This window comes from Moorella thermoacetica (assembly GCF_001267405.1).
In the GTDB taxonomy this organism is placed as follows: Bacteria; Bacillota; DSM-521; order Neomoorellales; family Neomoorellaceae; genus Neomoorella; species Neomoorella thermoacetica.
In genome coordinates this window covers 263,976-494,661 of sequence record NZ_CP012369.1, presented here as the reverse complement: position 1 = coordinate 494,661, position 230,686 = coordinate 263,976, and the positions used below count along the sequence as shown (strand labels likewise).

General features: G+C 54.9%; 221 protein-coding genes, 10 tRNA genes, 1 other RNA gene, 3 pseudogenes, 1 CRISPR repeat array and 4 riboswitches (2 of these 240 only partly in view). Of the genes and pseudogenes, 43 read left to right on the top strand and 192 right to left on the bottom strand.

What is annotated here, in order from left to right; genetic code table 11:
• From MOTHE_RS02460 to MOTHE_RS02290, 35 genes are all read right to left on the bottom strand, one after another.
• Window positions 1-1,008: the 5' portion of an Rne/Rng family ribonuclease gene (locus tag MOTHE_RS02460; RefSeq protein ID WP_011392093.1), read on the bottom strand. The gene continues 681 nt to the left of window position 1, outside the view; 1,008 of the gene's 1,689 nt are visible here — the first part of the coding sequence; the start codon lies at window positions 1,006-1,008; the stop codon falls past the left edge of the window.
• A 32-nt stretch (window positions 1,009-1,040) separates the two neighbouring features.
• The gene (locus MOTHE_RS02455; protein ID WP_011392092.1) at window positions 1,041-1,706 is read right to left on the bottom strand and encodes a TIGR03936 family radical SAM-associated protein; all 666 of its coding nucleotides are present in this window, start codon (window positions 1,704-1,706) and stop codon (window positions 1,041-1,043) included.
• The gene (locus MOTHE_RS02450) at window positions 1,684-3,546 is read right to left on the bottom strand and encodes a TIGR03960 family B12-binding radical SAM protein (RefSeq protein ID WP_053095206.1); all 1,863 of its coding nucleotides are present in this window, start codon (window positions 3,544-3,546) and stop codon (window positions 1,684-1,686) included. Before MOTHE_RS02450 ends, MOTHE_RS02455 begins: the two co-directional genes overlap by 23 nt.
• A 287-nt stretch (window positions 3,547-3,833) precedes the next feature.
• Window positions 3,834-5,567, bottom strand: coding sequence for an NAD+ synthase (locus tag MOTHE_RS02445; protein WP_011392090.1), 1,734 nt, complete (start codon window positions 5,565-5,567; stop codon window positions 3,834-3,836).
• A 116-nt stretch (window positions 5,568-5,683) separates the two neighbouring features.
• Window positions 5,684-6,238 carry a beta/alpha barrel domain-containing protein gene (locus MOTHE_RS02440; RefSeq protein ID WP_011392089.1) on the bottom strand — a complete coding sequence of 185 codons (555 nt, stop codon included), beginning with the start codon at window positions 6,236-6,238 and terminating at the stop codon, window positions 5,684-5,686.
• Complete coding sequence (locus MOTHE_RS02435) at window positions 6,229-7,689, bottom strand: nitrogenase component I subunit alpha (RefSeq protein WP_011392088.1); 1,461 nt, start codon at window positions 7,687-7,689, stop codon at window positions 6,229-6,231. The genes MOTHE_RS02440 and MOTHE_RS02435 overlap by 10 nt, the downstream gene beginning before the upstream one ends.
• A 28-nt stretch (window positions 7,690-7,717) precedes the next feature.
• The gene (locus MOTHE_RS02430) at window positions 7,718-8,062 is read right to left on the bottom strand and encodes a P-II family nitrogen regulator (protein ID WP_011392087.1); all 345 of its coding nucleotides are present in this window, start codon (window positions 8,060-8,062) and stop codon (window positions 7,718-7,720) included.
• A gap of 262 nt (window positions 8,063-8,324) precedes the next feature.
• Window positions 8,325-9,206, bottom strand: a complete 882-nt coding sequence (locus MOTHE_RS02425; protein ID WP_011392086.1) for a M50 family metallopeptidase — start codon at window positions 9,204-9,206, stop codon at window positions 8,325-8,327.
• Between the two features lie 3 nt (window positions 9,207-9,209).
• Window positions 9,210-9,944, bottom strand: coding sequence for a M23 family metallopeptidase (locus tag MOTHE_RS02420; RefSeq protein ID WP_011392085.1), 735 nt, complete (start codon window positions 9,942-9,944; stop codon window positions 9,210-9,212).
• 133 nt (window positions 9,945-10,077) lie between these two features.
• Window positions 10,078-10,668 (bottom strand): thiamine phosphate synthase, encoded by a 591-nt coding sequence (gene thiE, locus MOTHE_RS02415; protein ID WP_080996764.1) that lies wholly within the window; start codon window positions 10,666-10,668, stop codon window positions 10,078-10,080.
• A 299-nt stretch (window positions 10,669-10,967) separates the two neighbouring features.
• Complete coding sequence (gene groL, locus MOTHE_RS02410) at window positions 10,968-12,587, bottom strand: chaperonin GroEL (protein WP_011392083.1); 1,620 nt, start codon at window positions 12,585-12,587, stop codon at window positions 10,968-10,970.
• A 40-nt stretch (window positions 12,588-12,627) separates the two neighbouring features.
• Entirely contained in the window at window positions 12,628-12,912 is a 285-nt protein-coding gene (gene groES / locus MOTHE_RS02405; RefSeq protein WP_011392082.1) for a co-chaperone GroES, read from the bottom strand.
• 113 nt (window positions 12,913-13,025) lie between these two features.
• A complete protein-coding gene (gene rodA / locus MOTHE_RS02400) occupies window positions 13,026-14,162 on the bottom strand; it encodes a rod shape-determining protein RodA (protein WP_011392081.1) in 1,137 nt (378 codons plus the stop codon).
• 114 nt (window positions 14,163-14,276) lie between these two features.
• Window positions 14,277-14,573: a cell division topological specificity factor MinE gene (minE, locus tag MOTHE_RS02395; protein WP_011392080.1), complete on the bottom strand. Its 297-nt coding sequence runs from the start codon at window positions 14,571-14,573 to the stop codon at window positions 14,277-14,279.
• A gap of 18 nt (window positions 14,574-14,591) precedes the next feature.
• On the bottom strand, window positions 14,592-15,383 hold the full coding sequence (gene minD / locus MOTHE_RS02390) for a septum site-determining protein MinD (protein WP_011392079.1): 792 nt from the start codon (window positions 15,381-15,383) through the stop codon (window positions 14,592-14,594).
• A gap of 21 nt (window positions 15,384-15,404) precedes the next feature.
• Entirely contained in the window at window positions 15,405-15,860 is a 456-nt protein-coding gene (gene minC / locus MOTHE_RS02385; protein WP_162490023.1) for a septum site-determining protein MinC, read from the bottom strand.
• Between the two features lie 141 nt (window positions 15,861-16,001).
• Complete coding sequence (mrdA, locus tag MOTHE_RS02380) at window positions 16,002-18,071, bottom strand: penicillin-binding protein 2 (RefSeq protein ID WP_053094621.1); 2,070 nt, start codon at window positions 18,069-18,071, stop codon at window positions 16,002-16,004.
• A complete protein-coding gene (gene mreD, locus MOTHE_RS02375; RefSeq protein ID WP_162490022.1) occupies window positions 18,032-18,544 on the bottom strand; it encodes a rod shape-determining protein MreD in 513 nt (170 codons plus the stop codon). Before mreD ends, mrdA begins: the two co-directional genes overlap by 40 nt.
• Entirely contained in the window at window positions 18,468-19,382 is a 915-nt protein-coding gene (gene mreC / locus MOTHE_RS02370; RefSeq protein ID WP_053094619.1) for a rod shape-determining protein MreC, read from the bottom strand. Before mreC ends, mreD begins: the two co-directional genes overlap by 77 nt.
• Window positions 19,383-19,397: 15 nt before the next feature.
• Window positions 19,398-20,438 carry a rod shape-determining protein gene (locus MOTHE_RS02365; protein ID WP_011392074.1) on the bottom strand — a complete coding sequence of 347 codons (1,041 nt, stop codon included), beginning with the start codon at window positions 20,436-20,438 and terminating at the stop codon, window positions 19,398-19,400.
• A 124-nt stretch (window positions 20,439-20,562) separates the two neighbouring features.
• Entirely contained in the window at window positions 20,563-21,252 is a 690-nt protein-coding gene (radC, locus tag MOTHE_RS02360) for a RadC family protein (RefSeq protein ID WP_011392073.1), read from the bottom strand.
• A complete protein-coding gene (locus tag MOTHE_RS02355; protein WP_053094618.1) occupies window positions 21,253-21,837 on the bottom strand; it encodes a Maf family protein in 585 nt (194 codons plus the stop codon).
• A 22-nt stretch (window positions 21,838-21,859) separates the two neighbouring features.
• Window positions 21,860-22,543 carry a redox-sensing transcriptional repressor Rex gene (locus MOTHE_RS02350; RefSeq protein WP_071554668.1) on the bottom strand — a complete coding sequence of 228 codons (684 nt, stop codon included), beginning with the start codon at window positions 22,541-22,543 and terminating at the stop codon, window positions 21,860-21,862.
• A 12-nt stretch (window positions 22,544-22,555) separates the two neighbouring features.
• Complete coding sequence (locus tag MOTHE_RS02345) at window positions 22,556-23,878, bottom strand: bifunctional folylpolyglutamate synthase/dihydrofolate synthase (RefSeq protein WP_011392070.1); 1,323 nt, start codon at window positions 23,876-23,878, stop codon at window positions 22,556-22,558.
• Between the two features lie 11 nt (window positions 23,879-23,889).
• Window positions 23,890-26,532 carry a valine--tRNA ligase gene (locus tag MOTHE_RS02340; RefSeq protein ID WP_053094617.1) on the bottom strand — a complete coding sequence of 881 codons (2,643 nt, stop codon included), beginning with the start codon at window positions 26,530-26,532 and terminating at the stop codon, window positions 23,890-23,892.
• A 148-nt stretch (window positions 26,533-26,680) separates the two neighbouring features.
• Window positions 26,681-28,987, bottom strand: a complete 2,307-nt coding sequence (gene lon, locus MOTHE_RS02335) for an endopeptidase La (protein ID WP_011392068.1) — start codon at window positions 28,985-28,987, stop codon at window positions 26,681-26,683.
• 97 nt (window positions 28,988-29,084) lie between these two features.
• On the bottom strand, window positions 29,085-30,803 hold the full coding sequence (lonB, locus tag MOTHE_RS02330) for an ATP-dependent protease LonB (RefSeq protein ID WP_011392067.1): 1,719 nt from the start codon (window positions 30,801-30,803) through the stop codon (window positions 29,085-29,087).
• 133 nt (window positions 30,804-30,936) lie between these two features.
• Window positions 30,937-32,196: an ATP-dependent Clp protease ATP-binding subunit ClpX gene (gene clpX, locus MOTHE_RS02325; RefSeq protein ID WP_053094616.1), complete on the bottom strand. Its 1,260-nt coding sequence runs from the start codon at window positions 32,194-32,196 to the stop codon at window positions 30,937-30,939.
• A 20-nt stretch (window positions 32,197-32,216) separates the two neighbouring features.
• Window positions 32,217-32,816 carry an ATP-dependent Clp endopeptidase proteolytic subunit ClpP gene (gene clpP / locus MOTHE_RS02320; RefSeq protein ID WP_011392065.1) on the bottom strand — a complete coding sequence of 200 codons (600 nt, stop codon included), beginning with the start codon at window positions 32,814-32,816 and terminating at the stop codon, window positions 32,217-32,219.
• 41 nt (window positions 32,817-32,857) lie between these two features.
• Window positions 32,858-34,198: a trigger factor gene (tig, locus tag MOTHE_RS02315; protein ID WP_011392064.1), complete on the bottom strand. Its 1,341-nt coding sequence runs from the start codon at window positions 34,196-34,198 to the stop codon at window positions 32,858-32,860.
• Window positions 34,199-34,383: 185 nt separating this feature from the next.
• Window positions 34,384-34,458: transfer RNA gene (locus MOTHE_RS02310), tRNA-Gly, on the bottom strand.
• Window positions 34,459-34,519: 61 nt separating this feature from the next.
• The gene (locus tag MOTHE_RS02305) at window positions 34,520-34,891 is read right to left on the bottom strand and encodes a DUF190 domain-containing protein (protein ID WP_011392063.1); all 372 of its coding nucleotides are present in this window, start codon (window positions 34,889-34,891) and stop codon (window positions 34,520-34,522) included.
• 15 nt (window positions 34,892-34,906) lie between these two features.
• Complete coding sequence (gene crcB / locus MOTHE_RS02300) at window positions 34,907-35,275, bottom strand: fluoride efflux transporter CrcB (RefSeq protein ID WP_011392062.1); 369 nt, start codon at window positions 35,273-35,275, stop codon at window positions 34,907-34,909.
• Window positions 35,275-35,709, bottom strand: a complete 435-nt coding sequence (gene crcB, locus MOTHE_RS02295) for a fluoride efflux transporter CrcB (RefSeq protein ID WP_162490021.1) — start codon at window positions 35,707-35,709, stop codon at window positions 35,275-35,277. Before crcB (MOTHE_RS02295) ends, crcB (MOTHE_RS02300) begins: the two co-directional genes overlap by 1 nt.
• 554 nt (window positions 35,710-36,263) lie before the next feature.
• A complete protein-coding gene (locus tag MOTHE_RS02290; protein WP_011392060.1) occupies window positions 36,264-37,160 on the bottom strand; it encodes a stalk domain-containing protein in 897 nt (298 codons plus the stop codon).
• 83 nt (window positions 37,161-37,243) lie between these two features.
• Window positions 37,244-37,331, bottom strand: a riboswitch (cyclic di-GMP riboswitch).
• A gap of 149 nt (window positions 37,332-37,480) precedes the next feature.
• Here MOTHE_RS02290 and MOTHE_RS02285 point away from each other — a divergent pair.
• Together MOTHE_RS02285 and MOTHE_RS02280 are read left to right on the top strand one after the other, a co-directional pair.
• Window positions 37,481-37,843 carry a hypothetical protein gene (locus MOTHE_RS02285; protein WP_011392059.1) on the top strand — a complete coding sequence of 121 codons (363 nt, stop codon included), beginning with the start codon at window positions 37,481-37,483 and terminating at the stop codon, window positions 37,841-37,843.
• Window positions 37,843-38,715: a CBS domain-containing protein gene (locus tag MOTHE_RS02280; RefSeq protein ID WP_053094615.1), complete on the top strand. Its 873-nt coding sequence runs from the start codon at window positions 37,843-37,845 to the stop codon at window positions 38,713-38,715. Before MOTHE_RS02285 ends, MOTHE_RS02280 begins: the two co-directional genes overlap by 1 nt.
• A gap of 3 nt (window positions 38,716-38,718) precedes the next feature.
• On the opposite strand, the gene MOTHE_RS12685 is transcribed toward MOTHE_RS02280, so the two are convergent.
• The 18 genes from MOTHE_RS12685 to MOTHE_RS02195 all read right to left on the bottom strand — a co-directional run bounded on the left by MOTHE_RS12685 (window position 38,719) and on the right by MOTHE_RS02195 (window position 52,238).
• Window positions 38,719-39,009 carry a hypothetical protein gene (locus MOTHE_RS12685; protein WP_071556356.1) on the bottom strand — a complete coding sequence of 97 codons (291 nt, stop codon included), beginning with the start codon at window positions 39,007-39,009 and terminating at the stop codon, window positions 38,719-38,721.
• Window positions 38,980-39,064 (bottom strand) — tRNA-Leu (locus MOTHE_RS02275). The genes MOTHE_RS12685 and MOTHE_RS02275 overlap by 30 nt, the downstream gene beginning before the upstream one ends.
• Window positions 39,065-39,071: 7 nt before the next feature.
• Window positions 39,072-39,147: transfer RNA gene (locus tag MOTHE_RS02270), tRNA-Lys, on the bottom strand.
• Window positions 39,148-39,154: 7 nt separating this feature from the next.
• Window positions 39,155-39,230, bottom strand: a tRNA-Gln gene (locus MOTHE_RS02265).
• Window positions 39,231-39,242: 12 nt separating this feature from the next.
• A tRNA-His gene (locus MOTHE_RS02260) sits at window positions 39,243-39,319 on the bottom strand.
• 12 nt (window positions 39,320-39,331) lie between these two features.
• Window positions 39,332-39,408: transfer RNA gene (locus tag MOTHE_RS02255), tRNA-Arg, on the bottom strand.
• A gap of 5 nt (window positions 39,409-39,413) precedes the next feature.
• A tRNA-Gly gene (locus MOTHE_RS02250) sits at window positions 39,414-39,487 on the bottom strand.
• Window positions 39,488-39,630: 143 nt separating this feature from the next.
• Window positions 39,631-40,236 (bottom strand): XTP/dITP diphosphatase, encoded by a 606-nt coding sequence (locus MOTHE_RS02245; protein WP_011392057.1) that lies wholly within the window; start codon window positions 40,234-40,236, stop codon window positions 39,631-39,633.
• Complete coding sequence (rph, locus tag MOTHE_RS02240) at window positions 40,226-40,978, bottom strand: ribonuclease PH (RefSeq protein ID WP_011392056.1); 753 nt, start codon at window positions 40,976-40,978, stop codon at window positions 40,226-40,228. Before rph ends, MOTHE_RS02245 begins: the two co-directional genes overlap by 11 nt.
• A gap of 21 nt (window positions 40,979-40,999) precedes the next feature.
• Window positions 41,000-41,872 carry a glutamate racemase gene (gene murI / locus MOTHE_RS02235; protein WP_236683265.1) on the bottom strand — a complete coding sequence of 291 codons (873 nt, stop codon included), beginning with the start codon at window positions 41,870-41,872 and terminating at the stop codon, window positions 41,000-41,002.
• 123 nt (window positions 41,873-41,995) lie between these two features.
• Entirely contained in the window at window positions 41,996-43,969 is a 1,974-nt protein-coding gene (locus tag MOTHE_RS02230) for an N-acetylmuramoyl-L-alanine amidase (RefSeq protein ID WP_011392054.1), read from the bottom strand.
• A 169-nt stretch (window positions 43,970-44,138) separates the two neighbouring features.
• Window positions 44,139-44,741: a GerMN domain-containing protein gene (locus tag MOTHE_RS02225; RefSeq protein WP_011392053.1), complete on the bottom strand. Its 603-nt coding sequence runs from the start codon at window positions 44,739-44,741 to the stop codon at window positions 44,139-44,141.
• Between the two features lie 77 nt (window positions 44,742-44,818).
• Complete coding sequence (gene hisC / locus MOTHE_RS02220; protein WP_011392052.1) at window positions 44,819-45,979, bottom strand: histidinol-phosphate transaminase; 1,161 nt, start codon at window positions 45,977-45,979, stop codon at window positions 44,819-44,821.
• Window positions 45,951-46,382, bottom strand: a complete 432-nt coding sequence (locus MOTHE_RS02215; RefSeq protein ID WP_011392051.1) for an ACT domain-containing protein — start codon at window positions 46,380-46,382, stop codon at window positions 45,951-45,953. The genes hisC and MOTHE_RS02215 overlap by 29 nt, the downstream gene beginning before the upstream one ends.
• Window positions 46,383-46,397: 15 nt before the next feature.
• Window positions 46,398-47,696: a phenylacetate--CoA ligase gene (locus MOTHE_RS02210; protein ID WP_011392050.1), complete on the bottom strand. Its 1,299-nt coding sequence runs from the start codon at window positions 47,694-47,696 to the stop codon at window positions 46,398-46,400.
• A gap of 84 nt (window positions 47,697-47,780) precedes the next feature.
• On the bottom strand, window positions 47,781-49,184 hold the full coding sequence (locus tag MOTHE_RS02205; RefSeq protein WP_053095205.1) for a SpoVR family protein: 1,404 nt from the start codon (window positions 49,182-49,184) through the stop codon (window positions 47,781-47,783).
• Entirely contained in the window at window positions 49,165-50,328 is a 1,164-nt protein-coding gene (gene yhbH, locus MOTHE_RS02200; RefSeq protein WP_011392048.1) for a sporulation protein YhbH, read from the bottom strand. The genes MOTHE_RS02205 and yhbH overlap by 20 nt, the downstream gene beginning before the upstream one ends.
• A gap of 17 nt (window positions 50,329-50,345) precedes the next feature.
• Window positions 50,346-52,238, bottom strand: a complete 1,893-nt coding sequence (locus tag MOTHE_RS02195; protein WP_011392047.1) for a PrkA family serine protein kinase — start codon at window positions 52,236-52,238, stop codon at window positions 50,346-50,348.
• A 122-nt stretch (window positions 52,239-52,360) separates the two neighbouring features.
• On the opposite strand from MOTHE_RS02195, the gene MOTHE_RS02190 reads away from it, so the two are divergent.
• On the top strand, window positions 52,361-52,774 hold the full coding sequence (locus MOTHE_RS02190) for a hypothetical protein (protein WP_011392046.1): 414 nt from the start codon (window positions 52,361-52,363) through the stop codon (window positions 52,772-52,774).
• 86 nt (window positions 52,775-52,860) lie between these two features.
• Window positions 52,861-53,595, top strand: a complete 735-nt coding sequence (locus MOTHE_RS02185) for a glucose-6-phosphate isomerase family protein (RefSeq protein WP_011392045.1) — start codon at window positions 52,861-52,863, stop codon at window positions 53,593-53,595.
• An 84-nt stretch (window positions 53,596-53,679) separates the two neighbouring features.
• Here the strand turns inward: MOTHE_RS02185 and MOTHE_RS02180 are convergent, their stop codons facing one another.
• A complete protein-coding gene (locus MOTHE_RS02180) occupies window positions 53,680-54,840 on the bottom strand; it encodes an epoxyqueuosine reductase (protein ID WP_011392044.1) in 1,161 nt (386 codons plus the stop codon).
• 104 nt (window positions 54,841-54,944) lie between these two features.
• Entirely contained in the window at window positions 54,945-55,100 is a 156-nt protein-coding gene (locus tag MOTHE_RS13225) for a hypothetical protein (protein ID WP_155767717.1), read from the bottom strand.
• Between the two features lie 175 nt (window positions 55,101-55,275).
• On the opposite strand from MOTHE_RS13225, the gene MOTHE_RS02175 reads away from it, so the two are divergent.
• The gene (locus MOTHE_RS02175) at window positions 55,276-55,986 is read left to right on the top strand and encodes a nitrite reductase (RefSeq protein ID WP_011392043.1); all 711 of its coding nucleotides are present in this window, start codon (window positions 55,276-55,278) and stop codon (window positions 55,984-55,986) included.
• A 34-nt stretch (window positions 55,987-56,020) separates the two neighbouring features.
• Window positions 56,021-56,464 carry a hypothetical protein gene (locus MOTHE_RS02170; RefSeq protein ID WP_011392042.1) on the top strand — a complete coding sequence of 148 codons (444 nt, stop codon included), beginning with the start codon at window positions 56,021-56,023 and terminating at the stop codon, window positions 56,462-56,464.
• Between the two features lie 186 nt (window positions 56,465-56,650).
• Here MOTHE_RS02170 and MOTHE_RS02165 read toward each other — a convergent pair whose 3' ends face one another.
• Complete coding sequence (locus tag MOTHE_RS02165; protein WP_053094612.1) at window positions 56,651-57,232, bottom strand: HD-GYP domain-containing protein; 582 nt, start codon at window positions 57,230-57,232, stop codon at window positions 56,651-56,653.
• Between the two features lie 128 nt (window positions 57,233-57,360).
• Complete coding sequence (locus MOTHE_RS02160) at window positions 57,361-58,839, bottom strand: long-chain-fatty-acid--CoA ligase (protein ID WP_011392040.1); 1,479 nt, start codon at window positions 58,837-58,839, stop codon at window positions 57,361-57,363.
• Window positions 58,840-59,118: 279 nt separating this feature from the next.
• Between MOTHE_RS02160 and MOTHE_RS02155 the strand changes: the two genes are divergently transcribed.
• The 4 genes from MOTHE_RS02155 (at window position 59,119) to MOTHE_RS13220 (ending at window position 63,483) form a co-directional block, all read left to right on the top strand.
• On the top strand, window positions 59,119-60,645 hold the full coding sequence (locus MOTHE_RS02155; RefSeq protein ID WP_011392039.1) for a methyl-accepting chemotaxis protein: 1,527 nt from the start codon (window positions 59,119-59,121) through the stop codon (window positions 60,643-60,645).
• A 328-nt stretch (window positions 60,646-60,973) separates the two neighbouring features.
• Window positions 60,974-62,194, top strand: coding sequence for an FxLYD domain-containing protein (locus MOTHE_RS02150; protein WP_011392038.1), 1,221 nt, complete (start codon window positions 60,974-60,976; stop codon window positions 62,192-62,194).
• Between the two features lie 12 nt (window positions 62,195-62,206).
• On the top strand, window positions 62,207-63,250 hold the full coding sequence (locus MOTHE_RS02145; RefSeq protein ID WP_011392037.1) for a S1C family serine protease: 1,044 nt from the start codon (window positions 62,207-62,209) through the stop codon (window positions 63,248-63,250).
• A 68-nt stretch (window positions 63,251-63,318) separates the two neighbouring features.
• Window positions 63,319-63,483, top strand: coding sequence for a hypothetical protein (locus MOTHE_RS13220; protein WP_158499095.1), 165 nt, complete (start codon window positions 63,319-63,321; stop codon window positions 63,481-63,483).
• 327 nt (window positions 63,484-63,810) lie between these two features.
• Here MOTHE_RS13220 and MOTHE_RS12680 read toward each other — a convergent pair whose 3' ends face one another.
• Window positions 63,811-63,933: a WYL domain-containing protein gene (locus MOTHE_RS12680; protein WP_235551384.1), complete on the bottom strand. Its 123-nt coding sequence runs from the start codon at window positions 63,931-63,933 to the stop codon at window positions 63,811-63,813.
• A gap of 10 nt (window positions 63,934-63,943) precedes the next feature.
• Window positions 63,944-64,633: a helix-turn-helix transcriptional regulator gene (locus MOTHE_RS02140; protein WP_011392036.1), complete on the bottom strand. Its 690-nt coding sequence runs from the start codon at window positions 64,631-64,633 to the stop codon at window positions 63,944-63,946.
• Window positions 64,634-64,838: 205 nt separating this feature from the next.
• On the opposite strand from MOTHE_RS02140, the gene MOTHE_RS02135 reads away from it, so the two are divergent.
• From MOTHE_RS02135 to cas2, 7 genes are all read left to right on the top strand, one after another.
• A complete protein-coding gene (locus MOTHE_RS02135; protein WP_011392035.1) occupies window positions 64,839-67,013 on the top strand; it encodes a CRISPR-associated helicase/endonuclease Cas3 in 2,175 nt (724 codons plus the stop codon).
• A 61-nt stretch (window positions 67,014-67,074) separates the two neighbouring features.
• Window positions 67,075-67,776, top strand: a complete 702-nt coding sequence (cas5c, locus tag MOTHE_RS02130) for a type I-C CRISPR-associated protein Cas5c (protein ID WP_011392034.1) — start codon at window positions 67,075-67,077, stop codon at window positions 67,774-67,776.
• Window positions 67,777-67,785: 9 nt separating this feature from the next.
• Window positions 67,786-69,468 (top strand): type I-C CRISPR-associated protein Cas8c/Csd1, encoded by a 1,683-nt coding sequence (gene cas8c, locus MOTHE_RS02125; RefSeq protein WP_011392033.1) that lies wholly within the window; start codon window positions 67,786-67,788, stop codon window positions 69,466-69,468.
• Between the two features lie 92 nt (window positions 69,469-69,560).
• Window positions 69,561-70,454 (top strand): type I-C CRISPR-associated protein Cas7/Csd2, encoded by an 894-nt coding sequence (gene cas7c, locus MOTHE_RS02120; RefSeq protein ID WP_011392032.1) that lies wholly within the window; start codon window positions 69,561-69,563, stop codon window positions 70,452-70,454.
• 83 nt (window positions 70,455-70,537) lie between these two features.
• Window positions 70,538-71,182 (top strand): CRISPR-associated protein Cas4, encoded by a 645-nt coding sequence (cas4, locus tag MOTHE_RS02115; RefSeq protein ID WP_011392031.1) that lies wholly within the window; start codon window positions 70,538-70,540, stop codon window positions 71,180-71,182.
• 71 nt (window positions 71,183-71,253) lie between these two features.
• Window positions 71,254-72,285 carry a type I-C CRISPR-associated endonuclease Cas1c gene (gene cas1c, locus MOTHE_RS02110; RefSeq protein ID WP_011392030.1) on the top strand — a complete coding sequence of 344 codons (1,032 nt, stop codon included), beginning with the start codon at window positions 71,254-71,256 and terminating at the stop codon, window positions 72,283-72,285.
• A gap of 32 nt (window positions 72,286-72,317) precedes the next feature.
• Window positions 72,318-72,608 carry a CRISPR-associated endonuclease Cas2 gene (gene cas2, locus MOTHE_RS02105; RefSeq protein WP_011392029.1) on the top strand — a complete coding sequence of 97 codons (291 nt, stop codon included), beginning with the start codon at window positions 72,318-72,320 and terminating at the stop codon, window positions 72,606-72,608.
• 171 nt (window positions 72,609-72,779) lie between these two features.
• A CRISPR array of direct repeats spans window positions 72,780-74,471; the repeat unit is 37 nt; unit sequence GTCGCGCCCGGCTTCCATGCCGGGCGAGGGTTGAAAC.
• Window positions 74,472-74,519: 48 nt separating this feature from the next.
• On the opposite strand, the gene MOTHE_RS02100 is transcribed toward cas2, so the two are convergent.
• The 19 genes from MOTHE_RS02100 to MOTHE_RS02010 form a co-directional block, all read right to left on the bottom strand.
• Complete coding sequence (locus MOTHE_RS02100) at window positions 74,520-75,797, bottom strand: Wadjet anti-phage system protein JetD domain-containing protein (protein WP_011392028.1); 1,278 nt, start codon at window positions 75,795-75,797, stop codon at window positions 74,520-74,522.
• Window positions 75,784-79,407 (bottom strand): SbcC/MukB-like Walker B domain-containing protein, encoded by a 3,624-nt coding sequence (locus MOTHE_RS14065; protein ID WP_011392027.1) that lies wholly within the window; start codon window positions 79,405-79,407, stop codon window positions 75,784-75,786. The genes MOTHE_RS02100 and MOTHE_RS14065 overlap by 14 nt, the downstream gene beginning before the upstream one ends.
• Entirely contained in the window at window positions 79,376-79,987 is a 612-nt protein-coding gene (locus MOTHE_RS02090) for a DUF4194 domain-containing protein (RefSeq protein WP_011392026.1), read from the bottom strand. The genes MOTHE_RS14065 and MOTHE_RS02090 overlap by 32 nt, the downstream gene beginning before the upstream one ends.
• A 92-nt stretch (window positions 79,988-80,079) precedes the next feature.
• On the bottom strand, window positions 80,080-81,537 hold the full coding sequence (locus MOTHE_RS02085) for a Wadjet anti-phage system protein JetA family protein (protein WP_011392025.1): 1,458 nt from the start codon (window positions 81,535-81,537) through the stop codon (window positions 80,080-80,082).
• A gap of 544 nt (window positions 81,538-82,081) precedes the next feature.
• Window positions 82,082-82,897: a hypothetical protein gene (locus MOTHE_RS02080; protein WP_011392023.1), complete on the bottom strand. Its 816-nt coding sequence runs from the start codon at window positions 82,895-82,897 to the stop codon at window positions 82,082-82,084.
• Between the two features lie 219 nt (window positions 82,898-83,116).
• Window positions 83,117-83,422 (bottom strand): ImmA/IrrE family metallo-endopeptidase, encoded by a 306-nt coding sequence (locus MOTHE_RS02075; protein ID WP_162490020.1) that lies wholly within the window; start codon window positions 83,420-83,422, stop codon window positions 83,117-83,119.
• A 49-nt stretch (window positions 83,423-83,471) separates the two neighbouring features.
• Complete coding sequence (locus MOTHE_RS02070) at window positions 83,472-83,708, bottom strand: type II toxin-antitoxin system HicA family toxin (RefSeq protein ID WP_011392021.1); 237 nt, start codon at window positions 83,706-83,708, stop codon at window positions 83,472-83,474.
• Window positions 83,705-83,926: a type II toxin-antitoxin system HicB family antitoxin gene (locus MOTHE_RS02065; RefSeq protein WP_011392020.1), complete on the bottom strand. Its 222-nt coding sequence runs from the start codon at window positions 83,924-83,926 to the stop codon at window positions 83,705-83,707. Before MOTHE_RS02065 ends, MOTHE_RS02070 begins: the two co-directional genes overlap by 4 nt.
• 192 nt (window positions 83,927-84,118) lie before the next feature.
• Window positions 84,119-88,336: a UvrD-helicase domain-containing protein gene (locus tag MOTHE_RS02060; RefSeq protein ID WP_011392019.1), complete on the bottom strand. Its 4,218-nt coding sequence runs from the start codon at window positions 88,334-88,336 to the stop codon at window positions 84,119-84,121.
• A 9-nt stretch (window positions 88,337-88,345) separates the two neighbouring features.
• Window positions 88,346-91,801, bottom strand: a complete 3,456-nt coding sequence (gene addB, locus MOTHE_RS02055; protein ID WP_053094611.1) for a helicase-exonuclease AddAB subunit AddB — start codon at window positions 91,799-91,801, stop codon at window positions 88,346-88,348.
• 181 nt (window positions 91,802-91,982) lie between these two features.
• On the bottom strand, window positions 91,983-95,567 hold the full coding sequence (locus MOTHE_RS02050) for an AAA family ATPase (RefSeq protein WP_053094610.1): 3,585 nt from the start codon (window positions 95,565-95,567) through the stop codon (window positions 91,983-91,985).
• Window positions 95,567-96,691 (bottom strand): metallophosphoesterase family protein, encoded by a 1,125-nt coding sequence (locus MOTHE_RS02045; protein ID WP_011392016.1) that lies wholly within the window; start codon window positions 96,689-96,691, stop codon window positions 95,567-95,569. The genes MOTHE_RS02050 and MOTHE_RS02045 overlap by 1 nt, the downstream gene beginning before the upstream one ends.
• Window positions 96,692-96,789: 98 nt before the next feature.
• A complete protein-coding gene (locus MOTHE_RS02040; RefSeq protein WP_218161187.1) occupies window positions 96,790-97,563 on the bottom strand; it encodes a DeoR/GlpR family DNA-binding transcription regulator in 774 nt (257 codons plus the stop codon).
• A 436-nt stretch (window positions 97,564-97,999) separates the two neighbouring features.
• Window positions 98,000-99,325 carry an MFS transporter gene (locus MOTHE_RS02035; protein WP_011392014.1) on the bottom strand — a complete coding sequence of 442 codons (1,326 nt, stop codon included), beginning with the start codon at window positions 99,323-99,325 and terminating at the stop codon, window positions 98,000-98,002.
• Between the two features lie 201 nt (window positions 99,326-99,526).
• The gene (locus MOTHE_RS12670; RefSeq protein ID WP_011392013.1) at window positions 99,527-101,026 is read right to left on the bottom strand and encodes a xylulokinase; all 1,500 of its coding nucleotides are present in this window, start codon (window positions 101,024-101,026) and stop codon (window positions 99,527-99,529) included.
• Entirely contained in the window at window positions 101,023-102,060 is a 1,038-nt protein-coding gene (locus MOTHE_RS02025; protein ID WP_011392012.1) for a zinc-dependent dehydrogenase, read from the bottom strand. Before MOTHE_RS02025 ends, MOTHE_RS12670 begins: the two co-directional genes overlap by 4 nt.
• A gap of 6 nt (window positions 102,061-102,066) precedes the next feature.
• The gene (locus MOTHE_RS02020; protein ID WP_011392011.1) at window positions 102,067-102,870 is read right to left on the bottom strand and encodes a class I fructose-bisphosphate aldolase; all 804 of its coding nucleotides are present in this window, start codon (window positions 102,868-102,870) and stop codon (window positions 102,067-102,069) included.
• A gap of 1,102 nt (window positions 102,871-103,972) precedes the next feature.
• On the bottom strand, window positions 103,973-104,902 hold the full coding sequence (locus MOTHE_RS02015) for a phosphate ABC transporter substrate-binding protein (protein WP_080997164.1): 930 nt from the start codon (window positions 104,900-104,902) through the stop codon (window positions 103,973-103,975).
• A gap of 141 nt (window positions 104,903-105,043) precedes the next feature.
• On the bottom strand, window positions 105,044-106,099 hold the full coding sequence (locus tag MOTHE_RS02010; protein WP_053094608.1) for an HAD-IC family P-type ATPase: 1,056 nt from the start codon (window positions 106,097-106,099) through the stop codon (window positions 105,044-105,046).
• A 92-nt stretch (window positions 106,100-106,191) separates the two neighbouring features.
• On the opposite strand from MOTHE_RS02010, the gene MOTHE_RS13215 reads away from it, so the two are divergent.
• Complete coding sequence (locus tag MOTHE_RS13215) at window positions 106,192-106,380, top strand: hypothetical protein (protein WP_158499093.1); 189 nt, start codon at window positions 106,192-106,194, stop codon at window positions 106,378-106,380.
• Here the strand turns inward: MOTHE_RS13215 and MOTHE_RS02005 are convergent.
• Genes MOTHE_RS02005 through MOTHE_RS01995 form a run of 3 tightly spaced genes read right to left on the bottom strand, consistent with a single transcriptional unit; the run spans window position 106,373 to window position 107,536 of the window.
• Window positions 106,373-106,840, bottom strand: a complete 468-nt coding sequence (locus MOTHE_RS02005; protein WP_011392009.1) for an Hsp20/alpha crystallin family protein — start codon at window positions 106,838-106,840, stop codon at window positions 106,373-106,375. The genes MOTHE_RS13215 and MOTHE_RS02005 overlap by 8 nt on opposite strands.
• Window positions 106,821-107,264 (bottom strand): hypothetical protein, encoded by a 444-nt coding sequence (locus tag MOTHE_RS02000; RefSeq protein ID WP_011392008.1) that lies wholly within the window; start codon window positions 107,262-107,264, stop codon window positions 106,821-106,823. Before MOTHE_RS02000 ends, MOTHE_RS02005 begins: the two co-directional genes overlap by 20 nt.
• Before the next feature lie 14 nt (window positions 107,265-107,278).
• A complete protein-coding gene (locus tag MOTHE_RS01995; protein WP_011392007.1) occupies window positions 107,279-107,536 on the bottom strand; it encodes a hypothetical protein in 258 nt (85 codons plus the stop codon).
• 118 nt (window positions 107,537-107,654) lie between these two features.
• Here MOTHE_RS01995 and MOTHE_RS01990 point away from each other — a divergent pair, with 118 nt between their 5' ends.
• Window positions 107,655-107,912 (top strand): hypothetical protein, encoded by a 258-nt coding sequence (locus MOTHE_RS01990; RefSeq protein WP_011392006.1) that lies wholly within the window; start codon window positions 107,655-107,657, stop codon window positions 107,910-107,912.
• A gap of 295 nt (window positions 107,913-108,207) precedes the next feature.
• On the opposite strand, the gene MOTHE_RS01980 is transcribed toward MOTHE_RS01990, so the two are convergent.
• The 5 genes from MOTHE_RS01980 to MOTHE_RS01960 form a co-directional block, all read right to left on the bottom strand.
• Window positions 108,208-108,390 (bottom strand): hypothetical protein, encoded by a 183-nt coding sequence (locus MOTHE_RS01980; protein ID WP_053094605.1) that lies wholly within the window; start codon window positions 108,388-108,390, stop codon window positions 108,208-108,210.
• 96 nt (window positions 108,391-108,486) lie between these two features.
• Window positions 108,487-109,311 carry an ABC transporter ATP-binding protein gene (locus tag MOTHE_RS01975; protein WP_053094604.1) on the bottom strand — a complete coding sequence of 275 codons (825 nt, stop codon included), beginning with the start codon at window positions 109,309-109,311 and terminating at the stop codon, window positions 108,487-108,489.
• 2 nt (window positions 109,312-109,313) lie between these two features.
• The gene (locus MOTHE_RS01970) at window positions 109,314-110,102 is read right to left on the bottom strand and encodes an ABC transporter permease (RefSeq protein WP_011392004.1); all 789 of its coding nucleotides are present in this window, start codon (window positions 110,100-110,102) and stop codon (window positions 109,314-109,316) included.
• Between the two features lie 26 nt (window positions 110,103-110,128).
• Entirely contained in the window at window positions 110,129-111,172 is a 1,044-nt protein-coding gene (locus MOTHE_RS01965) for an ABC transporter substrate-binding protein (protein ID WP_011392003.1), read from the bottom strand.
• Between the two features lie 60 nt (window positions 111,173-111,232).
• Window positions 111,233-112,324 carry an iron-containing alcohol dehydrogenase family protein gene (locus MOTHE_RS01960; RefSeq protein ID WP_011392002.1) on the bottom strand — a complete coding sequence of 364 codons (1,092 nt, stop codon included), beginning with the start codon at window positions 112,322-112,324 and terminating at the stop codon, window positions 111,233-111,235.
• Window positions 112,325-112,605: 281 nt separating this feature from the next.
• Between MOTHE_RS01960 and ade the strand changes: the two genes are divergently transcribed.
• A complete protein-coding gene (ade, locus tag MOTHE_RS01955) occupies window positions 112,606-114,417 on the top strand; it encodes an adenine deaminase (RefSeq protein ID WP_053094603.1) in 1,812 nt (603 codons plus the stop codon).
• A 124-nt stretch (window positions 114,418-114,541) separates the two neighbouring features.
• Complete coding sequence (locus MOTHE_RS01950) at window positions 114,542-115,747, top strand: amidohydrolase family protein (protein WP_011392000.1); 1,206 nt, start codon at window positions 114,542-114,544, stop codon at window positions 115,745-115,747.
• Between the two features lie 84 nt (window positions 115,748-115,831).
• Here MOTHE_RS01950 and MOTHE_RS01945 read toward each other — a convergent pair whose 3' ends face one another.
• Together MOTHE_RS01945 and MOTHE_RS01940 are read right to left on the bottom strand one after the other, a co-directional pair.
• Complete coding sequence (locus MOTHE_RS01945; RefSeq protein ID WP_051498639.1) at window positions 115,832-116,632, bottom strand: prolipoprotein diacylglyceryl transferase; 801 nt, start codon at window positions 116,630-116,632, stop codon at window positions 115,832-115,834.
• A gap of 70 nt (window positions 116,633-116,702) precedes the next feature.
• Entirely contained in the window at window positions 116,703-117,926 is a 1,224-nt protein-coding gene (locus tag MOTHE_RS01940) for an amidohydrolase family protein (RefSeq protein WP_080997163.1), read from the bottom strand.
• A gap of 178 nt (window positions 117,927-118,104) precedes the next feature.
• On the opposite strand from MOTHE_RS01940, the gene MOTHE_RS01935 reads away from it, so the two are divergent.
• Window positions 118,105-118,938: a flagellar motor protein gene (locus tag MOTHE_RS01935; protein ID WP_011391997.1), complete on the top strand. Its 834-nt coding sequence runs from the start codon at window positions 118,105-118,107 to the stop codon at window positions 118,936-118,938.
• Window positions 118,898-119,650 carry an OmpA/MotB family protein gene (locus MOTHE_RS01930; protein WP_053094600.1) on the top strand — a complete coding sequence of 251 codons (753 nt, stop codon included), beginning with the start codon at window positions 118,898-118,900 and terminating at the stop codon, window positions 119,648-119,650. Before MOTHE_RS01935 ends, MOTHE_RS01930 begins: the two co-directional genes overlap by 41 nt.
• Before the next feature lie 52 nt (window positions 119,651-119,702).
• Here the strand turns inward: MOTHE_RS01930 and eam are convergent, their stop codons facing one another.
• The 9 genes from eam to MOTHE_RS01885 all read right to left on the bottom strand — a co-directional run bounded on the left by eam (window position 119,703) and on the right by MOTHE_RS01885 (window position 131,022).
• Window positions 119,703-120,980, bottom strand: coding sequence for a glutamate 2,3-aminomutase (gene eam, locus MOTHE_RS01925; RefSeq protein WP_053094599.1), 1,278 nt, complete (start codon window positions 120,978-120,980; stop codon window positions 119,703-119,705).
• Between the two features lie 82 nt (window positions 120,981-121,062).
• Window positions 121,063-121,191, bottom strand: a riboswitch (cyclic di-AMP (ydaO/yuaA leader).
• Window positions 121,192-121,235: 44 nt separating this feature from the next.
• Complete coding sequence (locus MOTHE_RS01920) at window positions 121,236-121,838, bottom strand: DedA family protein (RefSeq protein ID WP_011391994.1); 603 nt, start codon at window positions 121,836-121,838, stop codon at window positions 121,236-121,238.
• A complete protein-coding gene (locus tag MOTHE_RS01915; protein ID WP_053094598.1) occupies window positions 121,835-122,599 on the bottom strand; it encodes a phosphatidylserine decarboxylase in 765 nt (254 codons plus the stop codon). Before MOTHE_RS01915 ends, MOTHE_RS01920 begins: the two co-directional genes overlap by 4 nt.
• Complete coding sequence (locus tag MOTHE_RS01910) at window positions 122,593-123,579, bottom strand: glutamate--cysteine ligase family protein (protein WP_011391992.1); 987 nt, start codon at window positions 123,577-123,579, stop codon at window positions 122,593-122,595. The genes MOTHE_RS01915 and MOTHE_RS01910 overlap by 7 nt, the downstream gene beginning before the upstream one ends.
• Window positions 123,580-125,661 carry a PIG-L family deacetylase gene (locus MOTHE_RS12665; RefSeq protein WP_080997162.1) on the bottom strand — a complete coding sequence of 694 codons (2,082 nt, stop codon included), beginning with the start codon at window positions 125,659-125,661 and terminating at the stop codon, window positions 123,580-123,582.
• Window positions 125,662-125,834: 173 nt separating this feature from the next.
• Window positions 125,835-126,515, bottom strand: a complete 681-nt coding sequence (locus MOTHE_RS01900; RefSeq protein WP_011391990.1) for a formate dehydrogenase subunit gamma — start codon at window positions 126,513-126,515, stop codon at window positions 125,835-125,837.
• Window positions 126,508-127,203, bottom strand: a complete 696-nt coding sequence (locus MOTHE_RS01895) for a 4Fe-4S dicluster domain-containing protein (RefSeq protein ID WP_011391989.1) — start codon at window positions 127,201-127,203, stop codon at window positions 126,508-126,510. The genes MOTHE_RS01900 and MOTHE_RS01895 overlap by 8 nt, the downstream gene beginning before the upstream one ends.
• A gap of 5 nt (window positions 127,204-127,208) precedes the next feature.
• The gene (locus MOTHE_RS01890; RefSeq protein ID WP_011391988.1) at window positions 127,209-129,377 is read right to left on the bottom strand and encodes a molybdopterin-dependent oxidoreductase; all 2,169 of its coding nucleotides are present in this window, start codon (window positions 129,375-129,377) and stop codon (window positions 127,209-127,211) included.
• 460 nt (window positions 129,378-129,837) lie between these two features.
• The gene (locus MOTHE_RS01885) at window positions 129,838-131,022 is read right to left on the bottom strand and encodes a YeeE/YedE family protein (protein ID WP_053094597.1); all 1,185 of its coding nucleotides are present in this window, start codon (window positions 131,020-131,022) and stop codon (window positions 129,838-129,840) included.
• Window positions 131,023-131,101: 79 nt separating this feature from the next.
• Here MOTHE_RS01885 and MOTHE_RS01880 point away from each other — a divergent pair, with 79 nt between their 5' ends.
• Window positions 131,102-132,004, top strand: coding sequence for a selenium metabolism-associated LysR family transcriptional regulator (locus tag MOTHE_RS01880; protein ID WP_053094596.1), 903 nt, complete (start codon window positions 131,102-131,104; stop codon window positions 132,002-132,004).
• On the opposite strand, the gene MOTHE_RS01875 is transcribed toward MOTHE_RS01880, so the two are convergent.
• The 17 genes from MOTHE_RS01875 to sfsA all read right to left on the bottom strand — a co-directional run bounded on the left by MOTHE_RS01875 (window position 132,005) and on the right by sfsA (window position 145,056).
• Window positions 132,005-132,229 (bottom strand): sulfurtransferase TusA family protein, encoded by a 225-nt coding sequence (locus MOTHE_RS01875; RefSeq protein ID WP_011391985.1) that lies wholly within the window; start codon window positions 132,227-132,229, stop codon window positions 132,005-132,007.
• An 81-nt stretch (window positions 132,230-132,310) separates the two neighbouring features.
• Window positions 132,311-133,288, bottom strand: coding sequence for a radical SAM protein (locus MOTHE_RS01870; protein WP_011391984.1), 978 nt, complete (start codon window positions 133,286-133,288; stop codon window positions 132,311-132,313).
• On the bottom strand, window positions 133,278-134,327 hold the full coding sequence (locus MOTHE_RS01865) for a radical SAM protein (protein WP_011391983.1): 1,050 nt from the start codon (window positions 134,325-134,327) through the stop codon (window positions 133,278-133,280). The genes MOTHE_RS01870 and MOTHE_RS01865 overlap by 11 nt, the downstream gene beginning before the upstream one ends.
• Window positions 134,328-134,349: 22 nt before the next feature.
• Window positions 134,350-135,375 (bottom strand): geranylgeranyl reductase family protein, encoded by a 1,026-nt coding sequence (locus tag MOTHE_RS01860; protein ID WP_011391982.1) that lies wholly within the window; start codon window positions 135,373-135,375, stop codon window positions 134,350-134,352.
• Window positions 135,368-136,960: a lipoyl protein ligase domain-containing protein gene (locus MOTHE_RS01855; RefSeq protein ID WP_011391981.1), complete on the bottom strand. Its 1,593-nt coding sequence runs from the start codon at window positions 136,958-136,960 to the stop codon at window positions 135,368-135,370. Before MOTHE_RS01855 ends, MOTHE_RS01860 begins: the two co-directional genes overlap by 8 nt.
• A 29-nt stretch (window positions 136,961-136,989) precedes the next feature.
• Complete coding sequence (locus MOTHE_RS01850) at window positions 136,990-137,400, bottom strand: hydrogenase iron-sulfur subunit (RefSeq protein WP_011391980.1); 411 nt, start codon at window positions 137,398-137,400, stop codon at window positions 136,990-136,992.
• Window positions 137,400-139,946 (bottom strand): FAD-dependent oxidoreductase, encoded by a 2,547-nt coding sequence (locus MOTHE_RS01845; protein ID WP_011391979.1) that lies wholly within the window; start codon window positions 139,944-139,946, stop codon window positions 137,400-137,402. Before MOTHE_RS01845 ends, MOTHE_RS01850 begins: the two co-directional genes overlap by 1 nt.
• Before the next feature lie 3 nt (window positions 139,947-139,949).
• Window positions 139,950-140,828, bottom strand: a complete 879-nt coding sequence (locus MOTHE_RS01840; RefSeq protein ID WP_011391978.1) for a CoB--CoM heterodisulfide reductase iron-sulfur subunit B family protein — start codon at window positions 140,826-140,828, stop codon at window positions 139,950-139,952.
• Window positions 140,825-141,295, bottom strand: a complete 471-nt coding sequence (locus MOTHE_RS01835; protein WP_011391977.1) for a 4Fe-4S dicluster domain-containing protein — start codon at window positions 141,293-141,295, stop codon at window positions 140,825-140,827. Before MOTHE_RS01835 ends, MOTHE_RS01840 begins: the two co-directional genes overlap by 4 nt.
• Before the next feature lie 88 nt (window positions 141,296-141,383).
• The gene (gene gcvH, locus MOTHE_RS01830) at window positions 141,384-141,800 is read right to left on the bottom strand and encodes a glycine cleavage system protein GcvH (protein ID WP_011391976.1); all 417 of its coding nucleotides are present in this window, start codon (window positions 141,798-141,800) and stop codon (window positions 141,384-141,386) included.
• Between the two features lie 50 nt (window positions 141,801-141,850).
• The gene (locus MOTHE_RS01825) at window positions 141,851-142,327 is read right to left on the bottom strand and encodes a DsrE/DsrF/DrsH-like family protein (RefSeq protein WP_011391975.1); all 477 of its coding nucleotides are present in this window, start codon (window positions 142,325-142,327) and stop codon (window positions 141,851-141,853) included.
• 12 nt (window positions 142,328-142,339) lie between these two features.
• Window positions 142,340-142,567, bottom strand: a complete 228-nt coding sequence (locus tag MOTHE_RS01820; RefSeq protein ID WP_011391974.1) for a sulfurtransferase TusA family protein — start codon at window positions 142,565-142,567, stop codon at window positions 142,340-142,342.
• 39 nt (window positions 142,568-142,606) lie between these two features.
• A complete protein-coding gene (tusB, locus tag MOTHE_RS01815) occupies window positions 142,607-142,912 on the bottom strand; it encodes a sulfurtransferase complex subunit TusB (RefSeq protein WP_011391973.1) in 306 nt (101 codons plus the stop codon).
• A 14-nt stretch (window positions 142,913-142,926) separates the two neighbouring features.
• Window positions 142,927-143,265 carry a DsrE family protein gene (locus tag MOTHE_RS01810; protein ID WP_236683299.1) on the bottom strand — a complete coding sequence of 113 codons (339 nt, stop codon included), beginning with the start codon at window positions 143,263-143,265 and terminating at the stop codon, window positions 142,927-142,929.
• Window positions 143,266-143,307: 42 nt separating this feature from the next.
• A complete protein-coding gene (locus MOTHE_RS01805; RefSeq protein ID WP_011391971.1) occupies window positions 143,308-143,661 on the bottom strand; it encodes a DsrE/DsrF/TusD sulfur relay family protein in 354 nt (117 codons plus the stop codon).
• A 20-nt stretch (window positions 143,662-143,681) separates the two neighbouring features.
• Window positions 143,682-144,017, bottom strand: a complete 336-nt coding sequence (locus MOTHE_RS01800) for an ArsR/SmtB family transcription factor (RefSeq protein WP_011391970.1) — start codon at window positions 144,015-144,017, stop codon at window positions 143,682-143,684.
• A 340-nt stretch (window positions 144,018-144,357) separates the two neighbouring features.
• Window positions 144,358-145,056, bottom strand: a complete 699-nt coding sequence (gene sfsA, locus MOTHE_RS01790; RefSeq protein ID WP_011391969.1) for a DNA/RNA nuclease SfsA — start codon at window positions 145,054-145,056, stop codon at window positions 144,358-144,360.
• 219 nt (window positions 145,057-145,275) lie between these two features.
• Here sfsA and MOTHE_RS14190 point away from each other — a divergent pair.
• Window positions 145,276-145,442, top strand: a pseudogene (locus MOTHE_RS14190) (IS1634 family transposase); the annotation flags it as partial.
• A gap of 50 nt (window positions 145,443-145,492) precedes the next feature.
• Here MOTHE_RS14190 and uxuA read toward each other — a convergent pair.
• The 10 genes from uxuA to MOTHE_RS01740 all read right to left on the bottom strand — a co-directional run bounded on the left by uxuA (window position 145,493) and on the right by MOTHE_RS01740 (window position 156,375).
• Window positions 145,493-146,572 (bottom strand): mannonate dehydratase, encoded by a 1,080-nt coding sequence (gene uxuA, locus MOTHE_RS01785; RefSeq protein ID WP_011391968.1) that lies wholly within the window; start codon window positions 146,570-146,572, stop codon window positions 145,493-145,495.
• A gap of 70 nt (window positions 146,573-146,642) precedes the next feature.
• Window positions 146,643-148,259 (bottom strand): mannitol dehydrogenase family protein, encoded by a 1,617-nt coding sequence (locus MOTHE_RS01780; protein WP_011391967.1) that lies wholly within the window; start codon window positions 148,257-148,259, stop codon window positions 146,643-146,645.
• 169 nt (window positions 148,260-148,428) lie between these two features.
• Window positions 148,429-148,665, bottom strand: coding sequence for a transposase (locus tag MOTHE_RS01775; RefSeq protein WP_011391966.1), 237 nt, complete (start codon window positions 148,663-148,665; stop codon window positions 148,429-148,431).
• A 69-nt stretch (window positions 148,666-148,734) separates the two neighbouring features.
• The gene (locus tag MOTHE_RS01770) at window positions 148,735-149,985 is read right to left on the bottom strand and encodes a glucuronate isomerase (protein WP_011391965.1); all 1,251 of its coding nucleotides are present in this window, start codon (window positions 149,983-149,985) and stop codon (window positions 148,735-148,737) included.
• Between the two features lie 42 nt (window positions 149,986-150,027).
• On the bottom strand, window positions 150,028-150,843 hold the full coding sequence (locus MOTHE_RS01765) for an SDR family NAD(P)-dependent oxidoreductase (protein ID WP_196769054.1): 816 nt from the start codon (window positions 150,841-150,843) through the stop codon (window positions 150,028-150,030).
• Entirely contained in the window at window positions 150,812-151,843 is a 1,032-nt protein-coding gene (locus MOTHE_RS01760; protein ID WP_011391963.1) for a uroporphyrinogen decarboxylase family protein, read from the bottom strand. The genes MOTHE_RS01765 and MOTHE_RS01760 overlap by 32 nt, the downstream gene beginning before the upstream one ends.
• Window positions 151,844-151,874: 31 nt before the next feature.
• On the bottom strand, window positions 151,875-153,155 hold the full coding sequence (locus tag MOTHE_RS01755; RefSeq protein WP_011391962.1) for a TRAP transporter large permease: 1,281 nt from the start codon (window positions 153,153-153,155) through the stop codon (window positions 151,875-151,877).
• 25 nt (window positions 153,156-153,180) lie between these two features.
• Entirely contained in the window at window positions 153,181-153,648 is a 468-nt protein-coding gene (locus tag MOTHE_RS01750; RefSeq protein ID WP_011391961.1) for a TRAP transporter small permease, read from the bottom strand.
• Window positions 153,649-153,738: 90 nt separating this feature from the next.
• A complete protein-coding gene (locus tag MOTHE_RS01745) occupies window positions 153,739-154,746 on the bottom strand; it encodes a C4-dicarboxylate TRAP transporter substrate-binding protein (RefSeq protein WP_011391960.1) in 1,008 nt (335 codons plus the stop codon).
• 396 nt (window positions 154,747-155,142) lie between these two features.
• The gene (locus MOTHE_RS01740; RefSeq protein ID WP_011391959.1) at window positions 155,143-156,375 is read right to left on the bottom strand and encodes an ROK family transcriptional regulator; all 1,233 of its coding nucleotides are present in this window, start codon (window positions 156,373-156,375) and stop codon (window positions 155,143-155,145) included.
• A gap of 430 nt (window positions 156,376-156,805) precedes the next feature.
• Here MOTHE_RS01740 and MOTHE_RS01730 point away from each other — a divergent pair, with 430 nt between their 5' ends.
• From MOTHE_RS01730 to MOTHE_RS01715, 4 genes are all read left to right on the top strand, one after another.
• Window positions 156,806-157,450 carry a bifunctional 4-hydroxy-2-oxoglutarate aldolase/2-dehydro-3-deoxy-phosphogluconate aldolase gene (locus MOTHE_RS01730; RefSeq protein WP_011391958.1) on the top strand — a complete coding sequence of 215 codons (645 nt, stop codon included), beginning with the start codon at window positions 156,806-156,808 and terminating at the stop codon, window positions 157,448-157,450.
• 187 nt (window positions 157,451-157,637) lie between these two features.
• Window positions 157,638-158,660, top strand: a complete 1,023-nt coding sequence (locus MOTHE_RS01725) for a sugar kinase (protein WP_011391957.1) — start codon at window positions 157,638-157,640, stop codon at window positions 158,658-158,660.
• A gap of 204 nt (window positions 158,661-158,864) precedes the next feature.
• Window positions 158,865-160,913, top strand: a complete 2,049-nt coding sequence (locus MOTHE_RS01720) for a sodium-translocating pyrophosphatase (RefSeq protein ID WP_053094593.1) — start codon at window positions 158,865-158,867, stop codon at window positions 160,911-160,913.
• Window positions 160,914-161,146: 233 nt separating this feature from the next.
• The gene (locus tag MOTHE_RS01715; protein ID WP_011391955.1) at window positions 161,147-161,953 is read left to right on the top strand and encodes an IclR family transcriptional regulator; all 807 of its coding nucleotides are present in this window, start codon (window positions 161,147-161,149) and stop codon (window positions 161,951-161,953) included.
• 179 nt (window positions 161,954-162,132) lie between these two features.
• Here MOTHE_RS01715 and MOTHE_RS01710 read toward each other — a convergent pair whose 3' ends face one another.
• From MOTHE_RS01710 to MOTHE_RS13075, 10 genes and pseudogenes are all read right to left on the bottom strand, one after another.
• The gene (locus MOTHE_RS01710; protein WP_011391954.1) at window positions 162,133-162,516 is read right to left on the bottom strand and encodes a nucleotidyltransferase family protein; all 384 of its coding nucleotides are present in this window, start codon (window positions 162,514-162,516) and stop codon (window positions 162,133-162,135) included.
• Window positions 162,517-162,710: 194 nt separating this feature from the next.
• Entirely contained in the window at window positions 162,711-162,833 is a 123-nt protein-coding gene (locus MOTHE_RS13990) for a hypothetical protein (RefSeq protein WP_255302967.1), read from the bottom strand.
• Window positions 162,830-163,126 (bottom strand): RusA family crossover junction endodeoxyribonuclease, encoded by a 297-nt coding sequence (locus tag MOTHE_RS01705; RefSeq protein WP_011391953.1) that lies wholly within the window; start codon window positions 163,124-163,126, stop codon window positions 162,830-162,832. Before MOTHE_RS01705 ends, MOTHE_RS13990 begins: the two co-directional genes overlap by 4 nt.
• Window positions 163,127-163,202: 76 nt before the next feature.
• Window positions 163,203-163,278: transfer RNA gene (locus MOTHE_RS01700), tRNA-Ala, on the bottom strand.
• A 91-nt stretch (window positions 163,279-163,369) separates the two neighbouring features.
• A complete protein-coding gene (locus tag MOTHE_RS01695) occupies window positions 163,370-163,852 on the bottom strand; it encodes an AAA-associated domain-containing protein (protein WP_025773822.1) in 483 nt (160 codons plus the stop codon).
• A gap of 42 nt (window positions 163,853-163,894) precedes the next feature.
• Window positions 163,895-164,128: a tyrosine-type recombinase/integrase gene (locus MOTHE_RS14185; RefSeq protein WP_080996800.1), complete on the bottom strand. Its 234-nt coding sequence runs from the start codon at window positions 164,126-164,128 to the stop codon at window positions 163,895-163,897.
• Between the two features lie 62 nt (window positions 164,129-164,190).
• Window positions 164,191-164,439, bottom strand: a complete 249-nt coding sequence (locus MOTHE_RS14180; RefSeq protein WP_025773821.1) for a type II toxin-antitoxin system HicA family toxin — start codon at window positions 164,437-164,439, stop codon at window positions 164,191-164,193.
• Window positions 164,436-164,645 carry a 2-oxoisovalerate dehydrogenase gene (locus MOTHE_RS01685; protein ID WP_053094592.1) on the bottom strand — a complete coding sequence of 70 codons (210 nt, stop codon included), beginning with the start codon at window positions 164,643-164,645 and terminating at the stop codon, window positions 164,436-164,438. Before MOTHE_RS01685 ends, MOTHE_RS14180 begins: the two co-directional genes overlap by 4 nt.
• A gap of 142 nt (window positions 164,646-164,787) precedes the next feature.
• Window positions 164,788-165,318 (bottom strand): annotated as a pseudogene (locus MOTHE_RS01680) (GGDEF domain-containing protein); the annotation flags it as partial.
• A gap of 11 nt (window positions 165,319-165,329) precedes the next feature.
• Window positions 165,330-165,476 (bottom strand): response regulator, encoded by a 147-nt coding sequence (locus tag MOTHE_RS13075; RefSeq protein WP_231115132.1) that lies wholly within the window; start codon window positions 165,474-165,476, stop codon window positions 165,330-165,332.
• A gap of 106 nt (window positions 165,477-165,582) precedes the next feature.
• On the opposite strand from MOTHE_RS13075, the gene MOTHE_RS01670 reads away from it, so the two are divergent.
• The 3 genes from MOTHE_RS01670 to folB all read left to right on the top strand — a co-directional run bounded on the left by MOTHE_RS01670 (window position 165,583) and on the right by folB (window position 167,805).
• Entirely contained in the window at window positions 165,583-166,593 is a 1,011-nt protein-coding gene (locus tag MOTHE_RS01670) for an Rpn family recombination-promoting nuclease/putative transposase (protein WP_011391950.1), read from the top strand.
• 265 nt (window positions 166,594-166,858) lie between these two features.
• Entirely contained in the window at window positions 166,859-167,416 is a 558-nt protein-coding gene (gene folE / locus MOTHE_RS01665) for a GTP cyclohydrolase I FolE (protein WP_011391949.1), read from the top strand.
• A 20-nt stretch (window positions 167,417-167,436) separates the two neighbouring features.
• Window positions 167,437-167,805 (top strand): dihydroneopterin aldolase, encoded by a 369-nt coding sequence (folB, locus tag MOTHE_RS01660; RefSeq protein WP_011391948.1) that lies wholly within the window; start codon window positions 167,437-167,439, stop codon window positions 167,803-167,805.
• Window positions 167,806-167,807: 2 nt separating this feature from the next.
• Here the strand turns inward: folB and MOTHE_RS01655 are convergent, their stop codons facing one another.
• Both MOTHE_RS01655 and MOTHE_RS01650 read right to left on the bottom strand, forming a co-directional pair.
• The gene (locus MOTHE_RS01655) at window positions 167,808-168,557 is read right to left on the bottom strand and encodes an ABC transporter ATP-binding protein (protein ID WP_011391947.1); all 750 of its coding nucleotides are present in this window, start codon (window positions 168,555-168,557) and stop codon (window positions 167,808-167,810) included.
• 16 nt (window positions 168,558-168,573) lie between these two features.
• Window positions 168,574-170,295 carry an ABC transporter permease gene (locus tag MOTHE_RS01650; RefSeq protein WP_011391946.1) on the bottom strand — a complete coding sequence of 574 codons (1,722 nt, stop codon included), beginning with the start codon at window positions 170,293-170,295 and terminating at the stop codon, window positions 168,574-168,576.
• A 70-nt stretch (window positions 170,296-170,365) separates the two neighbouring features.
• A riboswitch (M-box (ykoK) riboswitch) is annotated at window positions 170,366-170,531 on the bottom strand.
• A gap of 127 nt (window positions 170,532-170,658) precedes the next feature.
• Here MOTHE_RS01650 and MOTHE_RS01645 point away from each other — a divergent pair.
• The 3 genes from MOTHE_RS01645 to paaI all read left to right on the top strand — a co-directional run bounded on the left by MOTHE_RS01645 (window position 170,659) and on the right by paaI (window position 172,554).
• Complete coding sequence (locus tag MOTHE_RS01645) at window positions 170,659-171,804, top strand: glycerate kinase (RefSeq protein WP_011391945.1); 1,146 nt, start codon at window positions 170,659-170,661, stop codon at window positions 171,802-171,804.
• Between the two features lie 64 nt (window positions 171,805-171,868).
• On the top strand, window positions 171,869-172,111 hold the full coding sequence (locus MOTHE_RS01640; protein WP_011391944.1) for a hypothetical protein: 243 nt from the start codon (window positions 171,869-171,871) through the stop codon (window positions 172,109-172,111).
• Between the two features lie 38 nt (window positions 172,112-172,149).
• On the top strand, window positions 172,150-172,554 hold the full coding sequence (paaI, locus tag MOTHE_RS01635; protein WP_011391943.1) for a hydroxyphenylacetyl-CoA thioesterase PaaI: 405 nt from the start codon (window positions 172,150-172,152) through the stop codon (window positions 172,552-172,554).
• 171 nt (window positions 172,555-172,725) lie between these two features.
• On the opposite strand, the gene MOTHE_RS01630 is transcribed toward paaI, so the two are convergent.
• From MOTHE_RS01630 to MOTHE_RS01560, 19 genes and pseudogenes are all read right to left on the bottom strand, one after another.
• Entirely contained in the window at window positions 172,726-173,949 is a 1,224-nt protein-coding gene (locus tag MOTHE_RS01630) for an NAD(P)-dependent malic enzyme (RefSeq protein WP_011391942.1), read from the bottom strand.
• Between the two features lie 94 nt (window positions 173,950-174,043).
• Complete coding sequence (locus MOTHE_RS01625; protein WP_011391941.1) at window positions 174,044-174,940, bottom strand: HpcH/HpaI aldolase/citrate lyase family protein; 897 nt, start codon at window positions 174,938-174,940, stop codon at window positions 174,044-174,046.
• A 12-nt stretch (window positions 174,941-174,952) separates the two neighbouring features.
• On the bottom strand, window positions 174,953-175,849 hold the full coding sequence (locus MOTHE_RS01620; RefSeq protein WP_011391940.1) for a succinate--CoA ligase subunit alpha: 897 nt from the start codon (window positions 175,847-175,849) through the stop codon (window positions 174,953-174,955).
• A gap of 38 nt (window positions 175,850-175,887) precedes the next feature.
• Window positions 175,888-176,178, bottom strand: coding sequence for a hypothetical protein (locus MOTHE_RS01615; RefSeq protein WP_011391939.1), 291 nt, complete (start codon window positions 176,176-176,178; stop codon window positions 175,888-175,890).
• A gap of 18 nt (window positions 176,179-176,196) precedes the next feature.
• A pseudogene (locus tag MOTHE_RS01610) lies at window positions 176,197-177,441 on the bottom strand (ATP-grasp domain-containing protein); the annotation flags it as partial.
• A gap of 396 nt (window positions 177,442-177,837) precedes the next feature.
• Window positions 177,838-178,065, bottom strand: coding sequence for a hypothetical protein (locus MOTHE_RS12655; RefSeq protein WP_162490018.1), 228 nt, complete (start codon window positions 178,063-178,065; stop codon window positions 177,838-177,840).
• A gap of 477 nt (window positions 178,066-178,542) precedes the next feature.
• Window positions 178,543-179,193 carry a TMEM165/GDT1 family protein gene (locus MOTHE_RS01605; RefSeq protein WP_011391936.1) on the bottom strand — a complete coding sequence of 217 codons (651 nt, stop codon included), beginning with the start codon at window positions 179,191-179,193 and terminating at the stop codon, window positions 178,543-178,545.
• Between the two features lie 247 nt (window positions 179,194-179,440).
• Window positions 179,441-181,201, bottom strand: a complete 1,761-nt coding sequence (locus MOTHE_RS01600) for a flagellar assembly protein A (protein WP_162490017.1) — start codon at window positions 181,199-181,201, stop codon at window positions 179,441-179,443.
• A gap of 79 nt (window positions 181,202-181,280) precedes the next feature.
• Complete coding sequence (locus MOTHE_RS01595; RefSeq protein ID WP_011391934.1) at window positions 181,281-181,610, bottom strand: STAS domain-containing protein; 330 nt, start codon at window positions 181,608-181,610, stop codon at window positions 181,281-181,283.
• 6 nt (window positions 181,611-181,616) lie between these two features.
• Entirely contained in the window at window positions 181,617-182,318 is a 702-nt protein-coding gene (locus MOTHE_RS01590; RefSeq protein ID WP_053094589.1) for a PP2C family protein-serine/threonine phosphatase, read from the bottom strand.
• A complete protein-coding gene (locus MOTHE_RS01585) occupies window positions 182,319-182,648 on the bottom strand; it encodes an STAS domain-containing protein (protein WP_011391932.1) in 330 nt (109 codons plus the stop codon). It abuts the gene before it with no gap.
• 25 nt (window positions 182,649-182,673) lie between these two features.
• Complete coding sequence (locus MOTHE_RS13070; protein WP_176553516.1) at window positions 182,674-182,820, bottom strand: hypothetical protein; 147 nt, start codon at window positions 182,818-182,820, stop codon at window positions 182,674-182,676.
• Window positions 182,821-182,933: 113 nt separating this feature from the next.
• Complete coding sequence (locus tag MOTHE_RS13985; RefSeq protein WP_080997161.1) at window positions 182,934-183,365, bottom strand: integrase core domain-containing protein; 432 nt, start codon at window positions 183,363-183,365, stop codon at window positions 182,934-182,936.
• On the bottom strand, window positions 183,344-183,706 hold the full coding sequence (locus MOTHE_RS12645) for an IS3 family transposase (protein ID WP_080997160.1): 363 nt from the start codon (window positions 183,704-183,706) through the stop codon (window positions 183,344-183,346). Before MOTHE_RS12645 ends, MOTHE_RS13985 begins: the two co-directional genes overlap by 22 nt.
• Window positions 183,707-183,861: 155 nt before the next feature.
• Window positions 183,862-184,203, bottom strand: a complete 342-nt coding sequence (locus MOTHE_RS01575) for a transposase (RefSeq protein ID WP_011391837.1) — start codon at window positions 184,201-184,203, stop codon at window positions 183,862-183,864.
• Window positions 184,204-184,254: 51 nt separating this feature from the next.
• Complete coding sequence (locus MOTHE_RS01570) at window positions 184,255-185,373, bottom strand: ATP-binding protein (protein WP_011391931.1); 1,119 nt, start codon at window positions 185,371-185,373, stop codon at window positions 184,255-184,257.
• Window positions 185,374-185,541: 168 nt separating this feature from the next.
• Window positions 185,542-185,627, bottom strand: a riboswitch (cyclic di-GMP riboswitch).
• Between the two features lie 474 nt (window positions 185,628-186,101).
• Window positions 186,102-186,725 carry a cobalamin B12-binding domain-containing protein gene (locus tag MOTHE_RS01565; protein ID WP_011391930.1) on the bottom strand — a complete coding sequence of 208 codons (624 nt, stop codon included), beginning with the start codon at window positions 186,723-186,725 and terminating at the stop codon, window positions 186,102-186,104.
• 44 nt (window positions 186,726-186,769) lie between these two features.
• Window positions 186,770-186,943, bottom strand: coding sequence for a hypothetical protein (locus tag MOTHE_RS13560; protein ID WP_165442559.1), 174 nt, complete (start codon window positions 186,941-186,943; stop codon window positions 186,770-186,772).
• 19 nt (window positions 186,944-186,962) lie between these two features.
• Window positions 186,963-188,132 (bottom strand): uroporphyrinogen decarboxylase family protein, encoded by a 1,170-nt coding sequence (locus MOTHE_RS01560; RefSeq protein ID WP_011391929.1) that lies wholly within the window; start codon window positions 188,130-188,132, stop codon window positions 186,963-186,965.
• 266 nt (window positions 188,133-188,398) lie between these two features.
• Between MOTHE_RS01560 and istA the strand changes: the two genes are divergently transcribed.
• Together istA and istB are read left to right on the top strand one after the other, a co-directional pair.
• Entirely contained in the window at window positions 188,399-189,886 is a 1,488-nt protein-coding gene (istA, locus tag MOTHE_RS01555; RefSeq protein WP_011392192.1) for an IS21 family transposase, read from the top strand.
• Complete coding sequence (gene istB, locus MOTHE_RS01550) at window positions 189,883-190,641, top strand: IS21-like element helper ATPase IstB (RefSeq protein ID WP_011391832.1); 759 nt, start codon at window positions 189,883-189,885, stop codon at window positions 190,639-190,641. Before istA ends, istB begins: the two co-directional genes overlap by 4 nt.
• Before the next feature lie 108 nt (window positions 190,642-190,749).
• On the opposite strand, the gene MOTHE_RS01545 is transcribed toward istB, so the two are convergent.
• From MOTHE_RS01545 to MOTHE_RS01490, 12 genes are all read right to left on the bottom strand, one after another.
• Complete coding sequence (locus MOTHE_RS01545; RefSeq protein WP_053094587.1) at window positions 190,750-191,511, bottom strand: methyltetrahydrofolate cobalamin methyltransferase; 762 nt, start codon at window positions 191,509-191,511, stop codon at window positions 190,750-190,752.
• Between the two features lie 154 nt (window positions 191,512-191,665).
• Window positions 191,666-193,315, bottom strand: coding sequence for a methyl-accepting chemotaxis protein (locus tag MOTHE_RS01540; RefSeq protein ID WP_162490016.1), 1,650 nt, complete (start codon window positions 193,313-193,315; stop codon window positions 191,666-191,668).
• A 369-nt stretch (window positions 193,316-193,684) separates the two neighbouring features.
• Window positions 193,685-195,097: an SLC13 family permease gene (locus MOTHE_RS01535; protein ID WP_011391926.1), complete on the bottom strand. Its 1,413-nt coding sequence runs from the start codon at window positions 195,095-195,097 to the stop codon at window positions 193,685-193,687.
• Between the two features lie 170 nt (window positions 195,098-195,267).
• Window positions 195,268-195,495: a non-oxidative hydroxyarylic acid decarboxylases subunit D gene (locus tag MOTHE_RS14130; RefSeq protein ID WP_011391925.1), complete on the bottom strand. Its 228-nt coding sequence runs from the start codon at window positions 195,493-195,495 to the stop codon at window positions 195,268-195,270.
• Window positions 195,495-196,925 (bottom strand): non-oxidative hydroxyarylic acid decarboxylases subunit C, encoded by a 1,431-nt coding sequence (locus MOTHE_RS01525; RefSeq protein ID WP_053094586.1) that lies wholly within the window; start codon window positions 196,923-196,925, stop codon window positions 195,495-195,497. The genes MOTHE_RS14130 and MOTHE_RS01525 overlap by 1 nt, the downstream gene beginning before the upstream one ends.
• Before the next feature lie 12 nt (window positions 196,926-196,937).
• A complete protein-coding gene (locus MOTHE_RS01520; protein ID WP_164920302.1) occupies window positions 196,938-199,019 on the bottom strand; it encodes an acetate--CoA ligase family protein in 2,082 nt (693 codons plus the stop codon).
• A 38-nt stretch (window positions 199,020-199,057) separates the two neighbouring features.
• Window positions 199,058-199,924, bottom strand: a complete 867-nt coding sequence (locus MOTHE_RS01515) for a thiamine pyrophosphate-dependent enzyme (protein ID WP_011391922.1) — start codon at window positions 199,922-199,924, stop codon at window positions 199,058-199,060.
• Between the two features lies 1 nt (window position 199,925).
• The gene (locus MOTHE_RS01510) at window positions 199,926-201,143 is read right to left on the bottom strand and encodes a pyruvate ferredoxin oxidoreductase subunit alpha (RefSeq protein WP_011391921.1); all 1,218 of its coding nucleotides are present in this window, start codon (window positions 201,141-201,143) and stop codon (window positions 199,926-199,928) included.
• Window positions 201,144-201,464, bottom strand: coding sequence for a 4Fe-4S binding protein (locus MOTHE_RS13980; RefSeq protein WP_053094583.1), 321 nt, complete (start codon window positions 201,462-201,464; stop codon window positions 201,144-201,146).
• A complete protein-coding gene (locus MOTHE_RS01500) occupies window positions 201,418-201,966 on the bottom strand; it encodes a 2-oxoacid:acceptor oxidoreductase family protein (protein WP_011391919.1) in 549 nt (182 codons plus the stop codon). The genes MOTHE_RS13980 and MOTHE_RS01500 overlap by 47 nt, the downstream gene beginning before the upstream one ends.
• Window positions 201,967-202,252: 286 nt before the next feature.
• Window positions 202,253-203,017 (bottom strand): IclR family transcriptional regulator, encoded by a 765-nt coding sequence (locus MOTHE_RS01495; RefSeq protein ID WP_011391918.1) that lies wholly within the window; start codon window positions 203,015-203,017, stop codon window positions 202,253-202,255.
• A gap of 632 nt (window positions 203,018-203,649) precedes the next feature.
• Entirely contained in the window at window positions 203,650-204,204 is a 555-nt protein-coding gene (locus MOTHE_RS01490; protein WP_053094582.1) for a flavodoxin family protein, read from the bottom strand.
• 148 nt (window positions 204,205-204,352) lie between these two features.
• On the opposite strand from MOTHE_RS01490, the gene MOTHE_RS01485 reads away from it, so the two are divergent.
• Window positions 204,353-204,724 (top strand): winged helix-turn-helix transcriptional regulator, encoded by a 372-nt coding sequence (locus tag MOTHE_RS01485; protein ID WP_011391916.1) that lies wholly within the window; start codon window positions 204,353-204,355, stop codon window positions 204,722-204,724.
• A gap of 96 nt (window positions 204,725-204,820) precedes the next feature.
• On the opposite strand, the gene MOTHE_RS14175 is transcribed toward MOTHE_RS01485, so the two are convergent.
• The 5 genes from MOTHE_RS14175 to MOTHE_RS01465 form a co-directional block, all read right to left on the bottom strand.
• Complete coding sequence (locus MOTHE_RS14175; RefSeq protein WP_373878641.1) at window positions 204,821-205,009, bottom strand: DUF4268 domain-containing protein; 189 nt, start codon at window positions 205,007-205,009, stop codon at window positions 204,821-204,823.
• A gap of 369 nt (window positions 205,010-205,378) precedes the next feature.
• Window positions 205,379-205,453: transfer RNA gene (locus tag MOTHE_RS01480), tRNA-Val, on the bottom strand.
• A gap of 11 nt (window positions 205,454-205,464) precedes the next feature.
• Window positions 205,465-205,540, bottom strand: a tRNA-Ala gene (locus MOTHE_RS01475).
• A gap of 45 nt (window positions 205,541-205,585) precedes the next feature.
• Window positions 205,586-205,957, bottom strand: coding sequence for a DUF1634 domain-containing protein (locus MOTHE_RS01470; protein WP_011391915.1), 372 nt, complete (start codon window positions 205,955-205,957; stop codon window positions 205,586-205,588).
• Between the two features lie 13 nt (window positions 205,958-205,970).
• Window positions 205,971-206,804 (bottom strand): sulfite exporter TauE/SafE family protein, encoded by an 834-nt coding sequence (locus tag MOTHE_RS01465; RefSeq protein WP_053094581.1) that lies wholly within the window; start codon window positions 206,802-206,804, stop codon window positions 205,971-205,973.
• A gap of 242 nt (window positions 206,805-207,046) precedes the next feature.
• Here MOTHE_RS01465 and MOTHE_RS01460 point away from each other — a divergent pair, with 242 nt between their 5' ends.
• Entirely contained in the window at window positions 207,047-208,123 is a 1,077-nt protein-coding gene (locus tag MOTHE_RS01460; protein WP_053094580.1) for a coiled-coil domain-containing protein, read from the top strand.
• 75 nt (window positions 208,124-208,198) lie between these two features.
• Here MOTHE_RS01460 and MOTHE_RS01455 read toward each other — a convergent pair whose 3' ends face one another.
• Together MOTHE_RS01455 and MOTHE_RS01450 are read right to left on the bottom strand one after the other, a co-directional pair.
• Window positions 208,199-208,519, bottom strand: coding sequence for a zinc-ribbon domain containing protein (locus MOTHE_RS01455; RefSeq protein ID WP_011391912.1), 321 nt, complete (start codon window positions 208,517-208,519; stop codon window positions 208,199-208,201).
• A gap of 165 nt (window positions 208,520-208,684) precedes the next feature.
• Complete coding sequence (locus MOTHE_RS01450; protein ID WP_053095201.1) at window positions 208,685-209,584, bottom strand: radical SAM protein; 900 nt, start codon at window positions 209,582-209,584, stop codon at window positions 208,685-208,687.
• A 365-nt stretch (window positions 209,585-209,949) separates the two neighbouring features.
• On the opposite strand from MOTHE_RS01450, the gene MOTHE_RS01445 reads away from it, so the two are divergent.
• Window positions 209,950-210,348: a hypothetical protein gene (locus MOTHE_RS01445; protein ID WP_011391910.1), complete on the top strand. Its 399-nt coding sequence runs from the start codon at window positions 209,950-209,952 to the stop codon at window positions 210,346-210,348.
• A 165-nt stretch (window positions 210,349-210,513) separates the two neighbouring features.
• On the opposite strand, the gene ssrA is transcribed toward MOTHE_RS01445, so the two are convergent.
• The 6 genes from ssrA to secG form a co-directional block, all read right to left on the bottom strand.
• Window positions 210,514-210,871, bottom strand: a transfer-messenger RNA (tmRNA) gene (gene ssrA / locus MOTHE_RS12635).
• A gap of 3 nt (window positions 210,872-210,874) precedes the next feature.
• Window positions 210,875-211,342, bottom strand: a complete 468-nt coding sequence (smpB, locus tag MOTHE_RS01440; RefSeq protein WP_011391819.1) for an SsrA-binding protein SmpB — start codon at window positions 211,340-211,342, stop codon at window positions 210,875-210,877.
• A gap of 81 nt (window positions 211,343-211,423) precedes the next feature.
• Window positions 211,424-211,690 carry a YkuS family protein gene (locus tag MOTHE_RS01435; protein ID WP_011391818.1) on the bottom strand — a complete coding sequence of 89 codons (267 nt, stop codon included), beginning with the start codon at window positions 211,688-211,690 and terminating at the stop codon, window positions 211,424-211,426.
• Between the two features lie 43 nt (window positions 211,691-211,733).
• On the bottom strand, window positions 211,734-214,046 hold the full coding sequence (rnr, locus tag MOTHE_RS01430) for a ribonuclease R (RefSeq protein WP_011391817.1): 2,313 nt from the start codon (window positions 214,044-214,046) through the stop codon (window positions 211,734-211,736).
• A gap of 108 nt (window positions 214,047-214,154) precedes the next feature.
• A complete protein-coding gene (locus MOTHE_RS01425) occupies window positions 214,155-214,706 on the bottom strand; it encodes an HDIG domain-containing metalloprotein (protein WP_011391816.1) in 552 nt (183 codons plus the stop codon).
• 55 nt (window positions 214,707-214,761) lie between these two features.
• On the bottom strand, window positions 214,762-214,986 hold the full coding sequence (gene secG, locus MOTHE_RS01420) for a preprotein translocase subunit SecG (protein WP_011391815.1): 225 nt from the start codon (window positions 214,984-214,986) through the stop codon (window positions 214,762-214,764).
• Between the two features lie 212 nt (window positions 214,987-215,198).
• Between secG and MOTHE_RS01415 the strand changes: the two genes are divergently transcribed.
• Together MOTHE_RS01415 and MOTHE_RS01410 are read left to right on the top strand one after the other, a co-directional pair.
• Window positions 215,199-215,408, top strand: coding sequence for a hypothetical protein (locus tag MOTHE_RS01415; RefSeq protein WP_025773787.1), 210 nt, complete (start codon window positions 215,199-215,201; stop codon window positions 215,406-215,408).
• A gap of 181 nt (window positions 215,409-215,589) precedes the next feature.
• Window positions 215,590-216,555: an MBL fold metallo-hydrolase gene (locus MOTHE_RS01410; RefSeq protein WP_162490014.1), complete on the top strand. Its 966-nt coding sequence runs from the start codon at window positions 215,590-215,592 to the stop codon at window positions 216,553-216,555.
• A 51-nt stretch (window positions 216,556-216,606) separates the two neighbouring features.
• On the opposite strand, the gene MOTHE_RS01405 is transcribed toward MOTHE_RS01410, so the two are convergent.
• The gene (locus MOTHE_RS01405; RefSeq protein ID WP_011391812.1) at window positions 216,607-217,467 is read right to left on the bottom strand and encodes a DUF72 domain-containing protein; all 861 of its coding nucleotides are present in this window, start codon (window positions 217,465-217,467) and stop codon (window positions 216,607-216,609) included.
• 258 nt (window positions 217,468-217,725) lie between these two features.
• On the opposite strand from MOTHE_RS01405, the gene corA reads away from it, so the two are divergent.
• Window positions 217,726-218,676 carry a magnesium/cobalt transporter CorA gene (gene corA, locus MOTHE_RS01400; protein WP_011391811.1) on the top strand — a complete coding sequence of 317 codons (951 nt, stop codon included), beginning with the start codon at window positions 217,726-217,728 and terminating at the stop codon, window positions 218,674-218,676.
• 56 nt (window positions 218,677-218,732) lie between these two features.
• Here the strand turns inward: corA and eno are convergent, their stop codons facing one another.
• The 11 genes from eno to MOTHE_RS01345 form a co-directional block, all read right to left on the bottom strand.
• Window positions 218,733-220,019 carry a phosphopyruvate hydratase gene (eno, locus tag MOTHE_RS01395; protein WP_053094579.1) on the bottom strand — a complete coding sequence of 429 codons (1,287 nt, stop codon included), beginning with the start codon at window positions 220,017-220,019 and terminating at the stop codon, window positions 218,733-218,735.
• Window positions 220,020-220,119: 100 nt separating this feature from the next.
• Window positions 220,120-221,634, bottom strand: a complete 1,515-nt coding sequence (gene gpmI / locus MOTHE_RS01390) for a 2,3-bisphosphoglycerate-independent phosphoglycerate mutase (protein WP_053094578.1) — start codon at window positions 221,632-221,634, stop codon at window positions 220,120-220,122.
• 51 nt (window positions 221,635-221,685) lie between these two features.
• Complete coding sequence (gene tpiA / locus MOTHE_RS01385; RefSeq protein WP_011391808.1) at window positions 221,686-222,435, bottom strand: triose-phosphate isomerase; 750 nt, start codon at window positions 222,433-222,435, stop codon at window positions 221,686-221,688.
• An 80-nt stretch (window positions 222,436-222,515) separates the two neighbouring features.
• A complete protein-coding gene (locus MOTHE_RS01380) occupies window positions 222,516-223,697 on the bottom strand; it encodes a phosphoglycerate kinase (RefSeq protein ID WP_011391807.1) in 1,182 nt (393 codons plus the stop codon).
• 159 nt (window positions 223,698-223,856) lie between these two features.
• The gene (gene gap / locus MOTHE_RS01375; RefSeq protein WP_011391806.1) at window positions 223,857-224,864 is read right to left on the bottom strand and encodes a type I glyceraldehyde-3-phosphate dehydrogenase; all 1,008 of its coding nucleotides are present in this window, start codon (window positions 224,862-224,864) and stop codon (window positions 223,857-223,859) included.
• Between the two features lie 195 nt (window positions 224,865-225,059).
• On the bottom strand, window positions 225,060-226,445 hold the full coding sequence (gene rpoN, locus MOTHE_RS01370) for an RNA polymerase factor sigma-54 (RefSeq protein ID WP_011391805.1): 1,386 nt from the start codon (window positions 226,443-226,445) through the stop codon (window positions 225,060-225,062).
• A 48-nt stretch (window positions 226,446-226,493) separates the two neighbouring features.
• Window positions 226,494-226,712 (bottom strand): hypothetical protein, encoded by a 219-nt coding sequence (locus MOTHE_RS01365; protein WP_053094577.1) that lies wholly within the window; start codon window positions 226,710-226,712, stop codon window positions 226,494-226,496.
• Complete coding sequence (whiA, locus tag MOTHE_RS01360; protein WP_053094576.1) at window positions 226,675-227,622, bottom strand: DNA-binding protein WhiA; 948 nt, start codon at window positions 227,620-227,622, stop codon at window positions 226,675-226,677. Before whiA ends, MOTHE_RS01365 begins: the two co-directional genes overlap by 38 nt.
• A gap of 61 nt (window positions 227,623-227,683) precedes the next feature.
• Window positions 227,684-229,024, bottom strand: coding sequence for a gluconeogenesis factor YvcK family protein (locus tag MOTHE_RS01355; protein WP_011391803.1), 1,341 nt, complete (start codon window positions 229,022-229,024; stop codon window positions 227,684-227,686).
• 47 nt (window positions 229,025-229,071) lie between these two features.
• On the bottom strand, window positions 229,072-229,971 hold the full coding sequence (gene rapZ / locus MOTHE_RS01350; RefSeq protein ID WP_011391802.1) for an RNase adapter RapZ: 900 nt from the start codon (window positions 229,969-229,971) through the stop codon (window positions 229,072-229,074).
• Window positions 229,972-230,076: 105 nt separating this feature from the next.
• A protein-coding gene (locus MOTHE_RS01345) for a Cof-type HAD-IIB family hydrolase (protein ID WP_011391801.1) crosses the window boundary here: on the bottom strand, window positions 230,077-230,686 show its 3' portion. Its footprint extends 209 nt past the window's final position; only the last 610 of its 819 coding nucleotides appear in the window; its start codon lies beyond the right edge, outside the window — the gene reads right to left on this strand; it ends in the stop codon at window positions 230,077-230,079.

Below are 230,686 nucleotides of genomic sequence, written 5' to 3'. Positions count from 1 at the left end.
ATTCCGCAACCGCAGCTGGCGGGCCACCTCGACGGCTGCCTCCAGGTTGGTGGTCAGCACCGTCTCGGCCAGGTTGTGGCGGCCGACATACTTGCCGGTATTGACATCAATGGCCGTCAGGGCTTCCATTTGGTCGATGATCAGGTAGCCGCCGCACCTGAGCCAGACTTTACGTTTCAGGGCCTGCTCGATCTGGTTTTGTACCCCGTAGACGGCAAAGAGGTCGGCGTTCTCCCTTAAAATCACCCGCTGCCGCAGGTTGGGAGCCCGGCCGGCCAGGACTTCGAGAACCTTGGCATAGGTGGCCGGGGAATTCACCACCAGGCGATTGACGTCATCAGCATACAGGTCCCGCAGGATGCGCAGGGAAAGCTCAACGTCGTGATGGACCAGGCGGGGGGCCTTGCTCCGCCGGGCCGCCTGGCGGATGCGTTTCCAGGTCCGGGTAAGGTTCTGGCAGTCCGCCTGGAGTTCTTCCAGGCCCGCCCCGGCAGCTACGGTACGGACAATCAGGCCCATGCGCCGGGGTTTTACCGCCCGGGCCAGGTTTTTTAACCTCTCCCGCTCTTCCTCATGGCTAATCCGGCGGGATACGCCTATATAATTAACCGTGGGCATGAGGACCAGGTAGCGCCCCGGCAGGGTTATCTGGGTGGTAACCCGGGCCCCTTTGGTACCCTGGGGTTCTTTGGCCACCTGGACCAGGATCTCCTGCCCCTCCCGGACGACGTCGCTGATGCGGCGCCGGGAACGGGAAACAATCTCACCTTCCAGGGCCTCAATACCGCTGGTATCATCAACAAAGAGAAAAGCGTTCTTCTCCAGGCCGATATCCACGAAGGCGGCCTGCATACCTGGCAGGACGTTGGCCACCCTGCCCTTATAAATATTGCCAACGAGGCGCTGGTTACTATCCCTTTCCAGGTAGATTTCCATTAACCGGCCGTCTTCCAGGAGGGCCACGGCCGTTTCCTCGGCATCATCCTGAATTAGAATCTCTTTTAGCACCCATCTCTACCTTCCTACATTTAACCCCTTGATTAGCCGCTAATGTCCTCGGGGGCCAGAAGGTCGTCACCACGGCGGGCAAAAAGGCCGGTGCGCACCATCCGGGCCGGGGTCTCCAGGGCAAGGGCTTTGAGGACTTCTTCCGGCCGGACACTCCCTGCCTGGCTGCACTGGAGGAGCATAACCAAGTCCGGGGAGGGGTCCAGGACCAGCTTCAAGATTCCCGGGCGAATATCTTTGACCCTGGGGCGGCCGTCTCTGCCCGTACGCCTCACCAGGACTTCCTGCCGGGCCAGTAAAGATTCCACCCGTTGCTGGAGTAAACCGGGATCGACTTCCTTCAGCCAGGTGACCCGATAAGCGGCCACGTCGATGACTGCCGTCAGGGCCGGGGCCTGGTCCGGAATGGTCCGGACCAGAAGGATTTCCAGGCCAGGGGGCAGTTGCGCCTGGAGTTCGACCTGGACCCGGTCTGGCTCCCGGTCCGCCGCTAATTCCACATCCAGGTATTCTGCCAGGCTCTCTAGCCCCAAAGCCAGGGCCGGTCCGAAGGCCAGGCGGGGATGGGGATTGAACCCTTGACTCATGGCTACGGGTAACCCGGCCCGGCGCATAGCCCGTTGCCAGAGGCGCAGCATTTCCAGGTGCCCCAGGAAGGCCATCTGGCCGGTTTTACTATACTTTATCCGCAGGCGCACGATCCTCCGGGCCTCCCTTCAGGCGCAGGTCAACCCCCAGGCCCGGGCAAACGCCACAGCCGGTACAACGGCCCGAGCGGCAATCAGCCGTCAACTGGCCGGCCCGCGCCCGCCGGCGTTCCCGGAGCAAAAAGGTTTTACTGACGCCGAAATCCAGGTGATCCCAGGGGAAGACCTCCTCCTCCCGGCGTTCCCGGTTGGCGTAAAAGGCAGGATCAAGGCCTGTTTCCTGGAAAGCCCTTTCCCAGCAGGCATAGCTGAAGTATTCCGACCAGCCCTCCAGCCTGGCCCCGCGACGCCAGGCGGCCATAATGGCCGCGGCCAGGCGCCGGTCCCCCCGGGCGAGAACGGCCTCGATATAACTTATTTCGGCGTCGTGCCAGTTAAAACGCAGACCCGGCCCCTTAATATGGTTTCGCAGGAGCTGCTGCTTTTCCTTGAGTACCGCTACCTGGTCCTGAGGTTCCCATTGAAAGGCCGTCCAGGCCTTGGGTACGAAGGAGGAAACGCTGACTGTTACCGTCGGTTTCTTTCCCGGAGCGAGCTCACGGCCCTGGTAGAGAATCCGCCGGGCCAGGCCGGCAATGCCCTGGAGGTCCTCCTCCCCCTCGGTCGGCAGTCCCAGCATAAAGTAGAGTTTGATGGCCTGCCAGCCGGCCCGGAAGGCCTCGGCCGTGGCCGTCAGGATATCGTCCTCGGTAACCCCCTTGTTAATCACATCCCGCAGGCGCTGGCTGCCGGCCTCAGGGGCAAAGGTAAGGGAGCTTTTACGCACCTGCTGGACGGCGTCCGCCAGGCGGACACTAAAGGCATCCACCCGCAGGGAAGGCAGGGAGACGCTGACCCCCAGGTCCCCATAGGCTGCGACCAGGGCGCGGGCCAGTTCCTCCACCCGGGAGTAATCTGCGGTACTCAGGGAAGTGAGGGATATTTCTTCATGGCCGGTATGACGCACCAGCTCTTCGGCCTGGCGCAGGAGGACGGCCAGGTCCCTTTCCCGCACCGGGCGGTAGATGGCCCCGGCCTGGCAGAAGCGGCAGCCGTGGGTGCAGCCCCGCATGACCTCCAGCATAATGCGGTCGTGAACGACCTCCAGGAAGGGGACAATTGGCCGGGTAGGAAAGTAAGCCTCGTCCAGGTCCGGGAGGACCCTTTTCGACACCCGTTCCGGTATGCCGGGCCGGTTGGGTACAACGGCGGCCACGGTACCGTCGCTATTATAGGTCACATCATAAAAGGAGGGTACGTAAAAACCCGGCAGAGACGCGATCCGGTCCAGGACCTCACGGCGATGGTCCCACAGTCCCTCCTTTTTTAACTGGCCCACCAGGTTCAGGAACTCCGGCAGGGCCTCCTCGCCGTCCCCCAGGAGGAAACAATCAAAAAAGGGGGCAACCGGCTCTGGATTGGCCACCCCCGGCCCCCCGCCAATTATTAAAGGATAGCCGGCCCCGCGTTCTGTTGCCAGCACGGGGATCCCGGCCAGGTCGAGGATATTTAGAATTGTAGTATAACTCATTTCATACTGTAGAGTGAAGCCGATAACATCAAAATCAGCCAGGGGCCTATGGGATTCCAGGCTGAAAAGGGGGATGTGGTTCTCCCGCAACAGGGCTTCCATATCCGGTCCGGGGGCAAAGGCCCGCTCCATAAGCATTCCCGGTTGTTCATTGACCGCACCGTAAAGGATGGCCAACCCCAGGTGGGACATGCCCACTTCGTAAAGGTCCGGGTAGATAAAAACCATGCGGGCAGGGTTCTCCTCCCAGTCCTTATGAACGGCGTTCCATTCCGTACCCAGGTAGCGGGCTGGTTTGGTGACCTGGCTTAACAACTTCATAATAACAGTATCTGGCAATTACCTCGCCTCACGCTCATCCGAAAATAGATTTCTGGCAAAAATGGTGATTACTGGTTTGATTGCCTTCCAGCTTCTTTAGGGGCTGGAGAGTAGAGGCTCCAGGCTTCGGGTGCTTAAGCTAGCCAAGTCTCCCTCCGCCTGTACCCCCAGCCCCTTGACTTAACCCACATTTTTACGGTTCATGGAGAGGGCGTCAGCCCCCATGAGGGACTCCTTAATTCCTGGTCCTTAGTATAACAGGAAAGAGAGTAAAAATATACCCCCTGCTAACCGACCCGCCAGGCGATAGGCATCCGGCGGCCCATACCGAAGGCCTTGGAAGTCACCCGCAGGCCGGGTGCCGCCTGACGGCGTTTGTACTCGGCCCGGTCGACTTTACGGATTATCTCCCGGACCAGATCGAGATCGAAACCCCGGCCGGCAATCTCTTCAGCCGACTTCTCTTCTTCAATGTAGGCCTGAAGAATGGCGTCCAGGACCTCATAGGGCGGCAGGGAATCCTGATCCACCTGGCCTGGCCTCAGTTCCGCCGACGGGGGTTTGACCAGGACGTCTGCCGGGATGATCTCCCTGTCCCGGTTGATATAACGGGCCAGGTCATAAACCATGACCTTAGGTACATCCGCCAGGACCGCCAGCCCGCCGGACATATCGCCGTAGAGGGTGCAGTAACCTACCGCCATTTCCGATTTGTTGCCGGTGGTCAGGGTCAGGTAGCCCTCCCGGTTGGAGATAAACATGAGGATATTGCCCCGGATGCGGGCCTGGACGTTCTCTTCCGCCAGGTCGCCTCGGGGTGGGCCGCCCCCGTTCATAGCCTCCAGGTAGGCTTTAAACATACCCTCAATGGGAATTTCCCGGAAGGCGATACCCAGGTTGGCCGCCAGTTTCCGGGCGTCGGAACGGCTACCGGGGGATGAGTAACGGGAAGGCATGGCCACCCCCAGGACATTCTCCGGCCCCATGGCGGCGGCGGCCAGGGCGGCGGTAACCGAGGAATCAATACCCCCGCTCAAACCGACAAGGGCTTTCCGGAAACCGGTCTTATGGAGGTAGTCGGCGATACCCAGGACCAGGGCCCGGTAGACATAGCTGATGTCCTCGCTAATTACGATTTCTTCCCCGGTCAGGAATTCCGTTTCGTTCCGGCCAGCCTCCGGTGCCACGCCGGCCGGTATCGCACCGGGACGGGCCCTTTTAACCGGTTTCAGGGTTAAAGCCGCCCCGGCCTGCGGCCGTTCTAAATCCAAGAGTACCAGGTCCTCGGCAAAGCTGGCGGCCAGGGAGACTACGTTGCCGTTGGCGTCTATAGCCAGGCTGGTGCCGTCAAAGATCAGTTCATCATTGCCCCCGACCTGGTTGATATAGAGAATGGGGCGGCCGTACTTGCGGGCGAGACTCCGGAGCATATCCGCGCGCAAGGCAATTTTCCCGTAGTGATAGGGGGAAGCGGAGATATTGATGAGGATTTCCGCCCCCTGAGCCAGCATCTCGGCTACAGGGTCAATATCATATAACTGCCGGTTCCAGTAGTCCTTGTCGTTCCAGATATCCTCGCAAATGGTCAGGCCCAGACGCAGCCCTTCCAGGAACACCGGCAGGCGCCGTGTCGCCGGCTTGAAATAACGGCTTTCATCAAAAACGTCGTAGTTCGGCAGCAGGCTCTTGTCCTGACGGCCGCAGAGTTCTCCCCCGCTATAGAGAAGGGCGGCGTTATACAGGAAAGCCGGATTCCCCCTCCCCCGGACCGGGGCGCCGATAATAATAGCCGTCTCCCGGCTCAAGGGGGCTATATCTTCCGCCAGGGCCCTCTCCACCCTTTCCAGAAAGTCATGCCGGCATAGAAGATCCCGGGGCGGGTAACCGGTTACAGCCAGTTCGGGAAATATCACCAGCCCGGCGCCGTGTTGCCGGGCTTCAGCCACCGCCTGCCGGATTTTAGCCAGGCTGCCCCCTATATCTCCGATAGTAGGATCGAGCTGGGCCATGGCTATGCGCATAGGCTTCCCTTCCTTCGTAAACGTGGGACCGCCATCATAAAAAACCCCCGTTCCCGCTCTGGGGCGGGACCGGGGTATATCGCCTTTAATATTCTTCCAGTATTATTTTAGCAAAATCAGTTGAAGAGCGCAAGGTTCCCCGTCGCTACCCTCGGGCCGCGGGGTGCCGGCGGCCGGGGAAAAGTGGGACCTTCAGGGACGTTATCAACTGGTGCCGGTGGCAGGCGACCTGCCGCCCGGGTCACGTAGCGTTCCAGTCCGGGGAGGTAACGGGAGTTCAGGCCGGGGTCCAGGTCAAAAAGCCGCGTCAGGACCCGGTAGAGTTCCTCCAGGGAGGTATTACCGGCCCTTTCACCCAGGCCGCCGACGGTGGTGTCAATCCAGCGAACGCCGGCCCTGACGGCCGCCAGGGCGTTGGCCGTGGCCAGGCCGAAGTCGTTATGCCCGTGGAACTCCAGCTCCAGGTCCACCTTCTCCTTTAACCGGGAGAGATGCGCGCCCCACATGGCTCCCAGGGGCATACAGGTGCGGTTGGGATTGACAACCACGCTCCGGTTGCCGGCAGGCAGGAGTTCCGCCGGCCGCCGGCAATACTCCGGCGTGGCAGGAAGCTTCTCAATATACAGCTGGTCATAGGGAATGCCGGTGATAGGAATTTCCTTTAACTGCATTGCTCATCCCTCCCCGTCATACCCGGCGTGCTGTCGAGGCCCCACTGGAACTTCCATACCGGGGCGTATATGCCCTGGTAGATATCCCGGGCGAAATTAACCATGCCGGCAAACCCCTCATAGGGGCCCTTCTCGTAGGAGTGGGAATTCACCGTGGGAATACCCATTTTGCGCCCCAGATATTTCTCCTTCAAGCCAGTTAAAAAGAGATCGGGTTTAGTTGACGTGAGCATCTCTTCAAGCTCAAACTCATTGGGGGCGTCGATGACCAGCATCCCCTCCGGCGCCCGGGCATTGATCTTTTCGTAGTCGTCTTCGTGGGCAAAGGTGCAGGCTACTGCCACCACCTGCATGCCCAGTTCCTCCATCAATTTGATCCAGTGCCAGACCCGCGGCCCGCCCACATAGATGGCCACCCGCTTACCCTGGAGCTTCTCACGGTAAAAGGCCAGGCTCTTTTCCACCCGGGCCATCTCTTCGGCAATCACCGCTTCGGCCCGCTCCTCCAGGCCGAAGAAAGCAGCCGTTTCCCGCAGGGCCTTACAGGTCTGCTCGATACCGTAGAGAGAGACCCGTATAAAGGGGATGTTATAGCCGTCCTTCTCTATATGGGCGATATATTCGGCGGAGCGCTGGCAGTGGACCACGTTCAATTTGACGTCCGGCATCTTGACCAGGTTTTCGATGCGTTCATTCCCTGAGAAAACGGCCACGATACGCAAACCCATCTTTTCAAACAGGGGACGTATCGCCTTTAAGTCCCAGTCCATGTTATAGTCGCCAATGAGGCAAATATCGTACGGGGTTTTCTCTGTTTCGGGCATCTTTAATTCCGGCCGCCGCTCCCTTAAACTGCGTACCTGGCGGTAAAACTGGATGTTGAAGTCGTGGTGCCCTTTGGACTGGCTCACCCCGGAGCAGCCGGGGGATTCGGCGGTGAAGACCAGCCGGCCGGTCTTCTTTTCCACGCTCCGGGCCACCGCCTGGACATCGTCACCGATGAGGCCGGTGGTACAGGTGGTGAAAATAATCAACCCCTTCGCTTCGGGGAAGAGCCTGATGGCCTCCAGGCAGGCCTGCTCCAGCTTTTTTATGCCACCGAAAACCACGTCTTTCTCCTGCATGTCGGTACAGACGCAGTAGCGCCGGTTAAAGGCCACATTGGTGAGGCGGGTGGGAGTGGCCCAGGTATAGAGGTCGGACAGGTGGCGGCGGGTACCCCAGGTATACCAGGCGCACCCTACGGGTGCATGAACCATAGCAATAACATCGGCAATGGGCCCACCTATTACGCCCCGGGCACCGGCGAAGGCACACCCGCGTTCCGTCATATCTCCGGGAATGGTGGCGATATTGCAGGCTGGAATGACGGACCGCCCTTTTTCCGTGTAGTAAATATGCTTATACCGTTCGGGAATGAGCTCGTCGCACTTCATTTTTACCATGGGCATGGTTTCCTTCCCCCTTTACTACTTGCAATCACAGGGCAGCCTGGCCCCTTTCGCCCGTACGTATCCGCACCGCTTCTTCTACCGGGCAGACAAAGATGCGCCCGTCCCCGACCTTCCCGGTACGGTTGATTTTTATTAACACGGCCACTACTAAGGGTACGTCTTTGTCAGCAACAACCAGGGAGATCACTCTCTTGGGAACATATTTCATGGCCCCTTCCTGCTTTTGCAGTTCCGGGCTGACATTGAAGGTGACTTCCCCCAGGATGCCCTTTTGTTTCCCCCGTCCCAGCACTTTACAGGCGGTCAGGCCGGGAAAACCCAGTACAGCTTGTGATATAAAAAATGCCGCACCCCCATAGGGATACGGCACCTTTGCCGGCTGAGACTGATACTGATACAAAAAAGGCGCTCTTTCAGAAGCCCATGCCCCTGAAAAGCGCCTTCGCCAGTTCCTCGCCTTTGATGGGATATTTAGCTGTGCCGGGGTAAATAAAAAACGCCTTTAACGGGCTTTTACCCGTTTAAGGCGTCTTCGCCGTAATAGATACGACCCTGTATCTATACTTAAATGTAGTATAGCGGCACCGCCACCGGATGTCAATAGCTTTTTGCCTTTGACTTCCAAAAAGAAGTTATTTTTTAAGCAAGCTGGTGAGGGTGGTGGCACTCCCGCCGGAGAGGAGTTCCTCCAGAATTTCCGTTTCTGTAACGATCCCCTCCAGTCCGCCCTTCCGACCCACTATGGCCACCAGGTTAAAGGAGTCCGGGGCAAATGAGCGGATCACCCGGCTTAAAGGTAGGTCCGGGTCGGCCACCAGCCAGAAGACCCGGCCCGCCCTGGAAGGGTTAACTTTTTTTATACCCCGTTGCCGCCAGAAGTCCTGCCAGAACATATAGGGTGCCATCTCCCCCTCCTGCCGCGCTGTGTAAAAGATAAAGAGGGCCAGGACCAGGCCCTGCAGGTCCACCAGGTGCAGGTAAAAGCCGGCGATGCTGCCAATACCCAGAAAAACGGCCAGCAGTTGTCCCCCGTAAGAACCCTCCAGGGTAGCCCGGGCCAGGCCGTGGCTCCGGGCCCTTAAGGCCCGGTAGATACGGCCACCGTCCAGGGGCAGCCCCGGCCAGAGATTGAAAAGGGCCAGAATCAGGTTTACCTGGCGGAAAAAGAGGAGCCAGACCGGTGCGGGCCTGGCGTAATTAACGGCCAGGGTAACCGCGGCCGCCAGGAGGGAACTCGCCGCCGGCCCGGAAAGGGCAATGATGGCTTCTTCCCGCAGGCGCCACCCTGCAGGCCTGTACAGGCGGGACACCCCGCCGAAGGGAAAAAGTTCCACGCTCTTGACCTGCCAGCCCAGGCGGCTGGCCACCAGGGCGTGACAGCCTTCGTGGCAGGCCACGGCCGCAAAGAGCAGCAGGGCCTGGGGAAGGACCCCTAGGAGAAAATAAAGGCCCATGAGGAGCAGGAAGTAGTCATTGAGGACCAGGGTCGTCGAACCCAACCGGCCGACACGCATGGTCTAGATCTTATCCTGGGCTCCCAGGTAGGGCGCCGGGTCTACCGCCTGGCCGTCCTGGCGGACTTCAAAGTGGAGCCGGGCTGACTTGCCAGCGGTCAGGGTAGCGATTACTGTTCCCCTGGATACCTCCTGGCCCCTGGTAACCTTGACCTGGCCCAAGGTGCCATACACCGTTACCAGGCCCTGGCCGTGGTCAATCTCTACTACCAATCCTAAAACCGGGTCTTCCCCCACCCTGACGACGCGCCCGTCCAGAGCGGCCCTAACGGCCGTCTCCCCGTCAGCCCGGATATCGATACCGTTATGGAAGTACTGCTGGTTGTCTTCTTCTACTCGCCCGTAGGGGCGGGTGATCTGCCCTGAAAGAGGCAGGGCCATGACCACCCGGGAAGGGTTGGCCGTTGTTGGGACAGCGGCGGCCGGGTTTTTCAGAGTATGAAAAACCCACCGGTCATAGGCATCCATCCACATACCCGAACGTACCGCACTGGCCACCACGGCTGTATAATCGGCCGTGGGGTCGGCCAAGTAGTGGCGTAACCCCACCTGCAACTGCTGCACCCCGGGGCCCTCCAGCCGGAACAAGAGGGTAATACCGAGCCAGAGCAGGCCGGCAACTACGGCCTGCCGCAACCAGCGACGAGGATACCGCGACGGTGGCAGGGTCCGCGCCGGCCCGGACCACCCACCGAGGGGTTCACCTTTGATCTCTTCCCAGTCCCAGTTGTCGCGCACCGCACGTCCCCCCGGACAAGCATTTTCTTTGTTATATTTATATGCCCGGCCGGGGGAGCTATGACTAATCTATTTTCCTGACCCCACCTCCACGGGTTCACCGTTAATTCTTACCTGCACCTGTCTTGACTCCTTACCCCACCATGTCCAGGGCCTTCCGGTAGGCGGCGACTGCCCCCGCCGGGTCGGCGGCCGCCATGACACCCGACATGACGGCCACGCCCCCGGCGCCGGCAGCCAGGCAGCTGGCGACCCGGTCTACCGTGATGCCCCCCAGGGCGAAAATTGGTATACCAACACTGGCGGCAACTTCCCTTAAGGAGACCAGCCCGCGCGGGGGGAGGCTCTCTTTGGAGGCTGTGGGAAAGATATGGCCGAAGAGCAGGTAGTCGGCCCCGGCTGCCGCTGCCTGCCTGGCGGCAGCAACGCTGTGGACGGAGACACCCAGTATTTTTCCCGGCCCCAGCAACCGGCGGGCCACATCCGTGGGCAAGGAGGCCTCACCCAGGTGGACCCCGTCGGCCCCGGCGGCCATAGCGACGTCCAGACGGTCATTGATGATCAGGCGCACCCGCGAAGGCAAAACACGTTTTATCTCCCGGGCCAGATTATAAAGTTCTCCGGCAGGGAGATCCTTCTCCCGCAGCTGGAAGTAGTCGGCGCCCGCCATACCGGCAGCCAGATCTACCAGGGACCTGCTGCCCCCTAGGCGGCGGTTGCTGATGACATAGAGCCAGGCCAGGCGTATCCCCCCTTAACAAAAAACCGGTGCCCTCTTTTGGAAGAACACCCAGGCATTACCCTGATCAGGTCAACGGGTCAGGTGCTCACTAGCCCTTTCTCGGCCCCTAACAGGAGCCCCTCCGGTTTAATTATTTATAATTTAACATGGTGAATACCTGGTTGCAAAGATAATCCGGGGGGCTTTCCCTTAAATAGCGTAAATATTTTCGCTCTTAGTGCGGGTATGGGCCCCGGGATAAACAAAGAAGGCCGGGGTTTATCCCCGGCCCTGCCGGCCTTTTAGTAATCCATTCCGCCACCGGGCGGCATGGCAGGCGCTTTTTCTTCCTTGGGAATTTCGGCGATAATGGCCTCGGTAGTCAAGAGCATGGAGGCGATGCTGGCCGCGTTCTGGAGGGCGCTGCGGGTGACCTTGGCCGGGTCAACGATACCGGCCTTAATCATGTCCACATACTCCTCCTTCACGGCGTCAAAGCCGATACCGGGTTGCTCGCTGCGTACCCGCTCAACAATAACCGAACCTTCCAGACCAGCATTGGCTGCAATCTGGCGCAGGGGTTCTTCCAGAGCCCGGCGGACAATCCTGACACCGACAGCCTCGTCACCCTCGGCCTGGATCTTTTCCACGGCCGGGATGGCGTGTACCAGGGTAGCACCGCCACCGGGAACGATACCCTCTTCAACGGCCGCCCGGGTAGCTGCCAGGGCGTCTTCAACCCGGTGTTTCTTTTCCTTCAGTTCAGTTTCGGTAGCCGCACCAACACGGATGACGGCCACGCCACCGGCCAGCTTGGCCAGACGCTCCTGCAATTTCTCGCGGTCGTAATCGGAGTCGGTTTCTTCGATTTGTTTCTTAATCTGGGCTATCCGGCCGTCAACAGCCTCTTTCTTGCCGTAGCCCTCAACGATGGTGGTCTTCTCCTTGGCAATTTTAACCTTCTTGGCCCGACCAAGCATATTCAGGTCGACGTTCTCCAGCTTGACCCCCAGGTCTTCGGAGAGGAAGGTGCCGCCGGTGAGGATGGCGATATCCTCCATCATGGCCTTGCGGCGATCGCCAAAACCAGGGGCTTTGACGGCAGCGCAGTTCAGGGTGCCCCGCAGTTTGTTGACCACCAGGGTGGCGAGGGCCTCGCCTTCAATGTCCTCGGCAATAATTACCAGGGGTTTGCCGGTACGGACGACTTTCTCCAGCAGGGGCAGGAGGTCGTTGATGGCCGAGATCTTCTTTTCATGGATAAGTATATAGGGTTCCTCAAACTCAGCTTCCATGGCTTCAGTATTGGTCACAAAGTACGGTGATACATAACCGCGGTCGAATTCCATACCTTCTACTACCTCAACAGTGGTAGCAGTACCCTTGGATTCTTCCACGGTGATGACGCCGTCTTTGCCAACCTTCTCCATGGCATCGGCAATGAGTTCGCCGATCTCACGTTCGTTGGCAGCAATGGAGGCTACATGGGCGATACTTTCCTTGGACTCCACCGGGATGCTGATCTTCTTGATTTCGTCTACTACGGTTTCAACTGCCCGGTCAATACCCTTCTTGACGAAAATGGGATTGGCACCGGCGGCTACATTCTTTAAGCCCTCCAGCATAATGGCCTGGGCCAGGACGGTAGCTGTAGTTGTCCCATCGCCCGCCACGTCGTTGGTCTTGGAGGCCACTTCCCGGCAGAGCTGGGCACCCATGTTCTCGTAGGGATCCTTTAATTCGATTTCTTTAGCAACGGTTACCCCGTCTTTGGTAATTACCGGGGAACCGAATTTACGCTCCAAAACCACATTGCGTCCCTTGGGGCCCAAGGTCACCTTCACTGCTTGGGCAACGGTGCTGACGCCCTTTTCCAGGGCCCGCCTGGCTTCTACATCAAAGGCCAGCTGTTTAGCAGCCATAGGTACTACCTCCTTTAACAGGTAAATTTACTAGGTTTACTTATTCTTTAATTGCCAGGATGTCGCTGTCGCGGATGATCAAGTATTCCTGGCCCTCATACTTTACTTCGGTGCCGCTATACTTGGCAAATACCACCACATCGCCTTTTTTGACTTCCGGCGCTACCCTGGTGCCATTATCCAGGATTTTGCCCGGCCCAACGGCGATTACTTCCCCTTCCTGGGGCTTTTCCTTGGCGGTATCCGGTAAGACAATACCTCCCTGGGTTTTTTCCTCGCTGGATAGGACCTTGATGACAACCCGGTCGGCAAGTGGTTTGAGCATGTAAAAACTCCTCCTTTCATGAGCTGGGGGTTTGTTAGCACTCACCGGACTCAAGTGCTAACAGCCAATTACTAATATACACAAGGGGTTACCCCTTGTCAATAGAGTAACCTCTAAAAAAGTATTTTTTGCCTTCTGAGGTTAACATTGAGAACCAGCCCCAGGGCCAGCATATTGGCCAGCATGGCACTGCCGCCGTAACTGAAGAGGGGCAAAGGGATCCCAGTCACCGGCATAATACCCGTCGTAATACCAACGTTGACCAGGATGTGAAAGGCAAACATGGAGGCTACCCCGCCCACCAGCAGGGCCCCAAACATATCCTTGGCCTGGCCGGCGATCCGAATCATACGGTAAAGGACCAGAAAATACAGGGCAATAATACCTACCGTCCGGACAAACCCCAGCTCCTCGCCCACCACGGAAAAGATAAAGTCTGTGTGGGCCTCGGGCAGGAAGTTGAGCTGGACCTGGGAGCCCTGGTGCAGGCCTACCCCCCACCAACCGCCGGAACCGATGGCAATCTGGGACTGGATGACGTGGTAACCCTCCCCTGTCCCTCCCTTGCCGTCGTTATAGGGATTGAGAAAAACTACCAGCCGCCGCATCTGATAGTCCTGCAAGGGCAGGGGCAGGCCGAAATGGAAATGGGCAAAGAGAGCCAGCCCGGTAAGCAACAGGCCGCCGCCGAAGATCATAAGCAACAGTTTCCAGTTGGCACCACTAACATAAAGCATGCCAAAGAGGATGGCCAGGAGCACCAGGGCGGTACCCAGGTCGGGTTGCTTTAAAATCAAAACCAGGGGAACAGCCACATAGAGAAAAGGGACCACCAGGTCCTGCCAGCAGTTGAGCTTACCCTGGCGTTTATCGAGGAAACAGGCCAGGGTAATAACGGTGATGGTCTTGGCAAACTCCGAAGGTTGCAGGAGGAAAAAACCCAGGTTAATCCAGCGCTGGGCTCCCTTGGCTTCATGGCCTACCAGGGCTACAGCCGCCAGCATGATTATATTCAAAACATAGAGGGGCAGGTGGTAGTGCTTGAGCTGCTCATAGTCAATAGATAGGACAGCGACAAGTCCCACCAGACCGAATAAGATCCAGATGAGCTGTTTTTTCACAAAGTAATAGGGATCAGGCATTACATTAGCTGAAGCACTATTCAAGACCACCAGGCCGATGGCCAGCAGGGCGATAACGCCGCCAACAAAATAATAATCGAGGTTTCGCCATAGTCTGCGCTCAAACATTAATTTCCCCCGCCTTCACCCCTCCATTATATTATAGGCACGGCACCAGGACCATAACAAAATCCCACAGGCCTGCCGGCAAAAGGAAATCCCCCTCCCGAAAGGGGGACCGTCTCATACCTTAAAGGCCGGCTCCTGGACACTTTTAAAGGTGCGCTTCACCCGCAGGATGGGGATATTGGCCACCAGGGCCACGGCGTCATTCTCGTGGGTGAGGCTGACCTCCAGCCCGTCGGTGTCGATATCCAGGTATTCCGAGATCACCTTGATTAGATCGTTCTTCAGGGATTCCAGAAGGTGGGGGGAAACCCCGGCCCGGTCATGGACCAGGACCAGGCGCAGGCGTTCTTTGGCTACCTTCTTACTGCTCGCGGTATCACGGCCAAAAAAGCGCAGTAAAAACTCCAGCAATTAAATGCGCCTCCTTCCCTAGCCCAGGCCCATGAGTTTTTTGATCCGGGACATGAAACCGCCGGATTCCCAATTAATAAAGGGAATTTCTTCCCCCAGGAGACGCCGCGAGATATTGCGGTAAGCCTGTCCGGCCCGGGAATGCTTGTCCAGGATGGCGGGTTCACCCCGGTTGGTGGAGATGACAATATACTGGTCCTCCGGCACCACACCTATGAGATCGATGGCCAGGATCTCCAGCATGTCCTCGATATCCATCATGTCACCCTTGCGAACCATGTCGGGCCGCAGGCGGTTGATAATCAGGCGGGGGGGTTCCATTTCCGCCGCCTCCAGCAGGCCGATAATCCGGTCGGCGTCGCGCACGGCGGCAACCTCCGGTGTCGTAACCACCAGGGCTTTTTCAGCTCCGGCAATGGCGTTTTTAAAGCCCATCTCAATGCCGGCCGGACAGTCAATGAGGACGAATTCGAACTCCTCCCGCAGCTGGGAGGTTAAATCGATCATCTGCTGGCGGCTGACGGCCGTCTTGTCCCTGGTCTGGTTGGCCGGCAACAGATAGAGATTTTCCAGCCGCTTATCTTTAATCAAAGCCTGTTTTAAACGGCAACGTCCTTCAACCACATCGATCAGATCATAGACAATCCGGTTTTCCAGGCCCATTACCACGTCCAGGTTTCTTAACCCGATATCGGTATCAACCAGGACGACCTTTTTCCCCAGGCTGGCCAGGCCGGTGCCCAGGTTGGCGGTAGTAGTCGTTTTGCCAACCCCGCCTTTACCGGAAGTGATGACGATCACTTCGCCCATTTTGTTCCTCCTCTTTCTGCGTCATGATTGGGTCAACCAGCGCTTTTCGTTACCGGGCTGGTACTTCTCGATAACAACCGTATCATCTTGTACCCGGGCCATTTCCGGCCCGCCGGTCCCGGTATTATCCCCATCATCGGGAGCCCTGCCTATGTAGCCGGCAATCCGCAGCTGGGTGGGCTGCAGGTGAAAGGCCAGGACGACGGCCTTTTCATTACCCTCGGCGCCGGCATGAACTACTCCCTTTAAAGTACCCATAATAATTACGTGACCAGTAGCTACGACTTCACCTCCCGGGTGAACATCCCCCATGACCACGACATTACCAGGGTACTTGATTACCTGTCCCGAGCGCACCGTGCGGCAAACCAGGAAGGTATGGTTGTCCTTCCCGGGCTGAGCCCTGGTACCAGACGGAATCGCCCCTTGGGAAATGCCGGCGCTGGTTTCGCCTTCATTTGCTGAAAGCACGTCCATTTTCCTCCTTAAATACCAGGCAGCAAAATCCGCTTCGGCTTAGTTATTTTTCTACACCGATCAGGCAAATCCTGCCGGCATAGGAAAAAAGACGGGGCCTTTTTTCCCCGTCTTCTCCCCAAAAACAGACACCGGCGGACATTATTCCACCGAAACGCCGTTAAACGGCTTATTTAAGATATCCGGAAGATTAAAATACTGGGCGAGAACCTCCCGGGCCACTACCCCGGCAGAATCGCCGCCGTGCTTGGCGTGCTCGATAACTACTGCCAGGGCTATCTGGGGGTCGTCATAGGGAGCGAAGGCCACGAAGGTACCATTCAGTTCACCCCCGGGTCCCGACTGGGCCGTCCCGGTCTTGGCACCCACTTTGATATTTGGAGGGAAGTCGCTGAAAAGAAAACTCGCCGTGCCCTCCCGGGACTGGGTCGCCTCCAGCATGGCCCGCCGTACCTCGGCCATGGCCTGCTGGGAAACCGTAACCCTACCAGCCACCTGAGGCTGGTACTCTTTTTTCAGGGAACCGTCGGCGCCGATGACTTTTTCAATCAAGTAAGGCCGCCAGCGGGTACCGCCGTTGGCCAGGGTAGCTATATAGTTGGCCAGTTGAATGACGGTATAACTGTTGTCGCCCTGGCCCATGGAGGTATTATAGGTGTTATAGGGCTGCCAGGCGGTGTCAAAATTATAGTTAATCTGGTACTTGGCCCTAACTGCTTTGAGTTCGTTTTCCTTTTGTTGCAACAATTTATCCTTTTCCTCGGGGCTGGCCGCAGCAAGGAGCCCGGCATACTTCTTTTCGATCTCGGCCTCTTTATTTTTTAACCACCGGTCCCATATAGGGGCGTTGATTTCCTTTTTCCACTCCGGTGAGGGGAGGACGCCCCGGGCCTCGCCCTGGAGGCCGATAATACCGGTGGGCTGGCCCAGGCCGAACTGCCGCCCCACATCGTCGATCTTGCCGATACCGGCTAAATCGCCGGCCCACTGGAAATAGGTATTGCAGGAGACAGCCATGGCCCGGTTGAGGTCTACATTGCCGTGGCCCGAAGGTATCCAGCAGGTGATACCACCTGGTTTCCAGTATCGACCGGCGTCGTATATCGTATCCGAAGGTTTGACCACGCCGGCGTCCAGGGCAGCCATAGCCGTAATGGGCTTGAAAATTGACCCGGGTGCGTAAACTCCCTGGATGGCCCGATTAAACATGGGTCTTAACTGCGGATCATTATAATAGCTCGCCTTTTTAGCGTAGTTACCATTAACAAAGTCGTTGGGGTCGATATCGGGCTTGCTGGCCAGGGCCAGGATGGCCCCGGTCTTGACATTTAAGACCACGGCCGCACCGCCACCGGCTTTAGGATTTATCTTCTTAGTACTGGCGATGACCTGATCCATGGCCTTCTCCAGGGTTTGCTGGAGCTTGAAGTCAATGGTCAATTGGACTGTATCCCCCGGGGTGGGGGGCAGGGTTACCAGGTCACGGACCTTCCGGTTAAGGGCGTCAACCTCTACCTGTTCGGCACCATTCTTGCCCCGCAGGCCGATCTCCTGCCCATTTACGTTACTATACTCCAGGAAACTCTCGATGCCGCTTTTCCCGATTTTATCATTGGGGCTGTAATTATCTTCCTTGTGGGCGTCGAGCTCTTCCTGGGTTATCTGACCCACATAGCCCAGGACGTGACCGGCCAGGGGGCCGTTGGGGTAGTATCGCTGGGGTTCCTCAATGATATTAACCCCTGGCACCTCCTCGCGATGTTCCTCCAGCCTGGCGATAAGGGCTGCGGCTGCGGGGTCATTGGCCGGGATCCTTTTAATCTCTGTAGGCTCATAGCGGTAGGGGTTTTTCTTAATCAAATCTTTGATGGCCGCCGGGGTCAGTTCCGGATCGCCCAGAAGGTTCGCCAGATTATTGATGACTGTATCCAAATCCTGGTTGGGCATAGTACGAATGGTTATAACATAAACCACCTGGCTGGTAGCCAGGACCTCGCCCCCCCTGGCCAGGATGTCGCCCCGCCGGGCCTCGATGGGATTGATGCGAATACGGTTCTCTGCCGATTGTTTGCTAAATTCCTGGGCGTTAACAATCTGGAGAAAGAAAAGGCGACTGCTCAGCAGGAGGAAGATAAAGATTATGGCGGCCAGAAAGCCCTTGAGGCGCTGGTTTAACCGGGGCTTCCAATTCTCCTTTTCCTGGTTGCCCATTTTATCCCCCCCTGGTAAAGATTATAACCGAGCAGTGCCAGGCAGGCGTTATAAAAAGACATTGGCAGGATAACAGCCTCCAGGCCGGCCAGCAAAGGAAAACGAAAACCAGCCAAAAGGGTTAGGAATAAAACCAGAAGGCCCTGGCAGATAATGGCGAAAAAAGCCATGATACCGGGCACCAGCCAGTTATCCTGGTTGAGACGGTCTTTACCCAGGCCGATGATATAACCGGTGAGCATCTTGCTCAGGGCGTTCAGGCCTACGTATCTACCCAGGTATAAATCCTCCAGGAGCCCATAGCCAAAACCCAGGACTGCCCCCCGGGAAGGGCCCTGGAACAGGGCATAGATGGTCAGGACGATGGTTAACAGGTCGGCTTTGACCTCTGCCAGTTTAAGGGCCGGTAGCAGGGTTGCTTCCAGGACCAGTCCCCCCAGCCCCAGCGCCAGTAACCCCAGAAACTGCATCATTAATGCCCCCTTTGATCCGGGTAATGACCAGGACCTCCTCCAGGCGATCGAAATCTACCGCCGGGGCGATGATGGCCCGTTGCGTCAGGCCGTCCGGTTCGGGCAGGGTTTTAATTACCGTCCCCAGTAACAGGCCCCGGGGAAAAACACCCCCCAGGCCGGAGGTAATGACCACCTGATTGGGCATTATCTGGGCGTCGCGGGGTACATGGACCATTTGCAGATAACCCCGGTAATCCGGGCTGCCCTCTACTATACCCGGGGTTCTATTAGCTTGAATCATACCACCGATGGCCCCTTCCCGATCCAGGATCAACAGGACCTCCGCCGTCCTGGGTGTAACGGCGATAATCCTACCCACTACCCCCTGGGAGGTCACCACCACCTGGTCTTTCTGTAAACCATCCCTCGACCCCAGGCCCAGGATAAGGGTATGATACCAGTTATTAGGGTTACGGGCGATAACCGGGGCCACCACGAAATCGAAGGCTTGCTGGTAAGTGGTTTTATAATTAAGAAGAGCCCGCAGGCGACTATTCTCCTGGCGGTACTCTTCCATTTGCACCGTGGCTGCTTTTAAATCAGCTACCTGCTGCTTCAAAGCCTGGTTCTCGGCCTGGAGGCGGCCGTAGTCCTTGATGGCCGCCAGCAAACCCATACCCTTGCTAACTACCAGGGTTATACCCCTCTCGGCCGGTGCCAGGACATCCCGCAGGCTACCTTCGAGAATGGTTAAATGGCTCCTCTCCTGGGCCGACCAGCGCATAACTACTACCAGGCCGGCTGCCGCCAGCACCAGGATCAGCGGGGCAACGAGCTTCCGCCACCGACGGCTCAAAGCTCCTCACTCCCTCTAACCCGAGCGCCGCGCCGGTAAAAGCACCCGTTTCAAAACCTCGATATTCTCCAGCACCTTACCCGTACCTATGGCCACTGCTGTCAACGGATCTTCGGCCATATTGACAGGCATACCGGTTTCCTGGCTGACCAGGCGATCCAGACCCCAAAGTAGGGACCCGCCACCGGCCAGGACAATACCCCGGTCCATGAGGTCAGCTGCCAGCTCGGGGGGAGTCCGCTCCAGGCAGACTTTAATAGCCTCCAGAATGGCCGCCACCGGCTCCGATAGGGCCTCCTGGACCTCTGTAGCCGTAATCTCAATGGTCTTGGGTAAACCGGTTACCAGGTCCCGGCCCCGGACGGCATAGGTACGTTGCTGGCGTTCCCGATCTTCATCGGTATCCCCAAAGTAAGCGGCACCCAGTTCAATCTTTATCTCTTCAGCCGTCCGCTCACCGATCATCAGGTTGTAAGTGCGCTTAATATACTGGGTAATGGCCTCGTCCATCTCATCGCCACCGATGCGGATGGAACGGCTGGTCACTATCCCCCCCAGGGAGATAACGGCGACCTCAGTGGTACCACCGCCGATGTCCACAATCATATTCCCCGTAGGCTCATAGACGGGTAAACCGGCACCGATGGCCGCTGCCATAGGCTCTTCAATGAGGTAGGCTTCCTTAGCCCCGGCCTGGAGAGCCGCTTCCCGGACGGCCCGTTCCTCTACTGCCGTCACACCCGAGGGGACCCCCACGACCACCCGGGGCCGTACCAGAAAACCCTTGGGTATGGCCTTCTCAATAAAGTAACGCAACATACTCTGGGTAACGTCAAAATCAGCAATAACGCCGTCTTTCAAAGGACGAATAGCAACAATGTTCCCCGGCGTCCGGCCAATCATTCGCTTGGCTTCTTCGCCAACGGCCATGACATTGCCGGTCCCCCGCTGGATGGCCACCACCGATGGTTCTCGCAGGATGATACCTTTATTGCGGACGTGAACCAGGGTATTGGCCGTACCAAGGTCAATCCCGAGGTCTCGGGCGAAGATCATAACCTTAGCTCCTTCCTGGTTAATTCGTGCCCATTATAGTATAGGGTTAATCCCGGGGCAAGAGGTTAAGTTTGCCTGTACGTTAAAAGGTCGAAGGATGTCGGCCTGTAAACTAACCTGCACACTAAAGTAAATTTCGTTCCTTCAGGCTGGTAAAACGTCCGTCACCGATAATTAAGTGATCCAGGACTTCAATACCCAGGATGTGGCCGGCCTCCACCAGGCGCCGGGTTACCATAATGTCCTCCTGGCTGGGGGTGGGGTCGCCGCTGGGGTGATTGTGGGCCAGGATGATGGCCGCTGCGCTGCGGCGGATGGGGTCTTTAAAGACCTCCCGGGGATGGGCCAGGGAGGAATTCAGGCTCCCCACCGAGACGTTGTCGATCCCCAGGACCTGGTTTTTAGTGTTCAGGGAAACGGTGCGAAAATTCTCCCGGTCCAGGTAGCGCATCTCATCAAGGAGCAGGCCTGCCACATCCCGGGGATTCCTGATAACGGTCCGGCTGAGGGTGAAGGCGGCCAAGCGCCGGCCCAGTTCCAGGGCGGCCTTGAGCTCCGCTGCCTTGGCCAGGCCTATCCCTTTTTGCTGCTGCAGTTCTTCCAGGGTGGCCCCGGCCAGGAATTGGAGACCGTCGGGCCCGGAAAGGAGCCGGCGGGCCACGTCCAGAGCCGATTCCGTCCTGGTACCCGTCCGCAGGAGGATGGCCAGGAGTTCGGCGTTGGAGAGGGCCTGGACCCCGGCGGCCAGGAGTCGCTCCCGGGGCCGCAGTTCGGCCGGCAGTTCTTTAATAGTAACCCCTTGTCCTCCGGTCATCTATACTCTCCCCCATACATCAACTCCAAATATAGCCAGCAGTTCCTCCACCTGCACCAGGGGCAGGCCGACGACATTGAAATAATCGCCTTCAATCCCGGCCACCAACAGGGCCCCGCGACCCTGGATGCCGTAGGCGCCGGCTTTATCCAGGGGTTCGCCGGTGGCTACATAGGCTTCGATCTGGTCCGGCGTCAGGTGACGAAAGGTCACCGCGGTCCTGGCGTGGGTAACCCCTTCCGGACCCCTGGGGGCCTGGACGACCGCGACCCCGGTATAGACGGTATGGGTGCGCCCGCTCAAGAAGGCCAGCATCCTGGCAGCAGCAGCGGGGGAATCCGGTTTGCCCAAAACCCGCCCCTCGCACACCACCAACGTATCAGCCCCCAGGACCAGGGCGTCAGTGAGACCGGCGGCCATCGCCCGGGCCTTAGCCAGGGCCAGGGCTTCTACCCTGGCCGCCGGGGGCAGATGCCGGTAAACGCTCTCATCAATCCGGCTGGGCTGGATGGTGAAGGGTAACCCTAGCCTGGCCAGGAGTTCCCGCCGCCGCGGGGATGCCGAAGCCAGAACAAGTTTGCTCATAAGCGTTTCTTCCCCAGGGTTATTATTTCCCGTTCTTCATCGCCCGGCGAAAGGCCAGGTTAAAGGTCAGTATCTCCAGATTTACGGAAAGGTCGACGTTCCGGAGTTCAATGTGATCGGGGACGTTCAGTACCCGCGGGGCGAAGTTCAGGATTCCCTGGATGCTGGTCCGGGCCAGCTGGTCGGCTACTTCCTGGGCATGTTCCGCCGGGACGGTAATAATGGCGATCTGGGCCTTTTCCCGTTCGATTATCTCTTCCAGACGCTCCATGGGGTAGACCTCGACCCCGTTCAGGCGGTAGCCGATCTTGTGGGGGGCGTTGTCAAAGATACCCACGATTTTAAAGCCCCGCTCGCGAAAGCCACCGTACATGGAAAGGGCCGTACCCAGGTTACCAGCGCCGATAATGACCACCGACCAGGTGGTGTTGAGTCCCAGGATCTTGATTATATGCCAGTACAGGTCTTTAACATTGTAGCCCACGCCCCGGGTACCGAATTCGCCAAAGTAGGCCAGGTCTTTCCGGACCTGGGCCGGGCTGACACCCACCCCTTCGGCAATCTCACCGGAGGAAATGGTGGTTACCCCATGACGGTCGACCTGGGCCAGGTAACGGGAATATACTGATAACCGGGTAATGGTCGCCTCGGGAATCTTTAAGGTCTTCACCTGGTCTGCCCCCTTATGGCTCCGTACTTCTTTCACAAGACATATTCGCTACCCCCCTGGAGATTCCTCTTTTTTAAACTTCTTCAGCCATTCCCTGGCGTCTGCCACCATGTACAAGGAACCGGTAACACAGATGAGGTCGGAGGGCTCGGCAAGGGCCAGGGCCCTCTCGACTGCCGCAGGAATGGCTTCGATAACCTCCACCACGCCGACATAACGTCTCACGCTGTCGGCCAGGGACTGCCAGTTCCCGGCCCGGGGGTTATTGGGCCGGGTGACAATCACGGCCGCCGCCAAGGGGGCCAGTACGGCCACCACTTTCTCCCGCTCTTTATCAGCCAGCATTCCCAGGACCAGGATCAGGCGGCGATAGCGGAAAATCTCTTCCAGGGCCAGGCGTAGACTTACGGCCCCATCAAAGTTGTGGGCGCCGTCAATGATGACCATTGGTTCCCGTTGTATGATTTCCAGGCGCGCCGGCCAGGTGGCGGCGGCCAGGCCCTGGCGCAGGTGGTCCGGTGTTACCTTTAGCCCGTGGTGGCGGACGGCTGCTTCGATTACCGCCACCGCCGTGGCCGCATTCTCCAGCTGGTGGCGCCCCAGGAGGTGAACCTTGAGGCCTTCATAGGTAGCCAGCAAACCCCGGCAATCAAATTCGCCTCCCGCCAGGGATACCCGTCGTTCCCGCCAGGTGACATCCCGGCCTACCTGGTAAAGGGTAGCCCCCTTTTCCCGGCAGGTGGTGCTGATAACTTCCAGGGCTTCCGGCAAACGCGAGGCAGTAACCACAATCCCCCCGGGTTTGATAATACCGGCCTTGACCCGGGCGATCTCAGCTATAGTGTTCCCCAAATACTGCATGTGGTCCATGCCGACATTTGTTATAACGCTCACCAGTGAAGTATTAATCACATTAGTAGAATCAATGGCCCCACCCAGTCCTACTTCCAGAACTACCAGGTCTACCCCTTCGTCGGCAAAGTACTTCAGGGCTACGGCAGTGCCGACTTCGAATTCCGTCGGGTGTTCATAACCGTCGGCTACCATAGCCGTCAAAAGTGGTTTAAACCAGGTAAGGAGGGCTGCCAGGCGTTCCTCAGGGATATTCTGACCGTTAATCTGGATCCGTTCGGTATAGGAATGAAGGTGGGGAGAGGTAAATAGTCCCACCCGGTAGCCAGCCGCCTTAAGGATACTGGCCACCATGGCCGAGACCGAGCCCTTGCCGTTGGTCCCACCGATATGGATAAAGCGCAGGCGCTCCTGGGGCGAACCGACCCGGCGCATGAGTTCCTTAATTCGCCCCAGGCCCAGGTTAAAACCAAACTTGGTTAGTTGCCGCAAAAATTCAAGAGCTTCCTGGTAGTTCACCTGCTTCTCTCCTAACTCCCCAGATAGCTCAGACGTTTGGTGAGAGCCGTTATGGTAGATTTTAATTCTGCTGCCCGGGCCTCTTCCTTGGCTACAATGGCTGCCGGGGCCTTGGCCCGGAAATCAGGCCGGGCCAGTTTTTTCTCAACCTTTTCCAACTCGGCCCTAGCCTTTTGCAGTTCCTTTTCCAGGCGGGCCTGTTCTTTCTCCAGGTCAATAAGGCCGGCCAGGGGCAAAAAGATCTGCACCCCGCTGGTAACAGCCGTCGCTGCCCGCGAAGGAGGTCGATCCAGGGCCGCTACCACCTGGACCCTGTCAGCCGCAGCCAGGTTCTCCAGGTAAACCGATTCCCGCTGCAAAATTTCCCTGTCTTCCGGGGACCCGCTAACCAGGATGACTTCCGCCCGCCGGCCGGGGGGCACATTCATTTCGCTGCGCAGGGTACGGACGGCCCGGATGACGGCCATAACCAGGCCCATGGCAGTCTCGGCTTGTTCGTCTTCATCCTGCGGTACAGGCCGGGGCCAGGAACTGAGCATGATACTTCCCCGCTCGCCGGGTAGGTGCTGCCAGATCTCCTCGGTAATAAAGGGCATAAAGGGATGGAGGAGCTGTAGACTCTTGCCCAGGACCGTTACCAGCACCTCCTGGGCAACCTGCCGCTCCCGGCGGTTCTCTCCGTAGAGCCGCGGTTTGATTAACTCAATATACCAGTCGCAGAATTCACCCCAGAAGAATTCATAGAGCATCCTGGCGACCTCGCCGATTTCATAGGCCTCCAGGCAGGCGTTTACCTCCAGGACCAGTTTATTTAAACGACTGAGGATCCAGCGGTCAGCCAGGGTTAAGTTCTCTCGCTCTAATGGCGCCGGTTCGTAGTCCTCCAGGTTCATGAGGGCAAAACGGGCAGCGTTCCAGATCTTATTGGCAAAGTTCTGGGTGCCTTCCAGGCGTTCGGGATGGAAACGCAGATCGTTCCCCGGCGTGTTGCCGGTCACCAGCATCAGGCGCAGGGTGTCAGCCCCGTATTTTTCGATCACCTCCATGGGATCGACGCCGTTACCCAGGGACTTGCTCATTTTCCGCCCCTGGGCGTCCAGGACGAGGCCGTGGATGAGGACCTCCCGGAAGGGTACCTCCCCCATGAATTCCAGGCCCATGAAGAGCATCCTGGCCACCCAGAAAAAGATGATATCGCGGCCGGTTACCAGGACCGAAGTTGGATAAAAGGCCTCCAGTTCCGGCGTCCTATCCGGCCAGCCAAGGGTGGAGAAGGGCCACAGGGCGGAGCTAAACCATGTATCCAGGACATCGGGATCCTGTTCGAGGGCGGTGCTGCCGCAGGCCGGGCATTCTTCGGGGTCTTCCCGGCTGCAGATCTCCTCGCCGCACTGCTGGCAATACCAAACGGGGATGCGATGGCCCCACCAGAGCTGGCGGGAGATACACCAATCGCGAATGTTCTCCAGCCAGTTGAGGTAAATCTTAGTAAAACGCTCGGGCACAAAGCGTACCCGGCCTTCTTTAGCCGCCTGGATGGCCGGCTCGGCCAGGGGCGCCATACGGACAAACCACTGGGGTGAAACCAGAGGTTCAATGGTCGTCCCGCAACGGTAACAGTGGCCGACGGCATGGGTATGTTCTTCCACCTTGACCAGGAAACCCTGGGCCTTCAGGTCGTCTACCAGCTGACCGCGGCAGGCATAGCGCTCCATACCGGCGTAGGGACCGGCTTCTTCTGTCATGACGGCGTCTTTACCAATAACGGTAATGGACGGCAGGTTATGCCGGGCGGCTACTTCAAAGTCATTGGGGTCGTGGGCCGGGGTTATCTTAACCGCGCCGGTTCCGAAGGCGGGGTCGACATACTCGTCGGCGATAACCGGTATCTCCCGGTTGATAAGGGGCAGAACCAGGGTTTTACCCACAACATCCCGGTAACGCTCGTCGCTGGGATTTACGGCTACCGCCGTATCCCCCAGCATGGTCTCCGGCCTGGTAGTGGCAATGACAATGCTGCCGCTACCGTCCTTAAAGGGATAACGGATATACCAGAGATGGCCCGCCTCTTCTATATGCTCGACTTCAATATCCGAAATGGTGGTCCGGCAGCGGGGACACCAGTTGATGATGTAACTGCCCCGGTAGATAAGGCCCTTTTCATAGAGGCGGACAAAGACTTCACGCACCGCCCGGGAACAGCCTTCGTCCATGGTGAATCGCTCCCGGCTCCAGTCGCAGGAGGACCCCAGGAGCCGCAGCTGTCTGGTGATCCGGTCGCCGTACTGATGTTTCCATTCCCAGACCCGCTCCAGGAACCTGTCCCGGCCCAGGTCATACTTGCTCAGGCCTTCCTTAGCAAGTTCCTCTTCCACCCGGGCCTGGGTGGCTATACCGGCATGGTCGGTGCCCGGTATCCACAGGGTGGCGTCACCACGCATCCGGTGCCAGCGGGTGAGGATGTCCTGCAGGGTATTATCCAGGGCATGGCCCAGGTGCAGGCTCCCGGTGACATTGGGTGGCGGCATGACTATGCTGAAGGCCGGCTGGCCCTTTGCCGGCAGGTGACCACGAAAGTATCCGTTTTCCGACCAGTAATGATACCACTTTTCTTCTACGGCTTTAGGATTATAGACCTTATCCAGTATAGCCAAAATACACTTGCCTCCTCGAAAAAAACTCTCTGGAACCCCGCTACAAAAAACCCCCCGTCCGCCCGGACGGACGAGGGGTGCTGCTCCGCGTTGACCATTCCTTACCGTATTATCTTACCGATTTCTGACTCTTTCTGTCAAGAGCTGTCTAGTTATTACCCAGGGCTTCTTTCAGAACTTCGTCCATGTGCTCGACCAGGATAAAGTTCATCTTGCGCTTGATGTTGGCCGGGATGTCTTCCAGGTTTTTCTCGTTCTCCCGGGGCAAGATGATGTTTTTAATCCCTTCCCGGTGGGCGGCCAAAATCTTTTCTTTAATACCTCCCACCGGCAGTACCCGGCCGCGCAGGGTGATTTCCCCGGTCATGGCCAGGTCGCTCCGCACCGGTACGCCCTTTAGGGCTGAGGCCATGGCCGTAGCCATGGTGATGCCCGCCGAAGGCCCGTCCTTGGGGATGGCACCCTCGGGAACGTGGATATGCAGGTCAAACTTCTCGTGGAAGTCTTCCTCCAGGCCCAGTTCGGCGGCCCGGGAGCGGAGGTAGCTGAAACCGGCGTAGGCGGATTCCTTCATGACGTCGCCCAGTTTTCCCGTCAGGGTCAGGTTGCCTTTCCCCTTCAGGATAGACACCTCGACATTCAGGACCTCGCCGCCAACCTCCGTCCAGGCCAGGCCGTTGACCACACCCACCATCTCATTCCGGATGGCTTGCGTATGATGAAAACGAGGAATACCAAGGTATTGCTCCACATTGTTGGCCGTTACTTTAACGGCTTTGGTTTTACCGCTGACGATGTCCCGGGCGGTCTTACGGCAGATGGTGGCGATTTCCCGTTCCAGGTTTCGGACGCCGGCCTCCCGGGTATACTCCCGGACAATCCGCCGCAAGGCGTTTTCCGATACTTCCAGTTGCTGCTTCTTAAGGCCGTGTTCCTCAAGCTGCTTGGGCAGCAGGTGCAGTTCAGCAATCTTGACCTTTTCTTCCTCGGTGTAGCCGGGAATACGGATAACTTCCATCCTATCCAGGAGGGGACGGGGGATCGAGTATTCGACATTGGCCGTGGTAATGAACATTACCTTGGAGAGGTCGAAGGGAGCTTCAATATAATGATCGCTAAACATATAGTTTTGTTCCGGGTCCAGGACTTCCAGCAGCGCCGAGGCGGGATCGCCCCGGAAATCGCTGCTCAACTTATCAATCTCATCCAATAAAAAGACCGGATTCTTCGTCCCCGCCTGTTTCATGCCCTGGATAATCCGTCCGGGCAGGGCGCCCACATAGGTCCGCCGGTGGCCGCGAATCTCGGCTTCGTCCCTGGTACCTCCAAGGGAGATACGGACAAACTTGCGCTGCAGGGCCCGGGCGATGGATTTGGCCAAGGAGGTCTTACCCACCCCAGGCGGTCCCACAAAACAGAGGATGGGGCCCCGCATCTTTTTGGCCAGCTGGCGAATGGCCAGGTATTCCAGGATACGCTCCTTAACTTCCTTTAAACCGTAGTGATCTTCGTCCAGGATCTCCTCGGCTACCTTGATATCCAGGCGGTCCCTGGTCTGCTTGTGCCAGGGCAGGGCCAGGATCCAGTCCAGGTAGTTGCGGACGACGGTTACCTCCGCCACCATGGGTGGCATTTTCTCCAGCCTTTCAACCTCTTTCAGGGCGCGTTCCCGGATCTCTTTAGGCAGCCTGGCTTTAGCTATCCTCTCCCGCAGTTCCTCGGCCTCGGCCACACGGTCGTCTTTCTCGCCAAGTTCCTTCTGGATAGCCTTGATCTGCTCCCGCAGGTAGTACTCCTTTTGGGCTTTTTCCATCTGCTTGCGTACCCGCAGGCTGATCTTCCGCTCCAGTTCCAGGATTTCTTTTTCCTTGGCCAGGATATCGCAGAGGATATTCAGCCGCGTTTTGATATCCACAGCCTCCAGGACGGCCTGTTTATCCGTCAATTTGAGGTTGAGGTGGGAGGCCACCACATCGGCCAGACGCCCCGGTTCCTCCAGGCTGACGACGGCTACCACCGTTTCCGGAGGTATCTTTTTGGCCATCTTGACATAGGTTTCAAACTCGTCAATCAGGCAACGCATCAGGGCCTCGATCTCCGGGGAGGTCTCTGCCGGCTCCGGAGCCTCTTCGACTTCTACCTTGAGGAAGGGATCATGGCTGATATACTCCTTAATTTCCCCCCTGCGGATACCTTCGACCAGGATCCTGATGGTGCCTCCAGGTAATTTCAATAATTGTTTAATCTCAGCTATGGTTCCGGTAGTATAGATATCATCTTCGCCGGGGTCGTCGTCCTGAGCCTCTTTTTGCATGGCCAGGAAAATGACCCGATCACCAAGCATGGCAGCTTCAATGGCACTTACCGAGCGTTCCCGCCCTATATCCAGGTGAATAACCGTGTAGGGAAAAACAATAACCCCGCGCAGGGGCAACAGGGGCAGGGCTCGACGCAAACTTTTACACCTCCAAGGTGCTCCCCGTATATAACTTTCTCTCCCAAGGTAATTATTCTTTTATATTCTACGACAGGACTGTTTTTATTGCAATAACCTAGCAGCCCACCGGCCGGCCAATGTTTGGTGCCGCACTTAAAATCTGGGGACGGGCCTTGAACCTTTCCGGGCTGGCCACCTGGGCCGGGGGCAACAGGGCCTCTGCCAGGACTTCGTTGACGTTCTGGACCGGGATCACTTGGATACCCGGCAGGCTACGGAAGATCTCCTGCCAATTGTCCCTGGGGATGAGCACTTTCTTCGCCCCGGCCAGGCGGGCGGCCTCCACCTTGGCCACTACGCCTCCCACCGGTCGCACACCACCGCGAATGGCTACTTCTCCCGTCATGGCTACCAGGTTGTTGACCGGTGTCTCGGTGAGGGCGGAATAAACGGCTGTCAGCATGCTGACCCCGGCCGAGGGACCGTCCACCGGTACGCCGCCGGGAAAGTTCAAGTGGATGTCGTAGTCGCGTAGATCCACCTGCAGCAGGCGCCTGAGAACCGTCTGGACATTGTCCACGGCGTTACGGGCCATGCTCCTGCGCCTGACGCGGCGGCCGTCGCCGCTCCCGGTTTCTTCCTCTTCCACCACGCCGGTGACGATAACCTGCCCGCGCCGGTGGCCGACGAAGTTCACGCTGGCCTCCAGCTCCACCACCAGCCCCATATTGGGGCCATAGACTGCCAGGGCGTTGACCACCCCCACCTGGGGTTCAGGAGGTACTTTGCTATCCATTCGCGGGGTATACTGGCCGCTGGTCACCACCCACTCGATATCGGCCCGGGTAATCTCCTGGCGCCTGTCCGTCAGGGCCAGGCCGGCGGCCAGCTGGACCATGTTCACTGCTTCCCGGCCGTTGGTGGCATACTGTTTGATTACCTCCACGGCCTCCGGGGCAATGTGTAAGTTTATTTTCCGGGCGGCGTTCTGGACAATTAACCCGATTTCATGGGGCAGCAGGGGCCGAAAATAGATCTCCTGGCAGCGGGAACGAATGGCCGCCGGGATCTCCTGGGGTAGGCGGGTGGTCGCCCCTACCAGGCGAAAATCGGCCGGCAAACCGTTGCGAAAAATATCATGGATGTGGCTGGGAATATTAGTATCTTCACTGCTGTAATAGGCGCTTTCCAGGATAACCTTGCGATCTTCCAGGACCTTGAGGAGCTTGTTGATCTGGATGGGGTGCAGTTCGCCAATTTCATCGATAAACAGGATACCACCATGGGCGCGGGTCACGGCCCCCGGTTTGGGCTGGGGAATACCGGCCATGCCCATGGGGCCCGCTCCCTGGTAGATGGGGTCATGGACCGAACCAATCAGGGGGTCGGCAATGCCCCGCTCGTCAAACCGGGAGGTCGCACCGTCGACTTCGACGAATTTAGCGTTTTCTTTAAAGGGTGAAAGGGGGTTGGCCTTGGCTTCCTCCAGGACCAGCCGGGCGGCGGCTGTTTTACCCACCCCCGGCGGGCCATAGATAATAACATGCTGGGGGTTGGGACCGCAGAGGGCGGCCCGGAGGGCCTTCAAGCCCTCTTCCTGGCCGATAATCTCGGCAAAGGTGCTGGGCCGGGTCTTTTCCGCCAGGGGTTCAGTGAGGGAGATCTCCCGCATCCGCTGGAGTTTCTCCAGTTCTTTGCGAGATTCCCTTTCCACAGCCACCCGGCTGCCCTGCTGGTTGCGCAGGAGGTTCCAGAAGTAAAGGCCAATTACCACGGCAAAGAATATCTGGACAAAGCCCAGGACTCCGCCCAGGCCCTGGCCCCATTCGGTCATAAGGGTACTCCTTTCCGCAATAAAAGGATCACCTAAAGTTTATCCGGAAAGGAAAATTTTATCCCACAGGGACCCTCCACTGGTTCCCAGGGGGACGTAAAAGGGCGGTGGTAATACCCACCGCCCTTGGCAATCAGGCTGTTTCTTCTTTTTTCTTTTTCCTTTCTACCGTAAGGAGCAAGGGTTCTTCCTTGCGCAGGACAACATCTTTAGTGATTATACACTTGGAGATATTGTTCCGGGAGGGGATCTCGTACATAACGTCGAGCATGATCTCCTCCAGGATGGCCCGCAGGCCCCGGGCCCCGGTTTCTCGCTTGATAGCTTCCCTGGCGATAGTAACCAGGGCGTCTTCTTTAAATTCCAGGGTTACCCCGTCCATTTCAAAGAGCTTCTGGTACTGTTTCACCAGGGCGTTGCGGGGTTCCGTAAGGACCCTGATCAGGGCAGTCTCGTCCAGGGCGTCCAGGGTGACAATCACCGGCAGGCGGCCAACAAACTCGGGGATCAGGCCGTACTTCAGCAGGTCAACGGGCAGGACCTGCTTCAGGATATCCCCCACCTGGACGTCGTTCTTGCCCCGGATCTCGGCGCCAAAGCCCATGGTTTTCTGGGAGATGCGATTCTTGATGATCTTGTCCAGGCCGTCAAAGGCCCCTCCACAAATAAAGAGGATATTGGTCGTATCCAGCTGGATAAACTCCTGGTGAGGGTGCTTGCGGCCTCCCTGGGGCGGCACGCTGGCAATGGTGCCTTCCAGGATCTTGAGCAGGGCCTGCTGGACCCCTTCCCCGGATACGTCCCGGGTAATGGATGGGTTCTCTGATTTCCGGGCTATCTTGTCGATCTCGTCGATATAGACAATACCCTTCTCTGCCTTCTCCACATCATAGTCGGCCGCCTGGATGAGCTTGAGGAGAATATTCTCCACATCCTCACCCACATAGCCGGCTTCCGTCAGGGAGGTGGCGTCGGCGATGGCGAAGGGCACATTGAGAATCTTGGCCAGCGTCTGGGCCAGCAGGGTCTTACCGCTACCGGTGGGACTCAGCATGATGATGTTGCTCTTCTGGAGTTCAACATCATCCATCTTCATACCCAGGTTGATGCGTTTATAATGGTTATAAACGGCTACAGCCAGGGCCTTTTTGGCTTGATCCTGGCTTATGACGTACTGATCGAGGATCTCCCGGATCTCCTTGGGCTTGGGCAGTTCACCCATTTCCAGGTTCAGGTCCTCGCTTAGCTCCTCTTCGATTATCTCATTGCACAGCTCGATGCACTCGTCACAGATATATACACCCGGGCCAGCAACCAGTTTCTTGACCTGGTCCTGGAGTTTCCCGCAGAAGGAACACTTCAACTGGCCTTTGTCATCGGTGTATTTGTACATTTTCTTCACCTCGCTGTCCCTTATTTAGCGGGCAACTCGCGCTTGGTGATCACCTCATCGATTAAACCATACTCCCGGGCTTCCCTGGCTGTCATAAAGTGATCCCGGTCGGTATCCCTGGCGATCTGTTCCAGGGGTTTACCGGTTATCTCACTTAAAATACGGTTCAAGTTGTCCCGTATGGCCAGAATCCTCTTGGCGTGGATCTCGATATCCACGGCCTGACCCTGGGTACCACCCATGGGCTGGTGAATCATGATTTCGCTGTTGGGGAGGGCAAAACGCTTGCCCTTGGCCCCTGCCGCCAGGAGGAAGGCACCCATACTGGCCGCCAGGCCGACGCAGATTGTGGAAACGTCGGGCCGGATATACTGCATGGTGTCAAAGATGGCCATGCCTGCCGAAATCGATCCCCCGGGGCTGTTTATATAAAGGTGAATATCCTTGTCGGGATCCTCGGCCTCCAGAAAAAGCATCTGGGCAATGACCAGGTTGGCTACATGATCGTCAATGGCACTCCCCAGGAAAATGATCCTGTCCTTCAATAGGCGGGAATAGATATCATAAGCCCGTTCGCCCCTGCTGGTCTGCTCGACAACCATTGGTACCAGAACTGACACTGCCAACACACCTCCACGTTAAAATCGTTCAGAGATCACAGTTAAGCCGGCGTAGCTTCCGCTGTTTCTGCTGTTTCCCCTGCCGCGCCCTGTTCCCGGGGCGGTACGGGCTTGCTGTGCTCTACCAGAAAATCTATGGTCTTTTTAATCATTATATCGTATTTCAGGACGGACAAGTCGCCCAAATTCTTCCGTACAGTATCCGGATCTTGCCGGAAAATCCTGGCCATCCTCTCGATTTCGGCATCAATCTCTTCCTGGCTGGGCTGGATATTTTCAGCTTTGGCAATAGCTTCCAGAACCAGTTCCGTTTTTACGTCCCTTTCGGCCCCGGGCCGGAATTCTTTTTCTAAATCACCAATAGTCTTGTCAGTGTTCTTTAAGAACTCCTCCAGGGTCATCTTCTGGGCCTGTAGGTTGCGCTCAAGTTCCCGGATCCGGGCATCGATACGCCGTTCCACCATAACTTCCGGGAGTTCCACCGTGGCCGCAGCGACAGCCTTTTCCACCACGGCCTGCCGAACTGCGGCTTCAACTCGCTGTTTCTGGCTTTCCTCCAGGCGCCGGCGGATATCCTGGCGCAGGTCCGCCAGGGTCTCGCACTCGCTCACATCTTTGGCAAACTCATCATCAAGGGGAGCCAGTTTCTTACGTTTTATCCCCCGCACGGTGACCTGGAAAACGGCTTCTTTACCGGCCAGATCCTTTTCGTGGTAGTCGGAAGGGAAAGTGACATTAACGGTGCGTTCTTCATTTACCCTGGCACCAACCAGTTGCTCCTCAAAACCGGTTATAAAGGTGCCTGAACCCAGCTCCAGGGGGTAGTTGTTCCCTTCCATTCCCGGGTAAGGCTGGCCGTCCACGGTGCCCTTGAAGTCAATGGTAACAATATCACCGGCTGCTGCCGGTTCGTCCTCGATTACCTCCAGCTCGGCATAACGCTCCTGCAGCCGCTTCAGGTAAGCATCGATATCGGCTTCTGTTACCTCTACTTCCTGGCGTTCCACCTCCAGGCCGGTGTAGGGACCAAGCTGGACTTCCGGTTTAACCTCCACCCTGGCTTTAAAAACCAGGGGTTCTCCATCTTCTACTTTAACTATCTCAACCTCCGGCCGGTCGATGGGTTCCAGCTGGTGTTCGGCCACAGCTTCTTCATAAGCCGGAGGAATAACAATCTCCGCTGCCTCGTTATAAATAGGCTCCTTGCCAATATATTGCTCCAGGATAAAGCGAGGGGCTTTGCCCTTCCTGAATCCTGGAATATTGACCTGCTTTACCAGTCGACGATATGCCTGGTCTATAGCCTTCTGGACTCTGGGGGCTTCAACTTCTACTTCCAGGAGTACCTGGTTTTTATCCAGTTTTTCTACGGCAGCCTTCATCTACTTATTTGCTCCTCCCTACTCCCGACTACTGGACGCCATTCATTATGACCATCCGTTTGTCTAAAAATACCTTCAGGATTTATTTCGCCGTGCCTGAAGCTTTTCCTGCTAAAATAATAAAAAATAGCCTGTGAAAGAGTACCTCGGACGGGTCAGGTCCGAGGTACTAATAAGCAAAAATATGGAGCGGAAGACGGGATTTGAACCCGCGGCCCTCGCCTTGGCAAGGCGATGCTCTACCACTGAGCTACTTCCGCCCGTTATTCGGTACCATCACGGCTTTCCGTAGCGATATATTAGCAAAAACCCCTGGCCCTGTCAAGCTCTCCTCCCCGGGCCGGGGCTATTTTCCTTGTTGCTGGCAGTTCCGGCAGAGGAGATGATTTCCACATCCGCCAGGGTAATCAAGCCCTGCTGGACCATCTCCCGGACCCGGGGCAACACGGCGTTTATCTTTTCGGGGCTGTCCACTGCCTCAACAAGAACCGGCAGATCGGCGGAGAGCTCCAGGAGGCGTGAGGCATACAGCTGCTTACGCTTGCCATATCCCTCGATACCACGGACTACAGTAACCCCAGCCAGGCCGGCGGCCTTTAATTCGAGAACCAGAGCATGGTAAAGGGCCATACCCTGCCACTTCATACCCTCCCCCAGATAAACCGTCAAACGCTTGGCCCTCGTGCCGGTCATACCCATCCCTCCAGCCTAAAATAAACTCCCTGCCGCCAGCCAGCCCAGCCAGGCCAGGAGCAAGCCTCCCAGAATGCTCCCCAGGCTGTAGGCCAGGGCCCGTTTACCCTCGCCATCGCCAATCATGGTGACGGTTTCATAGGTGAAGGTTGAAAAGGTAGTATAGGCTCCCACAAACCCTGTCCCCAAGGCCAGGGTCACGTTAGCCGGTAACCTTCCCTGGGGCAGGGCCAGGAGCAGGCCTAGCAGAAAGGCTCCGCTTAAGTTGACGAACAGGGTACCCAGGGGCCAGGTACCCCGGACGCGATTTCCCAGCCAGCGACTTAGCAGGAAACGGGCCAGGGTCCCGGCAATCCCGCCACAGCCTACATAGAGCCAGGCCATTACTCCTCCCCATCCTCCCTGGTTATTATACTACTCAATGCTTTTGAAGATAAGGGCAGGCGCGCTAAAAAAATACCGGTTTGCATACAGATAAGTCCCCCGGCCAGGGAAGCGAAGAGGTAAAGGAGGGCCAGGGGAATTTTTTCTCCCTGGAGCAGGTGGAGGGTTTCCACACTGAAGGTGGAAAAGGTGGTGAAGGCACCGAGCATCCCTGTAGTAAGCCCCAGGCGCAATTCCGGGCCCATGACCAGTCGTTCCAGGGTATAGGTCAGGATAAAGCCCATGGCCAGGCAACCGCCCAGGTTAATGATCCAGGTAGCCAGGGGAAAGGAACCTGGCCAGAGACGGTTGATAAAACTAGCCAGGAAATAACGGCCGACAGCGCCACAAAATCCTCCTACGGCAAGGTAAAGGTAGAGCATGGTGAATATCATTCCTCCCATGGCGGCAAAAAATAAACCCCTACCCCGGGGAAACTTTACCCCCCCGCGTAGGGGTCATCACTGCACCAGCGCAGATTTAAAGGGAACCCCATCCCTTGGGTATTAACCTTTTGCTAGAGTGATTCTATTCCACACTGGCGGCCATTTTCCTGCCGTATATCACCTACCGCCGTCGCTATAGCGACAAAAAACTCCCGGGCCGCCCGACCGATACCTGCCTGCTCATCAATCATGGCCGCCGTTTCCTCCGTAACCTCAACAGCTGCGCCAATGTCTCTATTTATCCCTGTAAAAAAAATCCCGGATATATCCGGGTGTGGTAGGGTATATATTTTAAAGGAGGTCAGAGGGCTTTGCTCAAGGTTTATGATAGCACGCGGTCGTTATAAACGTATTAAGCCACCTTTAAAATTAAATTAATTTTACACCGGCAAGCAATTTAACTTTATGTAGAAATCATAGCCTGCCCCGGTGGGTGTGTGGGCCGCGGCTAGCCTATCTTCGGTAAAAAACCCTGCTTTTTAGAGCAGGGTTTTGGTTACCACTTAAGCGGCAGGTATTGAGGAGGTAGTTGTAGTTGGCGCAGGGATGGAAGGAGGAGAGGTCGTGGTAGTGCTGGCTGTGTTGCCGGCTGTGGACACAGTGTCCGTACCTGCTGGAACTTCTGTAGCAGTCGGGCTGGTGCTCGGTGACGTTGCCGGAGTCGTGGAGGTCGCCTCTCCCTCGCCTTCTTCAACATCAATGTCGCCAGTGGCGTCATTATAATTTACTTTTTCTTTAAATACTTCACTCAAGAACCTCAAGGGCACAAAAGTACGGTTGCTGATTAATAGAGCTGGCACATCCAAATTTATTTTTGTGCCATTAACGGTTACTTCCGCGCTGCCGGGGATAAGTACTACCGTAACTCCATTTTTGGCTATAGTCACGGCATTTGTTGCCTCATCCCAGTTAACAGTTGCGCCCAGACCTTCCGTAACCGCTCTGACAGGGATCAGGGTGCGGCCGGCTTTAATCACTGGCGGCACATCAAAATTAATTTCTTTATTTTTAACCCGGATTCGGCCCTGGAATTTTTCCAATCCAGCGTGTTGGGCTTCTTCACGTACCTGGATTTCTTCCCTTTGCCGCACCTCTTTTTTCAACTGTTGCTCAGAATGGTGAGAATCATTTTCCTGGGATTCTCCCTTGGCTTCCCGTTCCTGTTCGTTTAATCCATTTTCTTCTTCAATGTTTGCTTCTCCTTGTTCTCCCCTTTCTTGATCTTTCAATTCATCTCCTAATTGACTATCTTCTTCATGATTATTCCCCGTTCCCGACGCCATTACATACTTACCGGCCCCATGGTCACTGTTACCATTGCCCGGGCGGGCATAAGCCATCCCCGCCGGCAGAAGCAGGCTCGCTATGGCCAGCATACTGATTAATTTTTTGTACTTCATCCTGCATACCCCCTATAAAATTTTAAGACAACCCGCAAAAACCGTAGTTGCCCCTAATTGCCAGCAATATTCAAATTGGCTTATCCGGCAACCCGGCTGCCATGGCCTGTTGAGGCTTTAGGCCCGTGGCTTTGCGCCCCCGCCTTTCGGTCAGGTTCGCCTTTAGCGGTTTTCACAAATATTTATCGTCACTTTTAACTATTTTTTAACTGTCAGGGTGGTTGACTTTGAAAAATTAATATCAAACCCCATGGGCAAATTTAGTAAAAAAGGGTATAATAAATGATGTGTGTTTAGGCAAGAAAGGAGGACCGCTTTTTATGGCCCAGGAAACTTCCTCCTCGCGAGAACCGCTACGTAAAGCCGATGTAAACATAAAATTATCTGAATTTGAAATCCCCCCCATGCAGGACATCTTGTTCGTTGGTAAAAAAGCACCTATCGGTCCCGAAGCCGTAAGGCGTATGGTAGATGCAGTTTCGCCGGAACAATATGAGATAGTACGCCTAAACCATGAGACTTTCGAAGCCGTAGTAGTAAAAAAATCTTTATTAAGGCTTCTCCCTAAAGAAAAGCTTCTCCCAGTAGTAATCGAAGAAAGTAACCGCATCGCCGACGATAAAATGGTGCTTAAGGCCCAGATAAATATTACCATCCAGGTCAGCAGGACGGTGGATTTGTAGTGCCCACGGTAAAAAGCCTTATAAGCGAGAAGCTTTATACAATTGACCCGTTAGCAAGCGTCGGTCGGGCGGCCGCTATTATAGAACGCTATGGTATAGGCAGCCTCCCGGTAGTAGAAGAGGGAAAACTGGTAGGCATTATCACTTCCAGGGATGTCAGGAGGTTTCACCCAAACCGGCTGGTTGCCGATGCCATGACGAGAAAAGTGATCACCATATCACCAACAGCTTCCCTGACAGAAGCACAAAAATTAATGGTCAAGAATAAGATTGAGCGTCTGGTAGTTACCTCGGAAAGCAACATTGTTGGTATAATTACCTACGCCCAGATCATGCTGGAATTGGGCAAATATACCGATAGCCTTACGGGTTTAAACAAAGCCGAAATCTTTTATGAAAAAGCCCTGGAGTTATTAAGACGAGGCCAGGAGATAGCAATAATCTTTCTGGATTTGGATAACTTTGGGGGTATTAATAAAGAATACGGCCATATTTATGGTGACAATGTCCTGCGCCAGGCCACTATAATCTTAAAAAATTTAATTAACATGAATGAGGATACCCTGTGCCGCTATGCCGGCGATGAATTTGCTATTGTTACCACCAGGTCCCTGGCTGCAGCAGAAAAATTAGCCCGGCAAATTGTCACGGCCTTCGCCAACGAAAATTGGCCCGGTAAAATAAAGGTCACCATCTCTGCTGGCGTAGCCGGAGGCCGTCGCTCAAAAATACGCGAATGTGGTAAAGACAGCAGCTATATCGTCAAAAACCTGGTCAATATGGCCAGCCTGGCTTCAACCAAAGCCAAAAGACTGAAAAAACCGGTAGTAGTAGTTGAGGCCGTTGAATTTAAAGAAACAGCATGCATGTAGCGCCTACCATGTCCATCCCTTCATGAAAAATGCGGCAGTTAGCCGGATTAGGCTAAAAATTCTATATTTAACCCGCGCGGCAATCGGCTGCAATTCTTGCACCAGGATGGTCACCCCGCCAGCCGAAAGCGGCGATTTTTTCCATAGCCGCGTTCCGCTCTTCGCTGCCGGCCGATTCTTTTGAGCGCCCCTCCTTTTCCCTTTCCAGTGATACAGCAAAAAAATCCGGGCTTCAAACCCGGAAAACCTTGAAATATCTATATTTGGTGCGGGCGAGAGGACTTGAACCTCCACGGGTTAACCCCACCAGATCCTAAGTCTGGCGCGTCTGCCATTCCGCCACGCCCGCAAAAAAATGGTGAGCCATCGGGGAGTCGAACCCCGGACACCCTGATTAAAAGTCAGGTGCTCTACCTGCTGAGCTAATGGCTCACGCTATTGGCTGGGGCGGCTGGATTCGAACCAGCGGAATGACGGATCCAAAGTCCGTTGCCTTACCGCTTGGCTACGCCCCAATATAAATAAAATGGGGTGGGAGATGGGACTCGAACCCACGACCCCCAGGGCCACAACCTGGTGCTCTAACCAACTGAGCTACACCCACCATGTCTTTTTCTGGCGCGCCTGGCAGGATTCGAACCTGCGGCACGGGGCTTAGAAGGCCGCTGCTCTATCCAGCTGAGCTACAGGCGCCTGTTTGGAGCGGGTGATGGGAATCGAACCCACGTAGCCAGCTTGGAAGGCTGGAGCTCTACCATTGAGCTACACCCGCAGGCAAATTCTATTTTACCACAAAAACGTTTCCCCGTCAAAAATAATTTTTGCTGAACCACCATGAAAAAAGCATTATTTATTATAATTGACCGGCCTGCTCCTGGCAAGACCCTTTTTGCTGGCGGCAGGCCGGCATGGAGGCTATTTTGCCGGCCAGAGCCGCCTCAAGATAGGCCACATCTTCTTTACAGCCCGGGCACGATGGCTCAATTTATTTTTAACCTCACCCCCCAGCTCGGCCAGGGTCAGGTCATACTCTGGCAAGTAAAACAGGGGGTCATAGCCGAATCCCTGGTGGCCCCGGGGTTCCGTTGCAATCAGCCCTTCCAGGGTGCCCTCTGCCAGGTGGGTATCGCCATCCTCAGTAACCAGGGCCAGCACACAACGGAAGCGAGCCGTCCTTCTCTCCCAGGGCACTCCCTCCATGAGTTGGAGTAATTTGGCGTTGTTGCGCCGGTCATCGGTGGGTTCACCGGCAAAACGGGCCGAATAAACTCCCGGCGCACCCTCTAAAAAGTCAACTTCCAGGCCGGAATCGTCGCCCAGGGCCGGTAAGCCAGTCATGCTGGCGGTCAGCCGGGCTTTGAAAAGGGCATTGTCGACAAAGGTGCTGCCTGTCTCTGGCGGCAGGTTGAACCCGGGGAAATCGAGCAAGGTCTCGATTTCCACCCCCAGGTCCTGCAAAAGCTCCCGGAACTCCCTGGCTTTACCCGCATTTTTGGTAGCTAAAACCAGTTTATTTATCATTGCCTGTCCCCACCCGGCTGGCAATATCACCAAGAACCTGCTTTTGGATGGCAATCAGGCTCTCTATACCTTCTCCGGCCAGATCCAGCATGGCTGTGAGCTGTTCCCGGGTAAAGGGTCGGCCTTCGGCCGTTCCCTGGACCTCCACCAGCTGGCCGGAACCAGTCATGACGACATTCATGTCCACCCCGGCGTGGGAGTCCTCCTGGAAATCCAGGTCCAGGATAAGCTCGTCGTCCACCAGGCCGACGCTGACTGCCGCCAGGAAATCCTTAAGGGGCATGGCCGGCACTCCCCCGGCCGCCACCAGGCCGGCCAAAGCTTCAGCCAGGGCCACGAAACTACCGGTAATGGCGGCTGTGCGCGTACCGCCGTCAGCCTGAAGGACATCGCAGTCCAGCCAGATGGTCCTCTCCCCGAGGAGGGACATGTCGACCACGCTGCGTAACGACCGTCCTATTAGCCGTTGGATCTCCTGGGTCCGGCCCGTGAGCCTGCCACGGGTGACTTCGCGTATGGTCCGCTCCTTGGTGGACCGGGGCAGCAGGGAATACTCCGCCGTAATCCAGCCCTTGCCGGTGTTTTTTAAAAAAGGAGGAACCTTTTCTTCCACCGTTGCACTGCAGATCACCCGGGTGTCACCTACGGTGATTAAGGCCGAACCCTCGGCATATTTGAGATAATGGCGTTCAATGGTCACCGGGCGCAATTCCCGCAAACCGCGACCATTTGCTCGTAGCAAAGCTCCAGGCCTCCTTCGTTCTTACCCGGGGGTACCTTTTTCCCTAAAGTCTAAGGCAAGTTTCCTGGTTCTGGCCAGTTCCAGCCATCCGATCAGTTTAAAACCCACTTCGTTAAATGAACGTGGGTCGCCGCTGACATAGAATTCATGGGCCCGGGAACCGTGGGGTCCCCGCAGGCCACCGCCGGCTGCCAGGACAGATTTCAGCTCCCGTACCGTGGCCGCCGCCGGGTCTACCAGAGTAACTCCGGGACCGGCCAGGTCCTGGATGACCGGCGCCAGAAAAGGGTAATGGGTACAGCCCAGGATCAGGGTATCAATACCGGCTTGCAAAAGGGATTCCAGGCATTCGGCCACCACCCCTTCGACCCGGGGACCGGCAACTATACCGGCTTCCACCAGGGGTACGAAGGGGGGACAGGCCCGGGTAAAGACCTGGACCTCCTTTCCCCGGCTCAGCAGGGCTCGCCTGTGGGCGTCGCTGGCGATGGTAGCTTCCGTGGCTATAACGCCGATCCGCCCGTTTTTAGTCGCCTGCAGGGCGGCTTCGACGCCGGGCTCAATGACCCCGATGATGGGGATAGAGTACTTCTGTTGCAAGTAAGGCAGGGCCACGGCTGAAGTAGTATTGCAGGCGTCAACAATGGCCTTTGCCCCCCGGGCAATTAAAAAGCCGACTATAGTATCGGCAAAATGGATTAACTCGTCTACCGGCCGCGAACCGTAAGGTACGTGGGCCGTATCGCCGAAATAAATTATCGTCTCGGCAGGCAGTTGCCGGGTAATCTCCCGGGCTACTGTCAAGCCGCCGACTCCGGAATCAAAAACCCCTACCGGTTGGACGGGAAACACCGCCTTCAACTCCTTATCGAGGTGCTTCTTCTTTCTAAACACCAAGTACTGAATATTATATGCTGGAAATTAAGCTGGTAATGTCTATTTCCTGCCTTCCCATTGTAACAGAGAAGGCGAGGGCCTGCAAGCAATTTGCAGACCCCCGCCCCTTTATTCACCAGCCTACTGGCCGGAGAGGTAGTCACTGATGCCGTTAAAGATCCCCTGGGCCACCAGGGCCTGGAAATCAGGACTGGCCAGGAGCTGCTCCTCCGTAGGATTCGAGATAAAGGCCGTCTCTACAAGCACCGAGGGCATTTTGGTATTGCGCAGGACTGCGAAATTGGCCTCTTTAACCCCCAGGTCGCGCCGGCCGATAGCAGCTACCAGATCCCTCTGGATAAGGGTGGCCAGGCGCTGGCGTGCATCCCGCTGTTCTCCCAGGGCCGTCCCCGGCGGTGCATAGAAATAGGTTGATGTACCCGAGGCTGAAGGGCTCAGGGACGCGTTGGAGTGAATGCAGATGAAAAGGTCGGCGCCGACTTCGTTGGCGTAATAGGCCCTACCGGATAGGGTATACGGAGTTGTTTCCCCATCACGGGTCATATAAACCGTCGCCCCGGCGGCGCGCAAGAGTTCCGCCAATTTCCGGGAGATGGCCAGGTTGACGTCCTTCTCCTGAACGCCGCTGGGACCGATAGCCCCGGGGTCAGAACCTTGCGGGTCGGTACCATGGCCGGGATCAATGACAATTTTAGCCCCCCGGACAGAGGGTTTTTGCAGCCTGATGGTTATAGTAGATCCGGCTGTCGTTGTGGTAAAATTGGCTGCCCCATTAAGATCGCATACCACTCGCACGGTGTTGGCATCATACTGTCCCAGGCGCACCCGGGCCAGCGGCTGCCGGTTCACTTCCACCTTGTCCTGCCCCGGTGCTACCGCCAGGGTGGCTCCTGGTATATCGAAAATCAGGTGGTCGGCCCAACGGGAGCTTTTAAAGGTAAAGGGCCGGGTACCCTGTACCGTTACTTCAATCCAATCGGGCCCGGGATTTACCGTGACGCCGGTTATCTTGAGGCTGTTGCTATCACTGTTGCCCACTCCCTGATTACCTTCACCAGGTGCCGTCCCACCGTTACCCGTTTCGGACCCGCCATTATCCTGGCCCGGTTTTTCGGGTGAAAAGGTTGCCAGGGAACTGGCCAGCCAGCCCCGCAGGCCATTATCCAGCTCCACCAACCACCAGTCACCCTGCTGTTGCCAGATGGGTAACCGGCTGCCGGCCGGTGCCATACCGACTTGTTTTTCCACCGGGTTAGGTCCGGCTAAAATGGCCACCGGCTTGTTACCGATTATCGCTGTGCCCAAGGGTTGTCCGGACGGTGGTTCTTCATTCCCCGGCTGATTATTGCCAGGTGACGGGTTGTTGCCTGGCGACTGCCCGTTCCCGGGCTGATTATTGCCGGGAGGATTGGTATCCTGGGGTTGGTTGTTGCCCTGGAGCACTTCGGAATAACTGGCCGAAACCCAACCCTGGCGTCCATCCGGCAACTGCACCTGGTACCATCCATCGCCTGTAGCCAACAATTGCACCAGCGTGTCCCTGGGCAGGACATCAATTACCCCATAGGAAGTCCCCGGCCCGGTCCGGACATTGACATAACTGCCGGTTATCCGCACCTGGCCGGCGGGCGACGCCGTACCCAGCCAGATGCTAACTGTCCGGGAGGCATCATCCCATTCAACCTTCCCGCCGAAAGCCTGGGCGACAAAACGCACCGGTACCATGCTGGTGCCATCCTGGAGGACAGGTACTGTATCCAGGTCAATAGCCTGGCCGTTGACCTGGGCCTGGCGTTTGCCAATCCACATTTTTAAAGTTGTCGCTCCCCGGCTGACTACTATCCCCTGCTCGGCATCCAGCCACTCCACCCTGCCCCCCATGTGTTCCATGACAAAACGCACAGGTACCATGGTACGACCGTTGCTGTCGGTGTAGGCTGGAACCGAGGGGTTAACCCTGCTGCCGTTCAAGACTAGAGTAATCCCGGGGTCAGCTGCAGCCGGCCGGGCCATCAGCCCCAGCGCAATTATGTACATCAACGCCAGTATCAGCAGCGTCAGGCCCCACCGGCCATTTGTCAGGCGTCTAACCATCACCCTTCCTTTCTCCTTTCACCCTTTTACGACTTCCGGTTATACTATTCGCTACCGGAAGTGGCTTTCCTTCCCACCTGCGAATTTTTGTCGAAAAAACAAAGGGGCGCCTCAAGCGACCCTCTTTGCGAACCAGGTGTATAAATACCAACTGTATAAATAAAGGTTCCTATTTTTTGATCAAGCTCTCGTTGCGACTCATGGCAGCCGAAACATCGACATGGCCGGCAATAGTCTGGACGTACTGACCGTCTACCAGGAACTGGACCTGTTTAATCGTGGGAAATTGGGTCAGGGTATTGACAATGGAATAAACAGTCAGGCTCTCCCCAAGGGAGCCGCCGCTATGGTTGGCCACCAATTCCTTGCTAAAGTCAACCCTGGCCAGGCCGTCGGGGCGGATATTGATATCCTTCAATACCGTTCCCTTGGGAATGGTCGGCAGTAGTTTGGAATCGGGAGCGGGACCCTTGATCAGCTCTTCGATGGTGGCCCGGGCGATCCCTTCGACGGCCGGAATACTACGTTTTTCCGCCACCAAATAGTTGCCGCTGGAATCGCTGAAATAAAGGACTACCTGGGTCGTTTTGGCCGGTTCCCCGACCTTGTTCTCAGGCGCCGGCGTCGGAACACTTGCTTCAGGAGGAGGAACCTGGACCTTGACCTGTGGCTGGGTATCGCCCCTCAACCTGTCCGTGAGGCCACAGCCGCTGACCATGACAACCATGAGCAACAGGCCCGTCACAACTGCTAAATACTTACGCCACCGCAAAAAATATCCCTCCTTTTTCAGATTGCTATTAACATACATATCGCGACAAGGAGGGATATATTACTAATTTTTTTAGTCTAAGCCAAAATTTCCCTCAGAGCGCGAATGAAGGTTTCGTTCTGGCGCCGGGTACCAATGGTTACCCGCAGGAAGGTATCATAGCCAAAGATATCGCCAGTCCGGACGATAACTCCCTTTTGCAACAGTTGACGGAAAACCTCCCGGCTGTCCCGCTGGATATCCACAAAGATGAAATTGGCTTCGGTGGGAACGTACTTTAGTCCCAGGGATTCAAATTGGCTGTAGAGATAGTCCTTGCCCTCGCTGTTAACTTCCCTGCTCTTACCTACGTGGGCTTCGTCCTTGAGGGCAGCAACGGCGGCAACCTGGGCGAGAAGGTTGACGTTAAAAGGCTCCCGTACCCGGTTCAAGTCCCTGATAATCTCGGGAACAGCGACCCCGTAACCGACCCGCAACCCGGCCAGGCCGTAAATTTTAGAGAAGGTGCGCAGGATTATGACATTGGCCCTGCCGGCCCGGACATAGGCCAGGCTGTTGGGATAGTGTTCGGCGGTAACATAATCGGAATAGGCCTCGTCCAGGACGACTAGTACGGAAGGAGGCACCTGCTTTAAGAAACCGTCCAGGGCGGCCTGGCCGACAATCGTCCCGGTGGGATTGTTGGGGTTGCAGACGAAGACCAGCCGCGTCCTGGGAGTAATAGCTGCCGCCATGGCTGCCAGGTCGTGGCGGAAATTACGAGTGGGAACCTTTATGGCCCGTCCCCCCATTACCTGGGCGGCGAATTCGTATTCGGAAAAGGTCGGGTCGGCGACGACGATTTCATCGCCAGGGTTAATGTAGGTCTCGGCCAGCATCTTCAGGATCTCATCAGTACCATTGCCGATAATCAGGTTCTCCTGTTTTACCCCCAGTTTGGCCGCCAGGGCTTCTTTAAGATAATAGCAGTTGCCGTCAGGGTAGAGGAAGATCCTATCGCTGGCCTCTTGCAAGGCCTGGACGGCATCCGGGGAAGGTCCCAGCGGATTTTCATTGGAAGCCAGCTTAATGACATCCTTAACTCCCAGCTCACGCTGGACCTCTTCAATGGGTTTCCCCGGAACGTATGGTTTAATGCTCAGGATGGCTTCACGACACTTGGGAACGGTAGCCACTGGTTCTTCATCTCCTTTGTCCTGCAACCGCCGGTTAGAGGCGGTAGATTTTCTCACCATCAAGAACGGTAATGCCCCTGGCCTGTAAAACGTCGATGGCCGCGTCGAGTTCTTCTACGCGGAAGATAACCAGGGCGCCGTTATCCCCCCTGCCGATGAAGGCGTAGAGGTATTCAATGTTAATGCCATTTTCTTCGAGGATGGAGAGGATGTTGCTGAGGCCGCCGGGCCGGTCGGGCATCTCTACCCCCAGGACCTCCGTCAAGCTGACGGTAAAGCCGGCCCCCTTCAGTTCGGTGTAGGCCCGGTCCGGGTCGTCGACAATGAGGCGCAGGATGCCGAAATCCGAAGTGTCAGCGATGGAGAGGGCGCGGATGTTGATGCCGTGCCCGGCCAGGAGCCGCGTTACGGCCGCCAGCCGGCCGGATTTGTTCTCGAGGAAAACCGAGATCTGCTTGATCTTCACCTGGCTCGCCTCCTCCTAAATCTTCCTTTTATCGATAACCCTTACGGCTTTGCCTTCGCTCCGCTGGATAGATTTAGGCTCGACCAGGGTTACTTTGACGCTGATGCCCAGGGTGCTTTCCAGTTCATGACGCAGGCGTTTTTCCAAATCTTCCAGGCGCCGGACTTTATCGGAGAAAAGGGTTTCAGAGACTTCTACTTTGATCTCCAGGGTATCCAGGGAGCCCTGGCGGTCGACGATGAGGAGGTAGTGGGGTTCGGTACCCCCCATCTCCAGGAGGACGCTCTCCACCTGGGAGGGGAAGACATTGACCCCGCGGATAATGAGCATGTCGTCGGTACGACCGGTGAAACGGGCTACCCGCGGGTGGGTGCGGCCACAGGGACAGGGTCCGGGGATCAGGCTGGTGATATCCCGGGTGCGGTAACGGATGACCGGCAGGGCTTCCTTGGTGAGGGAGGTAATCACCAGTTCGCCCCTCTGGCCCGGGGGCAGTTGCTTCCCGGTCACCGGATCGATAATTTCAATCAAAAAGTGGTCGGCAAAGATATGGAGACCGTTTTTCTCCTGGCACTCAATCCCCACCCCGGGGCCGATAACCTCGCTCAGGCCGTAGATGTCGACGGCGCTGATGCCCAGGCGCTTCTCGATCTCCTGGCGCATGCTTTCCGACCAGGGTTCGGCACCGAAGATCCCGCAGCGGAGCTTTATTTCCTCGGGTTTGATCCCCATCTCCGCCATTACTTCCGCGATATGCAGGGCATAGGAAGGAGTACAGGTCAGGACGGTGCTACCATAGTCCTTCATGATCATTACCTGGCGCTTGGTGTTGCCGCCGGAAATTGGAATTACGGAGGCCCCCAGGCGTTCGGAGCCGTAGTGGATTCCCAGGCCACCGGTAAAGAGGCCATACCCGTAGGCGTTTTGAATGATATCATGCCGGGTGGCGCCGCCGCAGACGAGGGCCCGGGCCATGAGTTCGGACCAGACGTCGATGTCGTGGCGGGTGTAACCAACCACCGTCGGTTTACCGGTAGTGCCCGAGGAGGAGTGGATACGTACGATCTCGCTCATGGGCACGGCGAACATGCCGTAGGGGTAGTTATCCCGCAAATCCTGTTTGGTGGTGAAAGGCAGTCTTTGCAGGTCGTCCAGGCTCTTGATGTCCCCCGGTTCCAGGCCGATCTCCTGGAAGGCCCGGCGATAAAAGGGGACATCAAAAAAGGCCCTCCTGACTGTTGCCTGGAGGCGTTCCAGCTGGAGTTCCTGCAGTTCTGCCTCCGGCATACATTCATATCTCTCGTTCCAGTACAAACCTGTACCCCCCATTATCACCATATGGATATAGATAATTCCACACCAGCGAGGGAATTCCTGCTAAAAAGCCGGTGCTAAATTTTAGCGCCGGCAATTTTTCTTGCCATCATAGCTAAAAACAGTTGTTTTGCCGTCGATGATGGTCTCCAGGTGGACGGGCCGGCCCCAGAGGAGGTAGACGTGGGGCAGGGTTTTTTCCAGGTAAGAGACATCCAGTTCCAGGCCTTCGTAGCGGTGTTTAAGGTAGAGTTCGCCCCGGCGCTGGTAGTCGGCATCCTCCACAACGATGTACGGGTAACCGCAATTAATCAGGCGGCTCACCAGGCCGTCCCGGACCTTTTCCCAATCCTTTTCCACCACCACCCATTCGGAGCCGACCTTCTGGTAGAGGTACAGATCCAATTCCTCGACCAGTTCCCTGGTCAGATAATTACGCAGGAAGGAAATGTCATTCTCGCAGGAGCGGACCTCAAAAATCTTGGAGCGGCCCTCTCCTCCCGTACGGCCGTAGCGTTCCCGCTCCTCCTGGCTGGGGTTTTCCCAGCGCTTCTCAATGTCCTCAAAGATCTTGCTGCCAACCAGGTAGGGGTTGATCTGCCGGTAGCCCGGTTGAAGAACGCTTGCGTGCAGGCGGGCAAAATCAACAGTTTCGGCCGGGGTCAGATCCAGTTCCCGGATAATCCGGGCATGCCAGTAAGCGGCCCAGCCCTCGTTGATGATCTTGGTCTCCATCTGGGGCCAGAAGTACTGCATCTCCTCGCGAATCATGGCCATGACCTCCCGCTGCCAGTCCTCCAGTTCGGGGCTGTTCGCCATGATAAAACCGACCATGTCCTTGGTAGGCCGGGGTGGTATTTTGCAGTTGCGTTCCGGCGGGGGTTCCTTCGGTCTGCCGTCCAGGATCCAGAGGTCGTCGTAGGGCGTCTCCCGGCGGTGCGGCCTGGTATCCTCATTTTCTTCATTCTCTTCTTCTTTATATCCGAAGGGGCCCGGGGGTTCAATATGCTCCTGGATGGCCAGCACGGCATCGAGAAAGATCTCCACCTCCCGGTGACCGTACTTGAATTCGTATTCCCGGATCTTGGCGGCGTGAACGGCCATGGTCTCCACCATCTGGCGGGAGGTGGCGGTAAAATAGATGTTGTTTTTAAAGAAATCGCTGTGGGCGAAAACATGGGCAATGACCAGTTTATTCTGGATGAGGTCATTGCCCTCCAGGAGAAAGGCATAACACGGGTTGGAGTTGATGACCAGTTCGTAGATACGGCTGAGGTTAAAGTCGTACTGGAGCTTCATTTTATAAAAGTGTTTCCCGAAGGTCCAGTGGGCGAACCTGGTGGGCATACCGTAAGCGCCGAAGGCATAGAGGACGTCAGCCGGGCAGAGCTCGAAGTAGACCGGAAAAAAGTCCAGGCCGAATTTCCTGGCCTGGTCGTGGATGGTTTCAATAGCCTGGGCGATGGTTTTAAATTCTTGTTCCACCAGCTTCTCCCCCTTTTGACCCGGCAAAGAATTGCCGCAGAGCCTGGTAGACCTCGCTCTTATCCTTGACCGCCACCGTCACCAGGCGGTCGTCCTTGATGCGCTTGAGGACATTCATCAGGGTGCTGGTACGGTAATAGGGATTGACAATCTCCCCGTAACCCAGGAGGTTGACCCTGGGCAGGAGTTCCTGGACAGCCTCCAGGCAGGCCTCATTGTCGCTGGGGAGGTTGTCGCCGTCGGTAAAATGGAAGGGGTAGATATTGTAATCCGCCGGTGGATAGCGCCGGTCGATGATCTCCAGGGCCAGGCGGTAGGCCGAGGAGCAGCGGGTACCGCCGCTCTCACCCTTGGCGAAGAACTCTTCCTCCGTTACCTCGCGGGCCTGGGTATGGTGGGCGATAAAGACCAGTTCCACCTGCTGGTACCTGCTGCGCAGGAAACGCACCATCCAGAAGAAGAAGGTGCGGGCGATATACTTCTCATATGTCCCCATGGAGCCGGAGGTATCCATCATGGCCAGGACTACGGCGCTGGTCTCGTAGCGGATCTTCTCCTCCCAGGTTTTAAAGCGCAGGTCCTCCGGCGTAATACCGCCGATGGCCAGCTTGCCCTTCATGGCGTTACGCTTGAGGTTTTCCAGGAGGGTACGTTTTTTATCCAGGTTGCCCATGAGGCCCTTGCGGCGCACGTCGCGAAACTCATAAGCGGGGGAAGCCATCACCGGTTTCTTTTTCTCCCGGAGGTTGGGAAGCTCCAGGTCCCGGAAGAGCATCTCCTGGACCTCTTCCAGGGTGACCTCGGCCTCATAGTAATCCATCCCCGGTTCGTCGCCGGCCCCGGCCCCCCCGCCAGCGCCTTCGATGACCTCACGGCCAATAACGGTCCCCTTCCGAGTACCGCCGCTGCCCTGGCCGGCATGCTGCCCCTGGTTGTAGTTAAAGCGGAAGTGATACTCCTCCAGGCTGCGGATGGGCACCCGGACCACCTTTTTACCCCGGCCCATGATGATACTCTCTTCAGCTATGATGTGAGGCAGGTTTTTTTTAATGGCTTCCCGGACCTTTTCCTGGTGCCGCTGCTGATCAAGGTAACCCTTGCGGTGCAGGGACCAGTCTTCCCGGGAAAGGTTGTACTCCACCGGCATCGGACCTCACCTCCCCTTTAACGGTTCAACAGGCTGCCGGTGTATTTCAAGAGTTCGTTGGCGCAGATCGGGCAATAACCGTGCTGGGAAATCAGGCGGTCGATGACGGCGTTAATGCGTTTCAGCTGCTCCGGATCCGGCGTACGGGTAGAGGTAGTTATCTTGACGATATCCTTCATGTCGGCGAAGAGCTTCTTCTCGATGGCCTCCCGCAGGCGCTCGTGGGAATTGAAATCAAAGGTCTTCCCCTTGCGGGCGTAGGACGAGAGGCGGATGAGAATCTCCTCCCGGAAGGACTTTTTGGCATTCTCGGTGACGCCGATCTGCTCCTCAATGGAACGCATGAGCTTTTCATCGGGGTCCAGTTCCTCGTCGGTGATGGGGTCGCGAACCTTGGTTTTATTGACAAAGGCCTCGACGTTATCCAGGTAGTTGTTGAAGAGGGCCCGGGCGGATTCTTCGTAGGAATAGACGAAGGCCCGCTGGACTTCCTTTTTGGCGTACTCGTCGTATTCCTGGCGCGCCATGGCGATAAAATTGATGAGGCGCTCCTTCTCTTCCCTGGTTATGGAGGGGTGCTGGTCCAGGCCGTCCTTTAAAGCCCGCAGGATGTCCAGGGCGTTGATGCAGCGGGTGTCGGCGGTAATGAGGGCGCTGGAGATACGGTTGATGACGTAGCGGGGGTCGACGCCGCTCATACCCTCGGCCTCGGCCTCGTTCATCAGCTCCAGAACGTCCTTTTGCTTGAAGCCCTCCACATCTTCGCCGTCATAGAGTTTCATCTTCTTTAACAGGTCCATGCCCTGCTTCTTGGATTCCTTCAGGCGCGAGAGGATGGAGAAGATGGCGGCCGCCTGGAGGGCATAGGGAGCGATATGAACGTCGATATCACTCTGGCGAATGAGCTTCTGGTAGATCTTGACCTCTTCCCTGACCTTCAGGTTATAGGGGATGGGAATGACCATGATGCGGGACTGCAGGGCCTCGTTCTTGGGGTTGCTGATAAAGGCCCGGTACTCCGCTTCGTTGGTGTGGGCAATGATCATCTCGTCGGCTGAGATCAAGGCAAAGCGGCCGGCCTTGAAATTGCCCTCCTGGGAAAGGCTGAGGAGGTTATAAAGGAATTTTTCATCGCATTTCAGCATTTCCTGGAACTCCATCATTCCCCGGTTGGCCTTATTGAGTTCCCCGTCAAAACGGTAGGCCCGGGGGTCGGACTCGGAACCGTACTCGGCGATGGTTGAGAAGTCGATACTACCGGTGAGTTCGGCAATATCCTGGGATTTAGGGTCCGAGGGACTGAAGGTGCCGATACCGACCCGCTTTTCCTCGGAAAGGATGATGCGTTCCACCGGGACCTCTTCTACCCGGCCTTCATATTTCTCTTCAACCATTAACTGGCAAACGGGACACAGGTTGCCTTCGATATAAATACCATATTCCTTTTGTAACTCGGGCCGCAGTTCTCGGGGAATCAGGTGCAGGGGCTCTTCATGCATGGGGCAGCCCTTAATGGCATAGAGGGCGCCGGCGTCGGTCTGGCTGTATTTCTCCAGGCCCCGTTTTAACATAGTTACAATGGTCGACTTACCCCCGCTGACCGGACCCATAAGGAGCAGGATCCGCTTGCGTACGTCCAGGCGCCTGGCTGCGGAATGGAAATACTCCTCCACCAGTTTTTCCAGGGTTCGCTCCAGCCCAAAGATCTCCCCTTCAAAGAACCGGTAGTGCTTAACCCCATCGATCTCCTCCACCCCGTAACCGGCAATCATGTCATATATACGGGCATGGGCGAGCCGCGCCAGTTTGGGATTGGCTATCACCATTTTTAAATACTCAGCAAAAGTCCCTTCCCAGTGAAGCTTCCTGGCTTCCTGGCGGTATTTCTCCAACCGTTGCAATATCTCCACCGGCTCTTCCTCCTTCCCGGTAAAAATACAGGCTGTAATAAGCGGGAGTATTATATAATATGAAGGAGTGCCCCGAAAAAGAAGGGAACTGACAGAAGCAGGAAAAACAGAAGAAAGGCCGAATGATAATAGTTGCATCGGCAAAAAATATCGGCGAGGTGATGGGTGTGGGGTATAAATACGAGTTTACCTGGCTGATCCGCCTTCCCGTAGACGAACTGCCCCAGGAACCCGGCGAGCAAAAAGGGGACGGGGAAAACCTACTGTTGTGGAAACGCAGTAGCGGCAATATCATCCTGGGCTTTTTCCGCCAGGGCCATAAACTGGCCCACCCCGTGGGCATGGAAGCCCTTATTGTGACTAAAAGCGAAGAAGTCCTGGGTTATGGCCGTATAGTTAAATCGGAAATCTACGAGTTACCGGACGGTTCCCTGACCACGGTGGTGGAATTCACTATTACCCGCCTCTTTGACGAGGAGGAAAAGAGGGTTATAACTAAAATCTTCCGGGAAATGTACGGCCAAAAACAAGTTTGAGCCAGTTTCAGAACCCGGAAAGGGTTGTTTTTCGGTACCATTAGGTTATAATGGAAAAGAAAAATCTTTCAAGGAGGTCAGCCTCCATGATTTTAGGCAAGCATTTCACAGTGGAATCAAACGGCCTGTTAACCTTTGCCGCCGGGGTACTGGCCCCGGAACCAGACGTCCGGCGCCTGGCCGATGCTTTACCGGTATTATATGCTGATGTCCCTCCCAGTGACCGGCCCCTCTACTATATGTACCGGGGCGTTTGCCTGGAAAACGACCGGGAACTCTACCAACAGCACGATATCCGCTATGATATCACCGTCATCCTGCCCGGTACCATTGGCAAAGAATACATTAAAACCGTGGGCCATTTTCATCCCTTGAAGCCTCACTCTTCCGAGACCTATCCCGAATACTACGAGGTTCTCGATGGCGAGGCCATTTACCTCTTCCAGAAGAACAACCGCAGCGGCGACGTGGAAGAAGTCATGGCCATTGAAGCTAAAAAGGGCGATAAAGTCTTTATTCCCCCTGCCTACGGCCATGTAACCATCAATCCCGGCAACAAGCCCCTGGTCATGGCCAATCTCATTGAGAGCCACTTCTCTTCCCTGTACGGCCCCTTCCGGGAGAAACGCGGTGCTGCCTATTACTACCTGGAGGGCGAGGACAGCAAAGGCGACTTCGTCAAAAATCCCCGTTACCAGAACTCCGTTGCCCTGAAGCTGGTGGCTGCCCCCAGCCTCACCCAGCCCGTCAGCGCCGTGAAGAATAAATCCCTCTACGAGGCCTTTATCGCCGAACCCGAAGCCTTTAAAATTCTGAAGTAAAAAAGACCCGCAAAAATAGCAAACCCCCGGCAGACCCTCTACCGGGGGTTTTTTATGGCTCACCGCCCGGGTTCACCCCGGCCCTCAGCAGCTGTCCAGGGCCGTCCTGATCTCCCGGCGGACCCAGGGATCTGTCTCGGTAGCCAGGGCTACAGCCAGGGCCGGCCGGGCGGGCGGCCCCAGGCGGCCCAGGGCCCAGGCGGCGTGACCCCGGAGGACGGCCGCCGGAGCGCGGAGGGCTTGCTGCAGAGGTCCCAGGGCCCGGGCGTCGCCCAGGTTTCCCAGGGCAATGGCCGCGTTACGCTGGAGGAGGGTTTTCCCCCGCCAGGCCAGGGCCGTCCCACCGAAGACGCGGTTAAAACCGGCCTTATCCATGGTGATGATCGTCGCCAGTTCGGGGTAGATGAGGCCGGTTCCTGTACCGCCATCTGGCAGGTCCCTGCCGGGCCCCTGCCACTGACCATCCGGCCCCGCCCGGGACGCCCCCTGGTCCGCCGGGGAGAATTCCGCCCGATTCTCCGGGCAGACCTCCTGGCAGGCGTCACACCCCCAGATGTGCCGGCCCAGGGCCGGGCGTAATTCTACCGGAATCACCCCCCGTTTCTGGGTCAGGTAAGAGAGGCAAAGCTCCGGGTGTAAGCGGCCGGGGGCCACCAGGGCGCCTGTGGGGCAGGCCGCCAGGCAGCGGCCACAGTTGCGGCAGGTGGCCTGAGTCAGGGGTTGGCCCGCCTCCAGCTCCAGGTCAGTGATGAGGAGTCCCAGGGCGCAGCCCGTGCCCAGGCCCGGGATAATCAGGTTGCAGCTGGCACCGTAATAGCCCAGGCCGGCCAGGTAAGCGGCCTCTCGCTCCAGGAGGGGGCCGTTGTCCACCTGGACGGCTGTGAGCCTGGCACCGGCCCGCTGCAGCATTCCGGCCAGAGCTTCCAGGCTGGCCCGGAGCTCAAGGTGGTAATCCGGTCCCAGGGCGTAGCGGGCGATGCGCCCCTCCCCGGGGCCCGGTGGCCGGACCGGCTGTGGGTGGGGCCTGGCCACCACGATCAGGGAACGGGCTGCCGGATAAAGGAGGTCCGGACGGTAGCGCTCTTCCGGCCGGCCGGTAGCAAAGGGTGTGGCCAGCCCCCGGCGGGCCAGCCAAGCCAGGGCCTGCCGGCCACGTTCAAAGGGCCGGACCGGGGCCACTCCCAGTACCAGGCCCCGCGCCGCGGCCCATTCCTTCAGCTCCTTTGTTAGCTTTGTGGAGCCCACTCCCCCGGTCCCCCTTTTTACTTTGAAAATGCCCCTTTTCCTGGCTGGGTTTGTTTGGTCCTCGCTGTGAACAAGTGCCAGCCCAAAATTTTCTTGGTTATAACCTAATAACCTTCGTCGGATGTCTCCAACCGCCGGCACTTGTCCGGGCCGCAGTTGAACCCGCAAATCGGGCAAATATTGGGACTGCCCGGGTTGACTTTAAAGGTGTTGCCGCAACGGCTGCAGCGGTAACTCAGGGGGGCATTATCGGCGCCCATCTTTGTTCTCCTCCTTTGGCAAGAATCTCCTGGCAAACCCCTTCTCTACCTTCTTCCTGGAAAGGATGACTCCCTTTCAGGCTTCCACTTTAGTATGGCCCGCCAAAGTTTACCCTATAAGCAGGATTTCCCGCCCTTATGAAGAATTATTACTGATAACAATGGAGGTGGAAGTATGGGTGATGCTATTTTTAAACAGCGCTCCGGCTACCTGGGCGTGGGTATCGTGGCCAGATGCGGTATACTTACACCTGACCAGCTGGCCGGCCTTGGCGACCTGGCTCGTGCCCTTGACTGCCAGTACTGCAAATTGACGACCCGCCAGACCCTGATTTTTATCATTCCGGAAGACAGGCTGGAAGACCTGCGGGCCGGCGTTACCGCCCTGGGCCTACAGGTTGGTGTCTTTGGCGAAATAGTGCGCAACATCAAAGCCTGCGCCGGCAACAAAGACCTCTGCCAGCGCTCTTTAAGCGATGTCTTTGAACTGGGGGGCGTGCTCCAGGACCGCTTTATGAACCGTCCCACCCCCTGCGATTTTAAAATCGCCTTGGCCGGATGCCACCGGGGCTGCACCGATCCCCAGTGTGCCGACTACGGCATTATTGCCACCGGCAACGATACCTACGACGTCTATCTAGGGGGACGGGGCGGCAGCCGCAAACCCATCCACGCCACCCGAATTGCCACCGGCATAACCGGCAAGGGGGTCGAGGACCTCCTGGCCTGGATCCTTGAACGCTATGACGCCCTGGCCGAACCCCGGGAGCGCCTCTGCAACACCATCGCCCGGGTGGGGCTGGAGGCGTTCTTGCCGCCGGAGGGCTTCCTTGAAGGCTACCGGCCCCGGGAAGACAACGCCTTCCTCACCTTCGCTGGGCTGTGAGGTAGGCGGAATTTCAGATTGGAGGTTTTTCAAGATGTCCGTCCGTAATATTGATCTCGATAAGATGCAACACTTTATCGATCGCTGCTGTAAGACGGAGAGTGAGTGCGGCAAATGCGACCGGGCCCGCTGCCTGGTTGGTTTCGCCCAGACAGCCCTGGCCTACGCCCGCCAGAAGAACACCACCCGCATACCCCGGGGCCACGAACTGGTGCCCCAGGACGACCTTAGGGTCTACTACCAGGAGGATCTTATCAACGCCCTGGCGGAGGTTTTGCACCAATGCCAGAACTGCCGCGACAACCACGAAGAGGAATGCGTTATTAACGTCACCCGCCGTGCCCTGGAACTGGCCCTCCTGGGAGAAAACTTCGACTATGAAGGTAGCGCTTCCGCCTACCTGATGCAGGTGGGCCGCCATAACCCGGAGGTGGGCCCGAAGCTCCTCCAGGCTTACCAATCCCGGAAAAACAGTTAACTTAAAGCCACCGGCATACCCACCGGTGGCTTGGTTTTATCCCCCATACGGCTGCGAGAACAGGCGGCTTACCTGCGCCATTAGACTTCCTCGCAGATGTTTAGCAAATTCAATTGCTCCCCAGTTGGTGCAGTTTACCTGGAAACAGCCCGTACCATGAGCTGGTATACCTCCCGGGGCCTGTCCCTAAGAAGCGCGACGGCTGTTTCGTTTCAGGACGGCAGGCATAATATCAAAAAAGAGTTCCACCAGCCGGGGATCGAATTGCTTGCCGGCCCCGGTAGCCAATTCCTGGATGCCGTCCTGCAGGTTCTTGGAATACTGGTAGGCCCGGGAGGATGTCATGGCGTCGAAGGCATCGGCCAGGGCAATAATCCGGGCGCCCAGGGGAATATCGTGACCCTCCAGACCATAATACCCTTTACCGTCCCAGCGCTCGTGGTGATAGGCCACCAGGGGCTCGATAATATCGAACTTCTCCAGGGTAGCAAGGATCTGGACGCCGAAGTCCGGGTGCCGGCGCATAACCTCCCACTCAGCCGGGGTCAGCCGGGCAGCCTTATGCAGGATGGACGTTCGCACCCTGACTTTACCAATATCATGAAGCAGGCCGCCCAGGGTGATAACGTTTACCTCGTCCTGCTGCATACCCAACCCTTCAGCCAGGGCCGAGGCCAGGTTGCCGACGTTGCAAGAGTGCTGGTAGGTCGTCATGCTATGGTTACGCAGGCGTTCCAGCAAAGCCGCCGCTTCTGGTGCCACCGACACCGGGACCACTCCTCTTCCCGCCTGTTTACATTTTACCTTAAAAACCGACCGGTCTCAAGCCTCTTTGCTAAATCCGCACCTAAATTTGGCATATTTCCTTAGCTACTATTTTACCGCCGGGTACAACTTTAACGGGTTTTCAACAGTTTCTTCATCACCTTGCCAGTTGGGCTCTTGGGGAGTTCCGGTACAAACTCAAAAAGGCGCGGGATCTTGTAAAGGGCCAGGTGTTCCTTTAAAAAATCTTGCAGCTGGCGCCGGTCGGCAGACTCTCCTTCCTTCAGCACTACATAGGCTTTAACCGTCTCGCCCTTAACCGGGTCGCCTACGCCGACTACCGCCGCCTCCAGAACGGCCGGATGGGCCAGGAGGACTTCCTCCACTTCCCGGGGGTAGACATTGAAACCGCCCAGGATGATCAGATCCTTCTTGCGGTCGACGATGTAGAAATAGCCGTCCTCATCCTGGCGGGCCAGGTCGCCGGTATGAAGCCAGCCACCCCGCAGGGCAGCTGCCGTTTCCTCCGGATGGTTGTAATAGCCGGCCATGACATTGGGCCCGCGAACCACCAGCTCGCCCACTTCGCCGCGGGGTACCTCCCGGTCATCGTCGTCTACCAGCCTGACCTCCATACCTGGGAGGGGGATGCCGATGGATCCCGGTTTGCGGACACCGTCCAGGGGATTCAGGCAGACCACAGGTGCGGCTTCCGACAGGCCGTAACCCTCCACCAGGGGGAAGGCAAATTTAGTTTCAAAGCCGCGCTGGATCTCCGCCGCCAGGGGGGCCCCACCGGAAATGGCAAACTTAAGGGATTTAAATTGCCCCTCCTCCGCCAGGCGCCAGAGGACGGCATATATGGAAGGCACGCCGCAAAAGACGGTGATATCCCCCTCGGATAAGGTTTTTAAAGTATCCTTAGGCTGGAAGCTCTCTTTGATAGTGATGGTGCTGCCCAGGTATAAAGGCAGGAGGACGCTGGTTGTCCAGGCAAAGCTGTGGAACATAGGCAGAACGCAGAGGAAGTTATCCTCCGGGCCCAGGTTGGAAACGGCGTCCATGGCCTTAATATCCGCCAAGAAATTCCGGTGGCTGAGCATGGCCCCTTTGGGCCGGCCGGTAGTGCCGGAGGTGTAGAGGAAAACGCAGATGTCTTCTTCCTTCGCCGCCACCATGGTGGCTGGAGGTGCTGCCTTGGCCCTCGCTGCCGTAGTCTCGTCCAGGACAACCAGGTGCTTAAGCCCCAGGGCGGTGGCCATCTGGGGCACAAGGTTCAGGCGTTCTACAATTGCCCGGTGAATTACCAGGGTGCTGCAGCCGGCATCTTTGACAATATAGGCAATTTCATCCCTGGTGAGCATCAGGTTCAGAGGCACAACAATAGCTCCGGCCTGAATAGCTCCCAGGTAACTGTAGATAAACTCCGGGCAGTTGGGAGCGCAGATGGTTACCCTTTCCCCGGGTTGAACCCCCATGGCCTGGAACATGCCGGCATAGGCTCCGATCCATTCGACCAGCTCGCCGTATGTAACCCTCCGGTCCTGGAAGATCAGGGCCGGGTGAGTAGCGAACTCCCGGTGCTGTTGTGGCAATTGCCAGAGTAACATTCATTTAACCCCCTTCACAAAGCTTGCAATATACCAATTCCCTGCCTGGCCCATTTTTCCTTCCGGCAAAATAAGTCATTTTAACTGCCGCCGATCTGCGTCCTCCTCGGGACCATATCAAACGGTTGGACCAGTTTGACTAAGATTCAATAGTGGTTGGTTAAGCTTATCAAGCTAGTTGAAGGTTTTAAATTTAAACCATATCAGCCGGCAGGACATGCTGCCAATTAAGCGAATTTAATGATAAAGGCTCTAGTAAAAGTGGGGGAATAAAAGAAAATGATTTCTTTTGCTTTATGGGGAACCGCCCTAACGGGATGGGTTGTGGCTGTGGTTCTCTGGAAGAGATATAGCAATGCCCAGGCAGATTTAAAGGAATTCCTCGACAGCCTGGGTCAGGGCGATATAGTCCGAGCGGAAGGATTCTTTCGAACCCATAGTTTTTCTATGGCTCTGGGGGAAAGTACGCGCATGGTTCTCGAAAGATTCTTTGAAATCATTGCTTTCATTCAGAAAGTCGCCGACGAACTAAATTATACAGCTTCATTATTCGTACAAGAAACCGTAGCTGGCAATACCAGCTTCCGGGAAATGGCCGCCGCCTTGCAGGATATTGCCGGGGGCGCTGACGAGCAGGCGCATGCCTCCCAAAAAACAGCCGAAAATGTTGGTCAGTTCACCAATTTAGCCGAAGAAATCGCCAGCCGTTCCCAAATGAGTTTTACCCTGGGTAAAGAGGCACTATCCAAGGTACAAGCGGGCAGGGAATTACTAGAAAAACTGATCGACGAAATGAAAAATGTAGCCTCTTTTAATACCGAAGCGGCCACAGAGATGGAAGACCTGGAAGGAAAAATAGCACGGATCAATGAATTTGTGCACACAATCGATCACCTAGCGGGCCAGACCAATCTCCTTTCCCTTAACGCTGCCATTGAAGCAGCCCGGGCCGGAGAACAGGGCCGCGGCTTCGCGGTGGTGGCCGAAGAAGTGAGAAAACTGGCTGAAGAATCAGCGGGGGCGGCCCGTCATATAACCGAACTGGCAGAAGAGATTCAGGCCCGGGCCGGCAGGGCTGCTCTCCAGGTAAAAAACAGCGCTGAACTGGTAAATAATAACGCCCTTCGCAGCAAGGAGGTAGAAACAGCTTTTGAAGCCATCGGCCGCGCCGTCAACCAAGCAGCAAAGGCGAGCGAAGAAATAACCAGGTATACTGAACAACAATTGACCCACGTCAAGATGGCCAACGACAACGCTGCTCGCATGGCCGCCGTTGCTGAACAAACGGCAGCCAGCATAGAGCAGATTTATGCCTCCAGTTCTGAACAACAAAACGCAATGGCCAGGATAGAGAAGAATGCCCGGGAAATATCGCAGATGGCCGACAATTTCTTTAAACTGGCCTCCGAATATACCAGAAACTGCTGGGATGAAAACCTGTGCCAAAAATTGGTACGGGATGGGCTTGATAATCTCCGCCGGCTGGCCTCCACGCCGGAGGTTCAATCCATGGAAGTTGATAAAATAAAACCCCTTTTAGATGAAGCAGCAGCTACAATGCCAATCGTGAAGACCATCCGGGCTGTAGACCCGGACGGAAATACCGTCTATAGTCAACCGCCGGGCAAAGTAACCAATTGGTCCTTCCGCCCATGGTTCCAGGCGGCGAAAAGAGGGCAAGAATATCATACTCAACCTTTCATTACCCAGGGAACCGGCCGCCTGGCAATCACTGTTGCCGTACCGGTGCATGGGGGAGACGCCGGGATTGTAGGTGTACTGGCCGCCAACATTGCCCCGGCCTGAAATACCTTCGTCTCCTCCCGGGCGGATCACAAAAAGGCTTTTAGACTAATGTTTGCCCCCCAATTTCCCATACTCCACAGGCAGCCCGAAAACCATCATTCATAGACTGCACTTCCTTTCCAGGATCATAAAGCCCCCTTCCCGCCCGGAGTAAGCGGAAAGGGGGCGCCGTTGCCCTTGTTACTATGAGATCTACATTTTTTATTCTAGCATAGATTTCCGTCGGGCTTCAAGGGTAATAATTTAACGGTTGTTTGCTAGAGGATAATTTTGTTATAGTATATAAATATGGGCAATTTTATCGAAAGAAGGGGAGAAGGGCGGACATATGTTTTGCCAGTATTGTGGTAAAAAAATAGAAGCGGGGTCCCGCTTTTGTAGTGGTTGTGGACATGAACTTAGGTCAATTAATAATGAAGATACAGTTGTTCTGGCCCGGCCGTCCCTGGATCAAGTCAAACAGGAGGAAGGATCGGAGCATACAACGACCCAACAGCAGGTACCGGCCAAGGGTAAAAGCATCTGGCTATTACCTTTAGCTACCGCGGTTTTAGTAGCGGTGGTATTGGGTGGATATTATGCCTATGAACAGTATATTAACCGGCTGGTGGAGCAAGATCGGGTGCAAGCAGAAAATTTGGCCCTGCAGGGAGATCTGGATAAGGCGGAAAAACTGATTAGCAATGCTTTAAACAAGCGGCCCCGGCACAAAACACTGCAGGCTGACCTTGCATATGTTAGAGAAGGTCAGGAGGTGCAAAGTGAGTTAAATGAAGCCTGGGAACATACCAAGCAGCAGCAATTTAATCAAGCCCTGTCCTTAATTGAACAGGCGGAGAAAAAAGTGTCCGGTAAGGAAGGAGATTTTTACAAATACCTTAGTCAATTAATTAATGACAAAAAAGCCGCGGTCAATATTATGCAGGTTAAACAGGAGATGAATAATAAGAATTCTATCGAGGAACTGGCTGCTTTATTGACTAAAATATCTTCCTTTAAAGTTAAGGAGGCCCAGGAAGTAGCGAAAGTTATAAAGACCAAAATTTGCCAATTAATTTATACCAAAGCCAATGAATTGTTAAAGAAAAAGGATTTCGCCGGTGCACTGGCTTTAGTGCAGCAGGGACTGGGCTACGATAGCGAGAACCAGCAGTTGTTATCATTCCAAAAAACCATTGAACAACAGAAGGCGGCCTTTGAGCAGAATGAGCAAATGATTCTGGAACAAGCCCAACTGGCTGCCGCCCGGGAAAACGCCATAAATCATACCCAGGCTGTAGAAGTGTTAAAATGCGACGGCAGTGTTACTGCCCAAGGTGATTTCCGGGTATGGGGAACCGTACGCAATGTAGCCACACGTCCCATCTACATGGTGGAGATTTACTATACCGTCTATGATGCTGCCGGTAATGCCCTGACCACTGATAGTACCTATGTTTATCCTAATTATTTAAATCCCCGGGATCAGGGTAGCTTTGACAACACTTCTTACGGGTTGTGGCAGGGTAATCGAGTAAAAATTAACAGGATCACCTGGTATTTAAGGTAGTGGGAGAGGCTTATGAAATCAATCAATGTGAACACTGTGCTGGCCGTTATGCTGAGCGGTTTGTTAATCATGGCCGGGGGTTTTGGTCTGGCCAGGATTTACGATAACATGCATAATCAAGTGGTTGCAGAGGCATCTAAACTCGGTCCTATCGAGGAGAACCACTCTGAGTCGGCCAAGTCCCAGGATTTAAAAAGCATTATTGCCGAGAATCAAAAGCTAGTAGTGTGTCTAGAGGTTGAGCTTGATTACGGTAAGGTACAGGGTTCCGGATTTCTTTATAACCGGCAGGGGGATGTAATAACCAATGCCCACGTGGTGGGTGACGCTAGAACTTGCCGGGTCAAATTGTCCGATGGCACAGTTTATCAAGGCACAGTTATCGGGCGTGGGGAACAAATTGATGTGGCTCTGGTCAGGGTGCCGGAACTGGCTGGTAAGGAACCAATGAAAATTGCCCGGGATAGAATGGCAGAAGTGGGAGATGAAGTGATCGCCCTGGGCAGTCCCCTTGGATTACAAAATACCGCCACCACAGGAATCATCAGCGGTGTCAACCGGGATTTAGATATCGGGGATTATCATTATAAGGGGCTATACCAAATTTCTGCCCCCATCTCGCATGGCAGTAGCGGAGGACCGTTACTGGATCGACATACCGGCGAGGTGCTGGGTGTTAATTCCGCCGGGGCCGAGGGAGAAAATATCGGCTTTAGCATACCCATCACCCAGGTTTTACCCCTGGTGGAAAACTGGTCAAAAAACCCCAGTACAGCACCGGTGCAGCCAACCACCGGTACTGTCGGGAAAATTTCCGAGAAAGAATTAGCCACTGCTGCATCCTACCTGGTTGAGGACTTTTACACTTGTGTCAATAACGGGGATTATGTAGGGGCCTATGCTCTGCTGGGAAGTGACTGGCAGGCCAAACAGCCCTATGAGAAGTTCCGGGCCGGCTATTTAAATACACTTTCAGTCTCAGACGCATTTTTAAAACCAGGCCGCCATTCGGCAACTCCTCAATTACTTGACTGGAATGCCAGTGTCGCTCCTTGATCCAGCGGGCCTCAACGGCATCAAAACGAATAACCACTTCATGGACAAGAATTGAGGATTTACGAGTTGTGGCGGTTAACCAGGACAGTGCAGAGATTAGCATTATTATTGAAGCGCTGGAGCGAACCAACCAGGGTGAAGAGCGCACCAGTTACTACCAGGCCACTTACCAGGTCGGCCTGGAAAACGGCAAGCTAAAGTTACTAAAAGGTACTGCCAGTAAAATTAGATAATAAGAATGGCAGGGGTAAAATTATCTAGACTCATAAAGAGAGAGTCCTGCTAAGTCAAGGCTCTCTCTTACTTTACATATTCATGACGTATTATTTGATTTTTGTCACAGTATATAGAGAGTATATAAATCCCGAGTTCGACAGTTGCTAAGTGAACAATAAGCGCAACAGCTTGTTGCGCAAGGGTTTCAGGGATCGGCTTTATGGGGCCCGTGTTACTAAAAAACGTTTCTTGTCGTCTTCCGTCTTCTATAAACAGCTGGTGGCTAAAGAGGTTGTTTTACCGGACGCCGTGTCTTTTGCTACCATGTTACCGTTTTCTAATTGCTACCGCTCTGCCCCCTCCTCCCCGGTATGCAGGTAAAGCCGCCCCATGGCAGTTGCCTCCCGGGACACCTCCTGGCGGAGTTCCGGTGGTGCCAGGACCTCGGCATGACTGCCAAAGCCCAATACCCAGCGTTTAACCTCCTGCAGACCACTGGCGGATGCGGTCCAGGGCAAAGAAACGTATCTCCCGGCGGTAATGGCAATAAGCAATCACATACCAGGCGCCGCGAAAAAATCGCAGATGATAGGGATCAATCAACCTTTCAGTGACAGCGTCCCGGCTGGCGGTATAATAAATGATCTGGACGGAATGGCGTTCCTGGATGGCCATTAGGAGATCGCCATATACAGCTACCAATTGCTCCGTATCCCCCCGCAGGGGTTCTATTCCAAAGGAAATATCTCGTTCCAGACACTCCAGGTCAATACTCACCGTTTCCGGCAGCATGGCCTTCAATTTAGCCAGAGCATTGCGAAGAATTTGCCCAAAGGGGGTACCACCAAACTGGCTCAGTAACCGCTGGCCCAGGTAAATGGTCAGGAATTCGCCTTCCGTTAGTTGGAGAGGTGGCAGGCTGAAGGTCTTTTCGTAACGGTAGCCCCTATGCCAGGTATCGTAAACTATTGGCGCGCCAAAAAAATCCCGTAGTAATTGAATATCCCGCTCCACTGTTCGCTGGGAAACCTCAAGGTGCTCGGCTAAAATGGCTACGTTGGGATACCGGCCGGCGGCGATCCAGCGATGAATGAAATAAATCCGGGCTAGTGATTGACGGCTCACATTAGCAAGGCCCATGGACTTTCTCTTTAGAACAGTGGCCATAACCTGTTCCCCCTGGAAATGTTTTCTTTAGGTGTATTCGTCAAATTTTACCTTAATCCTTCAGGGGGATAAAATTAAAAGGGAACAAATGTACCCGACAGTTTATGTCGGAGTTATGATTTATATTAAAGTCATCTTAAAAAAAGGTTTTGACAAAAACCTGTCGAACCCAGAAGTATATTTTTGAAAGTTTTGGGTGATATTCATGGAACAATTCCTGGCCCACACTGCAAATTCCCAGGGTAAAGAACAATCACTATTAGATCATCTTGAGGCGGTTGCTAACCTAACCCAAAAATTTAACGAACCACTGGGAGTACCACATATTGGTTACCGTACCGGCCTGTGGCATGACCTGGGGAAATTCCATCCGGAGTTCCAGGCTTACCTGCAAGGCGAAGGCGGCCGCCGCGGCCCCAACCATTCCAGCGCCGGTGCCATGTTGGCCTCAAAATATTTTGAACCCCTGGCCTTCGTTATCGCCGGCCATCACGGCGGCCTGCCCGCCCGGGCAGAATTAAAGACTCGCTTAAAAGATAAGGTACAGCTGAAACGTTATAACACCGCCCTGCAAAACGCCCGCCGGGTTATCCCCTCTTTAGAACCGAAGCAACCCCTGGATATGGAATTGCCGCCCTTTTTGCAGGAAGGAGCAGGTGTAGATGTAGCTAGCAGGGTTGAATTATTCCTGCGCCTTCTATTCAGTTCCCTGGTTGATGCCGATTTCCTTGACACGGAAAGGCATTTTGATCCTTCCCTGACAAAATTGCGACAAAAGGAAGCCTCCATTGCTAATTTATGGTCTTTATTAGCAGCGAACCAGCAAAGGCTAATGGATAAAAGCGGCGGCCATGTCAACCAGATCCGCCGGGAAATCTACGAGCACTGTTGCCGGGCGGCCGAACTAACGCCAGGTTTCTTTTCTTTGACCGTACCCACCGGTGGCGGCAAGACCCGTTCCGGGATGGCCTTCGCCCTGCTCCACGCCCTGCGTTATCAGAAGGAGAGAATCATTGTCGCCATACCCTACACAAGCATTATCGAGCAGACGGCCGACGTTTACCGCGATATCTTTGGTAACGCCAATGTCCTTGAGCATCACAGCGCCGTTGCCCCGCCGCTAGATCCCGAAAACCCTACCCCTGAGGAACTGTGGGCCCGCCTGGCCAGCGAGAACTGGGATGCCACCCTCATCGTTACAACCACGGTACAGCTATTTGAGAGTTTATTCTCCGACCGCAGCAGCAGTTGCCGCAAACTCCACAACATCGCCAACAGCGTCATCATCCTGGATGAGGTCCAGACCCTGCCGGTACATCTTTTAGAACCCATCCTTGATGTCCTGCAGCAGCTGGTCCACTTTTATGGAGTAACGGTCATCCTGTGCTCGGCCACCCAGCCGGCCCTGGAGACCAGCCCCTTTTTCCGGGGACTGCAGGGCGTAAGGGAAATAATTCCTGATCCGCAAAAATACTTTGCCCTGCTCAAAAGGGTGGGTTACCAGGTACCCGCCGGCAACGAAAAATGGAGCTGGGAACAGGTAGCCGGAGTAATACGCCAATCCCGCCAGGCCATGGCTGTTGTTAACACCAAACAGGATGCCCTGGCCCTCCTGGAGGCTCTGGATGACCCTGAAGCTTTACATCTCTCCACGCTCCTTTGCGGGGCTCACCGGCGTAAGGTCCTGCAGGAGGTACGCCGGCGCCTGGGAAACGGCCGGCCCTGCCGCCTGGTCGCCACCCAGGTAGTCGAGGCGGGGGTTGATCTGGATTTCCCCCTCGTCCTGCGGGCTGTGGGTCCCCTGGACAGGATTGTCCAGGCCGCCGGGCGGTGCAACCGGGAAGGGAAGCTGCAAGAAGGCCGGGTGATAATTTTCAATCCGGAAGAAGGCTGCCTTCCTCCTGGCAGCTATAAGACCGGGACCGAAATTGCCGCCACGCTGCTCGCTAGTGTGACAGGGGTTGACCTGCATGACCCCGGCCTGTACCGGATCTATTTTCAGCGCCTCTACCAGTCCTGCACCCTGGATGCCAAAGGAATTCAGGCCAGCCGCCGCAGCTTGAATTATCCCGAAGTGGCGCAAAAATTCCAGATGATCGAGCAAAGGGTGGTTCCGGTAATTGTCAACTACCATGAAGGCCCCGATGACCGGAGGGTGGATGAACTAATCAGCGCCCTCCGCCACCGGGGTGTAAGTCGTCTAATCATGCGGCAGTTGCAGCCCTACCTGGTAAATATCAACGCTTACACTGTTAATTCTCTCCAAAGGGAAGGCGTGGTCCAGGAAATATTTCCCGGCCTGTATGAATGGCTGGGGGGTTACGACGAAATTCGTGGCCTGGTGACGACGGCCCGCGACCCGGAGGAGCTGGTATTTTAGCGAGTTTTAGCTCTCAAATGTTTTTAATAAAAATCTCGGAAGGGATGGTGTAAGGAAAAGTATGAAGTCTTTAGCTGGCGCCGGATCGTCAGATCAGGCGGGGGTCGAAGGATGGCTGGCAGTTAAAGTGTGGGGTGATCTGGCCTGTTTTACCAGGCCGGAAATGAAGGTGGAACGGGTTTCTTATCCCGTTATGACGCCATCGGCAGCCCGGGGAATACTAGAGGCCATCTTCTGGAAGCCGGAGTTTCGCTGGCGAGTGCGGCAGATTGAAGTATTGAAGCCCATCCGGTATTTCTCCATCTTACGTAATGAAGTAAACGATAAAATGGTCGTTTCCACCGCCCGCGGCTGGGCCAGGAACGGCGGCGGTTATTATGCTGACCAACCCCAGCACCGTGCCCAGCGCCATACCCTGGCCCTGCGGGAAGTAGCCTACATAATCCGTGCCGAACAGGTCATGGCCGCCCACGCCCGGGATATCCACCCGGCAAAATACCGGGACCAATTCCGGCGGCGGGTGGAACGCGGCCAGTGCTACCACCGGCCTTACCTGGGCTGCCGGGAGTTCTGCGCCTTTTTCGGACCGTCTAGCCCTGCCGATCAACCTATTAAGCATAGTGAGTATCTCGGCCAGATGCTTCTGGACCTCAAATACAATTCTGATGGCAGCGGCGAAGGCAGGCCCGTATTCTTTAACGCTCGCCTGGAAAACGGCATCCTCCGGGTGCCGCAAGACCTTTATAAAGAAATCGGGAGGTGAAACCGTCACATGCTCTTAGAAAGCCTGCGGGAGTATTCCACCCGCCTGGACCTGCCCCCGGTCATGTATGTTAAAACCCCCATCCGCTGGTTTATCGATCTGGACAGCCAGGGTAACTTGCTGGGTTTTGTTTCAGCTACAGGGCCTGAAACCCGGGGCAAGGACCGCGGCAAAATAATGTATGCCCCGAATATAGTCCGTTCCTCAGGAGTTAAACCAAAGCTGTTGGCCGATAAGGGCGATTATGTCCTGGGCCTGGCCAGTGAAAAGTCAAAACTGGAAAGGGTAAATGAATGTCACCGGGCCTTTATCGACCTGGTACGTCAGTGCGCCATTTCTACAGGTAATAAATCCGTTCAGGCGGTCCTGCGTTTCCTGGAAAACTGGGACCCCGAAGGGGCCAGACTCCCCGAGGATTTTAATCCCGGCGATAATCTAACCTTCCGGGTCGATGGCCGCCTGCCGATAGAAGATCCAGATGTACAAAGCTTCTGGGCCGATTATACCAATCCCCAGGAGGGAGAAGCTACCACCTGCCTGCTCTGCGGGCAGCTTAAAACCCCGGCTGAGCGCCACCCAGTGAAAATCAAAGGCATCCCCGGCGGGCAGACAGCAGGTATGGCCCTAGTGTCGGCCAACGCTGCCGCCTTTGAATCCTATGGCTTGCAGGCTTCCCTTATTGCCCCTATCTGCTACGACTGCGCCGAGCGTTACGGCAAGGCGGCCAATGCTTTAATTGAAAATGATGCCACCCACCTGCGCCTGGGTTCCTGTATCTACCTCTTCTGGACCCGTAAGCCAAGCAATTTTTCCATCGCCAGTCTCCTTTCCAATCCCCAACCGGAGGACGTCAAAGCCCTCCTTGCCGCAGTGTATACCGGCCGCCAGGCGGACCTTGAAGACGACAACCTATTTTATGCCACGGCCCTGAGCAGCAGTGGCGGCCGGGTGGCAGTGCGCGACTGGCTGGAAACGACCCTGGGGGATGTCAAGCGCAACCTGGGCCACTACTTCGCCTTACAGCGGCTAGTCGATGCCGGTGGCCGGGAAGGACCGCCGCTGGGATTATTCCCCCTTGCTTGGAGCACCGTCCGGGAGCCCAAGGACCTGCCGCCCACAACTACTCGGGCCCTCCTGCACTTCGCCCTCAAGGGCGGTGCCCTGCCCCACTGGCTTCTTTATGAAGCCATAAAGCGGGCCCGGGCAGAAAAGGATCAGGAAAAAATAACCCGGTCCCGGGCGGCTTTAATCAAAATGGTTCTCTTCTCTCAAAAACCAAATCTAGCGGAGGGATCTGCCTTGGAAAAGCTGGACACGTCCAACCGAAACCCTGCTTACCTGTGCGGCCGTCTCCTGGCTGTCCTGGAAGGCATCCAGTGGTCTGCCCTTCCAGGGATAAAAGCCACCATCGTCGACCGTTTCTATGGGACTGCTTCCACGGCGCCGGCCGCGGTCTTCAGCAGGCTGCTCCGCGGCAGCCAGAGCCACCTGGGCAAGCTGCGCAAGGAAAAGCCCGGCCTTTACTATTACTGGCAGCAGGCCCTGGAATCTATTCTAGGAAACCTGTCGTCCTTCCCTCCTGTTTTAACCCTGGAGGAGCAGGGTTATTTTGCCCTGGGTTATTACCACCAGCGGGCAGCTAACAGGGAAGGCACAAATTCTAAGGAAGACGGGGAGGAAACCCGGCCATAGCTCATTAAAACTACCTGAGTTGATGCAGTTGGATAACGTAACCACCTGTTACTCATGGTAATAATTGATTATCAAACAGGAGGAGATTTAAAATGACCGTTTATACCAATCCCGAAGTACGCCATGATTTTGTCCTCTTATTCGACGTCCGGGACGGCAACCCCAATGGCGATCCCGATGCCGGCAATCTGCCGCGCCTTGACCCCGAAACCATGCAGGGTCTGGTGACCGACGTCTGCCTTAAGCGCAAAATCCGCGACTGGGTGGATATGACCCGCGGCAGCGAGGCTAACATGAAGATTTATGTCCAGCATCACGGCATTTTAAACGCCCAGCACCAGCGAGCCTATGACGCCATCGGGGAAAAATCCACCGGCAGCAAACAAAACCGGGAGATCGTCGACAAGGCCAGGCAGTGGATGTGCCAGAACTTCTATGATATCCGCATGTTCGGCGCCGTAATGACTACCGGCGTCAACTGCGGCCAGGTGCGGGGGCCAATGCAGCTAACCTTTGCCCGGTCAATCGACCCCATCGTTCCCCTGGACATCTCCATCACCCGCGTCGCCATCACCAGGGTAGAAGATGCCGCTACAAGCGAACAGGGTGAGGGAGGCAAGGTCACAGAAATGGGCCGTAAAACCCTGGTACCCTATGGCCTGTACCTGGGCTATGGATTTTTCAACCCCCATTTTGCCGCCGATACTGGCGTCAGCGCCGCCGACCTGGAGATCTTCTGGGAGGCCCTGCAGCGGATGTGGGATGTGGATCGTTCCGCCAGCCGCGGCATGATGGCCTGCCGGGGACTTTATATCTTCAGCCATGCATCCGCCCTGGGCAATGCTCCGGCGGATAATCTCTTTAAACTCATCACCGTTAAACGCCGGGATGGAGTAAAAGCAGCGCGCTCTTTTGCCGACTACCAGGTGACAATTAATGAAGAGGACTTGCCGCCTGGGGTAACTCTGACACGGTTAGTGGGATAGGATTATTTTCTCATAATGTTACGCCCGGTTCCAATATCTCCATACCGGTGTGGATTGAAATAAACAAACAAAAGGTGGCATATATGGAAAGCACCATACTTCCCGGTTGGGACGACAGGGATATCGTCATGGTATCGGCCCTGGAACACTATGCATACTGCCCCCGCCAGTGTGCCCTCATCCATGTAGAACAAACTTTTACGGAAAATATGTATACCCTGAAAGGACGATTCGTTCATAATCTAGTAGATGTTGAATGTGGGGAGATGGAGGGCGGGGTGCATATTGAACGCGCCCTGCCCATCTGGTCCCTGCGCTTAGGCCTCATCGGCAAGGCCGATGTAGTCGAATTTCACGGCAATATCCCCTATCCCGTTGAATATAAACATGGCCCCAAGCGCAAACACCAGCATGACGATTTGCAGGTCTGTGCCCAGGCTATGTGCCTGGAAGAAATGACCGGCAAGCAGGTTCCCAGGGGAGCTATTTACCATCATTCATCCCACCGGCGAAGGGAGGTTACTTTTGACAGCTATTTAAGGGAACAGGTAGAAGCGGCAATTATCCGGATCCGCATGATGCAGCGTAGTAACATCCTCCCCCCACCTGCCGCCGATGAGCGTTGCCGGGAATGTTCTTTACAGGACTCCTGCCTGCCGCAAATAAAGGAGAAAGGTCGGCTGCGCATGCTCCTATGTGAATTGTTTAAACCTGAAGGTGATACTTGAAACGTATATCCATTTCACGGGCCATTTGTTACACCCGAACCCAAATACCGTACAAGGATTGAAGACAAACGATGCATATCCTGTTAAACACCCTGTACCTTATGACACCGCGCACCCTGGTGCGCTTAGATCACGAGACGGTAAAAATCGAGGTGGAAGGGGAATTAAAAATGCAGATTCCCCTGCACCACCTGGGCAGCATCGTCTGTTTTGGTGATGTTACACTTACCACGCCCTTAATAATGCGCTGTGCCGAGGACAAACGCTTGATTGTCTTTCACGACCAGCATGGCCGTTTTAAAGCCCGCGTGGAAGGCCCGGTATCAGGAAACGTTTTTCTTCGCCACGCCCAGCATGAAGCCCTATCTGATAGTAAAAAAACAACCGCTATCGCCAGAAATATAGTCGCCGGAAAAATCCGCAATACCCGGCAAGTTGTGCTACGCGGTGCCCGGGAAGCCGATAACGAAGACGATAGGAAAGCCCTCCAGGAAACAGCCAGGGAACTGGCTCACGGACTGGATGCCCTGTCACGTTCCCCCGATCTAGAGCAAATTCGTGGTATCGAAGGTAACGCCGCCCGGCATTACTTCGCAACTCTTGATCGCATGGTCAGAGTTAACCGAGAAGCCTTTAAAATCACCCACCGAAACCGGCGGCCGCCCCTGGACAGGATGAACGCTTTATTATCCTATATATATGCTCTCTTGCTGAACGATTGTCTTAGCGCTGCCGAAGGTGTAGGGCTTGATCCCCAGATTGGATATCTCCACGTCCTCCGTTCGGGGCGACCAGCTCTGGCTTTAGATTTGATGGAGGAGTTTCGTGCAATCCTGGCTGACCGTTTGGCCCTGACTTTAGTAAACCGTCGTCAGATCGATGAAAGGGATTTTGTCGAACGCCCTGGTGGCGCCGTGCATATTAATGACAACGCCAGGAAAGAGATTGCCATTGCTTACCAGAAGCGCAAGCAGGAAGAAGTACTTCATCCCGTCCTGAATAGAAAGGTGCCCCTAGGGCTGGTTCCCCATATCCAGGCCCGTTTACTCGCCCGTGTCCTGAGGGGAGATGCTGAGGAATATTTGCCCTTTATGTACCGGTAAATATATCGCTTTTCTTAAGTGGTGTAGATAACATGTATATTTTAATTACTTATGATGTTTCTACAGAAACAGAGGCAGGTAAAAAACGCCTGCGTAAAGTTGCCCAGGTATGTAAAGATTTTGGTCAGAGGGTGCAAAAGTCCGTCTTTGAGTGTTCGGTCAACGAAGCCCAGTTTGAACAGTTAAAGCACCGGCTCTTGCAGTGTATCGATGAAAAAAGCGATAGCCTGCGGATTTATCGACTGCGCGAACCCGCGAAAAAATACATCCAGGAGTATGGCGTCAACCTTACGATTGATTTTGACGCCCCCCTGGTTTTGTAAACCCGCGAACATATAGCAAGGGGCAAAAGGCCGAAAGGTTCGCGTTCTTTGGCGAATCAAGACCTGAAGCTAATTTTAGAGGTGAAGCATAATGAAGTATTCTAATTTAGTCATCAGGTTCGCGCAGAGTAGTAATATAGGGGTTGTCCGCCAAGGGTTTTAGCGCGAAGTGTCGCGCCCGGCTTCCATGCCGGGCGAGGGTTGAAACCGTATAGCCGAAAGGCTTGCACAGCCTGGCGTATCGTCGCGCCCGGCTTCCATGCCGGGCGAGGGTTGAAACCTGTCCTGATTAGACCTTTGGTAAGACCGTCTAATGTCGCGCCCGGCTTCCATGCCGGGCGAGGGTTGAAACCGAAAAATTTTTTGAGGATTTTTTTCGGGCGAGAGGTCGCGCCCGGCTTCCATGCCGGGCGAGGGTTGAAACACTCGTTCGCCACTCTTTCAAATGGCGAACAAATGTCGCGCCCGGCTTCCATGCCGGGCGAGGGTTGAAACTGGAAATGTGGTATAATTTAAGCAGGTGAAGGTGCGTCGCGCCCGGCTTCCATGCCGGGCGAGGGTTGAAACAACATATTCTTGGACTTGATCGGATATGGATCTACGTCGCGCCCGGCTTCCATGCCGGGCGAGGGTTGAAACTGGATGGCAAGGAATATAAGGCCCCGAAGCCGAAAGTCGCGCCCGGCTTCCATGCCGGGCGAGGGTTGAAACTGACGGTGCTTTTAACCCTTCGTCTGATACGCAAGTCGCGCCCGGCTTCCATGCCGGGCGAGGGTTGAAACTGCAGGGCCGGAAGCTAGAGGACCACCGGAAGGTCGTCGCGCCCGGCTTCCATGCCGGGCGAGGGTTGAAACATCTTGTATCATCTCAATCGTTTTGCCAAATAGCCGTCGCGCCCGGCTTCCATGCCGGGCGAGGGTTGAAACCGAATCCGAATACGGGGGCATATGCTGCCTATTGTCGTCGCGCCCGGCTTCCATGCCGGGCGAGGGTTGAAACTTTCTATAGTCCGCAGCGGAGCCGAAATTCGGTCGTCGCGCCCGGCTTCCATGCCGGGCGAGGGTTGAAACAATGTCTACATATACCTGTCCTGACTCGCCAATGACGTCGCGCCCGGCTTCCATGCCGGGCGAGGGTTGAAACATCGATCACGGCCATATGGGGGTTCAGGCCGTCAAGTCGCGCCCGGCTTCCATGCCGGGCGAGGGTTGAAACAGCACAAAATAATCATTTTCATAAACCTCGTGGGCGTCGCGCCCGGCTTCCATGCCGGGCGAGGGTTGAAACTCTGCGCTGCCATTAACGGCTACCTGGAGGGCCTAGTCGCGCCCGGCTTCCATGCCGGGCGAGGGTTGAAACAACCACTAAGTAAGCTTTGCCATCCAACAGAATCGTCGCGCCCGGCTTCCATGCCGGGCGAGGGTTGAAACCCTGGTCGCGCAGGAAACGCAAAACAAAAATCTCATGTCGCGCCCGGCTTCCATGCCGGGCGAGGGTTGAAACCACAAGGGCCTTGATAGCGACATCAGCGCTAATACGTCGCGCCCGGCTTCCATGCCGGGCGAGGGTTGAAACCTTTTGTGTCTCTTCCAAGGGCACAGGATAAATCAGTCGCGCCCGGCTTCCATGCCGGGCGAGGGTTGAAACCGTTTAAGCCCCATCTCTGCCGCTTTGTTGTGCACGTCGCGCCCGGCTTCCATGCCGGGCGAGGGTTGAAACCTGCGAAGTGCCGGAGGGGTTTACTTTGACCAGCCGTCGCGCCCGGCTTCCATGCCGGGCGAGGGTTGAAACCTAACATCAGCCATGGCAGACTCAAAATCCATAGCGTCGCGCCCGGCTTCCATGCCGGGCGAGGGTTGAAACAGGACGGCATCAACGGCGTAGCTTGGGTAGATGAGTTATGCCCGGCTATTACGCCCAGCTTACATTGATCGCAATGCTCTCCTGCTCCACCCATTTGCGGTGCTTCAGCATGGCCTGCAGGAGGGGGTGCCAGGGGGCGTAAGCCGGGTCCTCAGCCAAGTGCCGGAGCCTGGCGGCATACTCGTCGCCGAAGGGTATTCCGGCCGGCAAATACCTGGTATAAGTAGTGACATCCATAAGGTAGGGCTGCAAATCGGGAATTAAGTTGCGGCGGATATATTCGCAAATGCGGATGCCGCCGTAGTCCATATCGCCCCAGTGGTAGACCGGGGGCCTGGCGGTGGCTCCAGGGGATTCCCGGTAATCCTGGAGCCGGCGTAAAAAAAGCTGCACGCCGCGGTGGGGGAAGCCGCCGGTATATACTACTAAGCCAGCAGGGCCCTCAACCGCTAAACCCCGGCCCCCTCCCCCTTCCCGGCAAGGTACAGCCAGCTCACTTACACTTTGGACAACCTGATAGTAACTGGTCAAATTCTCCACCAGGAGAACCCAAGGAGCGGTAACGGCCGTTATCTCCATGGCCCGCACCATATGAGCGGCCAGACCCAGGCCGCCCGGAAGTCCCCCCACATTGACGGTGGTCCTTCCCACCCGGAAAGTCATGGGTCCGGCCACCAGGACCATTTTGGGATTATCGGTCAGGCCGACGCTGTCCAGATATTCGGCGTCGGTTTCATATTCCTCCGGACCGTAAGACTTGAGCAGGGCCAGCAACCGCTTTTTCACCCTTTGCTCGAAGGCCTTGGAATCCCCCAGGACCCGCTGGCTGAAGATGCGCTCCGGTGTGCTGTCTTCCAATCCCGGCAGGGCCAGGAGCACCTTGACCAGTTCCCCGTAGCCTTCCGGGTCCTCCAGGTCCAGGCCTGCGGACCGCCGTTCTCCTAAAGATGCGTCCACCCCGGCCCACCATCGCCGCACCCACTCCCAGGGGTGGGTAGCCAGGGGAGCCAGGACCTGGCGCAGCCTGCAGATCCGTTCCGCCCTGGGCACCAGCCCCGCCAGCTCATAGGCCCGGGGGATGGCGTCAAAGTTCAAATACACCTTTTCCACCTGGCGGCCTTCCTGGAAGCGGGGCCAGGTGACCTCCACCACCCCGGCAGCCGCCAGTTCGGCCAGGGCGGCGTGGATGGCCTCCCTTTTGCGGTGGTCCATCTCATCAAAATAATCGCCGGCCAGGGGGCTCTTCTTCATGGCGAACTGGGGCCGCTGCTTGCCCGGGGTGCCGGTTTGAAAAGAGCGGCTCCCTTCGTATTTACTGATCAGCAAAGAGAGAATCCTGTACCGGTACTGCGCTTGCAGGTCTCTGCCCGTCCCGGCCATTCCTTACACCCCCTCGCCGCGGCCGGCCGCTATCTTCACCGCCGCTACCGCCGGCCTGGCCCCGGTGACCGTCTTCTCCCCCGGCGGGGCGAGATAAAGAGGCGGCATCATTTAGAGGCGGGCCATCATTCCCGGCATCATCAGCATCATCGCCGGCATCTCCGGAGTCCTCACCACCGGTGCCCCCGTAGCCTGCTTCTTTATGCCCTCCTGCCCGGCCCCCGTCGGTATCGCCAGGGCCGGCCGGCTGCCCGTCACCGGTTGGCACTTCATCTCCGGCCAGTACTTCCTGGCGGCTGATCATGTCCACAAAACAGTGGAAGCCGTTACGGTGCACCAGCAGGGTGGTATCGACTTCCGGCGCCATGTGCTGCATTTTCTCGTCGGGCACGGCTGCTATAAGCTGCAGGTTCATGCGCTTGATGAGCCGGAGGCTGGTCTGGATGCGCTCTTCGTCCATTTTATTGAAGGCCTCGTCGAAGACCACCAGCCGTACTGTCTTGCCCGTGTCATAAAGATGATTGAAGGAGGCCAGGATGGCGACATAAAAGGGCGTCTGGGTTTCGCCGCCCGATTTTTCCCGCAGCACCTGGGAGAAGGAATAGCGGTGTTCACCGCTGGTGACCACGATATCGAAATCCAGGTAGTTGCGGTAGTCGGTGAACTCCTCCAATTCCCCGGCCTCGCCGCGGATGAGCTTCTCAAAGAGCTCGTGAAGGACAGCCGTCCGGTCGTCCTCGGGCAGCTCGAAAAGGGAACCCTGCTCCATCACCCCGGGGTCCATGATCACGTCGTAAAAACGCCTGTACCTCTCGCTGGGTTTAATCTCAAAGTGGTAGCGGTCCTCGTGGAAGGGAAAGTTTTTCAGGGCGTAGTTGAGCTCGTTGAAATCCCGCCGCGCTGCTTCAATGGCCTCGCGGAGCTTAAAGATAAAATGGGATTTAAATTCCTCTTCCGACTGCTTCAGGGCCTCGGCCAGCTTTTCCCGGTAACGGGGAATATCCACCGTGGCGATTTCCGCCAGCAGGGGCCGGTAGGCTTCATTATCCGGGGCTCCGGGATCGGCGTTATAGGTGTAGCGCAGGTTGTACTCGTGGCGCAAGTCGCGCAGGCGCTGGAACTCCTGCTCCCGCCTGGTAGTATTGCCCTTCTGGCTGTTCTCCCAGTTGATGAGCTTGCTGGCCACAGGCAGTTCCTGCCCTGCCGCCTCCCGCCAGCGTTCCTCGGCCCGGGGCAGGAGCTCGACAGGATACTGCTCCCGCCAGGACTGCCAAAAGGCCTGGGCTTCCTGCACCCTCGTCTCCTGCAGGTGCAGCTCCGTCTGCTTCTGGTTTAACTCGTTCTCGCGGCTTTTTTTAAGGCCGCTGATTTCGGTGACTTCATCCAGCAACTCTTTGCCGCGGCGCTCCCAGTAGTAATATTCTTCCTTTAACCGCTCCACTTCCCCCAGGTCCAGCCGCTCCAGTTCGGCGGCCAGGGCAGCCCGCTCCTCCTCTAAACGCCGGATGCGGGCGGGGAGGTCCAGCTGCTCGCTGATGCCGGCGTAAAGGGACTTCTTGTCGGCCAGGCGTTCCAGCCAGGCCGCCAGCTTCTCCCTCTTATCCTTCAGTACCTCTATCTGTTCTTTCGTCTCCGCCAGCTCCCGGCGCTTGATTTCTAACTGGCGCGCAATAGCCCGGGCGCCGATATAGGGTACGGCGTAGCGGTGTTTTTCCAGCTGCCTGGCCACCAGGTTGTGATAGGACATGCAGGTCCTGGTGATGGCGGTGCGGTAACGGCGCAGGTCCTGCTCGTCCCGGGCCTTCATGACCCGGCCCAGGAGATGGTCGATGTGGGCCTGGATGACCGGGTTGCCCGTTACCATTTCCTCCGCCAGGGAACCCTCCTGCGCCGTACCCAGGTACTTCTGCTCCTTCTCCGTATCCACCAGGCCGACTCCTTCTATCTGGTGCTTCCCTTTTTCCCTCTCGTAAATGGCCAGGGCTTCGGCAAAGACCCGGGGTTCCACCAGCAGGTCGAAGCGCTGAGTGTATAAATACCCCTCCACGGCGTCCCGCCAGGTTTCATCCTTCAGGTCCATTTCTTCGCAGAAGATCCACACCGGCGAACGCCTGTTCAAGCGCTCTTCCAGGAGCCTTTTCAAGTTGAGGACGTGCGGGGGGTAGGGCCGCTTCTTGTTCTCCAGGTCGCGGATCTGCCCCTCCAGTTCCGCTTTTTGTTGCTGGAGCAGGGCCAGCCGGTCCTCCAGGCGGCCAACAGCCCGGGCGCAGCGGCTGTGCAGGCCGGCCAGGAAAAGACCCGTATCCCGCACAGCGGCCACGGTATCCTCCCCCGGTAACCAATCAGCGTCCCCGGCCGGAACCAATCCGGACAGCAGCTCCAGGGCCCGTCCCAAGCGCTCCCGCTCCCCCGGCTGCCACTGCCAGTATTCATCCGCTTCCATCTCCTGCAGGCCGGCCAGCAGGGCCTTCTCCCGTTCGAGGGTCTGGCGCAGGATCGCCAGCAGCCGCCCCTGCTCCCGCAAATCCTTATCCACACGGGCCAGGCCTTCCTTTAACTCCTGCTCCCGCTGCCTGGCCTGGTGGCTTTGCCACTTTTGATATGCCTCCCTGGCCTTCTGCCCGGCCTCCAGCTGCTTGGCCCGCGCCAGATCCAGCTCCCGGCCCAGCCGTTCGACCTCGGCTGTCAGGAAGCGTATCTCCTCCTCCAGGCGGTCCCGCAGCTCCACCTCCCGGGTGTGCTTCAGGCCCCGGATGACATACTCCTGGATAGCCACCGTATCCCGCAGCCGGGCAAAAGTGTCGAACTGGCGGCAGATAGCCTCCAGCTGCTCCCGGCGCTCTTCCAGGGCTTCCAGCTCCGCCTGGTAGCGCTCGTGGATTTCAAAGTTCTGCCGCAGGAGGTCCAGCTGCAGCTCCTTCTCATCCAGGATATACTGGTAGACGAAATCCCGCACGTTCTGGATGGGCTTAAAGGAAAGGGCCTTGACGAAGACAGGGAAGAAGCGCTCGCTTACCTGCCCCAGGCGGTTTAAAAGGGCCTTCTGGTAGCCGGTTTTGCTCCGCTCGAAGATATGGCGTCCCGGCAGGTTTTGACAATAGCGGTGAAACTCCTCCCGGTTTTTCCAGCGTTCCGCCGGGCTCCAAAAATCCAGGTCGGCCAGCTCAACCCCGGACAGGATAAAGTATTCGTCGTCGATGGTATCGTCGCCGTAGACGTCCATCACCACGCCGACGACAAAGTTTTCCCTCTTTTGCTGGTCATAAAACTCGGCGACGATATAGCTGGTAAAATCACCTTCCCGCAAATACTTCCTTTCTTCCCCGCCGGTTTTGCCCCGCAGGTAGCTGATCAGGGAACGCCTGGCCTCGTCGTGGGCCGCCGAATTGAAGCGGATCTGCCGCTGGTTGGCCACCAGGAGGACCTGCAGGGCGTCGATGATGGTGGACTTGCCGGCGCTGTTGCGGCCGGCGATGAGAGTCTGGCGGCCGAACTCCAGGGTTTCGTCATAAAAATAGTGCCAGTTAATCAACCGCAGGCGGCGCATCCACTTCATTCGGCAGTTCCTCCTTCCCCTGTTCATAAGCAGCTATCTTCTGATACAGCTTTTCTACCGTATCCGCCTGGACGGCATAAAGAAGGGTATGAAACAGGCGGAAGGCGCAATCGTCGGACCTGATGTCGTCATTCAGGGGTTCCAGGAGTTTGTACTGGGTGCCCAGGCGCACCAGTTCCTGCAGCCTGGTTTTGTTAAAAAGGGGCAGGCGGAAGGCTTCATACTTGGCCCGGATCTCGTGGAGGGTGGTCACCGGAAACTCGCTCAAAGAAAGGCCCTGGCGCTTTTCCTGGTAGATGAGGCGCAGGACCAGGAGCCAGATGCTCTCATCCCGGGTCAGGTTGCGCCGGCAGCCGGCCTCAGGGGACAGGACAAAGAGGCACTCGTGGCGGTCGTCAAAGACGATCTCCCAGCCGAGGAAGCGGAAAAACTCCTCCAGAACCTGGCGGTGGCGCCGCGCCACCAGGTAATGCTCCCGCTCCTGTTCCTTGTTTAGGAAATTTACAGCCAGCAGGCGGTTGATGACCTCCCGCAACCGCCCTGCTTCCTGTTCACTGAGGTTTTCCCCGAGGTTAAGCACCGGTTTCCCCCTTTACCTCTTCCTGGGTCTTACAGGCAGCGCCCCTTCCCCCTCTCCCCTTGCCGGGGTCGCGGGGCCTGGAGCCGGGAGCCTTAAACGGCCCGCCCCTTCCTGCCCGTATCCACCCGCACTACCCGCCGATCATAAAAGCGATAGCCGCCGATGTCGAGGATACGGTTCGCGCCCCGCGGCACCAGCCGGTAGCCGGCCAGGCCGTCGTAGCCGTAGAGATAAACGTAGAGGAGATACAGGAATTCCTCCATATTGGTGGGTGCCAGCTCCTCGATGCCCATCTCCCGGCGCTCGCCCAGGCGGCCCAGGACGTAGGCGCTCACCTTTTCCCTGGTAATGGCCTGCCGCACCCGCTGCAGGTTCTGCTCCCGCAGCTGCCTTTTCAGTTCTTCGGGGACAGCCACCACCACCTGGGGTTCCGGCCGGTGGGGCGCCCGCCGCCGGCGCGGCGTATAAAGGGACTGCTCGTTTAATTGATTGAGGCGCATCAGGTTAAACATGCCGGGCAGGCAATCTTCCTCCGGCAGGTCGCCTCTCCTGATTCCTGCTGCCATCCATTCCAGGATCCGCGCCAGGTACTGGTCGACGCCGGAGCTGTGCTGGCTTAAATAACGGGCCCGCTCAAAGGAGGCGCGCAGGTACTGGTTGTGGCGCAGGTCGATCTGGTAAAAGATCTCGTCCAGGCCGCGGTAAATCTCTTCAATGTCCATGAGGGCGCGGCGCAGCTGCTCCGCCGCCTCTTCCCGAGTGGCAAAAAATTCGTTGCGCAGGGCGTCTTCCACGGCCCGGGCCATCCATTCCGGGTCCAGGAGCCACTCCTGGACCGTGGCCAGGATCCGCTGCCGGTAACGGGAAACATGGTCCGAAGTCTTGAGGCGGTGGTAGCTGCGGTCGATGATGTGGGCCTTGTACTCTTCGAAATGGTGGTCCAGGACCTCCTGGATGGATGTTTTGGCTACCACCTGCTCCATATGGTATTTCATATTGTTGGCCAGCACCCGTAGCTCCTCCAGGAACTCCTGGGTCATCCTCTGGGCCTCCAGGATGGCAAAGCCGGGCCGCTGCCTGGCCTCCTCACCGGAAAGGAGCTGGTAGGTAACGAAGGCAAAACGCTGGTATTCAACGGTCCGATTCTCGCATAATTCCTGGAAAACGGCCAGCAGCCGGCTGGCGTAGTGGGGCAGGACAATGTAATGGCGGAAATTCTCCCGCACTTCCACCTGGATCCATTTCAGCTTTTCCAACCGACGTAAAATAACGCCGGCCTTCAACCGGGCCTGGTCCTCGCCGTCGCCGTTAAAAAGCCCGCTGGCAGCAGGCTCCTGTTCCTGTTCCTCTTCCACCTCAAACGCCAGGCCGGCCTCCTCCTGGCTCTCGATCAGCTCCTGCATTAAATCCCGCATAACTTCATACTGAATGCCAAAGCGGTTGACCCGGTACTGCTCATAAAGGAGGAGCAGGGCCTCGGCGTAAATATACCTGTTACGGCCGCTGAAAACCTGGAACAGGCGTTCCGGTATGACCTCGAAAAGCTTCATCCGCCAGCCCCCAGTGATTAGATGGCCGTGCCGTGATGGCCTGGATATTAAAAGCGCCCGCTGGCTTCCCCCTGCAGGTTTGCAGGGCTACCCGGGCAGATTAAATCTTTATTCGTTACTATTCGACACCGCACCTGGAAGTCCTTTTTAGTTTTTAAGGTTCCCGTCATTTTTCTTCGTAAAAAAAGAACCCTGCAGCTACCATTTCTATAGTTAAGGATGGATGGGTGAATACCGTATTCAGAGGATATCTGGGTAAGGTGGTCGAGTAGAGGTATGCCGCAAGGCATACCTCTACTCGACCACTATAAAAGACCTCCAGAGCGGTGGTCCATTACCGCTTTTGGCAACCCACCGAAGGGAAACCGTTGCATGGCTCTAGTAATCCAGCATACTCCCAGACCCATACAACGATTTCAATAGAAACGGCCTAGCTGTTCCAGGCCTTTAGTAGGCAGGGCGGGGAGAGGATCGGGTTGCGATAAGATTTAGGCAGAAACTCTATCCGCAACTATAAGGACACAACTAACTTACTTTAAGATAGCTACCACGAAACGTCAAACGACATTGGGTTAATTCGTATATTAAAATCATCAGAAGAACCCTCAAAAACAAACGTGGCACTTTTTGCGTTTATATCAAGCGCAGGAAAAACCACAACGCCTTCGCTGACTACGCCAGGTAAAATTTCCGGCTGTACCCTAGGATAATCAAAATTCATTTTAACATCCAATTGTTTATTATTCTGAAGCGCCTTTGCGCTATGTTCCCAGAAATAAATTTTATTGTTGGTCTCATTCTTGACTGCTAAGTATACTCTAGTTTCATTGTCTGCAAATTCGACTTTTTGTAATGTTATAGAGTAACCCTTTTGGTTAGCGGCCTTATTCACATCTATTTTTAATTTGGCAGGAGCAATAATATCAACTGGATTAACTTTTTCAACAGCATCCGCCATTATTGCAACAGCAGTAATTTTGGCCCCGAAAGCATTTGAACCCTCAAATTTCCCTTTTACTGTCCCTTTAACTTTAACGTAGTTATCAGATTTAATATCATTTGATGTGCCATTATAATAAACTACCACATTAAATTCGCTTTTTTGAGGGTCGCCCCACATTTGAAATGCGGTTTTCCCGTCTTTTACTTCAGGGGCAGTAAAAATTTTCCCAGTTAGCTCCACCGGATAATTCTTAAATTTATCCGGTTCAGTGGTTAGTTCAGCTAATTTATCGTTTTTCAAGACTTCCTGAGTTGCTTTTGAAGTGGAAGTGGTATTGGCGCTACTACATCCAGCTACGTACATCACGATCCCCAAAATCATAATAATAACGATTAAGCGGGTTAAATAAGATTTCATGGCAAATGTTAGCCTCCTTCTAATGTTTTTAGTGGTTTAGCTAAAGTTTGATCGATTTATTAAAGTTTGGATCGTCTCCCCCTTTTTATTACGAGTTCACTTTATACGCAGCATTTCCACTGGCAACCCAACCAGTCGCAAAATGTTCCAGGGTTTCATTTAGTTCCGGCTCTTCGTCCCAGGTAATCAATTCTACGGTAAATCTGTTGGCTTCATACTCTATTCCATCAGGGTGTGTTCTGCAAGGAAAAAATATCCCGCCCCCTGCGGAGACAATTGCCTGTGTCCCAATTCGTGCACCAAAACGACGCGTTTCAGCCATTCCGTGAGGTTGGAGTTAAGGACAATGGCAACCTTCCCCTTAATCCGGCGAAAAGGAAATTCATCTACGTCGATACCCATATCCTGCTCCAGGCGGTAGGGGTCATTGGTTTTATATTTTTCTACAAGCTGTTTAACAGATTGCTTAATATAGTCCATAGGGCTCACCGCTTGTCCTTGCAAAACGGTGTCGAAAAATGTCATATCGCTAAAATAAGCCAAAACCTGCTACAACTATTGAGTAGCAGGTTTCTTATAAAATTTCTTGCCTTAATTTTTCATATTCTTCCGGGGATATGTCTACATCACGGAGGATTTTTCTGATTAAACTTCTGGCTAAATCTTCTCCCTTGCGGAAGGGAACAACTGTGCAGCGCCCATCGGGATGGGCAAACATGACGTGGCTTCCTACCTGCCTTTTTCGCTCGAAGCCCAAGTGGATTAATATGCGTTCCATATCCTCAGCAGAAATAATAGCAAGCCTTCTCACGCCTGCACCTCAACCTGGTGGATGCCTATAAATTTGTCTGGTGCAGGGATAAAATCGCTGTTTTCGTTAAGGTAAAGTTTGATTGCTTCTTGAACCCGCTCTTCCAATTCAGCCAGGTTATCCGCCTGGGTATGGCAGCCGGGAAGAGAGGGTACAGAAGCAATGTATTTGCCATCTTCGTCTTGTTCGATTACAACTAGGAAACAGTGAGATGCCAATTTTATCGCCTCTATCTTTTTTTCCTTTTCCCGTTAGCGGTTTTCTAAAATTCCTCCTCCAGCTCCACGTCACTTGGCGGGGTGTTGCGGTACCACCAGGAGGGGGGGATTATTACCACCTTGCAATTCAATCCTACTTACATTTTCAATTTTTCCCATTCAAAGTTATAGTACCACAGGGTATTAAGGAAATCAACTTGTTACCTTAAAATCCACGCCCCCGTCAAGGAAATAGAGGTGGACTTCTTTAACGTTCCGGTTAAAAATTGTTTCTACGGCTCGGGTGTAGAAGCGTACCTGCTCCCGGTAGGCGGCCAGGGGATCGGGGGGGATTCGGCCCGTCTTGAAGTCCAGGAGCAAAAAGCCGTCTTCCTCCTCGACCAGACAGTCGATGATGCCCTGGACCAGGATGATCTCGCCAGCGGCCGCTTCCGCCGGCAGGCCGGGGTAGAGCTCGACAGCGGGCACGGCCAGGGAAAAGGGGAGTTCCCGCTTTACTTGCTCCCACCGGGCCAGGAGGCGTTTCCCCAGGGGGGCGGCAAAAAAGGTTACGATAGCTCTGATATCGACGGCGGCAGCCTGCTCCGGCGTCAGGATCTCCCTCTCTACCATTTCCTGCAGCAGCCCGGCCAGGCTTTCTCCCGTCACCGGCCGGCTCAGGTCGACATGCTGCAGGACCAGGTGGGTGGCGGTGCCGCGCTCGGCGGCGGTAAGGCCCTGGTGGGACTGGAGGAAAGCCGGCCGGCGGGTGAAGGTGTTCTCCCCCGGCCGCAAGGGGGTCTCGCCTTCGTTAAAAACGTCAAAACGCCGTTTTAAATCCGTTACGGTGAGTTTAACCGGCAGCGCCGTGAGGGGCTGCCGGGGGTAGGTCCACGCCAGGCGGCGGGCCACTTCCTGCTGCAGCCAGGTGGGGCCGGTTTCATCCTGCGGCGAAACTGCACCCGCAGGCGGAGATACACCTGGTTCCACCCCGGCTTCTGCAATGTTGCTGCCTGGAGGGGCAACGGTTTTACCGGCGGTTTCCTGTACCGGGGTTACGGCCCCCGCAAGTTCCCTACTGCCACCAGGCCAGCCGCTGCATAACAGGCCGGGGTTCTCCTGCTGCCCGGCCGATTCTGTTCCCTGATACCCGGCCGTTACCCGAACCTGTACCCCAGGTTCCTCACTCCCCCGGTCCGGCAACTCTCCTCCCCTTACCACCTCCACCTGCCAGGAAGAGGGGTCGGGCAACAGATGACCGCCGCCTACCCCGGCCAGGTCCCGGATAGCGGCAGCATCCGGATGCCGGGCCAGGGCCGGCAGGAGCCAGTCCAGGGGGTTACCCGCCCGGGACGTGAGCACAGGTGGTAATTGCTCGCCGGGCAGGAAGAGGCTGGCGCACCAGTTTTCAGCCTGGCGAGGCAGGTCCCGGACCGTGCCGGCCAGAATGAGTTTCTCCCGGGCCCTGGTCAGGGCGACATAAAGGATGCGGAGTTCCTCGCTCAAGGCTTCCAGGCGCAGGCGGTGGCCGGTCGCCAGGTAGGGCAGGGTGGGGTATTTAATGCCGGCGGCGGCATCCAGGTACAAGGGCACCAGGCCCAGCCGGCCGTGGAGGAGAAAGTCGCCGGAAAGGTCGCGCAGGTTAAAGCCCTTGCCCAGGCCGGCGACAATGACCACCGGAAACTCCAGTCCCTTGGCCCGGTGGATGCTCATGACCCGGACGACATCCTCGTTCTCTCCCAGGGCCCGGGCCGTTCCCAGGTCGCCCTCGTTCTGCTGCAGCCGCTCGATAAAGCGCAGAAAGCGGAAGAGGCCGTGGCGGGCGAAGCCTTCAAACTGGCGCGCCCGGTCCAGGAGGGCGCGTAAATTTGCCTGGCGTTGGGCCCCGCCGGGCAGGCCGCCGACGAACTCCAGGTAACCGGTCTCCCGGTAAAGCTGCCAGATAACGTCCCCCAGGGGCTGGCGGCGGGCCAGGGTACGCCACCGCTCCAGGCGGGCTAAAAATTCTCGCAGCAGGGAAGCCAGGTCCCGGTCCTTACCCGGGACGGCCTTGCCGGCCGCCGCCCCTGGACCGGGATGATCGTCGCGCCACGGTTCCTGGGTATCTTCGATATAGGGAGCGATGCAGACCGGGTCCTGACCAGGCTGGTTATCTAAAGCCCCCCCTGATCCCGTAGCGGTGGAGGAAGGAGCGGCGGACTCCCTGGCAGTGAAAGGCAGCAGTGGCGCTCCCGCCGCCTTCACCACAGCAGTAAAGAAGTCTTCCCCCGGGGCCGCCAGGCGGATGCGGGCCAAGTCTCCGGCCGATAAGCCCACTATGGGTGAGCGCAGGACGGCCGCCAGGGGAATGTCCTGGTGAGGGTTGTCAATGACCCGCAGGAGGGAGAGGATGGTCTCGATTTCCGTGGCGGCAAAATAGCCGCTGCCCAGGTCGGCATAGGCGGGTATACCATACTGCTTTAGGGCCTCCAGAAAAACCGGCGCCCGGTCCCTGGTAGCCCGCAAAAGGATAACTATGTCCCGGTAGGTCAGGTCCCGGTACTCCTTCTTCTCCTGGTCCCAGACCTGGAACTCCGGCCCGGGCCGCTCCGGGGTGCCCCGGACCATGCGCCGGATACGCCGGGCCACCAGCAGGGCTTCCCTCTCCAGGGCCGTTAAATCCTCCAGGTCCGGTGCGCCAGTTTCCCCGCCAGGTGAGGCGGCCCCGTATCCGGATAAGGTTTCCCCATACCCGGCACCGCCGCTAATTTTCCCTCCCTTGCCAGCGCCAACGGCCTCCGGCAGGTCTGTCCTTCCCCCGGCCCCGGTGCCAGCTGCCACCTTACCCTCCTGGAGGTAGACCTCCACCGCCGGGGTTGCTGCCGCCGGGTTCTCCGGGTACCCGGCCCGGCCCACCAGGGCCGCGGCGGCGTCGTACTCCAGTTCCCCCACCAGGGGCGAGAAGACCTGGCGGAAGATAAAGTTCACCCCGTCCACCACACCCTGGCGGCTACGGAAGTTGGCCTTAAGGAGGATGCGGCGGTTCGGCCCCCCTTCTCCCTCCGGGTACTGCCGGTACTTGGCCAGGAAAAGATCCGGGTTGGCCAGGCGGAATCGGTAGATACTCTGCTTGACGTCACCGACCATAAAGAGGTTGTTTTCAGCTACGTCCTGGCGAGAAACCAGGGCCAGGATGGCGTCCTGGACGGTATTGATATCCTGGTACTCGTCCACCAGCACCTCGGCAAACCGTTGCCGCAGCTCCAGGGCGACGTCCGAGGGTTGCAGCCGGCCGGGGCCGGCGCCCTCGTCCAGAAGTACCCGCAGGCAGAGGTGCTCCAGGTCGCTGAAATCAATCAGGTTGCGGCGGCCCTTTGCTTCCCGGAGGGCGGCGTCAAAGCGCCGGACCAGGCCGACCAGGGTGGCTACCAGCTCACCGGACCGTTCCAGCTCGGCCCGGACGGCAGCCTCATCCCGGCAGAGGTCCTCTTTTAAGGCATACAGGAGGTCCCTGGCCTGGTTCCTCAGCTTGCCGGCCCTTTCCTTCAGGACGGGGTCCACATCCTCCCCCCGGGCGGCCTTGAGCCGGCCAAAATGGACGGCTGCCAGTTTAGCGTTCAGTTCCTCCCAGGGGAGGTCCCCCACTTCCTCCAGGAGCCGCGTGACCTGTTCCTTTTCGTTCTCCAGGTTGTCCAGGTAAACGGCCGGGCCGCCGGGGGCGGCGGCCGCCTGCCGGGCCTGTTCCAGGTACCAGGCCGCTTCCTGCAGCTCCAGGGTGATCATTTGCCGGAGTTCACCGTACCAGGGCAGGGATTCCAGGGGAGTTTCCGGAGTTACCTTGTAGGAGGATGTCACCTGTTCCAGCCAGGCTTCCGGCCAGGGCAGGCTGCGGCTGAATTCCCAGACCCTTAGCACCAGGTCCACCAGGTTGGCGTCACCGCGGCCCCCCAGGCTGTCGGCCAGGTCGGTAACCGGGCCGCCGTCCGGTTCGGCGGCAAAGGCCTCCTCCAAGACCCGATCCATGACCTCCAATTGCATGAGGTCCACTTCGGCCGGGTCCATGACCCGGAAGCCCGGGTCCAGGTCCAGGCGGTAGAAGTAAGTGCGCAGGACCCAGAGGCAGAAAGAGTGGATGGTACTGATATGGGCGCGGTTTAAGAGGAGGAGCTGGCGCCGCAGGGCCTCATTTTCGGGGTCCCTGGCCACGGCCGCCTCCAGGGCGGCGCCGATGCGCTGGCGCATCTCGGCGGCGGCCGCTTCGGTAAAGGTCACCACCAGCAGGTTCTCCAGGCTGACGGGGTCCTCCGGGTCAGTCAGCCGCTGGATAATCCGCTCCACCAGGACGGCCGTCTTACCGGCCCCGGCAGCGGCGGCCACCAGGATGTTGGCCCGACGGGCCCTGATGGCGGCTAGCTGATCCGGCGTCCACTCGCGTTTGCCCGTTGCAGTCACCTTAAGGAATCACCCTTTCATCTGGCTCCCCAGAAAAGCGGCGGCCAGTTGCCAGAAATCCCCCGGCAGGTTTCCCAGGCGGCGGTAACCGCTGCCCGGGATCTGGGGGTCAAAGGCGCATACCGGCCGGTAGGGGCAAAAATCGCAGGCTGTTTCCTGGCCCCGGCGGTAGGGGCTGATCTCCACCCGGCCGGAGAGGATGGCGCCGGCCAGTTCAGCCGCCCTGGCCAGGGCCAGGTCCAAAAGGAGCGCCATCTCCTCCCGGCCGGCCACCGGCGCGCCCTTGCGCAGGCTGCCGTCTTTATTCAGGCGGAGCGGCAGCAGGTCCGGGCTGGCTGCTATCTCCCGGTCCATAAGCTTGATCACTTCCACATCGTCCAGGAGCAGGCCGCGCATCTTCAATTCCTGGCGGCGGAGCCTGGCGGCGGCCTCCTTTCCAACCGGGCCCCTTTGCCGGATCAGGGGGTTCCTGACGGCAAAGTAAAGCATGCCGGCCGGCTCGGCCGCCTCCCCCAGCAACTCCGGGGCCGCGTCCAGGGCCGCCCGCAGGTAGAGGGGCAACTGCAGGGCCAGCCCGTAATAGACGGCTGTGAGGTCCAGGGTGGTGGGGCTGCTCTTGTAGTCGATCACCCGCAGGTAGGGGCGCCCCTGGCGCCGGGCCACGTCGATCCGGTCCACCCGCCCCTCCAGGAAAACTCTTCGGCCGGGTCCGGCGTCCAGTTGCAGGGGCGGCAGCTTCCCCCGGCAGCCAAAACTCGTTTCCACAGCCAGGGGACGAAACTCGCCCCGCCGGGCATGCTCGTTGAGGACCTCCATTACCCGCTGCAGGGTCTGCTCGAGCTTTTTCCGCAGGTAGCCGTAGCGAGCGTTGCTGCTCAAGATCTCATGCTGCAGTGCAGGTGCCAGGCTGTCAACGACCTGGCTGATGATGGCCGCTGCTTCGTTGTCGCTGAGCCGGCCCCAGTCAAGGCCCCGGCGGCCCAGCTCTTCGACAAATAGCTTCAGGGCGGCGTGATAGAACTGGCCCATCCCGGCAGGGTCCACCTGGTAGAGGCGGCGTTCCTGTAACCCCAGGCCGTAGCTTAAAAAATAGCGGAAGGGGCAGCCGGCAAAGGTCTCCAGCTGGGAGATGCTGAGCCGCAGGGGCCGGGGGTAGAGGCCCCGGGCCAACTCCGGTTCCAGGGGGTCCACCTGGTTGCGATACCCCCCTCCCTCCAGGAGGCCCAGCATTTTTTGTCCCCTGGCGTCCTGGTGCAACCAGCGGTAAACCTCCTGCCACAGGGGTGGCAGGGGCCGACCCCGGCCCAGGAGGCGCGCAAGGTGGCCGGCCGCCTGGCGTGGCGTGGTCAGGTAAACCAGGTCGTCGTCGCCCCCGGGGAGCTCCGTGCCGGCGGTCTCTTCCCTAAGGCCCGGCAGCAGTTGTCGCAAGCGGCGCACCAGGGGCGAGGGAGAGAGGGCTTTGCCCTCGGCGTCGGCCAGGGGGTAACTCAGCCACAGGTAGCGGCGGGAGCGGGTCAGGGCCAGGTAGGCCAGGAATTCCTCGTGGAAGAGACGCAGGGTTCCCGTAGGGGCCAGCTCCAGGCCGGCCGCCCGCAGTTCCTCCCTTTCCCGGTCGCTGAAGGTGGCGTCCTCGGGCAGCCGGGCCGGCAGGACCCCTTCACCGACCCCCAGAACAAAGGCCGCCTGGAGTTCCGGCTGGCGGGAGCGGTCCAGGGTACCGGCGACTACCTGATCCAGGGCCGGGGGGATGAGGCGGAGCTTCAGGCTCTCCAGGCCGGTATCCAGGATGGCGGCATACTCCTCCAGCTCCAGGGAAGTATCGCCCAGGGCTAACACCAGTTCCTCCAGGAGGTCCATGAGGCCTTCCCAGATCTGCTCGTGTTCCTGGGCGGCGTCCAGATCCCCGGCAGCGGCCGCCTGCCGGCTCCAGGCAGCCAGCCGTTCCGGCACCCCCAGCTCCTGCAGGAGGTCAAAGAGGGCTGCGGTTATCTCCCGTCCCGTCAGTTGCCGGCCCCGGAGGGCCCCGTCGAAGCGCCGCAGGTGGCAGCTGGCCCGCTCCCGGATAGCGTTAATGGTTTCGCCGGCGGCACTGCCCGGCGGCGAAGGGGTTTCCAGATCCCGGGAATTTCCATACTGCCAGGGCCGGCTATCGCGCCACCGGCGGCCGCGGATGCCGTGGGCCAGGACGTAGTTCTCCAGGAGGTCGATCTCCTCGCGGGGAACGGGCACCAGGTCGCTCTTGAGATAACGAAACACGGGATCATAGGCCCAGTCCTCCAGGACGGCCTCCAGGGCGGCCCGGACCAGTTCCACCAATGGGTGGTGGCCCACCGGCCGGCGGCGGTCGATGAACAAGGGGATGTTAAAATCGCGAAAGGTGTTGACGATAAGGTCGTGATAGGGCTCCAGGTCCCGTACCAGGACGGCCATCTGCCGCCAGGATAGGTTCTCCTCCCTGGCCAGGCGCAGGATCTCCCTGGCTGCCGCCTCAACCTCCACCCGGCGGTTGGCAGCGGCCACGAGCCTGATGCCTGCCGCATCGCCCCGGAATGGCCGCAGGGGCCAGCGGCCGAAATGGGCTTCCAGGTGGGCCAGGGCCGGCGCCTCCCGGAAACGGGGCGGGGTTCCCGCCAGGCAGACGTCGTCTTCCACCCGGACCCCGGCTGCCAGGGCCAGCTGCCGCAGGCGGTGATAGGTCTCGCCGGTGGGGTGAAAGAGCTCCGTCTCCCCCAGCCGCCGGTGCCTCAAGGTCGGGTCCAGGCACAGGGTGACGGTTACCTGCTCCGCGACGGCCATCAGGGCCTGGAGAACGGCCTCCTCCTGGGGAGTAAAACCATTAAAGCCGTCGACCCAAACCCGTGCTCCCCGGATAAAGGCTGCTTCCGGCAGCCGACCGGCCAGGAGGGTGAGATAGTCGTCGGGGTCCAGGTAGCGCCCCGCCAGGTAAGTCTCCAGCTCCCGGTAGACCAGGGCCAGGTCCCGGAGCTTGCGGGCCAGGATGGTTTGCTCGCGGCCTGTCTCCCGGTACCTCTCCAGGATTCTGTCCAGGTCCGCCGGCGTTACCCGGTAGAGCTTCAACTCGGCGATGGTGTGGGCCAGTTGCTCGATAAAGCCCGGGCTCCCGGCCAGGGGAGCGAAAAGGCCAAGGTCGTCCCGGTGGGCGCTCACTACCGCCCGCAGGGCCATAGCCTTGCCCATCTCGCCCAGGTGGGGCCGGGCCGCGCCGCCGGCTTCCTGGAAGACTCGCCAGCCCAGGCGGCGAAAGCTCAACACCTGGACCCGGCTGAAGCCGGGAACACCAGCCGCCCGGTGCAGGTCCAGTTCCATCTGCAGGGTGGCCTGCTCCGGGGTGAGGATAATGAGGGCCGGGCCTGCCGGCCCCTCCGCCAGGATCGCCTTTATCTCCTCAAGGCAGAGGCGCGTTTTGCCCGACCCGGCGCGGCCCAGGACCAGACGTAAAGCCAAAGGTCAACACCTGCCTGTACCCAAAATACCGGTCTTACCATCCTCAACATCCCTGGACCTCCCGTTGAAGGCCCTGTTTAAATCTTATTAAAGGGCGTCGCCGCCTTCACTACCTACCATCGCCGTACCCACTCCGTTTTATGGACAAAAGGATCATAAAGTAGAACTTAACAGGTTGCCCTTACTTTTCGATCTTCACCGGCATCCCCCAGGCGGCAAAATCCGGGTCATGGGATAAAAGAATCAACTGCCGCTCGAGGGCCAGGGCCGCAAGGCTTTCCCGGATGCGCTCCCGGCGGGCGGCATCGCAGTTGACAAAGCAGTCGTCGAAGATAAAAGGCAGGGTCAGGTTGGCGCTCAGGAGGTCACCGATAGCCAGGCGTAAGGAGAGGTAGAGCTGATCCTGGGCGCCGCGGCTGAGCTGGGCCAGGGCCATAACCACCCCGGCTTCCCGTACCTCTACCTGGAAATCTTCAGTTATATCAACTTGTCGTTCCCGGTGGCCGGTAAAGAGGTTGAAATAGCGGCTGGCGGTCCGGGCCAGCTCCCGCCGGTAGTTCTGGCTGTAGTCCCGGGCCGCGGCCGCCAGTTCCCGGTAGGCCAGGGCCAGGGCCCCGGCCTCCAGCTCCAGGCGCTCCAGCTCCTTTTCCCTGGCCGCCAGGGTCTCGGCAACAATGGCCATGTTGGCGATTTGGCTGCCTTCCAATTGGGACTGGCGGCGCAGGAGCTGACGTTCTTCTTCCTCCAGCCCCCGTAACCGGCCTTCCGTTTCTATTATCCCTGCCCGGAGGGCCCTGTACTGTTCTTCCAATTCCTCCCCTTTTGTTTCCCCTCCGGGTTCGGGCAGGCCCGGATGCTCCCGGACCAGGTCCTGCCATTCCTGCAGAACGGCCACGGTCCGGTTGGCAGCATCCAGATAAGCTGTGGCCAGGTCTTCCAGGTCGCCTTCACCCAGGAGGCCGGCCAGCTGTTCCTGCCAGCCCTGCCACTCCTGGGCCAATTGTTCATAGGCCTGCCGGCGCTCCAGGGCTTTACCGGCCCCTCCCCCGCCCGGTGCCAGGATGGCGGCCAGATCTTCCCGCAAGCCGGCCGCCTCAGGTTCCAGCTCCTGGATTTGCTCCCATAAATCCTTTACCCGGCTCCCGGCGGCCTGCCGCCGGCCGGCCAGCTCGCCCAGGCGTTCCTTTATCCTGCCCGCCTCCTCTAGGAGGGGGGCAACGGCTCCGGGATCGATCGCCGCGGTAAAGGGGGCCACGTGTCTTTCCAGGGCGGCAATCTTCTTCGCCAGGCGTTCCAGGGCCGTCCGCCCCTCTTTATCCGGTTTAAGGAGCTGCTCCCTCTTTTCTTGCACCTGCCGGCTAAGATACGTCAACTCTTCCCACCGCCGCGCCCGGGCCAGGAAATCTTCCCAGGCGGCATGATCCAGTTCCTTTAACCAGGTTAAAAGCTCGCCCACCGTGGCCGGAGCCTGCCCCGCCAGCCGCGCCAGGGAGGCAAGACCCGGCCATGGGGCTCCCAGGCCGGCAAGGGGTACTGTTAAAGCCGCCGGCGGCGGTGTTCCCACAGCCTTTATGGTAAATGATTCCATCTCAGCTGCCAGGCGCCGCTTTTCTTCCCTGGTAGTCAGGTAACGGCGGTAGGCTGCCGTCACATCGCTAAAGCGGGCGCTGATGGCGGCGGTAGCGGTATGGAAATCGCTTCTAACCCTGGTTGCTGCCTCCAGAGCCTGCCGGGCCGCCTCTTCTTCAGCCGTGCCGGGCAAAGAAGCGGCCAGGGTTGCCAGTTCCTCCCGGACCCTATCCCGCTCCCGCAGGCGCTGGCGGAGCTCCCCCAGTTCAGCCGCCGTGGCCCCCGCCCAGGGGCCTAAGATAGCATCCAGCTGCGCCAGGCGCCCCTGCAGGGTGGTAATCGCCGCGGTCAGGTCCAGGATGTCCCTACCGGGTCGGCCCAGGTAAGATCCGGCAGCATAGCCCAGGCCGGCCAGGACCAGGGCAGTTGCTAGGGCGAGAAGCCAATTGCCGGTGGCCAGGCCGGTTACCAGCCCCCCCACCAGGCCGGCGCCCGCCAGGCCCAGGGCTGTGGCCAGCCTCCTGCGCCTGCAGGCTGCCAGGGCCGCCTTCCTGGCTGCTTCCCTGGCCTGTAATTCCTCCAGGATCCGGGGTTTATCTGTCGCTGCCTGGATGGCTTCCCCCCCCAGGTCTTCCAGGTCGCCGAATTCTCGCCGGAACTCTTCCTCGCGGCGCCGGTAGGCGGCCTTTTGTTCCTCCAGGCGCCGGCAGGCGTCCCGGGCCGCCTGCTCTTCCCTTTCCAGGGCGAGCCTGGTGGCGGCGTAGTTGGCCAGCAGGGTTTCCTTTTCCGGCAGCAGCCCGGCAAAACAGCTCAGATCCCCCGCCAGTTCCGCTTCCAGTTCCTTATAGCGGTTTTGCTGCTCCTGGAAGCGGCCCCATTCCTCCAGGAGCTGACGCGCGGCCACCTGCAAGCCCTCCAGGACCGTGGCCGGGCTGTTTCCCAGCAAGCTGAAATCAGGCAGGGCGGCCAGCTCAGCAGCCGTTTCTGCCGCCCGGGCCGCCAGTTCACGCACCTGCCCTTCCAGTTCCTCCCGCTCCTTGAGGAGGCTCTGCAGGTCCTCCAGGTCCCGCAGGATGTCCGGGTGATCAGCCACCGCCGCCAGTTCTCCCTGCAGCCTGGCTGTTAATGCCTCCTGCTCCGCGTTTAAATCCCGGAGCTGCGCCTCCCAGTTCGCCGCCTCGCCCTTTAAGCGGGCTATTTCCTGCTCCAGCTCCGCTAGGCGGTCGAGTTTGCCGGCGCTACCTGCCGGGGCGCCGGCCCACTCGGGATACGACCGGGCCGCCAGCTCCTTGTGCCGGCAGATCTTCTCCTCCAGTTCCCGGGCTCTTTCCTGGACCGCCCCGGCCTGCTGCTGTTCGCGCAGGGCGCTTTTGTACCTCAATTGCAGGGCGCGCCATCCGTCCCAGGCTGCCAGAAGGTCCTGTTGTTTTTTTAGTTGCACCCGGACTGCTTTAATCTCTGCCGTCAGTTCCTGGAGCCGGGAACGCACGGCAGCCAGTTCTTCAATGGTACTGCCGGTAGCCTGCTGCTGCGCCCGTAAAGAGTCAATCTCCGCCTGCAATTCCTCCAGCCGGGCATCCTTGCGCCCGTTGTTGCCCACGCCCCGGTCACCGCAATAACGGGTCAGGGCCCTCAGGTCGTCAGCCAGCATTTTCAGGGCTTCCTGGTAGTGGCCGCCGCTGCCGGAAAGGAGCTTTTGCACCTCACTGCTTAAAGCCCTTCCTTCCGGCAGGGGCTGGCCCAGGCAGAAGGTGGCTTCAAAGAGTTCCCGGGAGGTCATTCCCAGTAGGGAAGCCAGGTGCTCGTTATAGACCGGGTTGTGCTTGTGGGCTGCCGGGTTGTGGCTCCCCCGCCAGACCTCTTCCCAGCCATGAGCCCCCCTGGTCCTAATGGTCACCCGGTTATTATTAAATTGACGCCTCACTGCATAGGCCCGGCCGTCCACCAGGAATTCCAACTCGCCTTCAAACCGGTCCGGCTCTTCCCGGTTGGCAAAACGGGCGCTGCCAAAGGCCTCCGGGTTGCCGCTATTGGGGAGGCCGAAAAGGACGGCTTCCAGGCCGGCAACCAGGGTTGACTTGCCCTTTTCATTGGGGGCCACGAGGACGTTGAGGCCTTCCTGGAAAACAACGGTCACCCCCTCCCGGTAGCAGCCGAAACCGGCCAGCCTCAGACGCTGCCAGGTTACCGCTGGCATTACCTGCTACCCCCCTTCAGGGCCAGGAGGCCGCGAAAAATCGCCCGGCGGATCACCTCTGCTTCCCCGGGTCCCGCAGAGCCGGCAAGCTTTTCTTGCAGGCGGCGGACAAAAAGGCCCCTGATGGTTGGTTCAGCGGCGATACTCTCCAGGATTTCCGGCGTCCATCCTGCCGTTTCGTTCACCAGTTCCAGGTATGGGCAGGGGTGACCCAGGCGGGCCTGGAGGCCCTCAAGGTCCAGATCAAAGGCGAGGCTGCCCGTCAGGCGCACCTGCATCAGGGCACCGGGGTCAAGGGCGTCCCTGACGGCCGTCTCCAGTTCCTCCGGTTCCTGGAAAGCCGTAACGTCCAGGTCAACGAGCCGCCAGGGCGTTACCCGGGCCGGTACCTGCTCCACCCGGGCCGGGCCGTCCCCCAGGGTGACTATGGTCCAAGAGCCGGTCCCGGGATCGGCGAAGCCCTTGCCGGCCACCATGCCGGCGTAGACGGCCAGTCCCCGGCCCAACCTCCTTTGTCCCCCGCGGTGGATGTGGCCCAGGGCTATGTAGTCATACCCGGCGGCTGCCAGGGCTTCCCCATCCAGGGGCAAGCTCCTTTCCCCGCCGTCCCAGTCCAGGGAGCCGTGGAAAACCGCCAGGTTCACCCCTTCCCCCTCGGCCGGAGGGAAGGCCTTTAACGGGCCGTCAACCCTGGTCACACCGCCGGTGTAGGCCATGGCCATTAGGTGACAGGTGTCGCCCTTGACTTTTAGGGTAGCCACTTTAGCCGGCATGGGATCGGTCACCAGGAGGCCCGGCCAGCGGCCGGCTTCCCGGCGGTATACCGCATCGTTATATGTAATCTCATCATGGTTCCCCGGCACCGTTATCACCTGGATGCCGGCGGCTTCCAGCCGGGTTAGCTGGCGGATGGTTTCCTCCACCAGGGAAGCCTCCGGCCGGTGGTTGTCAAAGAGGTCCCCGGCGATGAGGACCAGGCTGATTCCCTGCCGGGGGTCCAGGGCCAGGTCCACGGCCGCCTGCAAAACCCTGTTGCGCGCCCGGTAGACCTCCTCCCGGACCGGTGCCGGCAGGTCAGGCCGGTACCCCAGGTGCAGGTCCGCCAGGTGCAGGACGCGGAACAACAGTGCCACCTCCTATATTTAAGGTTTAAATACGAAATCTGATATGGAGCATTTTTGGATTTAATTAATGTGAGGACTTACACTATACTTAGATTCATTTACTCGGCGACAATCACTTGTACGCCTGCGCTTTCCAAAGCACTACGGAAAACGGGATCGATTCCGCTGTCGGTGATCAGCGTGCTAATCCGGGTCACGGGGCAGATGCTAACTAAACCTGTTTTACCAAATTTGCTAGAGTCCACAACGGCTATCAATTGGCGGCTGATCTCCACCATTTTCCGGCGGATGGGCATGGATTCGATGTCATGTTTGGTCAACCCTTCTTCCAGGCTGAGGGCGCTGCAGCCCATTACGCAGATTTGGGCGTGCATCCCGGCTAACATTTGTTCCCCCATCCCCCCGAACAGGTTGTAGGCGTGGGGGCGCATGACACCGCCGGTCACAATTACCACGATGTTCTCTCTGTCCCGGAGTTCATAAGCAATCTCCACGCTGTCGGTAATGACGCGGAGCGGCTGTGCAGGTTTCAGAGCCCGTGCCACCTCCAAGGTGGTCGTGCCCGCATCAAGAATAATGCTTCCTGCGTTCTCCACCAACTTGGCCGCTACCTGGCCGATTTTTTTCTTCTCCATGGAGTTTTTTTGGGCCCGCACGTGCTCGGTCATCTCTTCTGGCAGCCGGTCAGCTAAGCAAGTGCCGCCCCGTGTTCTTATCAATACTCCTGCCCGTTCAAGCTCCTTAAGATCGCGCCGGACAGTAGCGGGGGATGCCCCCACGATTTGGGCGAGTTCGGTTACAGATAGCCAACCTTTCTGCTGTAAGGCGTTCCGTATCTCCTCTCGCCGCTGTGCCGCCAACAACCCGATCACTCCAATCGTCTGCTACATACCGAACTAGCCAGGTGGTTTCAGGCCAAATAAGGGAAAAAATATCATCCACACCCTAGGTGGACGGCGTAACATCTCCCAAGGAAAAACCAGGCCAAAATGTTTTTAAAGGTAGCGGCCACCTGCCCCTATGCGTATGTACCGCCACCTATGCCATCATACCACAAAAATGAGCCGAAACGCCAGAGTGTGACCAGAAATCTGGTTCCAGGCTTCATACCGAGGTGCCAATGCAGAGTACGAAATGTGGGTTACGTTACTACACGTATCGGCTTCAGCCATGATGCGGATTAAAAATAAATGACCAACTGGAAATTTAACCCTGTTGGTCATATTATATAAAAAAGTTAATAAAGGTATATCTAATATTTATTATAGTGCTTAGTTTTTAAAGACTGATCACTGCCTGGATTAAAGGCTACGATATAGGTTCATCCAACGTCAAAATTAATATGAAGCCTATAATAGCACATAGCCCGAAATACAGGAATGCAGCATTATAACTTTTAAAAGCATCCAGTAAAGCTCCTACGATCATTGGAGAAAAGAAACCTCCAAGGTTGCCTCCACTATTCACTAGTGCAATGGCTACGGGATAACTGTTAGCATTAGTCACACCCATAGGATAGGCTGTAAATGCAGGCCAACCTATATTTAGTAAAAAACCTGTCATGAATAAGCCAATAGATACGGCAAAAACGTTTTGAGGTAATGATATTATTACAACCATCATGATGGCTGTAGTTAAGGCAGTAATAATCATAGTTGGCTTACGCCGCTTAAGAAACACTTTATCCGATAACCACCCACCGATAATTGAGCCCAAAAAACCACCGATCCATGGTGTGCTTGCTACAAATCCCATTTTCATAAATGAATATCCTTTAGTATTAACCAAATACGATGGAATCCAGGTCATTAGACCGTAAAGGACACTTACCATCATAAAATATGCAAGCGTGTCACCCCAAATATTCCATGAAGTAAAGACTTTCCCGTTCGAATCTATAAGCTTTACTCTCTTGGCACGGATTAACTTGTCCAACCATCCTAAAGAATTGCTTTGTATATTATCTTTTGAAGTAACCTTACTTTCACTGCGGATATATTCAACTTCGGCGGCAGAACAAAAAGGGCTCTCCTCTGGGTGACTCTTAACTAACAGATACCAAATTAAAGACATTACAATACCTGGTATAGCAAACAAATAAAATACATAGCGCCATCCGAAATGTAAAGTAATCCAAATTCCTATAGGGGGTACAATTATCGGCGCAAACATTGTTGCAGCAATATAAACACCAGTAGCTGTTGCTTTTTCTTTGGGAGGAAACCAAGAGTTAATAGTTGTAGTCATCCCTACAGGAGTTGGGCCTTCAGCTAACCCTAAACCCAGTCGAAACCATTTCATAACCGTGGCATTGAGGGCGGTACCAATTAAATAGGTAAAGGCAGAGAATCCAAGAATTGATAGTGATACTAACCCACGCGTACTAAATTTACTAAACCAAAAACCTGCTGGAATTTGCGAAATGGCATAACCGAGGAAAAAGAAACTTGCTAAGGCACCGGCTTCTAAGTTGGACAAACTGAAATCTTTTTTAATAAAAGGTAATACTACCCCTATATTTGATCGATCGGCATAGTTTATAGTATAAGCGACAAAAATGAGGAGCAAAACTATCCATCTATAATTAGTTGATTTTTTAAGTGTTTTTCCCGTTTCAGTAACTATCTGAGACAACTATATACCCTCCCACATAATTGTATTTTTTGCCTTAATGTTACCCTGCACTTGCAATTGTGAAAGCGACCTGGCCAGCTAGTTCTTACCATCCACTTCAATTTTATTGTTTTCTATAATCGATATTCCCCCTTCCAAACTGCTTATAATCTCTCTGTAACAACATTTAATACATCAATTACCCCCCTTTGGATACATTCATTAATATACATTTAACGCGTGCATTGCTTCTTTTGTCGAAGGGTACAACCTTTCATAAATAGTAAATAACTGGTCATATATCTTGTAATTTGTGAAATTAGGTTTAAAACATGAGTTGAATTTTTTAAGATAAGGAATTTCTGGATCCTCCCATCCCATATAAACACCCCCTGCTATACCCCCAAGTAATGCGGCACCTAATGCTGCAACATGCTGAAAATCTGTTGTCTGGTACTCTAAACCTAATACATCCGCTTTAATCTTTAATCCCAATTGGCTTTTAGCTGCACCACCGACACAAGGTAAACTTTTAATTTTTAAATCCCACTGTGCTTCAGCATATTTCAAGATTTGACGTAAACCAAAAGCTATTCCTTCATATACGGCTCTTATAATATCAGCTCGTCTAGTATCCAGTCGTAGACCCAGCCAAAGGCCTTTGGCATTGGGATCGAAAATCGGACTCCTTTCTCCCGCCAAATATGGTAGAAAAATAAGTCCACGAGCACCGGGTTCGGATCTTTCTGCCTCTTTTTCTAGTTCACTCACTGTACCTAATTCGGGAAAAACATTAGTTATCAACCATTCGATAGCAGCACCTGGAGTAGACATAGCCCCGTGAGCAAGCCAACGGCCCGGGTAAACGTGAGATCTGTTTAGAAACATAGAATTAAAATCTGGTCTATCAAGGCAAAAAGTTAGCACATCCGAGGTCCCTGCACTTTCAAAACAGTCGCCTTTCTGTGATAAACCCAGAGCAAAACTAGCAGCCGCGGTATCAGCACAGCCCAGGGCGACAGGAAGTCCTGTGGGCAATCCTGTCTCCTTAGCCGCTTGAGGAGTTACTTCACCAATTTTTGTATAAGGTGTTAAAATTGTAAGAAGTTTCGAGGATGGAATTCCTAAGAGTTCGCGTAATTCATCTGACCATTTAAAAGGTTCGGCTAAACGCACCAGGCCAGAAAAAGATGCTACAGTAGGATCAACTGCCCATTCCCCCTTTAATTGGCCACATAAAAATGTATTAAGAAAGCCAACTTTTTTGGTTCTATTCCAGCTATTATTTTCTTCTCTCATTATCCAACGCACTATTCCGGCAGAATAGGTAGACGGAATAGGTTTATTCCCTACATGAGATTGAAAATCTTCCTCTCCCCCCCAATATTTAACTAGTTCTTCGACATCCTCTTTGCTCCTGATATCTAAATAAGGAATAGCAGGTCTTACCGGAAGACCCTCATCATCTAAAAATACAGTGGTAGGACTCGTTACACTAAAACCCAATCCTGCAAAACCTGTTAAATCTGTTGTTATCTCCCGAAGAACCCGGCAAGTGGCATCCCAATACTGCTTTAAATCTAATTCTATCCAACCGGGTCGTGGACTCGAAAAAGCAATTTTGACTTCGCCCTGTCGAACTAGTTCCCCGTTAATATTAAAAATACAAATTTTAACGCTGCTTGTTCCTGCATCTATGCCTATTAAAAGTGGTTTTTTCAAGGAATAATCGCCACCTTAATACCTTGACTTGATCCTGCAATTCTAAAGGCTTCTTCCGCCTTATCTAAAGGGAAACGATGGGTGATCATTTTAGAAGCCTTTACTTTACCCTTTGCGATTAAATCCAGAGCCTTTCTATAGTCATCACGCCTTGCAGCACTTGTACCAGTGATTTTTATTTCGTTATAATGAATGAGATTTACATCAAGTGCTGCTTTGTCACCAACAGAAAAGCCAGCAAAGAAATTAATTGTACCTCCTTTTTTTACAAGGGTAAGGGCATCCTGTGCTAAGGCCGGTATGCCTATGGCCAAAAAAATTATATCTGCTCCTAATCCATCAGTAACATTTTTAACTATGCTATTTAGATCCTCGGTCTGAGGGTCTACTACACGATCTGCTCCGAATTCTTTGGCTATAGCACGTCGATGTTCATTGGGTTCACTGATAATTACATAACTGGCCCCAGAACTTTTAGCTAATTGCAAGTGCATTAGTCCAATTGGCCCCGCGCCTAAAATTACAACCACATCTCCTAATTTTACTTTAGAATTATGATGTCCGTTCAAACAGCATGCAAGAGGCTCTGCTAAAGCTGCTTCCTCAAGGGAAATGTTGGAAGGCAAGTGATACACATTCCCCCCTTTAACCGCAGGGGCTGGAATACATACATATTCTGCAAATGCACCTTCATACTCGTAACCCAGGGCTGTACGATTAGCGCATACGTTTTCTAATCCATTTTTACAATAGAAACATGTATGGCAGGGAATAACAGGCGCCACACCTACTCTATCACCAACATGAAATTCTTTTACATTAACTCCAGTTGCCTCAACAACCCCAGCAAATTCGTGGCCCAAAATAGAGGGTATCCGGACCCCTCTTGTTTTGGCCCCCCTAAAAATTCTAAGATCTGTACCACAGATTAAACACGCAGCAACTTTTACTAAAATCTCATCCTCTCCCGGTTCCGGAAGTGGTACATCTCTTAGCTTAAGCTCGTTAGGTCCCTCAAACACTAAAGCCTTCATTAGAACTTATCTCTCCTTGCATTCTCTATAAATTTCTAAGGCTTTTTCTACTGAAGCACCTGAATGGACAATAGCCTTAATCGCTTCAATAACAGCGGCCGGGTTTGAATCTTCCCAAACGAAACGTCCACATGTTACCCCCGCCATACCGACCTGAATCCCTTCCCAAATCATCTGGAGATAAGATGATAAATCATTACCAGAAGAACCTCCAGCAATTACTACACGGCTGGGGCAGGCAGCCACTACCTTAGCAAAAGACTCTGCCGAACCTGTCCAATTAGTTTTTACGATATCCACACCAAGTTCTGCTCCTACCCTAACAGCATAAGAAACTGCATCAGCATTTTTGGGGTCTTTTACTTCGGACCCGCGCGGATAAATATGAGCTATAAGGGGTAAACCCATAGCTGAGGCTTCTTTGCTAATTTGAGCTAAATGGGTAATTTGTTCTGCTTGTTCTGGCCCACCTACTATAACACCAACTGAAATGGCATCAGCTCCCAGTCTTAAAGCTTCTTCAACATCAGCCACTGGCGTGTCATATTTTGGATGATAAGGTGAAAAAGTGGTAGATTTTAATATTAAAGGTACTTTGCCCGCATAAGGTGGAAATACTTTTTCAGCAATCCCTTTATGCATCGTTAATGCGTTAGGTTTACCTAAGATTATTTTCCTAACTGTCTCTTTAATATTAACTAAACCCGGTAAAACACCACGGGCCATAGCATGGTCAACTGTAATACCAACAAAACGCTTTGATTCAGAATCCAACAACCTACTTAAACGTATTTCTTTTCCTAGCATCATTAAAAGATCTTCCTTTCTTATTATATTTTTATTTAGATTTTACAAAGGCAATCACTTCACCAAGCTAAAAACTAAATACCACAACAAATCGGTTTATTGCCGCTGCACCTTAACCATAACCCAGATGCCCAAAGATTATATTAAATACTAAACGGTTCATTTTAATTTACATCTCCTCCCCTCTCCTGATTTTTCTCTCTGATTTTTTCTACTACCTATATTTAGAATTTATTTCGGTAATAATATCGTTGGCACTTCAATTTGCAACTATTAGCATGTTTTTATGCGCATTTTTCCTCTACTTACCCATTTTTTCTTTAACGTTTCTGTTGCTAAGTGAATCTATTCTACATGTTTTTAATAATTCCTGCTGGTCTTGCTGCTTTTTTACGTTTATACGTTTTCATTGTTGAAGCTTAATATGCGAAACTAATCTTTTTTGATGATTACAATTGATCTATTCTACGTGTTTTTAATAATTCCTGCTTGCTTTATTACTTTTTTTGCGTTCATATGCTCTCGTTGTTGAAGCTTAATATTTGAGCTTGCTTTTTTGACGCTTGCAATTGATGATTAGCAGTGGTCCCGGGAAACCGGTCTTTAAGTGTAGTTTGACCTGTAGAAAGCCTCTACCCCCAGTAAAAGAAAAGCGTCTGATATACCCAGACGCTTATTATATAGATACAGGTTGATTTCCTCATAGGTGCCTGTGGCCCTGCTAGTTCTTCTGGACCTTCTGGTCTGATTTACCAGCTTTACCTGGCTTACCTGACAGCACCCTCCTTCGGTGGGTCTCCACCCCGATAAGATCGCTAACCTATACCCCGCGCCCGCCCCATATACTCTACCGCCCCTTCGTAGCCCGGATTTCGCTTTGTTGTGCCAGCTCATCCGGGCGGTACAGCCTCGTATGGGGTTCCTGTTCATCGGGCCGTGGCCTTGTCTCCAGCTTCCTTCGGATTCCACCTCGCGATGGGCATTGCCTTTGGCTAGTAGATTGGTGCTGCCTCGTCTGCAGTGGACTTTCACCCCACCGGGTTAACGCCCATGCCAGGCGCACATCAAAAAAGCCGCCCGCAGGCGGCTCTATTAGTGTAAGGAGCTACTTCTTGGGAGTCACATTTCCCTGGGCGTCGCGTTCAACCTTCATGTCGGTTACGGGGATGTAGCCCATCTTGGTTACCAGGTTCTTCTGGACTTCGTCGCTCATTATGAAATCCAGGAATTTCTTGACTTCCCCCGTCGGCTGGCCTTTGGTGTACATATGCTCGTATGCCCAGACCTTGTACTTGTTGTCCACAATATTGGCTGCCGTAGGTTCAACCCCGTCAATTTTGAGGGGCCGGACGCTGGAATCAATGTAGGAGAGAACCAGGTAGCCGATAGCGCCTGGGGTTTCGGCAATGGTCTTGCGCACGGTACCGGAGGCATCCTGCTCCATGGCGATACCCTGGGCTTCTTCCGCACCGTTTAAGGCATATTTTTTAAAGGTCGCCCGGGTACCGGAACCCTTGGGCCGGTTGACGATGTTGATCTTCTGGTCAGGACCGCCGACGTCTTTCCAGTTGGTAATTTTACCGGTAAAGATGTCAATAAGCTGCTGCTGGGTAAGGTTGTCCACTTTGACGTCAGGATTAACAACGGCCGCCATGCCCACAACGGCTACCTTGTGATCCACCAGTTGGGAGGCGTCGATACCGTCCTTTTCCTCGGCAAAGATATCGGAGTTGCCTATCTGGACGGCACCCTGGAACACCTGAGAGAGGCCGTTACCGCTGCCGCCGCCGTTGACGACGATGCGAACACCCGGGTTCTTTTCCATATACTGCTTGGCCGCTTCATCTACCAGGGGTTGCAGGGCCGTAGAACCCGCTGCTGTTATGGCGCCGCTCCCGCCGGACTGCTGGTTGCTGTTTTGCTGGCTGCTACCCTGCTGGGGAGCCGGGAACTCTTTCTTACCGCAGCCCGCTACAGCCAGTACCGCCACCAGGGCAATCACTAAGATCGCCAGCCATTTACCTTTACTCAGCACTTTTCGTCCTCCTCAGTAAGAGACTTTACCGGCCGCGCTCGCCGGAACAATTTAATTATAACAGTTCGGTGTTAGGCTTGTGTTAGCCTGTTATTAAAATTGTATTAAGATTTGGGGAAAATGTTGTAAACAAAAGCGGGGTTAGCCCAGGAGGAGTGCTGTCCCGCCGGTAGTCGCCGCCGTAACCGTAGCCAGGAGCCAGTCGGACCCTGTCAGGGGAACGGTGTGCAGCAGGCCCCGCACCGGCCGGCTCATAAACGTCAGCCACATGGTTACGACGGTCCAGACCCCTGCCCCCAGGACGTAAGGGTTGCTGAAGTAACCCTGACCGCCGCCATCCATCAAGCGGCAGTCGAAGAGGTGGAAAAGCTGCCCGGCCAGTAAACCGGCCAGGGCCAGGGAACGGGCCGCGGCCACTGATCCGGTCAGGTAAAGCTTAAGGGCAAAGAGGAATAATCCTCCCAGGCCAATGAAAACACCCCGGGTCAGGATCTGGCGGCTAAACTCCCCGGCAAAAAAGTCGCTCCGGACCTGGCGGGGCGGTTGCCTCATTATTCCGGGGGACGGCGGGTCTTTGACCAGGGCAAGAGCCGGCAGGCTGTCACCCACCAGGTTTAGCCACAGGAGCTGGACGGGTAGCAGGGGCAGAGGCAGGCCGGCCAGGACGGCAGTAGCTGTCAGAAACACGTCGCCGATATTGGTCCCCAGCAGGTAGCGGATGGCCTTGCGAATATTGGCATAAATGGTGCGTCCCTCTTCTACCGCGTCGACAATGGTGACAAAGTTATCGTCAGCCAGGACGAGGCTAGCTGCGTCCTTGGTGACATCGGCACCATTCTGTCCCATGGCCAGGCCGATGTCGGCCTCTTTGACGGCCGGGGCATCATTTAGGCCATCGCCGGTCATGGCCACCACCCCGCCGGCTCGCTGCCAGGCCCTGACAATACGCGACTTGTGCTGGGGCGAGGTACGGGCGTAAACCTGGACGACAGGTACCAGGCGATCCAGTTCTTCGTCAGGCATGGTCTCCAGATCCCTCCCCGTCAGGACCATGCCGCCTGGTGTCAGGATCCCCAGCTCCCTGGCGATAGCCGTAGCTGTCGCCGGGTGATCGCCGGTGATCATGACCACCTTAATGCCGGCCGCGTGACAGCGGGCGATGGCCTGGCGAACTCCGGGCCGGGGCGGGTCCAGCATGCCGGCCAGGCCTGCAAAAATAAGGGGAGCGCCCGCTTCTCCATCCTCTCTATAGGCGACGGCCAGGACCCGCAGGGCCGGCCCGTAAAGGCTTGCGCTCCCTCGCCGTGACGGGAGTGAAAAATGGTATAGTCATCGGCGACCGCCCGGGTGACCTCAAGGCCAACTGGAGACAGGTATGGCAGGATATTGTCGCCGAAGCCAGAAATGTCAGGAATGAGGATATAAAAAATGGTTGCCCCCGAAGGCAACCCGGACAAATTACAGGGTATTTTACTTAAAGAATTCGATATTCAAGGTCTCACCCTGAGAACCAGGATGTTTAATAAAGCGGATTTCAAGGAGGCCGCGCTGATAGGTGGCCCGGGCGCTCTTGCTGTTTACGGCCACTGGCAGGGTAACGGAACGGCTAAATCTCCCCTGTTTTTTTTCTTGCTGGTGTACCTTTACCACCGGCAGGAGCTGGATCTCAGGATAGATCTCCCCTTCCAGGCGCAGTATATTTCCATTTAACTCCACTCGGACGTCACCTGCCTGGCGCAGGCCGGGGAGGGCCACCGTAACGATAATCTCGCCGGCTGTCTCTACTATATCTACCGGTGGCCATTTGCCCCTGGTCAGGCGATTCAGTAAACCGGCGGGTCCCGGCCAGCTCATGCCGGTGACTTCTTTAAAGAAGTCTTCATCCAGATAGGGAATATTCTTTAAAGCCTCCAGGGGGTTATACTCCCCGGTCATCATTTTCACCCTCTCTGCGACTGGCTTGAAAATTTACCCGGGGAGGCTTCCCGCCCAGGGGGCGGGGGTTAGGAATTGAGCTTCCTTCCGGCTTCTTTTCCCCGGGTGGTTTTGCTGGTGGGCCGAGGCGGATAACTCTGCCGCCATAATTAAGACCAATGCTCAAGGAGCCGCTTAAGTCTTTCACCCCGATGCCATCAATGTTAAACGTCAGCTGGTCCAGGTTTACTTTATCGATGCATACTTTATCTACGTGAACATTGAGATCCTGCCCTACCAGTTGCCCCAGGAGAGCCGTCAAATCAGCAGCCATTTTATTAACGGTGGCCTGTAGTTCTTCAACCCGGCGTTCGAGCCCGATTAGCACCGTCGCCCCCGCGGGGGAACGCTCTGGAACCCGGCAGCGCTTGCCGATTAGCCCGAACATCACGGCATTACTCCTCAAAAGACTTCTTGGTTGGCAGGAGCAAAGTTCGACTTAAGGCCGTTGTCTACGATGGGGTTATCGATGATATCGGGATCATTGATGATATTAGCCCCTGTGGAAAAGAAATTAAGATTGCCGGCCACCTGGCCCAGGGCCATATTTGATTTTGTATTCATCGTCCAGGGCTCAAAGACGTTTTTACCCTGACCCATACCGGCATTGGTACGGAACTGGTTGATGCGGATAATGCCAGTAATAACAGCCACTGCCATGGGCTAGCCCCCCTATGCTACCAGTTTATGCAGGTCGCGGCGATTTGAACAACTACATTGCCGTCACCCTTTGGATTCTGGCGCCATAACCTTTATTAAGAAAGGATGGTGCCGGGCCATGGGGCGATTTGTCCTCCAGATCAACATCCATACCCTGCGGATTGCCGATGTAGACACCGGTTCGGCGGTGGCCATTGGCAATAACTACTTTTATGACTGGCATACCTGCAGTAAGACAAACAACGGTTTTGGCCGCCTGAGCGGGGATTACAACTCCATGGTTGACCCCGCTTTCCAGATCGATGATCCCGACTGGCAGGATATGTTGTGTAACGAATGGCTGGCGGAGCCATACCTGCATAAGCTACTGGAATAAAAAGGAGGTGGGGTGTCCTGAAGACGCAAATTTTCCTGGGCCGGGTAAATATAGTCAGCGTTAATAATAACGCCGGTGCCTTTTATGGCGAGAACACCCTGCGGGGCTGGCAGAACCGTTCCAAGGGCAACACCGGCGTGGGCCGGGTAAACGGCGACGGCAACGTTATCGCCAGCCGCCTCAATTACCTGTATGACCCGGATCACTTTGACCTGCTAATCCGGGTCCCCAAGTAAGGGATAAATTAAAAGGCGGGGTCCTGACCGGTTAGCCAGCACTCCGCCTTCAATAATCCCTAGGCAACTTTCTCAATCTCCCTGGAGGGAAGGCAACTCCCTCCATATCCTGCACCCTCCAACTCGGCGATTTTTTTGTATACCTGCTCCTGCATCTTGTGCCGCACCTGGGGGTCTTCTACGGTTTTTTCCAGGAGCCAGGGGCACTCCTTAAGTAACGTTAGCAGCTTATCCTTTAGCATTTTTCCTACCTCCCCTGGGTTGTCATTCTATTTGCTTATATTCTAACTCCCCGGGGTTAAGGTCAGGTTAAGATGAAATTAGATCTCAATTAAGATTTAACCGCACCCTCCCGGCATCATGGTGGCGGCCTTCAGGCTCTCCTCCCGGATCTGTTCCAGGATGCGGCTCTTTAGCTCCAGGAAGGGCCGAGAATTCTTAACCTCGAAGGACCGGGGCCGAGCCAGGGGCACGGGGATGCGGGCCTTGAGGCGACCAGGCCGGGCCGTCATGACATAAACTGTATCCCCTAAAAAGACAGCTTCCTCGACATCGTGGGTGACAAAGAGGATGGTCTTCCGGGTTTCCTCCCAGACCTTTAAAAGCAGTTCCTGCATGACCAGGCGGGTCTGGGCGTCCAGGGCGCCAAAAGGTTCGTCCATGAGGAGAATGTCAGGGTCGTTGGCCAGGGCCCGGGCTATGGCCACCCGCTGCTTCATACCTCCGGAGAGGTTTTTGGGAAAGGCGTCGGCGAAGGCGGCCAGGCCGATAATATCCAGGTAGTGATCGACAATCTGCCGGCGCCGGGCGGCATCCATCCCCTTCAGGGTAAGGCCGAACTCGATATTCTTGCGGACCGTCAGCCAGGGGAAGAGGGTATAGCTCTGAAAGACCATACCCCGGTCCGGCCCCGGTCCCTGGATCAAACGGCCGTCTTTATAGACCTGGCCGCTGCTGGCTTCCGCCAGGCCGGCGATGATGCGCAGCAGGGTGGATTTACCACATCCCGAAGGCCCCAGGATAGTGACAAACTCCCCTTCCCGAACCTCCAGGGAGATGCCGTCCAGGGCGGTAATCCTTTCGCGCTTCAAAGTAAACTCCCTGGTCAGGTTGACAACTACCAGCTTTTTTCCGGAAGCCCGGGGCGCCGCCGCCAGGGCCATAGCTACACCTCCCTCTCCGTCCAGGGGAACAACCAGCGATAGAGGACTTTAAAACTCATATCGCAGATAATCCCCAGGACGCCGATGGTCAAAATCCCTACGAACATATCCGGGGTACTCAGCTGCCGCCCGGCATTCATGATCAAGAACCCCAGGCCGGAACTGGCCGCCACCAGTTCGGCAACGATAACATAGGTCCAGGCCCAACCCAGGGCAACCCGCAGGGTATCCATGATTCCTGGCAGGGCTGCCGGCAGGATGACCCGCCGGAACACCTCCAGGGGCCGCGCCCCTAGGGTGTAGGCGGTGTCGATGAGGTCCTGGGGGACGTTATGGGTAACGTCCATGACCATCAGCACGAGCTGGAAGAATATCCCTATAAAGACGACGCCAATCTTCTGGGTTTCGAAAATGCTCAACCAGATAATAGTCAAGGGGATAAAGGCCGAAGCCGGCATATAACGAAAAAAGGCCAGCAGGGGCTCAAAAAAAGCCTCGACCACCTTCAGGCTGCCCATGAGGATACCCAGGGGTACGCCGATAGCTGCGGCCAGGAGGAAACCGGTGGTCACCCGGAAAAAGCTGATGCCGATATCGTTAATTAAACCGTTCCCCGCCAGTTCGACGGCCGCCCGGGCCACAGCTCCGGGCGGCGGCAGATGGGTCGGCGGCAGGTGGCCAACTGTTACCCCCAGCTGCCAGGCTAACAGAAGGAGGACAAAAGCGGCCACGCTAAGGCTAAAATATAGTTTCCCCGGAATGGGGGTATTGAGTTTAAAGTACTTGCCCATCTAGATAACACCGAATTTCACTGAAGTTATATTTTCGCCCTGTTGACAAAGGTCGGGTCGATCATGGCTTTAGCATCGGGTTTGGATTTAATTACTTTGTTGTTAAAGCCGAAGTCGATTGCCTGCTGCAAGGAGGTGTAGAGGGTTCCTGGCTTGTCGGCCGTGCCGAACATCTCCTTGTTCTGGGCCAGGTTGAAGAGGCGCAGGGTCTGCAGGTTGCTCTCGAACTCTTCCTGTTTGATGCCCAGTCCCTTGGCCATAATGGCATTGGCTTCGGCCTTATTGCTTTCCCAGTACTGCATGGCTTCCGCCAGGGCGTCGACCATGGCCTGGAGAGCCTGGGGGTGTTTGTCGGCCCAGTCGCTCCGGAGGGCGACTGTATCCATAATCAGCCCAGGGGTCTCCTTGGAGGTTGCCAGGAGGTTACCCTTGTTCTCTTTAACGGCCTTACTCAGCCAGGGTTCCCAGGTGACGGCGGCATCTACTTTGCCGGCCACGAAGGTCGACCCGGCGTCGCTGGCTGACATCTGGACGTGGTGGATGTCGTTTTCAGTCATGCCGTTTTTGGCCAGGATGGAGAGGAGCAGGATGTGGCTGGCGGTGCCGAAGTCGTAGGCTACGTTTTTACCTTTGAGGTCCTTGATGGTCTTGATCTCCGGTTTGGCCAGGATGCCGTCGCCGCCATAGGAATCGTCCAGGGCCCAGATCTGTTTCAGGGGTATGCCCGCAGCTACAATCTGGGTTTCAATATCCAGGGTGGTAGCGATGCCGTCCACCTGGTTACCGGCCAGGGCCTGCTTGCGCTCGCCCAGGCCCTGGATGACGATTAACTGTACATCCAGGCCGTGTTTCTTGAAGAAGCCTTTATCCCGGGCCAGGAAGAGGGGACCGTAGCCCGACCAGGTGGTCATGGTGAGCTTGACGGGGGTGAGTTGTTGCCCCTGGCCGCTACTCCCGGTCTGCTGGTCTGCAGCCTGCTGTTTGCTACCGCCCCCGCAACCGGCCAGGGCCAGGCCGGCCAGGGCCAGCGCCAGGAACAAGATGGCGATTCGCTTTAGTTTTCTTTTCATGATAAACCTCCTCTTAAATAGCTACCCTGTCAATGAAGTTCTACCAGCCTCCGAAAACAGCTAAGCTGTCTCCCGGCCGAGGCGGTCGGCTGCCAGCAGGGCTTCCCGGATCATGGTGGCCGTCACCGGGAAGGGCATGTTGGCCATATCCGGGCTCTCTGCCGCCGCCCGGCTGACCAGGTCCAGGGAAGGCCCGTCCTCCGGGGATAGCCCCACACCTTCCAGGGTTACCGGCAGGCCGACCCGGCGGTTAAAATCAGCCACTCCCCTGATTTCCCCCCTCTCTCTCCCTTCCAGGACCAGCTGGACCAGGTTGCCGAAGGCTACCAGTTCTCCATGGCAGTAAGAACGGGTCAGGGGGGAAGCGGTTAAGCCTTCATAAACGCCGTGGGCGCCGGCAGTCCGCCCGTCATCGCCTCCCAGGCCGCTGACCAACCCGCTGATAAGAATCACGGCGTCAATGACCTTCTCCAGATCCGGGGTGACTGCCCGGTCATCTACCGCTGCCCTGGCACCTGGCCCGGCGGCCAGGATGCTGTCATAGCATAGGCGAGCCAACTCCAGGGCGCCTTCCAGGGCTAGATGCCGGGCGGCTGCCGTGCTGGTGGCACGCAGTTCGATATACTTGGCAATGGTGTCCCCCATGCCGGCAGCCAGGTAACGGCCAGGGGCGGCAGCGATGATCCGGCTGTCTACCAGGACCAGAGACGGATTCGCCGCCTCGTGGGATATAGCCAAGAAGTGGCCCTCCCGATCATAGATGATGGCAATGGAGGTAAAGGCGGCGCAGGTAGCAGCGATGGTCGGCACCGTCACCAGGGGCACCCCTGCCTGCCAGGCGGCTCCCTTGGCGGTATCCAGGGCCTTGCCGCCGCCAACCCCTATCAAGAAATCGGCTCCTGTTTCCTTAACAGTTGTCGCTACCCTGGCAATATTTTCCGGGCAACATTCTCCCCCGTACCAGACCTGCCCCGCCGGTTCTACCCCGGCTGAAGATAGGGCCTCCTGCAGGGCCGGGGCTGCCGCCGCCAGGGCCCGGTGGCCTCCGGCCAGGCAGGCCCTGGCGCCCAGCCTTGCCAGAGCCTGGCCGGCTTTTTCAATGACAGCCGGACCCCGGAGGTAGCTCCCGGGGGCGATAATTCGTTCCAGCAATTTTTGTGCCTCCTGTTAACCCTCCGACTTCATAAGGCCGGGGATGACCCCCCTCTGCCCGTCCCTTTACCGGCACTTATGTTTCGTAGCTTCGGAACATCCCCGACTCAGCGCCATAAATTGTTCCTCTAACGCTCTAATACTTTACCATAACAGAGATATATTCGTCGCGGAAGGCGGGAATCCTGCCGGCGGGTAAGAGTAAAAATAAACCTGCAGTAAAGTATTGTTAAATAAATCTTGTCATTTTTTTGATGTAGCTCTATACTGAAATTAACTCTATGATAAGGAGATGGCTGTCAGTGCTCCCAACCAGGCGTCCCCTGGCTGAAGTCACCAGAGAACTGGTGGCTGTGGCTACTGGAAAACTCCCTGCCGACACCGTTATCAAGGGCGGCAAAGTAGTAAACGTTTTTACCGGCGAAATACTGCCCTGGGATATCGCCATCAAAAATGGCCGCATTGCCAGCGTCGGTGACGTATCCGCGGCTGTGGGGCCGGAAACGGAGGTGATTGACGCCAGCGGCTATTACCTTTGCCCGGGTTTCATGGATGGCCATGTCCATGTGGAAAGCAGTATGGTGACGGTGACCCAGTTCGCCCGGGCCGTCCTCCCCGGCGGCACCACGGCGATTTTTATGGACCCCCATGAGATTGCCAATGTCCTGGGGATGGACGGGGTAAAGCTGATGGTGGACGAGGGCCGGGAACTCCCCTTAAAGGTCTTTGCCACCATGCCTTCCTGTGTTCCGGCTGCGCCCGGATTTGAGGACGCCGGTGCCAGCTTTGGGCCGGAAGAGGTGGCCGCCGCCATGCAGTGGCCCGGTATCTGCGGCCTGGGGGAAATGATGAACTTCCCCGGTGTCCTGGCCGGTGATCCGGCCGTCCACGGCGAACTAAGGGCCACCCTGGCGGCCGGTAAACCCATCACCGGACACTTCGCCATGCCCGCCGACTTTCAGGGCCTGGCCGGCTATACGGCCGCCGGCATCTCTTCCTGCCACGAATCCACCCGTACCGAAGACGCCCTCAACCGCCTGCGCCTCGGCATGTATGCCATGATGCGGGAGGGATCGGCCTGGCACGATATCAAGGCCACCATTAAGAGTCTGACAGAAACCCGGGTCGACAGCCGCCGGGCCATGCTGGTGAGCGACGACACCCACCCGGAAACCCTGTTATCCACCGGGCACTTAAACCATGTGGTCCGCCGGGCCATCGAAGAGGGCCTGAACCCCATCCGGGCCATCCAGGCGGTAACCATTAATACGGCCGAGTGCTTTGGCGTAGCCCAGGACCTGGGGGCCATTGCGCCGGGGCGTTATGCCGATATCCTCTTCTTGAAGGACCTGGCCCGGGTAGCGATAGATAAGGTTATGGTCGACGGCCGGGTGGTTGCCGCCGGGGGCAGGCTCCTGGTGGACCTGCCGGCAGTCGCCTACCCCGATAGGGTGCGCCATTCGGTACACTTAAAGGAACCTCTGACCCCCTGGCATTTCCGGATCAACGCCCCGGCCGGCAAAAGCCGGGTTCAGGTCCGGGTAATGGAAATTATTGAAGCCAATGTCAACACCCGCCACCTGACAGTCACCGTACCGGTGGTGGACGGCCAGGTCACAGCCGGGGTCGAGGCCGACCTGGCCAAAGTGGCGGTTGTCGAGCGCCACGGCGGCAACGGCAGTATCGGCCTGGGCTTTGTCCGGGGTTTCGGCTTTAAAGCCGGCGCCGTGGCCTCTACGGTGGCCCACGACAGCCACAACCTCCTCATTGTTGGTATGAATGACGCCGATATGGCCCTGGCGGGCAACACCCTGGCTGGATGCGGCGGTGGTATGGTGGCCGTCAGGGACGGCCAGGTTCTGGCCCTCCTGCCCCTGCCCATTGCCGGCCTGATGTCGGACAGGCCGGTGGAAGAGGTGGCCGCCCGGTTGGCAGCCGTCCACCGGGCCTGGCAGGAACTGGGGTGCCGGCTGGTGTCGCCCTTTATGACCATGGCCCTCCTTTCCCTGCCGGTCCTGCCGGAGTTACGCCTGACCAACCGCGGCCTGGTAGACACCCTGCAGTTTAAAATGGTTGACTTGATAACCGGTTGAATCTCCTCACCCCGGCCCCTGGCCGGGGCTTTTCTTTAGCTGCCCGGGGCTCCGGATTATCCGGAACTCCCTTGCTTCCTACCCCTTTAAAGGTGTAGGATAGTTACTGTTTGGAGGTGTGGCCATGAAGCTCTTCCACATTAGCCCGGAGACCAACCTGGACCTCCTGGTTGACAACCTCTGGGACGGCCAGCAGGAAGGGTACCGGCAGCAGGTAGTCATCAGCATCCGCCGGGGGCGGATCGCTGCTGTCCAGCCCAGAGAAATGCAGGGAACGGGAAACGGTACCCAACAGATGCGCCTTACAGGACTTACGGTCCTGCCCGGCTTAATCGACGCCCACGTCCACCTGGCCCTCGATGGCATCGATTTTCAGGCTTCCCTGGACCGCTGGCAGGACCCGCTCCTCAGGGAGAGGGTCCTGGCCCGGGCCCTGCGGGTCACCCTGGAGCATGGCCTGGTGGCCATCAGGGACGGCAGCGACCGGGAAGGTCTCAACCTCCAGGCCCGGGAATGGGTCCGTGCCGGCAAGTACCCGGGCCCCCGGGTGGTAGCGACAGGAATGGCCGTCCATAAAAAAGGAAAATATGGTTCTTTCCTTGGCCCTGGCACCACTGACCCGGCCTCAATCAGGGAACTGGTTACTAGCCTGGTAAACCGGAACGTCGACCAGGTTAAAGTGGTTGTTTCCGGCCTGGTTACCTTCCACCGTTACGGGGAGGTTGGCAGTCTGGAGTTTGCTACTGCTGAATTGGTTGAAGCCGTCAAGACGGCCCATGCCGCCGGGCGACCGGTGATGGCCCATGTTAACTCGGCCCCCGGCGTAGACCTGGCCCTGGCCGCCGGGGTAGATAGCATCGAGCACGGCTATTTCCTCACGACGGCCCAGCTGGAGACTATGGCTGCCAGGGGTACTTTCTGGGTACCGACGGTAGCCGCTATCGCCAACCGCCTGCACACCGCGAAAAGAGAGGTCTACCCGGAAAGGGAAATTGATATAATCCGGCGGACCCAGGAATCCCAGCAGGAGATGGTTGCCCGGGCCCACCGCCTGGGAGTAAAGCTGGTGGTAGGCACCGATGCCGGTGCCCCCGGTGTCTACCACGGGGAATCCTACCTGGATGAACTGTTGTACTGGTACCAGGCCGGTATCCCGGCGGCGGCCATCCTCCGGGCGGCTACGGTCACGGCTGCCGCTGCCCTGGGCCTGGACGGGGAACTGGGGCAAATCCGTCCCGGCTACCGGCCCTGCCTGATAGCCGTCCGGGGTAACCCCCTGGAGAATTTAAGGGTCCTGGCGCAACCCGAAATGGTTTTTATTGATAATTGATAGCCCATAAAAAAGTACCCTCCGGCCTGACCCGGAGGGTACTGGACCGGGGCCTGCAGGGCCCCTTTATTATTTTATTATATTTTAGCGAGGGGTAAGGTCGAGGCGATAACTATCCTGGCCGCCCCTGCCCAAACGGCGGGAACGCCACATGAAGTAATAAGCCAGGATAAGGATAGGTGGCGTGGTAACCTGAGTCAGGGTAAAGAAACCCAGGCCCCAGTGGGGAACGACATAACCCAGAACAGAGAGGGGATTATCCCGGACGGACTCCTCGATCACCGCCCGCAGGATCTGATGGTAAAAAATGAAGGACCAGAACTGATAACCTGAAGGGGGGTTCTTACTCTGGACGTAAAAGTAACGGGCCAGAAGGATCAGGCCGATGGCCGAACCGATTAACTGGGCCGGCCAGCGACCAAACCAGAAATCTGTCGGCCTGCCGAGGACCTCCTGGTTAAAAATATTGGCGATCCGTACTAAAAAGTAACCGAAGGCCAGGCCCGGTATGACCATATCCGCCAGCTGGTTGACGTCGACCCTCTTACTGCGGGCGTAGAGCCATCCGGCCAGAAAGCCCCCCAGGAGACCGCCGTGCCAAGAAAGGCCCCCTTCATAGATCTTCAGAATTTGCAAGCGGTCAGTCAAGAACCAGCCGGGGTAGTTGGCCAGGACGAATACTAGCCTCGCCCCGATAACGCCGGAGATAATGACGATAATAGCCAGGTTGAGGAGAAAGTCCTCGTCCAGGCCACGCCGCAGACCCTCCCGGTAGAGGTACCAGGACCCCACCAGGAAGGAAAGGGCCATAAAGATGCCGTACCAGCGGACCGCCAGGGGTCCCAGGTGAAAGGCTATGGGATTCAGGTCAACTAGCAAATTCATTCCCCCAGGAGTAAAAAAGTGGGACTGGCTATCTAGTAGTATACCCGTTGCTTCTCACCGGTGCAACCTTTTAGATAATGATATCGGATTTTTTATCATTGCGCACGGCCACCCGGCCGCCTTTAATGACGCAGACCTTCTCCACCTGGCCTATAATCGCCCCGGCCGGGGTGGTGGCATCCAGGAGGACCAGGTCGGCCCTGGCGCCGACCTTGATGCCGTAATCCTGCAATCCCATGGCAGCGGCGGCGTTATAGGTGCCCATCTTCATGACCTGTTCGAGCTCCGCCGGGGTACCCATCTGCAAAACCTGGGCGGTGATCAGGCCTTCCTCCAGCATGTTGGCATTACCAAAGGGCCGGAAGGCATCGCGGATGTTGTCGGAGGCGTAGGCGACATTGACGCCGGCGGCCTGGAGTTCCCGTACCCGGGTCACCCCCCGGCGGACCAGTCCTTTATCGTTACGGCCCATCAGGTAGAGGTTGCAGGAGGGTAAGGTAATGATACTCAGGCCGGCCTCCTTGACGGCGGCTATGGTACGGCCGGCAGTAGCTTCATCAACTGCCGCCAGGCCACAGCAGTGGTCGGCAACCACCCGGCCCTGGTAACCTGCCTGAATAGTCTTACTGGCTATATACTCCAGGGAAGCCACCGAAGGAGCGTCAGTCTCGTCGGCGTGCAGGTCAATGGGAACATCGTATTTGCCGGCCAGTTCGAAGATATAGTCCACCCATTGTTGCATACCAGGCGAGAGATGGGGTGCCCCGCCCAGGCCGTCTACCCCCAGCCGCAGGGCTTCCTCTAGGAGTTCCTTTAAAGGGGGTGCCGGCTCCGGCTCCGGACCGCTGAACATGGCAATCACCTGGAGGTCAACCTTACCGGCAAACTCTTCCCTCAATTCCAGGGCAGCCTCAATGCCCCGCAGGCCCAGGTTCTCACTGACGGTGATGTGGGTGCGCATGGCTGTGGTACCGTGGCGCAGGGCCAACCGCAGTACCTGGCGGCCCCTGGCCAGCAGGTCGTTTTTATCTATATCTTTACTCCGGCGCTGGAAGTCTTCGATGGCTGCTTCCAGGGAACCGGCGCCGCCGTCTGTCGCCGTCAGGGCTTTATCCAGGTGGGTATGGGTGTCGACAAAGGCCGGTATCAGGAGCCTGCCGGAGGCATCAACCATCTGCCGGGCCGACCCCGCCACATTATTGCCGGCAGCAACAATATATCCGTCTTTGATGGCTATATCCACTGTCCCCTGGCCGTCCATGAGCCTTGCTCTTCGGATTAGCAAATCATTCATTTTTATCTCCCTTCCCGTGAATTGTATCATTTATTTTTTATTTAATCTTAATTAAATCTAAATATTATCCTACCACAGGACAAATTAAAGGTCAATTTAATATAGATTTAACAAGGATTTTGTTTCTTTGTGCCGAATATGCTAGATATTTGGTAAAACATGGTCTAAGAAAGGCGGTATGTTCTTGGATCTCAATCTAATCCTGGGCCTGTTGATAGGTTTTGGCTCCCTGATTGCAGCCTTCATCCTGGAGGGAGGCAGTCCGGGGGCCCTGCTGGCCATTACGGCGGCCATGATTGTTTTCGGCGGGACTATAGGTGCTACCCTTATTGGTTTGCGCCGGGAAGAGGTCCTGAATATCCCCAGGCTATTAAAGGTCGCCTTCCGGGAAAAACCCCTGGACTTAAATGAAACCATCAACGCCATCGTCAACTACGCCGTGCTGGCCCGCAAAGAAGGTTTCGTCCGGCTGGAAAAAGAACTCGACGGTGTCAAGGACGACTTTCTCCGCACCGCCCTGCAGCTGGTGGTAGACGGTACCGACCCCGAACAGACCCGTAACGTCCTGGAGCAATACATTTATGCTACCAGCGAACGCCATCACAGCGGTATCAGCCTTTTCGAGGCCGCCGGCGGCTACGCCCCGACCATGGGCATCATCGGCACCGTCATGGGTCTGGTCCACGTCCTCAGCAATCTGAGTACCCCCGATAAGCTGGGACCGTCCATTGCCATGGCCTTTATAGCTACCCTGTACGGCGTCTCTTCGGCCAACCTCTTATGGTTGCCCATCGCCACCAAGCTCAAAAATAAAGACGCCCGGGAACGCCTGTACCAGGAGATGATCCTGGAGGGCGTCCTGGCCCTCCAGGCAGGCAAGAACCCCACCTTGATCCGCAACACCCTGGCGGCCTTCCTGGCCCCGGGTAAGGAAAGGGCAGGTGCCGGGAAGGAAGAGCGGGAGGTGAGCGATGGTGCCGGTCCGCAGGGAAGGGCACGCCAGCAAGGATAACCATGAGCGCTGGCTGTTGACCTATTCCGACTTGATTACCCTGTTGATGATCTTCTTTGTCGTAATGTATGCCATCAGCGATACCAACGCCCAGAAAATGGCCGCCCTGGCCAACTCCCTGGCTCAAACCCTAACTGGCGCCCCGACGACTGGAATCTTAACGTCCGGAGGCCTGACCTCTATAGTACCTGGTATCGCCCCGGCACCGGGCCAGGGGGATGAAGGGGCCGAACTGGCCAGGGCCAGGGCGGAACTACAGCAGTATATCCAGCAGGAAGGCCTGGAAAGCCAGGTGACCCTCAATACCGAGGAACGGGGCCTGGTGGTCAGTGTGGCCGATGCCGTCCTCTTCCCCAAGGGTTCCGCCGATTTGACCCCCGAAGCCCGGGACCTCCTGCGCCAGGTCGGCCGGGCCCTGGCCCGCCTACCCAATTATTTACGGGTTGAAGGCCACACCGACAATCTCCCCATCAACACCCCGGCCTTCCCATCCAACTGGGAACTCTCCACGGCCCGGGCCACCAACGTGGTCAAGGTTTTAATCAGCGAAGCCGGGATCAAACCGGAACGCCTTTCGGCCACCGGCTACGGAGAATATCGCCCGGTGGCCCCCAATAATAGCGAGGCTGATATGGCCCGCAACCGCCGGGTGGATATCGTCGTCCTCAAGGAAGCCTACAACGTCACCGAGCCCCATAAGGGCGAGAAGTAATATAAAAAGCGCCAGGTGAAACACCCGGCGCTTCTATTCTCCATACTATTCTTTAGGCCTGTTCCTTCTGGCGTCCCAGGTTGGAGTAAAAAATAATCCGCTTCTCCCAGGTCCTCAGGATCACCTGGTGATCATTACGGGCGATTACATACTGTGGCAAGATGGGGGTCTTGCCCAGACCGTGGGGGGCATTGATTATATAGGTAGGCACGGCCAGGCCGGAGGTATAGCCCCGGAGCTTATCCATGATCTCCACGCCCTCCTCAATGGAGGTAATAAAGTGGGTGGTCCCCTTCACCGGCTTGGCGTGGAAGATATAGTAGGGCCGTACCCTTATTTTCAAGAGTTCCTGGTTTAATTTACGCATCACAAAGGGATGGTTGTTGACGCCCTTTAACAAAACCGCCTGGTTGCCGAGGACCACCCCGGCCTGGACCAGGCGATCGCAGGCTTCTTTGGCGGCCGCGGTAACCTCCCGGGGGTGGTTGAACTGGGTATTGAGATAGATGGGCGGGTGCTTGGCCAGAACCCGGCACAGCTCCGGGGTAATCCGCTGGGGCATAGTGACCGGCACCCTGGTGCCCAGGCGCTTAATTTCTACGTGGGGGATATTATCGAGTTCCGTCAACAACCAGTCGATCATGGCATCGCTGAGCATCAGGGCGTCACCGCCAGTGATCAGGACATCGCGGATCTCTTCATTCTGGCGGATATACTGGAGGGCCTGCTCCAGTTCCCGGCGGCTGCGACTGCGGTCGACTTCACCGATATTGCGACGCCGCTGGCAGTGACGACAGTACATAGCACACTGGTTGGTTACGTTGATAATCAAACGATCCGGATAACGGCGGGTAATAGCCGGCGCCGGGGAGGTCAACTCTTCATCCATGGGGTCCAGGACGCCATGGTTATCCTCCAGTTCGGCGGCACTGGGCAGAGCCTGGCGCCGGATGGGGCAATCAGGTTCCGGTCCCATCAGGCTCAGGTAGTAAGGAGAAACCGCCCAGCGATAGGTACGTTCTACCTTTAGTATGGCTTCCTTTTCAGCTTCTGTCAGGGGAATCAGTTCCGCCAGGGTTGCCACCGAGGTGATACGGTGGGTCAACTGCCAGCGCCAGTCCTGCCACTCGGCTTCCCCGGCGCCAAAGTAAGCCAGGATACGTTGCTTGCTGGCTTCGATCTCGGCTGCCGCCTCCAGGCCGCTGGCGATCTTCTCCCTTTCTTCCAGGTAATCGACAATCCTGGCTTTCAATTCGGCTGCCCGGTCAAGAGCAATTTCCCTTTTAGCTTCCCTTCCCATCAACCTGCCTTTCTCCGGGTAAATACTCATTACCTATTTCCTCCTTCCTGAGGGTAAAATAAAACCCCGGCCTGAACCGGGGTTTTGCTGGCATAGAAAACTAACGGTATTACACCTCACCTTTCTACGCTTACGAAGTTAGCTGCCGGGTTCGGGTCGAAAGTTAACCCTACCTGAAAAAGGATTCACCCCAAGAAGTGGTTCCCCCGTTCCCTATTCAGGGATTCAGCGCTCGCTTATTTAGTTTTCATTACTATTCTAACATAGATGATAAGCGCCTGTCAATCAGGCAGGTTCCTTATCCCGGCGCCAGCGCCGCCAGCAATAATAAACAGAAATGGTGGTAATAGCCAATCCCGCCAGGATCAACAGGGCGTCCATCCACCAGGTGGCGTACCGGCGGTAGACCTGCCACCACCCCAAAAGGTAATGGGTCCCCTTCCAACTGGCATACTGCCAGGCTAACGTCCAGGTAAAGGCACCCAGGGTTGAATACAGGGCATAGATTCCGGTCTCCATCCCAACCACCCCGGCAGCCAGGATGGTGGGGGTGCGGATAGGGCCAAACCAGCGGGCCAGGATAATTACCGCCGCCCCGTAACGGGCCAGCCAGTAACGGGCGGTTGTCATACCTCCTTCACCCCATCCCTGGTGAAGGAGGCGTTCAATCAGCCCGCGACCGGGCCTGGCTCCCAGCCAGTAACCGATTAGGTTCCCCAGGAGGTTGCCTGCAGTCCCGACCAGCACCGCTCCCCAGAAGCTCATTTCGCCCCGTTCAATCAAATAGCCGGCGGCCAGGAAGGCCGGTTCAAAGGGTACACCCGGTAAACCCGTTCCTTCAATAGCCAGAAGGCCGAAAAGAGCCAGGTAAGCATGGAGGGCCGTCAAGGCACCACCCCGCCCGGAGGCCGGTAGCGAGCCACTACCGTCCTGGCGCCGTATACCTGCTGTCCCACCCGGACGGTAAACTCAACGTCCTCGCTAAAGATAACCAGGTCCACCTGGGAACCTCGCTCGATAAAGGATACCTTCTGGCCCCGGTCGACTACCTGGCCCGGCTTGATGAAACTATTTATCTTGTTGACAAACTTATCGGCTATCTCCACCATAGCTATCTTAATGCCCTCACCATCCAGAAAGATGGTCAAGCGCTCATTTACCAGGCGGTAGCGGTGGCAAAAGAGGTCCACCGCCCTCCGGAAGTAGGTCAAGCGGATGTATTCCCAGAGATCCACCATAGGCAGATTAACCCTGGCCCGGGTATGGACCATATCCTCCACCCTACCGGCAATGGGGGCGTAATTAAAGTGGACATCCAGGGGCGACATATAAATCCCCATGATCCAGCCCCGGTCGCCCAGGCCCGGTGCTTTCATTATTTCCCGGACAGGGATGGCCTGGCCCAGCTTTTCGGCCACCACCTCGCCGTTACGGAAAGGCTTGATGTAAACTATCTTGCCGTCGGCCGGGGCCAGGATGGTGCCCGCTTCTGTTGGAGGCACCCGGACCGGGTCGCGGTAGAACCATACCCGGCGCAAAAACCACATAATGGCGGTGATAACAGCCGCCAGGAGGAGAAGGATCTTTAAAAGGTTTAAACCCACGAAGAGCGCGGGCAGGATTGCCAGGGCCATAGAAAAAGTTACCATTCTGATAACACCTTCTTTATACTATAGGGCATCCTGGGTAAATAATAACCGCAAAACCCGGCCAGCATCAAGGGCCAGCGGACGCGCATCGTTTTCAGCGGCCGGGGTTGAAGGATGCCGTTGCGATAGGCGTTATCCAGGGCCGTATAAGTGGCCAGGGTCCCTTGCTCTTTCCAGAGCCGGCCCAGGGCATCAGCTGGAGTTTGCTGGAAATATACTTCGGGAACCGGCAGGAGCTTGGAGAGTTCCCGGTAAATAGGCTGTAGTTCCTGGATGTAACCCTCCAGGGCCACCTGCCGGCGCAGGCGATTGTAGGTTTCAATATCCCCCGGATAATCTACCCCGGCCTCCAGGACAGCGCGGATACATTCCAGCAAGATGCGGATGCGCTCCAGGTCCCATACCGGGTCAAAAACCCGGATTTCCAGGGTCCCCAGCCGTTTGGACTCAATGAGGTCCTGAAAGCGATAAAGCCTGTCCTCCCGCAGCGGCCCGATGGCAAAGGCTTCCGCCCAGCGGTAGGATTGGCCGTAGCGCCTGCTGCCGGCTATGGGTGAGTTGATTACCAGCAGGGCCAGGAGGGGTAAGAAGTAGACCAGGTTGCGGTAGGCCCGTTCCCGGTCGGGAAACCCGCTGACATGGACGTGCATGCCGCAGATATTGGTGGGGGCGACCTGGTCAAAGAGGTGGCCAACCGGAACAATGAGCCCCTGGCAAACGGCGGCCAGTTCCCGGCGCCGGCGACGCAGGTCGGCGACGAGGTCCCCGGTGTCCGGGAAAACCCCGGTAGAAATTTCAATGCCGCTCATAAGACCCCAGCGCAGGTCCTTACCGCGGTTGAAGTTACAGGCGGTATGGGTATAGTAGTAGCCCGGGTCAAGCCAGAGTAACCGGGCCAGGTAATAGAGGGACTGGAGGGTGGGTTTGTCGGGTTCGGTTATAAAGACTTCTTCTTCCAGGCCAAAACGCAGGGGCGTCATTTATAAATCGCTTCCCTTAATCTTTACGAGGCGCCAGGGGATCCGGTCCAGGGGCAGCCTGCCGATAGAGGTGACGGCGGTGAACATCAGGTAGTGCTCGCCGGGAGGAATAAGGTCCGGCAGGGCCATCTCCAGGCTGTCGCCTCCGGAAGCTACCCGGATGGCATTCGGGTCGTAACCGGCCGGGCGGGTCAGCCACCTGACCTGTTTCTCGCCGGGTGCCCAGGACCAGGTAAAGCGCTGGCTACCGGCCCCGGGAGAAGCCGGCAACAGGTAGATGCTCAGGGTGTAATTTACCGGAAAACCGACCCGGCCCCAGGTGTCCAGGCGCAAATAGGTGGTCCGGCCAGACTGGAGCAGGTAGGCCGCCTTGAGATCGCCGCCCCGCTCTACTTTTTTTGTCACCAGGTCACCGGCGGGGTCAAGGGCAATGACGGCATCCCGGGGCCATTCCTTAACCCAACCGTCGACACTCATGCCCGTCGCTGTGGTAATCACCTCCTGGTCCGGCAGGCGGGAGAAGACCTCGTTGGGCCGCTCAAAATTGGCCAGGAAAGTGGGCATGACCATTTCCTGGGTCCGGTAAGCGGCGATAGCCTGTTTTTTCAGTTCCAGGATTGCCGGCGCCAGAGGCAATTTATACCAGGGCGTACCCCGGGCCAGGAAATACCCCGGGGGCAGGAGGGGTTTATGGTCCCGGTCAAATACCGGCAGCATTTGCCACATGCCGGTATGGATGACAAAGGTATAGATACGGGGGTTGAAGGTAGGGTCTTCCCCCTTTAGCTCCCCCACTGCCGCCAAGGTGAAGGCCCCGGTGGCCCAGTGGTCGGGGTGGCTGTCGTTAGTGTCGGTAACATAAATATCTGTAGGCCGGTACTCCCGGAGAATCTCCTCCAGGTCGGCGAGGAGGGCCGGGGCCGCATAAGGTTCGCCCGGTTTAAAGGCCAGTCTATAGGGCACGGCCTCCTTGTGGGTGCAGGCCGAGCGGTAGGGTTTGTCTTCCTGCCAGTAATTACTCCAGATGGCGGCCAGCCCCCCGTCCGGGTAACCCATGAAGATAATATCCGCCGGCCCCACCCCCAGGTTCCCCAGCGCGGTGATGGCTTCCTGCTGGCGTCTCTCGCCGTAAGTCAAAAAATCACCGGCACTGGTCGGCAAAATGCCCCTGGTTGTCTCTACCCCCCGGCGGAAGCCATCGCCGTTGGTCATAAATACTACCTTCACGGTATCCCCCCGGGCCCTGGCCTTGGCAATCAAGCCGCCGGCGCCCAGGGTCTCGTCATCAGGGTGGGGCGAAACGACCAGCAGGCGCTGTCCTGCTGCCGGCAGGTTTAAATCAGGCATCCTGCCGGCTTCCGCGGAAGCCACTCGCTGGGTGTCGTAGTTAAAGGTCACCCCCAGCGACAGCAGGAGCAGCAACACGGCTACCGGCCGCGCCTTTAACTTCTTCCTGGTCAGGCGCCAGAAAAAGCCGGCAATATCTTTATACATACCCATCCTGGCTACTACCCCCCGGTACAGGCCCCTTTTTTCTTCCTTCATAATATGGGTCATGTTGACCAGGGGTACCTTCTCTACCCGCCAATTCCGGGCTCTGGCCTCGCTGGTGAGCTGGACCTCTACCTCGAAACGGCTCCTGTCGGCGCCGATAGCTAAAAACAGATCTTTGCGGATGGCTCGCTGGCCGGAAAGGTGGGGAGCCACTACCTGGGCCAGGTCAGTCATGGAGCGGCCGCGGCTGAAGATGCCCACGCTCATCTCGGCCCGGCCCGCCAGCAGGGGCTCGATGAGGGCCTGGACGTGGTCCGGCAGCAGTCCCTCCAGGTCGGCATCCAGGAAGAGGAGGATGTCCTCCCTGGCCTCCCTGGCGCCGGCAGTCATGGCTGCCCCTTTGCCGCTGTTTACGGCCAGCTCCAGTACCCTGGCCCCGTGGTGGCGGGCCACGGCAGCGGTATCATCTTCGGAACCGTCGCTGACGACGATGATTTCGGTAACTGCAGCTACTTGTTTCAGGGTGTCAATAATTCTGCCTACGGTGGTCTCTTCGTTATAAGCCGGGATCACGGCACTGACGCCCATATACTATCCTCCGCAAATGACTATTTCCCTGAAAATGCTTTTTCATTAAATGGCCTTGTCTACGTCGCTCCAAAGGTACAGGCTTTTATAATTCGCTACCAGGTTAAGGATATCCTTCCTATATAATAATTATTGCCCTGGAATTAGTCCAGGGCAACATGCAGGGGATTTTTTCAGGCTATTTTTTGTTTCTTTCCCCGGGAGTCCTTTTCCTTTTCCTTGAGTTCCCGGTACCAGATGAGGTGGTGTTGCCGGGCGAATTGGGCCGATACCCGGCCGGAAATCATGCCGTTGATGGACTCCCGGGAGTTGGGATGACCCAGGGCCAGGTAGATATGCCCCAGGAGAACACCCCCCATTACCAGAGCACCGGCTGAGTGCAGGGGCAGGGCCCAGGCGGCAACTGCCGGAGAGACGCTGTCCCGGAAGATCAAGATCCAGCCCGTTGAGGCCATTAAAATCGACCCGAAAATAGTTAGCAGGGAGTTTAGCTTCTCGCCGGCGTTAAACTTACCCTGTTCGGGCAACTGGACCTTAAGGCCGAAGAACTCCCGGGGGAAAGCGGCGATAAAACGCAAATCGTCGGCCCGCCAGGTCAGGCATTCCTTTAGCCACTGGCCTGCGGTCCGCGGCGTTCCCAGAAGAAGGATAAGGACCGTCAGGAAGGTGAAGGGATAGGCCATGAGGTGGTGGACACTGCGGAAAAGGCGCAGGCCCCCGGGTCCCAGCAGGCCGCCGAAGCCGTGGAACACCAGGGCTGAACCCGTCAGCAACAGGACGACAAAGGAGATGCCGTGGCTCCAGTGGCCCAGGCGTTCGGCCAGGTTAAAGCGTTCTACCCTCTCCTCAGGCATTGGCCCCGCCTCCTTTGATATTATTGATTACCAGGCCGGCGACGACGGCGCCGGCTGCCAGGCCCATGACCGTCTTACCGCCGGGGTGGACGATATCCTGCCAGATGCGTACGGCGCCGGGCTCCCGGAAATCCGGGGGGAGGTACGAGGCATCCAGGTTGCGCGGCGGTACGTAAAAGATGGAGGTCCCCTTTATCTGGACGGCTTTTTTAGCGGCCAGAGCCCGGCTTAGCTCGCCGCCTTTATCTTCCAGGTCACCAAAGACCCTGGCCGCGGCCATGCAAGTATCCACACAGGCCGGTTTCCGGCCTTGAGCTACAAAGTCGTAACAGAAATAACACTTCTGGACGATACCCCGCTGGGGGTTGAAGCTCCGGGCGTCATAGGGGCAGGCCGACTGGCAGTAACGGCAGCCGATACATTTGCTCTCATCGACGATGACAATACCGTCAGGTCTTTTCTGGGTGGCCCCGGTAGGGCAGACCCGGGCACAGGGGGGATCGTCGCAGTGCATGCACTGGGTGGTAACCACCCCACCCTTGACTTTGGGAAAACTACCTATCTCATAGCGGTGCACCTTGGTAAACTGGATTTCCGGCAACAGGTCCCACTTGGCCTGGCAGGCCACGGTACAGCCGTGGCAGCCTACACAGCGCGTCAGGTCGACAAGCATTGCATAATGCGCCATCTAACTCATCCCGCCTTCCGTACCGTTACCAGGGTCTCACACTGGGCCGCCGCCCCCGAGACCGGCGCCGTCATAATGGGTATCAGGTCACCGCCGTTGGCGCCGCGGTTATAAGCCAGGTGCCGCAGGGGTACCCGGCAGCCAAAACCGTGGGCCAGGAAAACGGCCTCCGGGTGGATGGCCTCCGTCACCCTGGCCTTTACCCTGACCTTACCAACCTTTGAAGCCACCTCAACCAGGTCCCCGGTCTTAATGCCCAGTTTACCGGCACGGCTGGTATGGATCCAGAGCTCGTTTTCCGGCATGATGGCGTGGAGGTAACTGTTATTGTCAGTGGTGGTATGGGTATGCATGGGTACGTGGCCCTGAATTAAACGGAAGCTATCATCTCGGGGCTCAACCAGGGGCGGTTCCCAGGCCGGGGTCAGGGTACTGCCGGCCTTGACGAAGGCCGGGCAGGCCAGCTCAATCTTCCCGGAGGGGGTTTTCAGCTTGCTGTAATCCGGTTTGCTCGCCTCCACCTCGGCCACTCCCGTCAGGGCCAGCTGGGCCTGGGTGAGGCCCAGGGGGCCGAGCAGGGCGTCGTTATACTGCTCCAGGGTAAAGTTAAAATACTCACTTAAGCCCGCAGCCCTGCCGATGCCGGCGATAATCTCCTCGGCGCCTTTATTATCAAAGAGTGGCTTGATGGCCGGCTGGCGCAGGAGAACTTTATTGCCCACCGTCATCAGGGGGTCGTAGCGCTCCAGGTAGGTGGCCTCGGGGAGGATGTAATGGGCGTAATAGGCGGTGTCATTCATCTGGATGTCAATGGCCACCACCAGGTCGAGTTTCTTCAAGGCCTCGATGAAGGCGAGGGAATCGGTGCTGGAGCGCACCGGGTTTAAGTGCTGGATTATAACCGCTTTAACCGGATAGGGCTGGTCCTGTTTCACCCTCTCGGGGAAAGTCTGGATCATACCATGATCTTTGTTGAGGGGCCATTTTTCGCTGCCCGCCCCGTCCCAGCGGGGTGCCGTTGCCGCCGGAGGCTTGGGACCCATAATCCCGGCGGGACTGCCCAACTTTATGGTCGGCGGCAGGGACAGGCCGCCCCTGGCACCCAGGTTACCCAGGAGGGCATTGAGGGCAGCTATGGCCCGGCCGGCCTGGACGCTGTTGCCGTACTGGGAACCGGTGACGGCGTGCCAGCCGGGGTCAACGGCTGCCGCCGGTTTGGCCGCCGCCAGTTCCCGGGCGATACGGCTGATGGTCCCGGCCTCGATGCCCGTAATCCCGGCCGCCCAGGCAGGGGTATAACCGCTAACCCCCTTTTTTAGCTCTTCAAAGCCTGTAGTATACGCGGCCACAAAGGCGGCGTCATAGAGGTTTTCGTTGATAAGCACATTAATCATGGCCAGGACCATGGCCAGGTCGGTTCCCGGCCGTATGGGCAGCCACTCGTCGGCAAAGTAGGCAAAGTCACTCAGGCGTGGGTCCACGGCCACCAGGTGGGCACCTTCTGCCTTTGCGGCCACGATCTTTTGCACATCCGGGTTCTTAATCCCACCGGTGAGATTACGGCCGAAGGCGATATAGTACCTGACATTGCGGTAGTCCACCCCGGGTACGCCGCCGTACATCTGCTCGAAGGCCACGTTACGGCTGCTGTAACAGGTGGGGCCGTGACCGGTATAATTGGGGGAGCCGAAGGCAGCCATGAAGTGTTTTTCCAGGGGTGAGATCAGTTCCGGGTGGGCGAGCCAGACCAGGGACTGGGGCCCGTACTGCTCCTTCAGTTCCTTTAATTTGCTGCCGATCTCCTGGAAAGCCTGCTCCCAGCTAATGGGCTGGAACTGGCCTTCCCCTACCCTTTTCATCGGGCCCTTGAGGCGGTCGGGGTCATAGAGGGTTTTGGTACCGGCGTTGCCCCGGGCGCAAAGGCGACCGCCGCTCTGGGGGTCTCTGGGGTTCCCTGTCAGGCGCCAGACCCGGCCGTCCCGAACATGGGCCAGGACGCCGCATTTAACACCACACATTTCGCAAAGGGTGGGAACCACCCTGGTCTCAGCCTGCCCTGCTGCCGCGGCTTTGGCAGGTTCAATGGGGATTAGCTTGCCGCCAAAGGTTGCCAGAGCTCCGGCCGCCAGGGATCCCTTGAGGAATGTCCTCCGCGTTATTTTTTGTTCTAACATGCCCTCACCTCCGTATAAATACTTCCTCACGTAAAACATCCCTTTAACATCTCTTTCCCCGGCCGGCTTTGTTTGCCTTCGCTCTATGTTCTGCAGCACTTAACTAAAAACCATTGCCAGTTGAGTGCCTGCCGTTTCCCGTCCGCTAGAGGCTCGCTATTAGACAAACATGGTCTCGTTAAAAGGGATGCCAGCCGCAACATGTGCTTCCTCTTGTTTACTACGTGTTAGCGCTAACACATGCTGCTACTTTGAAATTTGCTCACAATGTTACTTTCACAATATATTTTTTACTCTCCCCCCTCCCCATCTCCTGCCCCCCCTCTTAGGCTCCTGGAACGGCAAAGGGGAGCTATAAAAGCTCCCCTTTGCCAGGAATGATGCGGGTTAACAGCCCCGCGGGTGATAAATTGTTTAACGGTAATTTCGAGGGCTACCAGACCTTTCGATAAGCCCCACTTCAGACGAGAAAGCGGAGCAGCAGTTTTCCCCCCAGGTAGGCTCCCCCCGCCAGCCCCAGGCCAAAGAGCCACCCGTGGAGAGAGAGGGAGGCTATACCATTGAAAAAGGCACCGATATTGCATCCCATGGCAATCCTGGCGCCGTAACCCATCATTATGCCGCCGGCCAGGGCGGCGGGAACTACCTGCCAGCGCCGGGGCAGGTGGAGGCGAAACTCAAAAGCTGCCAGGGCCGACAACCCGGCCCCCCAGATGGTCCCCAGGTTGAGGATGGTCCCGGGTTCGGCCAGAAAACCGAGGCCCAGGGCCCGGGTGTGTTCCGGCAAAGAGTAGTAGTACCAGCCGGGCGGGTGGCCGGTAAAGGCCTGCCAGAGCCAGGCCCCCCAGTAACTGAAAGCAGTGGTAATCCCCCAGGGCCGGCCGGTGCACCAGGCCAGGGCCACGTCCAGGACGGCCAGGACGACCCCGCCGGCCCAATAGGGCCATGGCCGCGACCAGAGGTGGCGCAGTTTGAAGGCATACCGTCCCTTCCCTGGAGGGCTGAAATCTGGAAAGGCCTGTTTTTCTATCCGCCACAGGCCGTGGTAAATCAGACCCAGGATCAGCAACTGGAGTACCAGGGCCGGCCCCCAGCCAACCAGCCGGGGTAAAAAGAGCACCGGGGAGCAACTGAGGCTGACCTGCTGCCACCAACCGAAGTCATGGGCTCCCCAGAGGGAGCCCATTATGAAGGCGGCCAGGGCCAGCCACTGGAGCAGGTGTCCCTCTCCTGCCCGCATCAGGGTACCGCTGGCACAACCCCCGGCCAGGACCATACCTGTTCCAAAGAGGAGACCGCCGGCCAGGTTATGCCAGCCGGCCGGGTAGACTTCCACCGGAGAACCGCCGGCCAGGACCAGCAGGGCCATCCCGGCGGTAGCCACCGCCAGAGCCAGGACTACGGCCCGGCTCAGGGAGGTGTTGCCGGTGATAAAGGGGTCACGGAAACAGGCTACAAAGCAGAAGCGGCTGCGCTGGAGGACATAGCCCAGGGCCAGGCCAAAAAGCCACATCGTACCCAGGCCGATTCCCTGCCCCTGGAGCCGCCAGAATATAGCAGCCGCCGCCAGGGCCAGTATCAGGGCGTAGGGCTCCTGGGATTTGGGCTTCAAGTTAATATGTGCCAGTTGCGTATCCGGGGCCACAACAATCCCTGCCTTACCACCATCTTATCGGCTCTTATGTTATAATAAAACCGTAACTTCCGTTAAAGGAGGTTGCCCTGTGAACATCAACCACCTGGAGGCCTTTTGCACCGTAGCCCAGGTGAAGTCGATCTCCGAAGCAGCCCGTATCCTGCATATGTCCCAATCTTCCCTGAGTTACCAGATTCAATTACTGGAAAAAGACCTGGATGTCGAGCTCTTCACCCGCACAACGAAAGGGGTGGAGCTGACGGAGATGGGGGAAATTGTTTACGAGTATGGGCAAACCTTTCTCCAGCTGGCAGAAAACCTCAGGCGTGACCTGGATAACTGGAAAAGCGGCCAGGAACGCCAGGAACATCTCATCGTCGGCGCCAGCAGCAGCATCGGTAGCTATGCCCTGCCATGTACCATTTATAGTTTTAAAGAAAAATACCCCGACGCCAATGTCAAGCTACTGGTTGGCAACCGGGAAGAAACCATCCAGAAACTATTGGATAAAACCATCGATATCGGCCTCATCGAAGGTCCGGTAGACCAGCCCGGCCTGGCCACCCGGGGCGTAACCGAGGATGAATTACTTTTAATTGTCCCCGCCGGCTGGCAGGGCCAGGAAAGCATCACCCTGGAAGAACTCTGCCGTCTGCCCCTCATCCTCAGAGAAGAGGGTTCCGGTACCCGCCAGGTCATCGCCCGGGCCCTGGCCGAGCATGGCCTGGGTATAGCCAATCTAAACGTCGTCCTGGAGTTGAACTCCAACGACGCCATCAAATCGGCCATCACGGCCGGCCACGGGGTTTCCCTCCTTTCCCGCCTGGCCACCCGGCGGGAAATCCACAACGGTAGTCTCAAGGCCCTGCAGGTAAAGGGCATTTCCTTCCGCAGCACCTTTACCATCGTTTATCCGGCGGGAAAACCGGCCACCAACCTCCAGAAAAAGTTTTTCCGTTTCTTGCTGGCCAACAAGAAGGCCTTCTGCTAATTAAACCTTCTTGATGGTAACCTCCCAGATACCATTGGCCACTTCCCTTACTTCAACGCGGTGCCCCATTTTCGCCATTGTTTCAGCCAGGGACTGGCTGGTGCAGCTATGGTCGCTGGTCACAACCAGAATATCCCCCGGGGCCATTTGTTTCAATTTCACCCTGGCCCTGACAATGGGTATGGGGCACATTTCGCCGCAGGTATCCATCCGGAAAACAGCCATCCCCGCCCCCTGCCTTAACGCTTTCCTTCTTTAAAGTTTTTCGTCCCCTGCCCCGGCAAATCCTCCCCATCGGCGGGGCTTTTAAAGCAAGCTACAGCAGAGATCGCTAAAAAAAGGCTTAAGGCCCAGGCGCCGCGCCCGGGCAACAGTTGCTTCATGGGGGTAAGCCATACCATTTACCCCGGCCCTGAGGGCATAAAGTTCCGTCCACAGACGGTGCCGGCCGGCCGGCCGGGCGCACCCGAGAAGGATATTTAAACGGGGCCCGGCCAGACGAGCCGTAGCCAGGAGGCGGCCCACCGCCGCCGGAGGTGGCGGGGTAATGCCGGCCATCGGGGTGCCCGGCAGGGGTGTTAAAACCACCAGGACCAGGTCCCGGCAATCCCGGCTCAAGACCTGGTAAAGGGCCTCAAGTTCCCCGGCCAGGCGGCCGAAGTTTAACCCGGCGACTATATGGGGTACGACCTTCAGGCCGGCAGACAGGAGGTTTTCCAGGGCGGCACCATAGTCAGCCGGGTCCATTTCCAAATGGTAAACCCGGCGCGCCGTTTCCCGGTCACCGATAATATCCAGCAACACCTGATCGACACCTGCATTTTTTAATCCCCTGGCAGTGGCCGGGTCGGCCAGGCCGGTGTGGACGATTACCTTTAACCCCAGGCCCTTGAGACCGGCCAGGGCCTCCAGGTAGGGTAGCAGGGGCACCCGGCCGCCAAGGTCGGCACCGCCGCTGACCAACACCCCGCGGCAGCCACCGTCCTTCAGTTGCCGGCCCAGTTCGAGAAGTGCCGCTGGCGTAGTGGCCGGGTACATGCTCTTTAAGAGTTCCCCCCGGCAATGCTCGCACTGCAGGCGGCAGCCCTGCCCGGTAATACTAATGGTAACAAAAAGACGGCGATGGTTCCGGTGATCGCCGCTGTCGTAGTGTTTACTTCCCGGTGTGGCCAGGCCCAGGACGGGGGGGAAATTCTTTAAGCGCAGCCGCCAGGCAGCCGGCAGCAGTTCTTTCAGGGGCAGGTGATAGACCTCGGCCAGTTGCCGGCGCAGTTCAACCGGCATGGGCAACGGCCCCCTTAAGACCCTGCCGGAGCTGGCGCTCGACGGCCCGGATATCCCCGGGTTCCGGGGCAAAAGGGAAATTGCGGATGGCCTGGGAGGGACGTTCGTTACCGTAGGGCCGGTTGCAGGCTACTGTGCGACCATCCTTCCCCGGACAACCGGAGGTCCGGAAGGCTTCCCCGGCTTTGACCAGGGGGGTGATATCCATCCCGAAATCCATCACCTGGCCGGCGTCATTAAAGGTCATGTCCTCAGCCCGCCCCAGGCCCTCGTTAATGATATAACGGGCCAGCTGGACCCGGCGATACTGGCCCAGGGGCGGCTGGCGGCGGCGGGCCAGAATCGTGCCGGTTTCCGGGAAAAAGCTGAAGAGGTGGGTTCTGACCCCCATATCCTGGGCCCTCTGGATGGTCTGGATCATCTCGGCCTCGGTTTCCCCCAGGCCAACGATAAGATGGATGCCGACCCGGCCGCGGCCAAAGACGGTTACGGCCCGGGAGACCCCCTCCCAGTACTCCTCCCAGCGATGGGGACCTTTGACCCCCCTGCCGCGGTAACGTTCAAATAGTTCCGGTGTGGCGCAATCGATGGCAATACCGACCATGTCCGCACCCGCTGCACGCAGTTCAAAAAAATCCCGGCCGCGGCAGGCGGTAGGAGTCAGGAGGGCGCTGATGAGGAGATCGCTTTCCCGGTGCCAGCGGTTGACGACTTTAAGGAGGTCATCCCACGACCGGCGGTGGGTCGGCATGCCGATGCACACCCGCTCCAGGCCGCGAGAGTCCCGCCGGACTTCCTTAAGGATCGCGTCCAGGGCATAAACCGGCCAGTCAACGCGAATAAAGGTCGGTTCGGCGTCAGGTAGGCGGTTACCGGAGAGACCGCAGTAGGCACAGCGGCCGGCACAGGGTTCGTTATAAGTCAGAAGGAGGTTGAGGCCGGTGAGCCGGGCGTCGCGGTGAAAGCTACCGGGCTGAAAGCCCAGGGTTATGGCCGCCGCGGTACTGGTTTTAACGTACTCCGGACTGGTTGCAGGCATTGATTTATTCCCTCCATTTAACTTAAACCATCCACGTCTGGCGCAGGAGCTTGCTTAAAGCGGCTCCGTCCCGGGCCCATTCTTCCTGCCAGCGGCGGCGGCCGGCCTGGCCCCGGGCCAGGGCAGGACCAAGGAGGTCCCGCCAGCTCTCTTCATAGGTCGCCAGGGGTGCTCCCGAGCCGAGATAGGCGGCGGCTGCTTCCCCGGCCAGCCGGCCACTCAGGATGGCCGTCAGGATGCCGGCTCCCGTAACCGGATGGGTGAAGCCGCCGGCATCGCCGCAGAGGAGCACCCGGCCCCGATGGACTTCCTGGTAAGGGCCAGCGACGGGAATAAGTCCCCCGGTGCGCCGGACAATATTTTGTTGCTGCCAGCCCAGGCGTCTGAGAAAATGGGTCAGGGCTGCAGCCGGGGTGATTTCTCCCGGCACCAGTCCCACCCCGACGTTGGCCGTTTTCCCCTTGGGAAAGACCCAGGCGTAACCGCCCCGGTAAAGGGGGTCGAAATAGACCCGGGTAACCTGCATGGGTTCCGGCAGGGCCATTTCCACCTGGACCGCCGCAGCCAGGGTAGCCCGCGGCCAGCCCCGGGTACGGGCCACCAGGGAGAGGGGACCGTCGGCGCCGATGATGACCCCCGCCTCCACTTCCTGCCGCCGGCCGTTTGCTTGCCGGATGATCAGGCTGGTATCAGTCAGGTCTTCTACCGTGGCCTTTAGCCAGAGCTCCGCCCCGGCCTTTACGGCCCCTTCAGCCAGGGAGGCATCAAAGACCTCCCGGTTAAGGATATAGCCCGGGGCGGGGGTGGAGGTCACGGTACCGTCGGGAAAGAAAGTTACCAGGGTGCCGACAGCCAGGGCAATGCTTTTTTCCCCAAAATCAACTTCACTTGCAATCAGGGCCGGGACGTATTCGGCACACTGGACGGGGTAACCAACCCGGGCCCGCTTTTCTATCAACAGTACCCTGGCACCGGCGGCGGCAACTACCCTGGCTGCCGTACTCCCCGCCGGCCCGGCTCCGGCGACGACGGCATCGTATTTAAGCATGGGCTGCCACCGCCACCTGCCGCCGGGCCTTACCGGGGGCTACCCGGGCCATGAGGAGCTCCAGGAGATCCAGCTTGAGGGTAGTCTGGTTTTCAAAACGGCCCGCATGGGCGGCGCGCTCCTGGCCCAGTTCGTAGCAGGTGGAGCTGTCAATATCCAGGAGGATACCCGGCAGGCCGATCCGTTCCAGGTCCCGCCGGTGCTTGGCCAGGAAGGCCTCGCAGCAACTGCCCAGAAATCCCGGCGCCCCCTCCCGTTGCAGCCGGCGTAAGACCCGGGCCAGCATTTCGTAATTCTGGATGGTCAGGGGTTCCAGGCCATATTGCCTGGCCAGGGCATAGGCTGTACCAATGTCGCAACGGCCGCACTCGCTGCACCCCTGGCGGCCGCGGAAGCGGCAGGTGGGCAGTTTGGCGCAATAGGGCAAGAGGACTACCGGCGCCGCCGTTATTTCCTCCAGGGGTTTAACGACGGTGAAGACGTCATTGACAGCCGCCGCCGGTATCCCCTGCCGGGGGTAATCCTTCTTGACCAGGGCGTCGTTGATGGCAGCTGCCACCTCCGCGGCTTTAATGCCCGGCAGGCGGGCGCCGCTTTCCCGGAAGAATTCTTCTACCTGCCGGCTGATAAGCACCGGGTCGGCCGGCAGGCCTTTAAGCCTCGCCTCCAGGTCGTAAATGGACCGCCTGGGATGGGCGAAGAAGTCCCCCGTCAGGTAGAGGCTCTCGATGCGGCTGTTGCCCGGCCCCAGGACCAGGGAACTGCGCAAGAAACCACCACGGGTGCGCCGGCTGGACCGCAGTTCCGTCCGCCCCTCCGGCCCCTGGACGGCGTTAATCCACTCCTCCGACTGGAAATAGGGCAGTTGATGGGCCAGGAGAGCTTCTTCCGCCGGCGTCAGGCCGGCGGGGATCAGTTCCATGGCGAACTCGCGGCAGAACTCTTCGGCTATAACCTGTTTGATAGTCTCCAGGAGTGGCACCCGGCCCAGTTCCCACTTGAGGCAGGTTACCCGCTCTTTAAGGGAGGCGATCTCCTTGGCCTTAAGCTTTTCTGTGGGAATGCGCAGGGCCCGGAGCATGGTTTCGACGTCAAAGTCGATGAGCAGGGTGCCCTGGTAGAGAAAGGCTCCTCCCAGTTCTGTCCCGCCGGTACCGGAGATCTTGCGGCCCCCGACCTCGATGTCGTTGCGGGGGCGGTAGGCCGCCGGTACCCCCAACCGCTTAAGGGCCCGGACCACGGCGCCGCAGAGCTGGGCATAGAGCCCCTCCAGCCGCCTGGCAACCCCGGGGTAGTCGAGGGTGGTTATAACTTCCCATCCCAGCTGGTTGGTGTCCCAGAAAAGGGCGCCGCCGCCGGTAATGCGGCGGTTGATCTCTATCCCCTCCCGGCGGCAGTACTCCAGCCTTACTTCTTGCTCTACCACCTGGTGAAAGCCCACCAGGACGCAGGGCGGGTTAAACTGCAGGAAGCGCAAAGTATCCGGGGCCTGCCCCTGGGAACGGGCTGTTAACAGGACCTCGTCCAGGGCCATATTCTCGGCCGCCGTCCGGCTGCCGGTATCCAGCAAACGCCACTGGCGCACGCAGCCTCTCCTCCAAAAATAGGGTTCTTTCAGGGTTCGCTGGCGAGGGGTGTTAGCACCCATGAGGACTCTACGAAGTCGGCCAGGAGGCGGGTCAGGTCGGCGGCGTTGTCGGGGCCCAGGCTGGCAAAGGCCACCCTGGCCGGGTTCAGGCCGGCCTCCTGCAGGCGTTGCCGCACGGCGGTGACCCGTTCCCGGGCCCGGTCGCTGCCATAGAGGTGGTGACAGGCCCCCGGGTGGCAGCCCAGGACCAGGACCCCCGGAGCGCCATCCTCCAGGGCCTTGAGAATCAACTCCATGCTGATTCGGCCCGAGCAGGGCACGTTAACCAGCCGGACTGCCCCAGGGAGGGCCAGGCCCTCCAGGGCCGCCCGGTCGGCAGCCCGCCGGGCCGAATGCCGGCAACAAAAGGCGATAATCTGTTCCTGGCTGTTAGTCATCAATTGCCCCCCTTATCCCCGGCTGCCGCCTGGAGCAGGCGAACATCGGTATACTCCGGCAATTCCAGGGCATGGGCCGGGCACTCGGCTACACAAATGCCGCATCCCTGGCAGGAACGGGTCCGGACCAGAGCCTTGCCCTGGACGACCATAGCCCCGTGGGGGCAGGTACGGACGCAGGTCAGGCAGGCGGCGCAGGCCCCGTCGAGGGGCCGGAAGGCCAGGGTCACCGGAGCCGCCTCCGGCTCCTCACCCTTCAGGAAAGAAACGACAGCCGCCGCCGCCAGGGAGGCCGCTGTCCCGGCTTCCCCCGCCGGTACCGGTTCCCTGCCGGCGGCCACCAGGAAGATACCGCGGCGGTTGGTGGTCACCGCCCGGTAATAGAGGCTATCCATCCCGGCCGGCCCGTTCGCTTCTCCCTGAACTGCCTTAAGCCCCAGGCGCTGCCAGAGCCTGCGGGTGACGGGAGTGGCCGCGAGTTCCTCACCTACTACCAGCAGGTCCGGGTGGAGCCTGGTTACTTCCGGCATGCCGGGGGTGAGGCGGGTAGGGTCGCTCACCTCCAGGCAGGCTCCGTCCCAGGACGGCACCTCCTGGGGCTTGATGAAGATCACCCCGGCCTCCCGCAGGCGCCCGTAAAGGGCTTCCAATTCCGGCAAAGCTGCTACCCGCACCTGCCGGGCCAGGACGTAAATGGTACGATCCGGCTCCAACCTCTCCTTTAAAGCCGCTATATTCTGCCAGGCCAGGGCATGGATAGCGAGGGATAGGTCGCCGGCCGCGTCCAGCCAGAAAACCACTTCACCCCCGCCCCTGATCCCAGCCAGCAGATCACCGTCGGCAGTACCAGTAACTCCCTGAGAGGTTAAGGCCGGTATCCTTCCCCCTGCCGCCAGTTTCGCCGCTAACTGCTGCTGGGTCAGGATGGGTACTGCCCCCGTCGCTATACCTGCCGGCAGGCCGGCAGCGAGGCGATTGGCCAGGAGGATAGCCCTGACCTGGAGATTGGCCACCCGCCGGCCATCTCCCACCTGGACGCTGAAGCTACCGGCATCACCGTTTACGCCCAGGATCTCCCGGCCGGGGAGATAGGTAACCTTGGAGTTATCTGTAAGCTCCGACCAGAGGGGCCCCGCCAGTTCGCCCGCCGGGTCGGCAGGGTCGAAATCACCGTCATCGTCCAGGAGCAGGACGCGAAGGCCTGCCCTCATCAAATCCCGGGCCGCTAGCAAAGCACTGGCTCCCCGGCCTGATACCAGGACGTCAGCAGCGGCCGACCTGCCGGCCCCGGAACTTATATCCGACATTCCTGCCTTTTCTCCGCTGCCCTCCAGCAGCTTCCGGACACCGGCCGCCGCCAGCCGGCCGTGGGTGATACTTTCCTGGATGTCCCGGGGGGCCTGGCAGGTGCCGGCCAAAAACACGCCGGGGGTACTGGCCTGGATGCCGTTCGGTCCATCAACGGCGGCCAGAAAGCCGGCAGGATCCCTTTCCAGGGAGAGGCCTGGTAAAATCTCGCCCCTAACCGGGGTAATCCCTACGGCCAGGACTACCCGGTCAAATTCCTCCGTAGCCAGGGTGCCGGTGCTCAGGTCTTCATAGTGGATACTGACCCGGCCATCCCGCCCCCGGCGTATCTCTGAAGGCATGCCCCGGACCAGCTTCAGGCCCGGAGTCGCCCGTAACTCCCGGTAAAGTTCCTGCAACCTGGCATCATTTAGCTGCAGGTCCATATAGAAAATGGTTATCTCCCGGGACAGCCCCCTGTACTTTAAGGCCCTGGCCAGGCGCAGGGAATAACCGCAGCAAACGCGGGAGCAGTAATCATGGCCCAGTTTCCGGCTGCGGGAACCGGCACACTGGATAAAGGACAGCCGTTCCCAACCGGGAGCATCCAGGTCCCCCTGGCTGAGGGCACTTTCCAGTTCCATGGCTGTCGTAACCCGGGGGTAAAAGCCGTAACCATATTCCGGCAGGCCGGCGGCGTCAAAGGGTGCAAAACCGGTGGCTACCACGATTGCCCTGGCGCGGATGGACTCCGGCGACGCCGGTTCCAGCTCAATGGCTGCACGGGGACAGGCTGCAACACAGGCCTGGCAGTCTTCTTTCGCCCGCAGACAGCAGGAATGATCCAGGCGATAGGCCCGCGGAAGCCCCCGCGGGTGGGGCGGCAGGATAGCCCCCGCCGGGCAGGCCTCCCGGCAACGGCCGCAGTGATCGCATTTTTGCCAGTCAATCCGGGGCCCGGTCGCCCTCAGGCTGGCGGTGAAAGCTCCCGTTGTACCAGTGACACCAACCACCACCATCCCGGTGACCAGGGTAATATTCTCCCGGCTGGTGACTTCCTCCAATAAAGGGAAGCCCAGGCAGATATTACAACGGCTGCAGTCCTCCCCGGCTTTACAGCCGTAATCCAGCCACCTGCCCCCCAGTACAGCTTCCTTTTCTACGATCATCACCTGCAGGCCCGCCCGGGCCAGGTCCAGGGCCGCCGCCATACCCGCCGGCCCGCCGCCTACAACCAGGACGTCCAGTTTTCCTGACAAAGGCTACACCCCCAACTTTTCCCGCACCCCGTCGGCGGAAATCTGGTTTAGCTCCAGGCCTAGTTCGTCCGGGTCCAACCCCAGGGCCAGCCCCAAGAGCTGGGGGAAATACAGGATGGTCAATTCCTGGTCATCGGGCTGGCTGTTGCTGAAATTCAGGCCGCAGGTGGGACAGGCAACCAGCAGGGCGTCGGCCCCGGCCCCCTGGGCCTCCCTGACCTTCCGGCCCGCCTGTTCCCGCGCCAGGTCGGGCCGCAGGCCCATCAACCCGCCACCGCAGCAATCATTTTTACCTTCATAGCTGATACTGGCGGCTCCGGTAGCGGTGACCAGCCGGTCCAGGGCCTCCGGGGCTTCAGCGTCCTCCCTGGGGTCTACCCCGTACCGGTGATAGACCCTGGTGGGCCGGAAGTAGTGGCAGCCGTAATGGACGGCAATCTGCAGGCTGTCCAGGGGAAGGCTCACCCGGCGACGGATCTCCTGCCGTCCCGGGGAGCTGTCCAGAACGCGGAGGAAATGCTGGACCCTGGTTGTACCCTGGTAACGGAGACCCACCCGGGCCAGGTCCCCGTTTACCCGCTTGCGGAGGTCCGCATCCTCTTTGAGTTCCAGGTCGGCTTCCGTCAGGGTACCGCTGCAGGCGTTGCAAAGGGTGACAATGGGCAGGCCGGCAGCTTCCGCCTGGCAGAGGTTATGGGCCGCTACCAGGAGGGCGGCATAACTATCCAGGGCCTTTAAGGGATAGCCGCAGCAACGAAACCCGGGTAGGTCGACCAGTTCGATCTCCAGGGCAGCGGCTACCCGGCGGGCCGCCAGTTCATAACCCAGGTTGCGGACCGGTACATTGCAGCCCAGAAAAAGCGCGTAACGCCGGCCCGTCATTCTACCAGCCTCCCCTGCAAGCCGGTCAGGGCCAGGAGCTTGCCGAGAATCCCCGTCTCTTCATCCAGGGCCGGTAAGCCTTCTTCCTCCCGGTATTCATTATGAAACTCGTCAATATTGTAGAGGCGGCCGTCCTCAGCCACGAGTCTGGCTGCCGCCAGGAGGGCTGCCGGGGCAAAACCCCGCTCGCAGGCCAGGTTTTTCAGGGCCAGGAGGACTTCCGCCGGCCGGGCCTCCTCCGGGCAGCGCTCCTGGCAGGTATAACAGGCCAGGCAGTACCAGAGCTTTTCATCCTTGAGGACAGCTTCTTTCTCACCCAGGACCGCCAGGCGAAAGATCCGGCGGGGGTTATACTCCGGATCCAGGGTGGCTACCGGGCAGCCGGAGGTACACCTGGCACACTGGTAGCAGGCCCGCATTGTCGTAAAGGCTGGCCAGCCGTTCAAGGGGTCGTTCCCTTGCTGCATCCCTTTCGCGCTCCTCCGAAAATAGGGTTTTGCCAAAATGGTTACTATTGGCAAGCACCCCCCATGAGGGAATAGGCCGGTTACACCCTTATTTCTGGTGTTTGGCTATTTCCTGCTCGATAAAGGCCTTGAGGGCCTCTCCCTGTAAGAGGCCGGCCACCTCTGCCGGGTTGCTCATTTTGATTTTGGCAATCCATCCTTCCCCGTAGGGATCGCTGTTGATCAGGCCGGTCTGCTTCTTGAGATTTTCGTTGACGGCAATGACTTCCCCGCTCACCGGGGCATAGGCCCGGCCCACCCACTTGCCGGATTCCACGGCTGCCAGCGGTTTACCCCGGGCCACGGTTTTGCCTGCCTTGGGCAGGTTGATATGGACGAAGGCACCAGCCAGTTGCTGGGAGAAGTCGGTCAACCCGACGGTGGCAACGTCACCTTCTATTCTGGCCCAGCTGTGCTTGTCGTCGTAATAGAGCTCGTCGGGAAAGTTGTAGGTGGCAATTTGCACTTTCCAGTTCCCCTCCGTTCCCGCAAAGTATTGATGGGTGAAAGCACTGACTAAATGAACAGGCTGATCTTCGCATTGGCCGCTTCCTGGAGAAAGGCAGCCACGCCGCCGAATTCGACCCCGTCGATAAGGTCTTCCTCGGGAATCTCCATGACCTGCATGGACATGATGCAGGCCACAAATTTGACCCCCATTTCCCGGGCCAGGGCCAGGAACTCGCTGACCGCCTGGACCTTTTTGCTCCGCATCTGCTTCTTCATGAAAAAGGGACCCAGGCCGGCCATATTAAATTTGGAGAGGGGCAGCCTGTCAGGGCCGGAGGGCATCATCCAGTCAAACATCCTGCCCAGGAGGGAACTGGCACCCCTGCGGCCCCGGGGTTTTTTGAGGAGGTTGATGCCCCAGAAGGTGAAAAAGATGGTTACCTCCATGCCGGAAGCCGCCGCCCCGGTGGCCAGGTTAAAGGTGGCCAGGGCTTTGTCCAGGTCGCCACTGAAGCAAATGATGGCCATCTTGTCTTCAGCCATGACCTGTGCCTCCTAACTTTTCTTTACATAATAGCTGGTGTAATTGCTACCGGCCTCGGACCCCAGGTAGATGTTACCCGTCTTCTGGCACCAGGCCGGGATGTCCACTGCCGCCCCCTTGTCGTCGGCCTGAACCTCCAGGACCTGCCCGGAATCCATGGCCTTGATTTTTTGAGAGAGCTTGACGATGGGCATGGGGCAGAGCAGCCCCCTGGCGTCTAAAACTGCATCGGCCTGCATGGTGATGACCTCCTTAGAAAAAATATTGCGGGGTGACTTTCACAAAACCTTCCCGTGCTTTACGGCCAGGTCAACCATTTCGCCATAATCAATGACCCTGGTTCCCGGGTAAGTAGCTTTTGTATCCAAGCCCCGGGCTTCCAGGTCGGCCGCCAGGGCGTAAAAATTTATCCCCTGAACGCGGGCCTGATCGACCATTTCCTGGTAGTCAGCCGGTGCTTTATGCAGGGCCAGGACGGCATCCTGGATCAGGATAACCTCCGAACCCGGCTGGGTCATAGCCAGCTGGAGGTTGCGCCGGTAATCCTGCCGCTGAAATGGGGAACGCGTTAACAATACCAACAAGGGGCCCTTCCTCCTTAAAATTGGATAATACCTTCTGCTCCCGCCAGGGCTTCACCCAGGCCTGCCCGGTCGACCACCCGGCCGGCCAGGATTTTGTCTTCGGGTATGCCCCGTTCTTCCAAAGATTCCCTGGAAACCAGGAGTTTTACGCCCATATCTTCAATGCTGGCAAAGGCCTCTCCCAGGGATTTCATCTGCAGGGCTTTCGGGTTCTGACCCGGGTAAACAGCCCAGACACCGTCATCAAGGAGAACCACGGTGGTATCTACCTCCAGGCTCGCCATGCCGATGGCGTAGCGGTAGCCCTCGACCATAGCCGCTGTCCCGTAAGGGGCGGAAGGAATCAAAACCATCACTTTTTGCAATTTCCTGTCACCTGCCTCTTATGGCAATTATTAAAATCCAAAGTTAATCAAGACATCGGCCTCCTGGATCATATCAGCCATATCAACCAGGCTACCCATTTCCGCCCCGTCGATGTACATCTCGTCGGTAATGCCCCGGAACTTGGAACAGGCACCGCAGGAAGCGATGCGGACACCGGCGGCGGCCAGTTCCTGGAGCATAGCGGCAATATTGCGCTCACCGGGGGCGTCGATATTTTTATTGGCGGCCACTACCCCGTCGATGTACAAAAAAAGGCTGACGCCATGCCCTTTGGCCAGGGCCGCCCGGGCCAGGCCATAGGCCGTATCTAAATTCTGGTAGGTATAGGGGCCGGTCTGGACTACCAGGCAAAGCTGTGCCATGCATTCTCCCCTCCTTCCCTTTATTCTTCTAGAATGGCCTCTTCAGGCCTCTTTGCCTCCTCCCCCCTTTTTTCAGCCAGGACAAGGGTACGAATTTGCTCCATCAGGGTAAAAAGTTCGGGTTTCTTTATGGCATAAAAGACGTTGCGCTCTTCACGCCGGCGGCTGAGGTAGCCTTTGTGCAGGAGTATTTGCAGTTGCTGGGAGACGTTGGACTGTTTTTCCCCGGTTTCGCGGACAATCTCGCTGACACTCTTTTCGCCCTCCCGGAGGGCGCAGAGGATCTTTACCCGCACCGGGTTGGCGAGGCCCTGGAGGAACTCCGCCACCAGGGTGCATTCAGACTTGGAAAGCATTCTTGTACTCCTCGGGAGTTATATGAATAGATTAATGATCTTTAAATTATTAATTTCATTATCCCATGAACTCTTGTGCCCGTCAAGGTGAAAATATTCCTTTGCACCCGGAAAATTTTCTTTCCCGGCAGGGGGCCGCCCCAGTACGATTACTAACGCCCTTACGCAAAAAAACCCGGCCTTATCTGAGCCGGGGGTTAAGGTGGTGATAATAGTCATGGGGCTCGCCGTTTCCCTGCGGGACCTGAGGAGTAACACACCTGGACGCAATGGTGGTATAACTCGTTTCGAACCGTATACGTGGCTCCCTTGCTATAGTATATACTGACCCTCATTTTTCCTAAAGTTTTACCATTACGGGAGCGATCAGGCTGACTGTCACCGGGTCGATATGGCAGCGGTAGGCATAGATTTCCACCCCGGCGGCAGCCGCTTCTCTGATGGTGCTGGAAAAGCAAGGGTCGGTAACCTCGTTGGGGGCCAGGCTGATAGCATCTTCCCGCTGGATGATAAAAACGGCTGCCGCCCGGTAGCCCCGGGAGTGCAGGGCCATCAACTCCCGCAGGTGACGGCTGCCGCGAGCAGTCGGGGCATCGGGGAAAAGGGCCAGCCCACCTCTTACCAGGGTTACCGATTTTACCTCAACGTAGCAGGGGGGGTGTCCATCACCCTGGAGTAAAAAGTCCAGGCGGCTGGAACCGGCCCGGACCTCGGTCGCCCGCAGCCGGTAACCTTTGAAGGGTTCAAGGCTCCCGGCCTGTAAGGCGGCGGCAAAGAGGCGGTTGGGCAGGCGGCTGTCCAGGGAAATAAAGGTACCGTTCTGGCGGAGCAGGACCACGTCGTAGGCCGTTTTCCTATCCCCCTGCCGTGATGCCGGGGCCAAGTAGACCTCAGCCCCGGGCAGCAACAGTTCCGTCAAGCGCCCCGGGTCGGCCAGGAAGGCAACCAGCTTCTCCCCTTCCCTGGCAGCCACCACTGTAAAACGGTTCGGCCGGGAAAGAAAGGTAGCTTTAATCAAATTGGCGGGTAGTTCGACCATGACGCACCCCTGCCTCCGCCAGCCCCTGCGGTGGCATAAGCCATTCAGCAGGGCAGCCTGGTAAAATTTTTCCCAACATCGGTTTTGTGGGCATACATTGCGTAAAGAATTCCTTAAGGAGCCGTGTGTGTTAATTACGCCAGCACGGCTCTGTGATGTGGGGGATGCTTCGAGGCATACTTCTCCTCGACCATTTTACCTTACAGTGACAGCTTTCTGATACGTTGCTGGGTCTGGCCGGGCAACAACGCAGATATGCGGTAATTGAAGAAGTCAATAAAAACCTGGTAGGGTGGTAACTGTGACGTGTGATAGCCGTGGTCGACCCGGATTTTGCCCAGGAGGATAACCTACGCTATCTCCAGCGCGCCGGTGGCCACTATATATTGCCGCGGAGAAGATACGTACGTTAAGGATACCATGGCAGTATAGTATTTTAACATACCTTTTTCATTTTACCAATTGCTTCCCATAACCCGTTCAGATAGGCGATCCCAAGAGCCCTGTCATACAGGCCATACCCAGGCCTGCCTACTTCTCCCCAGATCATTCGACCATGGTCCGGCCTGATATATCCCTTGAAATCAATATCATGGTATGCCTTCATAATCTCAAACATATCCAAAGATCCATCCGAAGACAAATGAGAAGACTCATCAAAATTGCGGAGTGAATGTATCTTAATATTCCTTACATGACCGAAGTGTATTCTTCCTTTAGCGCCGAAATAGCGTATAAGAGCAGGAATATCGTTGTCCGGATTTGCCCCAAGACTACCACTACATAGTGTGATACCATTGTAGGGGCTGTCTACCAGGGCCATGATCTTTTCCAGGCTTTCTTTGGATTTTACAATCCTGGGAAGACCAAATATAGACCACGGCGGATCGTCGGGATGAATGGCCATTTTTATATCAACTTCTTCAGCCACAGGAATAATTGCCCTTAAAAAATACCCCAGGTTTTTTAATAGCTTTTCCTCATCCACACTCTTGTATTGTTCAAACAGCACCTTTAGTGTTTTAAGTCTTTCAGGCTCCCAGCCAGGCAGCTCAAAGCCGTTAGAGTTGGCCTCTACTTCTTCCACCATCCTATTGGGGTCCACCTTCTGTACCTTTTCCTCTTCATAGGAAAGAGCAGTGGAACCATCTGGCAGGACTTTCGCTAAATCCGACCGTGTCCAATCAAATATGGGCATAAAATTGTAGCACACGACCTTAATGCCGAATTTAGCCAGATTTCTCAAGGTCTGCTGGTAGTTCTCAATATAACGGTCCCTACTGGGAAGTCCAAGTTTGATATCCTCATGGACATTAACGCTTTCTATGACCTCTAATTCCAGTCCCGCATTTTCTACTGTCTCCTTTAATTTTTTTATTTTTTCTTCAGGCCATACTTCGCCCACAGGTACATCATAAATAGCGCTTACAATCCCGGGCTTCCCCGGTATTTGCCTGATTTTATCCAAAGAGATACTATCATAGCCCTCTCCGAACCATCTAAATGTCATTTTCATATCTTCTCACGTCCTCTCTAAATGCTACCTTTACAGCTTTGCAATGTTACCTTTTTTATCTTTTGAGTTGTTACCCTAAATACTTTTGTAATATATTCCTTACAGCGTTAGGTCCGGATACCATTTCCTTGAAATAACTCTCGATTTTTTCTCCCAACCCTACATCATAAAGGCTTAAACCGAAAATACTTTCATTTGACAGAATGGGCTTCAGGCTATCCCCTACAGATTCACTGTCACCCAGCTTTACTCTTGAAAGGTACGATTGCAGCACATCCAGCATGGGGTCTGGGCTAAGTGGCATTGATTCACCTTTGTCATCCAAGCCCAGCAAATACCTGCACCAACCCGCAATAACCAGAGGAATATAGGTGAGATTTGCAGGATCTAAATCTTTCCTGTCGCGATAGGCTTTGATAGTCTCGCCGAATCTTATACTCATTTTTTGCGAAGTATCTGTGGCTATCCTTTGGGGTGTATCAGGAATATAAGGATTGGGCAACCTTTGTTCTATGACTTCTCGTATAAAATTTTCAGGACTCAATATACCCGGATTTACAACAACAGGTAGGCCTTCTTCATACCCTATCTTCTCTACCAGCTTCTTCAATTGACTATCTTTCATTTCATCAGCTATAAGATTATAGCCCAACAGGCATCCAAATACCGCCAGAGCTGTATGGAGAGGATTTAAGCATGTACAGACCTTCATCTTTTCAACTTTGTCCACCGTCTGCCTGTCAGTAAAAAGTACCCCAGCCAATTCAAGAGGCATACGGCCATTAGGAAAATTGTCTTCCACAACCAAATATTGGGATCTCTCTGAATTAACGAAAGGTGCAATGTAAGTATTTTTCTTAGTGTGAACGATCTCGGTGCTTTTGAAGCCTATTGATTGTAATGAGTCCTTAACAATATCAGAAGGCCTTGGTGTAATCTTATCAATCATGGTCCAGGGGAAGCTTACTTTGCTTACATCATTGATATACGCTAAGAAACCGCTTTCTACCAATCCGTTGTCAACCCATTTTTTTACAATCGTTTTAACAGATTCATAAAGCCTTTCCCCGTTATGAGCACAATTATCCATACTTACAAATGCAATGGGTAACTTCCCGCTTTTATATCTGGTATAGGCCAATGAAGCAACCTTGGACATTACATGCCTAGGCTGTCCTGGTCCGTTCTGCATATCCTTGAGAACATCATCAAAGTATTCTCCTGATGCATTCTTCAGGCTGTATCCTTTTTCTGTTATGGTAAAACTCGCCATCTGTAGACAAGGCTTTGCAAAAATCTCCTTTAACCGGTTCCAGTCATGTTCTCGCGAAACGTCTCCAATCAAACCTTCGCTTATACTTGCAACTACTTTTTTGTCCAGGGTTCCGTCGAAGTTCATGATGACAAGGAGGCTCAAATTGTCATACGGAACATAAATCCTATCGATGATTTCGAAATCGAATGTCTCTACCGCCACAATTCCCGTTTTGGCTTTTCCCAAATTGAGAAGCTTTTGCTGCAGCATGGCAATAAATCCTCTAAATATATTACCGGCCCCAAAGTGTACCCATGTGGGGTTTTCTTTGGTATCCGCCACCATTTTTTCATAATCGAATTCCGGTAGTTCAATTCCTGCATCCTGCCAGGCCTTTTTATACTTAATGCTATCTTTGTCTAAGTCCAGCAAGTTAGTTTGTCACTCCTTAAAATATTTAATATCTGTCGATTTTACAATATATTACATGCTCGCCGAATAGCAGCTTCTTGGGCTATTTAAATATTTCAACATAAAATTAGCGGTAGGGGGAAACGGTTCATATCAATAAAGGCTAGCCTTATCTAGGCGGGTAATTTACTCATTTAAAGGCCGAAATTCGAGCACTTTCTTTGATATGCTGGCCATTAACTACCAAGGGGTGTACTAGTTCTGGCTCCAACATTTTATAAATCGGTTCCAATATATGCCGGCGCTTTCCTTGGGCCACATGAGTACACCCCTTCTCTTTCAGCCAGTCTATCAATGCCAAAATATCATCAGTCTTGTTACCAAAGGTCTTAATCTCTTTCCCTTCGGTGGTGATTACGCAAGCCACAATACTCCCCTAAAGATTTTCATTCTGCAGGCTCCGCGTTAGCGGCATATATGTCTACTATTAATACCATTAAACATTTCGCCCGACAAACTTCCAGAAATTATTGCCAAACAAATCCTCTATATCCCTCTTAATTTCTTCTTCTGTTACTCTCCAACCGCTTTCTAAAAGATCTAGGTACTTTTTAGTCAGAACATCGGCTATTATCTTCCTGGCATGTACCCATTTATAGATGAGATGTTCCAGGACGCGAGCATCTGAGTGCTGGGGAATAAATGACAAACCCAAATTTTCCAATCGCATATTTGTAATCTCTTCAACTATCATGGGATTATTTAAAAACCACCAGCAACCAAATACCATTAAATTCCTAAATTTCCTTGCTGTTACTACAAGTTCATGTTGATTTTCCCTAGATAGCATGGTTACTAAAAATTTATTTTCAGGATAAGTCCTGCACAAGTATTCGATTGCCCTTATATCAGCTTTTCCTAAAGAATCCGCCGCCAGGCCTAACCTGGGGTTTATTGATCTCCTCACCCCAATCATTAAAGCCAGGGGAATATTTAATTCCCTGCAAATTGGGAGGACGCATTTTTCTAGTATTCTCGAGCGGCAGGAATCTTCAGGAACCATAAAATCTGGTGGTAATGAGACCGCTAAATAGATGGCATTGGTTTTTTCAATCCAATAACGAAGAAAACGTCTTATTTCAGTTAATGTATTCTCATCCAGCTTCTTATCAACCAAAAAACCCATTTGATTTAAGTACTCATAGTTTTTTTCATAGTTATTCAAAAGTACATCAAGTCTTAGGGCAGCTTTAAATCTCGGATCTTTATTGCCTTTCGTTTCCCATAATTGTCTTTCTTTGGGATCAAAGGGATCATTAGTCATAACAACTTCTTTTATTCCAGCTATCGCAAAAATCCTATCAACATAATCAAATGCCGGAATCGAGTTGATTTGTTCCCTGAAGACACGTAAATCCCTTACATTTAAATCCATCCCCAGTTCTTTCAACGTCGTTAAAACACCGCGCTGAGCCTCACTCACAGGTGAGTGCTCTAAAAATAATGTCTGGAAGATTAGTTCAGCCTGCTGTGTTTTGGATAGATTAAAAAAATCTTCATAGTCCATGGTAGAATATCTAAAAAACTCGGCAACAAGATAATGATAGGTTAACAGCTCGTCTATTCCATATAATGATAGATCTCCAAAATTGGGTGGATAAAGATGGGTATGGATATCTGTTACACGAACCTGCTCTACTTCCTTGGTCACTACCAATGCTAAATTTTCTTGTGTGATCACCGGCATTTTATTCTCCTCCATTAAACCTTTTCTAGTTTCTCTGGTAAACTAGCTCATAAATAATCCACCATTAACATCTATAGTTTCACCAGTTATATAATCGGCATAATCAGAAGCTAAAAACAAAGCCGCTCCAACAATATCCTCTGGTGTTCCCGCACGCTTCAATAAGATTTCTGACGCCATTTTTTCAAACACCTGCGGTGGAGTAATCTCGGGGTTATGAAATGGTGTACGTATTAGGCCAGGGGCAATAGCATTCACAAGTATATTATAGTCTGCCAGGTCCCGGGCCAGGGCGCGGGTAAAAGTGCTAATCCCCCCTTTGGCCGTTGCATAGGTAATACTCCCCGCACCGCCACCATTCTTAGCGGCCACAGATGTTATATTAATTATCTTCCCTTTACCCTGAGCTTTCATCATAGGGAAAACAGCCTTTGTCACCAGGAATACGGATTTTAAATTTACATTTATAATCCTATCCCACAATGCTTCATCAACTTCTTCAAATCTAGCCCTTTTTATCATCGAGCCTGCGTTATTTATAAGGACATCTATCCGGCCAAATCTTTCTTTAATTTTACTAACCATAGCGTCTACTTGATTTTTATCAGAGACATCGCCCCTCACTACTAGTGATTTTTTTCCCATCTGTTCAATTTCTTGCGCCAGACTTAGCGCAGCCTTTTCACTGTTGTTATAATGGATTACAACATTAGCCCCATTTCTGGCAAAACCTAAAGCCATAGCCCGACCAATGCCAGTGCTGCTACCTGTTATCCAGACAATTTTTCCTTCAAAAGAAAACATCTGCTTTATTCGACCTCCTTCTTTAATAATTAGCTGTAGCTTTAATAAGGGCATGGATATTTCTTCCTGGCGTTCCGGGTGAAGTGCCGCCACCAGCTGATAAGATAATCCCCGCCTTGTTACCATGCTGATTCAAGCAATTCACAGCCGCCTCTGCTACCATATCAGGCGTGCCGTTGGTGAGTACATCAAGAGGCGGAATATTTCCCAATAGGCATATTTTATTACCTACTAACTGTCTTACCTTGGCTATATCCTGCAGATGGGTAAAGTTAAAAATATTTATAGACAAATCCTGTAAGTAGCTAAAACAAACTATATTGTCCGAATCGTTATGATACATTTTTATGCACTGAGGAAAAGCATCAAAAATTTCTTTTAGGTAAGGATGCGCAAACTCCAGATAATCATCCTGAGAAAGGAAACCGACTATATCGTCCAAAACCATAATACCTTCAACTTCACTCAAAACCTCGGCCTGTGCTTCCAACCAATTTTTAGCAAGCGTGGTAGTCTTTTTCAACAATTTATGGGTGTTGGCCGGATCGGTTTTCAGCCCTATCAAGAAGTTGGTGACACCCATCAGGTGGGAAGCAATGGTCAAAGGTCCCCTAGCAGCAACTACTTTTATACACCGGCCGAGATCTTTCACCTTGGGTTCGATATTCCTGTAAATATTTAGCACAAAAGGCATCAAGCCGTCAGTCTGGGGATTAGGAACAAATATATCCTCCGCTTCCTCAGGAGAATTAATTATATGATTTATCGTTGGCGTCCTGTCAGGATAAAAATTTATTTTACAGCCAAAGCCGGACGGTTCTGTTGCCATCCCATACTCAACCCAGAAACCGGGTAAAAAGATTATCTCTGGAAAATCTTTAATAATTTTTATGTTTGCTTCCAACCATTTCTCAGGTATTGTGAAATAATCCATTGTAGATATGCCTACGTATCCTGGAATCCATGGGCTGTCAACGATTAAGCCGACCGGTACCTGAATGAGTTCTTCCATATTAACACATTTTTTGATAATAGACCATTGAGATAAATTCATAGTTAAGGGTCCTCCCTAGCAAGCATTATAGTTATTTCATTAATCCCGGTAGAAATAAGCTTAGCTTTGGAAATGCAATTAATATAGCAATTAAAATCATTAACGCAAGAAGGAAAGGCAAACTCTCTTTTACAAAATCTTCTATTGGGATATTGCCAAGAGAGCAAACTGTATACATATTTACCCCTACAGGGGGTGTAATCCCGCCAATCTGAATCATTATCGCCATTATGATACCGAAATGCACGGGATCAAAACCTAGTTTTGTTACAATCGGAAGGAAAATAGGTGTTAACAATAAAATGTTAACTGTACCTTCCATCAACATCCCGGCTACCAAAAGAAAAGCGATAATTGTACCCATGACAATAAAAGGATTGTCAGATATCCCGACGATAAAGCTTGCCATCTTCACCGGGACTTTTTCATATGCCAGCACATAACTTATGATTGCCGCCATTGAAATGATAAGCATAATCATCGCGTTATCTTCCGCACAGTTTTTTAAGGCCTCTTTTAATTTTAACCAGTCCAATTCACGATATATAAATTTACCGACTAAAAATGCGTAAACTACCGCAAAAGCCGCTGCTTCAGTCGCGGTGAAGATGCCGAATCTGATAGTCATCACTAAAAACACAGGAAATAGCAATGCCCAAAAACTCTCTTTGACGGCAGAAATTAATTCTTTAAAAGACTTCTTTTTGTTCTTTCCATCAGCGTCATAGCCTCTTTTTTTTGCATATATATAGGCTGTAAACATCATTATTAAACTCATAAGGATCCCTGGAATAATCCCTGCAATTAATAATTTCCCAATAGAAACCTGGCCGACAAATCCATATAATACTAAGCCGATGCTGGGCGGTATAATCGCCGTACTTAAGGACCCACAAGCTAAAACTGCCGCTGAAAACCCATCATCGTATCCTCTTTTGCGCATTTCCGGCAACAAAATTCGGGTTTGCATGGCTACATCGGCATTAGAAGAACCAGATACGCCACCCATGAGCATGCTTAAAACAATCGAAACATGCGCCATTCCTCCTACCAGGTGTCCGGTTAACGCGTCGGCTAATTTCATTAAGCGCGAGGTTATACCAGACGCGTTCATGATATGGCCCGCTAAAATGAAGAAGGGTACCGCCAGGAGTGGATAAGATTGCGTACCTGTTATCATCCGCTGAACTACCACCGGTAAAGGCACGCTGACCTGAGTTAAAAAGTATATTATTCCCGATATTCCAAGCGTAAATGCTATAGGCATGTTTAATAAAAGTAAAATGATGAACGTTAATACTACGAGTAACACTTTATTCTCCCCGCTCCTCTTAGAATTAATTCTTAAGGTCCCATATTAAAACCAGTATCCTAACTATTATCGTTAGACACATTAAAAATGTTCCAATTGGAATAGCCATAGCAACAAACGAGTAGCTAATCGGCAAATCACCTAAAATCCTTCCGTTATTTGCAAGGGTAAGAGACATTCCAAAATAGGTAACTAAAACTAGAAATGCCAACATCACTAAAAGAACAACTATCGATATAAAATTTCTAATCCTGACAGGTAAACGCTGCGTAAAAAAGTCTACACCCAAGTGTCTATCCTTTCTCAAAACCTGGTCAGCGCCAATATATATAAGCCAAACAAACAAAGTTTCAGCAATAGTATCAGCTCCATTAATAGGAAATCCTATATAACGTAATAACGATGAAAAAAATATTAACAACACTATAATACCCAATAACCATATCGATAAAAAACTTTCAATTTTATCAACCATCCGGGCAAATCGTTGCATTTTATCTATCTTCCCCTTCCCATTTGGGTCATTATGGTGGTATGCTCGAACAATCGACATACCACCATAATGATTTAATAAAACATTAGATTATTTCCCTAACACTTTATTGACTTCCTGGCGCAAATCCTGGTAGTTTAATTTGCTATATACTATTTCTGACTTTGTTTTAAAGGGTTTAATATCTACTTCTTTAATTATAGCGCCAGTTGCAGCCATTTTATCTTCTAATTCTTTTTCACTCGCCAAGACCTTGTTAGTAGTAAAGTCTCCGGCCTTAATTGATTCTTCTATCAGGATTTGCTGGTATTCTTTGGGAAGTTGTTCGAACCATTTTGTTCCTACCACTAAGCAATTCCAGAGCTGAATATGGCCGGTTTTCGTGATATACTTGGCAACCTCATAAATTTTAGCACCATAAGTCGCAGAATCTTGGGCTTCGGCGCCATCAATGACTCCCTGCTCTATAGCAGGATAAGTTTCAGTCCATGGTAAAGCAACAGGAGTGGCCCCCATAGCTTTGATAGTTTCCTGCCAAACAGGTGAGCCAGGAGTTCTTATTTTTAATCCATTTAGATCTTCAGGTGTAGAAATTGGTTTTTTAGTTATAAAATGGCGAGCACCAGCGTAATAATTGAACGAAAGTACAGTTAACCCTTTTTTCTGGGCAAGTTCATCCGTCCATTTCTTTACAAGATCAGATTTTAGCAATTTTTGCATCTCGTTTGCATTGTCGGTAAGATACGGCGCTAACAAAATACCCATCTCCGGTACCCATACTCCTAGCCGTCCAGCGTCCGAATTAACCGCTACGTTCCCGCCTAGCATTGCCTGTTGAAGTAAATCTTCATCGTTACCCAACACACCGTTGGGATAAAGCTCAACCTTTACTTTGCCATTTGTCCGTGCTTCTACCCCCTTTTTGAACTCAGCATAGCCTTGATATATAGGATCCTGCTCATTTATTACCATATGAATTTTAAGGGTATATGTGTTGCTATCCTGTTGTTTATCTGCCGGAGATTTACCACATGCGCTCATAATTAGCATTGCTATTAACAATAATAATGGTAGAATTAATTTTTTCCACTTAAACATTTTTATTTCTCCTTTCTAGGTTATATTTACCATATTGAGTGCCTGTTTTTTGCTTTAAATTCGACGTTCAACACCTCTTACATTACTTTTGAGTTAAACCCTCTCACCTCCTATATGCTAAATTTTTTCTATGCATCCCCCCTTAAAAGAATTGCTTTACCCAATATTGATTAGTTCAATAAGCTTGCAAACTATATCATTCATTTTGCTTTTTATATGCCTATATATTTTTTATGTACAGGATGATCTCCATCCGCCTGCAAACTTGATAGTCTTCTTGAAACACTCCCCAATTAACACCATATCGAACCTCTGCAAATGCCGGTTAAAGTCATTTCCCGTATCAATGTGCCAAGAATTTGGGGCGTAAAGGCAAAAATATAAAACGTAAAGCTATTAAACACCCAGCAGTGCATCGACCCCTCCCTCAAACAGTGCTCGAATCGCTATAGCGCATGCACCATAAAAACCAGTATCCTTCCTCATGGACGAAAGTTCAATTCTCACCTCCCGCACCAGCTCAGGGAAAGCATGTTTTTGCACGCTTTCAATCAGGGGGTCTAATAAACTATTACCTGCTTCGGCCAAAATGCCCCCGATAAAGATGGCTTCCGGATTAAAGACATTGATAATAGCGGCAATAGCTTTACCAATATACCAGCCAGCCTGCCTAATCAACTTTTGAGCATATGATCCTACATTATTAGCATTTGCCATAATATCTTCTATTTTTACTTCGCCTTTCTCTAGCCAAATTGCTTTCAAGGGATCTTTTTGGTTATATAACGAGAGTTCATTATTGGCCTTGCGAACCAATGCCGGGACTGCACACAAACTCTCAAGGCAACCATTATTACCACAATTACAAAGAGGTCCGTCTTCGTCGATCACGAGATGGCCGATTTCACCAGTATAGCCCCGGAATCCATATGCCAACATACCATTCAGAATAATACCCGCACTAATGCCTTCACCCAAGTTAATATAAGCCATATTTTTAGTTTCCTTACCCCGGCCAAAACAATATTCAGCCATCGCCGCTGCATTAGAGTTATTTTCGACAAAAATCTTAATTCCAGTCATTTCCTGTAACCAATTTTCAATCGGGATATCCCGCCATTTTTTACCCAAATTGGGCGAACGTTTCACTACCCTTGTACTAATGTCAACCAATCCCGGATAGGCTACTCCCATGCCCAAGATATTTTTGCTTTCAATGCCACTTTCAATTATCATTTTTGTAACCTCGTCGGCTAGTCGACTTAGACCTTGTTGAGGATCGGTCATGTCAATATTGTATTGTTTAAGTATTAATGGTTTTGCATCGAGGTTAACCATGCCCAGTGTGGTACTGTTTCTTGTTATTTCTGCCCCAAGTACATATCCGGAATCCGGGTTAAATTGCAACTTAACAGGGCGCCTTCCACCGTTAGATTTTCCCAGGCCTTTTTCAATAACGTAACCTGATGCTACTAGGTCGCGTACAATCCCTGTTATCGCCGCCGGCGTAAGGCCAGTTAACTTGGCTAATTGTTGTCGAGAAATGGTATTATGCTTTCTGATAATATTGAGGATGCTAATCCTGTTTAGCTTTTTTACTAGCTGTAGGTTCCCTACCTCATTGCTCATCCACAACTATTCCTCTCGGCATAAATAGCTCTATCACCCAAATGGTTCTTAAGGTAGAGCTATTTAATTAATTAATTTTATTTTATTGAGTGGCTTTGTCTTTATTAGATATGCTTTTAGTCGTTTTTATGACGATTTTATGATGACTTTTTTAACAGTGTTTATTATATTCGACGTCCATCATCATTTTCCTGCTAGTTTTTACACCCTTTATAAATTTTTTGTACTTAATTTTTTATGCTTGCTTGTTAAGAAGGTTTTTTTGTATAAGAAAGAAATTGAAAGGGGCCCGAGTTTGTTTATAAATTGAAGTAACTAAAAATGGTCGCTAAAAATTTTTGCTAAAACAGAAGGAGTTTTTTACCGGACAGAGAATATATTTATCATAGTAAACCGTTGTTTTATATAATGAACCAAGGAGGGTATGGCAATGCAAAAACTAAAAGTAATGCAGCGAATTATTGACTGCGGCATTGTAGCAGTAGTACGAGCTGAGAATCCTGAGCAGGCATTAAAGATTGCCGAGGCGGTTAAAACAGGAGGAGTGGAAGCAATTGAAATTACCTTGACTATACCGGGGGCCCTGGATGTTATCCGGGAACTGGCCACCACCTACCGGGAAGGTGAAATCTTAATTGGTGCCGGTACAGTCCTGGATGCCACTACCGCCAGGATGGCCATCCTGGCTGGAGCCGAATTCCTCGTTAGCCCCTGCCTGGACGTGGAGATGGTAAAGACTTGCAACCGCTACCAAAAGGTCTGCATGGCCGGGGCGATGTCCATAAGAGAAATAGTCGAAGTTATGGAAGCCGGCAGTGATTTCGTCAAGTTTTTCCCGGGCAGCGCTTTTGGGCCGGAAATGGTTAAAGCAATCAAAGGGCCATTGCCCCAGGCGCCAATTATACCCACCGGCGGTGTCAGCCTGGAAAACGTCGCCCAGTGGATCAAAGCCGGATGTGAAGCTGTAGGAGTTGGCGGCGAGCTGATCAAAGGAGCCAAAACCGGCAATTACGAGCTGGTAAAAGAAACAGCCCGGAAGTTTGTATCCGCCATCCGGGCCGCCAGAGGATTATAAGGGGCATCCGGTTACGGCAAATGGTCCATACACTGGTAGTTACTAACAACTGGCCTCTCAGTTAACCGTTGTTGCAACCACTAAGGTTGTTTTAGAAGGGTCCAACCGAAACAGGATGAATGCCAGGAAGCCCAGATGCATGGAAGTGGTAAATAATTTTTTCGAAAAACAAGGGAGGTAGTTTTCCATGGCCAAGATTATTACCTTTGGAGAAATCATGTTGCGTTTATCGACGCCGGAGTACCAGCGTTTTGTTCAAGCAGAATCCTTTAACGTTACTTACGGGGGCGGCGAGGCCAACGTCGCCTGTTCCGTGGTCAATTATGGTGCCGAGGCCGCTTTCGTCACCAAAGTCCCGGCCAACCCTTTGGGCCAGGCAGCCATCAACCACCTGCGCCGTTACGGCGTGGATACCAGCCATATCCTCCAGGGAGGCGAACGCCTGGGGATCTATTTCCTGGAAACCGGGGCCTCCCAGCGACCTTCAAAAGTTGTTTATGACCGTAAGTACGCCAGTATCGCCGGGGTACAGCCGGGTGAATTTGACTGGGCCAGGATTTTTTCCGGAGCTTCCTGGTTTCACTTTACCGGTATTACCCCCGCCCTGGGAGAAAATGTAGCCGCTGTCACCCTGGAAGCTGCCCGGAAGGCGAAAGAAATGGGCCTTACAGTTAGCTGTGACCTTAACTACCGCAAGAACCTCTGGACTCCTGAGCAGGCCAGGGCGACCATGACGGAATTAATGACTTATGTTGATGTAGCCATCGGCAACGAAGAAGATGCGGAGAAGGTTTTTGGCATTAAAGCGGCTGCTTCCGATGTTACCAAAGGGGAGATTAACGAAGAAGGTTACCGCCAGGTGGCCAGGGAGCTATTAAATCGCTTTAACCTGCAAAAAGTAGCCATCACCTTAAGGGAGAGCTTTTCAGCCTTTGATAACGGCTGGTCGGCCCTCATCTACGATGGCCAGGAGTTTTACCGCTCGCGCCGTTACCAGATCCACATTGTGGACCGGGTCGGCGGCGGTGACGCCTTTGCCGGCGGCTTAATCTACGCCCTGACGGAAGGCTTTGCCCCAGCAGAGGCCCTGGAATTTGCCGTGGCTGCTTCCTGCCTGAAGCATACCATCCCAGGCGATTTTAACCATGTCACCCGCGAAGAAGTTTTGAGCCTTATGCGCGGCGACGCTTCCGGCAGGGTACAGCGATAAACAGAAAACCCTGGAGTTTAAGGCTCCAGGGTATGTTTTGAATTTATTTAGCTTATTTTCGGAAAATCAATCACGGTGACCGATGCTCCTCCGTGAACCATGAAATCACTAGCTGCAAAAAGCATGAATGACAAGGAAGCGAAATTTAGCACAATAAATCAAATGGGCAAGGCAAAAATCTATTTGTAGAGGTGAAAAACGAAAATGGAGCTGTTTCCCATTATCCCTGCCGGTGGGATCCTGGCCCTGCTGGTGGCTCTCTACATGACCAGTAGTGTTTTAAAAGAAGATACCGGTCCTAAGGAAATGCAGACCATTGCCGCGGCTATCAGGGAAGGGGCCATGGCCTTCTTGAACCGCCAGTATCGCACCATTGCGGGCCTGGCCCTTATCGTAGCCGTGCTCCTGGCCCTCCTCACACGCCAGTACCACACAGCCGTCGCCTTTATTACCGGAGCCTTTGCCTCGGCCTTATCAGGTTATATCGGCATGTACGTGGCAGTCAACGCCAACTTGCGGGTGGCCGCCGGGGCGCGTAATAGCCTCAATAAAGCCCTGACTGTTGCCTTCCGCGGCGGTGCCGTTACGGGCCTGGCCGTTACCGCCCTTTCCCTCCTGGGGGTCACCTCCCTCTTCTACGCCTTTGGTGGGGCCACCAATCCCACCCGGGCTCCCCTCGATATTGTCGGCTTTGGCTTTGGTGCCAGCTTTGTCGCCCTTTTTGCCCAGCTGGGCGGTGGTATTTACACCAAGGCTGCCGACGTAGGGGCCGATTTAGTGGGTAAAGTAGAAGCCGGCATACCCGAAGACGATCCGCGCAATCCGGCCGTCATCGCTGACCTGGTGGGTGACAACGTCGGTGACTGCGCCGGCCGTGGTGCCGACCTGTTTGAATCTACGGCGGCAGAAAATATAGGAGCCATGATCCTTGGTATAGCCCTGGTGCCGTTCTTCGGTGTCAAAGGCATCGTCTTCCCCCTGGTAGCCCGGGCGGCAGGGATTATTGCCTCTATAATCGGCATGTTTTTCGTCAGGGCCGAAGAAAACCAGGACCCCATGGCCGCTTTGAACCGGGGTTATATCGTTACCAGTATCCTGGCTATAATCTTTCTCTATCCTATCAGTCGCTATATGTTGAGTGGCCCGGGGATTAACTTCATCTATTTTTACGGCGCCGGGATCATCGGCATTGTTTTAAGCTTCATCTTTGTCCTCATTACCCAGTACTATACTTCCTACGACTACCGTCCGGTCAAGGAGATCGCCCGTGCCTCTATAACCGGCCCGGCGACGAACATCATCTCCGGTGTAGCTGTGGGCTTTGAGAGCACGGCGCTGCCTGTCGTCTTTATTTCCCTGGCCATCCTGGGTGCTTACTGGCTGGGACTGAAAAGCGGCCTTCCCGGTGGCGGCCTCTATGGCACCGCCGTGGCAACCATGGGTATGCTCAGCACGGCGGCCTACATCCTGGCCATGGATACCTATGGTCCCATTACCGATAACGCCGGCGGCATTGTCGAAATGTCCGGCGCTCCGGAAGAAGTCCGGCGGCGCACCGACCGCCTGGATGCCTCCGGCAATACCACCAAGGCCCTGACCAAGGGTTATGCCATCGGCAGTGCCGCCCTGGCGACCTTCCTCCTCTTCTCGGCATATATCGACGAAGTCAAAATAGCCCTGAATATCAAAGGCAATTTCCCCGTAGATATCGGCAAACCCGAAGTCTTTGTCGGCGCCTTCATCGCCGCCATGATGGTCCTGCTGTTCAGCTCAACCGCCATCCGTGCTGTAGGCAACGCCGCCCAGTACGTCATCCTAGAAGTCCGGCGCCAGTTTAAAGAGATTCCGGGTATTATGGAAGGCACGGCCAAGCCGGAGTATGGCGCTTGCGTTGATATTGTTACCAGGGGAGCTTTGAAAGAAATGGTCTTACCTGGCTTGATTGTCGTCATTACCCCCATCATTGTCGGTCTGGTGTTGAAAGCCGAGGCTGCCGCTGCCTTTCTCATGGTAGGGACCATCACCGGCGTCATTGTGGCCCTCTTCCTCAACAACGGCGGCGGTGCCTGGGACAACGCCAAGAAGTATATCGAGCTGGGCAACTTTGGCGGTAAAGGGTCGGAAGCCCATAAAGCCGGTGTTGTCGGCGACACCGTAGGTGATCCTTTTAAAGATACTGCCGGGCCATCCCTGCACGTCCTGGTAAAACTCATCAGTACCATTACCCTGGTCCTGGCAGGATTATTTATCTAAAGGGCCTCACGTTCCCCAAGCAGAAGCCCACGATTATGGCTGGTACTGGTGGCCCCGGGTTCATGGTTTGGGCCGGAAATGTTATAATAGCATATGCGGCGCTGTATTTGACCCCGGGGCCGTTATCTCATTAAATGGATATTCTTCTATTAGGCAAGCTTTACTATAGCAAAAATCGATTGGCAAAAGTCTTACCGTAATCCTGTACGATTTTACTTCTGGAGTGAATAGCATTGTCCCAAGTTGAAGGTCATGTCCAGTCGCTGGAGAAGGCCCTCAAAATATTAGAAGCTCTGGCGGCGGCCGGAGAGGGAATAGGTTTAAGCGAGCTCAGCCGCCGGCTGAACCTAAATAAAAGCACCGTTTACCGCATGCTTTCCACTTTGAAGGCTTACGGTTACGTTGACCAGGAGGAGACCACGGAAAAATATGTCCTTGGCTTGAAAATCCTGGATCTAAGTGGCAGCCTATTAGAAAGGCTTGACGTCCGGGCCGTTGCTCACCCCTACCTCAAGGAACTGGCTGACGCGACCCAGGAAGTAGCCCATATGGTTATCAGGGATGGTGCCGAAGCTGTTTATATTGACAAGGTGGAGGGTAACCGCACCATTCGCATGCACTCCCAGATCGGTCGCCGGGTGGCTCTTCACTCTACTGCCGTGGGTAAAGCCATCCTTGCCTTCCTGCCGGAGCAAGAGGTAGTAAAGATTGCCACCGACCGGGGTTTGCCCCGCTTTACACCGCGAACCATTACTACTATGGCATCTTTACAGGCCGAACTGGCCCGGGTAAGGGAACAGGGATATTCAGTGGACGATGGCGAAAATGAAGAAGGAATTCGTTGTGTCGGTGCACCCATCTTTGATCATAGCGGCCAGGTAGTAGCTGCTTTAAGCGTTTCCGGCCTAACTATAAGCGTTACACCGGAAAGGGTACCAGAGCTGGGAAAAATGGTCGGCCACGCCGGGCAGGAGATATCCCGGCAACTGGGTTTTAAACCGGCGACCGCGGAGCGCTCTTTTCCTAGTCGGCTTCTTTGATTTCGCTTATTAGTTTATCAACGATACCCCTCATAACTATGGTGTACCAAGTTCCGTAAAATAGTTCAGGATGTTCCCCCTTGCTTCAAGAAAAAGAAGAAACCTTTCTAATTCCCTTTTTGTGCGCTGCCAAGCGAGCTCCTCCCGGATGCGGCCAGCCAGGGCAAGGTACTTCTTTTTCATAGCTCGACCCCTTCGCTTTCAATAGCCCTGTGTAAAGATTCGCGGCAGTCTTCCGGGTCAACCAGGTCAACTTTAAACTTTTCACTAAGACCCGTCACCGCCCCCACTGCGGCGTAGAACCGGTCGTATGGGATGCCCCACGCCGCCAAATCAACATCGGACCAGCGTGTAAAGCGGGAGCGATCAACCAAGGAGCCGAAGGCCACCACTTTTTGGGCACCATATCGCTCTTTTAAGATAGCCGCAGCTCTGGTAGCAACCTGCCAGGCTTCTTTATAACGCTCGGTTAGGGAGGGGTCAGTTTTTGAAAAATCGTCGGTAAAAGTCAAAGGGTATTTTTTCGCATAATAAGCAGCCAGTTCATCAGTTCGGGTACCCATATTTTAGCCCCCTGCTAAAACAGCTTTATGTAGCCTCGTCCCTCATTCTCTTTCCCGCAATCTAGTAATTTAAGTATACCACAGGTTAATTATATTATGGAGTTATTTTCCACCGCTTGAACCAGTGCACTCGTAAGCGGGAACCAGAAACTGTCCATTTTAAGCGAATATATGAACCATAAGGAAACAGAAATCTACAAAGAAGCCGGCCGGGAAAGGTCTTCTAGGGATTCGCCGCCGCGTGCTGGAGGGTTGTAGCCATCAGCCGCACCATTAAGCACGTGGCGGATAATGTTTAAATAACGTCGACTACTCAAAACCTGGCCTTCCAGGGGGCCACCTCCACCTCAGCCCGCTCGTCGCCCTCTACTACCACTACTTTTTCGACTTCCATGCGAGCTACCTGGCGGTCGTCAAGCCATGCGATGCCGTTCAAACTGTCGGCCAGGGACTTGATGTAATTGTCCAGGTCGCCGGGCGGGTGGGTGGCGAAGGAGAGCACCAGCGACACCGGGAGGCAGAGCGGCTCAACTTCTTCCTCTTCGGCAGCGGTGACACAAAAAAAGCCGGCAGCTCGTAACTGCCAGCGTTGGAGGTTGCGGGTGAACAAAATGTGAACAGCTTCCTGTTTCTCCCAACAGGAAGCTGTTCACACTTCCGAAAACCCTAGCGCTACTTTCCTTTTCTGGTGGAGCTAAGGGGAGTCGAACCCCTGACCTCTTGAATGCCATTCAAGCGCTCTCCCAACTGAGCTATAGCCCCACAGCAATGATTATTATACTGGCCCCTGACCTGTTTGTCAAGGGCCACTTCATTATAATCCTTTTAACCGGGACTGCCAGGCAAGAAAAATCTATGCTCCCTCGTCGAGATATAAAACTTCTCCCTTGGTATCGTAACCGATGATTTCAGCAAAGCGACCCCAGTCAACAACGGTTTTAAAGAGTACCTCGGCGTCCTCGTCAGACATTCTGCGGGCAAAGCGCCGTACAACCTGCTCCCGCCGTACCTGCCGGCCGCGGCCGGATTTAATCAGCTGTAAGACTTCTTTAAAAGCCGGTAATTCCTGCAGCCTGGCGGCGATTATATCTTTACGCTCATTTATATCGGCATTCAGGAGCTTACTGCCAAGCCTGGTAAGGGTTATATCACCATTAGTTGTTTCAATAAACCCCAGTACCCTGGCTGCCTCGATTACCGGGCCGATATCATCCAGTTCCATGGAAAGACTACCGGCCAGTTTAAAGATATCTTCCCTCCCCCGGGCATCCTCCAGCATTTCCAGCAGGCCAACGACCATCCCTATCCCAACCTGGGGTAGAGGTCCAACATCCACGGCGGCTATGACCCCCTATTTGATACCAATTTTTAGGTACCACTATTTTATCTTATTATAACAGATCTTAGAACAGGATTCATTACCCCTTTTTGGATTTATGCCCTGGCGTAGAAGGATTGTAGCATGGGTGTTGCGAAGATCATGGAAAGTGATTGCTTTTAAACCTGACTTTGGGGCAGCCTGGCGAAACAGCTTCAGGCAATTATTAAGATTTAGCGGTTTGCCCGTCCTGGTCGTGAATACTAGGGTTTGTTTCGACCAGTATAAAAGCAGAACCCCCGGAGGTGGGTGTCTGTCTCTCCAGGGGGCGAGGCAATTTTCACAGGTGCCGGGTTTTACCGCTTGTGGAAAAGTTCCTTGACCAAAGTTTCTTTGGAAATTTGCATGTGATCGGCCACATCGGCCAAGATGCCACTTAGCGTTCCGATTTTTAGGGGGCTGTGCAGCGGCACGGTAATGTGGTGCTCTCCTCTTAGTGTCGTGGTGAGGCGGAGGTGGCTCCCTGTCTGTCTAGTTATGTGGTACCCGTACCTCGCCAAGAGTTCGGCCAATTCTTCCCCGCTCACGTCCCTGGGCAATCTCACACCGCGATAACCTCGTCTTTCATGATGTGCAACCGGATCACCCGCGGCATGTCCTTGTCCCCGAAGTAGCAGCGGACCGCGTCACGGACGTTGCTCCTTATTTCGTCCAGGGCCTCGCCCTCCGTGAATATGGAGTGGCCGAGGGCGCGTGCCGTATAGCCGCCTTCCGGGGCTTCCTCGACTAAGAAAATTATCTCCTTGTCCAATCCGTTTCCCTCCCAACCTGGGGGTTGCTCTACCTAGAAAAGTCTATTTCTCCACCACATGCTTTAAAGGCTTATATGACCAATAATATCATACACCAGCGCGGCTTTCAATTATGCCGGTGCGGCCGCCTGAGCCGCAGGACTAATGCGGACCACCGACGCAGACGCAGTTCCGCCCGTTCCCTTTAGCGCGGTAGAGGGCACTGTCAACCCTCTGGGTGACGGCGTCCACCGTGTCGCCAGGGCGGTAGCCCGTCACGCCGAAACTAGCCGTCACCAGGCCCACCCCGGGGATCTTCATTTCGCTCAGTTTCTGCCTCAGTTCTTCCGCAAGTGTAGCCGCCCCTTCTACTCCCGTCTCCGGAAGGAGTATGACGAACTCCTCCCCGCCCCAGCGGGCAAGGCAGTCTGTCTTGCGCAGCCGCTTTTTAAAAGCGGACACAACGCCTTTCAGCACCCGGTCTCCTGCGGCATGTCCAAAATGGTCATTTATACTTTTGAAGTGATCCAGGTCAAACATGATCAGGGAGAAGGGATTCCCGGTCCGCCGTATACGCTCAACTTCTCTTTCCAGCATTTCTAAAAAATAGCGGCGGTTATAAGCACCGGTCAGAGGGTCGGTGATGGAGAGGCGGTAAAGCTCTTCTTCCAGGTATTTGCGTTCGGAGATGTCTATAAAGGTTTCTACGCGGACAGGGCCTCCTGGCCGCTGGCGGCTTCGTCCACCAGGTAGCCCTTCTCCTCCAGTGTTCTCCTGGAGGAAAACCTGGTGAGGGTCGAGTCTTCCACCAGCAGGACGCTCTTTTCCGGCAAGGCTAGCAAGGTTTTCACCAAAAAAAGTTCCTTCCGGCCCTGGAAAGGGTTGAAGGCGGCTTTCCGAAAAGTATCCCCTTGTTCCAAAAATATGCTATAATAAAATCCAGAAGAAGGTGATCCCTTGCCGGAAAACGCAGGGCAGCTCCGGCCTCCCTACCACCCCCACGACAAGGGTTACAGGCAGCTTCTTTCCGACAAGAGAGTTTTCCTGGAATTGCTGAAAACCTTCGTCCGGGAAACCTGGGTAGAGGCTATCGACGAAAAAGATCTCATCCTGGTGAACAAATCCTACGTCCTCCAGGATTTCAGCGAGAAAGAAGCCGATATCGTTTACCGGCTTAAGACGAAAGATAGAAACGTCATCTTTTACGTCCTGCTGGAACTGCAGTCAACGGTAGACTACCTGATACCCTTCCGGCTGCTGCTCTATATGGTCGAGATCTGGCGGGAAATCTACACCAACACCCCGCAGCACGAGCGGGAGAGCAAGCATTTCCGCCTGCCGCCCATCATCCCGGCGGTGCTCTACAACGGGGCCGGATCCTGGACGGCGGCGCTCTCCTTCAAAGAAATGCTGGACAGTTACCAGGATTTCAGCGGGCATCTCCTGGACTTTCATTACCTGCTGTTTGATGTCAACCGTTACAGCGAAGAAGAGCTGATCAGAGCGGCAAACCTGATCGCCGGTGTCTTTCTCCTGGACCAAAAGATGCGGCCGGAAGAGCTGGTTGGACGGCTGCAGAAACTGGCGGGGGTCTTAAGGCGGCTCACGCCTGACGAGTTCCGCCATATCACCAGCTGGCTGAAGAACGTCGTCAAGCCCAGAATGCCCGAAGATTTTAGGAAAAAGGTTGACCGCATCCTGGACGCAAGCAATCCGTGGGAGGTGGAACGGATGATTTATAACCTGGAATTAACCCTGGAAGAGATGCAACAGCAGGCTTTGTTAAAAGGCTTAAAAGAAGGCGAACAGAAGGGGAAATTGGAAGGGAAATTGGAAGGAAAATTGGAGGGCAAACGAGAAGTAGCTCGAAACCTGCTACTGCTCAACGTCGATATAGAGACCATTGTTAAAGCTACGGGGCTTACTCCGGACGAGATCGCCGTGTTGAAGAAACAGCTGGAACAGTGATTTTTTGCTGGCCGTAAATTCAGGAAAAGGCCCGCCTCATCCACCGGGGCGGGCCTTGTTATTATAACTTGTCGGAGCCGTGCCGCCCCTTGCCGGCAATTTTGCCCTCGTTTTAGAACAGAATTCATTACTAACCTGAGGGCTCTTCTTCTAAGCTATCTGGCTTTACCATTTTATATCGCTACGGGGCAGGAAAATTTATAATCCTGGGGGAATTATTATGTAATGCGCCAAGCAACCAGAAGTATAACCGGGGGGTACAACTATGGATAAGGAAAAGATCCGCCAGGCGGTACGCATGATTATTGAAGCTGTCGGTGAGGACCCGGACCGGGAAGGCCTGCGGGAGACGCCCCGCCGTATAGCTGATATGTATGAGGAAATCTTTGCCGGTATTAACCGTGACCCCGGCGAGGAATTGACGGTTGTCTTCGACGAACACCACGAGGAAATGGTACTGGTAAAGGATATACCTCTCTATTCTATCTGCGAACACCACTTCCTACCCTTCCTGGGCAGGGCCCATGTAGCTTACATTCCCCGGGGTAAAATTACCGGTTTAAGCAAACTGGCCCGGGTAGTGGACATCGCCGCCCGCCGGCCCCAGGTCCAGGAGCGTTTAACCTCCCAGATAGCCGATATTATCATGGAAAAGTTAAATCCCTACGGCGTAGTCGTTGTCATTGAAGCCGAACACCTTTGCATGAGCATGCGCGGCATAAAAAAACCAGGCTCCCTGACCATTACCTCCGCCGTCCGGGGTCTTTTCCGCCGCGACCAGGCCGCCCGGGCGGAAGCTATGTCCCTTATCCAGGGTCGCTAAGCAGAAAGGGGGTCAACTCTTTGGGTCAGGATAAGATTATTTTAGCCGGGCTGGAGTTTTATGGCTTCCACGGCAACCATCCGGCAGAGCAGCAGTTGGGGCAGCCCTTTATTGTCGACCTCGAACTCTACCTGGACCTGGAACCTGCCGGGAGGACCGATGCTCTGGAAGCCACCGTCAACTACGGCCAGGTCTACCGCCTGGTGCAGGAAATAGTCACCGGCCGCCCCTATAAACTCCTGGAGGCCCTGGCCGCGGCCATCAGCGACGGCATTCTGGCCGGTTTCCCGGTGGACGAGGTCCTGGTGCGTGTAAAAAAACCCCGGGCACCACTGCCCGGGAGCTTTGACTACGCCGCCGTTGAGATCCGGCGCCGGAGAAAAGAATAGTTTTAGAACAGCAGGGAATATATCTTATCCGTTACCCTGGCGAAGGCTTCGTCCTTCATATTCCGCGGCCGGGGCAGGTCCACCCTGACATCGGCCAGGACCCGGGCCGGCCTCCGGGAGAGAACGATTATCCTGTCGGCCATAAAGACGGCTTCCTCAATGCCGTGGGTAACCATAAGGACCGACTTGACCGGGAGGGTGACGTCCAGCCACAGGTCCAGGACCTCCTCCCGCAAGTTCTGGGCCGTAAAAGCGTCCAGGGCGGAGAAGGGTTCGTCCATACAGAGGAGTTCCGGTTCCATGGTCAGGGCCCGGGCGATACCCACCCGCTGTTTCATGCCGCCGGATAGTTCCCGAGGGTAGGCCTCTTCGAAACCATCCAGGCCGACTTTATCAATATATTTGCTGGCCAGGGCTTCCCTCTCCGGCCGGGAGATACCCTTAGCCTCCAACCCCAGGGCCACGTTGCCCATGACCGTCAGCCAGGGCATCAGGGCGAAGGACTGGAAAACAATGGCCATTTTATCCATGACGCCCCTCACCTGCTGCCCCCGGTAAAATATCTCTCCCCGGGAGGGCTGGATCAGGCCTACAACCATTCGCAGGAGGGTACTCTTGCCGGAACCCGAAGGTCCTACCAGGCAGACAAACTCTCCCTTGGCAATGCTAAAGGATATATCATCCAGGACCGTCAACGAGCGGTTGGCATCGGTATAAGTCTTATAGACATGATTCACTTCCAGCAAGGCCATGCCTATCACACCCCCCTCAGGGTTCTATTTTAAACCTTCGGGCGGCCATTTCATACAGCCGCCGCCAGAAGAAGCGATTCATGAGAACAATGGTCACCATCATGGCAATCAGACTGGACCAGATGACCTGGAAACTACCGCTGCCATAGGTGGCCATATCGAGCAGGGAGCCAATACCGAAGGCCGTATAGGTGTGCCCGGCGTAAACGACATATTCGGCTACTATCAGGGCGTTCCAGCCGCCACCCCAGGCGGTGATGCTTCCCGTAATCAGAGAGGGAACCATGGCCGGCAGGACTACCCGGCGCAGGTACCCCCACCCCCGCAGGCCAAAGGCCGCCGCCGCTTCCTTAAGGTCACCGGGGATGCTTTTCACCCCGGCAATCAAGTTAAAGAGCAGGTACCACTGCATACCCGTCAGTACCAGTAAGATGGCCGCCAGGTTCATGCCCCCCGTCAGACCGATCAGGACAAACACGATAATGGGAAATAGAGCCGTGGCGGGGACAGATGCCAGGATCTCAAAAACAGGTGTCAGGAATTCGTAGACCCGCTCGTTATGCCCGATCCAGATAGCCACCGGCAGAGTCCAGGCCAGGGATAACAGGTAGGCCGCCATCAACCGAAAGAAGGAAAACAGGAGAGCCGCCGGGATGCTGAAAACCTGGGGCTGCCACGGTTCCAGGAAGAGGGTGCCCAGAGCTAGCAGGCCCCGGACAAGGGCATAGACCAGCAACAGGGCTAACCCCCAGGCTACCAGGCGCTCGACCCGGGCGAGATAACGGCACCACCGCTGCCACTTCTCCGGCCCAGGGGCCAGACGGGCACCAAGGTTACCCACCGCCCGGCCCAGGAAGGCCCCGCCCTTGATTACCCCTATCCTGATCTCCCGGAAACCGGGCGCCTGCCACCAGAGGCGGTAACCCAAGCCACTTGGCAGGCGGTTGCTGCCGCCGCTGCCAAACTCATATTTGAAGTTTTCCGCCCAGGTAGACAGGGGACGCCAGATAAAGATGTTCATCATGGTTATCAAAGCTACCAGGGTCAGGAGGCCGACCATGGTCAGGCCCAGCTCGCCCCTTTCTGTCGTCCGTATGAGGTAGCTGCCCAATCCCGGCAGGGAATACTCAACCGGGCCGATGGCAATAATCTCAGCGGCAATGAGAAAGTACCAGCCCCCGGCCCAGGACATAATGCTGTTATATACCAGCTTGGGAATACCGGCCGGCAGGTAAAGGGTGCGGAAACGCCGCCAGCCGGTTACCCGGTAGGCAACAGTGGCTTCCAGGAGATCACGGGGAATGGTGGTGAGAGACTCATAGAAGCCAAAGGTCATATTCCACGCCTGGCTGGTGAAGATAAGGAAAATGGAAGCCAGTTCAACTCCCAGCAACCGGCCCTGGAAAAGGGAGACGAAAAAATAGACCGCCGCCGGAAAGAAGCCCAGGATGGGCACGGACTGCAGGATATCCAGGATGGGGATGAGCCAGCGTTCCGCCCTGGTGTCGGTACCGGCTTTATAGCCATAGGTCAGGGTAAAGATAAGGGATAATAAATAAGCCCCCAGCATCCTCAGGAAAGACCGGAACGCGTAGTAGGGCAGTACACTTATACTGGTAACGACCTCCGTCCCGCCCGCCAGGGTTAGCACCCTGTGGCCCTGATAGGCAAAGTATGCGAAGGAAATTAAAAGGGCGGCCATGATCATGGTCAGGGCCAGGTTAGTTACCCGGTTCACTGGACTCACCTCCCAACCAATTAAAAAGTCTTCCCATGGGGGAAAACTTAGAGTCATAATAAATAACTCTATTAACCCCCACTCGTTGAGCTTTGGCACGTGCATAGCTAGAGAATTTTCTCAGCCACATTAGGTAAAACCTTAAGCCGGTAATACCTGTTGACCCATTGGCGTCTTTCGACGTTTCCGGGCAGTGGCGTCTGTCTATGCAGAAGCCTCACCTAACGAAGGTTTGCGCACTTAGATTGTTTTCTTACATTATTATAGATAGCCCTTTTTTATGTGTCAAGGATCAGGGACGGTAGGTATTTTTGTTTTCGCGGCGAATATTTTAACCATTGTTTAAAGACTGGAGGTAAGAAAATGCGTCGTATTGTTATTGCCCCCGACTCTTTCAAAGAGAGTTTATCGGCCCCGGAAGTCGCCGCGGCCATAGCTCAAGGTATCCATCGGGTCCTGCCGGAGGTGGAAACCGTCAACGTGCCCATGGCCGACGGTGGTGAAGGCCTGACAGCCACCCTGGTAGCTGCTACCGGCGGCCGGGAGATGACCGCCACCGTCACCGGCCCCCTGGGGGAACCGGTCCAGGCCTCCTGGGGTATCCTGGGGGACGGTATCACGGCCGTAGTGGAGATGGCCCAGGCTTCCGGCCTGCCCCTGGTACCCCGGGAAAAACGCAATCCCCTGGTTACCACCACCTATGGTACAGGTGAACTCATCCACCAGGCCCTGGAGGCAGGTTGCCGGCGGCTGATTGTGGGCATCGGCGGAAGCGCTACCAATGACGGCGGTGCCGGCATGGCCCGGGCCCTGGGGGTAAAGCTGCTGGATGCAGAGGGCGCTGACATCCCCCCCGGGGCTGGAGGACTGGAACGCCTGGAGCGCATCGATATCCAGGGCCTGGACCCGAGGGTGAAGGAGGTAGAAATCCTGGTAGCTTGCGATGTTGACAACCCCCTGTGCGGGCCCCGGGGCGCCTCGGCCGTCTACGGCCCCCAGAAAGGAGCCACGCCGGAGATGATTCCCCGCCTGGATGCCGCCCTGGCCCGCCTGGCGGATATCGTTGCCAGGGACCTGAAGGTGGATGTTAGAGAACTGCCCGGCGCCGGTGCCGCCGGAGGCCTGGGTGCCGGCCTGGTAGCCTTCCTGGGGGCCACCCTGCGCCGTGGTATTGAACTGGTCATAGAAGCTGTGAATCTTGACGGTATCCTGGCAGCCGGCGCCGACCTGGTCATCACCGGCGAAGGGGAAATCAACCGCCAGACGGCTTACGGGAAGGTTCCGGCCGGAGTGGCCGGTGTGGCCGCCAAATATGGTATCCCGGTAGTCGCCCTGGTGGGCTCCATCGGCGAAGGAGCCAGTGCCGTCTATGATCATGGCATCCAGGGTTTCATGAGTATTGTCCCCCGGCCGGTACCTTTGAGTTACTGCCTGGAGAATGCCGCCTCCCTGCTGGCCGATGCCGCCGAGCGCTTAATGCGCTTGCTAAGTATAAACATTAAAAAATGAGTGCATGAAAGAGGCTCCTCCCAGGTTAAACTAGAACCTGATCCAGGAAGGAGGCCTAGCTATCATGCCAGATATTTCCTTGAGAATGGGAAACGCCATCACCCATAAAGACCTGGCCCGGGTAAAGGATACTCTGCCGCGCCTCAATCCCGGCGACCACCTGACTATAACCATGGAAGCGGCTGATGCCCACCAGGCCGATATGTTACTGGAAATCCTTAAAGATCACGGCCTGGACTTTCAAAGCCGGGGCGACAGCGACGGCAGAACCTACTTTATCATCGCCTGCCGCCCGGAGGGTACCTGAAATAGAGCCAGGCAATAAGTTTGGGAGAGGATAAAGTAATGGATGCCCTCGAGGCTATCAAAGAAAAGTTTGCGCGAGATACTTTCCCCAGGTCCCTGGGCATTGAACTCCTGGAGCTGGCCCCCGGCTATGCCCGGGTGGCCCTGAAGCTGGGAGAAAATATGGTCAACTTCCACGGTATCGTTCATGGGGGTGCCATCTTTACCCTGGCTGACACCGCCCTGGGCCTGGCCAGCAACTCCCACGGCGATGCGGCCGTGGCCCTGACAGTCACCATAAACTACCTCGCCCCGGCCCGCCCGGGGGACAGCCTGGTGGCTACTGCCGAGGAAGAGCACCTCACCCGCCGCACCGGGGTTTACCGGATAAGGGTTACCACTGGCAGCGGCGAAAACATCGCCCTGGCCCGGGGAACCGTCTACCGGAAACAAGTAATAAAATAGACCCATGGAAATTCACGCGGTGAACAGGATCGAGCCAGGGTCGAAAGTACAGGCGAAAGGCTTCCGGGTTCGAGGCGTCAAGATACTTACGCGCAGCCAAAATCTTCGCGACAATGGACAGGCTGGGGATAACCTTAAAACCCCCGGGGGTTCCCCGGGGGTTTCTTAATACTATTGTCTAGCGATGAGTTCCTCAGTATGACGTTTTACCCATTCAGGATCCTTGGGATCGCGGGCCACACCGCTTTCTATGGCTGCCCTGGCTACGGCCATGGCTACTGCCGGCGCTACCCTGGGATCGAAGGCTTCGGGCATGACAAAGTCAGCCGAGAGTCTGTCACCAACCAGATCGGCCAGGGCGTGGGCGGCGGCAATCTTCATGGCATCATTGATATCCGAAGCTTTGACATCCAGGGCGCCGCGGAAAATACCGGGGAAGCCCAGGACGTTGTTCACCTGGTTGGGGAAGTCGCTCCGGCCCGTTCCCACCACAGCGGCTCCGGCAGCCCGGGCCACGTCAGGCAAGATCTCCGGCACCGGATTGGCCATGGCGAAAAGAATGGAATCTTTGTCCATGGAACGGACCATCTCGGGGGTGACGGCATCCTTGACGGAAAGCCCAATGAAGCAATTGGCTCCTTCCATGGCATCGGCCAGGGTGCCACAGCGATCCTCTTTATTGGTTATTTGGAGCATTTCTTTTTTGATGGCGTTGAGGTCGTCGCGCTTAGAGCAGATAATCCCCTTCGAGTCGCAGAGGATTACATCACTAACGCCCACATCCACGAGGAGTTTACCGCAGGCAATGCCTGCCGCGCCGGCACCGTTGATGACCACCTTCAGGTCGGACAGTTCACGTTTGGTAATCTTGCAAGCGTTGATGATGGCGCTCAGGACAACTACAGCGGTGCCGTGCTGGTCGTCGTGGAAGATGGGGATGTCCGTAGTCTCCTTGAGGCGCCGCTCGATCTCAAAGCAACGGGGTGCGGCAATGTCTTCCAGGTTCACGCCGCCAAAAGTCGGGGTCAGGAGCTGGACGGTACGGACTATTTCATCGACATCCTGGGAATCAATGCAAATAGGGAAGGCATCCACGCCGGCAAAGGATTTGAAGAGGACGCTTTTACCTTCCATTACAGGCATGGCGGCCCGGGCGCCAATGTTCCCCAGGCCGAGGACGGCCGAACCGTCGGAAACGACAGCCACCAGGTTCCAGCGGCGGGTGTAAACATCAACCAAATTGGGGTCCTTGTGGATCTCTTTGCAGGGCTCGGCTACCCCGGGGGTATAAGCCATGGTTAGATCATCCGCATTTCTAACCTGTACCCGCGGCCGGGTTTCGATTTTACCCTGCCATTCCCTGTGCAGGTTAAGGGCTCTTTCCTGGATGCTCATTAAGTATATCTCCTCCCATGCTTTAGTTTGTGGTGGATAAAAAACGGGACCAGGAGCCCGGCTTTACGGGACTGGCCCCGCCCGGGAATAAACGTTAGGCTTTCTTCATGGCTGCGTTTTTAGCGTCAATTTCGGCCTGGGCCGCCAGGATATCTTTAGCGTTCAGGTATACCGGAGTATCTACCATCTTGCCGTTGTAGGATACCGCGGCCTTGCCTTTGGCGATGCCTTCTTCTTCAAAGACTTTGACTACGCCGCGGGCCCACTCCACATCAGCAGGATCGGGAGCATAGAGGCGGTTGCAAATCTCAATCTGACTCGGGTGGATAATCATGCGGCCTTCATAGCCAAGCTGGCGGCCTTCACGGATATTCTTCTCAAAGCCTTCCAGATCCTGATAAGCCACGTAGGGGGCATCGATGGCAACTATACCGGCTGCCCTGGCAGCTACAGCTACGTGGGCCCTGGCGTAAAACTGCTCGGTGGCTTCGGAGGTAAGTTTAACCCTCATATCCTTGCAGTAGTCGACGGCTCCGAAGATAGCGCTGACTACCCGGGGGCTGGCGATGCAGGATTCATAGGCGTTGATTACGCCCTTGGCGGTCTCGATAAGGAGGGATACCTTAATGCTGCCGACCGGCAGGCCCCGGCGGCGTTCCAGTTCTTCCAGTTTCCAATCCAGGCGCTTGACGTTGTCAGGATGGCCGCATTTAGCCAGGGTGACACCGGCTAGACCTTCAACTACTACGGCTTCCAGGTCGTCGTTGGTCATTTCCGTTTCCCAATTATTGATGCGGACGTATACCTCGGAGCCGTTAGCTCCAACAGCTTTGATGTTCTCCCGAATTAATTTACGAGCGTTTTCCTTCTCCGCCGGCGGCACCGAGTCTTCCAGGTCCAGGGTGATGATGTCGGCGGGAAAAGTAGGGGCTTTAGCCACCATTTTGGGGTTGTTACCGGGAACATAGAGGATTGAACGCATTACAGCCATTATAAAGACCTCCTAGTCTTTGATAACTTCTCTAAGAATACGCGGAATGTCCGTCGGCGACATAGCCACATAACCGCCGGCCTTACGAATGGCTTCCATTTTGCTCTTGGCCGAACCCCGGCCCCGCTCTACTATACTAGAGGCGTGGGAGAACCGCTGTCCCTCGGGAGCCCAGGCGCCGGCAACATAGATAACGAAGGGTTTTGTAAATTTACCCGAAGCGATGACTTCGGCACACTCCTCTTCCTGAGAGCCGCCGATCTCCGAGAATACCGCCACCCCTTTGGTCTGGGGGTCGGCTTCAAAGAGGGGCAGCAGGTCGGCCATAGAAGTGCCGAGGACGGGTTCTGTACCGGTATGGACAACGGTGCTTACCCCGAAGCCGCCTTCCTTCAGGACCCAGGGGATGGTGCCCGACTGGCCACCGCTCCGGGAAAAAACGCCTATGGGTCCGGGTTTGAAGAAGGTATTGGCCCATTCTACGTTACCGCCCAGCCAGCCAACAACGGCTTCCCCGGGTGTGATGATGCCGATGGAACCCGGGCCGATGAGCCTGGTGCCCTTCATCTTGCAGTAGGCTACCATCTCCATGATATCGTGGATGGGCACCGATTCCACACAAGGGACAATATTCTTAATACCGGCATCGGCAGCTTCTTTGACCGCCACCTTCAACGCCCGGCCGGGAACGAAAATGACGCTGAAGTCGATGGGTCCGTGTTCAGCAACTGCCTCCTTGACGGTATGATATACGGGAATCCCGGCTACAGTCTGGCCGCCCTTACCCGGACTTGTCCCGGCTACAACCTTCGTACCGTATTCCTTCATATACGCCGCCCGCAGGGAGCCTTCCCGGCCGGTGATACCCTGGACAACGACCGTAGTATTCCTGTCAATTAAAATCCCCATGTTAATCCCTCTTCATTCTTTTCCTTGGTATTGCTCGATCAGGACAAGCCCCGCTTGCGCAGATACTCATCCAAGCCCTCAATCGGAACGTCAATCTTGATCGCGCTCTTACCGCGGAACCAGCACTCGTATTCACAGGCCAGGCATTCGGTACCCCGGCGCTTTACTTCATCGGCAGACAGGTAGGCCACCGAGGGGACTCCGTCCTTTAATTGCAGCATACCCCGGGCAAACTTCTTGCACGCAGCAATACAGGCTTTGGTTTCGCATTCACTGCATTTGCTGGTATCGATGGTGACCTTGATGCTTTTTTCCAGGAATTCAAGCACTGCTTTCCCCTACTTTCGCTTCTCTTCTTGATATTCCTTGACCAGAGCCAGCAGCCTCTGGCCGATGAAGTCCGTGTCGGTCACGTGCTCCCGACCATAGATCTCTACTCTGGTGGCACCTTCCACGTCTTTTAAGCCTTCGCGAAGAATTGCCAGGGACTCTTCTTCTTTATTACCGCATAGGAGTAATACGCAGGGCAGGCCAGGTTTCTTGGGGAGAATCTCACGCAGGACTTTGACTACCGCATGGGCGTGGTGCCACTGTTCCTGGTTGGCCATCATAAAGCCCCCCAGGAGGTAGCCATCGATGTTCGGTTGGGAGAGGATTACTTTGGCAACGCGATAAATCTTGGAAGCGACGGGGTTACCGCTGGTATCGGCATAATTGGCAGGTTTCAGGTTGACATTATTCAGGGCGTCCATACCCATCATAGCCGAGCCGCCGCCAATGGGATGGTAGCCGATATAGCCTGGGCTCTTCTCATCAAAGCCCATACTCATGACGAAGCCCGAGCCCCTGAGGTCGGTCTTTTCTATGCCCCAGCCGATGACATCCAGTTCCGTGGGTTCATGCCCCAGGTCGCGGGCGATCTCGATGCCCATTTCCGGGTGGCGGTAGACGCTGCTGTTGTCGACATCCATCTTGCAGTCAGCCGCTACCAGGTCGCCACTGGCTGTCATGACCAGGGGATTTGTTTCCAGGGTAAAGCAGTCGTATTTTTTATAGGCACCCCAGAATTTCACCAGGAAGTTGGCGAAATTCATTAGCTGGTCATTGGGGATGCCGGCTTTAACGAGCAAATCTACCGCATCGTATACCTCCAGGCCAAAAAGGGGAGAGATGTGCAGCTTAAAGATCTTTTCCTCCGGAACGCTTTCAATATCCATACCGCCTTCCGTGCTGAACATCAGCATCGGGCACCTGGCATCCCGGGCGGAATTAACAATTATGGTCACATAATACTCGTGGGCAATATCTAGTTTTTCCTCGACCAGCACCTGCCGGACCGGGTACCCTTTTATCTAGGTACCAAGGATAGAGGCGGCTGCGGCCCGGGCTTCCTCGGGAGTATTGACTAACTTTACAGCGCCAGATTTACCCCTGCCGCCAGCCTGGACCTGGGCCTTGACAGCTACAGGTTTTCCCAATTCGGCGGCAATTTGCCTGGCTTCCTCCGGAGTTGAAGCTGCCCGGCCTGCAGGCACCGGTATACCGGCTTTCCTGAGCCATTCCTTCCCCTGATATTCCAACAATTTAGCCATACCTTAATCTAAACCTTCCTTCCGCAGAGAAACTTTGCCACAGCTTCTTTGCTACAGCTACCAAGCGTTGAAACCAGGAGACTGTCCCCCCTCTCCTAATAGCTCTCTGCGTTTCCCTGCCTTCCCGCCCTACTACCTGGAAACAATTTACAAGATACCCCACCAGGGTAGGGCAGGGCTACAAATATAAGGAGGAAGAGCTATATTTACTTCTCCCCCTTTCTGTGCCTAGTTTAACATATATTCACAAATGGTGTCAATGAATAATTTATTGGATTTTATAGGCAACCTGCAAAAATAAGCTGGAAATTGCCCCTAAACTACCCTTACTTATTACGTTTTTTGCTTCTATCGGTACCACCAGCAGGTAGGGACCATACCCCTTAACAGACAACCTCAACCCCGGTTCCATCGTTCATCAGAAGTATTGCCCTTAATATCCGGCCGACAACCCCCAGGACGGTGGACTTCTTCACTTCCTGGGTGAACGCCCCTCTCCCCTTCTCCCCGGGGGAGTAACCCCTGTTTATGGTGCTTGTAAAAGGATATCTGCCCATACAAAACGCCGGTTATTATTAAAAACCATGTTGCTAGCAACATGGCAACCAGAAATACCACTTTCACACTAATTACCTCTTTCACAATTCAGGCCATTAAACATAGTGGTTCTTCAAAACATCCAAGTAGTTTTAATGGTGGTTCGACAGCTAATGCCGGATTCCTCTTACTGTAATAAAAAAATTACAGGCAAATTTCCATTGCCTGCTTTTCTGGTCCGCTGGCAAAAAACAGGAAAGAGGCAATAACCGTAGATTAAAAATTTAAGCCCTGGCAATCGCCGGGGCCTTCTAATCCTGCAACAGCTCACCGTTTATAATGGGTTAAAGTTTAGATTTCCCAACCGCTATCGTTGACTCCTTTAACTTAATTCGCCAGCCAACAAGATATACCTGCCTTAATGGCTATTTCGTGCTCTAAAAATAGGAGCCAATTCATTATTGACATCAAATATCACACCATTTACGTTTATAATTTGGTAATAAAAAGTAAAGCAGTGAGGCTAAAAAGACAAATATATCGTCAGTGTGGCTTTCAATTCTCCTAGTTGCCTTTTTGTACCGGCTTGCGGAAAAAGATGAAAACTAGAATTGCCAGGATGGCGACTCCCAGACCCCATACAGGGGGCGAAAGATTTAATCCTCCCTGGAAGGTGCTAAAGAGGCCGAAAACGAAGAAAATAAAGGCGGCCCCGAGTCTAATTACCCGCTCCGGTAAACGGGACCCCATAGCCTGGCCGATCCAGATTGCCAATCCGTCGGAAAGAACCATACCCAGGGTCGAACCAAGCCAGACAGGTATAATGGAATAAGTTGTGGCCAATGTAACGGTACTGAGCATGGTTTTATCGCCGAACTCAGCTAGAAAAAAGGTAACAACTACCAGCAAGAAGGGGGAAGCAATACGGTGGGCATTATCTCTTTCATCATCCAAGCTATCGCCACGTAGAGTCCAGAGGCCAAACCCGATAAAGGCCAGGCCGGCAAGAAAATGCGTCCAGGCTGTAGGGATAAGTACCCCCACAAACTCTCCCAAAGCAACGGAGATAACGTGAACCAGTAGAGTCGCGGTGAAGATCCCGGCCAGGACAACACGGGCGTTAAAACGTGTGGCCAGGGTGAGGGCAACTAGCTGGGTCTTGTCCCCTAATTCGGCAATAAATATCAAGCCGAGGGATAACAGGAATGCTTTCATACCTTGCCTCCTGAATAGGTTGATGTATGTGAGCTGGCCAGCGGCCAAAAAAAGAGACCTCTACACCCCTATTATCAGGGTGCAAAGGTCTCGCTAAGCCATATTTAACAGGCTGGTAGAGCCAGGTCAGCGACCAGTATGTTGACTCTACCGGTAAGTAGCTACTCCCCTTTGCAACTAAAATAATTATACCTTAAAGGCCCAATATTGGCAAGCCAGCGAAATGGCGGTTGTGCCGGAGCTGGAGTCAATTCATGTAACTTCTGATTAGCTCTCCTTCCCGATCAAGATATAAAGTAACCCCCTGTTCCTCCCGGCCAAAAGAATACACCCGTGGTCCTATTTGAACGGAGGTATTCTCAAAAACATGCCCTGCTTTCACTCTAGCTCCACTCCTGGTGATTACCCTGGTTTCTATACCGCTACGCGAACCAAGTTCTCTTATATAAACATCACCCTGGGCCTGAATCTCACCACCACGGAAAACACCGTTTATGGTTACTGATTTCCCGGCCTGTAACCGGGAGTGGTAACAGCCATCCCCCAGTACTCTAATATTACCCGAAGCCATGATGGTAGAATTAACAACATAATTAACGGTAACATCAGCTCTCCCCTGGAGAGGGGCACTAATCCCTTCCTGCCAGCCTGCAACCTTTTGCAACATCGTTTCCAGGTAGTCTAAATTTTTAACCGCGAGAGGCGAACGAGTAAGACGTTCCAAATCATTTATAAGTCCTTCCGGTTCACCTAAAGATATTGTTTGTAAATTCTGCACTTCTTTCTGTAATAGCTCTATAGCAGGAGAAAGACCTTGAAATTTCTTTTCCAAAAGCAGGAGTACCAGGGGGCCGATCCCGCCCTTAAGGTCATCTTTTTTAAAGGAAGGGTGCCTTAATAACTGCTTAATGGCGGTTATCAATTGTTCTAGCTCTTCAGCAATTCTCGCCAGGAGCGGGCTCAGCCTCTGCTGAAAGGCGGTAATACCTCCGGCAGCCAGTACCGAAACGAAGATATTGCCGGCCACCTCAATGGACCCCCCTGCCCGGATTATACCCCGGGATACGGTATCCCCTACATACACATTCCCTCCCGCCTCGATAGCCATCCCTTCTTCAACCTGACCCGTTACAATTACATCGCCACTGAAGTTAATGTTGCCCGAGGAAAGATTAACATTGCCGTCATGGATCAGAGCAGGGACTACTTCAATGGTTACCCGGTCTTTTGTTTTCCTGGCCATAGGCCGGCCAGACCGGGTGGCAACCACTTCTAAACCGTTATCACTTAAAATTGCACCCTGCCCGGCAACGAGCTCAATTTCACGGGGTTCAGGCGGCAGAATTATTTCTCCCGTCACGGCCCTCCCTGGCCGACCACCGGTAACAGGTTTTTTCCTGGCCAGGACCGTGCCGGGTTCCACAGAAGTGAATTGAAAGCGCTCGCGAAAGTTAACCTGCTGATCTTCTTCTTTGATGGTTACAGGCACCCTGTCCTGGGTTGTGAATAATAATTGAACGGTAGCATCCTTACCTGGGAAGGCCGGTTGGCCACGGGCAATGGTCCATGTCCCCTCTGCCGGCTCTTCGACCAGACGGGCACACGTCTGCCAATCGATACCGTACTGGATACCTTGACTTTTAAGCTCCCGGACTAGATCTTCTAGAGTAAAGGGAGGATAATGGCTCTCTTGCTCCAGGACTTCAAGTTGCAGTACCTTGGCTGGCGGCAAATCTTTTAGGCACCGGTGCAATATTATCCCTGGTCGCATTTGCAGTAAGGCTGCCAGCTTATCCCCGCTAATCTTTATGCGCCAGTATCCTTCCTGCTTTTCGTCAACTGGAAGTATTTCTATTTTATCTTTTGAGGTGACAGGCATCGGTTCCTTTCGCTCTTCACCATTTACCACCAACCTCAATCCCCGGCATGGCACTATTACCGGATAGGGTCCCTCAGGCGGGTGTTTTATTACCGGGCGCCCGTTAATAATAGCTACCGTAGCCGGCAATTTATTAGCTCCGGAATCTTTCGAGGCCGGATTTTGGGTTCCAATTAAATTGGTAGCTTGCGTGTTGCTTTCCCCCACTTTAATTCCCCCCGGTCGGACGGGATGCCTTAAAGCTTTCTAAAACGCGAAAAACCCCAATTATATCCAAATCATGGTATATATGCTCAGGGATATGGGTGATTTCAAGAATGCGGTTTTGTAGGTTCAGAACCCTGGCTATAGAAAGAAGCAAACCAGCCCCCGAGGAATCCATAAACTGCAAAGCGCTACAATCTATTTCTACTATTTTTGTATCCTGGCGTTCAATCTCTTGCTGTAACTGGTTTATATTGCTAAAATCCAGCTCTCCCGCCACCCTCAGGACGCTCCTATCCTTTTCCCGGTGTACGCTTACTTCCAAACCGCTCACCGGCTTTCACCTACCCCTCTTCAGTATTACCAGGGTGACATCATCCCTTTGCTGCTTCCTGCCAGTGAAGGTAAATAAATCATTCAAAATAGTATCCCGCAGCTGGATTGCATTTTGGCAGGAGTTTGCCAAAGTTATATTCTCCAGGCGCTTTAAACCGTAGGTTTGTCCCTGCCCATTACGGGCTTCTACCAGGCCATCTGTATACAGGAGGACTACATCCCCGGGAGCCAAACTTACGGTATCTGGCTCCGTTCCCTGGTAACCTTCCAGGAGCCCCAGGGCCACCCCCTTTACCTTCAGGATACGTAATTTATTACCACTAAAAGCCAGAGGCGCCGGATGTCCCGCACTGAGGGATGTCAAGCGGGCATTATACATCTCGTAAGAAATCAGGCACAGGGTTGCAAAGGACCTGGCAAGCTGGAGTTGTTTCCCGCCCCTTTCGTTTATTTGTTCCATCATCGTCAGGAGCGGCATATTGTTCCCGGCACAGGCATGTACTATAGCCCTCAAGTCTTTCATATGCCTGGCAGCCCTGCTGCCTTTGCCCATTACATCGCCTATTGCGGCAATAAGCCGTTCCTTACCCAGGGGGATAAAATCAAAAAAATCCCCTCCCTCCACTTCTGCCGGAATACTGCAACCGGCTCCCTGTATACCGGCATGTATTATTTGCTTCTCTATCCTACCGGCATCCAGGGCCATTTAATTTTCACCTGCCTCCACCATTTCTCCTGAAGTTCCCTGTAAAAGTTCTTCCAGGCCTACCAGGCGGAAAACCTCTGCTACCTCCGGGCAGGGGTTAAGAAAGTGCACCCTCCCTCCTTTTGCCGCCCACTCTTGTTGGATAGTTAACAATCCCCTGAGGCCCGTCGAATCGATAAATGAAACTCCGGACAGATTGATAATCAGCCGGCCTTCCCCCTCCCGGGCTTCCGCCATTCGTTCCAGCATCGGCAGGGTTTCCATATCCAATTCCCCTTTAAGGTTTAAACAGCGGCTATCATTAACTCTAGTTACCTCTATTGTCAGCATAACCACTTATCCCCTTCCCCTTTATTTAACAAGCTTTTTGCCCCGCTACTTGACAAAAATTGAGGACCAGGGTCGTCCCGGAATTTCCTGTAGCCAGGTAGAGTTCGTCGGTATAATAGAGCATTAAAGTAAACCCGCTACCCAGGGATTCCTTGGTAGAGTAATGTTGCATTAGGGTCGGATTAACCCCCGCAGATTGGACATATGCACCCGACATTAAGCTCTCTTGCAATTTTTCTTCAAGCTTTTAAGGGGCAAAGGCTTCCGGATACGCACCAATTTACGTCACACCCTCACGGGATATCTGGGCTGCAATCCTGTCTCGATATGACGACGGTAAAACTTGGCCGGCGACAGGTAGTGTAAACTAGAGTGCAATCGGCGGTTGTTATAACGGCTAACGAATTCCACGACCGCCTGATATGCCTCCGCGTAGGTCCCAAACTCGCCCATCGACAAGCATTCATCCTCAAGAAGCCGATGGTACGATTCGATATATGCGTTCATATTCGGTGTCTTGGGCGGTATTCTCTCGTGTAGGACATTCCATCGCTCACATTCCGATTCAAACAGATGGCTTACAAACTGGGGTCCATTATCCGAACGGATGATGGGTAATGGTAAATTCCTTTGAAGAATCTGACGTTTCCACAATGCTGCTCGAAAAGTTTCAACGGCATGTCTGGCTTCACAGGTTAGACCAATATGATAGCCCACAATCTGCCTGTCAAGACGTCAATGTACGACAGCACAAAGAAAAACCGGTCTTCTCCTGCAATGTATCCGTACTTGACATCGACCTCCCAGAGCTGGTTTGGCGCTGTGATAGTGCGGTTCTGGGCCAAATTCCGCGGGTGTTTCCGACGGAGGTTCCGTTGTGGCCGCAGAATATCCAGTTCCTTACACAAGCGGTATACCTTTTTCTCGTTCACCACCAGCTCATGATCTTGTCGAAGCATATGAGTGAGCTTACGGTACCCGTAGGCGTAACCATCACCGGAAATAGACTCCATAATCCATTCCTTAATCTGTTCATCACTGACCTTGCGGCCGCCCACAGTCAGTGAATGACCAGGAAACGGACGTCTACCCGTCGTGGTATGCGGCTTGGGTTCATGTGTTAATTGATAATAATAGGTGGATCGAGAAACCCCCACTATGCGCAGCACGAGAGTAGCGTTGTACCCGGCTGTGATCCACTTGTGCGCAATGGCTACTTTATCTGCAAGTGAGGGTTGGCTTTTTTTAATAGGTCACGCAATATAGCAATTTCAAGGTCTTTTTCGCCCAGAAGTTGCTTTAGATGGGTATTCTGTTTGTCTAACTCACGGTTCTCTGCAACGAGTCGGGCGTGTTCCTGCTGAGTAACGTGGGTGGCGTTTCCCTTTGGGCTACTGCCTTGCATGGGTTGGCCGGCTTTGTACTGACGAACCCATCGGCTGACAATATTCGGCCGGATATCATACTTCCGAGCAACGACGGAATTATTTCCGGCAGCGATGGCCTGTTCGACGACCTGGCGCTTGAACTCTAGGGTAAATTTCCGACGTTCCACTTGAACAACCTCCTGACCTTATAGTCTCATGAATTTGGAAGATTGTCCAATCTAATTTCGGGGCTTAAGAGGGGTTGCCTTGGGTAGATCCTTTAGTTTTATTCCCTGGCCGTGGTCCTGGACAATTACGCGCAGGACTTCATCGTCCTGCCTGGCTACCCATTCACCCCCGCCAGCGTGTTTTAAGGCATTAGTTAAGGCTTCGGTCAAGCCCAGGCAGATACCGTGCTGGCGACCACGAAAAACCTCTGGTAATATACTGCGCAACTTGCTCCGCGCCAGGGCAACATCGGCAGCCTTCTGAACTTCACCCTTGGCCAGCTCATGTCCCTGGGAAAGTAATGAAGCAATCTCCGCCCGGGTCGAGAGCCTCAACCGGCCATTGGTAACAGCAGCAATGGCTTCCTGGTAAGCAAGCATCTCCTGCCGGCGCATCTGCCTTTCTTTATGGATAATCTCCGTAATATCGAAGGCCAGCAAGCCCCCGGAGTAAGGATCCAGGGGGATCCCATGCAGGTCAAAAACCCTTTTCCCGTCACTACTTACAATGAGCTCCCGGCAGTGGGTACCCTGGCGAATTGCCTTATGTATCAATTTTTCTATTTCCTCCGGGGGTAATTCTAGATCAGCCTGGCCCCCTAAATGGCGAAATCGTCCCCTTTCATAGCGCAACACGCTGCCGATCTGCATAGCCTTCAAAATCTCAGAGTTCTGGATTTCGGCAAGTAACCGCTCTTTTACCAGTTTCTGCAGGTGGACGGGGACCAGCTGGGATACTTGTTCAATAAAGTCCCCCGTACTTCCGGTTAATAAAGCGTACTCGTCACTGCTAAGGCGGGTAGCTGTTTCCTGATCCCGGTAAACAGTCAGGATATCAAAAAGGCGAATATTCCCCTTCCCTCTGGTGGGTACCCCGGCCACATCCAGGCTGAGGTTCTGATGAAGGTGAATACGATATTTCCCGGGTACCGGGGCATCTGTTTCTAATCCCAACTCCATCATATTTAAGACCAGGATACGGCCGTCATAACGCCTCCCGTCAGCTGCAACCAGATTTATTCCTATAGGTGACGGGGGCTTCCGGCGCAAAGAGCCCGGGGTCATAAAGTAATCGCAATCAGGGCAAGAACGTTCCGGGGTCTTCTGGTTACACTGACGACATTGTTGCATACTAGAACACCCCCTTTAAGCCGGTGTTAAGGCTAGGAACCCTGGGCTTTCAAAGAACAATCACCTCCAAAAGCCAGTCAACCCCCGGAGGCTGAATAAAAATAGAAAAGGCAGCCATTTAACATAACCAGGCTGCCTTTATAAAAACCTATCAATCAAGACTTTACTAGCGGCAGCCTGGCAGTCATACCGGTAACGGCTGTAGACCCATGGCTTTGCGTCCCACCCTTTCAGGTGGTTTGCCTTTTACACTAAAGCCTTCTACTGATTTGCAAATTTTTTAGTCTAGGGGGTGGAGAATTAGTTTTTTATCGCTCTTTTAGCCTTTTTATGGGAAACAAAACCAGAAAGGGTTCTTTGCGAGAAGAAGTTTTAATAGGGGTTAAATAAGGTAGGATTATTGTTTATGGAAAGAACAATAAGTGGTAGCCAAATTGCTTCCATCTTTTTACATTTACTACATAAATTACCCCCCCGTTGGGTTAATATGGTTCTTTTGGTAATTGCTTATCTGTAATTTCTTTGACATTGCTAGTGTACTCCTCTGACCAAGAATTACTAGACTAGATAAAATAAATTTCGACACGCATTATGGGATTCCTTCTTTATACAAAAAGACATTACCAAAGTAAAAGTAAAACCCGGGGTAAACCAATGGCATGAATAAAGAATAGGGGCCATTTTTCAGGCCCCATTCCTTATCGTTGCCAACCTTCCGTGCATTAACACTATGCTCCGAACACTTCCGCCGCCACCTTTACTCCATCGGTAGCCGTGGTGGCATAATAGTCCGCTCCTACATAATTCTTCACGGTTTCGTCTATATAGTTGCCTCCAATAACCACCCTGGTGTCCAGACCTGCACCCCGGATCGCTTCGATGGTTTCTTTCATCGCCTCCTGGCAACTGGTTAAGAGCACGCTCATGCCTACCAGGGGCGCCTTCGTTTCCTGCAGGGCTTCAACAAACCTCTCTTTCGGTACATCCACCCCCAGGTCGACTACTTTATACCCCGCCCCTTTTAACAGCATGATGACTATATTCTTGCCCAGGTCGTGGATATCTCCCTTCACTGTGCCGATCACTATGGTTCCTTTGTGTTCTCCACTTTCTCCCCCCAGGTGTGGTTCTAAAATATCCATGGCGCCCTTCATTATCTCGCCTGCCATTATTAATTCGCTCAGAAAATACTCGCCCGACTGAAACCGGTTGCCTACTTCTACCATGCCTTCCTGGAGGGTTTTGACAATCTCCAGGGGCGCGACTCCCCCTCCCAGGCGTTCTTTTACCTGCGCGAGTACCTGTTCTTCTTCTAGTTCTGCCATTGCCTTTGATAAAGTGTCTGTCAGCATAAAGACCTCACTCCTAATTCTAGAGAATTAAATATCTCTGCGGGCTACCGCTGTACCCAGAACCAGATAAAGGCGTAGGCAAAGGCCTCGAGTTTCTCCCACTCTTTTTTTACAATCTCCTCATTGCCGGGGATTTCCCCCAGCTCTTCCCTCTTAACCTTCCACGGCACGCAAGTACCGGCTTCCGGAACAAATGTTTTCTCCTTATTTTCAGCCATTGACTTCCCCTTCCCTTTGTTAATAAACGCCGTACTCTCGTCCTGCTTCAATCATTGCAAAAATATTTTCCCGCTTGGCATCACTCATAACAGCTCCGCCAGGTGCAAGGACAAAGCCCCCGTCACAGGCCAGTTCATCAATAGCCTGCTTCACACAATCCTTCACTTGTGCCGGCGTGCCGTAAGTCAGAAGCGTAGTGGGAACGCCACCCCACAGGCAGAACTTACCGCCGAGAATTTCTTTCGCTTTTTTGGCATCAGTTGTATCTATGATGAATACAATACTTTTATCCGGCAGTTCAGCTATCTTCTCAAGATACGGGGTCCAATTTCCTTCAGCAAAGAAGTACATCCTCTTTCCTTGCGCCCAGAGACCTTCGATAACTGCCTTCAAAGACGGCCAGTAGAATTTTTCCCAATGTTCCATGCTCAGGAACGGGTAGGCACCTCGATGAAGGGTTGCCTTACAAGGTAAAGTGGTATCTCCACGAGCCCCAATCATGGCATAGGCTATATTATGTGGTATAATCGCTTCGCACGCGGCCAGGACTTTCTCGGGTCGACGGCGGATGTCAAGCAAAATCCCTTTCATACCCCGCAGAGTGTCACCCAGGGTATCGAAAGGCGCCTTGGTAAACCCGCTCGTAGAAGGTACTACGCCGTGTTCCTTCGTCCACTTTTCCCACCCTTTAGCCATGACATTGCTGGCTATGGCATAAGCAGCCGCGCTTTTAATTAGCGCTACCGTGGCTCGGTATGAGCCTGGCCTGGCAAACTCCTCACTAATACGAGGCAAATATTTAGTTGCCAGCCATTCAGTAGGATTGGCAATAAAATCATCATAGTCTTCCGGTTTCATGTACTCTTCTTCCATATACTGGAATTGCGAGTTCTCCTCTAAATGAATACCCGGGAACTTATACAATTTCGAACCCATGGCATCGAACATTGGTGGCCACCATAAGGTGGGACCACCTCCGAAAATGTCAAAATCGAGGTCCTGTACTACTTCACAAGTTATTTCAATTGATTTGTCAAGGTTGTAATATACTTCTTCAAGAGTACTGCCGGTGTACTTGACAGCCCATTCACCAACTGAGAAAGCTATAGGAACTTTATCCGGTTTGCCACATTCCATGGCTGTGATGTAACGCTGCAGTCTCTCCTGATAAAGCTTTTCCTTACTCATACTCTCTCATTCCCTCTCCTTGCTTATATGACGTCCACCTCATGGAGTGCTCCTCCGGTCCTTTTTTCTTTTCTTCTTACCTAACCGTATTACCTCACCCTTTAACTTCTTATTACTTTAATCCGCTAACAAATCTTTACGATATGCCTTTAAAAAGTTCTTTCCTGTAGATCGTAAAATAGAATTGACCCAGGATCGTCAAATAAAACTGACCCACCTTGTGATAAAATCTCCCCTGAGAGGGGGAGGAAAAAGAGGTGGTCAGCATGTACAAATGGCAGCGCATCAAGGCACTGCACGCTCAAGGGGTCGGCATCAGGCAAATAGCAAGGGATGTTGGGGTGTCCAGGAATACCGTCAGGAAGTACCTTAAAGAAGCCGGCCCTCCCCAGTTTAAAGCCAGGGAGTATACCAAAGAACTGGACAAGTTTCTGGAAGAAATAAAGGTTATGCTTGCCAAAGGATATATCGGCACAAGGATTTACAAAGAACTGAAAGATAAGGGCTATCAAGGCTCCCTGGCCAGCGTCCACCGTTATCTTAGGGCCATCAAGGAAGATGACAGGACCGCTAAATTAGCCACCACCCGGGTGGAAACAGGCCCAGGTAAACAGATGCAGTACGATTGGAAGGTGTGGACGCTACCAGTTGACGGGAAGCTCGTGAAAATATATCTCCACGAAGTGGTCTTATCCTACAGCCGGATGAAATTCTACACCTTCTCTTTAAGCATCACCACCGCCGATGTGATCCGGGTTCTGATTGAAGCCATTGACTTCTTCGGCGGTTATGCCCCGGAGTTGGTGATAGACAACGGCAAGCAAATGGTTATCACCCACCAGAAGGACGGTATTGTCCGGTATAATGACGAGTTTTTAAAATTCTGCGGGCTGTATGGCATTGAGCCCTGTCCTTGCGCCAACTACCGTGCCCGGACCAAGGGAAAGGTAGAACGCCCCTTTTACTATGTCCAGGAACACCTGCTGCGGGGCCTGGAGGTGGGGAACTTAAACGAATTCGCTGTAAAGCTTTCCGAGTTCCAGGAAGCCTACAACAAAAGGCCCCACAGCACCTTAGGCCGGCCGCCGGAAGAAATGTTTGCCGAGGAAAAAGGGTGCCTTGTTAAAATACCGGCTGTCGAACCGGCCTTATTACACCATAAAGAACCCCGGAAGGTGAGCAATGACGGCTATATATCCCATGACGGCAATCTCTACCCCGTACCCATGCGCTACTGCTTAAGGAGGGTGTGGGTCGAAAACATCTACGGCCGGCGCTTAAAGGTATATGACGAGGAAGGTGCGCTTTTAGCGGAGTTTGACCTTGACCTTAAAAAACAAACCGCCCGTCCCCTTCACCCCGAACACGAAACCATCAACCGTCAATACCAGGAAAAGAAACTGAAGCTACGCTCGGCCCTGGTGGAGAAGTTCACCAGCGCCTTTGGCGAGGATGGCCAAAGGTATCTGGAAGGCCTGCGTGATAAAAATGGCGCCAACCTGTACTGGCACCTGGCGGAAATCTTAAGCTATCAGGAGATATATACCCCAGAAGATATCATAGCAGCCATCAAAGAATGCCTGAAAATCGGTTCTTATCACAAAAACAGCGTAAAAAGGCTTTTAGAGCGCAAGGAAATCGCTCCGCTTTCTTGTGCCTGTGACCCGGCAAGTGTCAATATGCCGCCAGGTAAAATCAAACGGGACCTCTCCTGTTATGCCCTAAAGGAGAGCGAGGTGGCGGCAGTATCATGAGCAACAAATTAACCGCTTACCTGGAAAGCCAGATGCAGGCCTTAAAACTAAAGGGGATGCTTGCCCATTACCAGGAGATAACAGAAAAAGCCTCGCAAAACAACCTTTCTTATACCGAATACCTCTCCCTTCTCTTCGAAGAGGAGTTAAAAAGGAAAAACGAAGGCACGGTCAAGACGAAAATCAATAAAGCGCGTTTCCCCTTTATCAAAACCCTGGAGGAATTTGACTTTAGCTTTCAACCCTCAATCCGGGAAAAAGAAATTATCTCTTTAAGCTCCCTGGATTTCGTGGAGAAAAAGGAGAATATCATCTTCCTGGGGCCGCCCGGGGTCGGCAAGACCCATCTATCAGTAGCCTTAGGTATCAAGGCCTGCATGGCCAAATACCGGGTAGTGTTTATTACGGCTCAGAAACTACTGGAAGAACTACTTTTGAGCGCCAAAGACGGCAGTCTCCTTGACAAGCTATTGGGTTACTCCCGGCTAAACCTTCTAATCATCGACGAACTCGGCTACATGCCTGTAACTAAAGAACAGGCCAATCTTCTCTTCCGCTTGGTCTCCATGCGTTACGAGAAGGGGAGTATTATCCTGACCAGCAACTACAACTTCAACGAATGGGGGGAGATATTTTCCGACCAGGTGGTAGCCGCGGCCATAATTGACCGGCTTGTGCATCATGCCCGCATTTTCTATATTAACGGCACTAGCTACCGGCTCAAGGGTAAACTGAAAGCAGCCAACGACCGTTAAATCGGAGGCTACACCTTCATTCCCTTTAGCGCATGACTTGCAGCTTATTATTTTTGTTCCCCAGTGGGTCAATTTTATTTGCACATAGTGGGTCAATTCTATTGACAATCAACACTTTCCGAAACGGTCGTTACCCAGCAATAAATCGGTGGTGGTGACTGCGGTCATGATTTTTCCATCCAACGGATCGAGAATGGCCGCGTCCATGCCGCTCGCCATACATATTGTCAGGAAGTAACGGTTGATGAGCTTCCTCTTCGGCATGTTAAACGAGATGTTGCTTAAACCGGATACTGTCTTCACTTTAAATAACCTCTTGATATCCCTCAGGCACTGGAAAAACATCACCGCATTGGTGTGGTTTACGGCCAGGGGGAGAACCAGCGGATCGATATACAGGTTGCTCAAATCATAATTCTTCCTGCTCAGGGTCTCTATCAGTCCCTCAGTTATCTTGATCCTTTCTTCAGCCGTTTTCGGGATACCATTGTCGTCCACCGTCAGGCCGATTACCGGGCACTGGTATTCGAGTACAAGTGGCAATACTTCTTCCAGACGCTTTTTTTCCATGGATATGGAGTTGATTATCACCTTGCTCTTATCGCCCTTGACGGTCTCCAGACCCTTTTTTATTGCCTCCCCTGCTGTGCTATCAATGCATAAAGGTACATCGGTTACTTCTTGCACTGTACGCACAAGCCACTCCATATCGGCCACTTCGTCACAGTGGGCGGTATTTAGATCCAGGTAGTCCGCTCCCGCTTCCGCCTGCCTCCGGGCCAGGTCCTGCACGGCCGCGGCGTTTTTGTCATTAATGATTTGACGGACACTGGGGATCGCGCTATTTAGTTTTTCACCGATGATTAACATTTCCTGCACCCTCCATGTATTTGGTTTCAGGCGTTTCTACGGAAAATGAGGAATTTACGGTAACTCCTCCTGGTTTATAAAATAATTATCCGGTTTTTGAGAAGTTAAGGCTTTTGCCCTGAGTTTTTCAGGTGGCACTAACCTGGCTGGCCTTCTAATCTTCGGCAATATTTGCTGCTAACACCCCTAAAACTTCCCCTTTTTCATTTTTAATGGGGCATGAAATGGGTACAGCCAACCTGTTAGTCGCCTGAGTTATATAAGGTTTCCCTATGTAAGACTCCCCCTTTATCGCGGCCTGAAACCACGGTCTAAATGACCAGTTGATAGATTGATTAAATTTCAAAGGAGAGTAGATAATGTTACCGTCAAGGCCTACTACCATGGGGTATTTGATGAAATCTAGACCTGCAACTGCTTCATCGAAAGGCTTTCTTAATTTTTCTATTTGCATACTTTTTATCTCGCTATTTTCTGCCAAACTCTTTAAAATCTGCATCCCGTTCTGGATCAGGCTGTTTTTCGTAGCCTCGTCCCATCCTTCTTTCGTGTACTGGTTTGCAAGTTCATCAAAGCGTCCAGCCATGTCCGATAGCTTGACAACGCTTTCCTCCATTGTTTCCATGGCCATCTCCTGATGCGCCACTGAAGCTGTTACCTCTTCTACTCCCGCTGCCGTCTCCTGGGCTACGGCCGCCATATGGGATGCATCCTGGTTTATATTCTGCGCCCGCTCTGCCTGTTTACGGGCGTTGCTGTATATCTCTTCCATGGCACCAGCAACACGAGTAAAGGCCTCTGTAACTTCCTCCATTTCCCGCATTGTCTCTTCGCCCTGCTCCAAGTTATCTTTTACTAGCCTTACATTCTCCTCTACCTGTTTTGCCGCCTCCTTTGCCACCTCCTGGATCGTCTCCGCTATACGTACTATATTCTGCGCAGCCTGCGCGGAACGTTCGGCTAGTTTCCTTACTTCTCCAGCTACCACTGCAAAACCGCGGCCAGAATCACCTGCCCGCGCCGCCTCGATCGCCGCGTTCAACGCCAGTAGATTCGTCTGGTCCGTTATCTCCGTTACATATCTTACAAACTCGTTGACTTTCTCTATTTTCACCTCCAGCCTCATAACCTTCTCCGCTGCCTCTTCTATCGACACCGCCGCCCGTTCCATATTGGCCAGCAGAACCTTTAGAACCTCTCTGCCCTTCTCCTCACGTCGTTTAGCCTCACCTACCAGATTGACTCCTTCTGAGGAAAGATGGGCTATGTCCTTAGCTAAAGCCGTCAATGCTTCTACATTTTCCGCTACTCTTTGGGTAGCCCCGGCTTCCTCATCCGCACCACCGGCCATATCTTGCATAGTCCGAGCTATCTCAGCAAGACTTACACGATTGGCCTCTGCTTCGCGCTGTATCACCCCGACGAGATAATTTAGCTCATCCGAACTCCTCTGCATGTTCCCGATCATGCGAAAAAAAGCTTCTAGGACCCGACCGGCTATCTCATGAAAGCCCCTGCTCCATTTCTGGGCCTTTAAAAATTTTTCTGCAGCTACCGGATCACCTTTTTCCAAAAGGGAGAGGAACCGCTGAAGAAGCAAAAGCGGGTGGATCCATCTCTGCCATAGCAAGAAAGCTCCTGTACTACTTAAAAGAATTCCAACAAGCACCATTACTAGAGTTCCCGAACCAAGCGTTACAGTGACCACAATAATACAAAGGGATATAACAAGTAAGTAAGGGAATAATGGCATAAACCCTCCCCAGTTGCCTGGCGACCTTTGAGCCAGAGACTTTGGGGCCATTTGTCTCACGTCCTTTCGTCTATCACGTAAAGTTTTTTGTAATTCATTTCTGGCTTACGGTCACCTAAACTTAAACGATCAGTTCTTCACTTCTTCCTTTTCGACTTTTATGTTTCTATATTGGAACTTTATATTTCTAAGCCGCATGGCAGGGGTTAACACTTGGAGGTGGCGGCCGCCTCGTTTGAAGCATTAATGCTATCACCAGCATGTCAAGACAGTTCTGAGGGGCCGCCACTCGGAAGGTATGACTGTTCTACCTAAACAGACGGTACAATTTATGGCAACGCAGTAACAATCTTAAATAATCTGGCAGTTGGCTTTTTCAACTTTCTCCTGGTATCGCTCCATGTTTAGATATTAGCAAAATTATCGTATTATTCCAACGCCCTGTCCTATATACATAAATATAACCATTAAAACCAACCAGACGAGGGAAATAAGGAAACCTGGTTTCATCATGTCCCAAAATTTCCAATATTTGTAATGATATGTGGTTAGCGGAATGGGATCCAGAGGTAATAAAAATACACAAGACGCAGTATACGCAATTGGAATAACTAGCAGGGCAGGATTGATCCCGGTATTTTTAGCCAGTACTGCGAGTACCGGAATGGCTACAGCCACTACGGCACCACCTACAGGTATAATTAAGTGGGAGAAGATGCCGAAAGCTGTAACGGCGAACAATACTATCAGGAGGCCGACACCAGCCAATCCACCCAGGACCGTGTTGGCCAGCCAAGCAGCTCCCTTGAGCTGCCAAATCGCCATGGCCAGACTGTTGGCAGTCCCTAGTAGGAGTAAAACATCCCAGCTCAATTTTCCTTTGACATCATCCCAGGTTGCTAATTTGACTCCCGGCAGGAAAAATGAGGAAGCCGTGATAATAGCAACTACCGAGGGATCGATATGATTCCATGGCTGAGTAAACCACAAGACCAACGTGACGGAGAAGATGGCTATGAATTTTTTCTCGTTGACCGTGAGAGGGCCAAGATCCTGTCTGGCTTTCGCGATATCTTCCAATCCCCGTACGTGGTCAAATTCGGGCGGATAAAATTTTAGCACAATATACCAGGCTGCCAGGGTGAGTAAGATTGCCATAGGAAATCCGATAAGCGCCCATTGTAAAAAATTAATCTCGACGCCGGCCGTGTTCTTGAGGAGTGAAATAGACATGATATTGAGACCACTACCCGCAGGGGTAGCAATACCGCCAATAGCTGCGGCAATAGGAATCCCCAACATCAAGGCCTTGCCAAAATTTGACTTCCCCGGAAGGCAGCCATTTTTCTGTAGAAGAGGATATGCTATACTCGAAAAAATCACAGCTGTGGGAATGTCCGCTAGTACGCTAGAAATAATAGCTGTAGGTAACATAAAGCTCAGCAGGACTCTATCAGTTTTCTGCCCAAAGATAGCGCTCACCATTAACGAAACGCGGTTCCCAAGCCCAGTATTGATGAAAGTTATGGCTATAATAAACGCTGATAAGATAAAGAAAAGAGTGGTAGTAGCAAAATTCGCCATGGCATCCTTCATAGGGAAGACCTTTAGTATATCCATAATCATTAAGAACAGAGCTGCGGAAATACCGATAGGAATGACTTCAAAAACCCAGACGATCACGACAGCGACCATAAAGGCCAGGGCTTTTTGGCCTTGGGGCGGCAAATTCGCAGGAGTGGGTAAATTTGTCAGTATAATGTAGACAATAATAGCTAACAGACCTGCTAACACTTTGCCGTACGAGCCAGCAGCTGTATTTTTCGCGTCCATTTTTATTGCTCCTCCTACCCGTCTAATCAGGGTTGCTTATTTATTTGTGGTCCCAGGCGGTTATAAGAACCAGCCAGACTAATCTTCAATTGGAAAAGGTGGGTCACGGGTCACTTTTATCACCTCCACTTGCACTAACACAATAGTACCCGGCTGTTGACATTAACTTCTCAAGTAGATTTAAGGGGCGGAACGGGTGGTATACAAAGCATTTTCTCAAAACTATCCGGAGACAATTTGAACTTAGTTGAATAAAAACGGGGATCGGTAATACTCTCATCTTCCGTGGAACGCCAGGAGAAATAACAGGTGTGGCAAAGGTAAACGGACCATTCCTGACCCCTGGGAGAATCCACCAGCTTTTCCGCGGTATCCTGATCGCAGCGGGGACAGATCATTACATGCTCCCTCCTTTTTTATTTCGATGGAGTTCTTTAAGTATCTTTTCCCACAAAGCCGTCTTAGCAGGGGTATCTACTAACTCCACCTCCCTGCTCACAACGTCTGGCGGTACCGGAGTAGTAGCATCAATAATCAATTTTGTATGCATTCCTGGTGGATCGGATGAAGGATCCAGCGGCATACCAGGAGCATTATGAATCAGTATTACGTCTTTATCAGGGCGCACCTTGGTTGTCAATGCCCACATGACCTGCTCTAAATTAAAGGGATCGACAAAGTCATCTACCACAATGATAATTTTGGAATAGGGCATGCCGTGGGGGGTGGACAGTAGCCGTATTGCTACTGCTTTACCGTACCCGCCAAAACGGCAGTTGGTAGAAATAATCACCCCTATACCGTGCGTATACATAGCATTTACTGCTACTACCTCAGGCATTGAGGCTTTAATTTGTTTATATAGAGGAATGCTGGTGTTCAGTGCCTGAAGATAATCTATTTCCGTCCAAGGTACACCAAGATACAGGTTCTCGAAAATCGGGTCCACCCGGTGGGTAACCGTATGAATCTTTACTTCCGCTTGCATTCTAACGCCCGAGTAGCTTCCAGGAAATTCGCCAAACGGTCCTTCCGGACTACGACGGCGGGGAAGAATTTCGCCTTCCAGGATAAGTTCTGCTCCTGCCGGGACATCAAGGTTAGACGTTTCTGCCTTAATAACTTCAAATGGTTCACCGCGCAAGGCCCCGGCCATTTCGTATTCTGACTCTTCATAGGCCATTGGCGTGCTGGCAACGAAAGTCAGTACCGGATCATTGCCTACAGCAATAGCAACTGGCAATGGCTGATTGCGCTCCTCTGCCTTGCGTAAGTGGATAGCAATATCGTGGAAGGGGAGTACTTGAATTCCGAGAAGATCTTTACCTTTTACCTGGATACGGTAAATGCCAACATTCTGCTTGTGAAAGTTATCTTGATCCTCGGGATCGCGGCTAACCACTGCCGCTTTGGAGAGGTAGAAGCCCCCATCGAACTTGTTTACCCTGAATAGAGGCATAAGTTCAAACAGGTTTATCTGTTCGTGATGCTTTATCTCCTTAACCGGGGAGCTGGACACCCGTCTTACAGGAACAGGAAAATTATCCCATCGGCGGCTAATTTCCATAAACTGTTCTTTTACCGGCATATCTTTGGGTAGCTCGAACATGAGGGCATGGTTGGCCCAGGAACCATGCACGTTCAAAGCAACTTTCTGGTAATAACCTTTAATGTTTTCCACTAGTACTGCTGGTGCCTGTTCTAAATTAGCTGCTGCCCTTCCAATAGAGCTTAAGTCTGGTTCAGCCTGAACCGGTTCTTTTACCCTGACGAGTTGTCCTTCAGCTTCCAAGCGCTCTAGAAATTGACGCAGATCAGCATACGGCATCGAAGGAATCACCTAGCCTTTTATGATCATTCGAACGTCAAGTACAGCAAAACCTTCTTCTAATACCGCTACCGGATTCAGATCCATTTCCTTTACTTGCGGGTTAGATATGGCCAGCTCTCCTATTTTCACCAGGAGATCGGCTAGGGCCGTTATGTCTTTCGGTTGTCCACCTCTTATTCCTTTAAGCAGTGTATAAGCCTTGGTCTCAGCAATCATACTCAGAGCCTCTTCCCGGCTGAAAGGAGCTACCCGGAAGCTTACATCCTTGAAGACCTCTACGAAGATGCCTCCCAGTCCAAACATCACTACCGGGCCGAACTGGTTGTCACGAAGTACACCGATGATAACCTCCGTACCACCACTGACGAAGGGCGTTACCAGGACCCCTTTGATTTCAGCCGTGGGAGCTTTGGCTTGCACGCTAGCGATTAACTCTTCATAAGCCCTGCCAACCTCTTCAGCTGTTTGCAGATTTAACTTAACACCGCCATAATCGCTCTTATGAACAATTTGCGGCGACACTATTTTAAGGACTACCGGATAACCTATTTCTTGAGCACACCTTACTGCCTCTTCCCTGCTGTGGGTGATACGTCCCGGCTGCATCTTGATGCCGTAATCACGCAATACTTCTATTGCCTCCGGCTCCAGCAGGTTTCGTCCTTCACGGCTGGCCTGGGTAACCAGGGGGTGGGGTGTATACCCCTGCTTCTCCACCGCCGATAGGTTGCTATTGCCGGTATTTAACCTGTTACCAGCTTTAATAAGGTTGATAAGTGCCCTGGCAGCGCGGTCGGGTGTATCGAAAGTCGGTATACCCCTCTCCTCCAGGTATCTACGGCCATCTTCCATAGCTTTACCAGTCATAAAGCATACAAGGACCGGTTTATCATATTTCTTAGCTACCGCGGCAATGGCCTGAGCTACGCGTTCCGCTGGGAGAAAAGTAGGTGGCAGGCCTATCAAAAGCACTGCGTCAACGTTAGGATCTTCTAGTACCAGTCGTAAGGCTTCAGCATGTTCTCGTTCCATGGCTGCGGCCGTCATATCAATATAACCGTTGGGCTTGCAGATCATAGCCATGGGAGGCAGCACCTCGGCCAAGGCTTTTTGCGTCTCCGGAGTTAGAGACGCCAAGCGAACCGCCGGATCGCTTCCTACTTCATCCATGGCTATAATGCCCAGGCCGCCTGCTTCAGTCAGAATACATACCCTGTTGCCACGCGGTGGAGGTGCCATTACCAGCACCTTTGCGCTATCTACCAATTCTTCTAACTTATCGACCCTTACTATGCCGCTCTGGGTAAAAGCCGCATCATAGATCTTATCCGATCCCGCCAGGGTACCTGTATGAGACAAAGTAGCCCTTGAGCCAACTTCAGTCCGCCCGACCTTTAATACAAGTAATGGTTTTTTCCTAGTGATCTTCTCGGCCAGGCGCATCAATTCCCGTCCGTCCCGTACTCCTTCCATATAACCGGCAATTACCTTTACTGAAGGATCGCTTGCGTAATACTCTAGAATCTCCAGGTTAGTGACATCACACATATTCCCCACATGGGCCCACTTGCTGAAACCCAGGGGTTTGGGCTGAGCTGCCGTCAACATCAGGATAGAACCGCCAGTGGCACCACTCTGCGTAAAGAAGCCAATATTACCAGGAATCATCTGCAGGCCCGGGGCAAAGCTTGTGCTTAACCTGTTTTCGGTGTTGATAACGCCATTGCAATTTGGACCTATGACGCGGATTCCAGCACTCCTGGCAATAGCCACTACCTCTTTTTCAAGCTTTACTCGTTCCGGGATCGCTGTCTCGGCAAATCCTGCAGATACGATAATCGCCCCTTTAACATCTCCCCGCTCCGCTGCCTGACGCATTACTTCCGGTACACCCGGCGCAGGTATAGCAATAACTACCAGTTCGACATATCCAGATACGTCTTTGAGTGAAGGATAACAATCAAGCCCTAAAACCTTTGTCTCACGAGGATTAACCGGAAAAATGTCTCCTGTAAATCGCTCTTCTATTAGTGTTTTCAAAAACTGGTGAGATGCTTTATCAGGATTATTAGAGGCGCCAACTATGGCCACAGATCTGGGATAAAAAATGGGCTGTAGAGATTCTGCGTTCACTCTTCCTCCACCCTTTCCAAAAGCTCCGTGTACTCCTCATCAACAACTCTTTGTATGCGCTCAACTTCTTCTGCGCCTATCCCTCTAAACCGGCGCTGTAAAACAAGATAATCCTCTACCGGTCGGGGTTTATTCACTTTGACGGTAATATTTATACGACCTTCAATAATTTCGTACAGCGGCCAGCATCTGGTCTGTACCGCCAGGCGTGCTACTTCAATAGTTCTTGCAGGGTCATAGCCCCATCCGGTAGGGCAGGGTGTCTGTAAATGTACATAAGCTGGCCCTCCTGCGTCTCTAGCCCGGGCAATCTTTTTGCGAAGATCTTCGATATAGCCTATGGAAGCGCTGGCCACATAGGGGATCCTGTGCGCCCTGGCAATTTGAAGCATATCCTTTCTATATACATGCTTTTTAGCCGGAGTAGTGGTAGTCCAGGCTTGCATGGGGGTAGAGCCACTGGCCTGAATGCCTGTATTCATATAAGCCTCGTTATCATAACAGACATATAGGATACGATCCCCACGTTCCATGGCTCCCGAAAGAGATTGTATGCCTATATCAACAGTAGCACCATCACCGGCCAAAGCCAGGACCGTAACATCGTCTTTGCCCTGCATTTCAAGACCGGCTCTTATTCCTGCAGCAATTGCAGCACTGTTTTCAAGGTTACCTTGAATACCGGCAATCTTTAGAGCCGTTTCACTACCGAACCCGGAAAAAAGAGCAGCGCACCCCGGAGGTATAACAATAATTGTACGCGGCCCCAGTACATCCAAGATGTTTCTAACTGCCAATTCCATACCGCAACCATGGCATGTACTTACACCGTGAGCTACCAAGCCTTTTGCCTCGGTTCTCATTTCATACACCTTGTGACACCTCCCGCAGTCTCAATGCATCATCTCGAACATCAATCCAGCAGCTGCCTTGATAAGTTTTTATCCCCCGCTTAATTGCCAGTAATTCTTCAAAAGCTTTTTCCATAATGTGAGGAGCCAGGTCACGGCCGCCAAGCCCGCCTATAAAACTAATTACTTGAGGCCCTTGACGCAAGCAACCTAAGGCTGCGCTAATCTCAGTCCACACCGGACCACCTTCCGCCCCCAGCCCAGCACTCCGATCCATAACACCTACAACTGGTACATGCTTTAATGCTTCCCGTATAAGTTTGGCTGGAAACGGACGGAAGCAGATGATTTTAAGCACGCCGACTTTTTGCCCCTTTTTCCGGAGTTCATTGACCACATACTTTGCCGTTCCCGACATTGACCCCAGGGTTACCAGTACTACTTCAGCATCCTCGCAACGATAAGCCTCTACCATTGAATATTGCCGACCAAATACACGGGCAAACTCATCCTGGATCTCCGGTAATACCTGTAAAACTTGATCAAAGGCTTGCTTCTGCTGGTACCGCATCTCCGTAAAATCAGAAGATGGGGTCAAGTCATTTATAAACATAGGATCATCAGGATCTAGATATAGATTAGAAGGCCGGTATGGCGGTAGGAAGGAGTCAACTGTTTCTTGATCCGGTACTATCAACGCTGCAGGCGTATGAGATAGGAAAAACCCGTCCAAACATACCATAACTGGAAGCAATACCCTGGGGTCTTCCGCCAGCCGGTAGGCCATAAACATGGTATCGAGGACTTCTTGAGGGTTTTCTACATATAATTGAATCCACCCTGAATCCCTTTCGGCCATGCTATCTTGATGGTCGCACCAAAGGCTCCATGGACTTACTAAAGAGCGATTAATCACCGCCATCACAATGGGTACCCGACAACCCGAAGCCACTCCGAGCATCTCATGCATTAAAGCCAGGCCAACAGATGAGGTTGCCGTGCAAGCTCGAACCCCTGTTAGCTGGGCTCCAATTGCCACCGACATAGCTGTGTGCTCAGATTCCACCCGTACATACTTGGCTTTTAACGTTCCATTAGCAACATACTCTGCCAATTTTTCCGCAATAGGGCTCTGGGGTGTGATAGGATATGCAGATATAACCTGAACCCTCGCCATGCGCATGGCCTCAGCTGCTGCGCCGTTCCCATCTAACAGTTTTCTGGTCGCCATTTATCGTTCTCCCCTTTCGGAGACCATTTTGATACATTTCCTGGGGCAAACATTGGCGCAAATACCACAACCCTTACAATAATCAAGATTCATCGTGACACTCTGAACTTTGCTTTCTTTATCCACGTCAATTATGTCCAAGGGACAGTACTTAGCACACGTTCCACAGCGGGTACATTGATTATGGTCGACTTCCGGACGCATAATGCGCCACGACCCAGTTTTCGTACTGGCGAATGCAATGGCTACAGGGCCATATAGGTATTTCACCTTTTTATAGTCGCTGGATTGAGGTGTAACACCTTCTAGCTGCTTCAACATTCTTATCCCCTGCCTTTCCCTGGAAAAACTCTTGGAGGGCTGCACAAACTGAATCAATTTTGACTACACCTGTAGCGGCAAAGGCCCCCAACATTGCGGAATTGGGAATCTCTATGTTCAGAACCTCCAAGGCTATTTTCGTAGCATCAGCGTAGTAAACAGGACCGAAACCCTGGCTAAAAGGATATTCAATCGGCGCTTTATCGCTATTAGCTACAAAACAGGTATTCTTATGGGCCCCCTCAGTTACATTGACCCCTTTCTCGATGACTGCAAGATCAAATATCAATACATAATCCGGTTGATAAACAAATGATTTGACCAAAATAGGTTCATCATCAACTATCAAATCAGCATATACAGGGGCTCCCCGCCGCTCGTGACCGTAGGCAGGAACGGCTTGAGCATACCTGCCTTCCTGAATAGCGATAGCTGATGCCAGAACTTTGGCCGCAGTTACTACTCCCTGCCCTCCCAAGCCATATAATTTCAGTTGTAACATATGCCAGCCTCCTTTATGCGATATGACCAGCGAAACAAGTTTCACCAGGTCATTTTATTTGACAAAGTATTTATATTAAAAGTAACACCATAAAACCAATAACAAGAAAGCTTTCTAATTCTCCACTTTTTATGCTTTATTGGCTTACCTCCCCAAGGCGATGTTCTTTACGCTACCCACGCAAAAGTAAAATATGGTATAGATGACTATACATAACGATCAATTTAGGGGTCTCACCATTATAACCAAGATCTAACATCTATTTATTTAAGAAGGCGAAAGCCCTCTAATTCCAACCCAGAGAGCGAGAAATATTTTCCGCCGCACTTATCACTAGTTCCCTGAATTCCTCCCATCGCTTTTCAAGTCGCCCAGCTGGTCCGGAAATACTTATAGCAGCCAACACTTTGCCTCCATTATCTTTTACCGGGGCGGCAATACAGAACAGACCCTCCTCGCTCTCCTCCTTATCGACCGCATATCCCTGGGTCCTTATAGATATAAGATGTTCCCTCAGCTTTTCCGGATTGGTTATAGTGTTACTTGTAAACCTGGTGAAAGTAGTGTTCCGCAAATAATTTTCTAGCTCTTCACTTGGTAAATGAGCCAAAAGCACTTTCCCAGTCGCAGTACAATAAGCCGGCATCCTGGCCCCTACATAAGAACCCATCATCATGGGACGCTGGCTTTCTACTTTTCCAATAAAAACAGCTTCGCCTTGCTCTAATACAACTAAGTGAGCAACCTCTGCGGACTTTTTAACCAATTCTTCAAGATGGGTTCGCGCAATTTTCACCAAATCCATTTGTTTTAGGACCAAACCGCCAAGGTATAGTGTCTTCAACCCCAATAAATATTTTCCTGTAACCGGGTCCTGAGATAAAAACCCCCTTGATTGTAAAGTAAGCACTAATCGGAAAACAGCGCTTTTACTAAGACCAAGCTTACGGCTTAATTCTGAGATACCCAGTTCTGGTTCATTCGCACTAAAGGCTTCTAAAATCCGAAGAGCATTATCAACCGATTGAAGTATATATTTTTCCTTAGCCAAGTTGTTCCCCCACAGTATTGTAATCTAATCTTTTTACTTTATTTTATTTTAAACAACGACATTTTTAATGAAATGGCAAAGCAAATTCATCCGAAAAATTTGCAACCCAACTCTTGAGCTTTTTAAAAGACCAAACCGTTTTTAACCGTATGGCGGTTTTAGGCAGCTAATGTACCATCTAAGCAGAAGGTTACTTTTAGTTTTTATTTTATTTGTTTCTCTATATAATACATCGCTTCTCTATAATAAATAATACGACGTCTATTCTAAAAATCCTTCTGGTATCTTAAGAACCCAAAAAATTTTTTAGAAGGGTTTAAAACGCCGCCGATGATGAAAAGTGGGGGTCAGCGTTACTATGTTGCCGCCATCTTCCCTCACCGGGCTTTGCTTTATGATGCTGTCAATTGGAGATGAAATAAGGCCGAAAAATTAAAAGGCCCATGCTGTCGTACATTCCAGCATGGGCCTCACTGCCCTCTCCGGTGCGAACTTTTAATATGGACGCCAACCGCAGATTGTAAAGTCATTTTCTTCATCAGAGAAATTTAACGATAAATTAGGGACTTTTTTCTGGGTTTCTCTCTATTTTTGAGGTGAATATCTCTCCAATAAACTATACAGGTATAAAGTCACTCAACCAGTTCTCTCCCGGTTTTAAAGGCCTTTGCCATAAGGCCTTCATTCTTGACAGCCGTTTGAGGGTCATTAGCACCGGAACATATAATTGTATCTACAATATCCAGACCTAGCATCTTAAGTACATTGGCATTGTATTCAAAATATCTCTGAAAAGCCCCGGCCTCGTCCTGTCCTTGAGAATATACCACCACGGTTTTTTTAACACCGAATCTCGGCTTGAAATTGGCATCTATTAAGGGAAACAGCCTATCAATTAAAAGCTTGGTCTGAGCTATAACCTGAGACATATAGATAGGCGAGCCTATGACGATGGCATCGGCGTTTTTTATATCCGCATAGACTGATTGCATATCATCTTTTGTTGCACAATTTTCTGCTTGCCGGCAGTAAAAACAGCTCTGGCATGGCTTTAGGGTCATTTCATTTAGATTATAAATCTTGACCTCAGCCCCCGCTTCTTTTGCTCCCCGGGCAATTTCCCTTACTATGGTTGATGTATTGCCTTCTTTTCTGGGGCTTCCTATAAAAGCTACCATTTTTTTCATACAGCAGATCATCCTCTCTTCCTAGAATAAAACCTTGATTTTATAATTAAAGCCTAATAAGATACTATAGTAAAAAGCACACCTTTACAAGTACGCACATTTTTATTACATAGGCATAAAAAACGTACCATAAAGGGGGTCCTTTTTGATGGCTAAAGTACAGAACCGGGAAGAAATCTGTCCCGTAACGGCTGTGCAACGGTTAATTGCAGGTAAATGGAAAATTGTTATTCTATGGCATCTGAGTCATAAAACCCGGAGATTCAACGAGCTACAAAAGCTCTTGCCAGAAGTATCCCGGGGAGTACTTACGCAACAGCTAAGGGATCTTGAACGGGATGGACTTGTACATAGGGAAGTATATAAGGAAGTACCTCCAAAAGTCGAATACTCCTTAACGGAAATTGGCCAAAGTTTTATACCTGTATTGGATGTTATTGCTAAATGGGGTAAATACTATATAAATAATACGCGCTTGTCCCCAGGGCCGGACTTGGCACGTACAGGATCCGCAGACTGAGAAGATTAGAGAACCCCTCCCCATCCTTCAAATGTCCGGTATTTCAGCTCGCGGTAAAGTTCCTGAGCGGCTTATCTACCAAGGGGCTCAATCTCATTATAGCGTTTTGATCCGTTTACCAAATACATTCCTAAACTTGATTAGGGTTTCAATAGCCCAATCTTGAAGTTCGTTTAGTTCCTCTTCGCTGGCATCAATGCTTCCTTCCCGGTATACAGCTATACGGCAAGCGCGGGCATTATCTAGCTGCTCCCAGCTTAGAGCCATGTTAATTTCCTTTTCTATACCTTCTTTCTGCGCTTATAGGCGGTCGAAAAATTGCTTGTTCTTCTCCTTTTCGCCGGTATCAATATATACTTCTACGCTAAATCTTGCCTTCGTTCGAAAGCTCCAGAGTAAGCAAAGCCGGTCCTGCCAGCGCCAATACTGCACCAGCTCTGGGACAATCCTTTGCATCTCCCAAATGAAATTATTATCCGGTAATTTTACCTAAATTACAGCCAGCATACTTTACACGGCCGGTAACCGGCTCTTATGGCTCCTCCTCTATTATTATATAGTAATATTCGTTTTTCTCGCGATAATTCCTGCAATCTTTACCAAAAATAATATAGAAAAAAGCCTCCCGGTAAACCCGAGAAGCCTTGATATACCTGGTGGGCACGGCTGGTTTCGAACCAGCGACCTCTTGAATGTGAGTCAAGCGCTCTCCCACTGAGCTACGCGCCCGTGAAGATCCTTGGTGGACGTGAGGGGATTCGAACCCCTGGCCTCTAGAGTGCGATTCTAGCGCTCTCCCAACTGAGCTACACGCCCTTACAAGTGTTACACTGGTAATTATAGCTCCTGGCCGCCGGCGTGTCAAGCCGAACCGACGGCCAGGCTAATGACAAGAACCACCAGCACAAGTAAGGCGATAGCCGCAAAGAGCCAGTCTCCCTCCAGGGCAAAGCCAAGGCCGGTGATAATCACCCGGGCCAGGGGTGTCAATAAGAGAACTAGCAGGCCCAGATCGATCAAAGCCATTGGGTGAAAGTGTGGTATTAGTTTTAGCACCTGACTTACAGGTAATACGTTAGCCTGGGCCAGACCAGGATTTAGCGCCAGGAGTCCCATCCCCAGAAGCATCAAAACAACACTGGTAAGAACCCCTGCCAGCAGAACGCGGCTGACGACGTGGTCCAGGCTGTATTCCCTGTTCTTGTTCTTCTCAACATCTCCGGCTATTGCCACTCCCTTTGCCTCCTTAACGAACCTGGATACCGGCGGCGCTCAAAGCCATTTGAACGGCCAGGAAAATAAGTACTACCGCCAGTAATTTGGCCAGAAAATTACTATTGACCCTGCCGGCAAGGCGCGAACTGAGCATAGCCCCCAGGAAGACGCCGATGGCGGTAGGGGCAGCTATCAGAGGGTCAACAAACCCCCGGGTATAGTAAATATAGGCACTGGCTACGGCCGTTACTCCGATCATGAAGTTACTGGTTGCCGCCGCCGCCCGCATGGGCACCCCCATACCCAGGACCATCATGGGCACTTTAATTACCCCGCCTCCAATACCCAGAAGCCCGGAGATATTGCCGGCTATAAAAGAAATAAATAACCCCAGCGGCAGGCGCTTTACATTGTAGCGCACTTCCCTTTTTAAGTTAGCGTCGTAAAAGGTAGAGCCCAGGCGCCCGGTATCTTCTACCTCCTCCCGGGGTTGACCGCCCTTGACTTTCTTAAACATGGAATATGCTGTCCCCACCAGGGCAACAGCGAAAATACCACTCAGTACCTGCCGACTCAACAGGGCTGCCGTCAATCCTCCCAAGATGCCGCCGGTAGCCGTAGCTGTCTCCAGGGTCATGCCGAGTCGTAAATTGGTTAAACGGCTTTCCAGGTAAGTACTGGCAGACGTACTGGAGGTGGCAATAACGGCGACAATGCTGGCGCCGATGGCCGTATGTATGGGTACATGAAATACCAGGGTCAGAAAAGGAACCAGTAAAACCCCGCCGCCGATGCCTACCATAGCCCCGAGGATACCGGTTAAAAAACCCATGATTAGAATCTCCATCGTCAGGCTCCAGGCCATTCAACATCACTCCGCCTTTTTTGTCATTTTATTATATTATTCTCCCCCTCGTTTTGTAAATGCCAGTAGCAATAGCAGCTACAGCTATATGCAGGTTATCTTACGGTAGATAGTTGTTATACTATCGGCGCCGGCCTTGCCGGCGCAGCGGATGTGAATTACCCGTAATTATTTACATTTTTTACCTATAAAAGCAGGATCTGGCTTATGCCTGACGAATATTTATGGTGGGAGGGAATATAATGCAACGGCTCATAACCTTGCTGGCCATCTTTTTCTTGCTAATTTCCCCGGTTCCCCCGGCTTCGAGTACCAGTATTACCGACACCCTGAAGCAGCGGCTCCTGGATAATGAGAATCAAGAAAACCGCCTCCTGCAAGAGATTATGCTCCTGGATGCCCGCCTGCAGAAAGCGGAGCAGGAGGGTCAGGAGCTGGCGAACCGCCTGGCTGCCGTCCGGCAACAACTCCAGGCAGCCCGCTCCCGGCAAATCCAGGCCGAGGCCCGCCTGGCGGCAGGACGCCGGGACCTGAACCGTAGCCTGCGGTTTTTCCAGATTTACGGTACCTCTCCTTTCATTCTGGCGGCTTTTTTCAGCAATGATCTGCCAGATTTCTTTATTCGCCTGGAACTTTTAAAATACCTGGGCAATCACTTTGTAGGTATCGTGCGCTACAACCTGGCCCTATACCGCCAGGCCCGGGAAGAAGGCTCCCTGGTGGCAGCCAGGGAACAAGAACTCCGGCAGGCGCAAGCAACCCTCCTTGAAAGCGAGGAGCGCTTGACAGCCCTAAGATTGAAACGTGAAACTGACCTGGACAGCTTACGCCGGCAGAGTACTACCTGGTCCCAGGACCTGCTGGCCCTGGAAAAGGCCTGGTCCGGGGCTCTGCCGACACTGTACTACCTGTTGCAGCAACTCCCGGCTTTACCCTGGAAAAACCTGAAACCCGATGCGGTGAGCGTAGACCTTTCGCGGGGTGAGGTCCAGGCTATCTTCAGCCAGCGGAATCTAAATGCCACCCTCCTGACACCGGCGGAACTACCGGGAGTAAGCCTGATCCTTTCCGGGGAAGGTTTAACCATCCCCGGCCCGGATTTTCAAATTCGGGGCAGCCTGCAGGTAGCCGGTCCCCACCAGCTTCTATTCACCCCCACGGAGGTGACCTTTGCCGGCCTGCCTTTGAGCCCTGCCACCAGGAACGAGCTCCTGCCCCGGGAGAAGCTGACCATCGATTTGCCCCCGCCCGACTACGGCCTGCAGTTTAAAGAGATCAATTTCGCCCCGGGACGAATGAGCCTGATCCTTAAAAAATAACATAAAGGAACCCGGCTTTTTATAAAACCGGGTTCCTTTAATAGTTATATATCTAGCCCCGCAGGGCTTCCCAAGCTAGCGGTAATTCCGGGCGCGCATGTTGCTGTAGCACTCCCGGCAATAAACGGGACGGTCGCCCCGGGGTTCAAAGGGTACCTCGGTCAGGGAACCGCACTGGCTGCAGATGGCTTTATACATCTGCCGCGGTCCGGAATAAAAATCGTTACGGCGCTGACCGCCACCCGTACGCTGCTTCCTGGCCGCCCGGCAGGCAGGACAACGGGATGGCTCGTTGGTGAAGCCTTTTTCGGCAAAAAACTCCTGCTGGCCGGCAGTAAAAACAAACTCCGCGCCACATTCCTTGCACGTCAAAGTTTTGTCCTGATAGATCATCATACTCTCCCCAAAGGATATTCTCCCTAAAGTATCCAGGCCAGGTACCGTACTGACTAGGGCTATCCCGGGGGAGATAGTTTTAGTAGCCGGCCAAGCCAAGTCTTTAGAGGCTCTATTAGTATACCGCATCGGCACAATTTTTGCAACTATTTCCTATATGAAGTCTTAAAAATTGGGAATATAGTCTGTTGTGGCTGCATCCAGTTCCTGGCAAAAGCCGTTTTCCAAACCCAGGGCATCGAAATATTCCAGAACGCTTTCGTATTCAGCAGCAGTCAGGCGGCGATTGATCTCGGGATAGCGTTGCGCTTGCCATACGGGTACATACTGGGCCATGATACTCAGGTAGGTCTCCCGGGGCAGGTTGGCCTTCACCCACTCCAATACCCGGCAAGCGGCCTCTGCCTGGCCTGGCAAGACCAGGTGCCGGATCAGGAGCCCCCGACGGGCCAGTCCGGCTGCATCAAAGGTTAAAATCCCTACCTGGCGCTGCATCTCCAGGATGGCTGCTGTGGCCACAGAAAAGTAATTTGGGGCCTGACTGTAACGCCGGGCCGGCCCATCATCGATATATTTAAGGTCCGGCAGGTAGATATCCACCAGCCCCGCCAGGGAACGCAGGGACTCCAAGCTCTCATAAGCATTACAATTATAAACCACCGGTATCTTCAGGCCTCGCTTCTTGGCCTCCCTTAGGGCCGGGACGAGCATGGGGGTATAGGGAGTCGCCGAAACCAGGTTGATATTATGGGCTCCCTGCGCCTGGAGATCCAGAAAAAGTGCCGTAAGGTCTTCGATTTCCATCTCCCTACCCCGGCCCTGCCAGCTGATGCGGTAGTTCTGGCAAAAGGCGCAGCGCAGGTTGCAGTATGAAAAGAATACTGCCCCCGAACCCCGGCTGCCGCTGAGGCAGGGCTCTTCCCAGTGATGCAGGGTTGCCAGGGCCACCCGGGGCCGGACACCAGCCCGGCAAAAACCCTTTTCCCCGGCCAGACGATTAACCCCGCAGGCCCTGGGGCAGAGCCGACAGCTGGTAAGGGTAGCAAGAAACCCTTCGACCGCCACCCCCGGGCTATTATTTCGCTCCTTTTCGTGTTCCGTGCGGCTATTCAATCTTCCCACCTCAGCTCTATATTTTCCTGACAGAAAAAACCTGTCCCTTATGTGCCAGCTCTGCTCCTGGAATTGTACCACCTCCCACTAAAACCAAAGCCGCCCCACGGCTAACTTAGGCCCCCATGCCGAGGGCACCTTTATAACTGAATTTAGCGTTACCACCCGATTGATGATACTATGCCTAACCCCGTAAATCCACCTAAAATTAGAAAGCATAATATCCATACTACCACCTAATATTGTTTAAGTTAAAATGAAACCTTTTCCATGTGAACCCATATTATATTATCAAAGATTAAAAAGGAGTGATTCCCATGTCTCAAGAGGCCAATGCAAGTACGATTTTTGACAAGATTAAAGAGGGTCCACCTGAAAAAAAGGACCCGGTATTAGAAGAACTGGAATGCATCATTAACGAGTTACAGCACAATAAGGACAAAAAAGAAGAGAACAATAAAGAAGAGGACAAAAAAGAAGATAAAAAAATTGGCATTGAGTTCGAGTGCGGCGATTGTTGCAAAAAAGTCATAAACGGGTCCAAATTGTTCTTTATCAAGCATTTTGCCGTCCTGCTTCCGGCCCATGGCGATTGCCTTTTCCTGAAGATATTCAGTGGCGGCAAGCTCGTTGATAAACAGATCATGAGGGCAATCATAATTCCCGTAGACCGTATTTGTGCTATTGAAATTAACCCCGTGCAAGTAGACCCCTAACCTAAAAAACTCCTGATAGCAATCTTCTTTATTCAAAGCTCAAGCCGCCCAATTGGGCGGCTTGCTGCATATAAAAGTCCTCTCCTTTATGACAGGGATCGCCTCAGATGGGGATTGTTAATCTCTAACTGCTTTAGAAGTGACCTTTAAAATCCTGCATACAGATGGTGGAGGCGGGGGGAGTCGAACCCCCGTCCGAAGGTACATCCACAGTAGCTTCTACCAGGATAGTTTCCGTTTTCAATCTCGCCGTCGGGTCTCCCGGAAACCGGATACCCTCGGGCCAGCCCGCTTGAGATTCCCTTCAGGCCCCCGGGCCGGGGCCTTGCCGGTAGCCTGCTAGATTTGACACCCGGTACTGGTCCCCGCAGGCCAGGACCAGACGGATGGGCTACTTTTTAATTAAGCAGCCAGAGCTAAATTATCGTCGGCACTTAATAGCCGTTCCACCGTTTAACGAGCCGGTGGGATCTCGCCTGGCTACTACTGCCAATGCTACCCCCGTCGAAACCATTACGCCCCCAGGTTATACTTTTTGCCTTTCGCGTAAAGCCCTGGCTATTTCCCGCTGGGCATCACGCGCGGCAATATCTTCTCGTTTGTCATAAAGCCGTTTACCTTTGACCAGGGCCAGTTCTACCTTGGCCAGGCCGCGCTCATTAAAATACACCTTCAGCGGGATCAGGGTCAAGCCCTTTTCCCGTACCTTGCCGTAGAGGCGCTGGATCTCATAACGGTGCATGAGCAAGCGCCGCGGCCGGCGCGGTTCATGGTTGAAGCGGTTGCCCTGCTCATAGGGGCTGATATGCATGTCGTGGAGAATTAGTTCGCCGTTTTCTACCCGCGCGTAGCTATCTTTGATATTTGCCCTGCCGTTGCGCAGGGATTTAACCTCGGTACCGGTCAGGGCGATGCCCGCTTCGTAGGTTTCTTCAATAAAATAATCGTGGCGGGCACGGCGATTGTCCGTCACGACCTTTACCTGGCGGCCCATATACGTCACTCCTGCTCTCCCGCCTGATTTATTATAACACGGGAGAGAGGGGTAACGTCAAGGGGTGGCTCCAGATTCTACCTAAAGTTGCAGTTGCAGGCGCTCTTTGACCATGGAGGTGATCTCCTCGGCCGTCTTACCTGCAGCCTCGATAACCGGCAGCCGGGCCTTCAGGTCTTCCATGCCCATAAAGTTGGTTGTCTGGCCGCTGACAACAATGGCCCCGTAGTCCTGCAGCCGTTCCGGCGTCATATCCGTTAAATCAAGTCGCTCCACCTTTAAGCCGTTTTCGGCCAGGTGATCGCCAATGGCACTCAAATCCCTCTCTACTGCTACTCGCTGGTGCATCCTGCTGGCCTCCTTCGTAAGGTTTAGCGCCTCGCCATAACTATTATTTACGTCGCCGGGTACCTTTATTCCGCCTGACCCTGGCTTTACCCTTCCCCTTCGACCCGGTTTTGCCGCCGGCCATGGTCATCGCCTTTTTCCGGGCTTTACCCCCGCTTGGCCCGGCTTCCCTTTCCCGGGCTTTGACCGGGTGCCCCTTTACCTTCGCTCCGGCCCCCCCGACCGGACCGGTTTTCTCCTCCTCAGGCTTCACCAGCTCAAAGTCCACCTGGCGGGCGTCGACGCTTACCCTGGTCACCAGTACGGTAACCGGCTGGCCGATGCGATAGGACTTGCCGGTATGCTCTCCCACCAGGGCCAACTGGTCTTCCTGATAATGGTAATAGTCATCCGTGAGGGTCGAAACATGGACCAGCCCCTCGACGGTATTCTCCAGCTCCACAAAGAAACCATAAGGCACCACGCCGCTGATAACACCGGCAAAGGTCGCCCCAACATGGCGCTCCATATACTGGACCTTTTTCATGTCCAGGGATTCCCGCTCAGCCTCCTCGGCCAGCTTTTCCCTTTCCGAAGCCTGGACGGCAGCCAGGGCTACGAAGGCGCTGAGCTGGGCCATCCGCTCCGCCGAAAAACCAGCGGGGGACCAGGTCTCCCGCAGAATGCGGTGGACAACCAGGTCCGGGTAGCGGCGGATGGGCGAGGTAAAGTGGCAGTAGTAGGGTGAGGCCAGGCCGAAATGCCCCAGGCAATCGCCGGCATAGCGGGCATGCATCATGGAACGCAGCATGACAGTACTGATTACCCGTTCTTCCGGCCTTCCCTTGACGGCGGCCAGGATCTCCTGGAAGGCCCGGGGCCGTACCCGGCCTTCACGGTTGGGTTTGATGTGCAGGCCGAAATAGGCCAGGAATGTGTTCAAGGCCTCCAGCTTATCCGGAGCCGGTTCCTCATGCACTCGGTAAACGGCCGGCACCGCCAGTTCGTAAAGGTGGCGGGCCACCACTTCATTGGCGACGATCATAAATTCCTCGATGATCCCTTCGGCTACAGTCCGGTGTCGCGGGATAATGGCTACCGGTAACCCCTGATCATCCAGCTTTACTTTGGCCTCCGGGAAATCGAAGTCAATGGCTCCCCGCCGGCGGCGCCGGCGGCGTAAAATGGCGGCCAGCCGGGCCATGAGCTGGAAGTCCGGCACCAGTTCCCGGTAACGTTCCATTAGTTCAGGGTCCTTGTCCTCCAGGATACGCCTGACGTCATCGTAGGTCATTCGCTCCCGGACCCGGATAACTGAGGGAAAAAGCTCATAGTCCTTGACCGTACCCGCCGGCGAAATGGTCATCAGGGCCGTTATGGCCAGGCGGTCCTCACCGGCGTTCAGGGAACAGATATCATTGGATAACCTGGCGGGCAGCATGGGAATGACCCGGTCGACAAAGTAGACACTGGTGCCCCGGTTGAAGGCCTCTCGGTCCAGGGGCCTGCCCTCCCGGACGTAGAAACTCACATCGGCAATATGTACCCCCAGCAGGTAGCTACCGTCGGGCCGGCGTTCCAGGGAAACGGCGTCGTCCAGATCGCGGGCGTCGGCGCCGTCGATGGTAACCAGGCGCCAATCCCGGAGGTCGCGACGCTTGGCCAATTCCCCGGGTTCGAGATCCCTCGGTATCTCTTCCGCTTCCCGGATCACTTCCGGGGGGAATTCCGTCTCCAGGCCATATTTCTTAATAATGCTTAAAACATCCACCCCGGGCGCGCCTGTTTGTCCCAGGACCTGGATCACCCGCCCCTCGGGGCTGCGCCGCGCCTCGGGCCAGCGGGTGATTTCAACCACTACTTTATCCCTATCCCTGGCCTCCAGGGAAGCCCCGGCGGGAATGATGATATCCTGATGCAGCCGGGCATCGTCGGGAATGACAAAATCCAGATTGCGGGTAGCGTCAAAGGTTCCAACCACGCGCTTGTTGACCCGCTGCAGGACGCGGATAATCTCCCCTTCCTGGCGACGGCCGGTAGTCCCTGGGAGAACCCGGGCCAGAACCAGGTCGCCATGCATGGCTCCATTGATGTTGAGGGCGCCTATATATAAATCCTCCCGATCCTTATCCAGGGGAACTACAAAGGCGTAGCCCCTGGGCGAGGCCTGGAGGCGGCCGCTGACGAGACCCATCTTTTCTGGCAGGCCGTATTTATCCTTACGGGTCCGGACGATATAACCCTCCTGCTCCAGGGAGTGCAGGAGTTCCATGAAAGCCCCTTCGTCCTCTATCCCCAAAGCGACCATCAATTCTGACGCCGTCAGGGGCCGGTAGGACCGGGCCCGCATGAGGGTGAGTATTTCTTCGCGGTCCATTCAAAATTCCTTCCTTCAAGCTTCCGGCCTTCAGGCCGCTCTGATAAGTATTATTAGCCTATCTACCGGTAAAAAAATACCCGGCTCCCACCGGATACCAGGTATCTTTTACAATCCCAGTTCAGCAGCTATGCCCTGCATGGCCTTCAGGCCGATATGAAAGAAATCCTCGAGGGAAAAACCCAGTTCGTTACAGGCGGCAATGGTCTCCCGGCTGGCACCCCGGGCGAAAGACTTTTCGTGGTAGCGGTTAAGTAAAAAGGGCACGTCGACAATGGCCAGCTTTTTCTCCGGCCGGATCAAGGCCGCCGCCACGATTAGCCCCGTCAGGGGGTCGGTGGCGTATAGGGCCTTGCTCAGGCGATCCGGTCGCGGGAGGCCGTGGCGCTCATTATGGGCTTTGACGGCGTAGATTATTTCTTCCGGCAGGCCTTCCCGGGCCAGCATTTCCGCCCCTACCAGACTGTGGCGGTCAGGGTCCTCTTTGGTACTTTCGTAGTCTATGTCGTGAAGCAAGCCCGCCAGGCCCCACTTCTCTTCGTCCTCGCCAAAGTGCCGGGCCAGGGCGCGCATGACTGCCTCTACCGCCAGGCAGTGCTTGCGCAAATTTTTGTTTTTAACGTGCCGCTCCATTAACTGCCGGGCCTCTTCCCGGTTCATAACCCCCATCTCCTCCTAAAAAAATCGGGCAGCTCTGCCCGGTATAATCGTTATGTTATATAACCGAAAGGAGTAAAGTGAAGACGATAAAAATACCGCCCAGGATGGATGAAACCCGGTTGAGGAAATCATCCAGGCCTTTTTTCTTCCCAAAGATGGTTTCCGCGCCCCCGGCAATGGCGCCGGACATACCAGCGCTGCGGCCCGACTGGAGGAGCACGGTGGCAATCAAACCCAGGGCCACCAGTATATCCAGAATCAGGATGATTGTATGCAGCAAAAACTTCACCCCCCTGCTGCTTTACCACAGCCTTAATTTTAACAAAAAAGCACCCCGGTAAGCAAGGAAAAGTTGCGCCCGACACCAGGTAGCGACTAACGCCCCGGAAAATACCTGCCGGGCCTGGTTAAATCAACCCTGAACGAGTTTTAAAATATCCTGTATACATGATACAATATGCTTGGAAATTCGGAGGAGGGAGGAGGAACTCCATGCCCCAGGAAATCTATACTGAAGGGAAGAAAGACATTTTTCCCGAGCAGGCGAGGGTTGCGGGCAGGCTCCCCGGAGTTTACGGTAACGGTATTCCCTGTGAACAAGTGGAATGTATTTACTGTCTAGAGAATCACTACTGCTGCCGGGCCTGGCCGCCGCGGAACCAGGACGGCTACTGTAAAAACTTTATCTCTATAAATGATTGAGTGCCTTACAGGCACTTTTTTTATTCTCAGATCGCCTGGTAGAGTGGGCGGGAAACGGGGTATATAGTTGAAGGTTCACCGGTGGGTCGTCCATAGGATTGGGCGCATTGCAGTGGATGGCGGTTATGCGGTTTATGATTCGTCGAGGGCTACCCTATCTCCCTTCCGGCAACTATAATATATGAGTAATAGTGCTGACGGCGGGAGATACCGCCCGGCACCCGCGGCATCCATTAGGAAAGGAACGATAACTTTGGAACTGGTAAAGATTCATGGTCACACCTATTATATTCCCGGTGCTACCAATACTGGGGTCTTCACCACCAAAAGCGGTTACTGCGTGTTAATCGATTCCGGCATCAACAATACGGTGGCCCATAAAATCAGCAAGGTCCTGGCCGAAAAGGGCCTGAAACCCCGCTATCTACTGACCACCCACGGCCATGCCGATCACTTTGGCGCCCATAATTTATTGAAGGAACTCTACCCCGGCCTGGAGATCCTGGCCTCCCCCGGGGAAAAGGTTTATATGGAAAACAACCTTCAGGCAACGACTACCCTCTACGGGGCCGTTCCCTACGACGAGATTAAGGTACCCCTCCTCTTCGCCCGGTCGACAGCAGTCGATATTACCATTACCCCGGGGCCGCTGAAGCTGCTGGACCAGCACCTCGAGGCAATAGCCACACCGGGGCACACTGCGGGCCACCTGGCCTTCCTCACCCCCGATGGGGTCCTTTTCAGCGGCGATGCCGTCTTTGACCAGGGTATTTTAGCCAAATATCCCCTGCCCTTTTTGCTGGACATCAAGGCGGAACTGGCTACCCTCGAGGTTATAGCCGGTCTAGAAATAAAGTACCTCCTACCGGCCCACGGCCAGGAGGTGATTACTGAAGTTGAGCCGGTCCTGGAGGCCAACCGCCGCCAGATAGCTAACTGTCTGGACATAATTGTGGAACTCCTGTCCCAGCCCCTGACCAGGGAAGACCTGCTGGCCCAGGTAGCCATCCTGGAGGATATAACCATGGACATCCCCCAGTACTTCCTGAACCTGTCCAGCCTGTCGGCCTTTCTCAGCTACCTTAAAGACGAAGGCCGCATTTCCTGCAGCGTGGAAAACGGCAAACTCTATTTCTTCGCCATTTAAATTATACCTGGGTCCAGGCCAGGGTCGCCGCCCGGGAAGGCAGGTAGCAGCCTATAACTGCCCGGCGGCCAGCAACTCCTTGAGCATGCGGGCGTTGGTCACAGCCTGGGAGTGGTAGTGATTATTAAAGGCCACAAAGACCTGCCGGGCCTGGCCGGCCAGGTAGGCGATGCCGGGCAGCCATTCTTTGAGCTCCGCCTCGGTGTACAGGTAGTCGTAGCGTTCATAGGCCTCTTCATGCCGCCACCATTTGGCCGCGTTACGGCCGTGGAAGCGGACATAGGCTACGGGGGCGGTGCAGTAGACCACAGGGCCGGGCAGTCCGGGGAGGTCCGGTTCATCGACGCAAGTGTAGGCCAGTTCATTGCGGGCCAAAAAATCCCGGACGGCGTCATGGACCCAGCCGGCATGGCGGAATTCTACCACCAGGGGCAGATCGGGCAGTAGTTCCCGTAAACGCGCCAGGTACTCCCGATTGGCCTGGTTATTATGAAAGGAATAGGGGAACTGGAGAAGGACGGCCCCCAGGCGGCCCTGGTCCACCAGGGGTTGCAAGGCCTGGCGAAATTGCTTGCTGTCGTCGGTTACGCTCTCCCCCCGGTCGTGGGTTAGGGTGCGGTAGGCCTTGACGGCAAAGATAAACCCTTCCGGCACCTTGCGGGCCATCTGCTCCAGGTTCTGGGGCCGCGGCAGGGCGTAATAGGAGGAATTGATCTCGGTAAAATTAAATTCCCGGGCGTAATAAGGCAGCATATCCTTTGCCGCCAGCCCCCGGGGATAAAAGTAACCCTGCCAGTCGCGGTAGCTGTAACCCGAGGTACCGATGTATATTGCGGCAGTCGGAGGCCGGAAGTTGGAGGTCGAAGGCTTGTTGGCACTGGCTGAAGCCAGGAACGGATTGAAGACCGTCATGCTGTATTTTCATCCTTCTGCTGGAATGTCGCTACTTTAGTGCCGCCCTGCTTCAATTTCTGCCCCTAATAAGTAAATAATTCCGTCTGCCAGGGCTATTTTAGCCCAGGCAGCAAGGTCGGGAGCCCTCTTACTGTTACCATTCTAACCCACTTCCTGCCGCCTTACAATGTTTGCTTTCCGGTTTTACATGGGGACGATACTGGGGCGGCCTGAATGTGGTAAACTAAAGAAAACCCGACTACAGGTGATTTTAACATGCAGCGTCTCTTAATTTTTCACCCGAAACAGGGACTCAAGGAGAATCTGCCTCCTGGTTTCCAGCCCCGGCAGAGCGAGGAGTTTACATGGCTGGACCTGGTACAGCCGGCCCGGGAAGAACTGGACCTCCTGGCGGACCTCTTCCATTTTCACCCTCTGGCCGTGAAAGACTGCCTCCATCCCCACTACCGCCCGGGAATGGCCCAGTATGATGAATATGCCTTTTTGACCCTGCGCTGTATCCAGGCTCGCCAGCGCTCCCTGACTGCGGCCCTTAACGTTTTTCTCGGGCCCGGGTTTATAGTAACCGTCCACCAGGAGGAACTTGATTTCCTTAATAAAATCTGGCACCAGTACCGCCAGGACCCGCGGCTCTTTGCGAAGGGTGTCGATTTTATCCTATACAGCCTGCTGGAGCCCCTGACGGAAACCTTTTTTGCCTTTTTTGATCGTACGGAAGCCAGGATTGAGTACCTGGAGGAAGAGGTTTTCCGGCAGCCGACTCGCAGGATTTTAAACCAGGTCTTCACCATGCGCCGCCAGGCCATCAAGCTACGTAAAATTTTAGGTGCCCAGCGGGATATCATCAATGTCCTGGCCTATCCCGAGTTCAACCTGGTAAAACCGGAAAACCGGGTCTTTTTCCTGGATATCTACAACGAGATGCTGCGCCTCATTGACCAGGTGGAAACCTTCCACGATCTGGCCAGCTCCACCCTGGAGATCTATCTCTCCCTGACCTCCAATCGCCTGAATGAAATCATGAAGGTGCTGACGGTAATTACCACTATCATGATGCCTCTAAGCCTCATTGCCGGCATCTACGGTATGAACTTCCGTTATATGCCCGAGCTGGAATGGCGCTACGGGTACTTTGTGGTCCTGGGAGTCATGGCCCTGCTGGCCGGAGTGATGCTTTATTTCTTCCGGCGCAAGGGATGGTTTTGAGGCAATTTTAAACCCCGGCATGGTTACCAGGCCGGGGTTTCTTTTTCTAAAGGGGGCTACTTCTTCAAGTTGTAGAAGGCTTTCAGGCCCGGGTAGAGGGCGGCGGCGTCCAGCTCTTCCTCGATGCGCAAAAGCTGGTTGTATTTGGCCACCCGCTCGGTGCGGGAAGGGGCGCCGGTCTTGATCTGGCCGGCGTTGACGGCCACCACGATGTCGGCGATTGTTGTGTCTTCCGTCTCACCGGAGCGGTGGGAGACTACGGCCGTATAGCCGGCTTTCTTGGCCATTTCAATGGCTTCCAGGGTCTCGGTCAGGGTACCGATCTGGTTGACCTTGATCAGGATGGTGTTGGCGGCACCCATCTCAATCCCCCGGCTCAGGCGCTCTGTATTGGTGACGAAGAGGTCGTCGCCCACCAGCTGGACCTTGTGCCCCAGGCGTTTGGTGAGGTTCTGCCAGCCTTCCCAGTCGTCCTCCGCCAAACCGTCCTCTATGGAGATGATGGGGTACTTGTCGACTAGACTCGCCCAGAACTCGACCATTTCATCGCTGGTACGGGTGACCCCTTCACCGGCAAAAACATACTTGCCGTCCTTGTAGAGTTCCGTTGAAGCCGGGTCCAGGGCAATAAAGCAATCCTTACCAGGTTCATAACCGGCTTTGGCGATGGCCTCCAGGAGCACCTCGATGGCTTCCACATTGGAGCGCAGGTTGGGGGCAAAACCACCCTCGTCGCCGACGGCCGTATTCAGCCCTTTACTTTGCAGCACGGCCTTGAGGCTATGGAAAACCTCGGCGCCCATCCGCAGGGCGCTGGCGAAGTCGCTGGCCCCGGCGGGCATGACCATGAACTCCTGGATGTCGACGTTATTGTCGGCATGCTTGCCGCCGTTTAAAATGTTCATCATGGGTACCGGCAGGGTATGGGCATTAACCCCGCCCAGATACCGGTAAAGGGGCAGGCCCAGGGCGTCGGCTGCTGCTTTGGCCACTGCCAGGGAAACCCCCAGGATGGCATTGGCTCCTAATTTGCCCTTATTAGGCGTGCCATCCATTTCAATGAGCTGGCGGTCGATCTCCCGCTGGTCCAGGGCGTCGGAACCCACCAGTTCCGGGGCGATAATGGCGTTAATGTTGTTGACAGCGTCGAGAACACCTTTGCCGCCATAGCGCTTGGGATCCTTGTCCCGCAGCTCGACGGCTTCGTAGGCCCCGGTGGAAGCCCCCGAAGGCACGGCCGCCCGGCCCCAGCCGCCGCTTTCCAGGAATACTTCAACCTCAACCGTGGGGTTGCCCCGGGAATCGAGAATCTCCCGGGCGTAAATATCGCTGATAGTAGTCATTGGATTAAGGACACCTCCGCGTTAATTTGGCTGGTAACTTCGTCACAGGGCTACTTCTTCCTGTTGAGTTGAGTGCAGGCCGCTCCGCGAGAAACCTGCCCTACCCTTTTACAATCAAGCTCTTGCCCGTCATCTCGGCCGGCTGTTGGATGTGGAGAATATCCAGGACCGTCGGGGCCACGTCCTCCAGGGCGCCTTCCCGCAGGGAAGCTCCCCGGTAGCGGTCGTCCACCAGGATGAAGGGCACCAGGTTGCTGGTATGGGCCGTATGGGGCTCGCCGTCGGGCTCCCGCATCTCCTCGGCGTTGCCGTGGTCGGCGGTAAGCAAAAGGGGGGCCCGGCGTTCGGCCATGGCCTGAACAATCCGGCCGATACACTCATTTACCATCTCTACGGCGGCGATGGCCGCAGCCAGGTCGCCGGTATGGCCGACCATGTCGGGGTTGGCAAAATTCAGGACAATAAAGTCGTACTTATCCAGCCGTTCCAGGACGGCGTCCGTCACCTCCCGGGCGCTCATGGAAGGCTTTTGATCATAGGTGGCTACCTTCGGTGAGGGGATCAGGAGCCGGTCTTCGCCGGGAAAGGGTTCTTCCACGCCGCCGTTGAAGAAAAAGGTGACGTGGGCGTACTTTTCCGTCTCGGCGATACGCAGCTGCTTCAAGCCGGCGCCGGCTATTACTTCCCCCAGGACGTTCTGCAGCACCTGGGGCGGGAAGGCCACCGGAGCCGGGATAGTTACATCGTACTGGGTCAGGCAGACAAACTGGATGTCCAACCTGCCGCCGGGACGTTCAAAGGCATCAAAGTCGCGGTCCACGAAGGCCCGGGTAAGCTGCCGTGCCCGGTCGGCGCGGAAATTAAAGAAGACGACGCTGTCCCCCTCCCGGACCGTAGCCAGGGGCCTACCGTCCCGGGTAATAACTGCCGGTTCCACAAACTCGTCGGTGATATCCCGCTCGTAGGAAGCCCGGATAGCCTCACTGGGGGAGGAGGCCTGATGGCCTTCACCGGCTACCAGGGCGCGGTAGGCCCGGGCCGTGCGTTCCCAGCGCCGATCCCGGTCCATGGCGTAGTAACGGCCCATAATGGTGGCAATGGCGCCGATACCCTTTTGCCGGCACTCATCCTCCACCTGCTCCAGGTAACCGGCGGCGCTGGCCGGCGGGACATCGCGGCCATCGAGGAAGGCATGGATGTACACTCGCTCCAGGCCCTCCCTTTTGGCCAGGTCCAGGAGGGCATAGAGGTGATCCAGGTGGCTGTGGACGCCGCCGTCGGAAACCAGGCCCATCAGGTGCAGGGCACCGCCATGCTCCCGGGCCGCCCGGACGGCCCCCACCAGGGCTGCATTACTAAAGAAGGAGCCGTCACGGATGGCTTTGCTGATGCGGGTCAGTTCCTGGTAGACAATGCGGCCGGCGCCGATATTCAGGTGGCCGACCTCGGAGTTGCCCATCTGGCCAGCCGGCAGGCCCACGGCTTCGCCCGAGGCCCGGAGCCGGGTATGGGGGTATCCGGCCAGGAGGCGGCGGTAGTTGGGCAGGCGGCCCTGGCTGATGGCGTTACCCTCCCCCTCCGGTCCCAGGCCAAAGCCGTCCAGGATCATCAACATTAACGGACGATTAACTGCTATAGCCAAAATGATTTCTCCTGTTCCTTTGTACTATTGATCGTAATTAACAATGGCGGCGAAGGAAACGGCATCCAGGCTGGCCCCGCCCACCAGGGCACCGTCGATATCGGGCTGGGCCATGAGCTCGGCAATATTCTCCGGCTTGACGCTGCCGCCGTACTGGATCCTGATTGCCGCGGCTGTTTCGCCGTACATCTCTCCGAGGGTTTTACGGATAAAGGCGATAACCTCCTGGGCGTCGGCGGCCGTAGCTGTCTTGCCGGTGCCAATGGCCCAGACGGGCTCGTAGGCGACAACCAGATCCCGGGCCTGGCCGGTTTCCAGGCCCTTTAACCCTTCCCGGACCTGGCGGCCGACAACCTCCAGGGTGTGGCCGGCCTCCCTCTCCGCCAGGGTTTCACCGACGCAGACGATGGGGAGCAATTCATTGCGGTAGGCAGCCAGGAGCTTTTTATTCACTGTGGCATCAGTCTCGCCGAAATACTGGCGCCGTTCGGAGTGGCCGATGATGACATAACGGCAGCCAAGGTCCCGCAGCATGGGCCCGGAAACCTCGCCGGTGTAGGCCCCCTTATCCTCCCAGAAGAGGTCCTGGGCACCAACGGAGATGTTGGACCCGGAGGCGGCGTTAACTGTGGCCGCTATGGCCGTAAAAGGCGGGCAGACCACTACCTCCGCCCGGGCCGTACCTACCAGGGGCCGCAGCAGGGTGACCAAATCCCGGGCCTCTTCCGTTGTATTATGCATCTTCCAGTTGCCGGCAATAATTGGTCGGCGCAATTTAATTCCTCCCTTGCCCGAGTTACCCCGGTTGCCTCCAGGGGCAGGCAGTATTTAGAGTTAAGGTAGCCGGCCGGCAGTTACTTTTCCGTCAGGGCGACAACGCCGGGAAGGGCTTTGCCTTCCAGGAACTCCAGGGAGGCGCCGCCACCGGTGGAGATATGCCCGATCTTTCCGGCCACGCCCATCTTTTCCACGGCAGCGACGGAATCGCCGCCACCAACGATGGTCATGCCGTCGACGGCGGCCACTGCCCGGGCTACAGCCTCGGTGCCGTGGGCAAAGGCCTCCATCTCAAAGACGCCCATGGGGCCGTTCCAGACGACGGTACGGGCTCCCTCCAGGGCGCCGGCGTAGGCCCGGGCCGTTTCCGGGCCGATATCCAGGGCCATCCAGCCGTCAGGCACGGCATTTACAGCAACTACCTGGTGGGGGGCATCGGCCTTAAACTCCTGGGCCACTACCAGGTCCCGGGGCAGGAGCATTTTTACCCCCTTCTGGGCGGCAAGCTGGATCAACTCCTGGGCCAGGGGTACCTGATCTTCTTCGACCAGGGATTTACCCATGGCATAGCCCTGGGCCTTCAGGAAGGTGTTGGCCATGCCACCGCCGATAATCAGGGTGTCTACTTTGGTAAGGAGGTTACGGATAACGCTGATCTTGTCGGATACCTTGGCCCCGCCAATAATGGCCACAAAGGGCCGCTCGGGATCAGCCAGGGCCTTGCCCAGGGTCTCGATCTCCTTTTGGAGCAGGAAACCGGCCGCCGCCGGCAGGTAGTGGGCTACGCCCTCGGTGGAAGCATGGGCGCGATGGGCGGCGCCAAAGGCGTCGTTCACATAGACATCGGCCAGGCTGGCCAGCTGCCGGGCGAAACCGGGGTCGTTCTTTTCTTCTTCGGGATGGAAGCGCAGGTTTTCCAGGAGGAGAACCTCGCCGGGCTTGAGGGCGGCGGCTGCGGCCTCAACTTCGGGACCGACGCAGTCGTTGACCTTATGTACCTGCCGGCCCAGGAGGCTTTCCAGTTCCCTGGCCACCGGGTCCAGGCGCAGCTCTTCCTTGACCTTACCCTTGGGCCGGCCCAGGTGGGACATAAGAATCACCCGGGCGCCGTGGTCCAGCAGGTATTCAATGGTAGGCAGGGCCGCCCGGATACGGGTATTGTCAGTCACCCGGCCTGCCTCCAGGGGGACGTTGAAATCGACCCGCACCAGGACCCGTTTATTGTTAAGCTCCAGATCTTTGAGGGTTAACTTGGCCACCTGCGTAAAACCTCCTTCGAAAATAGACTTCTGGCAAAATCCTACCTGACTCGTCGTGGTGAAGGGAATACGGGCAGCAATTATACCTGCATATTTTTCTATTATGTTACCCTAATTACCAAGGCATGCGAAACGGTCGCCTTGCGGCGACCGCCTTTTTTAGAGCCCTTTGGCAGCCATAAAAGCCGCCAGGTCGACGACCCGTTTGGAATAGGCCCATTCATTATCGTACCAGGAAACGACCTTGGCCAGGGTGCCGTCGATAACCATGGTGGACAGGGCGTCGACGATGGAGGAACGCGGGTCGCCGTTGAAGTCGCGGGAAACCAGGGGCTCTTCGCAGTAACCCAGGATACCCTTCATGGGGCCTTCGGCGGCTGCCTTCATGGCGGCATTGATGCTTTCTACCGTGGCCGGTTTCTCCAGTTCGGCCACCAGGTCGACGACGGAGACATTGGGGGTGGGCACCCGCATGGCCATACCGTTGAGTTTACCCTTCAGTTCCGGTAAAACCAGGCCGATGGCTTTGGCGGCGCCGGTGGTGGTGGGAATAATGGAAAGGGCACCGGCCCGGGCCCGCCGCAGGTCCTTATGGGTGAGATCGAGGATGCGCTGGTCATTGGTATAAGAGTGGGCCGTGGTCATGAGACCCCGTTTGATGGTGAAATTGTCGTGAAGGACCTTGGCGATGGGTGCCAGGCAGTTGGTGGTGCAGGAGGCGTTGGAGACAATATGGTGTTGGGCCGGATTGTATTTATCGTTATTGACACCCATGACGATGGTAATGTCTTCGTTTTTCGCCGGGGCGGTGATGATGACCTTTTTGGCACCTGCCTGGCGGTGGGCGGCAGCTTTGGTGGCGTCAGTAAAGACCCCCGTCGATTCGATGACAATATCTACTCCCAGATCCTTCCATGGAAGTTTGGCGGGATCGCGTTCGGCCAGGACCTTAATCTCCCGGCCGTTGACTACCATAGCCCCTTCCCGGGCTTCTACCGTGGCGTTCAGGCGGCCGTGGACAGAGTCGTACTTCAGGAGATGGGCATTGGTCTTAACATCGGTGATGTCGTTAATGGCCACTACTTCCAGTTCCGGTTTTTCCAGGGAGGCCCGGAAAACCAGGCGGCCAATACGCCCGAAACCATTGATACCAACCTTAATCGCCATTATGTACTCCTCCTTATATTTATTGTAACGGCAAGGGTTAAATTCCTGCAGCGTCAACCCCCACCGCTTTCAGGCTCCTTGGCTTTTGATATTATTCCTAACCCAATCAGGATTTATTATGATATATTGCTAATTGCCGGAGATTGTACCGTCAAATACTATCTATTCAACACAAATGGTCAAAATCCTTCTTAACTAATATCGTTTTCTTTTAGCCGCCGCCGGGATGCCCTGCTCGTCCCGGTACTTGGCAACCGTCCGCCGGGAGATGCGGATACCCTGTCGCTGCAACATCTCCTGGAGTTGCTGGTCAGTCAGGGGCGAAGCAGGGTCTTCCCGGCCAATGGCTTCAGAAATCATCTTTTTGATGCTCTCGGCAGCGGCCGCGCCCCCTCGCTTCTCGACGCCGCTGGCGAAGAAAAACTTCAGCTCAAAAACCCCCTGGGGCGTCTGGACATACTTGTTGGCTGTAGCCCGGCTGACGGTGGATTCGTGGATACCAAGGGCAGCGGCTACCTGGCGCATGGTCAGGGGTTTCAAATATTTCAGTCCTTTATCCAGAAACTCCCGCTGTTCCTTCACCAGACAGTTAACTACCCGGTAAACAGTCAGGCGCCGCTGCTCCAGGCTGCGTATCAGCCAGGCGGCAGCGTTGAGCTTGCGTTCGATAAACTGCCTGGTCCGGGGGTCACAGGCAGCCTCCTTTCGTAGGAGGGCCTGATAAACCGGGTTGATTCCCAGCCGGGGCATAGCCAGGTCATTTACCAGGACCACATACTCGTCCCCCACCCGTTCGATAATGACGTCAGGGACAATATAGCGGTTATCCAGGCTGCCGCCAAAGGAACGGCCCGGCTTTGGGTCCAGGGAGCGAATATAGTCTACCGCTGCCTGGACGGCCGGCAGGCTCATATTCAGGCGCCGGGCGATGCGGGTCAGGCGCCCTTCAGCCACATCCGGCAAAAAGCCGCGAATGATTTTTTCCGTCCCGGCCGGGGCCTCTCCCCTCTGGCGCAGCTGTAACAGCAGGCACTCCACCAGGTCCCGGGCCCCTACGCCGGGGGGATCAAAGTGCTGGATAAGGTCCAGGACCTGCCAGACGTCAGCCTGGGGCACCTTTAACAGGGCGGCTGCCTCTTTGAGGCTGATTTTTAAATAACCGTTAGAGTCCAGGTTGCCGATTAAGAAACTCCCGATTTCCACCTGGCGCGGGTTGGTAGCGGCAATCTGCAGCTGGAGCAGGAGGTGATCCTGCAAGGTGGGCTGGCCGGTAGGGAAATTCTCCGGATACCATTCCGGCAGTTCTTCCCGGGGCTCGCAGACATAACCTAGGTCGCTGCCGTCCTGGAAATATTCCTGCCAGTCAATATCGAAGGAATCGTTCTCCTCCCGACTTTCACAGCCGGCCGCCACTTCGCCGTCGTCCCGCACTTCCAGGACCGGGTTTTCCTGGAGTTCCTGCTGGATATAGTCGGCCAGTTCCAGGGTGGAGAGCTGCAGGATAACAATGGCCTGGCGTAATTCCGGCGTCATGATCAATTTTTGCGTCTGTTCCAGGTTAAGGCCTAAACCTTCGCGCATAGCTCTCCTCCCTTCCGGTTATTACCTGATTACCGCTCTTGGTATATACTATTCGTTTTCCCCGGCGGTTTTTCCTGCCGCCGCGACGGCGTTACCTCCATTTTTACCCGGCCGCTCAGGATCCAGCTCTTCAGGCGTAAAAAGGGCGGGCGGGGTGAAGGGTAATCCCAGGCAGAGTTCCAGGCCACCCGCTAAAAAGGGGGTTACCTTCTGCCAGGAGGCCATGGCATTATGCCCGCGGGCGGGAAAGGTCGTCGTCCGGCGCATAACCTTCTCTTCCCTGGCCGCGCACCTGCCTGGCAATTAGCTCCAGGCGGCGCAGGCGGTGATTGACACCCGACTTACCCACCGGGGGGTGCAGCATCTCCCCCAGTTCCTTCAGGCTGGCCTCCGGGTGTTGCAAGCGCACGGCGGCTATCTCCCGCAGGGCGGGTGGGAGATAATCCCAGCCCACGGTAGCTATCAAGTAGCGGATGTTCTCCGCCTGGCGCAGGCCGGTTTCCACCGTCTTGGTTAAATTGGCCGTTTCGCAATTTACCAGGCGGTTCACCCGGTTGCGCATATCCTTAAAGATCAGGACATTTTCATAGGCCAGGACGGCGCTGTAGGCCCCCATCAGGCTCAGGGCCCGGATAATCTGCTCGCTATCCTTAAGGTAAAGGACATAGCCCCGCTGGCGGCGACTCAGGCGAGGTTCCAGTTCCTGCTGCTGCATCAAACCCTGCATCTGGCCGGCCATGGCGGCATCCGGAAAAATGAGCTCCAGGTGGTGGGTCCCCGAGGGTTTATTAACCGAGCCCGTTACCAGGAAGGCCCCCCGCATATAGGCAGCCTGGCAGCAGGGGTATTCCGGCACCCCCGCCCGGCCGGCGAGCCAGTCCTGGATTTCTTTCAGCCGGGCCCGGGCAACGACCCTGAAGACCGGGCGGCCTTTGCCCTGGCGGCGGCTGTTTCTGACCTTCACGGGGCAGGCCAGGAACTCCCTGGCCAGGGAATAGACCTTTCGTGCCAGGGCCGGGTAGGGAGTGGTAAACAGGACTGTTTCCTCCCCGGGCTGCCCTCCATCCAGGTTACCAAGACGCAAAAACGCCACCAGTTCCGCCTGCCGGCAGCAAGGGTGCCGGGCCTTCACCCGGGCCAGTTCTTCCTTGGTCTGCAGGGAAAAGGATAACGGCATCAGCATTTATCTCCTGTGAAAATTTAGGTCTGCCCCCACCGGGGGCCTTCCCGGATCCTGCCTACCGGGCCAGGGTGCGAAATCTCTCCCGTACCAGGTAAAAAAAACGCCGCCGGCCGCGGGCCTGGTGCCGGTAAACCTCTTCCATGACCAGGCTGGCCAATCGTTCGGGGTGATGGCGGACGACATGGGTCTCGTCTACCAGCCAGCCGCGGCGCAGCTCTACCCCCATCCTGGCGATTGCCGGGCTGTTAATCAGGACCGGCCGGGCTCCCTTTTCGCCGTAACGCCGCCGGGCGGCCCGGGAAATGGGGCCGCTGTGGGCGATTACCGTATCTATTATCCCCTGGCCGCAGTGGTCGATGAGGGCCCGCAGGTGGTCGGCCACCGTGTAACCGTCCGTTTCTCCCGGCTGGGTCATGATGTTGCAAACATAAAAGACCGGTGCCGGGGTATCCCGCAGGGCCTCGACAATACCCGGCACCAGCAGGTTTGGCAGGACGCTGGTATACAGACTCCCCGGGCCGATTATCACGGCGTCGGCCCGGGCAATGGCTTCCAGGGCCGCCGCCGGCGGCCGGCAGTCAGCCGGTTTTAAAAACACCCTTTTAATGGGTTTGCCGGCCAGGGGGATATTGCTTTCACCCAGGACGGTGCTGCCATCGGCCAGTTCGGCACCCATGACGACATGGGTGGTCGTCGAGGGGATGACCCGCCCCCCTACCGCCAGGACCCGGGCCAGTTCCTGGATGGCCCGGTCAAAATCACCGGCCATATCCGTCATGGCCGCCAGGAGGAGATTCCCCAGGCTGTGACCGGCCAGGCCCTCGCCCTGGCGGAACCGGTAGCTGAAGAGATCCTCCATGAGGCTTTCCGTATCGGCCAGGGCCACCAGGCAATTGCGGATATCCCCCGGGGGCGGGATGCTCAATTCCTGGCGCAGGCGACCGGAACTTCCCCCGTCATCGGCCACGGTGACGATGGCCGTCAGGTTGCGGGTATAGTTTTTTAAACCCCGCAAGAGGACGGCCAGCCCCGTCCCCCCGCCGATGGCCACCAGGTGGGGGCCCCGGGCCAGGTACTGGCGCCGGTAAAAAACCTGCCAGGGATTGGCGGTATGACCGGGCAAGAGAACCTGGATAACCGAACGGGCCAGATTCCGGACGGCCACCCCAATAAAGACCGCTCCCAGGGCCATGGCCAAAAGACCAGCCAGCAGGGGCGAGCCCAGGCCACCCAGGGTATGAAGGATAAACCAGGTAACTCCTTTTTCCGCCGAAGCCAGCAGGGTTATCCCCAAGATAACCGTTAGACCAGAAACAAGCAGCAGCAAACCCAGGACTGCCAGCAACAGCCAACGTTTAATTTTAAGCCCCGGGTAGAGCCATTTTAAGCCATCCAAGCCCGGACCTCCCGTCCACGAAGAATAAGGCTCCGGGGTTAGTCTTTCTACCTCCGGTTGCCTGTACTCAGGTAGCGAACCACATCCCGGTGTTTGACCGTCACGCTGTAGTTCTCACCCTGGAGTAACTCCCCCAGCTTATTGGCCAGGGTGACGGAGCGATGCTGGCCGCCGGTGCAGCCGATGGCTACCACCAGGTGGGACTTGCCCTCTTGCAGGTAGTGGGGAATCAGGAAGCGCAGGAGGGCGGCAAACTGCTCTATAAATTGACGGGTGACCGGCGAGGCCATGACAAACTCCTCCACACAGCGGTCGTGGCCGGTGAAGGGCCGCAGGGCAGGAACATAATAAGGATTGGGTAAAAACCGGACATCCATCACCAGGTCGGCATCCAGGGGGATGCCGTATTTATACCCGAAGGAAATGATACTGACAATAAGCCGTCGCTGGCTGGACCCGAAAAGCTCGGAAACCTGCTCCTTCAGTTGGCGGGGCGTCAGTTCGGAAGTGTCGATGATCTTGCTGGCCCGACCGCGCAATTCCTCCAGGCGGCGTCTCTCTTCAATAATCCCCTCTAAAATCTGACCGCCGCTGGAAAGGGGATGGCGCCGCCGGGTTTCTTTATAACGCCGGACCAGGACCTCGTCGGCCGCTTCCAGGAAAAGAATTTCATAGGGTATACCCAGGCCGTCCAGGTAGTTGAGGGCGGCATCCAGGCCGGAGAAAAACTCCCCGCCGCGAATATCCATAACCAGGGCTACTTTAGTAATCCCTTCCCCCTCTTTACCGGGGTGGCCCAGGAGGTCGACCAGGCCGGGAATAAGGGAGGGGGGCAGGTTATCGACGCAGAAAAATCCCAGATCCTCCAGGCAGCGTACGGCCTGGGTCTTGCCGGCCCCGGAAAGGCCGGTTACAATCACCAGCCGCGGGTACTTTGTCTCTGGCATTTCTACCCCGCCTCCTCCAACAATAGGTTTCTACCAAAAAAGTCGCTACCTAAATTTTCATTTTTAGCCGGGAATGGCGTCGGCCCCCATGAGGGGTTGTGATTACTAGGCTCCGTCCCCCAGGACGAACTTTTCCAGGGCCTGGGCGACGCCGCCGTCATTATTGCTGCCGGTGACATAGTCGGCCTCCGCCCGGACTTTCTCCGGTGCGTTGGCCATGGCCACCGCCAGGCCGGCGTAGCGGAACATCTGGACATCATTGTAACTATCGCCGCAGACCATAATTTCCTCCGGGCTGATCCCCTCCAGCTCAGCCAGGGCCTGGAGTCCCCGGGCCTTGTTGACTTCGGGATTCAGGAGTTCCAGGTAGGTGGGCATCGACCTGGTAATATAGATTCCTGCCCCTGCCTCCCGGCGGATGGCTGCTTCCAGGGGATCCAGGGCGGGCCCGTCGTGGAGGGCGACAATTTTCAAAGGTCCCTTCGGCTGTTGCTCCAGGAAGGTAAGCATATCTTCTACCCGGTGGAGGTCCACCCCGGCCCGCCAGGCATACTCTTCGTTCTCCGCCTGGATGCTCTCTACATAAAGCCGGTCGTCCAGATAAACATTATAGGGGTAACCGAATTCCTTGATGTTTTTAATCAAGCGCAGGGCCAGGGGTACCGGGAGGGTACGTTCAAAGAGTATTTCCCCTGTCGTAGAATGGCGTACCTGG

Coding starts and splice junctions, on each gene's coding strand:
- smpB (WP_011391819.1), bottom strand. CDS start 211,342: ATGGGCCGCCAGGTAAAGGTCGTGACGGACAATCGCCGTGCCCGCCAC.
- MOTHE_RS01510 (WP_011391921.1), bottom strand. CDS start 201,143: ATGGCGACCAGAAAACTGTTAGATGGGAACGGCGCAGCAGCTGAGGCC.
- MOTHE_RS13980 (WP_053094583.1), bottom strand. CDS start 201,464: ATGTTGAAGCAGCTAGAAGGTGTTACACCTCAATCCAGCGACTATAAA.
- MOTHE_RS01970 (WP_011392004.1), bottom strand. CDS start 110,102: ATGGGCAAGTACTTTAAACTCAATACCCCCATTCCGGGGAAACTATAT.
- MOTHE_RS01365 (WP_053094577.1), bottom strand. CDS start 226,712: ATGCGCCGGACGACGACCTTTCCCGCCCGCGGGCATAATGCCATGGCC.
- MOTHE_RS01570 (WP_011391931.1), bottom strand. CDS start 185,373: ATGCAACAATGTCGTCAGTGTAACCAGAAGACCCCGGAACGTTCTTGC.
- istB (WP_011391832.1), top strand. CDS start 189,883: ATGAGCAACAAATTAACCGCTTACCTGGAAAGCCAGATGCAGGCCTTA.
- MOTHE_RS02000 (WP_011392008.1), bottom strand. CDS start 107,264: ATGTTCGGGCTAATCGGCAAGCGCTGCCGGGTTCCAGAGCGTTCCCCC.
- MOTHE_RS01975 (WP_053094604.1), bottom strand. CDS start 109,311: ATGGCCCTGGCGGCGGCGCCCCGGGCTTCCGGAAAAAAGCTGGTAGTT.
- MOTHE_RS14130 (WP_011391925.1), bottom strand. CDS start 195,495: ATGATCTGTCCCCGCTGCGATCAGGATACCGCGGAAAAGCTGGTGGAT.
- cas8c (WP_011392033.1), top strand. CDS start 67,786: ATGCTCTTAGAAAGCCTGCGGGAGTATTCCACCCGCCTGGACCTGCCC.
- tig (WP_011392064.1), bottom strand. CDS start 34,198: ATGAAGGCTGCCGTAGAAAAACTGGATAAAAACCAGGTACTCCTGGAA.
- radC (WP_011392073.1), bottom strand. CDS start 21,252: ATGACCGGAGGACAAGGGGTTACTATTAAAGAACTGCCGGCCGAACTG.
- MOTHE_RS14065 (WP_011392027.1), bottom strand. CDS start 79,407: ATGAAGTGGATGCGCCGCCTGCGGTTGATTAACTGGCACTATTTTTAT.
- MOTHE_RS01620 (WP_011391940.1), bottom strand. CDS start 175,849: ATGGGGATTTTAATTGACAGGAATACTACGGTCGTTGTCCAGGGTATC.
- MOTHE_RS01835 (WP_011391977.1), bottom strand. CDS start 141,295: ATGCAGCAAGGGAACGACCCCTTGAACGGCTGGCCAGCCTTTACGACA.
- MOTHE_RS01485 (WP_011391916.1), top strand. CDS start 204,353: ATGGCTAAAGTACAGAACCGGGAAGAAATCTGTCCCGTAACGGCTGTG.
- MOTHE_RS01655 (WP_011391947.1), bottom strand. CDS start 168,557: ATGGCCTTGCTGGAAGTGAATCATGTCTATAAGACTTATACCGATGCC.
- clpX (WP_053094616.1), bottom strand. CDS start 32,196: ATGTACAAATACACCGATGACAAAGGCCAGTTGAAGTGTTCCTTCTGC.
- cas2 (WP_011392029.1), top strand. CDS start 72,318: ATGTATATTTTAATTACTTATGATGTTTCTACAGAAACAGAGGCAGGT.
- MOTHE_RS02305 (WP_011392063.1), bottom strand. CDS start 34,891: ATGACCGGCACGAGGGCCAAGCGTTTGACGGTTTATCTGGGGGAGGGT.
- MOTHE_RS02185 (WP_011392045.1), top strand. CDS start 52,861: ATGATTTTAGGCAAGCATTTCACAGTGGAATCAAACGGCCTGTTAACC.
- minC (WP_162490023.1), bottom strand. CDS start 15,860: ATGGACGTGCTTTCAGCAAATGAAGGCGAAACCAGCGCCGGCATTTCC.
- MOTHE_RS01435 (WP_011391818.1), bottom strand. CDS start 211,690: ATGCACCAGCGAGTAGCAGTAGAGAGGGATTTGAGTGCCATTGGCGAT.
- MOTHE_RS02285 (WP_011392059.1), top strand. CDS start 37,481: ATGGCCCAGGAAACTTCCTCCTCGCGAGAACCGCTACGTAAAGCCGAT.
- MOTHE_RS01710 (WP_011391954.1), bottom strand. CDS start 162,516: ATGGGTACCCGAACTGATGAACTGGCTGCTTATTATGCGAAAAAATAC.
- MOTHE_RS13070 (WP_176553516.1), bottom strand. CDS start 182,820: ATGCAACATTACTCTACCAAGGAATCCCTGGGTAGCGGGTTTACTTTA.
- MOTHE_RS02025 (WP_011392012.1), bottom strand. CDS start 102,060: ATGAAGGCTTTAGTGTTTGAGGGACCTAACGAGCTTAAGCTAAGAGAT.
- MOTHE_RS01745 (WP_011391960.1), bottom strand. CDS start 154,746: ATGTTTAAGTGGAAAAAATTAATTCTACCATTATTATTGTTAATAGCA.
- gpmI (WP_053094578.1), bottom strand. CDS start 221,634: ATGTTGATGATCCTGGACGGCTTTGGCCTGGGACCGGAGGGGGAGGGT.
- MOTHE_RS01890 (WP_011391988.1), bottom strand. CDS start 129,377: ATGTTAGAACAAAAAATAACGCGGAGGACATTCCTCAAGGGATCCCTG.
- MOTHE_RS01640 (WP_011391944.1), top strand. CDS start 171,869: ATGCCAGATATTTCCTTGAGAATGGGAAACGCCATCACCCATAAAGAC.
- MOTHE_RS01540 (WP_162490016.1), bottom strand. CDS start 193,315: ATGGCCCCAAAGTCTCTGGCTCAAAGGTCGCCAGGCAACTGGGGAGGG.
- MOTHE_RS02155 (WP_011392039.1), top strand. CDS start 59,119: ATGATTTCTTTTGCTTTATGGGGAACCGCCCTAACGGGATGGGTTGTG.
- MOTHE_RS12665 (WP_080997162.1), bottom strand. CDS start 125,661: ATGGGCGTCAGTGCCGTGATCCCGGCTTATAACGAAGAGACCACCGTA.
- rpoN (WP_011391805.1), bottom strand. CDS start 226,445: ATGCGCGAAGGTTTAGGCCTTAACCTGGAACAGACGCAAAAATTGATC.
- MOTHE_RS01645 (WP_011391945.1), top strand. CDS start 170,659: ATGCGTCGTATTGTTATTGCCCCCGACTCTTTCAAAGAGAGTTTATCG.
- MOTHE_RS01850 (WP_011391980.1), bottom strand. CDS start 137,400: ATGACTAACAGCCAGGAACAGATTATCGCCTTTTGTTGCCGGCATTCG.
- yhbH (WP_011392048.1), bottom strand. CDS start 50,328: ATGCCGGTGGAGTACAACCTTTCCCGGGAAGACTGGTCCCTGCACCGC.
- MOTHE_RS02170 (WP_011392042.1), top strand. CDS start 56,021: ATGTCCGTCCGTAATATTGATCTCGATAAGATGCAACACTTTATCGAT.
- MOTHE_RS02445 (WP_011392090.1), bottom strand. CDS start 5,567: ATGCGCATAGCCATGGCCCAGCTCGATCCTACTATCGGAGATATAGGG.
- MOTHE_RS01810 (WP_236683299.1), bottom strand. CDS start 143,265: ATGGTTTTGATTCCTTCCGCCCCTTACGGGACAGCGGCTATGGTCGAG.
- rodA (WP_011392081.1), bottom strand. CDS start 14,162: ATGTTTGAGCGCAGACTATGGCGAAACCTCGATTATTATTTTGTTGGC.
- MOTHE_RS01720 (WP_053094593.1), top strand. CDS start 158,865: ATGGAGCTGTTTCCCATTATCCCTGCCGGTGGGATCCTGGCCCTGCTG.
- lonB (WP_011392067.1), bottom strand. CDS start 30,803: ATGACCGAATGGGGCCAGGGCCTGGGCGGAGTCCTGGGCTTTGTCCAG.
- MOTHE_RS01980 (WP_053094605.1), bottom strand. CDS start 108,390: ATGCTAAAGGATAAGCTGCTAACGTTACTTAAGGAGTGCCCCTGGCTC.
- MOTHE_RS01805 (WP_011391971.1), bottom strand. CDS start 143,661: ATGGCACAGCTTTGCCTGGTAGTCCAGACCGGCCCCTATACCTACCAG.
- MOTHE_RS13225 (WP_155767717.1), bottom strand. CDS start 55,100: ATGGGCGCCGATAATGCCCCCCTGAGTTACCGCTGCAGCCGTTGCGGC.
- minD (WP_011392079.1), bottom strand. CDS start 15,383: ATGGGCGAAGTGATCGTCATCACTTCCGGTAAAGGCGGGGTTGGCAAA.
- MOTHE_RS13560 (WP_165442559.1), bottom strand. CDS start 186,943: ATGGCTGAAAATAAGGAGAAAACATTTGTTCCGGAAGCCGGTACTTGC.
- uxuA (WP_011391968.1), bottom strand. CDS start 146,572: ATGAAAATGACATTTAGATGGTTCGGAGAGGGCTATGATAGTATCTCT.
- MOTHE_RS01760 (WP_011391963.1), bottom strand. CDS start 151,843: ATGAATTTATCTCAATGGTCTATTATCAAAAAATGTGTTAATATGGAA.
- MOTHE_RS01800 (WP_011391970.1), bottom strand. CDS start 144,017: ATGCTTTCCAAGTCTGAATGCACCCTGGTGGCGGAGTTCCTCCAGGGC.
- MOTHE_RS01940 (WP_080997163.1), bottom strand. CDS start 117,926: ATGAATGATTTGCTAATCCGAAGAGCAAGGCTCATGGACGGCCAGGGG.
- MOTHE_RS02440 (WP_011392089.1), bottom strand. CDS start 6,238: ATGCAGTTAAAGGAAATTCCTATCACCGGCATTCCCTATGACCAGCTG.
- MOTHE_RS01730 (WP_011391958.1), top strand. CDS start 156,806: ATGCAAAAACTAAAAGTAATGCAGCGAATTATTGACTGCGGCATTGTA.
- MOTHE_RS02150 (WP_011392038.1), top strand. CDS start 60,974: ATGTTTTGCCAGTATTGTGGTAAAAAAATAGAAGCGGGGTCCCGCTTT.
- MOTHE_RS02230 (WP_011392054.1), bottom strand. CDS start 43,969: ATGGTTAGACGCCTGACAAATGGCCGGTGGGGCCTGACGCTGCTGATA.
- MOTHE_RS02075 (WP_162490020.1), bottom strand. CDS start 83,422: ATGACATTTTTCGACACCGTTTTGCAAGGACAAGCGGTGAGCCCTATG.
- MOTHE_RS01995 (WP_011392007.1), bottom strand. CDS start 107,536: ATGGCAGTGGCTGTTATTACTGGCATTATCCGCATCAACCAGTTCCGT.
- MOTHE_RS01820 (WP_011391974.1), bottom strand. CDS start 142,567: ATGCAGGCCGATGCAGTTTTAGACGCCAGGGGGCTGCTCTGCCCCATG.
- MOTHE_RS02080 (WP_011392023.1), bottom strand. CDS start 82,897: ATGAAATCTTATTTAACCCGCTTAATCGTTATTATTATGATTTTGGGG.
- MOTHE_RS02425 (WP_011392086.1), bottom strand. CDS start 9,206: ATGCGTGTCGGCCGGTTGGGTTCGACGACCCTGGTCCTCAATGACTAC.
- MOTHE_RS01930 (WP_053094600.1), top strand. CDS start 118,898: ATGGTGCCGGTCCGCAGGGAAGGGCACGCCAGCAAGGATAACCATGAG.
- MOTHE_RS01465 (WP_053094581.1), bottom strand. CDS start 206,804: ATGGCCTGGAGCCTGACGATGGAGATTCTAATCATGGGTTTTTTAACC.
- MOTHE_RS01965 (WP_011392003.1), bottom strand. CDS start 111,172: ATGAAAAGAAAACTAAAGCGAATCGCCATCTTGTTCCTGGCGCTGGCC.
- MOTHE_RS01950 (WP_011392000.1), top strand. CDS start 114,542: ATGAAGCTCTTCCACATTAGCCCGGAGACCAACCTGGACCTCCTGGTT.
- MOTHE_RS01405 (WP_011391812.1), bottom strand. CDS start 217,467: ATGACGGTCTTCAATCCGTTCCTGGCTTCAGCCAGTGCCAACAAGCCT.
- MOTHE_RS01740 (WP_011391959.1), bottom strand. CDS start 156,375: ATGAGCAATGAGGTAGGGAACCTACAGCTAGTAAAAAAGCTAAACAGG.
- MOTHE_RS01915 (WP_053094598.1), bottom strand. CDS start 122,599: ATGGTAACTTTTTCTATGGCCCTGGCAATCCTGCCCGCGCTCTTCGTG.
- MOTHE_RS01825 (WP_011391975.1), bottom strand. CDS start 142,327: ATGGCTGAAGACAAGATGGCCATCATTTGCTTCAGTGGCGACCTGGAC.
- crcB (WP_162490021.1), bottom strand. CDS start 35,709: ATGATATTCACCATGCTCTACCTTTACCTTGCCGTAGGAGGATTTTGT.
- MOTHE_RS01935 (WP_011391997.1), top strand. CDS start 118,105: ATGTTCTTGGATCTCAATCTAATCCTGGGCCTGTTGATAGGTTTTGGC.
- rapZ (WP_011391802.1), bottom strand. CDS start 229,971: ATGCCAGAGACAAAGTACCCGCGGCTGGTGATTGTAACCGGCCTTTCC.
- MOTHE_RS02160 (WP_011392040.1), bottom strand. CDS start 58,839: ATGTTACTCTGGCAATTGCCACAACAGCACCGGGAGTTCGCTACTCAC.
- MOTHE_RS02145 (WP_011392037.1), top strand. CDS start 62,207: ATGAAATCAATCAATGTGAACACTGTGCTGGCCGTTATGCTGAGCGGT.
- MOTHE_RS01525 (WP_053094586.1), bottom strand. CDS start 196,925: ATGCCGTATGCTGATCTGCGTCAATTTCTAGAGCGCTTGGAAGCTGAA.
- whiA (WP_053094576.1), bottom strand. CDS start 227,622: ATGCCGTTATCCTTTTCCCTGCAGACCAAGGAAGAACTGGCCCGGGTG.
- MOTHE_RS01725 (WP_011391957.1), top strand. CDS start 157,638: ATGGCCAAGATTATTACCTTTGGAGAAATCATGTTGCGTTTATCGACG.
- MOTHE_RS01560 (WP_011391929.1), bottom strand. CDS start 188,132: ATGAGTAAGGAAAAGCTTTATCAGGAGAGACTGCAGCGTTACATCACA.
- rnr (WP_011391817.1), bottom strand. CDS start 214,046: ATGGACCGCGAAGAAATACTCACCCTCATGCGGGCCCGGTCCTACCGG.
- MOTHE_RS01455 (WP_011391912.1), bottom strand. CDS start 208,519: ATGATGATCTATCAGGACAAAACTTTGACGTGCAAGGAATGTGGCGCG.
- corA (WP_011391811.1), top strand. CDS start 217,726: ATGCAGCGTCTCTTAATTTTTCACCCGAAACAGGGACTCAAGGAGAAT.
- istA (WP_011392192.1), top strand. CDS start 188,399: ATGTACAAATGGCAGCGCATCAAGGCACTGCACGCTCAAGGGGTCGGC.
- MOTHE_RS01410 (WP_162490014.1), top strand. CDS start 215,590: ATGAGTAATAGTGCTGACGGCGGGAGATACCGCCCGGCACCCGCGGCA.
- sfsA (WP_011391969.1), bottom strand. CDS start 145,056: ATGGTCGAACTACCCGCCAATTTGATTAAAGCTACCTTTCTTTCCCGG.
- cas1c (WP_011392030.1), top strand. CDS start 71,254: ATGCATATCCTGTTAAACACCCTGTACCTTATGACACCGCGCACCCTG.
- MOTHE_RS01590 (WP_053094589.1), bottom strand. CDS start 182,318: ATGGCCCTGGATGCCGGTAGGATAGAGAAGCAAATAATACATGCCGGT.
- gap (WP_011391806.1), bottom strand. CDS start 224,864: ATGGCGATTAAGGTTGGTATCAATGGTTTCGGGCGTATTGGCCGCCTG.
- MOTHE_RS01870 (WP_011391984.1), bottom strand. CDS start 133,288: ATGCCGGTTGAACTGCGCCGGCAACTGGCCGAGGTCTATCACCTGCCC.
- cas7c (WP_011392032.1), top strand. CDS start 69,561: ATGACCGTTTATACCAATCCCGAAGTACGCCATGATTTTGTCCTCTTA.
- groL (WP_011392083.1), bottom strand. CDS start 12,587: ATGGCTGCTAAACAGCTGGCCTTTGATGTAGAAGCCAGGCGGGCCCTG.
- MOTHE_RS01515 (WP_011391922.1), bottom strand. CDS start 199,924: ATGAGAACCGAGGCAAAAGGCTTGGTAGCTCACGGTGTAAGTACATGC.
- MOTHE_RS02290 (WP_011392060.1), bottom strand. CDS start 37,160: ATGAAGTACAAAAAATTAATCAGTATGCTGGCCATAGCGAGCCTGCTT.
- MOTHE_RS02020 (WP_011392011.1), bottom strand. CDS start 102,870: ATGATGCTAGGAAAAGAAATACGTTTAAGTAGGTTGTTGGATTCTGAA.
- MOTHE_RS01840 (WP_011391978.1), bottom strand. CDS start 140,828: ATGACGGGCCGGCGTTACGCGCTTTTTCTGGGCTGCAATGTACCGGTC.
- MOTHE_RS02355 (WP_053094618.1), bottom strand. CDS start 21,837: ATGAGCAAACTTGTTCTGGCTTCGGCATCCCCGCGGCGGCGGGAACTC.
- cas5c (WP_011392034.1), top strand. CDS start 67,075: ATGAAGTCTTTAGCTGGCGCCGGATCGTCAGATCAGGCGGGGGTCGAA.
- paaI (WP_011391943.1), top strand. CDS start 172,150: ATGGATGCCCTCGAGGCTATCAAAGAAAAGTTTGCGCGAGATACTTTC.
- MOTHE_RS01535 (WP_011391926.1), bottom strand. CDS start 195,097: ATGGACGCGAAAAATACAGCTGCTGGCTCGTACGGCAAAGTGTTAGCA.
- mreD (WP_162490022.1), bottom strand. CDS start 18,544: ATGATGCAGTTTCTGGGGTTACTGGCGCTGGGGCTGGGGGGACTGGTC.
- MOTHE_RS01585 (WP_011391932.1), bottom strand. CDS start 182,648: ATGCTGACAATAGAGGTAACTAGAGTTAATGATAGCCGCTGTTTAAAC.
- MOTHE_RS02245 (WP_011392057.1), bottom strand. CDS start 40,236: ATGATAAATAAACTGGTTTTAGCTACCAAAAATGCGGGTAAAGCCAGG.
- MOTHE_RS01860 (WP_011391982.1), bottom strand. CDS start 135,375: ATGCTTAAATACGATGCCGTCGTCGCCGGAGCCGGGCCGGCGGGGAGT.
- MOTHE_RS01460 (WP_053094580.1), top strand. CDS start 207,047: ATGCAACGGCTCATAACCTTGCTGGCCATCTTTTTCTTGCTAATTTCC.
- MOTHE_RS02010 (WP_053094608.1), bottom strand. CDS start 106,099: ATGCTGGACCCGCCCCGGCCCGGAGTTCGCCAGGCCATCGCCCGCTGT.
- groES (WP_011392082.1), bottom strand. CDS start 12,912: ATGCTCAAACCACTTGCCGACCGGGTTGTCATCAAGGTCCTATCCAGC.
- MOTHE_RS01900 (WP_011391990.1), bottom strand. CDS start 126,515: ATGCCTGAGGAGAGGGTAGAACGCTTTAACCTGGCCGAACGCCTGGGC.
- MOTHE_RS02140 (WP_011392036.1), bottom strand. CDS start 64,633: ATGGCCACTGTTCTAAAGAGAAAGTCCATGGGCCTTGCTAATGTGAGC.
- MOTHE_RS01490 (WP_053094582.1), bottom strand. CDS start 204,204: ATGAAAAAAATGGTAGCTTTTATAGGAAGCCCCAGAAAAGAAGGCAAT.
- eno (WP_053094579.1), bottom strand. CDS start 220,019: ATGACTACTATCAGCGATATTTACGCCCGGGAGATTCTCGATTCCCGG.
- MOTHE_RS02365 (WP_011392074.1), bottom strand. CDS start 20,438: ATGATCTTCGCCCGAGACCTCGGGATTGACCTTGGTACGGCCAATACC.
- MOTHE_RS01910 (WP_011391992.1), bottom strand. CDS start 123,579: ATGACGCCCCTGCGTTTTGGCCTGGAAGAAGAAGTCTTTATAACCGAA.
- MOTHE_RS02135 (WP_011392035.1), top strand. CDS start 64,839: ATGGAACAATTCCTGGCCCACACTGCAAATTCCCAGGGTAAAGAACAA.
- MOTHE_RS01565 (WP_011391930.1), bottom strand. CDS start 186,725: ATGCTGACAGACACTTTATCAAAGGCAATGGCAGAACTAGAAGAAGAA.
- MOTHE_RS01990 (WP_011392006.1), top strand. CDS start 107,655: ATGGGGCGATTTGTCCTCCAGATCAACATCCATACCCTGCGGATTGCC.
- MOTHE_RS02085 (WP_011392025.1), bottom strand. CDS start 81,537: ATGAAGCTTTTCGAGGTCATACCGGAACGCCTGTTCCAGGTTTTCAGC.
- MOTHE_RS01545 (WP_053094587.1), bottom strand. CDS start 191,511: ATGTTAATCATCGGTGAAAAACTAAATAGCGCGATCCCCAGTGTCCGT.
- MOTHE_RS01445 (WP_011391910.1), top strand. CDS start 209,950: ATGTCTCAAGAGGCCAATGCAAGTACGATTTTTGACAAGATTAAAGAG.
- MOTHE_RS01750 (WP_011391961.1), bottom strand. CDS start 153,648: ATGCAACGATTTGCCCGGATGGTTGATAAAATTGAAAGTTTTTTATCG.
- MOTHE_RS01765 (WP_196769054.1), bottom strand. CDS start 150,843: ATGCCCTTATTAAAGCTACAGCTAATTATTAAAGAAGGAGGTCGAATA.
- MOTHE_RS01500 (WP_011391919.1), bottom strand. CDS start 201,966: ATGTTACAACTGAAATTATATGGCTTGGGAGGGCAGGGAGTAGTAACT.
- crcB (WP_011392062.1), bottom strand. CDS start 35,275: ATGGCCTGGCTCTATGTAGGCTGTGGCGGGATTGCCGGGACCCTGGCC.
- MOTHE_RS01895 (WP_011391989.1), bottom strand. CDS start 127,203: ATGGCGCATTATGCAATGCTTGTCGACCTGACGCGCTGTGTAGGCTGC.
- MOTHE_RS01605 (WP_011391936.1), bottom strand. CDS start 179,193: ATGAAAGCATTCCTGTTATCCCTCGGCTTGATATTTATTGCCGAATTA.
- MOTHE_RS01630 (WP_011391942.1), bottom strand. CDS start 173,949: ATGAGCATCCAGGAAAGAGCCCTTAACCTGCACAGGGAATGGCAGGGT.
- MOTHE_RS02175 (WP_011392043.1), top strand. CDS start 55,276: ATGGGTGATGCTATTTTTAAACAGCGCTCCGGCTACCTGGGCGTGGGT.
- eam (WP_053094599.1), bottom strand. CDS start 120,980: ATGAGTATTTACCCGGAGAAAGGCAGGTTGATGGGAAGGGAAGCTAAA.
- MOTHE_RS02190 (WP_011392046.1), top strand. CDS start 52,361: ATGATAATAGTTGCATCGGCAAAAAATATCGGCGAGGTGATGGGTGTG.
- MOTHE_RS02050 (WP_053094610.1), bottom strand. CDS start 95,567: ATGCCAGCGGTAACCTGGCAGCGTCTGAGGCTGGCCGGTTTCGGCTGC.
- MOTHE_RS01415 (WP_025773787.1), top strand. CDS start 215,199: ATGCCCCAGGAAATCTATACTGAAGGGAAGAAAGACATTTTTCCCGAG.
- ade (WP_053094603.1), top strand. CDS start 112,606: ATGATAAGGAGATGGCTGTCAGTGCTCCCAACCAGGCGTCCCCTGGCT.
- MOTHE_RS02450 (WP_053095206.1), bottom strand. CDS start 3,546: ATGAAGTTGTTAAGCCAGGTCACCAAACCAGCCCGCTACCTGGGTACG.
- MOTHE_RS02005 (WP_011392009.1), bottom strand. CDS start 106,840: ATGATGACCGGGGAGTATAACCCCCTGGAGGCTTTAAAGAATATTCCC.
- MOTHE_RS01875 (WP_011391985.1), bottom strand. CDS start 132,229: ATGGCTGTTTTCCGGATGGATACCTGCGGCGAAATGTGCCCCATACCC.
- MOTHE_RS02435 (WP_011392088.1), bottom strand. CDS start 7,689: ATGCCCATGGTAAAAATGAAGTGCGACGAGCTCATTCCCGAACGGTAT.
- MOTHE_RS01770 (WP_011391965.1), bottom strand. CDS start 149,985: ATGCCGGTGATCACACAAGAAAATTTAGCATTGGTAGTGACCAAGGAA.
- MOTHE_RS01425 (WP_011391816.1), bottom strand. CDS start 214,706: ATGAACCGGGAAGAGGCCCGGCAGTTAATGGAGCGGCACGTTAAAAAC.
- MOTHE_RS01945 (WP_051498639.1), bottom strand. CDS start 116,632: ATGAATTTGCTAGTTGACCTGAATCCCATAGCCTTTCACCTGGGACCC.
- MOTHE_RS01865 (WP_011391983.1), bottom strand. CDS start 134,327: ATGCCTGCAACCAGTCCGGAGTACGTTAAAACCAGTACCGCGGCGGCC.
- MOTHE_RS01625 (WP_011391941.1), bottom strand. CDS start 174,940: ATGGCTGTAATGCGTTCAATCCTCTATGTTCCCGGTAACAACCCCAAA.
- mrdA (WP_053094621.1), bottom strand. CDS start 18,071: ATGGGCAACCAGGAAAAGGAGAATTGGAAGCCCCGGTTAAACCAGCGC.
- cas4 (WP_011392031.1), top strand. CDS start 70,538: ATGGAAAGCACCATACTTCCCGGTTGGGACGACAGGGATATCGTCATG.
- folE (WP_011391949.1), top strand. CDS start 166,859: ATGGATAAGGAAAAGATCCGCCAGGCGGTACGCATGATTATTGAAGCT.